Consider the following 227,583-nt stretch of genomic DNA (forward strand, 5'->3'; position numbering starts at 1 on the left):
GCAACCAAACAGTTGCATGTCAAGGATGACAACTCTACTGACAATACGGTGTCAGCAGGCCGCGATCACACTGCAATCCCGGCGCAATGCAACGCTGGTTTCCACACAGAACCCGAATAACAACGCAACAAAGGAGTTCGTCATGACGTCCGCAACTGCCACCGCAACCCTGGAACGCGCGATCGCGTGGTTCGACATTCCGTCCCTCGATTTCGACCGCGCGATCCGCTTTTATGAAACCGTGCTGCAAACCACGCTGCAGCGCGAAGTGATCGGCGGCGTGCCGATGGCGATGTTCGATCACGAGGCGTCGAGCACGGGCGGCAGCATCGTGTTCGATCCGCAGCAGATGAAGCCGAGCGCGAACGGCGTGCTCGTCTACCTGAACGCCGGCGATTCGGTCGTCGCGGCGTTGGAACGCGCGAAGCGCGCGGGCGGCATCGTGCAGGGCTCGGTCGTCGAGCTGCCGAACAACTACGGCTACATCGGCTACCTGATCGATACCGAAGGCAACCGCGTCGGCCTGCACGCGCCGAAATGCCATTGAGCGCATCGGCCATCGGGCCGGCGCGGCGCTATCATCGCGAAGTCCCCATAGCCGTTGGAATCGAGGTGCTGCCATGACGCGCCGTGCCGACCGCCTGTTCCAGATCGCCGAGCTGTTGCGCGGGCGCCGTCTCACGACCGCGCAGCAGCTTGCCGACTGGCTGTCGGTGTCGCCGCGCACGGTCTATCGCGACGTGCGCGACCTGCAACTGTCAGGGGTGCCGATCGAAGGCGAAGCCGGCATCGGCTACCGGCTGAACCGCAATGCGAGCCTGCCGCCGCTCACGTTCACGGCCGAGGAGCTCGCGGCGCTCGCCACCGGCGCGCGCATGCTCGAGACCTGGGGCGGTGCGCGCTTCGCGAGCGGCGCCCGCTCGGCGCTTGCGAAGATCGCGTCCGCGATGCCCGCCGACAAGCGCACGGCGCTCGACCGCCTGCCCGTGTTCGCGCCGTCGTTCCACATCGACGAGACGTTTTGCGCGAAGGTCGACGCGATCCACCAGGCCATCGACACGCGCCATATCGTCAGCTTCGGCTACCGCGACCGGCTCGGCGCGCATTCGCAACGCCGCGTGTGGCCGCTCGGGCTCGTCTACTGGGGCGGGCGCTGGACGATCGGCGCGTGGTGCGAGCTGCGCGACGATTTCCGCACTTTCGATATCGCGCGGATGGGCGACATCACCGTGCACGAGCAGTTTCCGGACATGGAAGGACGGCGGATCGCCGACTACATGCGGATCGCGGAAGCGCCGATGCGCTGACGCGATCCGGCGATCGCCGCGTGCATCGCGAACCTCGTCGCGCGATAAAAAAGGCCCGGCCGGCTTACGCCGGTCGGACCCGTCCGGGCGGGCCGCCCCTGCATCGAAGCAGGCGCCCGCGTTGCCGGTGCGTGCGTTACTCGACGGCCTTCACCATGTCCTCGATGACCTTCTTCGCATCGCCGAAGACCATCATCGTCTTGTCCATGTAGAAGAGATCGTTGTCGAGGCCCGCGTAGCCGGCCGCCATCGATCGCTTGTTGACGATCACCGTGCGCGCCTTGTATGCCTCGATGATCGGCATCCCCGCGATCGGCGATTTCGGATCGTTCTTCGCGGCCGGATTCACCACGTCGTTCGCGCCGAGCACCAGCACCACGTCGGCCTGGCCCATCTCGCCGTTGATGTCCTCCATCTCGAACACGATGTCGTACGGCACTTCCGCTTCCGCGAGCAGCACGTTCATGTGCCCCGGCATCCGCCCGGCAACCGGATGGATCGCATAGCGCACGTCGACGCCGTTCTCGATCAGCTTGTCGGTCAGCTCCTTCAGCGCGTGCTGTGCGCGGGCGACGGCCAGCCCGTAGCCCGGCACGATCACGACCGATTCCGCGTTGCCGAGCATGAACGCCGCGTCGTCGGCCGAACCCGACTTCACCGGGCGCTGCTCCTGCGCGCCCGCCGCGCCGCCGGCCGCCGCCTCGCCGCCGAAGCCGCCGAGGATCACGTTGAAGAACGAGCGGTTCATCGCGTGGCACATGATGTACGACAGGATCGCACCCGACGAGCCGACGAGCGACCCGGCGATGATCAGCATCGCGTTGTTCAGCGAGAAGCCGATGCCGGCCGCCGCCCAGCCCGAATACGAGTTCAGCATCGACACGACCACCGGCATGTCCGCGCCGCCGATCGGGATGATGATCAGCACGCCGAGCACGAACGCGATCGCCGTCATGATGATGAACGGCAGCCACGCCTGCGTGATGACGAACAGGATGCCGAAGCCGAGCATCGCGATCGCGAGCATCAGGTTGATCAGGTGCTGGCCCGCGTACACGACCGGCGCGCCCTGGAACAGCCGGAACTTGTACTTGCCCGACAGCTTGCCGAACGCGATCACCGAACCGGAGAACGTGATCGCGCCGACGAACGTGCCGATGAACAGCTCGACGCGGTTGCCGTACGGGATGAAGTTCGACGCGACGGCGTCCTGCGGCACGAGCCCGAACGCTTCCGGCTCCGACACTACCGCGTACGCGATGCACACGGCCGCGAGACCGATCAGCGAGTGCATCGCCGCGACGAGTTCCGGCATCTTCGTCATCTCGACGCGCGCGGCGACGAACGCACCGACGCCGCCGCCGACGATCAGCGCGCCGAGCACCAGCGCGATGCCGAGCGGCAGGTTCGCGCCGAGCCAGGCCGCCTGCTTGACGATCAGCGCGACCGTCGTGAGGATCGCGATGGCCATCCCGACCATCCCGAACAGGTTGCCGCGCCGCGCGCTCTTCGGGTTCGACAGGCCTTTCAGCGCCTGGATGAAGCACACCGAAGCGACGAGGTACAGCAGCGTAACGACGTTCATGCTCATCGCGCGCCCTCCTTGCCGCCCTCGACACGCTTGGGCTCCTTCTTGCGGAACATCTCGAGCATTCGCCTCGTCACGAGAAACCCGCCGAACACGTTGACGGCCGCGAGCGCGACCGCGAGCGTGCCGAAGAACTTGCCGGTCACGCCGACGGTAAGCGCCGCCGCGAGCATCGCGCCGACGATCACGATCGCCGAGATCGCGTTGGTCACGGCCATCAGCGGCGTATGCAGCGCCGGCGTGACGTTCCAGACGACGTGGTAGCCGACGTACACCGCCAGCACGAAGATGATCACGTTGATCACCGTGTGATTGATGACTTCCATGGTCCCCCCGTTATTTGCGCGTGAGCTCGCCGTCGCGGCACAACAGCGTCGCGGCGACGATATCGTCGGTCAGGTCGATGTTCAGCGTGCCTTCCTTCGTGACGATCAGCTTCATGAAGTCGAGCAGGTTGCGCGCGTACAGCGCCGACGCGTCCGACGCGACCATCGATGCAAGATTCGTGTAGCCGGCGATCGTCACGCCGTTGTGCACGATCACCTGGTCGGCGACCGTCAGCGGGCAGTTGCCGCTCTTCCTGCCGTCGAATTCCGGGCCGCGGCCGGCCGCGAGATCGACGAGCACCGAGCCCGGCTTCATCGACTGCGCGGTTTCGACCGAAATCAGCGTCGGCGCCGGGCGCCCGGGAATCAGTGCCGTGGTGATCACGATGTCGGCCTGCTTCGCGCGCTCGTGCACGAGCGCGGCCTGGCGGCCGAGCCATGACGGCGGCATCGGGCGCGCATAACCGCCGACACCCTGCGCGGCCTCGCGCTCTTCGTCGGTTTCGAACGGGACGTCGAGGAATTTCGCACCGAGCGACTCGATCTGCTCCTTCACGGCCGGCCGCACGTCGGAAGCCTCGATCACGGCGCCCAGCCGCTTCGCGGTCGCGATCGCCTGCAGGCCCGCGACGCCCGCGCCGAGAATCAGCACGCGCGCGGCCTTCACCGTGCCCGCGGCCGTCATCAGCATCGGGAAGAAGCGCGGATACAGCGCCGCGGCGACGAGCACGGCCTTGTAGCCCGCGATGTTCGCCTGCGACGACAGCACGTCGAGACTCTGCGCACGCGTCGTGCGCGGCGCGGCTTCGAGCGCGAAGGCCGTCACGCCGGCCGCGGCCAGTTTCGCCGCCTGCTCGCCGTTGAACGGATCGAGCATGCCGACCAGCACGGAGCCGCGCTTCAGCGAAGGCAGTTCCGCGTCGGTGGGCGCCTGGACCTTCAATACGATGTCGGCATCAAAAGCGGCCGACTGGTCGGTCAATTCGGCACCGGCGGCCGCATAGGCCTGGTCGGGATAACTGGCTGCGACGCCGGCCCCTTTCGCGATACTGACGCGATGGCCGGCAGCCGCGTATTTCTTCACGGTTTCCGGCGTCGCAGCCACACGCGCCTCGTTCGCCCGCGTTTCAGCAGGCACTCCAATATGCATTGTCAGTTCCTCCAGTCATTGTCAGTATTTCTTTTCTTGCGATTTTTACTGCACAACGAGCCGGACAGGCTGACTTACCGGCTCACGGGCAACGGCGTTCACGCTGCACTTTAACCGAAAGCGATGGTTGCGCCAGCACATTCCGCACGATCGTGCGCGAATGCGACATTAACCCGGCTCGTAGCGCCACGCATCGGCGGGACGGACGATTTGCAAGGGTCGGATTGGTCTAATGAGACGCCGGGCAGCGTTCGGGCGCAACCGGTAAAATGCCGAACCATGAAACCCGAAATCTGGACCCCGCATGTGACGGTCGCCGCGCTCGTCGAGCACGCCGGCCGCTTTCTCGTGATCGAGGAAGAAACCTCGACGGGCCTGCGCATCAACCAGCCGGCCGGCCATCTCGAAGCCGGCGAAACGCTGGCCGACGCCGTGATCCGCGAGACGCTCGAGGAAACCGCGCACCCGTTCACGCCCGACGCGCTCGTCGGCGTCTATCTCGCGCACTACGACCGCCCCGGCACCGCCGGCGCGACCTACCTGCGCTTCACGTTCTGCGGCACCGCCGGCGAACCGGTCGCGGGCCACGTGCTCGACGACGGCATCGTCCGCACGCTGTGGATGACGGCCGACGAACTGCGCGCATGCAGCGAGCGCCACCGTTCGCCCGCGGTGATGCGCTGCGTCGACGACTATCTCGCCGGGCGGCGCATTCCGCTCGATTTCGTGCACACGCATTCGGTCGCGCCGCGCCCCGAAGCATTCGAACGTCAGGCGGTCAACAAATGAGCAAGCGCCGTGTAGTGGTGGGCATGTCGGGCGGCGTCGATTCGTCGGTGACCGCGTGGCTGCTGAAGGAACAGGGCTACGACGTGGTCGGCCTGTTCATGAAGAACTGGGAAGACGACGACGACGGCGAATACTGCTCGACGCGCCAGGACTGGATCGACGTCGTGTCGGTGGCCGACCTGATCGGCATCGACGTGGAAGCCGTCAACTTCGCAGCGGAATACAAGGACCGCGTGTTCGCCGAGTTCCTGCGCGAATACTCGGCCGGCCGCACGCCGAACCCCGACGTGCTGTGCAACGCCGAGATCAAGTTCAAGGCGTTCCTCGACCACGCGATGTCGCTCGACGCGGAAATGATCGCGACCGGCCACTATGCGCGCGTGCGCGAGCGCGACGGACGCTTCGAACTGCTGAAGGCGTTCGATCATACGAAAGACCAGTCGTACTTCCTGCACCGGCTGAACCAGGCTCAACTGTCGAAGACGATGTTCCCGCTCGGCGAGATCCCGAAGACGAAGGTGCGCGAGATCGCCGCGCAGATCGGGCTGCCGAACGCGAAGAAGAAGGACTCGACCGGCATCTGCTTCATCGGCGAACGGCCGTTCCGCGATTTCCTGAATCGCTACCTGCCGACGAAACCCGGCCCGATGAAGACGCCCGACGGCAAGGTCGTCGGCGAGCACATCGGGCTCGCGTTCTACACGTTCGGCCAGCGCAAGGGCATCGGCCTCGGCGGCAGCAAGAGCGGCAGCGGCGAGCCGTGGTTCGTCGCCGCGAAGGACATCGCGTCGAACACGCTGTATGTCGTGCAGGGCCACGATCATCCGTGGCTGCTGTCGCGGCAGCTCGTCGCCGGCAACGTGAGCTGGGTCGCCGGCGAGCCGCCGGCGGAAGGCTTCGCGTGCGGCGCGAAGACGCGCTACCGGCAGGCCGATGCCGCGTGCGTGTTTGCACGTGCCGGCGGCGAGCGCTTCTCGCTCGCGTTCGACGACGCGCAGTGGGCCGTCACGCCCGGCCAGTCGGCCGTGCTGTACGACGGCGAGATCTGTCTCGGCGGCGGCATCATCGAAAGCGCCGCGGCCAGCGATCAGCAGGGGCTCGACACACCCGCGCCCGCACTCGCGGACGCGCGCTGACGCGCCGCGGGCGCCGACTGCAAGCGGCTGCGGCCGCCCGCCTTTTCAACGCATGCGCTGCACGGCCGCATCGTAGCGCTCGCGCGCCGCGTCGAACTCCGGGAAATGCCGCTCGGCCCGGCGGTCGGGCGCCATGGGCGTCTCCACCGGCGTCAGCCGGTACTCGGCATGCGCGCGGCGATCGCGACGCGCGCCTCTCGCAGCGCTCACGGACTACCGTGCGCGGCTGGGCGACTGGCACGCGCGGCCGCAGGTGCCGTTCAACCGCGACGCGGACTTCGAAGCCGGCGTCCGGCTGAAGCGCAACGCGCCCGCCTACGGCCCGTTCATCCGCCACACCGGCGCCGGAAGCCGGGCGGCGGCTCGGCAACGCGAGCTTCACGGGACCCGTAGTAGACTCTCGACCATCGTGGGCGCCGGCGGCGGTCAGGCACGGTACGGGCGCCACGCCCGCCGGCCCGGCGCAACGCTGCGGGCGCCGACCTGCCAGCCGCCGGGCGACCGCTCGCGAGCGGCGGCCATCCGAATAATTACGATGGAGTCCCCATGTTTTCCCGACGCTATCTCGCGATGTGGTGCGCGGTCCTGCTGTTCGTGGCCGTCGCGGCGCTCGCCGCGCGGCACGCGATCGCGTGGCTGTGGATCCTGATCCCCGCCGCCCTCGTCGCGCTCGGCCTGTACGACCTGAGGCAGGACCGCCACGCGATCCTGCGCAACTACCCGCTCTGGGGCCACTTCCGCTTCCTGTTCGAGTTCATCCGCCCCGAGATCCGCCAGTACTTCGTCGAGGACGACACCGACGAGAAACCGTTCTCGCGCGCGCAGCGCAGCCTCGTCTACCAGCGCGCGAAGAACGTCGCCGACAATCGCCCGTACGGCACCGAGCTGAACGTGAAGGCCGTCGCGCACGAATGGATCAGCCACTCGCTCGCGCCGACGAAGCTGCCGAATCACGATTTCCGCATCCGCGTCGGCGCGAATCGCGCGCAACCGTATGACATTTCGATCTTCAACATCTCGGCGATGAGCTTCGGCTCGCTGTCCGCGAACGCGATCCGCTCGCTGAACCTCGGCGCGAAGAAAGGCGGTTTCGCGCACGACACCGGCGAAGGCTCGCTGTCGAAGTACCACCGCGAGAACGGCGGCGACATCATCTGGGAAATCGCGTCGGGCTACTTCGGCTGCCGCAACGACGACGGCACGTTCAACCCGGACAAGTTCGCGAAGCAGGCCGCCGATCCGCAAGTCAAGATGATCGAGGTGAAGCTGTCGCAGGGTGCGAAGCCCGGCCATGGCGGCGTGCTGCCGGCCGCGAAGATCACGCCGGAGATCGCCGAGACGCGCGGCGTGCCGATGGGCAAGGACTGCATCTCGCCCGCGACGCACTCCGAATTCTCGACGCCGCGCGGGCTGCTCGAATTCGTCGAACGGCTGCGCACGCTGTCGGGCGGCAAGCCGACCGGCTTCAAGCTGTGCGTCGGCCATCCGTGGGAATTCTTCGGGATCGCGAAGGCGATGGTCGAGACCGGCATCGTGCCGGACTTCATCGTCGTCGACGGTGCGGAAGGCGGCACGGGCGCGGCGCCGCTCGAATTCACCGACCACGTCGGCGTGCCGCTGCAGGAAGGGCTGCTGCTCGTGCACAACACGCTCGTCGGGATCGGCGTGCGCGACCGCGTGAAGATCGGCGCGAGCGGCAAGATCATCACCGCGTTCGACGTCGCGCGCACGCTCGCGATCGGCGCGGACTGGGTGAACTCGGCGCGCGGCTTCATGTTCGCGGTCGGCTGCATCCAGGCGCAGACCTGCCACACGGGCCGCTGCCCGACCGGCGTCGCGACGCAGGACCCGGTGCGCCAGCGCGCGCTCGTCGTGCCCGACAAGGCCGACCGCGTGTACAACTTCCACCGCAATACGCTGCACGCGCTGCAGGAACTCGTGCAGGCGGCCGGCCTCGCGCATCCGTCCGAGCTGCGCGCGCATCATATCGTGCAACGTATCACGCCGCACGAGGTCCGGCTGATGTCGCAGTTGCTGAAGTACCTGAAGCCCGGCGCGCTGCTCGACGGCAACCATTGCGGCTTCTCGCTGTACGACAAGTGGTGGCCGATTGCGCGCAGCGATTCGTTCACGCTTGGCGAGGCCGTATACGCGTCGATCGAGTGACGCTCGCGACCGCCCCGCTGCCGGGCGGCCCGGCAAAAAGAAAAGCGCCCCGCGGGGCGCTTTTCTTTCGTCTGCCGAATGTGTGACTGCGTGGCCGGCAGCGGCTCAGTTCTGCGGCAGCGTGTCGACGAACGACTGCCGCTGCAGCAGCTTCACGAAGTGCTTGTCGAGGTTCGGGTGGCGATCGCGCCAGTTGACCTCGGGCATCCGGAAGTCGAGATAGCCGAGCGCGCAGCCGAGCGCGATGTCGGCGAGCGAGTAATGATTACCGACGCACCACGTCTTGCCGCCGAGACCCTGCGACATCGCGACGAGACCGTCGTCGATCTTGCGCTGCTGGCGCGCGATCCAGCTCGCGCTGCGCTGCACCTCGTCGCGCATCGTGTGTTCGATGCGAATCGCGACCGCCGCGTCGAGCACGCCGTCGCCCAGCGCTTCCCAGCAGCGCACTTCGACGCGCTCACGGCCCGACTGCGGAATCAGCTTGCCGACCGGCGACAGCGTATCGACGTATTCGCAGATCACGCGGGAATCGAACACCGCGGCACCATCCTCCATCACGAGGCACGGGACCTTGCCGAGCGGATTCGATGCATGAATATCCGTCTCCGGCGCCCACACGTTCTCGAGCTCCAGCTTGTAGTCGATCTTCTTTTCAGCGAGCACGATCCGCGCCTTTCGGACGTACGGGCTGCTGAGCGAACCGATTAATTTCATCATCTGCCTTTTTAAGGGAACCGCCGAGAGTATACGTTGTCGCCGATCATAACCGGCCAGCGTCGCGCGGTAGAAAATCGCTCGGCCGGCCTGTGGATGGTTTGCAACAGCCGCCGCCGCGGGCCTTCCGGCGCGGCTTCCCGCCCCTCTCTCACGCGCCGCGTCCCGCGGCGCTACAATCGCGTGATGAATGCGCCCCTCGATACCGCCATCGCCGTCGACGTCTACCGCCAGCGCCGTGAACGCGTGCTTGCCGCACTGCGCGCCGCCGGCGGCGGCGTCGCCATCGTCCCCACCGCGCCGGAACTGCTGCGCAACCGCGATACGGCCTACCCGTACCGGTACGACAGCTACTTCCACTACCTGACGGGCTTCACCGAACCGGATGCCGTGCTCGTGCTGAACGCGGCCGCACCGCACAGCGCGCCGGAGTCGATCCTGTTCTGCCGCGGCAAGAATGTCGACCGCGAGATCTGGGAAGGCTTCCACTACGGGCCCGAAGCCGCGCGCGACGCGTTCGGCTTCGACGCGGCGTTCGCGGTCGACGTGATCGACACCGAGATGCCGCGCCTGCTCGCCGATGCGGGCACCGTGCACTACCGGTTCGGCGCGTCGGCCGATTTCGACCGGCAGCTCGCGGGCTGGCTCGACGCGGTGCGCGCACTCGCGCGCACGGGTGTCGCCGCGCCGGACGCGATGCTCGACCTCACGCCGCTCGTCGACGACATGCGGCTCGTGAAGGACGAGCACGAACTCGCGATCATGATGCGAGCCGCGCACATCTCCGCGCTCGCGCACCGCCGCGCGATGCAGGCGTGCCGCCCCGGCATCCGCGAGTACGAACTCGAGGCCGAGCTGCTGTATACGTTCCGCAAGCACGGCGCGCAGGCGCCAGCGTACGGCTCGATCGTCGCGGCCGGTGCGAACGCGTGCGTGCTGCACTACCCGGCCGGCAACGCGGCCGCACAGGACGGCGACCTGATCCTGATCGATGCCGCGTGCGAACTCGACGGCTACGCGTCGGACATCACGCGCACGTTCCCGGCCAACGGGCGCTTCTCGCCCGCGCAGCGCGCGCTGTACGACATCGTGCTCGCCGCGCAGCAGGCCGCGATCGATGCGACGCGCGCGGGCGTACCGTTCGAGGCGCCGCACGACGCGGCCGTGCGCGTGCTCGCGCAGGGGCTGCTCGACACCGGCATCATTCCGAAAGCGCGCTTCTCGAACGTCGACGACGTGATCGCCGAGCGCGCGTACGCGCGCTTCTACATGCATCGCACGGGCCACTGGATCGGCATGGACGTGCACGACTGCGGCGACTACCGCGAGCGGCTCGCCGAGCGCGACGGCAACGGCGCGCTGCCGTGGCGCACGCTGAAGCCCGGCATGACGCTGACGGTCGAGCCCGGCCTGTATGTGCGCGCAGCCGACGACGTGCCGCCCGAGTACTGGAACATCGGCATTCGCATCGAGGACGACGCAATCGTGCGCGAGCACGGCTGCGAGCTGATCACGCGCGGCGTGCCTGTCGAGGCCGCCGAGATCGAAGCGCTGATGCGCGCGGGCGCATGACCGGCCGCTGCCGACCGTTACCTCCGTTTCACGAATCAAGATGACGACCGCTTCCTCCCCGGCCACGCCGGACTACGACCTCGCCATCGTCGGCGCGGGCCCCGTCGGGCTTGCGCTCGCCGGCTGGCTCGCGCGCCGCAGCGCAACGCAGCACGCGTCGATCGCGCTGATCGATGCGCGCGAACCGGCCGCGAGCGTGAACGACCCGCGCGCGATCGCCGTCTCGCACGGCAGCCGCGTGCTGCTCGACACGCTCGCGTGGCCTGCCGACGCGACGCCGATCGAACATATCCACGTATCGCAGCGCGGCCATTTCGGCCGCACGCTGATCGACCGCGACGAGCACGACCTCGCCGCGCTCGGCTATGTCGTGCGCTACGGCTCGCTCGTGCAGGCGCTCGCGGGCGCCGTGCACGGCACGCGCGTCGACTGGCTCACGTCGACCACCGCGCGCGCGCCGCAGCAGGACGCCGACGGCGTCACGCTGACGCTCGACGGCCCGCAGGGCGAACGCACGCTGCGCGCGCGCATCGTCATCAACGCCGAAGGCGGGCTGTTCCACGAACAGCAGGCCGACGCCGGCAAGCACCGCCGCGACTACGGGCAGACCGCGCTCGTCGGCACGGTCACGGTATCGGCGCCGCGTCCGAACGTCGCATGGGAACGCTTCACGCACGAAGGCCCGCTCGCGCTGCTGCCGCTCGGCGGGCCGCGCCAGGCCGACTACGCGCTCGTCTGGTGCTGCACACCCGACGACGCGGCGCGCCGCGCGGCGCTGCCCGACGACGCGTTCCTGCGCGAGCTCGGCAGCGCGTTCGGCGAACGCATGGGCCGGTTCGTCGCAATCGCGGGCCGCGCGTCGTTCCCGCTCGGGCTGAACGCCGCGCAGACGCTCGTCAGCGGCCGCGTCGCGATCGTCGGCAATGCCGCGCAAACCCTGCACCCCGTCGCGGGCCAGGGGCTCAACCTCGGGCTGCGCGACGCGCATACGCTCGTCGACGCGCTGTCCGCGCAAGGCTTCGAAGCGACCGCACTTGCGACCTTCAACGCGCGCCGCGCGCTCGACCGGCGCTTCACGATCGGCGCGACCGACACGCTGGCGCGCCTGTTCACGATCGACACGGGCCCGCTCCCGCTGCTGCGCGGCGCCGCGCTCACCGCGCTCGAATTCGTGCCGCCGCTCAAGAAGGCGATCGCGCGCCAGATGATGTTCGGCCAGCGCAACTGACGCGCGGGCGCACCGTACGATGCGCCCGGCCGGACCACACAAACCGGGTCAAATCGGCGGGGCATGGGAATACGGTAAAATGCGCGTTTTCCCTCCGCCCTTTTCATGCCCGCGCCGGTCGCGGGCGGTGCCATTGCGATGCCCGTTATCGGCTCTCACGTATTGCGTAACAACCTGTTCGTCGCCCCGATGGCCGGGGTGACGGATCGTCCGTTCCGCCAGCTGTGCAAGCGGCTGGGGGCCGGTTACGCCGTGTCCGAGATGGTCGCGTCCAACGCGCAGCTGTGGAAAAGCGCGAAGACGATGCGGCGCGCGAACCACGCAGGCGAAGTGGAGCCGATCGCGGTGCAGATCGCCGGCGCCGACCCGGCGATGATGGCCGAAGCGGCCCGCTACAACGTCGACAACGGCGCGCAGATCATCGACATCAACATGGGCTGCCCGGCGAAGAAGGTCTGCAACGTCGCGGCCGGCTCCGCGCTGCTGCAGAACGAGCCGCTCGTGCAGCGGATCGTCGAGGCCATCGTCGCGGCGGTCGGCACCGGGCCCGATGCGGTGCCCGTCACGCTGAAGATCCGCACCGGCTGGGATCGCGAGCACAAGAACGCGATCACGATCGCGCGCCTGGCCGAAGCCGCCGGCATCTCGATGCTCACCGTGCACGGCCGCACGCGCGCCGACCTGTACCGCGGCGACGCCGAATACGACACCATCGCGGCCGTGAAGGCGGCCGTGCGGATTCCGGTCGTCGCGAACGGCGACATCACGTCGCCCGCAAAAGCGAAGGCCGTGCTCGATGCAACCGGTGCCGACGCGCTGATGATCGGTCGTGCCGCGCAAGGCCGGCCCTGGCTGTTCCGCGAAATCGATCATTTCCTGCAAACCGGCGAGCTGCTGCCCCCGCCGCTGATCGACGAGATCCAGCACGTGATGAACGAACACCTGGAAGACCACTACGCTTTCTATGGTGAATTCACGGGGGTCCGTACTGCGCGCAAGCACATCGGCTGGTACACTCGCGGCCTTTCCGGTGCCAACGGGTTCCGGCACAGGATGAACACGCTCGATTCCACCCGCGAGCAACTCGCCGCCGTCAATGCATTCTTCGACGCGCAAAAGGCGCTGTCGGACCATCTCGTCTACGTCGATGACGAAGAGGAAAACGGCCAGGGCGAGTCGGACGACCATAACCAGTTAGCAGCATGAGCAAGCACAACATCGAACAATGTGTCCGCGAGAGCCTGGACGTGTATTTCCGGGATCTAGACGGCTCCAATCCGCACGACGTCTATGAAATGGTGATGTCCTGCGTCGAAAAGCCGATGCTCGAGGTCGTGCTCGTACAGGCGGGCGGCAACCAGTCGCTCGCCGCGGAGTACCTCGGCATCAATCGCAATACGCTGCGCAAGAAGCTGCAGCAGCACGGCCTGCTGTAGTCGGCCGTCCCGTCCCCGTTTCCCTGGCTATTGGTGGTTCCATCATGATCAAGCAAGCGCTCATTTCCGTTTCCGACAAGACCGGCATCGTCGACTTCGCGAAGTCGCTGTCCGACCTCGGCGTCAAGCTGCTGTCGACGGGCGGCACCGCGAAACTGCTCGCCGACGCGGGCCTGCCCGTTACCGAAGTGGCCGACTACACCGGCTTTCCGGAAATGCTCGATGGGCGCGTGAAGACGCTGCACCCGAAGGTGCACGGCGGCATCCTCGCACGCCGCGACCTGCCCGAGCACATGCAGGCACTGGAACAGCACGGCATCCCGACGATCGACCTGCTCGTCGTGAACCTGTACCCGTTCGTCGCGACGATCGCGAAGGACGACTGCACGCTCGCCGATGCGATCGAGAACATCGACATCGGCGGCCCGACGATGCTGCGCTCCGCTGCGAAGAACCACCGCGACGTGACGGTCGTCGTCGATCCGGCCGACTACGCGGTCGTGCTCGATGAAATGAAGGCGAACGGCAACACGGTCGGCTACCCGACCAACTTCCGCCTCGCGACGAAGGTGTTCGCGCACACCGCGCAATACGACGGCGCGATCACGAACTACCTGACGAGCCTGACCGACGAGCTGAAGCACGCATCGCGCAATGCGTACCCGGCGACGCTGAACATGGCGTTCGACAAGGTGCAGGACCTGCGCTACGGCGAGAACCCGCACCAGAGCGCAGCGTTCTACCGCGATATCTCGACGCCGGCCGGCGCGCTCGCGAACTACCGCCAGCTGCAGGGCAAGGAACTGTCGTACAACAACATCGCGGATTCCGACGCGGCGTGGGAATGCGTGAAGACGTTCGACGCACCGGCCTGCGTGATCATCAAGCATGCGAACCCGTGCGGCGTCGCGGTCGGCAACGACTCGGCCGACGCGTACGCGAAGGCGTTCCAGACCGACCCGACCTCCGCGTTCGGCGGCATCATCGCGTTCAACCGCGAAGTCGACGAGGCGGCCGCGCAGGCCGTCGCGAAGCAGTTTGTCGAAGTGCTGATCGCGCCGTCGTTCTCCGACGCCGCGAAGCAGGTGTTCGCCGCGAAGCAGAACGTGCGCCTGCTCGAAATCGCACTCGGCGACGGCCATAACGCATTCGACCTGAAGCGCGTGGGCGGCGGCCTGCTCGTGCAGTCGCTCGATTCGAAGAACGTGCAGCCGCACGAGCTGCGCGTCGTCACGAAGCGCCACCCGACGCCGAAGGAAATGGACGACCTGCTGTTCGCGTGGCGCGTTGCGAAGTACGTGAAGTCGAACGCGATCGTGTTCTGCGGCAACGGCATGACGCTCGGCGTCGGCGCAGGCCAGATGAGCCGCGTCGATTCCGCGCGCATCGCGAGCATCAAGGCGCAGAATGCCGGCCTGACGCTGGCCGGCTCGGCCGTCGCGTCGGATGCGTTCTTCCCGTTCCGCGACGGCCTCGACGTCGTCGTGGCAGCCGGCGCGACCTGCGTGATCCAGCCGGGCGGCTCGGTGCGCGACGACGAAGTGATCGCGGCAGCCGACGAACACAACATCGCGATGATCCTGACGGGCGTGCGCCACTTCCGTCACTGATCGCATGCGGCCCGCGCGGCTGCAACACGAAAACCCGGCGACGCAGCACCCGCCGGGTTTTTTATTGCGCGGCGCCGGCGTGCGCGACCTTGCGGCCGGCTCGCCGCACCATTCGTTGTAGTATCGCTGCATCACGCATCTCTCCTCACTCATGCGAATTCTCGGCATCGACCCCGGCCTGCGCGTCACCGGCTTCGGCGTCATCGACGTCAGCGGCCACCGGCTCGCCTATGTCACGAGCGGCGTGATCCGCACGCCGACGGCCGACCTGGCCACCCGGCTCGGCACGATCTTCCAGGGCGTGTCGACGATCGTGCGCGAACATGCGCCCGACCAGGCCGCGATCGAAAAGGTGTTCGTCAACGTGAACCCGCAGTCGACGCTGCTGCTCGGCCAGGCGCGCGGCGCCGCGATCTGCGGCCTCGTCGCGGGCGGGCTGCCGGTCGCCGAATACACGGCGCTGCAGCTCAAGCAGGCCGTAGTGGGCTACGGCCGCGCGACCAAGACGCAGATGCAGGAGATGGTCACGCGGCTGCTCAACCTCTCCGGCCAACCGGGCTCCGATGCGGCCGACGCGCTCGGCATGGCGATCTGCCATGCGCACGGCGGCAACACGCTCAGCACGCTCGGCGGCCTCGCACCGGTGCTCGCGAAGAAAGGGCTGCGCGTGCGGCGCGGGCGGCTGGTCGGCTGATGCCGGCGCGCGCCGGCGCCCTGCCCACCGGACCAACCGTCTTGCCCGTGCGCAACGCACACATGACACGCACCGCTTCGGCCTGACGGCCAAGCCCATCGGCATTGCGCCGCGCGTGCGCTACACTCGCGCTTTCTTCCTTGCATCCCGCCATCCATGATCGGTCGCATCGCCGGCATCCTGCTCGAAAAGAACCCGCCCCACCTGCTCGTCGACTGCAACGGCGTCGGCTACGAAATCGACGTGCCGATGAGCACCTTCTACAACCTGCCGCAGACGGGCGAGCGCGTCGTGCTGCTCACGCAGCAGATCGTCCGCGAGGACGCGCACCTGCTGTACGGCTTCCTGACGCCGCAGGAGCGCACGACCTTCCGCGAGCTGCTGAAGATCACCGGCATCGGCGCGCGCATGGCGCTCGCCGTGCTGTCCGGCATGAGCGTGCAGGAGCTCGCGCAGGCCGTGACGATGCAGGACGCCGCGCGCCTCACGCGCCTGCCCGGCATCGGCAAGAAGACGGCCGAGCGCCTGCTGCTCGAGCTGAAGGGCAAGCTCGGCGCCGACCTCGGCGCGCTCGCCGGCGCCGCGTCGGCGTCCGACCACGCGACCGACATCCTCAACGCGCTGCTCGCGCTCGGCTACTCCGAGAAGGAAGGCCTCGCCGCGATCAAGAATGTGCCGGCCGGCACCGGCGTGTCCGAAGGCATCAAGCTCGCGCTGAAGGCGCTGTCGAAGGCGTAACGCCCGCCAGAACCGACTGTCGGACGCAGTGTCGCGCCGCCGCGCGGCGCGCGCCAGTCGGCCGTCCGGCCAGTTCGGACCGCGAGCGGCGCGCGGTACAATGGCCGCATGATTGAAACCGACAAACTCGCCACCGAGCAGCGGATCATCGCCGCCACGCCCACCTCGTCGCACGAGGAGGTGTTCGAACGCGCGCTGCGGCCGCGCCAGCTCGACGACTACGTCGGCCAGGAAAAGGTGCGCGGCCAGCTCGAGATCTTCATCGAAGCCGCCAAGCGCCGCTCCGAGCCGCTCGACCACGTGCTGCTGTTCGGGCCGCCGGGTCTCGGCAAGACGACGCTCGCGCACATCATCGCGCGCGAGATGGGCGTGAACCTGCGCCAGACGTCGGGTCCCGTGCTCGAACGCGCGGGCGATCTCGCCGCGCTGCTGACGAACCTCGAAGCGAACGACGTGCTGTTCATCGACGAGATCCACCGGCTGTCGCCGGTCGTCGAGGAAATCCTGTATCCGGCACTCGAGGATTACCAGATCGACATCATGATCGGCGAAGGTCCGGCCGCGCGCAGCGTGAAGCTCGACCTGCAGCCGTTCACGCTCGTCGGCGCGACCACCCGCGCGGGGATGCTGACCAACCCGCTGCGCGACCGTTTCGGGATCGTCTCGCGCCTCGAGTTCTACGACGCCGATCAGCTGTCGCGCATCGTGCGGCGCTCGGCGTCGCTGCTGAACGCGCAGATCGATCCGAACGGCGCGCTGGAAATCGCGAAGCGCTCGCGCGGCACGCCGCGGATCGCGAACCGGCTGCTGCGCCGCGTGCGCGACTTCGCGGAAGTGAAGGCCGACGGCCAGATCACCGCAGCCGTTGCCGATGCCGCGCTCGCGATGCTCGACGTCGATCCGGTCGGCTTCGACCTGATGGATCGCAAGCTGCTCGAGGCGATCCTGTACAAGTTCGACGGCGGCCCGGTCGGCATCGACAACCTGGCAGCGGCGATCGGCGAGGAGCGCGACACGATCGAGGACGTGCTCGAGCCGTACCTGATCCAGCAGGGCTTCCTGCAGCGCACGCCGCGCGGGCGCGTCGCGACGCTGCTTACGTACCGCCACTTCGGGCTCTCCGCGCCCGACGCCGGCAGCGCCGAACGCGGCATGTGGGATACGCCCGCCGGGAAGTAACCGGCCGCCCGAGCCACGCCAGCCATGACGACGCCGCCTAGCCGCCACCCCGCCGCACCCGCACCGGGCCCGCGCTGGGCCGAGCCGATCCGCAAGCGCCTCGTGGCCGGCATCACGCACCTGACCGCGGGCGGCGGCGGCCCGTCGCTCGATCTCTCTTCGCCGCCCGGCGATCCCGGGCTGTTCGGCCCCGATGCCGTCTGCTGGCGCGTGCATGCCGACTTCACGTCGATGATGACAGGCGGCATCGCCGCGCTGCTGCTGCAGGCGCTCCATCCGCTCGCGCTCGCAGGCGTCTGGGATCACTCGTCGTTTCGCACCGACATTCTCGGCCGCTTGCGGCGCACCGCCACGTTCATCACGGGCACGACGTTCGGCAGTCGCGCGGACGCACTCGCGCTGATCGAGCGCGTGAAAACGATCCACTCGCGCGTATCGGGTATCGCGCCCGACGGTCGGCCGTACCGCGCCGACGATCCGGCGTTGCTGACCTGGGTGCATATCGCGGAAGTCTCGAGCTTCCTCGCCGCGCATCTGTGCTACGTGAATCCGGCGCTGTCGGGCGAATTGCAGGACCGCTATTACGCCGAAACGGCGTTGATCGCCGAACTGCTCGGCGCACACGAGGTGCCGCGTTCGCGCGCCGAGGTCGCCGCGTATCTCGCGCGCATGCAGCCCGAACTCGAGGCCGGGCCGCATACCTTCGACGTGATGGCCATCCTGCTGAATGTGCCGGTCGCGAAGCCCGCGCTGCGGCCGGCCGCGTCGCTGATGATGCATGCCGGGATCGACCTGCTGCCGCCGTGGGCGCAGCGCATGCTCCGCGTGTCGACGTTCGCGCCGTTGCGACGCGCGGTGGTCCGGCCCGGCGTACGGGCCGTCGCACCCGTGCTGCGCTGGGCGCTCGTCAACGGCGCGTCGAAGCGTGCGCGCCGTCGCGCGACCGCCTCCCCTTCCGATGGCGCCCCGCCCGCCTGACGATTCGCTTCTTCCGATTATTTCAATTTCGCTTCAAATACCTATGACAAGCTGACGGGCCCGCACCCGCGCACGGTCGCACACGCCGCACGCCCCGCCCTTGAGTGACTCGCGCGGTGTCCCGCCCCCGGCCGACATCCGATGCCCGCGATGCCACGCCTGCCGATCCGCTTCGTCCTTGCCGCCGGCCTGTCCGCCGTCTTCGCCCACTCTGCATGCGGACGCGACGATGTTGCCGCCGTTGCTCGCACGGACACCCAAACGCCGTCCGGCGGCACCACGACGACGCCCGCGCCGCCCGCCGCCGTCACGCCGCAACCGGGCAAATGGAAAAGCGCGTGCGCGGCCACGGACCCCGTGATCGACGGCAAGACGGGCGCCGACCTCGGGCGCGCCGGTGCGATCGACGGCGGGAAGAAATACAACAAGGGGGAATTCGACAAGCTGCGCCAGCCGATCACGGCCGACAAGCCCGGCAAGATCGCATACGCGCTCGACTACAAGACGCGCCACGGGCTGCCGCAGTAAGCGTCGCGCAGAAAGAAGGGGGATCCCGGCCGGCCATGCCGGACGGGCCCCACGTGCTCAGAGCACCTTGCGATAGCCGTCGTCGTCGCTCTCGGCGTCCAGGTGCGACACGTCGGCCCACTGCACGACCTGCGCGCGGCCATCCACGTAATCGACGACGTTGATGCTCGTATTGAGCAGTGGGTAGTTGCGCGGCGCCGACAGGTCGAGACCGTTCGCAAAACGGTACGCGCAGTCGAGCACGCCGCCATGCGCGACGCACGCGATCCGGCCGCCCGGATGCGCAGCGACGATCGGTTCGAGCGCATGCAGCACGCGGTGATAGAACGCACGCTGCGACTCGCCGCCTTCCGGTGCGAAGCCCGGATCGCGCGTCTGCCAGGCCGCATACGCGTCCGGAAACAACGCCTCGATCTCGGTGCTGTCGTGCCCCTGGAACGCGCCGTACGAGCGTTCGCGCAACCCGTCCCGCAGCAGCAGCGGCAGCCCGAGCGCATCGGCAAAGGGTTGCGCGGTCTGCTGCGCGCGCATCAGGTCGCTCGAATAGACCGCGTCGATCCGTGCGCCCTCGCGCGCCTCTCGCTCGAGCCGCGCGGCCAGCCGCTGCGCCTGCGCGAGCCCCGAATCGGCCAGCGGGATGTCGATATGCCCCTGGATGCGCTTGATGCGGTTCCAGGCCGTCTCGCCATGACGGATGAAAAGAATCTGCGTGGTGGCCATCGCGGCGCGTCTCCGGGGAAGAATCAGGGCCGAACTTGCAGCCAGAACGTCACGGGGCCGTCGTTGACGAGCGACACCTGCATGTCGGCGCCGAACTCGCCCGTCTCGACGACCGGATGGCGCGCCCGCGCGGCCGCGACGAAATAGTCGAACAGCCGCGCGCCTTCGTCGGGCGGCGCAGCCGGCGTGAAGCTCGGGCGCAGCCCGCTGTTGGTATCGGCCGCGAGCGTGAACTGCGACACGAGCAGCAGGCCGCCTGCGCGCCCCGCGCCGTCGATATTCGACACCGGGAGATTCATCTTGCCGGCCGCGTCGCTGAACACGCGGTAGCCGAGCATTTTCGCCAGCAGCTTGTCGGCCGCCGCGTCGGTATCGCCGCGCTCCGCGCAGACCAGCGCGAGCAGGCCCGCGCCTATCTCGCCCGTCGTGCGGTCGCCGACGCGCACGTCGGCGCGCTTCACGCGCTGGATCAGCGCGATCATGCGGTCAGCGTGACACGCGCGAAGCGGCGCTTGCCGACCTGCACGACGAACTCGCCGGCCTCGACCTTCAGGCCCTTGTCCGACACGGTCGCGCCGTCGATCTTCACGCCGCCCTGCTCGATGTTGCGCAGTGCTTCGCTCGTCGACGGCACGAGGCCGGCCTGCTTCAGCAACTGGCCGATCGCCAGCGGCGCGCCGGCGAGCGTGACTGACGGAATGTCGTCCGGCACGCCGCCCTTCGCGCGGTGATTGAAGTCCTCGAGCGCACGCTCGGCGTCGGCCTGCGAATGGAAGCGCGCGACGATTTCCTGCGCGAGCAGCACCTTGAAGTCGCGCGGGTTGCGGCCGCCTTCGGCTTCGCGCTTGAAGCCGGCGATCTCGTCGAGGCTGCGGAACGACAGCAGTTCGAAGTAACGCCACATCAGCGTGTCCGAAATGCTCATCAGCTTGCCGAACATGTCGGTCGGCTTCTCGCTGATGCCGACGTAGTTGCCCTTCGACTTCGACATCTTCTCGACGCCGTCGAGGCCTTCGAGCAGCGGCATCGTCAGGATGCACTGCTGTTCCTGGCCGTACTGCTTCTGCAGTTCGCGGCCGACCAGCAGGTTGAACTTCTGGTCGGTGCCACCCAGCTCGAGGTCGGCGTTCAGCGCGACCGAATCGTAGCCCTGCATCAGCGGGTACAGGAATTCGTGGATCGAGATCGGCACGCCGCTCTGGAAGCGCTTCGTGAAGTCCTCGCGCTCGAGGATCCGCGCGACCGTGTAGCGCGACGCGAGCTTGATCATCCCGTCCGCGCCGAGCGGCATCGACCATTCGCTGTTGTAGCGGATCTCGGTCTTGTCGCGGTCGAGCACGAGTGCGGCCTGCTCGAAGTAGGTTTTCGCGTTCGACTCGATCTGCTCGCGCGTGAGCGGCGGGCGCGTCGCGTTGCGGCCCGACGGATCGCCGATCAGCGACGTGAAATCGCCGATCAGGAAGATCACCGTGTGGCCGAGGTCCTGCAGCTGACGCATCTTGTTCAGCACGACCGTATGGCCAATGTGGATGTCGGGCGCGGTCGGATCGAGGCCGAGCTTGATGCGCAGCGGCGTGCCGGTGGCCGCGCTGCGCGCGAGCTTCTGCGCGAACTCTTCCTCGATCAGCAGCTCGTCGACGCCGCGCTTCGTGACGGCGAGCGCATGCCGGACTTCATCGGTGATCGGGAAAACGGGCTTGGAACTGGGTTCGGTGCTCATCGGGGCCAGGAAGAATGTCGCAAAAACAGGGATTTTCCCATAACTTGCGCGCGCATCGCTTAACGACGCGTCACGTTGCGCGGATAATCGGGCGCAAGGCGCGCGGCACCGGCCCGCGCCGCACGATCCAGGAGAACCCAACGTGCCGCAACGACAGCCGCAAAACGCCCATCCGGCCGACGGCATCTACTTCGGGCTGATGTCGGGAACCAGCATGGACGGCGTCGACGGTGTCGCCGTGCGCTTCGAGGCCGGCAAGGCGCCGGCCGTGCTCGCGGAAGCATTCGTCGGTTTCGCGCAATCGCTGCGCGACGCGCTGTTCGCGCTGCAGCAGCCCGGCGACAGCGAGATCGACCGCGAATCGCTCGCGGCGAACGCGCTCGTCACGCGCTACGCGGTGTGCTGCCACGAATTGCAGCGCACCGCAGGGCTGTCGCGCGACGAGATCCGCGCGATCGGCGTGCACGGCCAGACGGTGCGCCATCGCCCCGAGCGCGGCTATACGCGGCAACTCAACAACCCGGCGCTGCTCGCCGAGCTGACCCATGTCGACGTGATCGCCGATTTCCGCAGCCGCGACGTGGCCGCCGGCGGCCACGGCGCGCCGCTCGCACCGGCGTTCCATGCGACGGTGTTCGGTGCGCCCGGCGAGACGCGCGTCGTCTGCAATCTCGGCGGGATCAGCAACATCACGATCCTGCCCGGCGAAGACGGCGACGTCCGCGGCTTCGACTGCGGCCCCGCGAATGCGCTGATCGACGCGTGGGCGACCCGCCATCTCGGCAAGCCGTACGACGAAAGCGGCAAGTTCGCCGCGCGCGGCACCGTGCACGCGCCGCTGCTCGACGCGCTGCTAGACGAACCGTATTTCGCCGCGCCGCCGCCGAAAAGCACCGGACGCGACCTGTTCAATCCCGCGTGGCTCGACGCGAAGCTCGCCGCGTTCGCGCAGGTCGCGCCGGAGGACGTGCAGGCGACCCTCACGGCGCTCACCGCCGTCTCGGTCGCACGCGAGATCGCGCAGCACGCACCCGGCTGCAAGGCCGTCTTCGTATGCGGCGGCGGTGCGCGCAATCCGGTGCTGCTCGACGCGCTCCGGCACGCGCTGCGCGAGGCCGGCGTGCCGGCGACGGTCGATACGACGGCCGCGCTCGGCGTGCCGCCGCAACAGGTCGAGGCGCTCGCGTTCGCGTGGCTCGCGTACCGCTTCACCGCGCGCCAGCCCGGCAATCTCGCGACGGTCACCGGTGCGGCCGGCAACCGCGTACTCGGCGCGCTCTATCCGGGTTGACGCCAAGCCTGCCGCACGGCCGGTGCCGCACACTGGCATAAAAAAACGGGGCATGAAGCCCCGTTTTTCATTCCGGCGAACCGGAGCGGATCTGTCGTGCGCTCAGACCGAGAACGACGAACCGCACCCGCAGGTGGTGGTCGCATTCGGGTTCTTGATCACGAACTGGGCGCCGTTGAGGTCGTCCTTGTAGTCGATCTCGGCGCCGACCAGGTACTGGTAGCTCATCGAGTCGATCAGGAGCTGGACACCGTTCTTGTTCATCACGGTGTCGTCTTCGTTGACTTCCTCGTCGAACGTGAAGCCATACTGGAAGCCGGAGCAGCCGCCACCCTGCACGAACACGCGCAGCTTCAGGTCGGGATTGCCCTCTTCGTCGATCAGTTGCTTGACCTTGTCGGCCGCTGCGTCGGTGAAGACGAAAGGAAGCGGCATTTCGGTCGTCGTTGCTGCGGATTCGGTAACAGCGTTCATTGCGAACTCTCCAAAAAGCTTTAGCCGCTATTGTAGGGCCGATCAGAAGATCGTGCTGAAGTCCATGAAATCAATAGGTTCTTGTCGATTTCATCAAACCTGCCCGAGCGAGCCGCCGCAGCAGGGGCCTGGCAGCGGGCATAAAAAAACCGCCAGCGCGAAAGCTGGCGGTTTTTCCGGCAGACGCCGCCCGAAAGCGGCGCGGCCATGAAGCGGAATTAACGCTTCGAGAACTGCTTGGCGCGGCGTGCCTTGCGCAGACCGACCTTCTTACGCTCGACTTCACGCGCATCGCGCGTCACGAAGCCTGCGCTCGACAGCGACGGCTTCAGCGTCGCATCGTAGTCGATCAGTGCACGGGTGATGCCGTGGCGCACTGCGCCTGCCTGACCCGTTTCACCGCCGCCGTTCACGTTCACCTTGATGTCGAACGTCTGGCCGTGGTTCGTGAGTTCCAGCGGTTGACGCACGATCATCAGCGACGTTTCGCGCGAGAAGTAGTCAGCGATGGGCTTGCCGTTGACGATGATGTCGCCCTTGCCAGCCTTGATGAAGACACGTGCGACTGCGCTCTTGCGGCGGCCCGTACCGTAGTTCCAGTTACCGATCATGTGGGTCCCCTTAGATCTCGAGCGCCTTCGGCTGTTGAGCCGAGTGCGGATGCGTCGCTTCTGCGTAGACCTTCAGCTTCTTGATCATCGCGTAGCCGAGCGGGCCCTTCGGCAGCATGCCCTTGACCGCCTTCTCGAGCGCGCGGCCCGGGAAGCGTTCCTGCATCTTGCCGAACGTCGTTTCATAGATACCGCCCGGGTAGCCCGAGTGACGGTAGTACTTCTTGTCCAGCGTCTTGTTGCCCGTGACCTTCAACTTGCTCGCGTTGATGATGATGATGAAATCACCAGTGTCGACGTGCGGAGTGAACTCAGGCTTGTGCTTGCCGCGCAGACGGCGTGCCACTTCGCTGGCAACACGGCCGAGAACCTTATCCGTCGCGTCAATCACGTACCATTCGCGCGTCACCTCATGGGCTTTTGCGGAAAACGTCTTCATGATCGATCCAAAAAAAATGCTTTGCCCGATGTGTTCTTCCTGCTTGTCTGTGTGCGCTTCGAGGCGCGGTGCAGGCTCTCCCTGTTCTTTTTCCGTGGGCATGAATGCGGAAAAGCCCTGAATTATAAAGGAAATCCAACAACGCGGTCAAAGGGAATCCACGTCCCGTGTCCGCGGCGCCCAAAATGGGCCAAAATTCGGTCGTGCCCCGACAAGCCAGGCGATCCGAGCGCCCGGGGAGGCACCCATCGACGCGCGGCACATGACCTTGCCGCGCCAGACCGGCCGAATACGGAAAACAACAAACAAGCATGATGAAACAACGACTTACGCCCTTCTTCGCGGCCGCGCTGCTGGCCGCCGCAGCGCCTGCCGTCGCCGCCCAGGCCGGCTGCGAAGCCAAGCTCGACGCGCTCGATGCGCGCATTGCCGAAGCCCGGACCGCCCATGCCGAGGATCGCGTCGCCCGCCTGCGTGCGGTGCGCGAACGCGTCCGCCACTTCTGCGCACGCGGCCACGGCCATGCGTCGGCCGTGCACGCGCCGGCACCCGACGCACGCTTGCGCGGCACGCTGCCCGACGCGACATCGCAACCGGCCGCACGGCAGCCTGCCTAACGAATGTAACGGATGCCGGGGCGCGCAAGCCGCGCGCCGATGTTTGCATGGGACGAAAAAAAGCCCGAACGGCTGGTTCGGGCTTAATCCACCATAGGAGGAGGGTGGAGGAGACATTCGGAGGTTGCCGCAGCGCGACAACCAATGATGCTCATTATACGAACGTGCCGCCGGCTTCACAAGAAAATTTGCATTGCGAAATCAAACACCACAATGCGAAATTTCCGGAGATCGATCGAAAAAAATCAATTTCCCCTTTAAAATCAAATGCCTGACCTCGACCAGGGCGAGCAAGAATGGCCCCCGACTAGAGTAAAACCCCTAAAGCCAGCAGGGAAATTGCCGTTCGGCACGCTGTTGCGCGCTGTACGCGCGGCTTCGGTGCCGCACGTCGTGCACCGCATCAGCCGACCGCAGCGCCGCGGGCTACAATGCCGGATCGAATCCGAATCAGGCAACGCTGGAGTGCAGGCATGGAATGCAAAGTAAGCTGGATGGGTCAGGACGGCATGGCGTTTTCCGCCCAGACCGGAAGCGGGCATCTCGTCACGATGGACGGCGCGCCCGAAGGCGGCGGTCACAACCTCGCGCCGCGCCCGATGGAAATGGTGCTGCTCGGCACCGGCGGCTGCACGGCCTATGACGTCGTGCTGATCCTGAAGAAGAGCCGCCAGGAAGTTACCGGCTGCTCGGTCACGCTGAAGGCCGAACGCGCGAGCGAAGACCCGAAGGTGTTCACGAAGGTGCACTTCCACTTCACCGTCACCGGCCGCAACCTGAACCCGGCCACGGTCGAACGCGCGATCAACCTGTCGCACGACAAGTACTGCTCCGCGTCGATCATGATCGCGAAGACGGCCGAACTCACGCATTCGTTCGACATCGTCGCCGCCTGAACGCACGGCGCGCGTGCATGAAAAAAGGGCCGGCGCTCCGCAAGGAGACGCCGGCCCTTTCGCATTCGAACGGCAAAGCAGGCCGATAAGCCGGATTCTGTGCACGCTGCGCGCCGAAGCGCACAGCGCGTGGCAGCCATTCCTCTAGGCGCGCCATTGCTGACGCGCTCAAGCTTCCTACCCGCAGACGAGACGGGGGCCCCGTCCTGCATCCGAAGATGCGCGCCTGCCTACTTGGAATTGCTCCGGGTGGAGGTTACCGTGCCGGCGAACGTCGCCGTCGCCGCGGTGCGCTCTTACCGCACCGTTTCACCCTTACCTGATCCCGGCTTGCGCCGGGCCATCGGCGGTTTGCTTTCTGTTGCCCTGTTCCGCGTGTCGCCACGGATGGCCGTTAGCCATCACCCTGCCCTGTGGAGTCCGGACTTTCCTCGCCCCCGCGCGCCCGAAGGCGGCGAGGCCGCGACTGCCTGGCCTGCTTTGCGACGCGCATTCTAGCACTGCGCGCCACCGCCGGCTGCGCGCGTACGGCGGCCGCTGCGAAATACGGCCGGATCGTCGTAGAACGCGGCGTCGGCATTCGCGTCGCACCAGCCCGGTACGCCGAGCACCGGAAGCGGCGAGAAATCGCGACTCGTCAACTCGCCCGTCGCGAGTTCGGCGGCGACGCGCGCATCGACATGCGCATTGCGCTGCGCGTCGGACCACGAAAAATAGTCCGCGCTCACTTCGACGATCCACGTGTGCGCGGTGCAGGACTTGTAAGGCGCGACGAGCTTCTCGAGCAGCGCATGGCCGACGAGCCGCGCTTCGCAGCCCGTGCCCCACGCATCGCGCGCGGCGACCAGCAGCCGCGGCCAGTCGAAGCCGCGCAGCGCATCGGCGAGCGCGCGGTCGGCCGTCACGAACAGCGCGGCATTCTCGTCGAACAGCGTGAGCGCATCGCGCAGCGTGCCGCGCACGGGCCCGACGCCGCCCGCCGCGTCGATCGCGGCGGCCTGGCGCGCGTTCAACGCGGCCTTGATACGCGGATACGCGAACCAGACGAGCGCATTGAAGAAATCGTGAAGATTGTGGCGGGTCGGCACGCCGCCGGTGTCGGCGATATGGGTCTCGTACGCGACACCGGGCGGCAGTTCGGCCTGCGGCACGAACCGCAGCGGCCTGCCGCGACCGCTGATGCGCCCGCCATCGCGGTTCGTGCCGTTGAGCGCACCGTTGAGCGCACCGTTCAGCGCGTCGAGCAGCGCGGCGTCGCCCGCCCGTGCGGCCGCCTGCGCGGCGCGGCCGGGCTCCACGTACTGCGCAAGCCACGGCGCGGACCAGTCGATCCGCGCGAAATCCGCCGCCCCGCTGCCGGCCGCGTGGCCGGCTTCGCGCGGCGGCGCGCCGGTCACGCGAGTTTCCAGCCGATCGTCTCGCCGCCGCGCAGCGGCACGACCGGCGTGTCGCCCGCGAAGATCTCGCGCGGCAGTTCCCATGCCTCGCGGCGCAGCGTGACCGTCTCGGCGCTGCGCGGCAGCCCGTAGAAATCGGCGCCGAAGAAGCTCGCAAAGCCTTCCAGCTTGTCGAGCGCGCCGGCGTGGTCGAACGCTTCCGCATACAGTTCGAGCGCGTGCAGCGCCGTATAGCAGCCTGCGCAGCCGCACGCGGTTTCCTTCGCGCCGCGCGCATGCGGCGCGCTGTCGGTACCGAGGAAGAAACGCGGGTTGCCCGACGTCGCGGCCTCGACCAGCGCGACGCGATGCGTCTCGCGCTTCAGCACGGGCAGGCAGTAGTAATGCGGGCGAATCCCGCCGACGAACAGCGCGTTGCGGTTGTACAGCAGGTGATGCGCGGTGATCGTCGCGCCGAGCAGGCCGGGCGCCGCATCGGCGTCGCGCACGTAGTCGGCCGCGTCCTTCGTCGTGATGTGCTCGAACACGACCTTCAGGCCCGGGAAATCGCGGCGCAGCGGCGTCATCACACGGTCGATGAAAACCTTCTCGCGGTCGAACAGGTCGATCGACGCATCGGTCACCTCGCCGTGCACGAGCAGCGGCATGCCCGTTTCCTGCATCGCCTCGAGCGTCTTCGCGCATTTCGCGAGATCGGTGACGCCGTGGTCGGAGTTCGTCGTAGCTCCTGCCGGATACAGCTTCACGCCGTGCACGAAGCCGCTTTCGCGCGCGCGGCGAATTTCGTCGGGCGGCGTGTTGTCGGTCAGGTACAGCGTCATCAGCGGCTCGAACGTCATCCCGGCCGGCAGCGCGGCGAGGATGCGCTCGCGATAGGCCTGCGCCTGTGCGGTGGTCGTCACCGGCGGCTTCAGGTTCGGCATGACGATTGCGCGGCCGAACTGGCGTGCGGTGTGCGGCAGCACGGCGGCCAGCATGTCGCCGTCTCGCAGGTGCAGGTGCCAGTCGTCGGGACGGGCGAGCGAAAGCGTCGCCGGGGAAGAAGCGTTCGAGGCAGTCATAGGAGGCGTCGTGAGGAACGGACTGGCCATCAGCGGGGCCGGAACACGCGTGCGCGGGCCGACTGACGGCAAACCGCAACACGAGGCCTTTGGCCAGCGGAATCCGCTTTTTACCGCTCAGGGCTCGGTGATATGCTAGAAGCCGCATTGTACCGGGGTTCGCCCGGTTCGTTACCCCCCGCTTCAGCCTGCCGCCCCACGTAAAATGTGCCAACTCCTAGGAATGAACTGCGCCGCGCCGACGGACGTCACATTCTCCTTCACAGGTTTCGCGGCCCGGGGCGGGCTCACCGATCACCATGCCGACGGCTGGGGCATCGCGTTCTTCGAAGACAAGGCCTGCCGCCTGTTCATCGATCACCAGGCATCGGCCACCTCGCCGATCGCCGAGATGGTGAAGCGCTACCCGATCAAGTCCAAGAACACGATCGCGCACATCCGCAAGGCAACGCAAGGGCACATCCTGCTCGAGAACAGCCATCCGTTCATGCGCGAGCTGTGGGGCCGGCACTGGATCTTCGCGCATAACGGCGATCTGCAGGACTACGCGCCGAACATGGACGGCAGCGTCTACCACCCGGTCGGCACGACCGATAGCGAACAGGCGTTCTGCGTGCTGATGCAGGGGCTGCGCGAGGCATTTCCCGGCGCGCAGCCGCCGCTGCCCGAACTGTTCGAGCGCGTCGGCGAGCTCACGCGCGGCATCACCGATCACGGCGTGTTCAACTTCCTGATGTCGAACGGCCAGGCGCTCTTCGCGCACTGCTCGACGCGGCTGCACTACCTGGTGCGGCGCTGGCCGTTCTCGACCGCGCATCTCGTCGACGAAGACCTGTCGATCGACTTTGCGAAATACACGACGCCCGAGGATCGCGTCGCGGTGATCGCGACGCAGCCGCTCACCGACAACGAGGTCTGGACCGCGTTCGAGCCGGGCGAGCTGATCATGTTCCAGTGCGGCGACGTCGCCGCGCGGATGCAGATCCCGGTGCCCGAACGCGTGCTCGAGAAGCTGCGCAATCCGGCGCTCGACGCGTCGGCCTCGGCACCGCGCGAAGCACGCGAAGCGCTCGCAACCGCCGCCGACGGCGATTCCGACGACGCGATCGACTTCTGAGCGCCGCGCACCGGCGCCCTTCCCGCTTTCCAATTCCCGCTCGGCAAGACCGTCGTCCGCAACGTTCGGGCGTGGCGGGCGATTTCGTGCGCACGGCTTTCACCGCCGGGGAAAATCGCCTGCGCGTGCCGGTTTCGTTTCATCCGGACTACATTACGGCATATCGAATCAACGCCACACAACATTCGCTTGATTTTATTAATTTCCAAGCGAAAATAACTCAAATCCGAAATAAACAAACCCGGCAATCTGCAACAGATATAATCCGGAACCCGCATTTTAACGCAACACCCCGATGCGAACCGTGCGCCACCCCACCGATCCGGCAATCACGCACCCACACTGACAAAATCACCCGAACCCTTATCCACAAAGGCTTTCAGTTCGATTCATCACACAATCAAAAAATATCGAATGAAATCGGCATTGTTGCCACATTCGTTATTTTTTTGATAATCGACCACCCTTCCGGTCATTAGACTCCTCCCATCCTCGGTGTAACGAATCACGATTGGCGCAGAAACGGCCACGGCCGCTGCACGTCCATTCAGGCCATTACTCCACCGCGGATTGCGATTTCACTGCACCGCGGTGAATACCACTTCAAAAAAAGAGAGAGGGGCTTGTCGTGAATCACTCATTTCGATCGATATGGAGCGAAACCGCCGGCTGCTGGGTCGCGGTTGCGGAAACGGCACGGGCGCGCGGCAAGCGTTCGGGCGGCGAATCCGGTGCAAGCCGCGGCGCTGCACCCACGGCAACACGCCGGTCGCCGCTTCGCGTCGCCGCGCTCGGCGCCGCGCTGGCCGCGCTGTCGGCCGGCTCCGCGTACGCATCGACCTGCGGCAGCGGCACGGCCGTCGCGAGCGGCGGCACCTGCGCGCTCGGCAGTTTCAGCCCGACCGTCAACGACAACCTGGCCGGCGCAACCACCGTGTCGGGCGGCGACACGGTCGGCGTGACGGGTGCATGGACCAGCGTCGGCGGCGACCCCGGCTACACCCTCACGCCGATCGGCAACGCGACCCTCGTCTCGGGCAACCCGAACCAGCCGCTGCTGTCGCTCGGCGGCAAGACGCAGAGCATCAGCACGCCCGATTTGATCACGGACACCCGGACGTCGGTCGCCACCTACGACTCGTCCGCGTTTTCCGCGTCGACGGCCGGCTCGACCAACGTGCCCGTCTACCATGACGTGAACGGCAACCAGTACGTCAACACGCGGATCGGCACCGTCGACACCTCCGGCGGCACGCTGAACGTGTCGATCGGCAATCCGGCGAACGCACCCGACGCGGCCGGCAACGCGATCTCGATCGCGCCGAAGCAGACCGACCTGACGTTCGCGGACGGCACGGGCTCGGCGAAAAGCGTCGTCAACTGGAATTCGCGCAACCAGATCTGGCTCGGCACCGGCGACTATCTCGCGAGCGGCGGCCCGGTCGGCAGCATCCAGCTCGACGTGCCGGCCTACGCGGGCAAGTTCACCGCGTTCGACGGCAGCGCCTGGAGCGTCACTGATGCCGCTTCGCTTGCCGCCTACAACAACTTTCTCGTGCGCTCGGTGCAAAGCGGCGCGCTCGGCTCGCAAGCGGCCTACGACAGCGCGTTCGGCCAGGCCGTCACGTTCTCGCAGCAGACCTTCCAGTACGCGAACAACGTATCCGCGGGCGACAAGAACACGCTGCCGATCGATCACCTGTCGGTGATGCACGGCACCGGCGCGAATGCGACGCTGCACATCGGCAAGGACGGCCAGATCGACTTCCGCGGCACCGATACGATCGACTCCAGCTCGGCGGTCCTCGCTGAAAACGGTGCGCACTTCGTCAACGACGGCCGCCTGTCGGGCGACTTCACGCTCGTGCGCCTGCTGACCGGCGCGAGCGGCGTCAACAACGGCGCGATCTCGTCCGGGTACGCGTCCGGCGACAACTTCGGCACGGGCGGCAGCACGCAGCCGGGTAATTTCGGCTTCAACGCGTACACGGAAGGAAACGGCGTATACGCGAATGGCGCGGGCACGACGTTCGTCAACAACGGCGTGATGAACGTCGGCGCGTGGAACCTCGTCGGCAACCGCCCCGACCTGCAGAACTACGCGGTGGCCGCGACGGACGGCGCGAGCGGGTCGAACGCCGGTACGATCAACGTCGGCGTGAACGCGACGACGCTCGACAGCCAGGTGATCGGCGGCCTCGTCGCCGGCGGCAGCTTCACGAACGAAGCCGGCGGCACGATCTACCTCGGCCGCGCGGCCAAGTACGACGCCGCGTCGCCGGAGGCCGCGAACGACGTCGCGCTGTCCGCGCACGCGTACGGCATCCTGCTCGGCGCATCGGGCACCGCGAGCAACCTCGGCACGATCGTGATCGGCTCGCAGACGCAGAACGGCGCCGCGCTGGCGAGCGTCGGCTCGTCGTCCGGCACGCTGACCAACTCGGGCTCGATCGTCGTCAACGGCGCGGCGCCCGGCACGCCGCTCGCGAACGTCGGCATGCTTGCGGCCGATAGCGCCGCGACCGTGACCAACACGGGCACGATCACGCTGAACGGCGTGAACGGCATCGGCATCATGGTCGTCGGGACCGGCACGAAAGCGACGGTCGTGACGTCGACCGGCACGATCAACGTGGCCGGCGGCCTCGATCAGGCATCGGGTGCGCGCAACTACGGCGTCTGGGCCGAGGGGCCGCTCGCGAAGGCCACGCTCGACGGCGCGCTCAACCTGACGGGCACCGGCGCGATCGGCGTGCATGCGCGCTCGGGCGCGACGATCGACGTCGGCGCCAACGCGGTGCCGGCCTTCATGTCGGGCACGAACCAGATCGGCTTCTACGCGTATGGCGCGGGCTCGAAGATCAACGTCGCCGCGCGGCACCTCAGCGTCGACACCGACGACTCGACGCTGTTCCGCGTCGCGGGCGGCGCGGCCTACACGGGCACGTCGGCGGCCGGCACCGTCACGACCGACGTCAACGGCCAGCGTGCGCACGGCGTGCTCGCGACCGACGCCGGCACCACGCTGTCGACGGGCAACGCGATCTACAACGTCAACGGCGCGAACGGCATCGCGATCACGGTCGAAGGCGGCGCGCAAGGCACGATCGATGCGGGCGCGACGCTCAACCTGAACGCGACCGGTGCGATCGCGGGCGTCGTCGACGGCCAGGCGCACGACCTCGCCGGCGCGAATGCCGGCGCGCCGGTCGCGACGACGCTGATCAACGATGCCGCCGTCGCGTCGTCGACCGCCGGCGTGACGGGCTTCGTCGCGCAAAACCTCGGCACGCTCGAGAACCGCGACACGGTGCTGCTGACGGGCGCCGGTTCGACGGGCGTCGTGGCCGGCACGCTCGGCACGGTGCACAACGCGTCGACGATCCGCGTCGCCGACGGCACCGGCGCGCTCGTGAAGGGTGCGTCGGCAACGCTCGCCAATACGGGTTCGATCGAAGCCGACGACGGCATTGCAGGCGTGCGCCTGACGGGTGCCGGCGCATCGGTCGCGCTGTCGGGCGCGGGCACCGTCGTCGCGTACGGCAGCGCCGACGGCGTGCTGATCGACTCGACCGTATCGAGCGGCGGACTCGCGGCCGGTGCGACGTCGATCGCGGCCGGCGGCTCGGGAAGCGGGATCCACAACCTCGGCACGAACACGGCGATCGCGTTGTCCGGTACGCAGGTCGCGACTACCGGCAACGGCGCCGACGGCGTCGCATCGACGGGCGCGGGTGCGCGCATCGCGACCGATGCGGCAACGGTCGTCCGCACCGCCGGCACCCACGCGCGCGGCCTGTTCGTATCGGGCGCGGATTCGACGCTCGCGGTCAACGGCACGACCGTTGCGACGACGGGCGCCGGCGCGCATGCGATCGTCATGGACGGCGGTGCGACGGCGCTGTTGTCGGGCGCGAAAATCACCGCATCGGGTGTCGCGGCCGACGGCGTCGTCGCGCGCATCGGCGGCCGCATCGGCGATACGGGTTCGGCGATCGCCAGCGCGGCCGGCAACGGCGCGACCGCGGACAGCGGCGGCATGCTCGCGTTGACCGGCACGACGCTCAAGGGCGCGACGGCCGGCGTGCTGACATCCGACACGCTCGCGAACGGCTCGACGAGCTCGGTGCTCGTCGACGGCGGCAGCGTGACGTCCGCCGCCGGGCCGGCATTCGCCGCGCGCGGCGGCACGGCCGACATCGCAGTGCGCAACGGCACGGTCGTGACGGCCGGCAACGGCACGCTGCTGAACCTCACGAACGGCAGCAACGTGACGTTCAACGCATCGGCGGTGAACCTCGCCGGCGACATCGTCTCCGACGCGTCGAGCACCGGCAACGTGTTCCTCGCGAACGGCACGACGCTAAGCGGCATGATCGACCCGGTCGCGCTGACGATCGACGGCACGAGCACGTGGCGCATGACGGGCAGCTCGGTGCTGAGCAGCCTGAACAACGCGGGCCTCGTCGCGTTCGCCGCGCCGGCCGGCTCGCCGACGCTCACGGGCAGCTACAAGACGCTGACGACCGGCAGCTACGTCGGCAACGGCGGCACGATCGCGCTCAACACGTATCTCGGCGCCGATGCATCGCCGACCGACCGGCTGATCGTGAACGGCGGCACCGCGAGCGGCACGACCGGCCTGAAGATCGCCAACACGGCCGGCACCGGCGCGCAGACGACCGGCGACGGGATCCCCGTGGTCGTCACGGCCAACGGCGGCACGACCACCGCGTCGGCGTTCCATCTCGCGGGCCCGGTACAGGCCGGCGCATACGAATACAGGCTCTATCGCAGCGGCCAGGGCGACGCGAACGGCTGGTACCTGCGCTCGCAGCTCGATCCGACGGACCCCGGCGACCCGACGATCCACCCGTCCGGCGGCGGCAACGGAAATGGCAGCGGCGGCACGCTCGCGTATCGTCCGGGCGTCGCCGGCTACGCGCTGACGCCGCTGCTGAACGCCGACTACGGCTTCTCGACGCTCGGCAAGCTGCACGAGCGCGTCGGCGACATCTACAACCTCGGCAAGCAGCAGCCCGGCAACCGCGATGGCGTGTGGGGGCGCATCGGCGGCCAGAGCCTCGATGCGGACGCGGGCCGCTTCACGGCGGACGAGCGCACGTTCTTCGCGCAGTTCGGCAAGGACTGGACGCTCAACGAGGCGCCCGGCGGCAGCAGCACGCATGCGGGCGTGACGGCCGGCATCGGCGTGTCGAACGCGGGCTTCAGCGACATGGCGCGCGCCGACTCGCCGAACCTGTCGACGTCGACGGGCTCGGTCGAGATGCATGCGCAGAGCGTCGGCGGCTACTGGACGCGCTACCTGTCCGACGGCACGTACTTCGACAGCGTCGGGCAGGTCACGCACTACGGCAACCGCTATCGCGACAGCTACGGCAACGAGGCGTCGCAGAACGGCTTCGGCATCGCGCTGTCGCAGGAGGTCGGCAAGCCGTTCGGCATCGGCGGCACGCCGGTCGCGATCGAGCCGCAGGCGCAACTGATGTACCAGTACCTGAAGCTCAACGGGTTCAACGACAACGTGTCGGCCGTGTCGGGCACGACGACGCATGCGCTGCGCGGCCGCGTCGGCGTGCGCATCTTCCGGCCGAACCTCGAGGCGGGCTCGGGCGGCGGCGCCGCGACGCCGTACTTCACGGCCGACGTGCTGCACGACTTCCTGTCGCCGGGCCAGACCGTCGTCGGCGGCACGCCGTTCGCGACGCATCTCGGCCGCACGTGGTACGAGCTCGGCGTCGGCGTGACCGCAGGCTTCGGCAAGTCGGGCGAGCTGTACGCGAACGCGAAGATCGCGCGCAACATCGGCGGCGCGTACCGGCGCGGGATCGTCGGGCAGGTCGGCTACCGGTATAGCTGGTAGCGGCGGACGAAAAAAAACGCCCGGCGCTCGGCCGGGCGGTTTCGCATTGGCGCGCACGAAGCGCACGCAGTGCGCGAGCGCTCAGTGCAGGATTTTCGCGAGGAAGTCCTTCGCGCGTTCCGATTTCGGATTCGAGAAGAAATCGTCCTTGCGGTCGTCCTCGACGATCGCGCCCTTGTCCATGAAGATCACGCGATGCGCGACCTTCTTCGCGAAGCCCATCTCGTGCGTGACGACCATCATCGTCATCCCTTCCTGCGCGAGTTCGACCATCACGTCGAGCACTTCGTTGATCATCTCGGGATCGAGCGCGGACGTCGGTTCGTCGAACAGCATCGCGATCGGGTCCATCGACAGCGCGCGCGCGATCGCGACACGCTGCTGCTGGCCGCCCGACAGCTGGCCCGGATACTTGTGCGCGTGCGCCTTCAGGCCGACGCGATCGAGCAGCTTCATGCCCTTGTCAGTCGCTTCGTCCTTGCCGCGGCCGAGCACCTTGATCTGCGCGAGCGTCAGGTTCTCGGTGATCGACAGGTGCGGGAACAGCTCGAAATGCTGGAACACCATCCCGACCTTCGAGCGCAGCTTCGACAGGTTCGTCTTCTTGTCGCCGACCGACTGGCCGTTCACGAGGATCTCGCCCTGCTGGAACGGCTCGAGGCCGTTGACGGTCTTGATCAGCGTCGACTTGCCGGAACCCGACGGGCCGCACACGACGACCACTTCGCCTTTCTTGACCTCGGTCGTGCAGTCGGTGAGAACCTGAAACTGGCCGTACCACTTGGAAACGTTCTTGATGGAAATCATCGTGTGACCTTTTTCTGGAGACTCTTGACGAGAACAGACGCCAACGAGCAAATCACGAAATAGCATGCGCCGGCGAACAGGACCATCTCGACGGTCGTGCCGTCGCGATCGCCGACGTTGGCGGCCGTGCGGAAGAAGTCCGCGAGACTGATCACGTATACGAGCGACGTATCCTGGAACAGGACGATCGCCTGCGTGAGCAGCAGCGGCACCATCGCGCGGAACGCCTGCGGCAGGATCACGAGGCGCATTGCGTGCGAGTAGTTCATGCCGAGCGCGAACGCGGCGTTCACCTGCCCGCGCGGCACCGACTGGATGCCGGCGCGGATGATCTCGGAATAATACGCGGCTTCGAACAGCGAGAACGCGACCATCGCCGACGCGAGGCGGATGTCGATCGTCGGCGACAACCCGAGCACGCCCTGCAGCAGCTGCGGCACGATCAGGAAGAACCACAGCAGCACCATCACGAGCGGGATCGAGCGGAACACCGTCACGTAGCCCTGCGCGAACCACGCGAGCGGCTTGACGCCCGACAGCCGCATCAGCGCCAGCAGCGTGCCCCACACGATCCCGATGACGATCGCGATCAGCGTGATCTGCAGCGTGACGATCGCACCCGTCCACAGCGTCGGCAGCGCGCCGGGAATACTACTCCAGTCGAACTGATGCATCACTTGCCTCCGATATAGCCGGGCAGCCGCGTACGGCCTTCGATCCAGCGCATGAGCGCCATCACGACGAGGTTGATCAGCACGTACGCGAGCGTGACCGCGATGAACGACTCATAGGTCTGCGCGGTGTAGTCGACGAGCTGGCGCGCCTGCGCGGACAGGTCGAGCAGGCCGATCGTCGACGCGACGGCGGAGTTCTTGAAGATGTTCAGGAATTCCGACGTGAGCGGCGGCACGATGATCCGGTACGCAACGGGCAGCAGCACGTAGCGATACGTCTGCCATTGCGTGAAGCCCATCGCGAGGCCGGCGGCGCGCTGGCCCTTCGGCAGCGCGTTGATCCCCGAGCGCACCTGTTCGCACACGCGCGCGCCCGTGAACAGGCCGAGACAGACGATCGACGCGGTAAAGAACTGCGTGCCGGGCGGCAACTGCTTGATCCAGGTGCCGATCGATGCGGGCAGCAGTTCCGGTATCACGAGATACCAGACGAAGAACTGCACGATCAGCGGAATGTTCCGGAAGATCGACACGTACGCGGTACCGATCGCGGACAGCCATTTGTTCGGCACCGTGCGCAGCACGCCGAACAGCGAACCGACGATCAGCGCGATGACCCAGGCGGCGAGCGACACTTCGATCGTCACCCGGAAGCCGGACATCAGCCATCCGAAATAAGTCGTCGGCTCGCCGGTCGACACGGGGCTCAGGAAGATGCCCCAGTTCCAGTGGTAAGACATGGGCAAGACTCCAGCAAAAAGAAACGGAAGAAGCGTGGCCTCTTCCGTCTCATTAGCGTCATTTCTGCATCAACGGCCGCGCGGTCAGTCGAGTGCCTTGTCGTTCGGGTTCGCGTACAGCTTCTTCATCGAATCGGACAGCGGGAAGTTCAGGTTCAGCCCCTTCGGCGGGATCGGGTTCTCGAACCACTTCGCGTAGATCTTCGCAGCTTCGCCCGACTTCTCGACTTGCGAGATCGCGTCGTCGACGACCTTCTTGAAGTCCGCGTCGCCCTTGCGCATCATGCAGCCGTACGCTTCTTCCGATTGCGGCGTGCCGACGATCACCCACTCGCCCGGCTGCTTCGCCTTCGCGCGCTCGCCCGCGAGCAATGCGTCATCCATCATGAACGCAACCGCGCGGCCCGATTCCAGCGTGTTGAACGAGTCGCCGTGATCCTTCGCGCTGATGATGTTCATGCCGAGCTGCTTGTCGTTGTTCATCTTGCGCAGCAGGCGCTCCGACGTCGTGCCGGCGGTGGTCACGACCGTCTTGCCCTTCAGGTCCGCGAAATCCTTGACGCCCGAATCCTTCTTCGTCATCAGGCGCGTGCCGATCACGAAGATCGTGTCGGAGAACGCAGCTTGCTGCTGACGCTCGGTATTGTTGGTCGTCGAGCCGCACTCGATGTCGACCGTGCCGTTCTGCACCAGCGGAATGCGGTTCTGCGACGTGACCGGGATGTTCTTCACCTGCAGGTTCGGCAGGTTCAGCTTCTTCTTCACCGCGTCGACCACCTTCAGCTGGAATTCGCGCGAATAGCCGACTACCTGCTGGCTCTGGTCGTAGTAGGAGAAAGGGATCGACGATTCGCGGTGGCCCAGCGCGATCACGCCCGTGTCCTTGATCTTCTTCAGCGTGCCCGTCTCCTGAGCATGCGCGCCGCTTGCGAACGCGCAGAGCGCCGCGACCATCAGGACTGCCTTGTGGTATTTCATTTTGGTCATCTCCTTGGCTAAAACCCGCGCCAGTGTATCAAAGTAATATTTTTGAAAGTACTGGTTGTTTACCGCACTACGAATCGCGCTGTCCGGCGCCTTCCTCCCGGCTCCGGGCCCCCTTTGCGCGCCCCAATGCGCGCGCGGGCGGCACCGGATTCGGCACCGCCCGCGAGGGGTCATGCACGCAACCGGGTGGATTGCGTCATGGCTGGATCATAGTCAATGATCAGGGGTAGAGGCCGCGCATTTCGCGCGCCATCAGGATGCGCGTGCACGCGACGATGAACGCCGCCGTACGCACCGTCACCTTGTGCTCTTCCGCGACCGCCCACACGCCGGCGAACGCTTCGCGCATCACGCGCTCGAGGCGGTGGTTGATCTCGTCTTCCGTCCAGAAGAAGCTCGAGAAATCCTGCACCCACTCGAAGTACGACACGGTCACGCCGCCCGCATTCGCGATCACGTCGGGGATCACGAGCACGCCGTTCGCGCTCAGGATGTCGTCCGCCGCCGTCGTCGTCGGGCCGTTCGCGCCTTCGACGACGATCTTCGTGCGGATCTTCGCTGCGTTCTTCTCGGTGATCTGGTTTTCCAGTGCCGCCGGGATCAGGATGTCGGTTTCGACCGTCCAGAACTCGTCGTTCGGCATCGGCTCCGCGCCTTCGAAGCCCGCGACGCCGCCCGTGCGTGCGACGTGGTCGAGCAGCTTGTTCGAATCGAGGCCGGCCGGCCGGTAGATCGTGCCCGTGTGATCCTGCACCGCGATCACCTTCGCGCCCGCCTCCTGGAACAGCTTCGCCGCGATGCCGCCGACGTTGCCGAAACCCTGCACCGCGATGCGCGCGCCTTCGATCTCGAGGCCCTTCTTCTTCGCCGCTTCGCAGCCGACGACGAACACGCCGCGGCCCGTCGCTTCCTTGCGGCCGAGCGAACCGCCGAGCGCGATCGGCTTGCCGGTCACGACGCCGGTCGACGTCTGGCCCTGGTTCATCGAGAAGGTGTCCATCATCCACGCCATCACCTGTTCGTTGGTGTTGACGTCCGGCGCCGGAATGTCGGTGTTCGGGCCGATGATGATGCCGATTTCGCTGGTGTAGCGGCGCGTTACGCGCTCGAGCTCACCGCGCGACAGCTTGCGCGGGTCGACGCGGATGCCGCCCTTCGCACCGCCGTACGGCACGTTCACGGCTGCGTTCTTCACCGACATCCATGCGGACAGCGCCATCACTTCCGACAGCGTCACGTCCTGGTGGTAGCGCACGCCGCCCTTGCCCGGGCCGCGCGACACGTTGTGCTGCACGCGATAGCCCTCGAAGTGCGCGACGGTACCGTTGTCGAGCTCGATGGGCACATCGACGATCAGGATGCGCTTCGGGCGCTTCAGCGTTTCGAGCCAGCGCGACAGCGAGCCGAGGTACGGCGCGACGCGATCGACTTGCTGAAGATAGTTGCCCCACGGGCCGAGATCGTCGGCGTGCAGGTAGGACGGGATGGACTGCAATTGCGAAGACATGGATGCTCCAACGGTCAACAGGTGCGCACATTGTCGAAAAACCCGTTTTTTTTATCCAATGCCGTTTGCTTATTCGATTATGCGTTTCTTGCATGATCGCGATTTTTCGCAAATCCGCGGTCGATTTGCGCAAGAACGCACGCGATCGGCCGTGCATCGCGTCTGTGAACAATCGCGTTGCCCGTGCGCGGGCCGGCCGCCGGACAGCCGTCCGACAGGCGCGGCAAGCTCGCCGTCAGCCGGTCGCGGTCGATCGTGCGCAATCGCCGATTGCTAGCCAGTTGCTAACCGGCGGTCTCGCGCAGTTCGTCGCGCACGACCTCCCACAGCGCGCGCACGAGCTTCTGCCGCGGATCGTCGCCCTGCAGCGCGAGCTTGTCGCAATACAGCCGGATCTCCATCGTCAGCGTGAACGGATGCGCACCGCCGCGCGCCGCACGGTCGAGCCGGATCAGCCGGCCGCTCGCGACCGCGTCCTCGACCGCGCTGTGCGGCAGGAACGCGACGCCGTGCCCCGCGAGCGCCATCGCCTTCAGCCCTTCGGCCATGTCGGTTTCGTAGACGCGATCGAGGAACAGCCGCGTCGGCGCGTTCGCGACGATGACTTCCGTCATCCGGCCGAGATACGCGTTCGGCGTATACGACAGGTACGGCACGCGCGCGTCGGCCGTGCCGGGCAGCGTATAGCGCGGCCGGCCCGCGCGGCCTGGCGCCGAGAACGGGCTGATCGGCTCGCTGCCGAGGATCAGCATGTCGTAGCGCGCCGGGTCGAGCGCGACCGGATGGCTCGGGTGGTGGTAGCCCATCACGAGATCGCAGCCGCCCTCGACCAGCGACAGCACCGCATCGTGCACGTTCAGCGCGCGCAGCCGCGTGTGGACCTGGCCCATCTTCGCCTCGATCCGCTGCAGCCAGCGCGGGAAATACGTGAGCGACAGCGTGTGCGGCACCGCGAACTCGATCGTCGGCACCGGCGCGCCGACGTGGCCGCGCAACAGCGTCCTCGCCTCGTGCGCCTGCGACAGCATCGTCAGCGCCTGCTCGTAGAAGATCTGCCCGGCCTGCGTGAGCCGCGTCGGATAGACCGAACGGTCGATCAGTTCGGTCGCGAGCCACGCTTCGAGCGCCTGGATGCGCCGCGAAAACGCCGGCTGCGATACGTGCCGCAGTTCGGCGGACCGGCTAAAGCTGCGCGTTTCCGCGAGCGAAACGAAGTCTTCGAGCCATTTCAGTTCCATGCAGGCGGGCGCGGCGGGCGGCGGTCGGGAAGAAGCCTGCATTCTACCGGCGGGCGGGCCCGGCCGGCGGCGGCGCGCGCGGCCCGGCGGCCCGCTGCGCACCCGCTCCGGCACGGCATTGGCACGCGGCAGCGCCTGCCGGCCGCGCGCGACCGGGATCGTCCCGCGCCGATGGTAAAATACCGGATTCTCCCTCCCCTCGCTCGACCCGGCCCCAAGGCCCGCCCGATCATGTCCGACACTCGTCCCGATACGCTTTTCGCCCTCACCGCGCTCTCGCCCATCGACGGCCGCTACGCCAGCAAGACCGAAGCGCTGCGCGACTGGCTCTCCGAAGCCGCCTTCATGCGCCACCGCGTCACCGTCGAGGTGCACTGGCTGATCGCGCTGTCGCGCGCCGGCTTCGCGGAAGTCCCGCGCTTCTCCGACGCATCCGAGCAGTTCCTGCTGCAGCTCGCCGAGCGCTTCACCGCGCACGACGCCGCGCGCATCAAGGAAATCGAGCGCGTGACGAACCACGACGTGAAGGCCGTCGAATACTGGCTGAAGGAATCGGTGAAGGGCCAGGCCGAACTCGAGAAGGCCAGCGAATTCATCCACTTCGCGTGCACGTCCGAGGACATCAACAACACGTCGCACGGGATGATGCTCGCCGGCGCGCGCGAACACGTGATCGTGCCGGCGCTGCGCACGGTCTACCAGCGCCTCGTCGCGCTCGCGCACGCGCATGCCGAACAGCCGATGCTGTCGCGCACGCACGGCCAGCCGGCCAGCCCGACGACGCTCGGCAAGGAACTCGCGAACGTCGCCGCGCGTCTCGCGCGTGCGATCGCACGCATCGAGAAGGTCGAGATCCTCGGCAAGATGAACGGCGCGGTCGGCAACTTCAACGCACACCTGTCCGCGTATCCGGAATTCGACTGGGAAGCGTTCTCGCGCGACGTGATCGAAAACCGCCTGAAGCTCACGTTCAACCCGTACACGATCCAGATCGAGCCGCACGACTACATGGCCGAGCTGTTCGACGCGGTCGCACGTGCGAACACGATCCTGCTCGACCTCGACCGCGACGTGTGGGGCTACATCTCGGTCGGCTACTTCAAGCAGAAGACGAAGGCCGGCGAAATCGGCTCGTCGACGATGCCGCACAAGGTCAACCCGATCGACTTCGAAAACTCGGAAGGCAACCTCGGCCTCGCGAACGCGACGCTGCGCCACCTCGCCGACAAGCTGCCGGTGTCGCGCTGGCAGCGCGACCTGACCGACTCGACGGTGCTGCGCAACATGGGCGTCGCGCTCGGCTACTCGCTGCTCGCGTACGACTCGCTGATCCGCGGCCTCGACAAGCTCGAGGTGAACCCGCAGCGCCTGAACGAAGATCTCGACAACTGCTGGGAAGTGCTCGCCGAGCCGGTGCAGACGGTGATGCGCCGCTACGGCATCGAGAATCCGTACGAGCAGCTGAAGGAACTGACGCGCGGCAAGGGCATCACGCGCGAAGCGCTGCAGCAGTTCGTCGGCACGCTCGCGATCCCGCAGGACGCGAAGGACCGCCTGCTCGCGATGACGCCCGCGTCGTACATCGGCAAGGCCGTCGAACTCGCGAAGCGGATCGCGTAAGCGCCCGCCGTCGCCGGACGAACAAAAGCCCGATGCGAGCAATCGCATCGGGCTTTTTCCTTTCCAGACGCTCAGAACGAAATCATCCGGCCCGGGTTGAGCGCGCTCATCACGCTCATCGCCGCCTTCGCAGCCGGAATCGCGATCGGCGACAACTGCCGGCCGAGCGGAATCTCGCGATGGTCGATGCCGGTCAGCATCGAGAAATCGTCGTTGCGGCCGACGAAATCGTCGCAGATCGCCTTGCCGATCCGCACCGTCTGCGCGACGCCGTGGCCGCTCCAGCCCTGCACCATGTACATCGGCACGCGGCCGTCGGTCTTGCGGCTGTCGGTGGCGCCGTTCAGCGTGAAGTCGCTGACGCCGCTCCAGCAGTAGTCGAGCGCGAAGCTGCCGTCAGCCTGCGGAAACACCGTGTTCAGCCGCGTCAGCAGATACGCGTTGACGTCGGGCTGCGCCCAGCAGCTGCCGGTGCCCTGCCCGCCGAACAGCAGCCGGTTGCCGCGCACCGGCCGGTAGTAGTCGATCTGGAACTGCGTGTCGTACACGGGCATGCCGGCCGGCATCAGCGTCGCGACATCGACGTCGAGCGGCGCCGTCACGCTCACGTACGTGAAGAACGGCACGGTCGTCGCCGCACCGTCGTCGAGCAGCCGGAACGTCGTGTTGTGCAGCGCGAGCACGACGCCGCGGCGCGCGGTGATCGTGCCGCCCGGCGTCGTCGCGACGACGCCCGCAGGCGTCTCGTCGAGCTCGAGCACCTCGGTGCCCTCGAACAACGCACCGCCGTTCAGCCGGAAGCCGTGCACGAGGCCGCGCACGAGCGCGAGCGGATGGATCTGCCCGCCGATCGCGTCGATCGCCGCGCCGTGGTACAGCCCCGAGCGCACGTATTCGTCGTGCAGTTGATGGCGGCCGACGAGCGTCACGCCCGCGTCGCCGAGATGACGGCGCGCATCCGCACCGTCGAGCAGCGCGCTCATGTGGCCGGGGTGGACGGCCGCCGTGACGTGGCCGCGCTTGCGGTCGAGATCGAGCGCGTAACGCGCGCCGATCGCATCGATCAGGTCCATCGATTCGGTCGACGCGAAGCGCCACAGCCGCTTCGCATCGTCGTGCGACAGGTGGTCGATCATGTCGGCCGCTTCCCAGCGCGCGAGGCCGGGCGTCAGCTGCCCGCCATTGCGGCCCGATGCGGCCGAGCCGACGTGATGCTTGTCGACGAGGATCGTGTCGACGCCCGCTTCCGCGAGATGCAGCGCGGCCGACGCGCCGAGCAGGCCCGCACCGATCACGAGCACGTCGCACACGACGTCGTGCGCGAGCGGCGCGCCGTTCGCGTGGCGCGACAGCGACGCCTCGTACCAGTTGGCCGGGCGCTCGCCGGCGTAGCGGGCCGGGTTGCACCAGTTCCAGTTGTCTTTTTCGATGTTCAGTTGCGTTTGCTCGAAACGCGATTCGCCCTGGATCAGGGGTTGGTGATTGGAAGTCATGATTGCACTTGCATGGTCTTGGGCCGCCTGTCGAAGAGCCTTCTGGCTTCGCGGGTGGGGCAGCCGGTTCCACTTGGGTGTCAACGAGATAAAGGGCGCGATGGCCCGTGTTGACGGCGGACACGTTCGTGCCGCCTGGGTCCCGGATCGTGCGAAAGCACGCATTGAAAAGTGCCGGGACACCCAATTTCTACACCGCAGAAATAATTCTACAGTGTAGAATAAACTTTCGTCAAGTTTACAGCCGGATCCGCTCCGGCCGCCAGCCCGCATCGATGAAAGACAAACCCGCCCAGGGCCCGCGCGGCCTCGACAAGGACGCGATCGTCGCGGCCGCGCTCGCGCTGCTCGAAGACGTCGGCGAAGCCGCGTTCAGCGTCCGCAAGCTCGCGCAGTCGGTCGGCTGCGACCCGATGAGCGTGCTGTATCACTTCAAGTCGAAGGACGGCCTGAGCCGCGCGATCGCGAACGCGCTGTCGCGCTCGCTCGTGCCGGTCGACGATGCGCAGCCGTGGCGCGAGCGGCTGCGCGATCTCGCGCGCCAGTACCGCGCGCTCGCGCTGCGCCACCCTGCCGCGTTCGCGCTGCTGCAGCGCCACATGAGCACGGGGCCGGCCGACCTCGCGCACATCGAGGCCGTGCACCGCGCGCTGGTCGACGCCGGCATCCCGCGCGCGGCGCTGCCGTCGGTGTGCGTCGGCTGGTATGCGAGCGTGATCGGGCTCGCCGCCGCCGAGGCCGGCGGTCTCACGCGGCCCGCGAACGACGTCGAGCTGGAGGAAATGAACGCGCTGTCGGACACCGAGCATCCGCTCGTCAGGTCGGCCGCCCCGCTCTATGCGCAGCTCGATCCGGAGATCGTGCACGACACGATGCTCGACGTGCTGCTCGACGGCATCGCGAAGCGCGCGCACGCAACCTGACCGGCTGGCGCGCCGCCAATGAAAAAGGCGCCCCGAAGGGCGCCTTTTTCATCACGATTGCGGCGAACCGCGCTCAGTGCTGCTGCGCGAGGCCGATCTTCACCATCACCTGATCGACGATCTGTTCGGGCGTCAGCTCGATGCTGACCACGATCGCTTCGTCCGGGCCCGGCTCCTCGAGCGTGTCGAGCTGGCTCTTCAGCAGCGACGGATCGAAGAAATGGCCGGTGCGGGTCTTCAGGCGCTCGCGCAATACGTCGAACGAACCCTGCAGATACACGAACCGCACGTCGGTGTCGGTGCCGCGCAGCACGTCGCGGTACGAACGCTTCAGCGACGAGCACGTGAACACGGCCGTCTCGCCCGCGCGCTGCTTTTCCTCGATGGACTCGCGGATCGAGCGCAGCCACGGCCAGCGGTCGTCGTCGGTCAGCGGAATGCCGTTGTGCATCTTTTCCTTGTTCGCCGCGCTGTGAAACGCGTCGCCGTCGGTATAGCTGCACGACAGGCGTTCCGCCAGCATTTCGCCGATTCGCGACTTGCCCGCGCCCGACACGCCCATTGCGATCAGAATCATTGCCTACCCCTTGTTACAAAACCATGCTCAGCAGCAGCGTGAAGCTCAGGCCGAGCACCGAGATGATCGTTTCGAGCAGCGTCCAGGTCTTGAACGTCTGGCCGACCGTCATCCCGAAATATTCCTTGATCAGCCAGAAGCCGCCGTCGTTCACGTGCGAGAAGATCAGCGAGCCCGAGCCCGTTGCGAGCACTAGCAGTTCCGGACGGACCGCCGCGCCCGATGCCGCCGCGATCGGCGCGACGATGCCGCAGGCCGTCGTCATCGCGACCGTTGCCGAGCCCGTGGCCAGACGAATCAGCGCGGCGACGAACCAGCCGAGCAGCAGCGGCGACAGGTGCGCCTGCGTGGCGGTTGCGACGATCTGTTGCGAGATCCCGCTATCACGCAGGATACCGCCAAAGCCGCCGCCCGCGCCGACGATCAGCGTGATCCCGGCGATCGGTGCCAGGCACTCGCCGCAGAACTTCTGGATCTGATCGCGGTTGAAGCCCTGCAGCTTGCCGAACGTGAAGAAGCTCACGAGCACGGCGATCAGCAGCGCGACGTCCGAGTTGCCGGCAAAGCGCAGCAGGCTGTTCGGCAGCGTCTTCGGCGCGAAGACCAGGTCGGCCCAGCTGCCGACCAGCATCAGGATCACCGGCAGCAGGATCGTGAACAGCGTGATGCCGAAGCCCGGCAGCTCGCGCTTCTTGCCTTCGGTGTGCGTGTCGACGAATTGCGCGGCGAGCGGGTTGTTCTCCGGCAGCTTCACGAACTTCGAGATCGTCAGCGCGAACAGCGGACCCGCGACGATCGCGGTCGGCACGCCGACGATCAGGCCGAATGCGATCGTCTTGCCGATATCGGCGCCGTACTGCTGGACCGCGAGCAGAGCTGCCGGGTGCGGCGGGATCAGCCCGTGCACGACCGACAGGCCGGCCACCATCGGCAGGCCGACGACGAGCAGCGACTTGCCGGTGCGCTTCGCGACGTTGAACGCGATCGGGATCAGCAGCACGAAGCCGACTTCGAAGAACACCGGCAGGCCGACGATGATCGCGACGAACATCATCGCCCAGTGGATGTTCTTTTCACCGAACCAGTCGATCAGCGTGGTCGCGATCCGCTCGGCGCCGCCCGATTCGGCCATCATCTTGCCGAGCATCGTGCCGAGGCCGACGACGATCGCGATGTGGCCGAGCGTATTGCCGTTGCCCGTCTCGAACGACTTGACGATCTTGTCCATCGGCATCCCGACCACCAGGCCGAGGCCGAGCGACACGATGATGAGCACCAGGAACGGATAGATCTTGAACCGCGCGATCATCACGATCAACGCCACGATCGCGATCACGGTATAGATGAGCAGCATGCTGCCTTGGACAGCCCCCATGTGGACTCCTCCTTGGGATTATTCGAACCGGGCGGATCGTTGCGAGTATGCCCGGCTGTACAGGTCTCCGAAACAGCGGGGAGACCCCCACCGTCAGGACGCTGAATTTTACTTATCTTTACGGTCCGCGGATAGAACCGGTTCCATCAGCAAAAACCCTCGGTAAAACAAGCACTAAGCGCTTGCTTTCCGAGGGTCAAACCGTCATTCCGTACAAGTCTTAACGGGGCAGCTGGCTCGCGGCTTGCGCGAGGCGCGTGACTTCGGCCCAGTCCTGCGCGGCGAGCGCCGCCTTCGGCGTGAGCCACGAGCCGCCGACGCACACGACGTTCGGCAGCTTCAGGAAATTCGGCGCGGTGTCGACCGTGATGCCGCCCGTCGGGCAGAACTTCAGCGCAGGGAACGGGCCGTGGAACGCCTGCAGCATCGGCACGCCGCCCGCCTGCTGCGCGGGGAAGAACTTCACGATCTCGTAGCCGAATTCGAGCGCCTGGATGATGTCGCTCGGCGTCATCACGCCCGGCAGCAGCGGCAGGCCCGCGTCGAGCGACGCGAGGTGCAGGTCCTTCGTCAGGCCCGGCGACACGCCGAACTTCGCGCCGGCCTTCTTCGCCTGCGCGCAGTGCTCGGGCTTCGTGATCGTGCCGACGCCGACGACGATGTCGTCCGCGAGCTGGCTCGCGCGCTGGATCGCCTCCAGGCCGGCCGGCGTGCGCAGCGTGATCTCGAGTACCTTCACGCCGCCCGCGTGCAGCGCGCGCGACACGTGCTCGCCCTGCTCGACCGAGTCGAATGCGAGCACCGGAATGACCGGGCCCAGCTTCACGATTTCAGCAATCGTCTTCATCAAATTCGCTCCTTGAAATTCATGCGTCGACGCGGACGGCCGTTTCGCCGACCAGCGTCCCGAAAACCGATGCGCCCTGCTCGGCCGGCGCCGCGGCCGCGCGGAACACGCCGAACAGTTCGCGCCCGAAACCGACCTCGTTCTCGGCCTGGTGCAGCGGCTGCGCGACCGGACGCGCCTGCCACTCGGCGTCGTCGACCTCGATGTCGAGCACGCCGGCTTCCGCGTCGATCACGAGCGTATCGCCCGTCTTCACCTTGCCGAGCGGGCCGGCCAGCAGCGCTTCCGGCGACACGTGGATCACCGCCGGCACCTTGCCCGACGCGCCCGACATGCGGCCGTCGGTGACGAGCGCGACGTGGAAGCCCTGATCCTGCAGCACGCCGAGCAGCGGCGTCAAACGGTGCAGCTCGGGCATCCCGTTCGCGCGCGCGCCCTGGAAGCGCACGACCGCGACGAAGTCGCGCTTCAGCTCGCCGCGATCGAACGCTTCCTGCACGGCTTCCTGCGAATCGAACACGATCGCGGGCGCCGTCACCTTGCGGTGCTCGGGCGCGACCGCCGAAATCTTGATCACGCCGCGGCCGAGCCGGCCCTGCATCAGGCGCAGGCCGCCGTCCGGCTGGAACGGGTCGCCGATGCCGCGCAGCACCTTCGTGTCATGGCTCTCGGCCGCGCCATCGACCCACGTGAGCTTGCCGTCGATCAGCTTCGGCTCCTTCGTATAGTGCGACAGCCCGCGGCCGGCAACCGTCGTCACGTCCTCGTGCAGCAGGCCGCCTTCGAGCAGGTTGCGCACCAGGAACGCGACGCCGCCCGCCGCGTGGAAATGGTTCACGTCGGCCTTGCCGTTCGGGTAGATCTTCGCGAGCAGCGGCACGACGGCCGACAGTTCGTCGAAATCGTTCCAGTCGATCAGGATGCCGGCCGCGCGCGCGATCGCGACGAGGTGCAGCGTGTGGTTGGTCGAGCCGCCCGTCGCGAGCAGCGCGACGATCCCGTTGACGATCGCCTTCTCGTCGATCACATGGCCGATCGGCGTGTAGCGGCCGCGCTCGACGGTCAGGTCGAGCACGCGGCGCGCTGCCTCGGCCGTCAGCGCGGTGCGCAGCGGCGTGTGCGGATGGACGAACGCCGAACCCGGCAGGTGCAGGCCCATCAGCTCCATCAGCATCTGGTTGCTGTTCGCGGTGCCGTAGAACGTGCAGGTGCCGTGGCCGTGATACGCGGCCGATTCGGCTTCGAGCAGCGCGTCGCGGCCGACCTGGCCGGTCGCGAACTGCTGGCGGATCTTCGCCTTGTCGTCGTTCGACAGGCCGCTCGTCATCGGGCCGGCCGGCACGAAGATGGTCGGCAGGTGGCCGAACTGCAGCGCGCCGATCAGGAGGCCCGGCACGATCTTGTCGCAGATGCCGAGGCAGAGCGCCGCGTCGAACATGTTGTGCGTGAGCGCGATCGCCGTGCCCATCGCGATCGCCTCGCGCGAGAACAGCGACAGCTCCATCCCCGGGTTGCCCTGCGTGACGCCGTCGCACATCGCCGGCACGCCGCCCGCGAACTGCGCGACCCCGCCGTTCTCGCGCGCGGCGGCCTTGATGATGTCGGGGAAATCCTTGTACGGCGCATGCGCGGACAGCATCTCGTTGTACGAGGACACGATGCCGATGTTCGGCTCGCGGATCGTCTTGATCGCGAACTTGTCGCTGCCCTCGAGGCCCGCGAAGCCGTGCGCGAGGTTCGCGCAGGACAGCGCGCCGCGCGCCGGGAACTTGCCCTGCGCGCCGTCGATGCGGTGCAGATAGGCGGAACGGGTCGATTGGCTGCGGGCGATCACGCGTTCGGTGACCTTCGCCAGAGTGGGGTGCAGCGACGTCATGCTGGGCGCTCCTGTATGCCGGCCGACACCGGCGGTTGGAATCGTGGGGACGGTCGAGTGCATCGACTGAACGAAGCAAGTCTAGTAGAAAAACTACAAGCACGCAATGCGGATCGATTCACTCGCAACCCTCGTTCCCGCCACCAGCAAGACGATGCCTAGTGAAAACCCTAATTACACTCACCGCCACCGCGCCAGAGGCACTGCAATAACGCTAGTATTTCCATGTAGATTTTCTACAATTCGATTGCGATACACTCGCTCATCCGAACCCGATTTCCAGCCACTGCCCCATGCTGCCTCGCATTGAAGCGATCCGCGCCGAGCTGCGCCCGTCCGAGCGCAAGCTCGCCGACTACATTCTCGCCGCGCCGCGCGAGGTGCTCGATCTCGCGATGACCGAGCTGTCGACGCGCGCGGGCGTCAGCCAGCCGACGATCGCGCGCTTCTGCCAGGCGCTCGGCTGCAGCGGCTTTCGCGAATTCAAGATCCGGCTCGCGCAGAGCGTCGCGCCGGGCGTGTCGTCGGTGTATCGCGACGTCGAGCCCGACGAACCGGCGCCCGGCATCATCGGCAAGGTGTTCGACCGCACGATCGGCGCGCTGATCGAGGTGCGCAACAGCCTGTCCGCGGGCAGCGTCGCCGATGCGATCGCGCTGCTGTCGAACGCGTCGCGGATCGAGTTCTACGGCGCCGGCGGCTCGGGCATCGCCGCGCAGGACATCCAGCACAAGTTCTTCCGGCTCGGCGTGCCGAGCGTCGCGTATTCGGATCCGCACACGTTCTCGATGTCGTCGGCGCTGCTCGGGCCGCACGACGTGGTCGTCGCGATCTCGAACACCGGGCGCACGCGCGACATCGTCGACGCCGCGCGCTCCGCGCTCGCGTGCGGCGCGAAAGTCGTTGCGATCACGCAGAGCCATTCGCCGCTCGCGAAGCTCGCGACGGTGAGCCTCGCGTCGAACGTCGCCGAGGAAACGGACGTGTTCTCGCCGATGACATCGCGGATGTCGCATCTCGCGATCGGCGACATCCTCGCGGTCGGCGTCGCGCTGTCGCGCGGCCCCGCGCTGATGGAACGGGTCGGCCGCGCGAAGGAAGCGATCACGCGCCGGCGAATCGACGACGGCACGAAGGATTGAAAAAACCGCGCAGAACCGCGCGTAAACGAACAACGGCGCCCCGAAGGGCGCCGTTGCGCATGGATCGGTGCCGGCAGCCTCGCCGGCCGCACCGCTCAGAACGGCTTGATCACGACCAGCGCGACCGCCGCGAGCATGCCGAGTACCGGCAGTTCGTTGAACACGCGATACCACTTGTCGGTGCGGCGGTTCTCGCCACGCTCGAACACCCGCAGCAGGTGCCCGCAGTACGCGTGGTAGATGACGAGCAGCAGCACGACCGTCACCTTCGCATGGATCCAGCCCTGCCCCTGCCCGATGCCGATCGCGAGCCAGAGCCACAGCCCGCAGGCCAGCGCCGGCACCGCGATCATCGTCATGAAGCGAAACAGCTTGCGCGCCATCAGCAGCAGGCGTCGCACCGCGGCCGGATCGGTTTCCATGGCCAGGTTCACGTAGATGCGCGGCAGGTAGAACAGCCCCGCGAACCACGCAGCGATCAGAACGATATGGAACGTCTTGACCCAGAGCATTGCCATCGGTTTGTGCGCCTCGCTTTACTGGCGGCCTTCGCCGTGCCCGAGCACGACGTACTTCAGCGACGTCAGCCCTTCCAGGCCGACGGGGCCGCGCGCGTGCAGCTTGTCGTTCGAGATGCCGATTTCCGCGCCGAGGCCGAATTCGAAGCCGTCCGCGAAGCGCGTCGACGCGTTGACCATCACGCTCGCCGAATCGACCTCGCGCAGGAAACGCATCGCGCGGTCGTGATCCTCGGTGACGATCGCATCCGTGTGATGCGAGCCGTATTGGTTGATGTGCTCGATCGCGGCGTCGAGGCCGTCGACGACCTTGATCGCGAGCACCGGCGCGAGATATTCGGTGTGCCAGTCTTCCTCGGTCGCATCGACGAGCGGGCCGACGCCCGCGTCGGCGAGCACCGCGCGCGCGGCCGCGTCGACGCGCAGCTCGACCTGTTTGTCGCGGTACAGCTTGCCGAGCGGCGGCAGCAGCTTCGCCGCGATGCCGCTCGCGACGAGCAAGGTTTCCATCGTGTTGCAGGTGCCGTAGCGGTGCGTCTTCGCGTTGTCGCAGACGGTCAGCGCTTTGTCGAGATCGGCGCGATCGTCGACGTACACGTGGCAGATGCCGTCGAGGTGCTTGATCATCGGCACGCGCGCCTCGTTGATCAGGCGCTCGATCAGGCTCTTGCCGCCGCGCGGCACGATCACGTCGACGTATTCGGTCATCGTGATCAGCTTGCCGACCGCCGCGCGATCGGCGGTTTCGACGACCTGCACCGCGTCCTGCGGCAGACCGGCCGCCGCGAGCCCTTCGCCGATCAGCTTCGCGAGCGCCGTGTTCGATTCGAGCGCTTCGGAGCCGCCGCGCAGGATCGTCGCGTTGCCCGACTTCAGGCACAGCGCGGCCGCGTCGATCGTCACGTTCGGGCGCGACTCGTAGATGATGCCGATCACGCCGAGCGGCACGCGCATCTGGCCAACCTGGATCCCGCTCGGGCGGTACTTGAGGTTGCCGATCTCGCCGATCGGATCGGCCAGCGATGCGACCTGGCGCAGGCCTTCGACCATCGTCTTCAGCGCCTTGTCCGACAGTGTCAGGCGGTCGACGAACGCCGCATCGAGCCCTTTTTCGCGGGCGCGGCCGACGTCGCGCGCATTCGCGTCCTTCAGCACCTGTGCATCGCGTTCGATCGCGCGGGCCACGGCGTCGAGCGCCGCGTTCTTCGCGGCCGTGCTGGCGCGCGCCATCGCGCGGGAAGCGTGCCGGGCGCGACGGCCCAGGTCGGTCATGTACTGATCGATATCCATCGTGTGACTCGAGAAGCAAGCCGCGCTGGGCGGCATGAATTCGTGGGGAAGCGAGGGGCGGCCATCCGCGGGTGGCCATCCGTGGGGCGCGGCGGCCGGAAGGCCGCGCCGCGGACGGTCGCCCCGGCTTTCGAAGCATTGTAAGCGGGTTGCGCAGCGCGCGCTGAAGGCCCGAACGGGACTTAGCGTCGCACGCGACCCGCGGTCGGCGGTCGCTCGCCGCGCGCGCCCGCGACCGTCATCGCGAGCTGGAACAGCCCGTCCCACGGATCGGGCGGCGGTTGGTCCTGCGTGCGGCGGCCCGGCACGACGGCCGTGAGCCCCTTGACCTGCCGGTCGAGCTGCGCGGCGAACGCGAGCGCCTTCTCGAGCACGGGTTCCGACACGCGGTTCAGCGCGGGGCCGATCAGCCGCTCGCGCGGGCCCCACACGCGGTTCTCGCGCAGCAGCGTCGCCAGCGGCTTGCCGGCCGTCGCGCCGCGCTTGATCCGCAGCAGCGTGCGCAACTCCTCGACGACGGCCCACATCACGAGCACGATCGCCTCGCCCTCGCCCTTCAGCCCGTCGATCATCCGCGCGAGCCGCGCGGCGTCACCGGCGAGCATCGCTTCGTTCAGCTTGAACACGTCGTAGCGCGCGACGTTCAGCACCGCATCGTGCACCTGCTCGAACGACAGCGCGCCCTGCGGATACAGCAGCCCGAGCTTCTGGATTTCCTGGTGCGCGGCGAGCAGGTTGCCTTCGACGCGCTCCGCGATGAACTGCAGTGCGCGCCGCCCGTCGTCGCCGGCCGCGACGCGCTGACCCTGCATCGACAGGCGCTGACCGATCCAGTTCGGCAGTTGCGCGCGGTCGACCGGATCGATCTTCAGCGCGACGCCGCCGTTCTGCAGCGCGGTAAACCACGCGGATTTCTGCGTGGCCGCGTCAAGGCGCGGCAGCGTGACGAGCATCAGCGCATCGGGATTGGCGGTGGCCGCGAGCGTCTTCAGCGCGTCGGCGCCTTCCTTGCCGGGCTTGCCCGACGGAATGCGCAGCTCGATCAGCTGGCGCTCGCCGAACAGCGACATCGCCTGGGTCGCGCCGAGCAGCACGCTCCAGTCGAAGCCGCGCTCGACCGTATGCACCGAACGCTCGGTGAAGCCGGCCGCGCGCGCGGCCGCACGAATGCGGTCGCATGCTTCCTGCGCGAGCAGCGGCTCGTCGCCGTAGACGGTATAGAGCCCGGCCAACCCCTTCGCGAGGTGCGGCTCCAGCGCATCAAGTCGCAATTGCATCGGTGCGTGCGCCGTCGATCAGAGCGGTGGCGGCGGCAGCGGCGCGCGCGGCGCGACGCCCGGCACCACGTCCTCCGGCGCCGGCGTCAGCGAGTGGACGATCGCGAGACGCCGCATCAACTGGTCGACCGCATCGTTCTGCATGTCGCCGAACAGGATGTCGGCTTCCTGCGCCTTCGCGTTCGTGTACTGGTCGCTGTACGTCATCGCACGGTTCAGCGCGATCACGCTCGGCGGGATCAGCACGGTGCCGTCCTTGCTCGTCAGCGTGTAGTTCAGCGTATAGAACAGCGCGTATTCCTGCGCCGAACCGTACTTGTTGAGCGTCAGCGTGTTCTGGCCACGCGACTCCCACATGCGCAGCACGGCGTCGGCGTCATCCGCCGACTTGACGATCTTCGTGTCGCTGCCGGCCTCGACGAGGCGCGTGAGCCGCGCCTCGACAGGCGCCGGCGCGCCGGCCACCAGCAGGTGCTTGAACGCATAGTCCTGCTGGCCCCGCAACTGGAAGCCGCATGCCGACAGCGCAACCGCGCTGCCGACGAGCATCAAAAACGATCTGCGGATCACCTTCGCTCCTTCTGGGTACGTCCGACGGCCGGCGGCCGTCAGACGACGATGTTCACGAGGCGGCCCGGCACGACGACGATCTTCTTCGCCGGCTTGCCGTCGCTGAACTTCGCGAACGCGTCGTCGGCCACCGCCGCGGCTTCGATCGCCTCGCGGCTTGCGTCCTTCGCGACCTTCAGCGCGCCGCGCACCTTGCCGTTCACCTGCAGCACGAGCTCGATCTCGGCCTGCTCGAGCGCGGCCTCGTCGACCTTCGGCCACGGTGCGTCGAGCAGCGGGCCGAATTCGCCCGCGTAGCCGAGCGCCTTCCACAGCTCGAACGTGACGTGCGGCACGACCGGGTACAGCACGCGCAGCAGCACGCCGTACGTTTCGCGCAGCACGCCGGGCGTCGCGCCCTTCGCGCCGTCGACCGCGTTCAGCATCTTCATCGCGGCCGACACGACCGTGTTGTACTGCAGGCGCTGGTAGTCGAAATCGGCCTGCTTCAGCACGCTGTAGATCTCGCGGCGCAGCGCCTTGTCGGCTTCGCCGAGCGCGGCCGCATCGAAGCCCCCGCGCGCGGCGAGCGCTTCGCGGTTTGCGTAACCGAAGCTCCATACGCGGCGCAGGAAGCGGCTCGCGCCCTCGACGCCGGCACCCGACCACTCGAGCTGCTGCTCGGGCGGTGCGGCGAACATCGTGAACAGGCGCGCGGTATCGGCGCCGTACAGGTCGATCAGCACCTGCGGATCGACGCCGTTGTTCTTCGACTTCGACATCTTCTCGATGCCGCCGAGCACGACCGGCTGGCCGTCCGCGTCCAGCGTCGCGCCGACCGGGCGGCCCTTGTCGTCGTGCGTGACCGTCACGTCGGCCGGGTTGTACCAGGTCTTCTTGCCCGATGCGTCTTCGCGGTAGAACGTCTCGTTCAGCACCATCCCCTGCGTGAGCAGGTTCTTCGCCGGCTCGCCGAACTTCACGAGGCCGAGGTCGCGCATCACCTTGGTCCAGAAGCGCGAATACAGCAGGTGCAGGATCGCGTGCTCGATGCCGCCGATGTATTGATCCATCGGCATCCAGTAGTCGGTGCGCGCGTCGACCATCGTCTCGGCGTCCGGCGCCGTGTAGCGCGAGAAGTACCACGACGAATCGACGAAGGTATCCATCGTGTCGGTTTCGCGCTTCGCGGCCGCGCCGCACTTCGGGCACGTGCAGTTCAGGAACGCTTCCGACTTCGCGAGCGGGTTGCCCGAGCCGTCCGGCACGAGGTCTTCCGGCAGCACGACGGGCAGATCTTTCTCCGGCACCGGCACGTCGCCGCACGACGGGCAGTGGATGATCGGGATCGGCGTGCCCCAGTAGCGCTGGCGCGATACGCCCCAGTCGCGCAGGCGCCACGTGACCTGCTTGTCGCCGAAGCCGCCGGCCTTCAGGTCGGCCGCGATCGCGTCGACCGCCGCGCCGTATGCGAGGCCGTCGTACTTGCCGCTGTTCACGCAGACCGCGACTTCCTTGTCGCCGTACCACTCCTGCCACGCGTCGAGCGAGTACGTCTGGCCTTCGGCCGCGATCACCTGCTTGATCGGCAGATCGTATTTCTTCGCGAACGCGAAGTCGCGCTCGTCGTGCGCGGGCACGCCCATCACCGCGCCTTCGCCATAGCTCATCAGCACGTAGTTGCCGATCCACACCTCGACGGGCTCGCCCGTCAGCGGATGCGTGACCGAGAAGCCCGTCGCGACGCCCTTCTTCTCCATCGTCGCGACGTCGGCCTCGGCGACGCCGCCGCGCTTGCATTCGTCGATGAACGCCAGCAGTTCGGGCTTGTCCTGTGCGAGGCGCGTGGCGAGCGGGTGCTCGGCCGCGACCGCGCAGAACGTGACGCCCATGATCGTGTCGGCGCGCGTCGTGAACACGCGCAGCAGCTTCTTCTCGCCGTCGAGTTCGTACGGGAAGCCGAAGTTCACGCCGAAGCTCTTGCCGATCCAGTTCTGCTGCATGATCTTCACGCGCTCGGGCCAGCCGAGGCCGTCGAGATCGTTCAGCAGCTCATCCGCGTACTGCGTGATCCGCAGGTAGTACATCGGGATCTCGCGCTTCTCGACGAGCGCGCCCGAACGCCAGCCGCGGCCGTCGATCACCTGCTCGTTCGCGAGCACGGTCTGGTCGACCGGGTCCCAGTTCACGGTGCCCGTCTTCTTGTACGCGATGCCCTTCTCGAGCATCTTCAGGAACAGCCACTGGTTCCACTTGTAGTAGTCGGGCTTGCACGTTGCGATCTCGCGCGACCAGTCGATCGCGAGGCCCATCGACTGCATCTGGCCCTTCATGTAGTCGATGTTGTCGTAGGTCCACTTCGCGGGCGGCACGCCGTTCGCCATCGCGGCGTTTTCGGCCGGCATCCCGAATGCATCCCAGCCCATCGGCATCAGCGTGTTGTAGCCGTTCATCCGCAGATAGCGGTACATCACGTCGTTGATCGTGTAGTTGCGCACGTGACCCATGTGCAGCTTGCCGGACGGGTACGGCAGCATCGACACGCAGTAGAACTTCGGCTTCTGCGAATCTTCCTTCGTCTTGTAGGCATCGGCTGCGCGCCAGTCGCCCTGGGCGGCGGCTTCGACGTCGGCGGGTACGTATCTCTCGTGCATGGTGTGGTTCGGACTAGGCTTTAAGCGGCGCGACGGCTCGCGCGCAGGAGTGGATCGAAAATCGTGCTTGCCCGGCGGACCTGCAGGTTCGCTGTTGCCGGACCTGTTCGCGGTTTCCGGGCATTTTCCGGGTAACCCGCAGCATGCCCGGGTAGCCTGGAAAATTCCGGGTTACCTGAAAAAGCCTGCCAACCGGGAAAAACGATGATTATACCGCCCGCGCCGGCCCGTTCGGCCGGTCTCGCGGCGGTCGGCCGATCCCGCGGCGGGCGCGGACCGGCCGGAAGAACCGCTCAGCGGTTCGCCGGCACGGCAGACGGCACGGCGGAACCGCCCGCCTGCGGCGGCACGTCGGTCACGAAGCCGATCCGCGTGAGGCCCGCGGCCTGCGCGGCACCCATCACCTGCGCGATCACGTCGTAGCGCGTCGCGCGCGACGCACGCAGCCGCAGCTCGGGCGGCGCGCCGCCCGCGGCGGCGGCCCGGAAGCGCGCGGGCAGCGCGTCGAGCGCAACCGGCGCGTCGTCCCAGTACAGCTTGCCCGCGTCGTCGATCGACAGCGTGACGGATTGCGGCGTGTCGCGCGCGACGCTGGCCGCGACCTTCGGCAGGTCGAGCCGGATCGCGTGCGTCATCAGCGGCGCGGTAATGATGAAGATGACGAGCAGCACGAGCATCACGTCGATCAGCGGCGTCATGTTGATCTCCGCCATCGGCGCGGAGGTCTTGTGGTGCTCGAGTCCGCCGAATGCCATGGTTGTTCCTCCCGGGCCGGCGCGTCAGGCGCCCTGCGCGCACACGAATACGTGCAGGTCGCGCGCGAAGCCGTCGAGTTCCTCGGCGAGCTGCCGCACGAGCCGCCCGAGGATGTTGTAGGCCAGCACGGCCGGAATCGCGACGACGAGCCCGAATGCGGTCATGATCAGCGCCTCGCCGACCGGCCCCGCGACGTTCTCGATCTGCGCCTGCCCGCTCGCGGCGATGCTGCCGAGCGCGTGGTAGATGCCCCACACGGTGCCGAGCAGCCCGACGAACGGCGCGGTGCTGCCGATCGACGCGAGCAGCACCTGGCCGAATTCGAGACGCCGCTGCGAGCGCAGCATCGCGTGGCGCAACGCGCGCAGCACGCGTTCGCTGCGCTCGACGCGCGCGGCCAGCGTGGCCGGATCGTGGTCGTCGACCGCATCGCGCGCGGCTTCGGCGAGCGGCGCGAACACGCGCTCGCGATCGGCGCCGGCAAGCGCGGCGATGCCCGCGTCGAGCGACGGCGCGCGCCAGAACGCGGCGAGCGCGCGCGGCCCCTGCCGCTTCGCGCGGACCAGCAGCCAGGTTTTCATGAAGAGAAAGCACCAGCTGGCGACGGACATCGCCAGCAGCACATAGGCAACGGCGTGCGTGATCGCATCGCCGCTTTCGAGGTAGTGGACAACGCCGGTGGGAATCGCCATCGGAGTTTCCCCGTTGGGTGTCAGCGCAGGCCGAGCACGTCCTGCATGTCGAACAGGCCGGCGCCGCGCGCCGACAGGAAGCGGACCGCGCGCAGCGCGCCCTGCGCGTACGACACGCGGCTCGACGACTTGTGCGTGATCTCGATGCGCTCGCCGATCCCGGCGAACAGCACGGTGTGATCGCCGACGATGTCGCCGCCGCGCACCGCGGCAAAGCCGATCGACGACGGATCGCGTTCGCCCGTCACGCCGTGGCGGCCGTACACCGCGCAATCGTCGAGCGAGCGCCCGAGCGCGCCGGCGACGGCTTCGCCCATCATCAGCGCGGTGCCCGACGGCGCGTCGACCTTGTGGCGGTGGTGCGCCTCGATGATCTCGATGTCGTAGCCGTGCGAGAAATGCTTGGCCGCGAATTCGAGCAGCTTCAGCGTGACGTTCACGCCGACGCTCATGTTCGCCGCGAACACGATGCCGATCTTGGCCGCGGCGGCCTGCAGTTCGGCCTTTTGTTCGGCGGTGAAGCCGGTCGTGCCGATCACGAGCTTCACGTCGTGGCGCAGCGCGGCCTCGACGTGCGCGATCGTGCCTTCCGGGCGCGTGAAATCGATCAGGTAGTCGGCCTGCGCGAACACGGCGTCGAGGTCGTCGGTCAGCTTGATCCCGGTTTCCTTGCCGAGGAACGCGCCGGCGTCCTGGCCGAGGAACGGCGAATCGGCGCGGTCGAGCGCGCCGACGAGCTGTGCGTCGGGATCGTTGAGAACGGCTTCGATCAGCATCCGGCCCATTCGGCCCGATGCGCCGGCAATCGCAATCTTCATGGCTTTCTACACGACAGGTCTAAAGGCGGGCGGCGCAAGCCGCCCCGTTTCCGCACGCCGGCCGCTTACTGCGACTGGGCCGGCGCGGTGAGCGGCTGGTTCTGCAGCGTGTCCGAGCCTTGCGGGCCGACCGGCGGCGACGCCTCGCTCGACGCGTTCGGCTGCGGCGGACGATGGAACTGGAACTGCGGCTGGATCGCCGGCACCGCGCCCGGCGGCTGGCCGCCCGGCACCGGCGCACCGCCGGAAGCCTGCGTGGACGGCGTGAAGCGGCGCGCGTTCGAGCCCTGACCCGACACCTGGTTGGTCGCGCGGTTCGCCGCGCGTGCGGCCTGCGCGTTCGCATCCTGGTCGACCACCGCGCCGGACGCCGGCACGGCGGACGGGCTGGCGACAGCCTCCGCCGCAGGCGCGCTCGCCGCTTGCGCAGCGCGCGCGGCAGCCGCCTCGGAAGCGGCCTTCGCCGCCGCGGCCGCCTTCGCCTTCTTGCCGCCGCGATCGCCGTCGATATCGGCCAGCAGGTCGAGCTCGGACGGCAGGTTCTCGGCGCCGGTCCAGCCCGCGAGGCGATCGCCCGAGAAGGTCACGACGAGATCGCGCTGCTGGACGATCGCCGTCGAGCCGCGCTTGAAGTAGAAGAGGTAATCCCAGCGGTCGGCGTGGAACATGTCCGCCAGCAGCGGCGTGCCGAGCAACGCGCGCACCTGCTCGCGCGTCATGCCGACCTGCAGTTGTGCGGCCTTCTCCTGCGACACGAAGTTGCCCTGCACGACGGTGATCCGATAGGGCGTGATGCTCTGCGCGATGCGCTGCGTCACGCTGTCGTACGACGAACAACCAGCCAGCGCCGCAACGGCGGCGGCAGCGATGATGGCACTCCGCATGCGACTCCTCTGAAAGTGCGAAAGCGTTTCTGGGATCATTTCCTTCACCGTGCTGGCCCGCGTCGCAGGCCGCGCGTATATCTGGAACGGCGAAAAGCCGGTAACATTGAAGCCCTGCATTGTACTCTAGGGATGCCTAGCCATGACCAATCCGACGGATCTCAAGAATATCGGGCTAAAGGCCACCCTACCGCGCCTCAAGATTCTCGAGATCTTCCAGCAGAGCCCCGTGCGCCACCTGACGGCCGAAGACGTCTACCGGAACCTGCTCAACGAGCAGCTCGACATCGGGCTCGCCACCGTCTACCGCGTGCTGACGCAGTTCGAGCAGGCCGGCCTGCTTACGCGCAGCAACTTCGAATCCGGCAAGGCCGTGTTCGAACTGAACGAAGGCTCGCACCACGACCACCTCGTGTGCCTCGATTGCGGCCGCGTCGAGGAATTTTTCGATGCCGAGATCGAAGGCCGCCAGCAGGCGATCGCGAAGGAGCGCGGCTTCCGGCTCCAGGAGCACTCGCTCGCGATGTACGGTTCCTGCACGACCGAGAACTGCCCGCACCGCAAGCACTGAATCGCGCCACCCGCGCACGAAGCACGGCCCGGCCGGCATCTCGCCGCCCGGGCCGTGTTCTTTTTCGGGATCGTGACGCGCGCCGCGCGCAGGCCGGCTCGAGAACCTTACGAAAGCCCTTCGCCGCTCGCGCGAAACCGGCGCCGGGAACCGGGCACCTGCTGCGCGCCGCGTCAGGCCGTGCTCGCGCAGGCCGGCTCGAACTCGAGCGCCCACGCACGATCGAGCGGAATCTCGTCGCAGTTCGGCTGCGGGCCGCCGCGATCGACGATCACGAAATCGCTGACCGCGTCGAGCGCGAGCAGCGGATGGTGCCAGACGCCCTTCGCATAGTTCACGCCCTGCCAGCCGACGGCCAGGAACGCGCGCATCGCTTCGGGCCTGAATTCGCCGGCCGGCGCGACGACGACCGCGTAGCGCGACACGGCCGCGAGCGGGATGAACGCCTGGCTGCCGTGCGGATGGCGCTCCATCAGCGTGACCGCGACCGGCAGCGCGCGCGGCTGCGCGCGAAACACGCTGACGAGCGGCCGGCCGCCGTCCGCACAGACGTCGATCGTCGCGAGATCGTGGAAACGCTCGGTCGTACCCCCGTTGATCGGGAAATGCCGCGCGCCTTCGAGCGCGATCACGTCGCCGAACGGCGCGAACGCTTCGCGGGTCAGGCGCTCGACGCGCAGGATATGGGGTCCGCTCATGCCGTCGCCCTCCTTCAAGCCGGCTCGCCCCACAGACGCAGGCGCGACACGCCGCCGTCCGGGAAGATGTTGAAACGCACGTGCGTGACGGGACCGAGCGCCGCGAGCTGGTCGAACGTATGCACGTGGTCCATCGACAGCTTCTGCTCGCCGAGCAGTTCGGCCCAGAACATCGCCTGCGTGACCAGCGAATCGTCGGTGCCGCCCGCGACCCGCGCGGCCTGCAGCGAACAGCGGTCGGGGAAGTTGCCCTTGAAGAACGCCGTGTCGACTTCGATGCGCCGGATGATGCCCGGCCGTGCGAGCGCGACGATCGCCCAGTCGTTGCCGGGCTCGCGGCGACGCCGAGTTTCCCAACCGTCGCCCATGTTCGCACCGCGCCCCGGCATCAGCATCTGCGAAGCCGGGCCGAAGTGCTGGTTGTTCGCGGCCACCAGATAACCGCCGTTCTCGATCGCCGCGAGATCGACGAGTTCGCCGGCCGGCACATGGCGCCAGTCGCGCTGCGGCTGGCCGTACACGCGCAGCCGCGCGAGCCCGCCGTCCGGATACAGGTTCACGCGCAGGTGCGTGACCGGCTGCGCGTCGTCGACGCTCACGTAGTGATGCGAATTGCCCTGCAGCGTCGTCGCGGGGACGATCGTGCGCCATTCGGCATCGTCGGGCGGCGTGTCGCCGTCGGCGACGCATGCCTCGATCGACGCGGCCGGCGGGAAGTTGCCGGTGAAGTGGCTCGTATCGAGATCGACGCCGAAAATCACGCCCGGCCGCGCGAGCCGCACCACGCAGAAGTCGTGGCCGGTCGTGCGCTTGCGGCGCGTTTCCCAGCCGTCCATCCACTTGCCGTGGTCGTCGTACTTGCCGGGGATGAACACGGCCGGCTCGGGGTTCAGCATGCGCTCTTTCGGCGCGAAGAATTCGTCGCTCGCAAACAATGCCTGCGCGCCGAGGCGCGGGTCGGCGAGGTTCATGTAGCGCCGCGTGAAGGCCGGCGCGTTCGGATCGAGGATGGGGGCTGCCATGTCGTCTCCTGTCGATGAGAGTTGGCGCTTTAGCGCTTACTCTCATCCCATGCTTCGCGGTCGATGAGAGTTGGCGCTTCAGCACCTGCTCCCGTCCCGTGCAAAGCAATTTCTGATTGAGTTCCGGCGCATCGAGGCGCCGGCCGCATGTAATTCGATCGCGCGGGACGACCGGGGGCAAAGCCGCCCCGCGCGACAAGCCGCGCTCAGAGCGCGTGGGCCTGGTCGCCGGCGACCGGCGCCGCGCGGCCTTCCTCTTCGGCCGGCACGTAGCGCAGCTCGCGGTTCAGCACGCGCTTCGCGCGGACCTTGTCGATATCGTTCTCCCACACCGCGACGACGACCGTCGCGACGCAGTTGCCGATCAGGTTGGTCAGCGCGCGGGCGATGCCGACGAACCAGTCGACCGGCAGGATCAGCACGAGGCCGAGCACCGGAATCGCCGGGATCGCCGACAGCGTCGCCGCGAGGATCACGATCGCCGAACCGGGAATCCCGTGCGCGCCCTTCGACGTGACGAGCGACACGAGCAGCACGACGATCAGGTCATGCGTCGACAGCGGCGTGTTGGTGGCCTGCGCGATGAACAGCACGGCGAGCGTCAGGTAGATCGAGAAGCCGTCGAGGTTGAACGAATAGCCGGTCGGGATCACGAGGCCGACCGTCGAATCCTTGACGCCCATGTATTCGAGCTTGCGCATCACCTGCGGCAGCACCGCATCCGACGACGCCGTGCCGAGCACGATCGACAGTTCCTCGCGCAGGTAGCGGATCAGCTTGAACACCGAGAAGCCCGCGAGCCGCATCACGATGCCGAGCACGACCGTGACGAACACGAAGCAGCTCAGGTAGAACACCGCGACCAGGTAGCCGAGCTGCTTGAGCGACGCGACGCCGTACTTGCCGGTCGTGAACGCGATCGCGCCGAGCACGCCGAGCGGCGCGAGCTTGATGATGAAGCCGATGATCCGGAAGAACACGTGCGACAGTTCCTCGATCAGCGAGTTGACGCGCTGCGCGTTGTCGCCGAGCAGCGACAGCGCGGAGCCGAACAGCACCGCGAACACGAGGATCTGCAGGATGTCGCCCTTCGCGAACGCGTCGATCGCGGTGTCGGGGATGATCTTCATCAGGTAGCCGGCGGTGTCCTTCAGGCTTTCGGCGTTCTTCGCGTACGACGCGAGCGACGACGCGTCGAGCGAATGCAGGTCGATGTTCATCCCGACGCCCGGGCGCGTGACCCACGCGAGCACGAGCCCGATGCCGAGCGCGAGCGTCGTCATGATCTCGAAGTAGATGACGGCCTTCAGGCCGACCCGGCCGACCTTCTTCAGGTCGCCCGCGTTGGCCATCCCGCTGACCACGACGCAGAACACGATCGGGCCGATGACCATCTTGATGAGCTTCAGGAAGCCGTCGCCGAGCGGTCGCAGCGACTCGGCGAAATGCGGGAAGAACGCGCCGAGCGCGACCCCCAGGATCAATGCGACGACTACCCGGCCAAACAGCGAATTGAGGAATTTCGACACGGCGCTCTCCCGATCCAACGGTTGCAGTTTCGTCTGTTCATACTGGTAAGACCAGTGATGTTATGGTGGATAGTAGGAAGCCGATATAGTGACGTCAAGGACGGACAAAATAGGGATTTCCCTTCCCCTTCGCATGCGTCCGGCGGGGCCCGAAAGCGGGCCTGATCGTGGCTTTCCCGTAGTGCGGTCGTGCACTGCGCCCGTGCGGATTACAATGCCGGTCAGACCGGCCATCGCTCACATCATGAAAAATGTTCCGCATACCGTGACCGACGCCGCCATCGCGACGATCCGCGACCGGATCGAGGCAGGCGTTTATCCGGTCGGCAGCCTGCTGCCGGCCCAGCGTCAGCTCTCCGAGGAGCTGGAGATCAGCCGTGCGTCGCTGCGCGAGGCGCTGTCGACGCTCGAGGCGCTCGGGATGCTGCGCATCCGCGCGGGCAAGGGCGTATACGTCGAAAGCGCGCAGGCAACGGCCGCGCAAGCCTGGCAGTTTGCCGAGCAGTCGTCGCCGCCCGATACCTACCAGATGCGCTACGCGCTCGAAGGGTTCGCCGCGCGGATGGCCGCGCGCGTGGTCAGCGACGATGACATCGCGTGGTTCGAGGATAATCTCGCCGACCTGCGCGTCGCGCTGACCGAAAGCGCGCTCGACGAGGCGTCGCAGCTCGACTTCGACTTCCATATGCGGATCATCCATCTCGCCGGCAACGCGGCGATCGAATCGATCCTGCGCAGCAGCGCGGACATCATGAAGGAAAGCCAGCGCATGCCGTTCTACCGGCGCGAGCTGCTGCTGTCGACGTGGCACGAGCATCGCGCGATCGTCGATGCGCTGATCGCGCGCGATGCGGCCGCCGCGGGCAGCGCGATCGAAACGCACATCGCGAACGCCGCGCAGCGCGCGGGCATCTTCTTCCCGACGCCGGGCGCCTGACGGCCGTGCGGCGCGCGCCGCACGAGCATCACACCGCTGCGACCGGATTCGCGTCGATCACGAAAAAAGCACGCGCTGCCGCCGGACGATCACGCGGCCTCGCCCGCGAAATCGATCAGCACCTTCATCGCGCGCTGCCGGTCGCCGGCCAGTTCGAACGCGAGGTTCGCGTCGCGCATCGGGAACACGCGCGTGATGGCCGGCCGCAGGTCGACGCGCGCCGCGTTGATCAGTTGCACCGCGAGCGCGAACTCCGCATGGAAGCGGAACGATCCGCAAATCGACAACTCCTTCGCGACCACGACGTTCTGCGGCAGGCTGACATCGCCGCCGAGCCCGAGCTGCACGACGACCCCGCGCGGACGCATCACGTCCAGCCCGTCGCGCAACGCGCGCGCATTGCCCGAACACTCGATCATCACGTCGAACGTGCCCTTGTCGGCGCCGTAGCGCGCGACCCATCCGGCATCGGCCGCCGCATTGATCGTACGGTCGGCGCCGAGCGCGCGGGCCACTTCCAGCGGCGCCTCGACGACATCGGTCGCGACGATCTCCGCCGCACCGTGCACGCGCGCCGCCGCGACCGCCAGCACGCCGATCGGCCCGCAGCCCGACACGAGCACGCGCTTGCCGATCAGCGGGCCCGCGCGCGACACCGCATGCAGCCCGACCGCGAACGGCTCGGCGAGCGCCGCGAGCGACAGCGGCACGTGATCGGCGACCTTCACGCACTGCGCCGCGTCGCACACGAGCGCGTTGCGAAACGCACCCTGCACGTGCGGCATCCGCATCGCACTGCCGTAGAAGCGCATATCCAGACACTGGTTCGGCAAGCCTTCGAGGCAGTAGCGGCACGCCCCGCACGGCCGGCTCGGATTGACCGCGACGCGATCGCCGACCTTCACCGACGTCACGTCCGGCGCGACCGCCGCGACCGTGCCGGCAACCTCGTGGCCGAGCACCATCGGCTGCTGCAGCCGGATCGCACCGAACCCGCCGTGCCGGAAATAATGCAGGTCGGACCCGCAGATGCCGCCCATCGCGACATCAACGCGCACCTGGCCCGGGCCGATCTCGCCCGCATCCTGTTCCTCGACCCGCAGGTCGTTCGGCCCGTGGATCACGACACACATGCAACGCATCCGCATGACCTTCCTCCCTATACGGCGCTGGTCAAGCCGCCGTCGACGAACAGCGTCTGGCCGTTGACGAAATCGGATGCGGCCGACGCAAGGAAAATCGCCGCGCCGCACAGCTCATCGACACGCCCCCAGCGGCCGGCCGGCGTGCGCTTGCACAGCCAGTCCGAGAACGCCGCGTCGTCGACCAGCGCGCGATTCAGCTCCGTTTCGAAATAGCCGGGCGCGAGGCCGTTCGCCTGGATGCCGTGGCGCGCCCAGTCGGCGCACATCCCTTTCGTCAGCATCCGCACCGCGCCCTTCGACGCCGCGTACGGCGCGATCGTCGGCCGCGCGAGTTCGCTCTGCACCGAGCAGATGTTGATGATCTTGCCGCGGCCGCGCGCGATCATGTGACGCGCAACGGCTTGCGCGACGTTGAACACGCCGTCGAGATTCACGCGCATCAGCGCATGCCAGTCGTCGGGCTCGAATGCGTCGAGCGGCGCGCGGCGCTGGATGCCCGCGTTGTTCACGAGGATGTCGATCGCGCCGACGCGCGCCTCGAAGTCGTCGATCGCCGCGCGCACCTGCGCATGCTCGGCGACGTCGAACACCGCGTGGTCGGCCGCAAAGCCTTCGTCGCGCAAATGGCGCGCGAGCGTCGCGGCCTTCTCTTCATTACGATCGTTGATGACGATCGCCGCGCCGGCTTCCGCTAGCCCGCGGGCGAGCGTCAGCCCGATCCCGCGTCCGGAACCCGTGATCAGTGCGCGGCGGCCGTCGAGACGGAACCGTTCAAGTGCGTTGGTCATGCATGTCTCCTCGTGCCGGTGGAGCCGGCTGCCCGTCGCGGCCGGTCTCGCGTTGACGGTATCTTCGGCTGCCGGCCCGATGCCGCGCCAATGGTCTTTTTTGATCCGGTTATCATGAAATCTGATTACCGCGCTCTCCCGCCCATGGAACTCAAGCAATTGCGCGCCTTCGTCACGCTCGCGGAAGAGCTGCATTTCGGGCGCGCCGCGCAGCGCCTGTTCATCGTACAGCCCGCGCTGAGCATGCAGATCAAGGCGCTCGAGGAAGAACTCGGCGCGCGGCTGTTCGAGCGCGACCGCCACAAGGTCGAACTGAGCGACACGGGGCGCGTGTTCCTGCCGGAAGCGCGCGCGACGCTGCAGCAGGCCGCGCGCGCGGAACAGATGGCGCGGCTGTCGAGCCGCGGCGAGATCGGCACGCTGCGGATCGCGTTCGTGTCGTCGGTGCTGCCCGCTCTGCTGCCGGCCGTGCTGCGCACGATGCGCGAGCGTTATCCGCTGATCGCGCTCGAACTGAAGGACATGCCGACGCCCGACCAGATCGCCGCGCTGCGCGACCGGCGGATCGATTTCGGGATGATCCGGCTGCCGGCCGCATATGCGGGCATCGACACGCGCGTGGTGCTGGAAGAAGGCTTCGTCGTCGCGCTGCCGCTCGACCATCCGCTCGCCGCGCACGACACGATCCCACCGACCGCGCTGCGCGGCCAGCCCGCGTTCGTGCTCGCGCGCCGCTACGCGCCCGGCTTTCACGACGACATGCTGCTCGCGCTGAGCCGCGCGGGCACGACGCTCGAATTCGCGCAGGAGTTCGGGGAATTCACGACGATGCTTGCGCTCGTCGCGGCGGGGATGGGCATCGGGCTGATCCCGGCGGAGGCCGCCAGCGCGCTGCCGCCGAACGTGCTCGCGCGGCCGCTCGACCTGGCCGGCTACCGCACCGGAATCGGCCTCGCGTGGACCGACCTCGACAGCCCGCTGAAGCGTGCGTTCGTCGACGCGCTCGAGCAGGTGACGGCGGACAGGCGATGACGCAGTCGGGGCAACAAAAAAGCCCGGCCGGAAAACCGGGCCGGGCTCGTTCGCCGCGCGTGCCGCGTTGCCGCGGCCGCGCAACGTGCGGGATTACTTCGCGTTCGCGAACGCGACAGCCGTATCCAGCATGCGGTTCGAGAAACCCCACTCGTTGTCGTACCAGCTCGACACCTTGACGAGACGGCCCGACACCTTGGTCAGCGTCGCGTCGAACGTCGACGAAGCCGGGTTGTGGTTGAAGTCGATCGACACCAGCGGTGCGTCGTTGTAGCCGAGGATGCCCTTCAGCGCGCCTTCCGATGCTTCCTTCATGATCGCGTTGACTTCCTCGACCGTCGTGTCGCGCTTCGCGATGAACGACAGGTCGACGATCGACACGTTGATCGTCGGGACGCGGATCGCGTAACCGTCGAGCTTGCCGTTCAGTTCCGGCAGCACGAGGCCGACGGCCGAAGCAGCGCCCGTCTTCGTCGGGATCTGGCTGTGCGTGGCCGAACGCGCGCGACGCAGGTCTTCGTGATAGACGTCCGTCAGCACCTGGTCGTTCGTGTACGCGTGGATCGTCGTCATCAGGCCGGTTTCGAGGCCGATCTTGTCGTTCAGCGGCTTGACGAGCGGCGCGAGGCAGTTCGTCGTGCACGATGCGTTCGAGATGACCGTGTGCTCGGCCTTCAGCACGTTGTGATTCACGCCGTAGACGATCGTCGCATCCACGTCCTTGCCGCCCGGCGCCGAGATGATCACCTTCTTCGCGCCACCCTTCAGGTGCGCGCTCGCCTTTTCCTTGGTCGTGAAGAAGCCCGTGCATTCCATCACGACGTCGACGCCGAGCTCGCCCCACGGCAGTTCGGCCGGGTTGCGGTTCGCCAGCACGCGGATCTTGTCGCCGTTCACGACGAGGTAGTCGCCGTCGACCGACACTTCGCCCGGGAACTTGCCGTGCGCGGTGTCGTACTGGGTCAGGTGCGCGTTGGTCTTCGCATCGCCCAGGTCGTTGATTGCGACGATCTCGAGATCGTGCTTCTTGCCGTTTTCATAAAACGCGCGCAGCGTGTTGCGGCCGATACGGCCGTAGCCGTTGATTGCGACGCGAATCGTCATGGTCTATCTCCTGATGGCTGAAAAAATTCGTTTCGTGCAGCTTCACGGTGCGACGCGCGCAACGGGTGGCGCGCGTCGCGAATGCTTTTAGGCCAGCACGGCCTTGGCCGTCTCGACGACCTTGTCGACGGTGAAGCCGAAGTACTTGAACAGCACGCCGGCCGGCGCCGATTCGCCGAACGTGTCGATCCCGACGACGCCGCCTTCGAGGCCGACGTACTTGTGCCAGAAGGCCGTCACGCCGGCTTCGATCGCGACGCGGCGCACGCCGTGCGGCAGCACGCGTTCGCGGTATTCGGCGTCCTGGCGGTCGAACACGTTGGTCGACGGCATCGACACGACGCGCGCCGCGATGCCCTGCTGCGCGAGCGGCTCGACGGCCTTCATCGCGAGCTCGACTTCCGAACCCGTCGCGATCAGGATGATCTTGCGCGCGACGATTTCTTCGTCCCAGTCCTTCAGCACGTAACCGCCCTTCTCGATGTTGGCGATCTGCGCGTCGGTACGCGGGTTGAACGCGAGGTTCTGGCGGCTGAAGATCAGGCTCGACGGACGATCCGCGGCAACCGCGTGCGTCCAGGCAACGGCCGTCTCGACCGTGTCGGCCGGACGCCACACGTCGTGGTTCGGGATCAGGCGCAGGCTCGACACATGCTCGATCGACTGGTGCGTCGGGCCGTCTTCGCCGAGGCCGATCGAATCGTGCGTGAACACGAAGATCGACGGCACCTTCATCAGCGCGGCCACGCGCAGCGCGTTGCGGCTGTAGTCGGAGAACGTCAGGAACGTGCCGCCGAACGGCTTGTGGCCGCCGTGCAGCGCGAGGCCGTTGATCGCGGCGCTCATGCCGAATTCGCGCACGCCGTAGTTGATGTGGTTGCCCAGCACGACGCCCGCGCCTTCCGGATTCGCGCGAACCGCCTTCGATGCCTTCCAGTTGGTCAGGTTCGAGCCGGTCAGGTCGGCCGAGCCGCCGAGCAGTTCGGGCAGCGCGGCGGCCAGACCTTCGATCGCCTGCTGCGACGCCTTGCGGGTCGCGACCGTCTCGGCGCGCTCGTTCGCGCCGGCGATGATCGCCGCGGCCTTCTGGGCCCAGTCGGCCGGCAGCTGGTTAGCCATCCGGCGCTCGAATTCGGCGGCTTCTGCCGGGAACTTCGCGCGATATTGCGCGAACGTCGCGCCCCAGTCGGCCTCGGCGCGCTTGCCGGCTTCCTTCGCATCCCATGCCGCATAGACTTCCTGCGGAATCACGAACGGCTCCCACTTCCAGCCGAGCGCTTCGCGCGTCTTCGCGATTTCTTCCGCGCCGAGCGCGGCGCCGTGCACGTCGTGGCCGCCGGCCTTGGTCGCCGCACCCTTGCCGATCACCGTCTTGCAGCAGATCAGCGTCGGCTTGTCCGACAGCTTCGCCTTCGCGATTGCCGCGTCGACCGCGTCGACGTCATGGCCGTTCACGTTCGGGATCACGTTCCAGCCGTACGCTTCGAAGCGCTTCGGCGTGTCGTCGTGGAACCAGTTCACGACATCGCCGTCGATCGAGATGCCGTTGTCGTCGTACAGCGCGATCAGCTTGTTCAGCTTCAGCGTGCCCGCGAGCGAGCAGGCTTCGTGCGAGATGCCTTCCATCAGGCAGCCGTCGCCGAGGAACACGTACGTGTGGTGATCGACGATCTTCGCGCCGTCGCGGTTGAACTCGTCGGCCATCAGCGCTTCGCCGAGCGCCATGCCGACCGCGTTCGCGAGACCCTGGCCGAGCGGGCCGGTGGTCGTCTCGACACCCGGCGTGATCCCGTATTCCGGGTGGCCCGGCGTCTTCGAGTGAAGCTGGCGGAAGTTCTTCAGCTCTTCGATCGGCAGGTCGTAGCCGGTCAGGTGCAGCAGCGAGTACAGCAGCATCGAGCCATGGCCGTTCGACAGCACGAAGCGGTCGCGGTCTGCCCAGTGCGGGTTCGTCGGGTTGTGCTTCAGATGGCGCGACCAGAGCGCGACGCCGATTTCGGCCATGCCCATCGGCATGCCGGGGTGGCCGGAGTTCGCTTGCTGGACGGCGTCCATCGCGAGCGCACGGATCGCGTTGGCCATCAGGGTGGTAGAGGCGGGAGACGAAGTCGTCATGTCGAGTCCGGAGAACGAGTCGAGGAAACGGGGGCACGGCGGCATCCGGAAGCTCGAGCGTCAATCGTTCCCGGCGCGCGGTGCGGCGCCTGACGGACGCGAAGCGGACGGAGCCTACGGACGGGGCTGCAAAGCTCGTCATTTTAACAGATGGGCCGACATTTCCCTTGTCGACGCGCGGTGTTCCGGCACGGTTTTCCGCCAAACCGCGCGCCTCCTATAATTCAGACGTCAGAACCGACTGCCCCTAGCGGCCCGCCCGTGAGCACCACGCTACTCTTCCACCCCACGCCCGATGCCACCTACGGCTTCCCGAATGCTCGGCGGCTCGCGCGCGTCGCGTCCCTGCACCAGCAGATCGAAGTCTGGGAAACCCCGCAGCTCGGCCGTCTGTTCACGCTGGACGGCCGGCCGATGACGTCGGTCGGCGACGAATACGTCTATCACGAGTGCATGACGCACCCGGCCGCGCTCGCGCATCCGTCGCCGAGAAAGGCGCTCGTGCTCGGCGGCGGCGACGGCGGCGCGGCGCGCCAGTTGCTCAAGCACGCATGCATCGAGCGGATCGTGATCGCCGAGCTCGACGACGAGGTGGTCGGGATGGCGCGCCGTTATCTCGACGACGTGCACCAGGGCGCGCTCGACGACCCGCGCGTCGAGGTCGTGATCGGCGACGCCGCGCATTTCGTCGAGTCGACCATCGAGCATTTCGATCTCGTCGTGTTCGACCTCACGCCGCCCGATTCGCCGGCGGCCGGCCTCTATACGCGCGCGTTCTACGCGCGGCTCAAGCGGATCCTCACGCCGTGCGGCGCGATCTCGATGCATCTCGGCTCGCCGGTGTTCCACGCCGCGCGCATCGCCGCGCTGCTCGACGACCTGCGCGCGAGCTTCGCGGTCGTCGATCCGCTGTCCGCGCACGTGCCGCTGTACGGTTCGCAGTGGCTGATGGCGATCGCGAGCGACACGCTCGATGCGGCCGCGCTGTTCGCGCACGACGTCGACGAACGGCTCGCCGCGCGCCACGTCCAGGGCTTGCGCTACTACGACGCGCGGCTGCATGCGTCCCTCTTTGCCCTGCCGCACGCGCTGCGCGATACACTGGGCGCTCGCCGCTGAGCGTCCGGGCAACCGAGCCGTTCCGCTTTCCCCCACGCAGGAGAACTACCGATGACCGATCCACGTCCGGCCAACGTGCCTTGGTTGACGCCATACCTGGCCGTACGCAACGCGCGCGCGGCCATCGATTTCTTCAAGGCCGCATTCGGCTTCGAGCTGCGCGACGTGCACGACGAGGACGGCGCGATCATGCACGTCGAGATGGCCTATCACGGCCGGCTGATCGTGATGTTCGCACCCGAAGGCGCATTCGGCTCGATCGCGCTCACGCCGAAAAGCGCGCACGCCACCGCGCCGCAGTCGTTCTATCTGTATGTCGACGATGTCGACGCAACCTGGCAGCGCGCGCTGGACGCGGGCGCGAAATCGCTGAGCGCGCCGCAGGACCAGTTCTGGGGCGATCGGTTCGCGCAGATCGAGGATCTCGACGGCTACCGCTGGGCGCTCGCGCGCCATCTCGACGCATGAGCGAAACCGTCACACGCATGAACGAAGCCACCACCACCGCGGCCGTGCCGCGCTTTTTCGTCGACGCGGCACTGCATACCGACGCCACGCTCGCGCTGCCGGCCGACGTCGCGCGCCACGCTCAGGTGCTGCGCCTGCAGCCCGGCGACGTGCTCGCGCTGTTCGACGGCACGGGCGGCCAATACCGCGCGCGGCTCGTCGAGATCGACAAGCGCAGCGCGCTCGCGCAGATCGATGCGTTCGAACCGGCCGAGGCCGAGCCGCCCTATCGCGTGACGCTCGCGCAAGGGATCGCCGGCGGCGACAAGATGGACTGGGTGATCGAGAAGGCCGTCGAGCTCGGCGTCGCGGCGATCGTGCCGCTGTCGACCGCACGCGGCGTCGTGAAGCTTTCCGGCGAACGCGCGGACAAGCGCGTCGCGCACTGGCGCGGCGTCGTGCGCGCGTCGTGCGAACAGTGCGGGCGCAACCGCTTGCCCGAGGTCGCACCGGTACTCGGCTTCAACGCGTGGCTCGATGCGCTGCCGGCCGAACCGGCCGGCGGCGAACTGCGGCTGCTGCTGTCGCCGCGCGCGAGCATCCCGTTCGCGTCGCTGCCCGACACGCCACCCGGAGCGCCCGTCACGCTGCTGATCGGCCCCGAAGGCGGACTGTCGCCCGACGAGGAAAACGCGGCCCGCGCGCGCGGCTTCACCGCGCTGTCGCTTGGGCCCCGCGTGCTGCGCACCGAGACGGCCGGCGCGGCCGTGCTCGCGGCATTGGCAGCGCGCTGGGGCGGATGGTGACGAAATGGGCATGCCGCCGCGAGGTGGCACGACACTTCCCGGCCCGCACGCCACCCTGCCGCGGCGCGCTATGCGGCCGGCGTCGCGGCAGGAATGCGGCGCGTTTCCACGCTGCGGCTTATCGCGGCCTGTCGCTCGACGATCCGTGCGGCATCGAATCGGACAACGCATCGAGAACCGGGCTCAGCACGTCTTGCGGGCTTCCGGTTGCCCAGCCTCCGTCCAGGCTGTAGAGGTCGATCTTGCCCGTCACGGGGCGCGTCACCGGCGCCGCGTCCAAGACCTGCGCCATGCCGGAGAAGATCGCCTTGAACGCGGCAATCCGTGCCGCGTCATTCTTCAGGCGACCGTTGCCAAGCTTCGCCTCCAGCGCCTTCCCGCCAGGCCCGGCATCCGGGACGCGGCACGCGAATTCGACCGTCGCGACCGTCTGGCCCTCGACGGCCGAGTTCGGTTGCTGCGACGACCCGGTCGCCTTGCATTCCGAGCGATTGACCGCGCGCTGATACGCCGCGGCCATGCTCTCGACCGACGGACGCAATGCGGCACTCACCTTCGGCGGCATCGGCGCCAGCATCCCTTCGGCCATGTCCTTGCGCATCGACTCGCCGAGCGTCGACAGGACGCCGACGTTGAGCGCGTCTTCCCCGTCATAACTCGGGCGTACCGCGTCGTTGAACTCGCGGGCCTTCGACGCGTCGCCGTTGACGAACGCGCCGATATAAAGGTCGACGGTCCGTTCGGGCGTAAGCGGCGCGGCATGCGCGGCGCCCGCCGCAACCAGCAGGGACAGCACGGCGGCACGCGCAAACGGGATACGCGCGCCGGCGCGTGCGGAACGGCAAATATTCATGGGAAGACAGCCCTCTCTCGACGATTTGTTATTCGCACCCTTCGCGACGGCTGCCGCAACCAGGCCGACCGAGATTGTCTCGAAAAAAGGTGCCCGATGAAAGGTGGAGGCAGAGCACGACGTGCCGCGCCGGCCTGTACGCGCCGCGCACACGCAAAAAAGCCCGCTCGAAGCGGGCTTTTCGCCGTGCCGGCCGCGGAGAACCGCGGGCCGATTCGTCCTTACGCGAACGAGTAGAACACGCGGAACGCGACCTTGCGCTCGGCCCAGAACTCGGCCGCCTCGCGGAACACGTCGAGCAGCGTCTCGCGCCCTTCCTTGTCGAATTTCTGCGCGATCGGCAGCCCTTCGAGGACGATCACGAAACCGGGCTGCGCGCCGGCCTTCGCGACGAGGTCGGTCAGGCAGTCGTACAGCGCGTCGTAGTTCTTCCCGAAATGCTTCGGGAACAGGAACGACGTCGCGATCGTTTCCATCACTTCCTGCTTCGACTGCGCGGCGCCGCAATACGCGTACAGGAAGTGCTGGCCGAGCCGACCGGCTTCGTCGGCGAGATCCTGCACGCGGAACGCGCGGATCGACTGCACGAGATTGGGTCGCACGGTCGTGAAAAGGCTCATAGGCTCCTCGTTCGATGAAAGCCCGGGCTCGGCTTCCTGTTGCTCCGGCGCGCCGGCGGCCTGCGCCGCCGCGTTCAGTTGAATCACGCGCTGAAACAGATTGCCGTCGCCGGCCGCGAACAGTTCCGCCGCCGCCGAGTCGTGCGCGTAGATGGAGTCGCTCATGCCATTCGTCCCGAAGTCATTCAACAATACGTTTAAAACTGTTGTAGTGGTCGCCCGTGTAATAACAGTTGTCGATCCGGCGCAATGGCCCGCCACAGACGATCCGGCGCGCACCGCGATTGCGGGCACGCGGCGTCGGCACCGTGTACTCATGGTAGTAGCCGCGCTTCGCCTTCGGCAAAATCCGCTCGCGGTTGCCGAACACGACGCCGTCTTTCTCGTACGGATAGGGGCCGCCGGCGCCGATCAGGCCCAGCGTGGTCACGGCCTCGCGCGGAAGACGGGCGGTCGGGATCGTATCGAGCCCGCTGGCGGCCACGTCGGCCGAAACGGCCTCCCGTGCGTAAGCGGCGGAAACCAGACTGCCCGTCGGCGTGCCGACGATACCCATCGCGAACATCGCGAAGACGGACGCGAGCGCGCCGTTGCGGAGCCACTTGCGTGCCATGAACCAGGGTTCCCGCTGTTAAATCAAGTAGTTGACGACCAACAAAGGCGTTAGCGTAGCGTTATTGGCCGCGCGAATCAATGTCCGTTTGGGAATCGAAAGCTCGACGACGCGTGGATGTACGTATTTCTTACCGAATTTACACTACATTTATCTTTCATAAGATAAAATGTGGGCGGCATCTTTCGTATGGCAAGACCCTGCCTCCTTGCCACGCTCGCTGCTGGAGTGGAGAGATGCTGCTGTTGCTTGAGGGAAGCGCGTTTGCGCCCTGCCCGGCGGCGTGCCCATTGCGGGCACGCCTCTTTTTGCGTTTGTTTACAATTTCGCCCGACGCGCCATGCCGATTCGACCGGCCTGGCGCGTTCGTTTTGCTCAGCGCGCGGCGTTCACGTCGGCGACCAGCAGCGCCGCCATGTTGACGATGCGGCGAACGGTCGCCGATTCGGTCAGCACGTGCACCGGCTGGGCAGCACCCAGCAGGATCGGCCCGATCGCGATGTTGTTGCCGGCAGCCGTCTTCAGCAGGTTGTACGCGATGTTCGCGGCGTCGATGTTCGGCAGGATCAGCAGGTTCGCGTCGCCTTCCAGCGTCGATTCCGGCAGGATTTCCTTGCGCAGCGCCGCGTCGAGCGCGACGTCGCCGTGCATCTCGCCGTCGACCTTCAGGTCAGGCGCGGTTTCCTGCAGGATCGCGAGCGTATCGCGCATCTTCTGCGCCGAAGGCGCGTTGCTCGTGCCGAAATTCGAGTGCGACAGCAGCGCGACTTTCGGCTCGATGCCGAAGCGGCGCACTTCTTCAGCCGCCATGATCGTGATCTCGGCAAGCTGTGCCGGGGTCGGATCGACGTTGACGTGCGTATCGACGAGGAAGATCTGGCGGCCCGGCAGCACGAGGCCGTTCATCGCCGCGTAGACGCTGCAGCCGGGGCGCTTGCCGATCACCTGGTCGATGAAGTGCAGGTGGCGGTGCGTCGTGCTGATCGTGCCGCAGATCATCCCGTCCGCCTCGCCCTTCTTGACCAGCATCGCGCCGATCAGCGTCGTGCGGCGGCGCATCTCGACGCGCGCGAGCTGCTCGCTGATGCCCTTGCGCGCCATCAGCTTGTGGTACGTCTGCCAGAAGTCGCGGTAGCGCTCGTCGTGCTCGGTGTTGACGACAGTGAAGTCGACGCCCGGGTTCAGACGCAGGCCGTAGCGCTGGATACGGTGCTCGATCACGGCCGGCCGGCCGATCAGGATCGGCGTCGCGAGCTTTTCGTCGACGATGATCTGAACGGCGCGCAACACGCGCTCTTCTTCGCCTTCCGCGAACACGACGCGCTTCTTCTCCGCCGGCGCGCTGCGCGCGATCTGGAAGATCGGCTTCATCGTCGTGCCGCTGTGATACACGAACTGCTGCAGATGGACGCGGTACGCCTCCATGTCCTCGATCGGACGCGTCGCGACGCCGCCGTCCATCGCGGCCTGCGCGACGGCCGGTGCGATCTTCACGATCAGGCGCGGGTCGAACGGCTTCGGAATCAGGTATGCGGGGCCGAACGACAGGTCCTGGATCCCGTACGCGGTCGCGACGATGTCGCTCTGTTCCTGCTGCGCGAGCTCGGCGATCGCATTGACGGCTGCGATCTCCATTTCACGCGTGATCGTCGTCGCGCCGACGTCGAGCGCGCCGCGGAAGATGAACGGGAAGCACAGGACGTTGTTGACCTGGTTCGGGTAGTCGGTGCGGCCCGTGGCCAGCACCGCGTCCGGGCGCACTTCGAGCGCGAGTTCCGGCAGGATTTCCGGCGTCGGGTTCGCGAGCGCGAGGATCAGCGGGCGCTCGGCCATGCCCTTCACCATCTCCTGCTTCAGCACGCCCGCGGCCGACAGGCCGAGGAAGATGTCCGCGCCTTCGATCACTTCGGCCAGCGTGCGTGCTTCGGTTTCGCGTGCGAAGCGCTCCTTGTCCGGGTCCATCAGCTCGGTGCGGCCCTTGTAGACCACGCCGGCCAGGTCGGTCACCAGGATGTTCTCGATCGGCAGGCCGATGTCGACCAGCAGGTCGAGGCACGCAAGCGCGGCCGCGCCCGCGCCGGACGCGACGAGCTTCACTTTCTTGATGTCCTTGCCGACGACCTTCAGGCCGTTCGTGACGGCCGCGGCCACGACGATCGCGGTGCCGTGCTGGTCGTCGTGGAACACCGGGATCTTCATCCGCTTGCGCGCTTCGCGCTCGACGATGAAGCAGTCCGGCGCCTTGATGTCTTCCAGGTTGATCCCGCCGAAGGTCGGCTCCAGCGCGGCGATCACGTCGACGAGCTTGTGCGGGTCCGACTCGTTCAGCTCGATGTCGAACACGTCGATGCCGGCGAACTTCTTGAACAGCACGGCCTTGCCTTCCATCACCGGCTTCGACGCGAGCGGGCCGATGTTGCCGAGACCGAGCACCGCCGTGCCGTTCGTGACGACGCCGACCAGGTTGCTGCGCGCGGTGAAACGCGCCGCGTTGAGCGGGTTCTCGACGATCTCCTCGCACGCATACGCCACGCCCGGCGAATACGCGAGCGCAAGGTCGCGCTGGTTGATCATCTGCTTGGTCGGGGCGATCGCGATCTTTCCGGGGGTCGGGAATTCGTGATAGTCGAGCGCGGCTTCGCGGAGCTTGGCTTTGGAGGAGGCTTGGGTGGACATGTGTCTCGTGACGGGCGGATTAGAATAACTGTTCGACGGCATTGTAGCGCCAATCGAAGGCCGCCAGACCGGCGATTCGGGTGCAACAGCCGCGACAAAAATGAACCGAACGGTGCAGGAACGCCGCCGTTCGCCTCGTACAATGCCGTTCCCTGAACCGTATCGGATCCACCCGCCGTGCCAGCCGCCCTCTCCGAGTTTTCGCTGATCGATCGCTTCTTCGCGCGCCGCGCGGCACAGGGCGCACGCGCGTCGACGCTCGGCATCGGTGACGATTGTGCGCTGATCGCGCCTCGATCCGGGAAATTGCTGGCCATTTCGACGGACATGCTGGTCGAAGGCCGCCACTTCTTCCCCGACGTCGCACCCGACGCGCTCGGCCACAAGACGCTCGCGGTCAACCTGTCCGACCTCGCGGCAATGGGCGCCGAGCCGCGCGCATTCACGCTCGCGTGCGCGCTGCCGCGCGCCGACGCGGCGTGGCTCGAGGCGTTCAGCAACGGGCTGTTCGCGCTCGCCGAGCGATTCGGCTGCGAGCTGATCGGCGGCGACACGACGAGCGGGCCGCTGAACCTGTGCGTGACCGTATTCGGCGAAGTCGCGCCCGACGCGGCGCTGCGGCGCGATGCCGCGCGCGACGGCGACGACGTCTGGGTGTCCGGCACGCTCGGCGACGCGCGCGCCGGCCTCGGCGTCGCACGCGGCGAATGGGCGGCCGGCGCGAACGAAGCGGCCGCGTTCCGGCGCGCGCTCGAGCGCCCCGAACCGCGCATCGCGCTCGGCCTCGCGCTCGCGGGGGTCGCGCACGCGGCGCTCGACATCTCCGACGGCCTCGCGGGCGACCTGCAGCACATCCTGACGCGCTCGAACGTGCGCGCCGAGATCGACGCCGACGCGGTGCCGCGCTCGGCCGCGCTCGCGACGCTGCCGCCCGACGTGCAGCGCCGCTGCACGCTGGCGGGCGGCGACGACTACGAGCTGTGCTTCACGGCCCCGGCCGCGGCCCGCGCGGCGGTCGAAGCGGCCGGCGCGACGGCCGGCGTGCCGGTCACGCGAATCGGTACAATACGCGCGTTGTCCGCGCCGTCGGAACGGCCCGCGATCGCGTGGCGCGACGCCGCCGGCGCGCCCCTGGCTCTCACGTTGCACGGCTTCGACCACTTCCATGCAGACTGACCCGACGCCCGCGCACGCCGCGGCCGAACCCGGCGCCGCACCGAACGGGAATGCGCCGAAGCGCGCGAGCGCGCGCTTCATGCTGTCGCACCCGGCGCATCTCGTGTCGCTCGGCTTCGGCAGCGGGCTCGCGCCGATCATGCCCGGCACGTTCGGTTCGCTGTTCGGCTGGCTCACGTTCGTCGTGCTGAGCCGCTATCTGACGGTACCCGAATGGTGGGTGCTGATCGCGGCCGGCTTCGCTGCGGGCACGTGGATCACCGGTTTCACCGCGAGGAAGATGGGCACGTCCGATCCGGGCGCCGTCGTCTGGGACGAGATCGTCGCGATCTGGCTCGTGATGCTGTTCGTCACGCCCGCGACCTTCGTCGGCCAGTTGTGGGCGTTCGTCGCGTTCCGCTTCTTCGACATGCTCAAGCCGCCGCCGATCCGCTATTTCGACCGTCGCCTGAAAGGCGGGCTCGGCATCATGATCGACGACCTGGTCGCCGCGTTCATGACGCTGCTCGTGATCGCCCTGTGGCGCTCCGTCGTCGGCTGACCGATTTCCCGACTCCCGTTTCCCGACGCGCATGCCAACCGATTCCGTCGTCCACCAGCTTGCGATCCGCGCAGGCAACAAGCTGCGTGACGAGCACCTGACGCTCGCCACCGCCGAATCCTGCACCGGCGGCATGATCGCCGCCGCGATCACCGACATCTCCGGCAGCAGCCAGTGGTTCGAGCGCGGCTTCGTCACGTATTCGAACCAGGCCAAGATCGAAATGATCGGCGTGCCGCCCGACCTGATCGACAAGCACGGCGCCGTCAGCGAGCCCGTCGCGCGCGCGATGGCCGAAGGCGCGCTGCGCAACAGCCGCGCGCAGGTCGCGCTGTCCGTCACGGGCATCGCGGGCCCGGCGGGCGGCAGCGAGAAAAAGCCGGTCGGCACCGTGTCGTTCGGCTGGAGCAACCGGCTCCATACCGACGTCGAAACGCTCGTGTTCAAGGGCGACCGCGAACAGATCCGCACGCAGGCGGCCGTGCATGCGCTGCGCGGGCTGCTGAAACTGCTCGACGAGCGCGAGCGCTGAGCGGGCAGGCGGAGGAAGCGGGAAAGTTGCGCGGGAACGCGGCACCGGCCCGCCGGCGCGGGCCTGCCGGAGTCGGCCGCCCGGACGGGCAGCCGGAGCGATTAGCGATGCGCGTTGATCGTATCGCGGGTCTTTTGCGCGGCGAGCGCCGCGGCTTCGGCGAAATCCTCGCCGTTGCTCGCATACAGGATCGCGCGCGACGAGTTGATCATCATGCCCGTGCCGTCGGCCGTGCGGCCGGCGTTGACGGTCGCCTGCACGTCGCCGCCCTGCGCGCCGATGCCGGGGATCAGCAGCGGCATGTCGCCGACGATCCCGCGCACGATCTCGATTTCCTTCGGGAACGTCGCGCCGACCACGAGGCCGAGCTGGCCGTTCTTCGCGTTCCACTTGTTCGCCGCGAGATCCGCGACGACCTGGTACAGCGGCCGCCCCCCCGTTTCCAGAAACTGCAGGTCGGAGCCGCCCGGGTTCGACGTGCGGCACAGCACGATCACGCCCTTGCCTTCGTGCTCGAAGTACGGCTCGACCGAGTCGTAACCCATGTACGGGTTCACCGTGACCGCGTCCGCGCGATAGCGCTCGAACGCTTCGCGCGCGTACTGCTCGGCCGTGCTGCCGATGTCGCCGCGTTTCGCGTCAAGGATCACGGGCAGGCCCGGATGCTGGAGGTGGATATGCGCGATCAGCCGTTCGAGCTGGTCTTCCGCGCGATGGGCGGCGAAATAGGCGATCTGCGGCTTGAACGCGCTAGCGTACGGCGCGGTCGCGTCGACGATCTGCCGGCAGAATTCGAAGATCGCGTCGGGCTGGCCGTCGAATTGCACGGGAAAGCGCGACGGCTCGGGATCGAGGCCGACGCACAGCAGCGAATTCGTGCGCTGCCACGCGGCGCGCAGCGATTCGATGAAAGTAAGCGGGGAAGACATGGCGGGTACTCGCGGCAAACCGTTGGTAGACCGCGTATTTTACCCGCGTCGCCGGCGTCCCTCGCGTGTCGCGGCATTGCCGCGCGCATCGGCGCGCTCGACGGTGAACGCGAAACGCCTCGTGAGCCGCTCGCCCGGCGCGAGCAGCGTCATCCCGTGCGCGGCCGCGCCGCCCGGCAGGTTCACCGCATTGATCGGATGATCGACCGGCTCGAAGCAGAAGAAATCCTCGCCGGGCGGCGTATAGAGCACGTACGCGTCGGCGTCGGCCGCGACGGTCAGCGACAGCCCGCGGCGCGGCCAGCTCACCGTCGCGTGGCCGCCCCAGCCGGTGAACGCGTGATTGACGAGCGCGCCCGGCAGCGGATACGCGACGCCGAACTGCCAGGCTGGCGGCACGCTCACGTGCCGCACCGGCAGGAAATCGGCACCCGACAACCACAGCCCGCCGGCCGCCGCGGCCAGCTCGGTCACCGCGTCGCGCACGAGGAACGGATGCACGCCGAGCCCGAACGGCAGCCGGGCGCGCCCCGCGTTCTCGATCGTCAATGCGATCGACAGCGTCGTGTCGTCGAGTTCGAGCGACTGGATCGCGCGGAACGCATAAGGCGCGCCGCTCGCACGATCGAGCGACAACTGCAGCATCGTGTCGGTCGCATCGTCCACCTGCCACGGCGCGAGCCAGCCGTCGCCGTGGATCGGCAGCGGCTCGTCGCGGCGGTTGCGCGGCACCGCGACCTTGCGCCCGTCGCATTCGAAGCGCGCGCCGCCGATCCGGTTCGAGTAAGGCAGCAGCGGATAGCACGCGAGCTCGTTCGGGTCCGTCGCCGTCTCCGGATGCTCGCAGCGGCGAAACACCGGCACCAGCGCACCGTTGTCGCCGCGCCAGTCGAAGCGCGCGATGCCGCCGCCCAGATGCGGCAGCACGTCGAGCCGCAGCGACGCATTCGACAGCGAGACGGCCGCTGCATGCGCGGCGCCGACGCCCTGCGCGAATGCGGCCGTCTGCGGGCCGGGGCTGACCGGCTGCGCGGCGGCGGCCAGGCGGGCACGGCGCGACTGGCTCGTGGACGACGATGCGCGCGAGGACGTGGCGGTCATGATGAGCTCCTTTCCTTCGTCGAAGAAACGATGCGGGTCGGTGCGAACGGTCAGGCCCAGCCGCCGTCGACGATCACGTCCTGCGCGGTGATCATCCGGCTGTCGTCGGCCGCGAGGAACAGCGCCATCCGCGCGAGATCGGCGGGCAGCAGTTCGGCATCGAGGCACTGGCCGGCCTTGATCGCCGCACGGCCCGCGTCGTCGAGCCACAGCCGGCGCTGCTTGTCGGTCAGCACCCAGCCGGGCACCAGCGAATTCACGCGGATGCCGAACGGGCCGAGGTCGCGCGCGAGGCCGCGCGTCAGGCCCTGCACGGCCGCCTTCGCCATCACGTAGACGGGATAGCCGCCGTTTTTCAGCATCCAGCTGATCGAGCCGAGATTGATGATCGCGCCGCCGCCCTGCTGCTTCATGTCGTCGATCACCGCCTGCGCGGCAAAGAACTGGTGGCGCAGGTTCACCGCGATGCCCGCGTCGAACGATTCGGGCGTCACGTCGCCGATCGCGTGGCGCGTGTCGTTCGCCGCGTTGTTCACGAGCACTGCGATCGCGCCGATGCGCGCGCGGATCGCGTCGATCGCATGGCGCAGCGCGTCGATGTCGGTCAGGTCGCACTGGATGAACAGCGGCGCGTGGCGTACGTGCGGCGCATGCGCGAGGGTTTCCGCCAGCGCGGTGCCGGCGGCCGCATCGAGGTCGACGAACGCGACGCGCGCGCCCTGCTGCACGAAGTGCTCGACGAACGACGCGCCGATGCCGGTCGCGCCGCCCGTGATCAGCACTGCGCGATCCTCGAGGCTCGGGTATCGCGCAAAGCGCGCATGGCGCGCGGCGTGCGGGTCGAGCGCGGAAGTGTCGATGGTCATGCGGTTCGTCTCCGTGAAATCAGGTCAGTCGCGTACGCCGCGGTTCTTCAGCTGGTCGAGCAGCACGGCCGCGAGCAGGATCGCGCCGCGCACCAGGTACTGGTAGAACGCGTCGATGTTCAGCAGGTTCATCACGTTCTCGACGGTGCCCATGATCAGCACGCCGATCACGACGCCCGAGATCGTCGCGCGGCCGCCCATCAGCGACACGCCGCCGAGCACGCACGCGGAGATCACGTTCAGCTCGAAGCCCTGCGCGGCGTTCGGCTGGCCCGACGTGATGCGCGACGCGAGGATCACGCCCGCGAGCGCGGTCACCGCGCCCTGGATCAGGAAGATGTACACGCGCGTGCGTTCGACGTTGATCCCCGCGAGCCGCGACGCCTCGGGGTTGCCGCCGATCGCGAGCGTGTTGCGGCCGTACACGGTCTGGTTCAGCAGCACGCCGAACGCGATGAAGCACAGCAGCGTGACCCAGATCGGCAGCGATACGCCGAACAGCGACAGCCCGCCGAGCGCGATGAACGTGTCCGACGACACGCCGACCGCCTGCCCCTTCGATACGATGAAGCCGAGCCCGCGCACGATCTCCATCGTCGCGAGCGTCGTGATCAACGCGTTGATGCGCAGGTACGCGATCACCGCGCCGTTCACGAAGCCGATCGCGGCGCCGGCCGCGACCGCCGCAATGATCGCGACGAACGTGTTGTCGGTCGCGTTCAGCACCATCGCGCACAGCACGCCCGAGAACGCGACGGTCGAGCCGATCGACAGGTCGAAATCGCGCGACGCGAGACAGAACATCATCGTGCACGCGACCATGCCGATCTGCGAGATCGACAGCGCGAGGCCGAGCATGTTGTCGATCGAGAAGAAGTGATCGACCGTCAGCGACATCGTGATGAACATCACCGCGAAGATCGCGATGAGGCTGTACTCGGTGAGGTGCTGCCACCACTTCTGCCGGTCGCTTTGCTGCGGAACCAGCGCGTCGGCCGACTGCTTCACGGCTGCGCCGGCGAGGTTTTCCCTGACTTGCATGATTGTGTCTCCTGCTCCTGCATCGCGCGGCCCGCGCCGCGCCTGGTCGATTCGAATGTCGTGCGCCGCGTCAGGCCGCCTGGGCGGCACTTGTCTGCGGCAGCGCGAGGTTCAGCACCGCGTGCTCGTTCGCCTGTTCGCGCGGCAGCTCGCCCGCGATCCGGCCTTCGCGCATCACGACGATGCGATCGGACACGCCGAGCACTTCCGGCAGTTCCGACGACACCATCACGATCGCGCAGCCGCGCTCCGCGAGCCTGTAGATCACGTCGTAGATCTCGTGCTTCGCGCCGACGTCGATCCCGCGCGTCGGCTCGTCGAGGATCACGACCTTCAGGTCGGGCTCCGCGAGCCAGCGCGACAGGATCGCCTTCTGCTGGTTGCCGCCGGACAGGAAGCGGATCTTCTGCCGCCGGTTCGGCGTCTTGATCTTCAGCCGCTGGATGAAGCGGTCGGCCGTTTCGCTTTCGGTCTTGCGGTCGATGAACAGCCCCGCGCGCAGCGAATGGCGGCGGCAGCTGATGTTGATGTTCTCCGCGACCGACGCGATCGCGATGATCCCTTCTTCCTTGCGGTCCTCGGGGCACAGCACGATGCCGTGGCGGATCGCGTCGCCGGTGCGCTTCACGTCGATGCGCGCGCCGTCGAGCGTCAGCACGCCCGCGCGCCGGCGGTCCGCGCCGTACACGAGCCGCATCAGTTCGCTGCGGCCCGCGCCGACCAGCCCGAAGAAACCGACGATCTCGCCCGCGCGCACCGAGAAACTCGCGGGTTCGCGCAGCGCCGGGCCGTCGACGCCTTCGGCGGAGAACCGCACGTCGCCGAGCGCGCGCGGCGCGTAATGGTAGATGTCCGAAATCTCGCGCCCGACCATCTCGGCGACGAGCCGCTCGCGCGGCACGTCGGCAAGCGCATCGTGCGACGCGATCTTGCGCCCGTCGCGGAAGATCGTGCATGCATCGCACAGCCGGTAGATCTCGTCCATCCGGTGCGAGATGTAGATCAGCGCGCGGCCCTGCGCGCGCAGGTCGTCGACGAGCTTGAACAGCACCTCGGTCTCGCGATGCGACAGCGAGCTCGTCGGTTCGTCGAGCGCGATCACGCGCGCATTGCGCATCAGCGCCTTGCAGATCTCGACCATCTGCCGCTGCGCGATCGACAGCCGCCCGAGCTTCGCGTCGGGATCGAGGTCGACGCCCATCGCGGCGAGCCGCTCGCGCACGTAGCGCTTCGCCTCGCGCTTCCTCACCCAGCCGAACGCGTTCGGCAGGCGGCCGAGCAGCAGGTTTTCCGCGACCGTCAGGTCGGGTACGTACTGCAGCTCCTGGTGAATCACCGCGATGCCGGCCGCGATCGACGCCGCCGCAGTCGCGAACTGCACGGGCCGGCCGTCGACCAGCACGCTGCCCGCATCGGGCTGGTATTCGCCGCCGAGAATCTTCAGCAGCGTCGACTTGCCCGCGCCGTTCTCGCCCATCAGGCCATGCACCTCGCCCGCATGCACGTCGAACGAAATGCCGTCGAGTGCGCGCACGCCGGGAAATACCTTGCCGATATTGTCAAAACGCAGTGCCGCTGACACGTCGTCTCCTCACTTCCCAATCGATCGACCGCCGGCCGCCGCGTCGCCGCGGCAGCAGGCGGGCCGCTTACTTCGACGCGAGCCCCATCTCCTCGCGCACCTTCGACACGTTGTCGCGCGTCGCGAGCATGCCCGTCGTCAGCGTCAGCGCCGGCGGTGCCTTGCCCTGCGTGATCCACGAGTACATCAGGTCCGAGGTTTCCTCGCCGTGGCGCTTCGGGCTGATGATCACGGTGCCGTAGAAGCCCGTCGGCTGCGGCTTCTTGAACTCGTTCAGCGCCGAATCGGAACCGCCGATGCCGATGCCGATCATGTTGTCCGCCTTGAAGCCGCGCCCTTCGGCCGCGCGCACCGCGCCGAGCACGGCCTCGTCGTTCAGGCCGTACGCGACCCAGTGCTTGAACTGCGGGTTCTTCGTGAGCGCGATGTTCGCCGCGTTGAACGCGTTCTCGGTGTCGGTCTTCGCCTGCGGCGCCGCGATCACGTTCGCCTTCGGAAAGCCGGCGGCCACCAGCGCGTCGGTCGCGCCGCTCGTGCGGTCGTGCGCGGTCGGCAGCTGCTCGTAGGTGATGTCGATCGCGCCGACGTCCTTCACGTTCCAGCCGCGCTTCTTGATCTCGGCCGCGATGCCGTCGCCGACCTGCTTGCCGATGTTGTACGCGGAGATCCCCATGTGCGGCACCGCCTCGATCGGCTTGCCCGCGCCGTCGACGAGGCGGTCGTCGACCGTCATCATCTTCAGGTTGTGCGACTTCGCCTTCGCGACGATGCCCGGCCCGAGCTTCACGTCGGGCGTGCAGATGATGAAGCCCTGCGCCTTCTGCGCGGACAGGTTGTCGATCGCGCTCATCACCTTTTCGCCCGACGGCGCGCCGATCTTCACGAGCGTGAAGCCCTTTTCCTTCGCGGCCATCTCGGCGAACTTCCACTCGTCCTGGAACCACGGTTCTTCAGGCTGCTTCACCAGAAAGCCGATCTTGACCGGGTCGGCCGCGTGCGCAACCGGGCTACCCATCACCACCGCGGCTGCCGCGGCCAGCGTTACGAACGTTCTGCGTTTCATCTCCAGTGTCTCCTTGTTTTCATCGAACAGGATGCAGCCGCTTGTTGGTTTCGACGCAGCGTGCGCGCGGCCGTCGCACGTGCGGTCTTTCGAATCGATGCGTCAGTCGTGATACAGCGCCGCGCGCCCGCCGTCGACGGTGATGCACGCGGCATTGATGAACGGCGCCTCGTCTGACGCCAGGAACACGGCCGTCATCGCGACCTCGTCGGGCCGGCCGATCCGCTTCATCGGCTGCAGCGCGAGCGTCTGCGCGCGCGCGGCGGCCGGGTCGGGCTGCGCGTCCCACCAGTCGCGCGTGAGCTGCGTCTCGATGTAGCCCGGCGCGATCGCGTTCACGCGCACGTTGCGCGCCGCGTATTCGATGCCGAGCGCGCGCGTGAGACCCAGCACGCCATGCTTCGCGACCGGGTACGGAAAGCAGCCCGGGATGATCCGGAACGCGTGCGTCGATGCGATGTTCACGATGCTGCCGCGGCCGCGCTCGACCATGCCTTCCAGCGCCGCACGGCAGCCGTGCCACACGCCGTCGAGGTCGACCGCGAAGCAGCGGCGCCAGTCGTCGTCGGTCATCGTCAGCGGGTCGGCGAACACGTTGATGCCCGCGTTGTTCACCAGCACGTCGAGCGGGCCGAATGCCGCTTCGGCCTGCGCGAGCGCATCGCGCACCGCATCCTGACGCGCGACGTCGGCCTGCAGCGGCAGCACGCGCGCGCCGTCGACGTCGTGCGCGATCGCGGCGGCCGTGTGCTGCGCCTGCGGGAAGTCGAGATCGACGAGCGCGACGGCCGCGCCTTCGCGCGCGAACGCACGGGCGATCGCGGCGCCGATTCCGCGGCCCGCGCCCGTCACCATCGCGACCTTGCCCACGAGGCGGCCCATCATGCGGCTCCGCCGCGCGCGACGCGCAGTCCGGCCTGGAACGCGCGCGCGTTCGCCGCGGTCGCGTCGGCCGGCTGGCCGGGCCGGTACAGCGCCGAGCCGAGCCCGAAGCCGTTCGCGCCGGCCGCGAGGAACGGCTGCATGTTGTCGGGCGAAATTCCGCCGACCGGAATCAGCGGCACCGCGCGGTCGATCACCGCGCGCCATGCCTTCACGACCGTCACGCCGAGCTGCTCGGCCGGGAACATCTTCAACACGTCGGCACCGTTCGCGAGCGCCGCGAACGCTTCGGTCGGCGTCGCGACGCCCGGTGCGCTCGCGAGGCCGCGCTCGCATGCGCGGCGGATCACGGCCGCGTCGCTGTGCGGCATCACGATCAGCGCACCGCCCGCGTCCTGCACGCGATCGACATACTCGGCACGCAGCACGGTGCCCGCGCCGACGATCGCATCGTCGGGCAGCGCGCGCCGCAGCGCCGCGATGCTGTCGAACGGATCCGGCGAGTTGAGCGGCACCTCGACGATCCGGAAGCCGGCTTCGTACAGCGCATGTCCGTGGTCGGCCGCGTCGGCGGGCGTGATCCCGCGCAGGATCGCGATCAGCGGGCACGCATCGAACGCGCGCATCAATGCAGCGTGGGGCGTGTACGGCGCGGGCAACGTAAGGTCGGACGGCATGACTGGGTTCCTCTGCAATCGTTTCATTGATCGGCCAGGACAGGCTCGCCGTCCGTGCGCACGAGCCCGGCGCGCGACGCGATCCGCCACAGGCCGCGCTCGGTCGCATGCGCGACGACCCGCGCGTGCGTATGGCCGAATACCTGGAGCGCATCGACATAGCGCGCACACAAGCCGTCGTCGCCGATCAGCAGCAGCGGCTGGTCCGCGAGCGCGATGCCGCGCTCCGCGAGCATCGCGTCGAGCGCATCGAGCTCATGGCCGATCAGCAGGCCGGACAGGTAGTCGCCCTGCGCATCGGGCGCGAGCCGGTCGGTCAGGCCGAGCGTGCGCGTGCTGAAAATCGTCGCCAGCAGCCCCGTGCGCTGCGCGCCGCGCGCGACCGACACGCCGCGCACGAACGCCGCGCGATCGGGCGACGCGCCCGCGCGCATCGTGCGGCCGAGGATCGTGTGGTCGCGCAGCACCGCGAACAGCTCGCCCGTCATGAAGGTCTGGAAACGCTCGATCAGCCCGTCCTTCACCCATGCCCATTTCGCATGAGTGCCCGGCAAGCCGATCAGTAGCCCTGAACGATCGGCATCAAGCATGGGATCGCTCGCGAGCGCGCCGAATATCTGCGTTTCTTCGCCGCGCATCACGTCGGGCAATTCGCCCGTCGCGATCACGCCCGGCACGATCGATACCGTCGCGCCGCGCGACGTCGTCACTGTAATCAGACCCGCGGCAAGCGCGTCGGCGCCGGCCGGCACCGCAACGTACGGTGCCTCGCGCCAGCCCTGCGCGCTGCCGACCATCCCGGCGGCGAGCACCGGCAGCCCCGGCGTGCGGTCGAGCCAGTCGCCGCAGGCGTCCTCGAACACCGCGTCGAACGCGCGCGCGCCGCCGCCCGGCACATGCATGACGCCCGCCGCGCGGCTGCGCGTGTCGATGAGCGCGCCGTGCACGTCGTACAGATACGCGCGCAGCGACGTCGTGCCCCAGTCGAGCGCAATCAGCGACGGGGTAGCGGAGCTGGCAACCGGAACGGCCCGGGTCGAAGTCGTCATCGTTTGATCCTGCGGGTACCCTGCGGCGGGCTCCAGCCCAGTTCCGCGGAAATGGCTCGCGCTTCGCGCTGCACGAGCGGAATCAGTTCGTCCATCCGATCGTGCGGCATGTACGGGATCGTGCTCGCGACCGACACGGCCGCGACGATCGCGCCCGATGCGTCGCGGATCGGCGCGGCCACGCAGCGGATCGACGCCTCGTTCTCCTCGAGGTCGAACGTATAGCCGCCGGCCGCGTAATGGGCCATGCGCTGCAGGAACGCGCTCGTCTCCGGCCGGTTGTCGGGCTTGAAATTGACGCCGGCCAGCGCGCGTCGCGCGGCCTCGAACAGCGAACGCCACAGGTCGGGATCGAGGTCGAGCATCATCGCCTTGCCGATGCCCGTCGATGCGAGCGGCATCCGGTGGCCGACGCGCGAGCGCATCTCGAGGCCGCGCGTGCCGGGAATCTTGTCGATGTACAGCACGTCGTCGCCGTCGCGCACGCCGAGATGGATCGTGTCGAGCGTCGCTTCCGCGAGCGCTTCGAGATGCGGCCGCGCCACCGCGGTAAGCGGCATCTGCTCGAGCGCGATCGTGCCGAGCTCGATCAGCTTCGGGCCGAGCAGGTAGCCGCCCTGTACCTGGCGCAGGTAGCGCGCCTGCACGAGGCTGCTGACGAGGCGGTGCGTCGTGCTGCGTGTCGTGCCGAGCGCGGCGCCGATCGCGCGCATGTCGCGCGCGCCGTTCGCGATCGCCTCGAGGATCGCGAGACCGCGCAGCAGCGTCTGCGTGCCGGCCTGCTGTGCGGCGAGATCGAGCGGCGTGCTGGTCGCGCCGATGCTATCGGTCAGCGACCCATCGTCCGGCGTCGCGCGCCGGGCATCGAGGGCAAGGGATACGGGCATCTTGGTCATGGGGGCGGGCTTCTTCAACGGAATCGGAGAAGCCGCTCGCGCGGCGCCGGAACTGCGTCCGGTGCTGCGGCGTGGCGGCGGTCGATGCACCGAATAAGGCGCCCGGCGAACTTCATGGAATGTGTCTCCGTGTGCGTCGGGCGCCGCGCGATGCGTGGGTCCGAAGCTGTCGATGTGCTTCGGATTGTAGGAGCGCACGCACTCGTCTCCAATATTTGAATGCGTTGTCCAGATAATGAGAATTCAGGCGAGTTACGCTGTGCGCGCGACGCGACGGCCGCGCCATGTGCACGGGGGCGGAACCCGCCGCGCAGCAGGTTCCGCCCCCGTTTGTTCACCACGCGCCGCGCTTACTGCTGGCTCGTGCTGCGTGCCTGCATGTAGCGCTGCACGTCGGCGAACGACACGCGGCCGCTGCCGCCCGAATCGATCTGCCGGAAGTGGTTCGCGACATAACCGAGCCCGGCCGCGCGCGCCTGCGCCTCGGTGATCGAACCCGTGCTCTGCGTATCGGCCGAGTCGAACTGCCGCGCGAGCTTGCGCACCACCTGCGCATGCAGCGCGGCGCCCGTCGTCTGCGTGCCGGCGGTCGGCTTGCGCGCGGCCGGCGGCACATACGGATCGCCGAGCTGCGCCTGGCGCGCACGCGCCGGTGCGGCGGCGTCGCTCGCCTGCGCGAACGCGGATACGGATGCTGCGGCGCCGACGCATGCGAGCGCCGCGGCAACGACGATGAAACGATTCTTCATATCAGGCTCCAGTCAGGAATAAGGTCGTCGACGGCAGGCGAGGCGCCGTGAGGGGCGCCTGTTGCCGGCCTGGCGCAGCATCAGTGCGCGGCCGCGTTGTAGAAGGTCACGAGGTCGGCTTTCTCCTGCGGACGCGACGTATCGTCGAGATAGACCATGTGTCCGCCCTGATAGTCCTTGATCGTCAGGTTCGGTTGCGTCCCGAGCCGCGCGAGGTCGAGCTCGGTCTGGTAGAACGGCGTCGCGATGTCGTGATATCCGTTCAGCGACAGCACCTTCAGCGACGGATTCAACGTCAGCGCAGCGGCCAGATCGGGGATCGTGTCGGGCATCGCGAGGCCGTCGTGCGTCCAGTCCCACGTATTGATCGCATTGCTGCTCAACGAGTAGGCCGACTGCGCGGTGTACTTCAGCTCGTTCGGCAGGTAGCTGCCGATCGTGTCGGTGAACGGCTTCGTGATGAACGAGCTCGACGGATCGCCGTCCGCCGCCAGCGGGCTCGACACGGGAACGTTCACGCGCGCGTCGTAGCGGCCGATCAGCGTGCCCGGAATCAGCGACAGCTGGAAGCTGTTGTCGAAGAAGGTCGGAATCACGTTGAAGTCCGCGTTCCACAGGGCCTGCTTCACGCCGGTCGAGTTCGCCATCGTCGTGACGAGATTCGGCGGAGGCGGCGTATGGCTCGCCAGGTACGCGTTCACGGCGGGCGCGTAGCTGCCGGCCGTCAGCAGGCGCATCTGGTCCGCATACTGCGGCAGGTTCGACGGGTTCGGATTGTCGAGCTGGTAGTACGCGCCGACGGTGCCGTAGGACGGCGCGAAGCCCGCGCAGCTCACCGGGCTCGATCCGTTGTTCGAGTTGCCGACATAGTCGCTCGCCATGTCGCAGTTCGTGTTGTAGTTCAGGATCGACGACTGCAGCACGATGCCGGCAAGCTTCACGCCGGCCGTCTCGAGCAGGTTCGCGAGCACGTCGGTGCGCGGCGTGCCGTACGACTCGCCGAACAGGTATTTCGGCGAATCGTTGCGCTGGTTCACGCTCAGGTAGCGCGTCACGAAATCGCGGAACGCGCCGGCGTCCTGATCGACGCCCCAGAACGTCTGGTTCGTGTTCGGCGCGATCGCTTCGGAGAAGCCGGTGCCGATCGCATCGACGAACACGAGGTCGGTCGTGTCGAGCATGCTTTCCTGGTTGTCGACGAACGGGAACGTCGACGCGTTCGCGTTCGGGTCGCCCGTCTGGACCCGCCGCGGGCCGAACGAGCCGAGGTGCAGCCACACCGATGCCGAGCCGGGGCCGCCGTTGTACAGGAACGTGACGGGCCGCTTCGCCGCGGGCTGGTTGTCGGCCGTGTAGGCGACATAGAAGAACGACGCTTCGGGCGCGCCAGTCTGCGGATTGCGCGCGACGAGGTGGCCGGCCGTGGCCGTGTAGCGGATCGTCTTGCCGTTCAGCGTGATCTGATGATGCGTGACGGCGGCCTTTTCGACCGCGGCGGATGCGTCGAGCGACGCGTTCGCGCTCGACGAATAACTGTTCGGATCGTTGTACGCCCTGTCCACCTGACTGGCGGGATCGGCTGAGTTGTCGGCGCTCGCAGCAGCGGACGATGTCACGTCGTCGTTGCAGGCCGTCAGAATCAGCGAAGAAAAAACCACCCCCAACAACAGCTTCGCTTTGCTCGCTGGCATCGTTGCTTTCCTTCTCTCGAATGTTTTTTGTGTCGAGCAGCCGGATAAGCCGCCCCCCGCCTCGATTGCGGCCGATAAGCCGAGGCGCTGGCCAATATACGCGAGCACATCGGCTTTGAAAAATTTTGAAATATTTGGCCGGCGGCCGGTGCGGCGCACACCTTTCAGGAATGCTTCGGTTCGCGAAACATTGCATTTCGCGCCGCTTTCAACGCCTTTCGCGTTTACCCGGGAACACTGGAAAGGCACGGATTTCGCGCGATATCGGCAAACAAAATCGCGCAGTCGCCGGCATTGCTCAGCAAAGCGAAATAGATGAATTCGTCTAAAGGATGCGGCCCGAAATGCGCGCGACACGAATGCGCTGCGGCGCACCAATGGTGCATTGGCGGCAGAACGGACAATGCGGCGGCGCGGGCGCGCCGCTCACTCCGATTGCGGAAGCGCAGCCGCACCCATCCGGCGGGCGATGATTGCCGCACGCTGTGCCTGGTAGGCCGAACCGCGATGCGCGTCGAACCAGCGCGGCTTCGGCAGCATCACCGCGAGCCGCGCCGACTGCCACGCGCCGAGCCGGCTCGCGGGAATCCTGTAGTAATAGCGCGCGGCCGCTTCGGCACCGTACACGCCGCGGCCCCACTCCACGGAATTCAGGTAGATCTCGAAGATCCGCTCCTTGTCGAGCACCGTTTCGAGCATCCACGTGATGATGAGCTCCTGCCCCTTGCGGATGTAGCTCTTCTCGCGCGACAGGAACAGGTTGCGCGCGAGCTGCTGCGTGATCGTCGAACCGCCCGCGACGATCCGGCCGCGCGCCTTGTTCTTCTCCCACGCCTGCAGGATCGCGTCGACGTCGTAGCCGTTGTTGGTCGCGAAGGTCGAGTCTTCGGATGCGATCAGCGCGCGCTTCAGGTTGCGCGAGATCTGGTCGTACGGCACCCACTGGTGCTGGATCTGCGCGGGCGGCTTGTCGCGCGACAGCCACCACGCGTCGGTGCGCATGAATGCGGTCGAACCCGGGTTCACGAACGACCACAGCGCGATCTGCGCGAGATAGAACAGCTGCGTCGCGAGCCACGCGCCCGCGAACACCGCACCCGCGTAGACGATCCAGCGGGCCGGGCTCACCGTCCGCGTGCGCTGCGTGCCGCTTACCGCCACCACGTGCCGCGCTCCGTTCAGCTCGCCGCGAGCGCCTGGCGCAGCGCGGCAAGCACCGGTGCGCCGTCCGGCCGCACGCCGCGCCAGATATAGAACGATTCGGCGGCCTGCTCGACGAGCATCCCGAGCCCGTCGGCCGTGCGTGCGCCGAGCGACGCCGCATGCTGCATGAACACGGTCGGCTGCGCGCCGTACATCATGTCGTACGCCAGCGTGCCCGCGCCGAATGCGGCCGCGTCGCACTCCGGCAGCGCGGCGTCGAGGCTGCCGGCCGTCGCATTGATGACCACGTCGTACGGCTCCGCGCGTACCACGTCGGGGCCGCCGCCCGCGAGCGTGCAGCCCGCATCGTGCGCGGCCTGCATGAACTGGCCGACGAGCGCCTCTGCCTTGCTTGCGGTGCGGTTCACGATCGTGATCGACAGCGGCGCGCGCTCGAGCAGCGGCAGCACGACACCACGCGCGGCGCCGCCCGCGCCGAGCAGCAGGATGCGTGCGCCCGCGAGCGACACGCCGAGGTTCGCTTCGATGTCGCGCACGAGACCGACGCCATCGGTGTTGTCGCCGTAGATGCTTCCGTCGGCGTCGATGCGCAGCGTGTTCACCGCGCCCGCCGCCGCCGCGCGCGGCGACAGCGTGTCGGCGAGCGCATGCGCTTCGAGCTTGAACGGCACCGTCACGTTCGCACCGCGACCGCCTTCGGCGACGAACGCCCGCACGGCCGCTTCGAAACCGTCGACCGGCGCGAGCCGGTGCGCGTAGTCGATCGCCTCGCCGGTCTGCGCGGCGAACTGCGCGTGGATGAACGGCGACTTGCTGTGCGCCACCGGGTTGCCGAACACTACGTAGCGGTCGGCGCCGCTCGTCGACGCAACCGCGTTCATGATGCGCGCCCCTGTTCGCCGTCGTTGCCGCTCGCGCCTTCGCCACCCGCACCTGCCGCCGCGCCGTCCGCTTCGGCCAGCGCTTCCGCCTCGGTTTCCGCCGTGGCGTCTTCCGCGTCGATCAGCGTGTCGTCGCCGCTTTCGGCGTCATCCTCTTCCTCGGCCGCGTCGCCGCTGGTCACGGTCGGCGCGTCGAGCACGTTCAGCAGCCGCACCGATGCCTCGATCGTCAGCTCGTCGAGCGACATCACGTCGAGCAGCACGCGCGTGCCGCGCGCATGCACGCCGAGCCCCGGCACGTGCAGCAGCAGCGGAATTTCCTCGAGGCGCACGAGATCGCCCTTCACGACGCTCGCGACGACCTGCTTCTTCTGCTCCTGCGCGAGCCAGCGCAGGCACCAGAAATATTCCATCCGGCGCTGGTAGTCGGCGTACGCGGTGTAGGTGTCGTCGAAGCCCTGCACGACCGCGTACAGGTCGGCGTCCTTCGGCTTGAACGGCGCGGCGAGCTTGGCGGTGACGCCATGCTGCACGCATGCGAGCAATTGCCACTGGTTCACGAGGTCGACGTAGCGGCGCAGCGGCGACGTGCTCCATGCGTACTGCGGCACGCCGAGACCTTCGTGCGGCGCGGCCGTCGTCTGCATCCGCGTGCGCTTCGGGCCCGGTGCGCCGAAGCCGCGCTGCGAGCGGTAGATGCCGGGCACCGTGTGGTCGTGCAGGAACGCGCCCCAGGTCGAGTTCGCGAGGATCGCGAGCTCGGACACGATCAGGTCGAGCGGCGAACCGCGGCGGCGCGGCGTGATCGACACGTGCTCGCCTTCGACATAGAAGTTGTAGTCGGTGTTGCGCTGCACTTCGCGCTTCAGGCCATAGCCCGCGCGCGCGAGCTGACGCTTCTCGAACAGCGCCTGCGCGAGCGGCCACAGCACGGCGATGTCGTCCTTGTGCGGATAGTCGCCGGTGCCGGCCGCGAGCGTCTCTTCGTTGACGAGCTCGTCGAGCGTGTTGTGACGCAGGTTGCTCTTCACGAACACGAGTTCGGCGCGCGTCTCGTTCGCGACGATGTCCTGCGTTTCGCGGTTGACGATGATGTACAGCGACAGCGCCGGACGGTAATCGCCCTCCTTCAGCGTAAACACGTCGACGACGTCGTCCGGCAGCATCGTGATCTTGTCGCCCGGCATATAGACGGTCGACAGGCGCGTGCGCGCGATCGCGTCGACCGCGTCGCCGCGCACGATGCCGAGCGCCGGCGCCGCGATGTGCACGCCGATCCGCACGCGGCCGTCGGACAGGTGTTCGACCGAGAACGCATCGTCGATTTCGGTCGTCGTGATGTCGTCGATCGAGAACGCCTCGACGTTCGCGCGCGGCAGGTCGTCCGGCAGCGCGCCGACGGTGACGGGCGGAAAGCCCGTGCCGTGCGGGAAGAATTCCGCGAGGAAGCGCGCCTCGTGCAGCGCACGCGGCGACGCGATGCCGCCGCAGTCGAGCATCAGCCGCGCCGGCGACACGCCGCGCGCGCCGGCCGCCGCTTCCAGCGCCTTGTATTCGATCGCGTTCTTGTCCGGCCGCGTCAGCAGCCCGAGCACCTTGCCCGCGAACGCTTCCGGCAGCTTGCCGGCCTTCAGTTCCTCTTCATACTGCGCCTGGACGAGCGCCTGCTGGCGCTTGCGCTCGAGCGACGCGAGCGCCATCTTGAGCTGCTCTTCCGGCGCGCGCTGGTACTGGCCGCGCCCCTTGCGGCGGAAGTAGACGGGCGAGCCGTGCAGCCGCAGCACCAGCGCCGCGCGCTCGACCGGGCCGTACGCCGCGCCGAAGTACTCCTCGGCCAGCGCCGTATAGGCGAACTCGTCGGCCGGCGCGCATTCCCACAGGAAATCCAGATCGATCTGCTGCGCGGCCGTGTCGGCCTCCTGCATCAGTTCGCTCGCGGCCGGCTTGTCGAATTCGATCAGCACGTCTTTCGCGCGCACCTTCGCGCGCCGCCCGCCGGGCAACTCGACCTGAAATGCGTCGCCCTGGCGCGACAGCACGCTGCCCGCCTTGAAACTGCCCGATTCCTCGAAGAAAACGTTCACTCAGTACTCTCGTTCAGACTGCCGGACGCCGCATCGGCGGCGCCGCATGATGATGGGGATTCGATCGGCACGCGGCCGGTTTATCGCGCTTTTCCGTCGCAAAACGCGAGAACGTCGTCGACATAGTCGGCAAATTCGCTGATTCCGTGATCGCTGCCTTCGATCACGCGCGTTTTCGCGCCCGGGTAATGGGCCAGCATCTCGCGGTAGTCGAGCACTTCGTCGCCGGTCGCCGCGAACAGATAGTAGCGCTCGGCACGCGTGATCGCCGGCACGCGCAGCGCGTCGAGCTCGTGCAGGTGACGGCGCTCGACGACGATCGTGCCGCCGCCGTGCCACAGCGGCTGTTCGCCCAGATGCTGCTCGAGATCGCGCTGCGGCACGATGGCCGGATTCAGCAGCACGGCCTTCCAGCCGTGCTTTTCCGCCAGCCACGTGGCGTAATAGCCGCCGAGCGAGCTGCCGATGACGGTCACGTCGCGCGCACCGGCAACCTCGGCTTCCGCGACGGCGATCGCGTCGAGCGGCGACACGGACAGCGACGGGCACCGCCACTCGGCCGTGCGGCCGAGTTCGGCCATGCGCGCGGCGAGCAGCCGCGACTTCTGCGATTCCGGCGACGACCGGAAGCCGTGCAGATACAGGATCACGTGCGGCTCCCGAGCGCGTCGAGCAGCTTCTGGTGCACGCCGCCGAAGCCGCCGTTGCTCATCACGAGCACGTGGTCGCCCGGGCGCGCGGCCTCGGTGACGGCCTTCACCAGCAGGTGCAGATCGTCGAACGCGCGCGCTTTGTCGCCGAGCGGCGCGAGCGCCTCGCCGAGATTCCAGCCGAGCGCATCGCGCCCCGCCGGTGCGCCGTAGCCGAACACGAGATCGGCATCGGCCAGGCTCGCGGGCAATTGCGCCTTCATCACGCCCAGCTTCATCGTGTTCGAGCGCGGCTCGAGTACCGCGAGGATGCGGGCATTCCGGCTACCGATGCGCGCACGAAGGCCGGCGATCGTGGTTTCGATCGCGGTCGGATGGTGCGCGAAGTCGTCGTAGACGGTCACACCGTCCACGCTGCCGCGCACTTCCATGCGGCGCTTCACGTTGCGGAACGCTGCGAGGGAGGCGGCGGCCTGCGCGGGCGGCACGCCGACGTGGCGCGCGGCGGCGATCGCCGCGAGCGCGTTCATCCGGTTGTGATCGCCCTGCACCTGCCACGCGACTTCGCCGACGCGCTCCGCGTGCGAATACACGGCAAAGCGCTCGTCGACCGGCACGCCGTCCTCGGCCGGCAGTGCCTGCCAGCCGCCATCGACGCCGAACCGCTCGACCTCGCTCCAGCAGCCGCGCGCGAGCACCCGCTCGAGCGCGTCCGAGCGGCCGTTCGTAACGATCCGGCCGACACCGGGCACGGTGCGCACGAGGTGATGGAATTGCGTTTCGATCGCGGCGAGATCCGGGAAGATGTCGGCGTGATCGAATTCAAGGTTGTTCAGCACCGCGGTGCGCGGCCGGTAATGGACGAACTTCGAGCGCTTGTCGAAGAACGCCGTATCGTATTCGTCGGCCTCGATCACGAAGAAGCTCGAATCGGTGAGCCGCGCCGATACGCCGAAGTTCAGCGGCACGCCGCCGATCAGGAAGCCCGGGTTCAGGCCCGCGTCTTCCAGCAGCCACGCGAGCATCGACGACGTGGTCGTCTTGCCGTGCGTGCCCGCGACCGCGAGCACCCATTTGCCGGCGAGCACGTGCTCGCCGAGCCACTGCGGGCCCGACACGTACGGCAGGCCGCGATCGAGGATCGCCTCCATCAGCGGATTGCCGCGCGTGACGACGTTGCCGATCACGAACAGGTCCGGTTTCAGGTCGATCTGTTCGGCGCCGTAGCCCTCGATCAGCGTGATGCCCTGCGCCTCGAGCTGCGTGCTCATCGGCGGATAGACGCCCGCGTCGCAACCCGTCACCGTGTGGCCCGCCTCGCGCGCGAGTACGGCGAGACCGCCCATGAAGGTGCCGCAGATGCCAAGAATGTGGATGTGCATAGATGAATGCTTTCGCGCCGCCGGGCGCCGTCGATTCGGAAAAGATGCGTCTGCGGCGCGCCGGACAGGCCGTGCGACCGGCGCTCGTCGCCGCGACACAAAGAGCAGTATTGTAACTGACGGCCTGCCGTGGCCGGCGGCCCGAACGATGCGCGCGAACGCCGCCGGCGCACCGGGCGGCAGGCCGCCGCACCCGTGTTCGGGCGCCGCGGCGATCTAGTATGATTGCCGGATCATGTCTCGCAAACCTCTTGTCGACCCGCGGCGCGTCCGCGAGGAAATCGCCCAGTCCGCCGCCCGCCTGATCGCGGAGGACGGGCTGGACTATGCCGGCGCGAAACGCAAGGCCGCGCGCCAGTTGCTGGGCGATTCGCGCGTTGCCGGCGAATGGCTGCCGGATAACGATCAGATCGAGGAAGAACTGCGCGAGTACCTCGCCCTGTTCCAGAGCGACACGCAGCCGGACGAACTGCGCCTGCTGCGCGAGATCGCGCTCGACTGGATGCGTCGGCTCGCCGAGTTCCGTCCGTATGTGACGGGCGCCGTGCTGAACGGCACCGCAAACGCGCATTCGGATATCCATCTGCAGGCATTCCCCGACAACCCGAAGGACGTCGCGATCTACCTGCTGAACCAGAACATCCAGTACGACGTGTCCGAGACGCGGCACTTCGCGGGCCGCGGCGACGTCGAGACGCTGAGCTTCCTGTGGCGCCCGCGGCGCGACGTGGACGCGATCGGCATCCACCTTGCGCTCTATGCGAGCGACGACCTGCGCGGCGCGGTCAAGGCCGACTCGCGCGGCCGGGTCGCCCGCGCGGATGCCGCCGTGCTCCGCGCGCTCGTCGAAGCAGGCAAAGCCCCTTCCGAACCTGAATGATTCAACGATGATGATGAAACGCATGTTGGCGCTCGCGGTGGTCGCTGCCGCCGCCGTCGCCGGCGGGATCGCCGCCGGCCATTGGTTCCGCGGCAGTGCCGACGACGGTGTCGCCGTCGCCGCGCCCGCCGCAGCGGGCAGCCCGGTCGACCAGTTGTGGGCAGCGGCGCTGACGGGTGTCGACGGCAAGCCGGCCACGCTGACCGCCTTCAAGGGCCAGAAGGTCGTCATCAATTTCTGGGCGTCATGGTGCGGCCCGTGCGTCGAAGAGATGCCCGAGCTCGTCGCGCTGTCGCACCAGTACAAACAGAAAGGCATCCGTTTCATCGGGATCGGCGTCGATTCCGAGCAGAACGTGAAGAACTTTCTGCAGAAAGTGAAGGTCGACTATCCCGTTTTCGTCAGCGGTTATGCGGGCGCAGATCTGGCCCGTAATTTTGGAAATACCGCTGGCGCGTTGCCGTTTACGGTCGTCATCGACGAAACCGGCAAGATTCGCGAGACAAAATTGGGACAAATCCAGCCGGCCGAGCTGAAAAAGACGCTCGACGCGCTGTAACCTGCCCGAACGCCGGCCAGCACGTTGGCAGCGATTTGTCCGTCGATCGCCGCAATTTCGCGTGAATTCGCGAATACTTTGCATCCACACCGGTAATTCTTGCAGGTCCGGCGAACTCGGCCGTTCGGCAAAACTAGACAAATTTCTCTAAATAGCGCTAAAGTTCGCGCAATTCCGCAGAAATAGAAGCGACCATGACACGATTGCTGGTGCTGCACGGCCCGAACCTGAACCTTCTCGGCACCCGGGAACCGGAGGTGTACGGCCACGTCACGCTGGCGCAGATCGATCAGGCGCTTGCCGCACGCGCCCGGGAAGCCGGCGCCGAACTGTCGTCGTTCCAGAGCAACCATGAAGGTGCGCTGGTCGACCGCATCCAGGCCGCGCGGGAGGAACAGACCGATTTCATCCTGATCAATCCGGCCGCGTATACGCATACGAGCGTCGCGATCCGGGACGCGATCGCCGGCGTTGGCATCCCGTTCGTCGAGGTTCACTTGTCGAACGTGCATCGCCGCGAAGCGTTCAGGCACCACTCCTACTTTTCCGACCAGGCCGAAGGCGTGATCTGCGGACTCGGGTGGAAAGGTTATCTGTACGCGCTCGAGTACGCGCTGGACAAGCTGCAAGGCACGTCGCGCGGCTGAATTCGCGATCTAGATTCAGCGCCGGCCCCTAACCGGCGCTTTCACGTATTGAAAGGGGAATTCCCGATGGATCTTCGTAAGCTGAAAACTCTGATCGACCTCGTCTCCGAATCCGGCATCTCCGAGCTGGAAGTGACGGAAGGCGAAGGCAAGGTGCGCATCGTCAAGAACGCACCGCCGGTCTACGTGCAGCCGACGGCTGGGTATGCCCCGCAGGTCAGCGCGCCCGCGCCGTCGGTCGCGCTGCCGACGGACGGTGCCGCTGCGCCGGCAGCCGGCGCAGCAGCCGCGCCGGCCGTTCCGCAGGGCCACGTCGTGACGTCGCCGATGGTCGGCACGTTCTATCGCGCGCCGTCGCCGGGCGCGGACCCGTTCGTCCAGGTCGGCGACACGGTCAAGGAAGGCCAGACGATCTGCATCATCGAAGCGATGAAGCTGCTCAACGAGATCGAGTCCGACAAAGCCGGTGTGATCAAGGAAATCCTCGTCGAGAACGGCCAGGCAGTCGAATACGGCCAGCCGCTTTTCGTGATCGGCTAAGTCCGCCGCGCGGCTAAGCCAGCCGCGCGCCGCCGATGCTCGCCAGGCGCCGTTCGCGCGCCCCTCGAAGAGACGAATACTCGCTATGTTTGAAAAAATCCTCATTGCCAATCGCGGTGAAATCGCGCTGCGCATCCAGCGCGCGTGCCGCGAGCTCGGCGTCAAGACGGTGGTCGTCTACTCGGAAGCCGACAAGGAAGCCAAGTACGTGCGCCTCGCGGACGAAGCCGTCTGTATCGGCCCGGCCCCGTCGAACCTGAGCTACCTGAACATGCCGGCGCTGATCAGCGCCGCGGAAGTCACCGACGCCGAGGCGATCCACCCCGGCTACGGCTTCCTGTCGGAAAACGCCGATTTCGCGGAACGCGTCGAGCAGTCGGGCTTCACGTTCATCGGCCCGCGCCCGGAAACAATCCGCATGATGGGCGACAAGGTCACCGCCAAGCAGACGATGATCAAGACCGGCGTGCCGTGCGTGCCGGGCTCGGAAGGCGCGTTGCCGGACGATCCGAAGGAGATCGTCAAGATTGCGCGCACGATCGGCTATCCGGTCATCATCAAGGCGGCGGGCGGCGGCGGCGGGCGCGGGATGCGCGTCGTGCACACCGAGGCCGCGCTCGTCAACGCGGTCAACATGACCCGCGAGGAAGCCGGCCGTGCGTTCGGCAACCCGCAGGTGTACATGGAGAAGTTCCTCGAGAACCCGCGCCACATCGAGATCCAGGTGCTGTCCGATGCGTTCAAGAACGCGATCTGGCTCGGCGAGCGCGACTGCTCGATGCAGCGCCGCCACCAGAAGGTAATCGAGGAAGCGCCGGCACCGGGCATTCCGCGCCGCCTGATCGACCGCATCGGCGACCGCTGCGCGGACGCGTGCAAGAAGATGGGCTACCTCGGCGCGGGCACGTTCGAATTCCTGTACGAAAACGGCGAGTTCTACTTCATCGAGATGAACACGCGCGTGCAGGTCGAGCACCCGGTGTCGGAACTGATCACGGGCGTCGACATCGTGCAGGAACAGATCCGCATCGCGGCCGGCGAGAAGCTCGCACTGCGCCAGCGCGACATCCAGTTCCGCGGACATGCGATCGAATGCCGGATCAACGCAGAAGATCCGTTCAAGTTCACGCCGTCGCCGGGCCGGATCACGTCGTGGCATACGCCGGGCGGCCCCGGCGTGCGCGTCGACTCGCACGCCTACAATGGTTATTTTGTGCCGCCGAACTATGATTCGATGATCGGCAAGCTGATCACCTACGGCGCGACCCGCGAGCAGGCGATCAGCCGGATGCGCATCGCGCTGTCGGAAATGGTCGTCGAAGGCATCCAGACCAACATCCCGCTGCACCGCGAGCTGATGATCGACTCGAAGTTCGTCGAAGGCGGCACCAGCATCCACTACCTCGAAAACCGGCTCGCGCAGAAGCAGCAGGTCGCACCGGAAGAAGCGTAAGCATGAGCTATCGCGAACTCGTCGTCGAACTGGCCCGTGAGCACGCGGAGGCATTGTCCGACGCGCTGCTCGACCTCGGCGCGCTGTCGGTGTCCGTCGAGGACGCCGACGCCGACACGCCCGACGAGCAGCCGCTCTTCGGCGAGCCCGGCCTCGTGCCCGATCGCACCGCGTGGCAGCACTCGCGCGTGGTCGCGCTGCTGTCGCCCGACCACGATCCGGCCGTGCTGCTCACGGCGGCCGCGAACGAGATCGGCCTCGCCGGGACGCCGAAATTCGACGTCCGCGAAGTCGAGGAACAGGACTGGGTACGGCTCACGCAATCGCAGTTCGAGCCGATCCCGATCGGCGAACGGATCTGGGTCGTGCCGTCGTGGCACGACGCGCCCGATCCCGACGCGCTCGTACTCGAACTCGACCCCGGCCTCGCGTTCGGCACCGGCAGCCACCCGACCACGCGCCTTTGCATGGAATGGCTCGAACAGTCGGTCAAGCCCGGCCAGTCGGTGCTCGACTACGGCTGCGGCTCCGGCATTCTCGCGATCCTCGCGAAGAAATGCGGGGCGAACCCCGTCATCGGCATCGACATCGATCCGCAGGCGGTCGAATCGGCACGGCAGAACAGCGAGCGCAACCGCGCGGAAGTCACGTACGGGCTGCCCGATGCATGCCCGGACGGCGAATTCGACATCGTCGTCGCGAACATCCTGTCGAACCCGCTGAAGCTGATGGCATCGATGCTCGCGTCGAAGGTCAAACCGGGCGGGCGCATCGCGCTGTCGGGCGTGCTCGCGCGCCAGGCGGACGAAGTCGCGGCCGTCTATGCGCGCTACATCGACATCTCGGTCTGGCGCGAACACGAAGGTTGGGTATGCCTTGCCGGAACCCGGCGGGAAAGCCATTAGAATAGCGCTGTCCTTTACTCTGGCCAGCAGGCCGCCCGGCTCGACATGCTTCTTGCGACGCGCTGCCCCCATTGCGAAACCGTCTTCCGGCTGCAGCAGGAACAGCTCTCGCTGCATGAAGGGCTCGTGCGCTGCGGGCATTGTCATGAGGTCTTCAACGCGTCGGAATCGCTCGTTCCCGAGCACGCGCAGCAGCCCGAACCGGCATTGACCGAAACGGCTGCCGCGCCGGAGAACGGCGACGCACACCACCAGGCCGCGCCCGCACGGCTGTTCGCCGCCGACGCGCCGGCCGGGTTGCCGTCCGATACCGATTACAAGCCCGAAGGCTGGGACATGTGGGCGCCGTGGCTCGACGCCGGCGTCGATCCGTCGCTGCAGCACAACGTGCAGACCGTGCGCACCGCGCCGCTGGTACCGCTCGCGCTCCCGTCCACCGAAGCCGGCATCGTTCACCTGTCTGGTACGCCCGCGCCGTTCCCGTCCCCGACCGAGCTCGATGCATCCGCCGACGCCGTGCAACCGGCCGAACCGCATTCGACCCAGACGGAACGGGAAATCGAAGCATCGCCCGCGCCCGTCGTCGCCCCCGTCGAGCACGATCCGCGTGAGCCCCGCTTCGTCGCCCACATTCCGTCGGAAGCAGAAACCGCTACCGGCGACACCGAACCCGTGGGCCACGCACACTTCGCCGTACCGGACGACGAGCGCGCTCCGCGCGAACCGCGTTTTGCGTTCGCTCCGGCGCCGGCCATAACCGCACCCGAAACCGGATCCGAACCCGACGCCGCTGCCCGGTACGACAAAACACCGGCCGCGGTCACCGCCGCGCCCGCCGCACCGTTCCCCGCCGCACCGACCGACGACGATCGCCCGCACTTCGCCGTCACGCGCGAGACGCGCGCGCCGCAGCGGCGCGGGTTGCTCGGCGGCTTTTTCGGCGGCCTCGTCGCCGCGGTACTGGCCTTCCTGCTCGTCGCGCAACTCGCATGGTGGCAGCGCGAGACGCTGATGATCTACTGGCCCGTCACGCAGGGTTGGTTCCGTCAGGCCTGCGCGCCGCTCGGCTGCGCGGTCGCGCCGCCGCGCGCGATTGACGGCCTGCGGCTCGACGCGACCGACCTGCGCCAGCTCGACGGCCCGCGCGTGCTCGAGCTGAAGGTGCCGCTGACGAACCGCTACCGCGTCGCGCTCGCGTACCCGTCACTCGAACTGACGCTGCTCGACGACACCAATCACGTGACCGTTCGCCGCGTGCTCGCGCCGCGCGACTACGTGCACCCGGGTACGCCGATCGACGCCGGGCTGCCGCCCGGCAAGACGCAGACAATGATCGTCCGCGTCGAAACGACCGGCACGCCCGCCTCGAATTTCCGCGTCCAGATCTTCTATCCGTGACGCGCCGCGGCGCGCGCCTGCGCGCCCGTCTCAACCCGCGCGCCCGAGCGGCGCGCTATTTCGGAGCACGAACATGAGCAAAGTTACGCTGGGTGGCAACCCGATCGATCTCGCCGGCACGTTCCCGGCCGTCGGCGCCCAAGCCGCCGATTTCAAGCTGGTCGGCAAGGACCTCGCCGACCTGTCGCTCGCCAGCTTCGCCGGCAAGCGCAAGGTGCTGAACATCGTGCCGAGCCTCGACACGCCGACCTGCGCGACGTCGACCCGCAAGTTCAACGAAGCCGCGTCGTCGCTCGACAACACGGTCGTGGTCGTCGTGTCCGCCGACCTGCCGTTCGCCGCCACGCGCTTCTGCACGACCGAAGGCCTCGCGAACGTCGTGACGGCTTCGACGTTCCGCACCGGCCGCGCGTTCGCGAACGCATACGGCGTCGACGTGACGAGCGGCCCGCTGAACGGCCTGACCGCACGTGCCGTCGTCGTGCTCGACGCGCAGGACAAGGTGATCCACGCGGAACTCGTCGGCGAGATCAAGGACGAGCCGAACTACGACGCCGCGCTCGCCGCACTGAAGTAACCCGCTGCCGCCCGGCCCTGCCGCGCGAGGCCCGACGGGGCCGTTCACGCGCCGGCCGGGCGGCCGCATCCCTTTGCTCTCTACAGGAACGCACGCCTTGACTACGCTGATTTGCGGCTCGCTCGCCTACGACAACATCATGACCTTCGAAGGTCGGTTCCGCGAGCACATCCTGCCCGACCAGGTTCACCTTCTCAACGTGAGCTTCCTCGTGCCGACGATGCGACGCGAATTCGGCGGCTGCGCAGGGAACATCGCTTACGCGCTGCACATGCTCGGCGGCGACGCGCGCATCATGGCGACGGTCGGCGCGAACGACGCGGACCGCTATCTCGAGCGCCTCGACAGCCTCGGCCTGTCGAAGGCTGGCGTGCGCGTGGTGCCCAATACGCACACCGCGCAGGCCATGATCACGACCGATCTCGACAACAACCAGATCACCGCATTCCACCCGGGCGCGATGATGCAGTCGCACCTGAACCGCGCGGACGAAGTGGCGGGCGTGAAGCTCGGCATCGTCGCGCCGGACGGCTTCGACGGGATGGTCCAGCACGCCGAGCAATTCGCGAAGGCCGGCATCCCGTTCGTCTTCGATCCGGGCCAGGGCCTGCCGCTGTTCGACGGCGCGACGCTGCGCCGCATCATTGAACTCGCGACCTTCGTCGCGGTCAACGACTACGAAGGCAAGCTCGTCAGCGACAAGACGGGCTGGTCCGAACAGGAAATCGCCAGCCGGGTTCAGGCGTTGATCATCACGCGCGGCGAGCACGGCTCCACCATTCTTCACAAAAACGGCGAAGAGCAGATTCCCGTCGTGGGTGCCGAGCGTGTCGTCGATCCGACCGGCTGCGGCGATGCCTTCCGGGGCGGCCTGCTGTACGGTATCGAGAACGGCCTCGACTGGGCAACCACGGGCCGCCTCGCGAGCCTGATGGGTTCGATCAAGATCGCTCACCAGGGGCCCCAGACTTACGTACTGACGCGCGCCGAAATCGACGCGCGCTTCGAGGCTGCATTCGGTTACAGTCTCAAATGAATATTGTGGGAGAGCCAAAATGTTGACGAAAAAAAACCTCACGCTCGCGGCCATGCTGACGGCCACACTGACCCTTGCCGGCTGCTTCACGGCACCCGGTTCGGCAGATGTCTATAGCGTCGGCCAGGCGCAGCGCGAACAGACGGTCCGCATGGGCACGGTCGAAAGCGTCCGCGCAGTGCGCATCCAGTCCGACGGCGGCGGCAGCGCGATCGGCACGCTGGGCGGCGGCGCACTCGGCGCGGTCGCAGGCAGCGCGATCGGCGGCGGCAAGGGATCGATCCTGACGGCAATCGCCGGCGGTCTCGTCGGTGCGGTCGCGGGCAACGCGGTCGGCGAAAACCTCAGCACGGCGAACGGTGTCGAAATCACCGTGCGCCTCGACAACGGCGACCTGCGCTCGATCACGCAGGCAGCAAGCGGCGAAGCGTTCCGCGCCGGCGAGCGTGTGCGGCTGCTGTCGAGCGGCGGCGTCACGCGCGTCACGCACTAACCGGGTACCTCAGCATGCGGCGCAAGCCGCAGTCGAACGCATGTGCGAAGCTGCACATGCGTTTTTTTTCGTCCGTACTCGCCGCGGCCGGCACATGGGCGAATACGGACGAAAAAAATCCCGCCACCTGAGCCAGGTGGCGGGACTGATTGAGTAGCGCTACTCAACCCACGGACACCACGTGAGTGCCCGGGTGATGCTGGTCAGCCGCGATTACGGACGGCTGCCGGTCGGGAACGGCCATGCCGCTGCCGGGTTGAGCGCGGTCTTCACGCCCGATGCCGGCGCAACCGACGCGGTCGACGCGGTCGTTGCCGGTGCAGCCTTCTTCACGACGGCCTTCTTCGGAGCAGCAGCCTTCTTCGCCGGAGCAGCAGCCTTCTTCGCAGGGGCAGCCTTCTTGGCGGGCGCAGCCTTCTTCGCAGCGGCCTTCTTCGCAGGCGCAGCCTTCTTGGCAGCAGCCTTCTTCGCAGGCGCGGCCTTCTTGGCAGCAGCCTTCTTGGCCGGTGCGGCCTTCTTCGCAGCAACCTTCTTCACTGCGACTTTCTTGGCTGCAACCTTCTTCGCAGCGACCTTCTTGGCCGGCGCTGCCTTCTTCGCAGCAACCTTCTTCACTGCGACTTTCTTCGCTGCGACCTTCTTGGCTGCAACCTTCTTCGTTGCGACCTTCTTTGCCGCGACCTTCTTCGCAGCGGCCTTCTTCGCCGGTGCTGCCTTCTTCGCGGCAACCTTCTTCACCGCGACCTTCTTCGCAGCAACCTTCTTCACTGCAGCGGCCTTCTTCGCCGGAGCAGCGGCCTTCTTCGCGACGGTCTTCTTGGCAGCAACTTTCTTAGCAGCCGGTTTCTTCTTGGCGGTAGCCATGTTGTTCTCCTTCAGGTTCAGATGAGAGTCAGTTCAAACTACACCCTTCGTCAAAACCCGCTTCCCGCGGACGCTGTTCAGGACGTGCGCTTCGAAGCGGGCTATTCATCGGCGTACGCGGATACCGCGCGCTTACGCTAATGAATACGGTATGGCGCGCGTGACCGCCCGGCCTCGCGCGCCAAATCAAGTCGGTAGCCGGCGCACCTCGCGCCGCTACCCCTAATCGCTTGATCAAGCGGACCGCCACACGGCCGTCCGCTTTATCCGGAGGGAAGTTTGCCCATCCCACTGAAGGGTTCGCAAAGTGCCTGTCGTGTCGTTGGGCCGTTAAGGCACCGGGCATGCTTTGCATCAGGCGTTCTTGCTCCTAAACCTTGGGCCGCGGCCGAGAGGCCGCCGGCTGCTCCATCATGTAACGGGTTCGCTGCTGCGGGTTATTCCCAGGACAGCGCGCCCCCCGTCTGATACTCGATCACACGCGTCTCGAAGAAGTTGCGCTCCTTCTTCAGGTCGATCATCTCGCTCATCCACGGGAACGGGTTTTCCTCGTTCGGGTACAGCGGATCAAGGCCGATCTGCTGGCAACGCCGGTTGCTGATGAAGCGCAGATAGCTCTTGAACATCGACGCGTTCAAACCCAGCACGCCGCGCGGCATCGTGTCCTCGGCGTAGCGGTATTCGAGTTCGACAGCCTGCTTGAACAGCTCGCGAATCTCGGCGCGGAATTCCGCGGTCCAGAGATGCGGGTTCTCGAGCTTGATCTGGTTGATCAGGTCGATGCCGAAATTGCAGTGCATCGACTCGTCGCGCAGGATGTACTGATATTGCTCTGCAGCACCCGTCATCTTGTTCTGGCGGCCGAGTGCGAGGATCTGCGTGAACCCGACATAGAAGAACAGGCCTTCCATGATGCAGGCGAACACGATCAGCGACTTCAGCAGCTTCTGATCCGCTTCGAGCGTGCCGGTCTTGAAGGCCGGGTCCGTCAGCGTGTGGATGAACGGGATCAGGAATTCGTCCTTCGCGCGGATCGACGCGACCTCGTGGTACGCGTTGAAGATCTCGCCTTCGTCGAGACCGAGCGATTCGACAATATATTGATATGCGTGCGTGTGGATTGCCTCTTCGAACGCCTGGCGCAGCAGGAACTGCCGGCACTCGGGCGCCGTGATGTGGCGGTACGTGCCGAGCACGATGTTGTTCGCCGCGAGCGAATCGGCCGTCACGAAGAAGCCGAGGTTGCGCTTCACGATGCGGCGCTCGTCCTCGGTCAGACCGTTCGGGTCCTTCCACAGAGCGATGTCGCGGGACATGTTGATTTCCTGCGGCATCCAGTGGTTCGCGCAACCGGCCAGATACTTTTCCCACGCCCACTTGTACTTGAACGGCACCAGCTGATTGACGTCAGTCTGGCCGTTGATGATGCGCTTGTCGGCGACATTGACCCGCGCTTCCGAACCGCCGGCGGGAACAGCCGATGCTTGCGGCGGCACCGCAAGATCGCCTTCGAAAATGTCGCGGACCTGATGGGTGGCAGGCGACGCAGCCTGCATTCCGACAGCCACTCCTGCGGGGGCGCGCATCGCATTGTGCTGCGCTCCGCTCGCGGGAGTTACGGCAGTCTTCTCGTCATCCCAGTTGAGCATAAATTCTCACCATCAATTTAGAACGGTTTGTACCATCTTTTCCTGAGCGATAAAAGGGTTCGCTCACGAAAAATCCTTTTTTCGATTCGCGTTGCGACCTCGATACAACACTTTGAGCAACGCATCGTCGTTCATGCAGAGCGCGACGTGTGCCGCGCGTGTATCGCGAGGTGCGCTCGACGCATCGAACGCTGATCGAAACGCGACGTCGTCGGGGATGTTTCGATCGCTTGTCACTGCCTGCAACGCAGGTGCCGCGTTACAGATTCCTTATCATTTTTTTAGTTGAGAGCGGCGCACACTTCAACCTCGATCGGTCGTCGTGCGCGCCGCCCGGCACGTCTTCAGGTCACGCGCGCTGCGTTACTGGCACGCTTCGCATTCGTCGAAGCCCGGATCGCCCGGACGCATCGTGCACACCGGACCATCGGCCTCGACCGGCGCGAGCGCCGCCGCTGCGCCGAGCGCGCCCGACGACGCATCGCCGCCTGCCGCACCGAAGCCGCCTGCCGCGCCTTGCGCGCCGCCGCTGCTCGAACCACCCGTCGGCACCGCGTTCAGCGCGCCGTGTGCGACCGTCGACTTCTCGACGTGCGTCGCCGCCATCGTGCGGAGGTAGTAGGTCGTCTTCAGGCCGCGCAGCCAGGCGAGCTTGTAGACCTCGTCGAGCTTCTTGCCCGACGCGCCGCCCATGTAGATGTTCAGCGACTGCGCCTGGTCGATCCACTTCTGGCGACGCGATGCCGCTTCGACCAGCCACGTCGGATCGACTTCGAACGCGGTCGCATAGATCGCGCGCAGGTCGGCCGGGATGCGGTCGATGCGCGACAGCATGCCGTCGAAGTACTTCAGGTCGGCGACCATCACTTCGTCCCACAGGCCGCGTTCCTTCAGGTCGCGAACGAGGAACTCGTTCACCACCGTGAATTCGCCCGACAGGTTCGACTTCACGTACAGGTTCTGGAAGGTCGGCTCGATGCACGCCGACACGCCGATGATGTTCGAGATCGTCGCCGTCGGCGCGATCGCGACGCAGTTCGAGTTGCGCATGCCGTGCGCGGCGATCCGCGAACGCAGCGTCGTCCAGTCGAGCGACTCGGACGTGTCGACCTCGACGTAGCCGCCGCGCGCTTCCGTCAGCAGCTTCAGCGTGTCCTGCGGGAGGATGCCGCGATCCCACAGCGAGCCGCGGTAGCTCGAGTAGCGGCCGCGCTCTTCGGCCAGCTCGGTCGACGCGTAGTACGCGTAGTAGCAGACCGCTTCCATCGAACGGTCGGCGAACTCGACCGCCGCTTCCGACGCGTACGGCGTGCGCAGCAGGTGCAGGCAGTCCTGGAAGCCCATGATGCCCATGCCGACCGGACGGTGCTTCAGGTTCGAGTTACGCGCCTTCGGCACCGCGTAGTAGTTGATGTCGATCACGTTGTCGAGCATGCGCATCGCGACGCTGATCGTGCGCTTCAGCTTGTCGTGGTCGAGCGCGTAGCTGCCGTCGGCCTGCTTCACCAGGTGCGCGAGCAGGTTCACGGAGCCGAGGTTGCACACCGCGATTTCGGTGTCGCTCGTGTTCAGCGTGATTTCCGTGCACAGGTTCGACGAGTGGACGACGCCGACGTGCTGCTGCGGCGAGCGGATGTTGCACGGATCCTTGAACGTGATCCACGGGTGGCCCGTCTCGAACAGCATGCCGAGCATCTTGCGCCAGAGCTGCTGCGCCGGGATCTTCTTGAACAGCTTGATCTCGCCGCGCGCGACCTTCTCTTCGTAAGCCGTGTAAGCCTTCTCGAAATCGGCGCCGAACTTGTCGTGCAGGTCCGGGCAGGTCGACGGCGAGAACAGCGTCCAGTCGGCGCCTTCCATCACGCGCTTCATGAACAGGTCGGGAATCCAGTTCGCCGTGTTCATGTCGTGCGTACGGCGGCGATCGTCGCCCGTGTTCTTGCGCAGCTCGAGGAATTCCTCGATGTCGAGGTGCCAGGATTCGAGGTACGCGCAGACCGCGCCCTTGCGCTTGCCGCCCTGGTTGACCGCGACGGCCGTGTCGTTCACGACCTTCAGGAACGGGACCACGCCTTGCGACTTGCCGTTCGTGCCCTTGATATGCGAGCCGAGTGCGCGCACGCGCGTCCAGTCGTTGCCGAGACCGCCGGCGAACTTCGACAGCAGCGCGTTTTCCTTCAATGCTTCATAGATGCCGTCGAGATCGTCCGCGACCGTCGTCAGGTAGCACGACGACAGTTGCGAGCGGTGGGTGCCCGAGTTGAACAGCGTCGGCGTCGAGCTCATGAAGTCGAAGCTCGACAGCACGTTGTAGAACTCGATCGCGCGCGTTTCGCGGTCGATCTCGTTCAGCGACAGGCCCATCGCGACGCGCATGAAGAATGCCTGCGGCATTTCGATGCGGGTGCCGTCGACGTGCAGGAAGTAGCGGTCGTACAGCGTCTGCAGGCCGAGGTAGCCGAACTGCAGGTCGCGGTTCGCGTCGAGCGCTTCACCGAGGCGCTTCAGGTCGAACTGCAGCAGCTTGTCGTCGAGCAGGCCGGCGTCGACGCCGCGCTTCAGGAACTGCGGGAAATATTCCGCGTAGCGGGCCGACATCTCGGCCTGCACCACTTCCTCGCCGAGGATCTCGCGACGGATCGTGTGCAGCAGGATGCGGGCCGTGACCTGGCTGTATGCCGGGTCCTTCTCGATCATCGTGCGCGCAGCGAGGATCGCCGAGTCGTAGACCTGGCTCATCGGCACGCCGTCGTACAGGTTCTTCACCGTCTCCGCGACGATCGGCTCAGGGTTAACCGCAGCGCCGAGGCCATCGCACGCCGACACGATCAGCGCGCGCAGCGCGTTCATGTCGAGCGGACGCGAAACGCCGTTGTCGACGACATTGATGCCGGTGCTCGACTCGCCGCCTGCCGCCGCTGCTTCCTCGCCCGCATGCTGGCGCTCGAGGTGACGCTTCTCGCGATACAGCACGTACGCACGCGCGACGTTGTGCTCGCCGCCGCGCATCAGCGCGAGTTCGACCTGGTCCTGGATGTCTTCGATATGGAACGTACCGCCGTTCGGGCGGCTGCGCACGAGCGCGCGCACGACGTTGTGCGTCAGCTGTTCGACCTGCTCGCGCACGCGCGCCGATGCCGCGCCCTGTCCGCCGTTGACGGCCAGGAAAGCCTTGGTCACCGCGATCGCGATTTTCGAAGGCTCGAACGACACCACGCTGCCGTTGCGGCGGATCACCTTGTAGTCGGCGAACGTGGCTTGCGGCGCGAGCGCCTGCGCGCCCTGTTCGGTCCCGCCGAGCGGACGGCTCGAGGCGCTCTCGTACTGGGACGTCGCGTTGTCGGTGGTTTGCATGTGCAAAGCTCCTGGTGTTGGATGGTGCGGAGAGAACCGCGGATTAAAACGAACGCTGCGCAATGCGGTGCGCGAGCGGTAAGAGGCGAGCGATGCGTCGGGGAAGCCGGGTCGGTCGATGCGCGACAACCGAGCCGGTCGTGTGCTTCGTCATGTGTACCCTGCCCCGTCGAAATTCGCTGCGCTGATCGCGACGCCCTGACCGCCCGGCCTGACGCGCCGCCCTGAGAACCCTGTCCGCCGGCGTTGCCCGCCGGCCGGTGCCGCTCGGGTTTTCCCTGCGACACACACTATATCTAGTACAGAACTGCTCAACTGGCACCAAGTATAGTGGACATTCGGACGACGTCCAAACGGATAATTTGCGATAGAGGTCTTGACATCGCCCACGCGCCGACACGACAAGGCATTGGTCGGAGAAAAAACTTTCTCCGGTCAAAAAACCCCGCGATCAGTGCTGACGGAAAGGAAAGTATTCGGCGGAAAAACCGGCATCGCTCGCGAAGCGTTGCCAATCGAAATGCGGGCCCGGGTCGGTCTTGCGGCCCGGCGCGACGTCCGAGTGCCCCGCGAATGCGTCGACCGGATAACGTGCGGCGAGCGCGCGCGAGAGCGTGGCGAGCATCGCGTACTGCGCGTCGTCGAACGGCACGTCGTCCGCGCCTTCGAGCTCGATGCCGATCGAGAAATCGTTGCAGCGCGCCCGGCCGAAGAACTCGGACGAGCCCGCGTGCCACGCGCGCTCGTCGCACGACACGAACTGCACGAGCTCGCCGTCGCGGCGGATCAGGAAGTGCGCGGACACGCGCACGCCGCGCAGGTGGCTCTGGTAATAGGGGTGCGCATCGCAGTCGAGGCGATTCAGGAACAGCGCCTCGATCGCGTCGCCGCCGAATTCGCCGGGCGGCAGGCTGATGTTGTGGACGACCACGAGCGTCGGCACCGCACCCGCGGGCCGCGCCTCGAAGTTCGGCGACGGCGCATGGCGCGCTTCGCGCACCCAGCCGTTCGCGTCGACCGACAACGGCGGCGCGTCGCTCATCGCGCGTCGTGACCGCTCGCGCGCGCGGCGTGGCGCTGTGCGTGCTCGGCGCTGCAGAAGTATTCGCCGCCCGCGGCGACGGCGTCCCCCTTCGGCGCATGCACGCCGCATTCGGCACAGCGCACCATCGGCTCGGGCAGCGACCGCGTGTCGCCGTTCGGACGCGCAGCGCCGGCACCCGGCGCGCCGCCGTCACCCGCGCCGCGGCCGGTGCGCGCCTGCGCGTGCTCCTGGGCCTGGCGCAGCTTGCGCGCGAGCCACGAGCCAGCGAAGAAGAGAAGAATCAGGAGAAGAATCTGTCGCATCGGAAACCTGCGGTCAAACCACGGAACGGTGCAGCAGCACCTCGAAAACGAACCGGCTGCCGACATACGCGAGCAGCAGCGCGGCGAACGACACGAGCACCCAGCGCGCGGCGCCGCGCCCGCGCCAGCCCGACGTCTTGCGGGCGACCAGCAGGCCGCCGAACATCAGCCACGACAGGATCGCGAACACGGTCTTGTGATCAAGCCGCAGCGCGCGCGCGTCGACCTGCTCGCTGAACAGGATGCCCGACGCGAGCGTCAGCGTGAGCAGCACGAAGCCGGCGCCGATCAGGCGGAACAGCAGCTTCTCGAGCGTGAGCAGCGGCGGCAGCGTTTCGAGCCAGCTCGCGATCCAGCCCGTCGAGCCGTCGCGCCCGCCATTGCGCAGCGACTGCAGGCGCCGCTCGACCATCAGCATCAGGATCGCGTGCAGCGCCGCGATCGCGAACAGGCCGTACGCGATGTTCGCGATCAGGAAGTGCAGCTTGAACAGCGGCGCTGCGGCATAAGGAAGCACCCGCACGCCGCCGAACACCAGCGGCAGCAGCGACGCGCCGCACGCGAGCGGCAGCACCAGCAGGCGCAGGCTGTCGAGCGGGAAGAAAAAGCTCTCGATCCAGTAGATGCCGGCGCCGAGCCAGAACATCGCGGACAGCGCGAACGCGAAGCCGAACACCATCGCGTCGTTCGGAAAAATCGTCATGTGGAGCAGCACGCCGTGCGCGACGAGCGCGGCGAACAGCAGCGCGCGGCCGGCCCCGCTCATCCCGGACGCGGCAGACGCGGGAACCGGCACGGCCGGCACGCTCGCGACGAGCGGCGTCGCACCCTGGCGGTGCGTGCGCCAGCCTGCGACGGCGAGGCCGCCGTACAGGAATGCGGTGAGGGCATACAGTACAATATCCATGTTCGAAGTTTACACTAGGCCCCCTTCCCGCGACGGCTCCCTTTGTTCGGTTCCGCCGCGCCTTCGGGCCCCACTGTCCATCGCTCCCCATGCTCGACAATCTCACTCAACGGATGGCGCGCGTCGTCAAGACGCTGCGCGGCGAGGCCCGGCTCACCGAGGCAAACACGCAGGAGATGCTCCGCGAGGTGCGTCTCGCGCTGCTGGAAGCCGACGTGTCGCTGCCGGTCGTCCGCGAATTCATCGCCAAGGTCAAGGAAAAGGCGCTCGGCGAAGAAGTGATCAGCAGCCTGTCGCCGGGTCAGGCGCTCGTCGGCGTGGTCCAGAAGGAACTGACCGCCGTGATCGGCGGCGACTATGAAGGCAAGGCCGCCGAGCTGAATCTCGCGGTCACGCCGCCCGCCGTGATCCTGATGGCCGGCCTGCAGGGTGCGGGCAAGACCACGACCGTCGGCAAGCTCGCCAAGCTGCTGCGCGAGAAGTACAAGAAGAAGGTGCTGACCGTGTCGTGCGACGTGTATCGCCCGGCCGCCATCATGCAGTTGAAAACGGTGAGCGAGCAGGTCGGCGCCGACTTCTTCCCGTCGACGCCGGACCAGAAGCCCGTCGACATCGCGCTCGCGGCCGTCGACTGGGCGAAGCGCCACTACCACGACGTGCTGATCGTCGACACGGCCGGCCGCCTCGGCATCGACGAGGCGATGATGCAGGAAATCGCCGCGCTGCACGGCACGCTGAAGCCGGCCGAAACGCTGTTCGTCGTCGACGCGATGCTCGGCCAGGACGCGGTCAACACCGCGAAGGCGTTCAACGACACGCTGCCGCTCACCGGCGTCGTGCTGACCAAGCTCGACGGCGATTCGCGCGGCGGCGCCGCGCTGTCGGTGCGCCACATCACGGGCAAGCCGATCAAGTTCGTCGGCGTTGCCGAGAAGCTCGACGGCCTCGAGGTGTTCCACCCCGACCGGATGGCGAACCGGATCCTCGGCATGGGCGACATCCTCGCGCTCGTCGAGGAAGCGCAGCGCGGCGTCGACGTGCAGGCCGCGCAGAAGCTCGCCGACAAGGTCAAGAAAGGCGGCGACTTCGACCTGAACGACTTCCGCGCGCAGATCTCGCAGATGAAGAACATGGGCGGCCTGTCGTCGCTGATGGACAAGCTGCCCGCGCAGTTCCAGCAGGCGGCGGCCGGCGCCGACATGGGCCAGGCCGAAAAGCAGATCCGCCGGATGGAAGGGATCATCAGCTCGATGACGCCCGCCGAGCGTGCGAAACCCGAAATCATCAAGGCGACGCGCAAGCGCCGCATTGCGGCCGGCGCGGGCGTGCCGGTGCAGGAAGTCAACCGGATGCTGAACCAGTACGACCAGATGCGTACCATGATGAAGAAGCTGAAGGGCGGCAACATGCAGAAGATGATGCGCGGCCTGAAGGGCATGATGCCCGGCATGCGCTGATTCCGCCCGTCGGCCGGCGCGCGGGTTTCTGCTGTAGCGCGCGTCGCCCGTTCTGCTTCATCCTTATTTGTATACCGACTGCCCGCCAGAACACATGAACCGCGAAGAAGCCCTCCATATTTTCGACCACTCCGAAGAGATCGTCTCGGCCGACGCCGTCAACGCGTCGATCGTCCGGATGGCCGACGCGATCCGCGCCGAGATCGGCGATGCGTTCCCGCTCGTTCTCTCGGTGATGGGCGGCGCCGCGGTGTTTACCGGGATGCTGCTGCCGCATCTCGATTTCCCGCTCGAATTCGACTACATCCACCTGACCCGCTACCGCAACACGACACAGGGCAGCCCGGAGATGCACTGGCGCGTCGCGCCGCGCGAGTCGGTGAAGGACCGGATCGTGCTCGTGCTCGACGACATCCTCGACGAAGGCGAAACGATGGCCGCGATCCGCGACCGCATCCTCGACATGGGCGCGCAGCGTTTCATGTCGGCCGTGCTGTGCGAGAAGACGCTCGCGAAGGCGAAACCGCTGCACCCCGACTTCTGCGGCTTCTCGGTGCCGGACCGCTACGTGTTCGGCTGCGGGATGGACGCGAAGGGCTACTGGCGCAACCTGCCGACGATCCGCGCGCTGACCGCGAACGTCTGATCGCCGCCCTGCCCGCCATATAAATAGAAAGCGGCGCTCCGGTTTCCCGGAGCGCCGCTTTTTTCGTGTGCGCGCCGCCCTACAGCTGATGCACGAACGCGCGGATGCCGGCCAGCAGCATCTCGACCGAAATCGCGACGAGCACGAGGCCCATCAGCCGCTCGAACGCCGCGACCGTCCGCTCGCCGAGCCACTGCTGGATCCGTTCGGCCAATACCAGCGTGACCGCGCAGACGAGCATCGTGACCGTCAGCGCACCGACCCATTCGAACATCTTGCCCGGCGCCTGCGACGTCAGCAGCATCACCGTCGCAAGCGCCGACGGCCCGGCGAGTGCCGGAATCGCGAGCGGCACGATGAACGGTTCGCCGCCCGCGCGCGGATCGCTGCCGAGCGCGCCGTCCGGATGCGGGAAGATCATCCGCAGTGCGATCAGGAACAGCACGATCCCGCCGCCGAGCCGCAACGACAGGTCGGTAAGGCTCATCATCCGCAGGAAGCGGTCGCCGACCACCATGAAGAACAGCAGGATCACGAACGCGATCCCCACTTCACGGAGGATCAGCTTCACGCGCCGCTCGCGCGGCACGTCCCGCATCGCCGAAATGAACAGCGGGATGTTGCCGAGCGGATCGGTGATCAGCACGAGGAGCACGGTGGCCGACAGGAACGTGTATTCCATCGTGTCCCCCGGTCGCCGCGCTTAGTGCGCGAGCGCGGCGCGGATCTTCTCCGCGACCGTCGCCGCGGCCGCGTCGGCCGGCAGCAACGTCGCTTCGGCGTCGCGGCGGCCCTGGTACTCGATCTTGCCTTCCTTCAGGCCGCGCTCGCCGATCACGAGGCGATGCGGCACGCCGATCAGCTCCCAGTCGGCGAACATCACGCCCGGGCGCTCGCCGCGATCGTCGAGGATCACGTCGATGCCGGCCGCGGCGAGTTCCGTGTACAGCTTGTCGGCGGTCTCGCGCACCATTTCGCTGCGGTCATAACCCATCGGACACAGCACGACCTCGAACGGCGCGATCGACTCCGGCCAGATGATGCCGCGATCGTCGAAGTTCTGTTCGATCGCCGCGCCGAGAATACGCGTGACACCGACGCCGTAGCAGCCCATCAGCATCGGTTGCGGCTTGCCCGACTCGTCGAGGAACGTCGCGCCCATCGCTTCCGAGTACTTGGTGCCGAGCTGGAACACGTGGCCGACCTCGATGCCGCGGCAGATGTCGATCACGCCATTGCCGTCCGGCGACGGGTCGCCCTTCTGCACGTTGCGCACGTCGGCGACGTCCGGCTCCGGCAAGTCGCGGCCCCAGTTCACGCCCGCGATGTGATAGTCGATCTCGTTCGCGCCGACGACGAAGTCGCTCATGTTCGCGACCGTGCGGTCCGCGATCACCTTCACGGGCTTCTTCGTGCCGACCGGGCCGAGGTAGCCCGGCGGCGTGCCGAACCACTCGACGATTTCCTGCTCGGTCGCGAAGCGGTGGTTCTTCAGGCCCGGCAGCTTCGATACCTTGATCTCGTTCAGGTCGTGGTCGCCGCGCAGCATCACGAGCCAGATGGTCGGCTCGGCGCCTTCGTTGTCGGTCGCGAGCACGATCGACTTGATCGTGCGCTCGAGCGGGATGGCCAGCAGTTCGGCGACGGCTTCGCACTTCGCCTTGCCCGGCGTCGCGACCTTTTCCATCGCTTCTGCCGGCGCCGCGCGCTCGGCAATCAGCGGCAGCGCTTCGGCCGCCTCGATGTTCGCCGCGAACTCGGACGTCGGGCAGTAGGCGATCGCGTCCTCGCCGGTGTCGGCGATCACGTGGAACTCGTGCGAGAAGTTGCCGCCGATCGAGCCGCTGTCGGCCGCGACCGCACGGAACTCGAGGCCGAGGCGCGTGAAGATGCGCACGTACGCGTCGTACATCTTGCGATACGACTCGTTCAGGCCGGCCGCATCCTTGTCGAACGAATACGCGTCCTTCATGATGAATTCGCGGCCGCGCATCACTCCGAAGCGCGGACGGATCTCGTCGCGGAACTTCGTCTGGATCTGGTAGAAGTTCACCGGCATCTGCCGGTAGCTCTTGATCTGGTTGCGCGCGATGTCGGTGACGACTTCCTCGTGCGTCGGCCCGATCACGAAATCGTTGTCCTTGCGGTCCTTGAAGCGCAGCAGCTCGGGGCCGTACTGTTCCCAGCGGCCCGATTCCTGCCACAGCTCGGCAGGCTGCACGGCCGGCATCAGCAGCTCGATGGCGCCCGCCCTGTTCATTTCCTCGCGCACGATCGCCTCGACCTTGCGAATCGAACGCAGGCCGACCGGCAGGTAGTTATAGATGCCGCCGGCGACGCGACGGATCATGCCGGCGCGTACCATCAGCTTGTGGCTGACGATCTCTGCGTCGGCGGGTGCTTCTTTCAGGGTGCCGATAAAGAAACGGGAAGCTTTCATGCGGACGGTTCCAAAAACGGCGCCCCCAGGCGGGGCGCCCGAAAAAGTTTCAAGGTGAAAAAGCTGCGCGCGACGAACGACGATGGCGCAGATGACGTAGCAGACTAATCAGGGACAATTCAGCCGGCGCGCCCCGTGCGGATTCGCTCCGTCACGGTGCGCAGCGCCCGTTATCTGTTTATAATCAAAGCAATTTTAAAGGATTCGAAGGTGGTTGTATGCTGGATCGTGAAGGCTTTCGCCCGAACGTCGGCATCATCCTCTTGAACGCGCGCAACGAGGTGTTTTGGGGCAAGCGGCTCCGCGAGCACTCCTGGCAGTTTCCTCAAGGTGGGATCAAGTACGGCGAGACCCCCATGCAGGCGATGTACCGGGAACTGCACGAGGAAACGGGCCTGCATCCGGAACACGTCAAGATAATCGGCCGCACTCGCGACTGGTTGCGTTACGAGGTGCCTGACAAGTTCATCAAACGCGAAGTACGCGGTCATTACCGCGGCCAGAAGCAGATCTGGTTCCTGCTGCGGATGGTTGGACGCGATTGCGACATTTGCTTGCGCGCGACCGATCACCCGGAGTTCGATGCGTGGCGCTGGAACGAGTACTGGGTGCCGCTCGATGCGGTAATCGAGTTCAAGCGGGATGTCTATCAGTTGGCGCTGACGGAACTGTCGCGCTTCCTGCGCCGCCCGGCGCAGCGAGCCGAGAAGCCGCGCGGGCCGCGTCTGTCGCGCTATCCGCGCGTCATCGGCGCACAGGCCCAGCAGACGTTGACGATTGTCGACACATCGGTAGTCTGTTCGGAGATCGAAGTGGAAGCGGGCACGCTCGACGAGATGCCGCCCCACGTGATCGTCGGCAAATGACGAGTCGGACTGCATGACCGGGCGCGACCTTGGTGTCGCGCCCTTTTTTTACGAGGAATGCATATTGAAAGCGATTGCTCTCGCGCTCGCATCGATTGCCACAGCGGCCATGCTGGCCGGCTGCGCGAATTCGAAGACGCCGACCAACAAGGATGACAGCGAGTTCGTGTATCTGCTGGACCGCCAGGGCACCTGGAAAGAAAACGCGGTCGACACGCTGCCGCCGCTGCCGCAGACGAGCGACCTGCTGCCGTTCAACGTATCGCAGAACACGCCGCTCAAGTTCTTCGTCGATGCGAAGTCGCTCGCGGTCGGCACCGATGGCGTCGTGCGCTACGCCGTCGTCATCACGAGCCCGGCCGGCGCGCGCAATGTGAACTACGAAGGCATCCGCTGCGACACCTACGAATGGCGGCAGTACGCCGGCCTGAATGCGGAACACGACGGCTGGGACCGCACGGTCGAGAACGACTGGCGGCGCATCGAGAACGGCGAACTGAATGCGTACCACTCGTCGCTCTATCAGGACTACTTCTGCTCGAACAAGATGCCGCAGGGCTCGACCAAGCAAATCCTGGAGAACATCCGGTTTCACCGCACCGCGATGAGCCAGCTGCGCTGACGGCACGCGGCACAGGCCGCCTGCCCCGTCCCGCACCATGCAAAAAGCCCGCATCATGCGGGCTTTTTATTGGTTCATCGAGGATTACCGGGGAACGCGGCGCGGATCTTGAGGAAGAAGTATTCCTCGTCGCGGTACCCGTAAGCCCTGCGTTTGATGACCTTGATGGTGTTGTTGATGCCTTCGACGACGCTGGTATTGAGCGGATGGCGGCAGCGGGCGAGGATGCCGTGCCAATAACCCTGCAGACGCTGAGCAAACAGTTGCAGCGCGGCAATCCCGCTTTGCCGGGCTTGCTCGATCCATTGCTCCCAGGCTTTCTGCGCCCAAGCTGGCTTCTGGTAGAACCAGAGCCGTTTGAGTTCGTCGCGTAGCAGGTAGACGCACAACAACGGCTGATTGGCGGCCAGCAGTTCCTTCAGATGCACGGCCTGTTCCTGCTTCAGGTTGCGGCGGTTGCGCAGCAGCAGCCATCGACTGGACTTCAGAACCTTCCGGGCCGGCCGGTCATGGCGTAGCTGATTGGCCTGATCCACCCGTACCCGATCGATCACCTCGCGCCCGTACTTGGCGACGACGTGGAACAGGTCGTAGACCACCTCGGCTTGCGGACACTGCGCCTTGATCTCCAGCTCGTAGGCCGTGGTCATGTCAATCGCGACCGCTTCGATGCGCTCGGCGACGCCTGCGGGAAGTTGTTCGAAGAAGGCCCTGGCCGTCTCGCGAGAGCGCCCCTGTCCGATCCAGAGCACTTGCCGGCCGATCGGATCGACCACCACCGTGGCGTAGCGATGGCCTTTATGGAGCGCGAACTCGTCCATCGCCAGATAGCGGATCGTTGACCAGTCCGGCTCGGCCACGCGTGCGCGTAAGCGCATCTTGTCGATCGATTTGACCGTATGCCAGCCCAGGTCGTAGAAGGCCGCTACCGCCTGCACGCTGGCCGCTTGCAGCAGCTTCTCGCAGGCCTTGGCGAATCGCTCGGTCACCCGCTGGTAGCGGCCCAGCCAGTCCAGCTTCTCCAGCCTCGGCCCGCCGCAGCGTTCGCACCAGACCCGGCGACGAGGCACATGCAACACCACCCGGTACTCGAACAGCGGCAGATCGCGCACGCGCCGCACCGTCGTTTCATGAGTCTGCTGGCAACGCGCTCCGCATTGTTCGCAGTACATGACCTTGCTGACCGGCTTCAAGTACAGCGACAGCGTGCGGCTATCGCCCTCCGGCCACTCCACCCGCTCCAGCCGATAGCCTGTCCAGCAACCCAGTGCCTGAAGTGCCTTGCGATCGAGCAATTCTTCCTCCTGACCTCCATAAAGTCAGGCGTCAGGTTACGCAATCGCTCTCCAAGGCTCCACGGTTTCCTGCGATGAACCTTTTTATTTGGCTACCGGATTCGGAGCGGACAGTCACACCAGCACGAGGTTATCGCGATGGATCAGTTCAGGCTCCAGCATGTAGCCGAGCACGGTCTCGATCTCGCCGCTCGGCTTGCGCTGGATCAGTTTCGTCTCGGCGCTGCTGTAGTTCGTGAGCCCACGCGCCACTTCACGCCCGTCGGGGCCGACGCACGCGATCACCTCGCCGCGCGCGAACGCGCCCTGCACGCCGGTCACGCCGATCGGCAGCAGGCTCTTGCCGCCGGCCGTCAGTTTCTCGACCGCGCCCGCATCGATCACGACATGGCCGCGCACCTGCAGGTGGTCGGCCATCCATTGCTTGCGCGCCGCCATCCGCGCGGTACGTGCGATCAGTTGCGTGCCGATCGCCTCGCCGGCCGCCAGACGCACGAGCACGTCGGACTCCCGGCCGCTCGCGATCACGGTGTTCGCGCCGCTGTGCGCCGCACGCTTCGCCGCGAGAATCTTCGTCAGCATCCCGCCGCGGCCGAGGCTCGAGCCCGCACCGCCCGCCATCGCCTCGAGTTCCGGCGCGCCCGCATTGGCCTCGGCGACGAGCGTCGCGTTCGGATCCTTGCGCGGATCGGCCGTGAACAGCCCCGACTGGTCGGTCAGGATGATCAGCGCATCGCCTTCGATCAGGTTCGCGACGAGCGCACCGAGCGTGTCGTTGTCGCCGAACTTGATTTCGTCGGTAACGACCGTGTCGTTCTCGTTGATGATCGGCACGACGCCGAGCCGCAGCAGCGTGAGCAGCGTCGAACGCGCATTCAGGTAACGCTCGCGGTCTGCCAGGTCGGCGTGCGTGAGCAGGATCTGCGCGGTGCGGATGTCGTGTTCGGTGAAACGGCTCTCATAGACCTGCGCGAGCCCCATCTGGCCGACTGCGGCGGCGGCCTGCAGCTCGTCGATTTCGCGCGGCCGCTTGCTCCAGCCGAGCCGCTGCATCCCTTCGGCAATCGCGCCCGAACTGACGAGCACGACTTCCTTGCCCTGAGCACGCAGCGCGGCGATCTGGGCAGCCCAGCGGCCGATTGCAGCATGATCTAGCCCTTTGCCGTCGTTGGTCACGAGGCTGGAGCCCACCTTCACCACCAATCGCTTCGAATCCGCGATGATCGAACGCATCCTGCACTGCCTCCTGTATCTGATGCGCGATTGAGCGCCGACGCCGGGCGGCACGCCCGGCGCGTTCCGGAACCGCTCAGGCGTCGTCGCCCGGCACTGCACCGCCGTTCGCGGGCGGCGCATCGCGGAAACGCACGTCCGCCGCGAGATCTTCCGCCTCTGCCGCGCGATGCGCGTCCGAATGCTCGGACAGGTAATCGTAGATCGCGTAGCACAGCGCTTCGCAGCCCTGCCCCGTCAGCGCGGAAATCTCGAACACGGGGCCGTCCCAGCCGAAGCGGTCGAGGAAATCCGCGACGCGCGCCTCGCGCTCGTCTTCCGGCACCATGTCGAGCTTGTTGAGCACGAGCCAGCGCGGCTTCTCGTAGAGCGCCTCGTCGTACTTGCGCAGCTCGCCGACGATCGCGGTCGCTTCCGCGACCGGATCGACGCTTTCGTCGAACGGGGCGAGATCGACAAGATGCAGCAGCACGCCGGTGCGCTGCAGGTGACGCAGGAACTGATGCCCAAGGCCCGCGCCTTCGGCCGCACCCTCGATCAGCCCCGGGATGTCGGCGATCACGAAGCTCTTGCTCGGGCCGACTCGCACCACGCCGAGATTCGGCGCGAGCGTCGTGAACGGGTAGTCGGCAATCTTCGGCCTCGCGTTCGACACCGACGAGATGAACGTCGACTTGCCCGCGTTCGGCATGCCGAGCAGGCCGACATCGGCGAGCACCTTCAGCTCGAGCTTCAGCATGCGCCGCTCGCCGGGCTTGCCGTCCGTCTTCTGACGCGGCGCGCGGTTCGTGCTCGACTTGAAATGCAGGTTGCCGAGGCCGCCGGCGCCGCCCTGCGCGAGCATCACCTGCTGGTCGTGCTCGGTCAGGTCGGCAATCAGCTCGCCGGTATCCATGTCGCTGATGATCGTACCGACCGGCATGCGCAGCGTGACGTCATCGCCGCCCTTGCCGTAGCAATCCGAGCCGCGACCGTTTTCGCCGTTGCGCGCCAGGTGCTTCTTCGCGTAACGATAGTCGATCAGCGTGTTGATGTTGCGGTCGGCGATCGCGTAGACGCTACCGCCCCGGCCGCCGTCGCCGCCGTCCGGCCCGCCGAACGGGACGAATTTCTCGCGGCGCATCGACGCACTGCCATCGCCTCCGTCGCCGGCGATGACTTCGATTCGTGCTTCGTCAATGAACTTCATTCGTCACTCCGCCCAGTATTTCCGCTATTGTGCCGCGCGCCGGTGCGCTTGAACAATCTGCCGTTCGGCCGATCGTACGCCGGTTGCACGACGGTCGCCGGAACGCACATGCGCCCGGCGGCCAAATAAAAAAGGCCCCGCGAAGACTGCGGGGCCTTTCGGCTCGAAGCCCGTGGGTGCCTGAACTTAGGCAGCCGCCGGGACGACGATGACCAGATGCTTCTTGTCCGCGCCCTTCGTCGCGAACTTCACGTGACCGTCGACCAGCGCGAACAGGGTGTGATCCTTGCCCATGCCGACGTTCTCGCCTGCGTGCATGCGCGTGCCGCGCTGACGCACAATGATGCCGCCGGCATTGATTGCCTGGCCGCCGTACACTTTCACGCCGAGACGTTTCGACTCGGAGTCGCGGCCGTTCCGGGAAGAGCCGCCTGCCTTTTTGTGTGCCATCTGATTGCTCCTTAACCGAGGCGCTTACGCGTTGATCGCGTCGATGCGCAGCTCAGTGTAGTTCTGGCGGTGGCCGCCGTGCTTTTGGTAGTGCTTCCGGCGACGCATCTTGAAGATGGTGACCTTGGCGTGACGACCGTGCGACACAACGGTGGCCTTGACGGAAGCCCCACTGACCAGCGGCGTACCGAACTTAATCGATTCGCCTTCGCCCACTGCGAGAACCTGGTCGAGCGTGATTTCAGCGTCAATGTCAGCCGGTATCTGTTCTACTTTGAGTTTTTCGCCAACGGCAACCTTGTACTGCTTGCCGCCGGTTTTTATGACCGCGTACATTGAGAACCTCACTCTGGATCCAATTTTTCCGCACACCACGCGCGGAAAACACGTGATTATACATGGGGTTAGCACCGAAGTCAAAACCGATCGACGATTGCCGTACGCCGGCCTCGGCCGGACGGTCAAAATCGCGGCTGCAGCGCGTCCGACAGACCGGGATATCTCGGATTCGACTTATAATCCGCGGCATCACCCAATTCCATCATCATGTCGTCGTCCACCGCCTCCCCCACCCTCAGCGCCGCCCACCTGCTCGCTCCGATCACCAGCGACATGGAGCAGGTGAATCGCGTTATCCGGCAAAGCCTCGCGTCCGACGTGCTGCTGATCAACCAGATCGCCGAGTACATCATCGGCGCGGGCGGCAAGCGGCTGCGTCCGGCATTGCTGCTGCTCGTCGCCGGTGCGCTAGGCGAGACGTCGCACCAGCGGCACGTGCTGGCCGCCGTCGTCGAGTTCATCCATACGGCCACGCTGCTGCATGACGACGTCGTCGACGAATCCGAGCTGCGCCGCGGCCGCCAGACCGCCAACGCGCTGTTCGGCAACGCGGCGAGCGTGCTGGTAGGCGATTACCTCTATTCGCGCTCGTTCGAAATGATGGTCGGCGTCGGCAAGATGCGCGTGATGGAGATCCTGTCCGAAGCGACGACGATCATTTCCGAAGGCGAGGTGCTGCAGCTCCTCAACATGCACGACGCGGACGTCGACGAAACGCGCTACATGCAGGTGATCCGCTACAAGACGGCCAAGCTGTTCGAGGCGTCGGCGCGCCTGGGCGCGGTGCTCGCCGGCGCCGATGCGCCGACCGAAGCCGCCGCCGCCGAATACGGCCGCCGGATCGGCACCGCGTTCCAGATCATGGACGACTGGCTCGACTACGCAGGCACCGTCGAGGCGATGGGCAAGAATGCCGGCGACGACCTGCGCGAAGGCAAACCGACGCTGCCGCTCATCTATCTGATCGAACGCGGCACGCCGGAACAGTCGGCGCTCGCACGTGAGGCGATCGAACAGGGCGGCACCGATCGCTTCGACACGATTTTCGAAGCGATCACGCGTTCGGGCGCGCTGGATCACACGCTCGAATGCGCACGTCAGGAAGCGCAGGCGGCAGCGGCAGCGATCGCCGCGTTCCCCGATTCAATCTATAAGGAGAGCCTGCTCGCGCTGTGCTCGTACTCGACGTCGCGGCAGTCGTAACCGCATTGCGTGCATCGTCACCACTGCGGCGACGATGCACGTTCGACACGGTGCGATTCCCCCGTCTCGAAAAATTTCTTCACCAAGGTATTCCATTTTCGAAGAAACGTCGTTATAGTTATGTTCTTGCTCGACGACGCAGCGGTCTTGAAGAAGACTGCGAAATCGGAAGAGTCCAAATCGGGGTGTAGCTTAGCCTGGTAGAGCGCTACGTTCGGGACGTAGAGGCCGGAGGTTCGAATCCTCTCACCCCGACCAGATTTTTAAAAAACCGTGCACTGCGTGCACGGTTTTTTTTTCGTCCGGCCGCTGCGGGCCCATCGTGTCGCGCACGACACATCGCGGTCGCCGGCCTCTGCTATATTCCCTCCATTCCTGTCCTTCACTGCCCTTTCCGACGCGTGGACCAAATTCCCTTATGGGCGCAAATCGGCGCCGTCTTCCTGCTTCTCCTCTGTTCCAGTTTCTTCTCCATTTCCGAGACCGCGATGATGGCGCTCAATCGCCATCGGCTGAAGCATCTCGCCGGCCAGGGCGCACTCGGCGCGAAGACCACCCAGGGGCTTCTCACACGTACTGACCTGCTGCTCAGCGTGATCCTGATCGGCAACAACCTGTTCAACACGATCATCCCGGTCCTGACGACGTCGCTCGCGCTGCATACGTTCGGCCGCAACAATCTCGCGCTGTCGATCGCGACCGGCATCGTCGCGTTCCTGATCATCGTGTTCGCGGAAATCGCGCCGAAGATCGTCGGCGCGACCTTCCCCGAACGCATCGCCCTGCCCGCGAGCCTCGTGATCGCGCCGCTGATGCGCGTGTTCAAGCCGGTCGTCTGGTTCGTCAACGCGCTCGCGAACGGCGTGCTGTGGGTGCTGCGCATCAACACGAAGAAGGGTCGCGACCAGCGGATGTCGGCCGACGAGCTGCGGGCCATCGTGCTCGAGTCGAGCAGCTTCATGCCGACCAAGCACCGCAGCATCCTGCTCAACCTGTTCGACCTCGAGAACATCACGGTCGACGACGTGATGGTGCCGCGCCGCCAGATCGAGTCGCTCAACTTCTATGCGCCGCTCGACGACGTCCTGCACCAGCTCGAAACCTGCTATCACAACCGGCTCGTCGTCTACGAGGGCGACATCGACAAGGTGCTCGGCGTGCTGCACGTGCGCAAGACGCTGACCGCGCTGCACAACCAGGAGTTCGACCGCGAAACGCTGCGCTCGCTGCTCGCCGAGCCGTACTACGTGCCGTCGGGCACGCCGGTGGTTCAGCAGCTCCAGTATTTCCAGGAGACCCGGCAGCGTACCGCGCTCGTCGTCAACGAATACGGCGAGCTCGAAGGGCTCGTCACGCCCGAAGACATCATCGAGGAGCTGATCGGCGAATTCACGACGTCGATGCCGCGCAGCGAACGCGCGGGCGGCTGGGACGAGAACGGCGAATGCATCGTCACGGCCGGCATGCCGCTGCGCGAACTGAACCGCTGGTTGCACCTGAAGCTGCCGACCGACGGGCCGAAGACGCTGAACGGGCTGATTCTCGAAACCCTCGAGGAAATTCCGGAAGACGACGTGTGCCTGAAAATCGGCGACGTGATGCTCGAGGTGATGCGCAGCGACGACCAGGCCGTGCGCACCGTCAAGCTCTTCAAGCCGCGCGGCACGCGCACTGCGCGCACCACCGCATTACGCTAGCCGAACGGCCGACTGCCGGCGCCGCCCGCAACGCGCGACCATCTGCAGGTCACGTTCAACAGGCGGCCGACGCGCCGGCTCACATGCATTTCCCCCCTCCCGGGGCGCCGCTGCGCACGCAGCCGCCGCCCGCCCACTCCGATGCGTCGCCCGCCGCCGCACCACACGCGCTCGACGCGGCCCAGCTCGACGACGCACCGGCCGTGCGGCTGCTGGCCGACACGCTTCACGCGGCACGCGTGCGCGACGCATCCGACATCCACGTCGAACCGTTCGAAGCCGGCTGGCGCATCCGCCTGCGCATCGACGGCGTGCTGCACGAACATGCGCGGCCGCCGTTACACCTGCGCGACGCGCTCGTTACGCGGATCAAGGTCCTCGCGCGCATGGATATCGCCGAGCGGCGGCTGCCGCAGGACGGCAGGCTGCGCATCGCGATCGACGGCGGCACGCGCGGCGACTACCGCGTCAGTTCGCTGCCCACGCTGTTCGGCGAAAAGCTCGTGCTGCGTCGCCTCGAAACGCTGCCGCCCGATCTCACGCTCGCCCGCCTCGGCTTCGACGCGCAGCAGGCAGCGGCGATGGAAGCCGCGATACGCGCACCGCACGGCCTCGTGCTCGTCACGGGCCCGACCGGCAGCGGCAAAACGCTGTCGCTCTACTGCGCGCTGCAGATGCTCGATCGCGACGCGCACAACGTCTGCACGGTCGAGGATCCCGCCGAGATCCAGCTCGACGGGATCAGCCAGGTCGGTGTCGCCGAAAAGGCAGGGCTCACGTTCGCGACAGCGCTGCGCGCGCTGCTGCGACAGGATCCGGACATCATCATGGTCGGCGAGATTCGCGATGCGGAGACGGCCGACGTCGCGATCAAGGCGGCACAGACCGGCCATCTCGTGCTGTCGACTCTGCACACGAACGACGCGCCGGCCGCCGTCGCGCGGCTGCTCGACATCGGCGTCGCGCCGTACAACCTCGCGGCCACGCTGCACCTCGTCACCGCGCAGCGCCTCGTCCGGCGCTTGTGCGTCGCCTGCCGCGTGCACTCGGACGCATCGGCACGCGTGCTGCGGGAAGCCGGCTGCGACCCGGCGGCCCTGGCAGCCGGATGGCGGCCGTTCGTCGCGCGCGGCTGTTCCGCATGTCACGGTATCGGCTATCGCGGCCGCATCGGCCTGCATCAGACGATGCCGGTATCGCCCGCGCTGGCGGAACGCATCGTCGCGCGGGCGAGCGTCGGCGAACTTGCGCAATGCGCGGCGGCTGAAGGCGTGCGCAATCTGCGCGACGCGGCCTTCGCGCGTGTACTCGACGGCACGACGAGCATCGCTGAAGCCGTCGCCGCGACACCGGCGGCCTGAGCATGCGCACACCGCCGCGCGAAACCCGCTTCGCGTGGCGCGGCCGCCGCCGTGACGGCACGCCGCGCCGCGGGACCGTCATCGCCTTCGACGCCGCGGCTGCGCGCACCGCGCTCGCGCGCGACGGCATCGCGGTGCTGTCGCTCGACGTCCGCGGGCCGGCCCGGCCGCCGACGGCCGGCGCACGCGACATCACGCGCTTCACGCGCCAGCTCGCGAGCCTGCTGCAGGCAGGGCTGCCGCTCGCGCCGTCGCTCGAAATGCTCGCGCGCACGCGCACGCGCGACGGCGTGCCGCGCATCGCCGCGGGCCTCGCCCGCGAGATCGTCGGCGGGCAGCGCTTCGCCGATGCGCTCGCGCGCTATCCCGCGCAATTCGGCACGCTGTATCGCCAGCTGATCGAGGTCGGCGAAGCGTCCGGCTCGCTCGGCATCGTGCTGACACGGGTCGCGGAACACCGCGAGCGCGCGGACGCGCAGTGGCGCAAGCTGCGTGCCGCGCTCGCGTATCCGGCAGCCGTCATCCTGTTCGCGCTAGCGATCTCGGCTGCGTTGACGGTGTGGGTCGTGCCGACGTTCCGGCAGATCTTCGACGGTTTCGGCACTGCGCTGCCGGCGCCGACCCGTGCACTGCTTGCGTTGTCCTCCGCGCTGTCGGCGTGGGGCGGCGTGCTCGTGGCCGGTGCCGCGGCAACGGGGCTTGCCGTCCATCACGCACTTCGGCGGTCGGCGCCGCTGCGCCATGCGCTCGCGCGGCGCCTGTTGCACGCCCCGCTCGCAGGCAGCGCGCTCACGCGGTTCGCGGCCGCACGCTGGTGCCGCTCGCTTGCGACGCTGCTCGGCGCCGGCGTGCCGCTTACCGATGCCTTCGCCACGCTCGAGCGCACGGCCGGCCATCCGGTGTTCCAGCAGGCCACCGCGCATATCGCGGCACGCGTGCTGCGCGGCGTGCGTCTCGCCGATGCGATGCAGTCGGCCGGCTGCTTTCCGGACGACGTCGTGCAGCCGATCGCCGTCGCCGAGGAGACCGGCACGCTCGACACGATGCTCGCCGACCTCGCCGCGCTGTGCGAACAACAGCTCGACGCGCGTCTCGATACGCTCGCGGCGCTCGGCGAACCGCTGATCGTCATCGTACTGGGTGCACTCGTCGGCGGCCTCGTGATCGCGATGTACCTGCCCATCCTTCAGCTCGGCAACGTGGTGTAGCATCGCAACCGATTCTGTCGCCTTTTAGTCCGAACCTTGAGCCTCATGACGCCCGCGCCCCTGTCCGCCGTTCCCGATTCGCCCGAGAGCACGCTGCTCGCGCTGGCGATGCTGCCGCCCGCGTTGCAGTATGCGTTCGCGGTCGTCATCGGCCTTTGTGTCGGCAGCTTCCTGAACGTGGTCGTGCACCGGCTGCCCGTGATGATGCAGCGCGCGTGGCAGGCCGAGATCGCCGAAGCGACCGGCAACGCCAGCACCGCCCCCGACGACGGTTATCCGCCGCGCTACGATCTGTGGCGCCCGCGCAGCGCATGCCCGCATTGCGGCCACGTGCTGCGCGCATGGGAAAACATCCCGTTCGTCAGCTACCTGATATTGCGCGGGCGCTGCCGCCGCTGCGGCCACGCGATCGGCATCCGTTATCCGCTCGTCGAACTCGCGTGCGCACTGCTCGCCGCCGGCTCGCTCGCGGCGTTCGGCCCGACCGTCGCCGCGCTTGCCGCCTTCGCGCTGTGCGCTGCGCTGCTGGCAATGAGCGCGATCGATATCCGCACCGGTTACCTGCCCGATTCGATGACGCTACCGCTCCTCTGGGCCGGGCTCGCGCTGAACCTCGGCGGCACGTTCACGTCGCTGCGCTCGGCCGTGATCGGCGCAATGGCCGGCTACCTGTTCCTGTGGTCGATCTACTGGCTGTTCAAATGGTTGCGCGGCATCGAGGGCATCGGCTTCGGCGACCTGAAGCTGCTCGCCGCGCTCGGTGCGTGGATGGGCTGGGCCGCACTGCCGCAGGTCGTGCTGTTCGCCGCGGTGACAGGCGCGATCGTCGGGCTCGTCGCGACCTGGCGCGGCCGCATGCGCTTCGAGGAGCCGATCCCGTTCGGCCCGTTCCTCGCGGCGGGCGGCGTCGCGACGCTGTTTTTCGGCACCCCTTTCTACGCGGCGCTCGGAGGCTGACATGTTCGCAGTAGGACTCACCGGCGGCATCGGCAGCGGCAAGACGACCGTCGCGGACCTGTTCGGTGCCCGCGGCGCATCGCTCGTCGATACCGACCTGATCGCCCATCGCATCACCGCGCCGGGCGGCCTCGCGATGCCTGCGATCGAACAGGCATTCGGCCGCAGCTTCGTTGCCGCGGACGGTTCGCTCGATCGCGCGAAGATGCGCGCACTGATTTTCAGCGACGACGACGCGCGCCGGCGCCTCGAAGCGATCACGCACCCGCTGATCCGCGCGGAAACCGATCGCGACGCGCGCGAAGCGCAGGGCCCGTACGTGATGTTCGTCGTGCCGCTGCTCGTCGAGTCGGGCAACTGGAAGGCGCGCAGCGATCGCGTGCTCGTCGTCGACTGCCCGGTCGAAACGCAGATCGCACGCGTGATGCAGCGCAACGGGTTCACGCGCGAGCAGGTCGAGGCGATCATCGCAAGACAGGCGACGCGCGAAGCCCGTCTCGCGGCGGCCGACGACGTGATCGTCAACGACGCGGCGACGCCCGATGCGCTCGCCGCGCAGGTCGATGCGCTGCACCAACGCTATCTCGGGTTCGCGGCCGCCGCACACTGACCCTCGTGCGCGAGCGTGATGGTGTACGAAATTGGTGCGTTGCTAGGGTAGAGAGTGAGCATTAGAATGTGCTGCATTGTTTCAACTCCTACCCTAGAGGCGAGCGCGCTTGATTCTTTACGAGTATCCGTTCAACGAGCGAATTCGCACGCTGCTGCGCCTCGAAGACTTGTTCGAGCGCTTCGCGTTCTTTTTGGCTCAGGAGGACCCGCGTGAACACCACGTCGCGCTGACGACGCTGTTCGAAATCGCCGAGGTAACCGGCCGCGCGGACCTGAAATCGGATCTGATGAAGGAGCTCGAACGTCAGCGCCAGACGCTCGCCCCCTTTCGCGGCAATCCGGGCATCGAGCAGAACGCGCTCGAAGCCGTGCTCGGCGAAATCGAGCAGACGCTCGCGAATCTCGCGCAGATGCAGGGCAAGACCGGGCAGCACCTCATCGACAACGAGTGGCTCGCCAGCATCCGCAGCCGCGCGGTGATTCCCGGCGGCACCTGCAAGTTCGACCTGCCGTCGTACTACGCGTGGCAGCAATGGCCCGCCGAGCAGCGGCGCCAGGACATTGCGAAGTGGATCATGCCGATGCTGCCGCTGCGCGACGCCGCGTCTATCGTACTGCGCCTCGCGCGCGAATCGGGCCAGGCGTCGAAGGTCATGGCGATGCAGGGCAGCTACCAGCAGATGCTGTCCGGCCGCACGTACCAGTTGATGCAGGTGCGCGTGCCGCCGGAGTTGCGCGTCATTCCCGAAGCGAGCGCGAACAAATACATGCTGTGGGTACGGTTCACCATGCAGGACGGCGATGTGCGGCCGCGCGCGGTGGACATCGACGTACCGTTCCATCTGACACTGTGCAATCTGTAACGGCCGCGTGCCGGATCGACGCTTTCGTATGACTACCGTTGTGAAATGCCCGTCCTGCGGCGCCGAAGTGCGCTGGGCCCCTGAAAATCAGTTCCGCCCGTTCTGTTCGGCTCGCTGCAAGCAGCTCGACCTCGGCGCCTGGGCTGCGGAAAAGTACCGGATCGGCGGTACGTCCGACGAAGGCCCTTCGTCGGAAGAAGACGGCACGGACGACCGCCGCGACAGCTGAGCGGCGCGCGGCACCGCCCGCCGGCGATATGGCCCGCCTTTCAGGCAGGCCGCCGCGGCATCATTGCGACGCCGCTTCCTTCTCGAGCAGCTCGAGCACCGGCAGCGCCGCCGGCAGCAGCGGCGCGACGTCGACCGGCAGTTGCTGCCACACGAACGCCTGCCCTTCCTTGCTGTGCGGCTCGCCGGTCCAGCCCGTCACCTTGCAGAAATAGAGCCGCACGTACGCGTGCGGATAATCGTGCTCGAGCGTGTGCCAGCGGTGGCTGGCCGTGACGACGACGCCGAGTTCCTCGTGCAGTTCGCGCGCCAGCGCGTCCTCGACGCTCTCGCCGGCCTCCAGCTTGCCGCCCGGAAACTCCCAGTAGCCTTCATACGGCTTGCCCTGCAGCCGCTGCGCGAGCAGGTAACTACCATCCGGCTGCACCATCACCCCGACCGCGACTTCCGTCACCTTGCGGCCATCCGGCGCGCGCACGGCGCCTTGTGCGAGATCCGTGCTCATGCCTGCTCCTTGCGACCCGACCAGTCACGCGCGAATTGCCACGCAACGCGTCCCGACCGCGAACCGCGCTCGAGCGCCCACACGAGCGCGTCACCGCGTGCGGACTCGATCTCCGCATCCGCGCAGCCGAAATGACGCAGCCAGTGCGCAACGATGCCGAGGTAGTCGTCCTGCTTGAACGGATAGAAGCTGACCCACAGGCCGAAGCGCTCCGACAGAGAGATCTTCTCCTCGACGACTTCGCCGGGGTGAATCTCGCCATCCGGGAGATGCTTGTACGACTCGTTGTCGCTCATGTACTCGGGCAGCAAATGGCGGCGGTTCGACGTCGCGTAGATCAGCACGTTGTCCGACTGCGCGGCGATCGAGCCGTCGAGCGCGACTTTCAGCGCCTTGTAGCCCGATTCGCCTTCCTCGAACGACAGGTCGTCGCAAAACACGATGAACCGCTCGGGACGCTGCGAGATCAGCTCGACGATGTCGCCGAGGTCGTGCAGGTCGTCCTTGTCGACTTCGATCAGACGCAGCCCGTCCTTCGCATACGCGTTCAGGCACGCCTTGATCAGCGACGACTTGCCGGTGCCGCGCGCGCCCGTCAGCAGCACGTTGTTGGCCGGCTTCTGCTGCACGAACTGCCGCGTATTCTGTTCGATCAGCCCTTTCTGGCGATCGATGTTGTGCAGGTCGCCGAGCGTGATCGACGATACGGCCGGCACCGGCTGCAGGTAGCCGCGCCCCTGGCGCTTGCGCCAGCGGAACGCGTGGGCGGCGGTCCAGTCGACGGCCGCCGGCGCGGGCGGCAGCATCCCCTCGAGACGGCCGAGCAGCGCTTCCGCGCGCGTCAGAAAGTGTTCAAGCTTGTCCATGTCGTTCGAACGCTCCCGATCAGGAACGGTAATCCGCGTTGATGCTCACGTAATCGTGCGACAGGTCGCACGTCCACACGGTGGCCTGCGCATCGCCGCGGCCGAGCAGCACGCGAATCGTGATTTCGCTCTGCTTCATCACGCGCTGGCCATCCTCTTCCTGGTAGGCCGGATTGCGGCCGCCCGCCTTCGCGACGAGCACGTCGTCGAGATAGAGGTCGATCTTGCCGACGTCGAGATCCGCGACGCCCGCATAGCCGATCGCCGCGAGAATCCGGCCGAGGTTGGGGTCGGATGCGTAGAAGGCCGTCTTCACGAGCGGCGAATGGCCGATCGCGTATGCGATCTGGCGGCATTCGGCAACGCTCTTGCCGCCCTCGACCTGCACCGTCATGAATTTCGTCGCGCCTTCGCCGTCGCGCACGATCAGTTGCGACAGCACCTGCGCGACTTCCGTCACCGCATCGCGCAGCGCCGCATAGGCCGGCGAATCGGTCGACGTGATCGCGGGCAGCGTGCTCTTGCCCGACGCGATCAGGATGAACGAGTCGTTGGTCGACGTGTCGCCGTCGATCGTGATGCAGTTGAACGAGCGATCGGCGACTTCCTTCACGAGCGTGTCGAGCACCGGCTGCGCGACGTTCGCATCGAACGCGAGGAAGCCGAGCATCGTCGCCATGTTCGGCTTGATCATGCCGGCGCCCTTGCTGATGCCCGTCAGCGTGACCGTGTGGCCGTCGATCGCGACCTGGCGCGACGCAGCCTTCGGCAGCGTGTCGGTCGTCATGATCGCCTGCGCGGCGTCAAACCAGTTCGCGGCCTTGCGGTTCGCGAGCGCGGCCGGCAGGCCGGCCTTCAGGCGATCGATCGGCAGCGGCTCGAGGATCACGCCGGTCGAGAACGGCAGCACCTGCGCCGGCTCGATGCCCGCGAGGCGCGCGAGTTCCGTGCAGGTCTCGCGTGCGTTCACGAGGCCCGGCTCGCCGGTGCCGGCGTTCGCATTGCCCGTATTCACCACGAGCGCGCGAATGCCCGCGCCGCCCGCGCGCACCTTCGCCAGATGCTCGCGGCAGACGGTGACCGGCGCGGCGCAGAAACGGTTTTCGGTGAACACGCCCGCGACCGTCGCCCCTTCGTCGACGGAGATGACCAGCACGTCCTTGCGATTCGGCTTGCGGATGTTCGCTTCCGCCCAGCCGAGCGTGACGCCGGCGACGGGATGCAGTTGGGCGGGATCGATCGACGGAAAATTGACAGCCATGGGGCACACCTGCCGGATGGAAAATGCCGGCACACGCCGGCATCGATTGGAAGAACCGGCGGCCGCACGCGCGGGCCGCCGCAACTCACATCAGCACTCGAAGCTGCGAACGAAGCGGCGCGCGTGACGCGCGCCGCCGTCGATCATGACAGCTTCCCGTGACAGTGCTTGTACTTCTTGCCGCTGCCGCACGGGCACGGATCGTTGCGGCCGACCTTCGGCAGCTCGCCGCCAGGGCCGCCGTGGGCCATTGCGCTGCCGACCATGTCGGCCGTCGCAGCAGCAGCCGCAACGGCCGCCCCGCCGGCCACCGGTGCGGCGGCTTCGGCAAACTCGGCGTGCTGGTACTCGACGTTCTCGAGATGGCCGCTGCGCTCCTCGATCTGCTCGGCCGCTTCCTCGAGCTGCTCCGGCGACTGGATCTGCACGTTCATCACGATCCGCGTGACTTCCTGCTTGATCGCGTCGAGCATCGCGGCGAACAGCTCGAACGCTTCACGCTTGTATTCCTGCTTCGGGTTCTTCTGCGCATAGCCGCGCAGGTGGATACCCTGGCGCAGGTGGTCGAGCGCCGCGAGGTGTTCGCGCCACAGGCGGTCGACCGTCTGCAGCATCACCGAACGCTCGAACGCGCTGAACGATTCGCGGCCGACCATCGCGACCTTTGCGTCGTACTGCTCGTCGGCGGCCGTCATCACGGCGTCGAGAATCTCCTCGGCCGTGATCGACGTCGACTCGTTCACCATTTCCTGGATCGCGAGGTCGAGCTGCCAGTCGTTGCGCAGCGCTTCCTCGAGCTCGGGCACGTCCCACTGCTCCTCGATGCTGCCTTCCGGCACGAACTGGCGGACGACTTCGGCAGTCACGCCGTGGCGCATCGCGGTGATCGTCTCGGTGATGTCGTGTGCTTCGAGCAGTTCGTTGCGCTGCTGGTAGATGACCTTGCGCTGGTCGTTCGACACGTCGTCGTATTCGAGCAGCTGCTTGCGGATGTCGAAGTTGCGCGCTTCGACCTTGCGCTGCGCGGATTCGATCGAACGCGTGACGATGCCGGCCTCGATCGCCTCGCCTTCCGGCATCTTCAGGCGATCCATGATCGAGCGCACGCGATCGCCCGCGAAGATGCGCAGCAGCGGATCGTCGAGCGACAGGTAGAAGCGCGACGAGCCCGGATCGCCCTGGCGGCCCGCACGGCCGCGCAGCTGGTTGTCGATCCGGCGCGATTCGTGGCGCTCGGTGCCGATGATGTGCAGGCCGCCCGCGGCCTTCACCTGCTCGTGCAGCGTTTCCCACTCGTCGTGCAGCTGCTGGATGCGGCGCGCCTTTTCGTCGGCCGGGATCGCTTCGTCGGCCTCGATGAAAGCGGCCTGCTTCTCTGCGTTGCCGCCGAGCACGATGTCGGTGCCGCGGCCGGCCATGTTGGTCGCGATGGTGACGCGCTTCGGACGCCCGGCCTCCGCGACGATCGCGGCTTCACGCTCGTGCTGCTTCGCGTTCAGCACTTCGTGCGGCAGCCCGGCCTGCTTCAGCAGGTGCGACAGCAGCTCGGAGTTCTCGATCGACGTCGTGCCGACCAGCACCGGCTGGCCGCGCTCGTAGCAGTCGCGAATGTCGCGGATCACCGCGTCGTAGCGCTCCTTGGCCGTCTTGTAGATCTGGTCCTGCTTGTCGATCCGCTTCGGCGGACGGTTGGTCGGGATCACGACGGTCTCGAGACCGTAGATCTCGTTGAATTCGTACGCTTCGGTGTCCGCGGTACCCGTCATGCCCGCGAGCTTCGCGTACATCCGGAAGTAGTTCTGGAACGTGATCGATGCGAGCGTCTGGTTCTCGCTCTGGATCTTCACGTGTTCCTTCGCCTCGACGGCCTGGTGCAGGCCGTCGGACCAGCGGCGGCCGGCCATCAGGCGGCCCGTGAATTCGTCGACGATGACCACCTCGCCGTTCTGCACGACGTAGTGCTGGTCCTTGTGGAACAGCGTGTGGGCGCGCAGCGCCGCGTACACGTGGTGCATCAGCGTGATGTTCTGCGGCGCATACAGGCTCTCGCCATCGCCGATCAAGCCCCATTCGGCGAGCAGCCGCTCGGCCTTCTCGTGGCCCGATTCCGTCAGGAACACCTGGCGCGACTTCTCGTCGAGCGTGTAGTCGCCCGGCTTCTCGACGCCCGTGCCGTCGGCCTTCTCCTCGCCGATCTGGCGCTCGAGCAGCGGCGGCAGCGCGTTCATCCGCACGTACAGTTCGGTGTGGTCCTCGGCCTGGCCCGAGATGATCAGCGGCGTGCGCGCCTCGTCGATCAGGATCGAGTCCACTTCGTCGACGACCGCGAAGTTCAGTGCCCGCTGCACGCGCGCGTCGGTCTCGTAGACCATGTTGTCGCGCAGGTAGTCGAAGCCGAACTCGTTGTTCGTACCGTACGTGATGTCCGCCGCGTAGGCTTGCTGCTTCTGGTCGTGCTCCATGCCGGACAGGTTGATGCCGACCGACAGACCGAGGAAGTTGTAGAGGCGCGCCATCCATTCGGCGTCGCGCTGCGCGAGATAGTCGTTGACGGTCACGACGTGCACGCCGCGGCCGGCCAGCGCATTCAGGTACACGGGCAGCGTCGCGACGAGCGTCTTGCCTTCGCCGGTGCGCATTTCCGCGATCTTGCCGTAGTGGAGCACCATGCCGCCGATCAACTGCACGTCGAAGTGCCGCATCTTCAGCACGCGACGGCTCGCCTCGCGGCAGACCGCGAACGCTTCGGGCAGCAGTTTGTCGAGCGACTCGCCGGCCGCGACCCGCTGGCGGAATTCATCCGTCTTGCCGCGCAACTGGTCGTCCGTCAGCTTCTCGATCTGCGTTTCGAGCGCATTGATCGTCGTGACGGTCTTTTGGTATTGCTTGACGAGCCGCTGGTTGCGGCTGCCAAAAATTTTCTGGAGAAAACCGGTTGTCATCGGATCGGATCCTGCGTCGCAGCACCGGCGCCCGGCGCGTGTTGCGCGCCCCGACACCCGAGCCTCGGCGGCTTAGCGAATTAGTGGACTCAAACGACGAATTTTAGCACGCGGGGACGCGTGCGCCCGCGTCTCGGCCGGACGGGCATTGCGTGCCGAGGCCGCGCGGGCGGGGTGAAAGCCGCCCGTGCACGGGCCGGCGCGGGTACAATCGGCATCAACGTCCGCGCGCGTGCGCGCCCGAAGAATGCCTCGATGAACCGATTTTCCAAGCGTTTCGGCCCACTCGCCCCGCATCGCCCGCAACCCGTGTCCGAAGTGCTCGGCCGCACCGACGCGTTCACTGCGCTGCGCGCCGGCGTCGAGCAAATCGCGTCGCTGCAGCGCGATCTGTCCGCGCTCCTGCCCGACTATCTTGCGAATCATGTCGAACCGGGCTTCGTCAAGGACGGCACCCTGACCCTCTTTGCCGCGCACAATGCGCTGGCCGCGCGGCTGCGGCAGGTCGAACCGCGGCTGCTCGGCGATCTCCAGAAGCGCGGCTGGCCCGTCGCGACGCTGCGCGTGCGCGTGCGTCCGAAGGACGCGCCCGAGCCGCCGCACGTGAAGCAGGCGCGGATGACCTCGGTCGGTGCCGCCGCATTGCGCGACCTCGCCGACCACCTCGAACCGTCGCCGCTGCAGGCCGCGCTCGCGAGGATGGCGGCACGGCACGGCGCGAAATCGCCGCGCTGAGCGCGCCGCCAGCGGCGGCCGGCCAATAAAAAAACGGCCCGCAGGCCGTTTTTTTATTGCCGATGCCGAACGCCGGTCAGGCGAACGCAGTCTGCGCGTCGAATGCGAAGCCGCTCGGCGCGGCTTGCGGATCGTCGAACGTGACGATCTCGTATGCATCTTCGTGCGCGAGCAGCTCGCGCAGCAGCGCGTTGTTCAGCCCGTGCCCCGACTTGTACGCGGTGTACGACGCCAGCAGCGGATGGCCGACCACGTACAGGTCGCCGATCGCGTCGAGCATCTTGTGCTTCACGAACTCGTCGTCGTAGCGCAACCCGTCGTTGTTCAGGATCCGGTACTCGTCGAGCACGATCGCGTTGTCCATGCTGCCGCCGCGCGCCAGGCCGAGCTCGCGCATCATTTCGACTTCATGGGCGAACCCGAACGTGCGTGCACGAGCGATCTCGCGCACGTACGACGTGTTCGCGAAATCGACCTCGAGCTCCTGGCCGGTCTTGTCGACGGCCGGGTGACGGAAGTCGATCGTGAATTTCAGCTTGAAGCCGAAAAACGGATCGAGACGCGCGAACTTGTCGCCATCGCGGATTTCAACCGGCTTCGTCACCTTGATGAAGCGCTTCGGCGCGTTCTGCTCCTCGATGCCGGCGGACTGGATCAGGAACACGAAGGACGCAGCGCTGCCGTCCATGATCGGGATTTCCTCGGCCGTTACGTCGACATACAGGTTGTCGATGCCGAGCCCCGCGCACGCCGACATCAGGTGCTCGACGGTCGACACGCGCGCGCCATCCTTCTGCAGCACCGACGCGAGCCGCGTGTCGCCGATCGACATGGCCGATGCGGGAATATCGACGGGCGTGGGCAGGTCGACGCGCGAGAAGACGATGCCCGTGCCGGGCGCCGCCGGACGGAGCGTCAGTTCGACCTTGCGGCCCGAGTGCAGACCGATACCCACGGTCTTCACGATCGATTTGATGGTGCGCTGCTTCAGCATGGTGTTCTTCGTCTTGATTGAAGATATCAATCAGGAGTTATATTCGATAGATGGGATTATAGCGTAATTCCCTATTCAACGCTGTTTGAAACTGCGTATCAATCTGTTTCGGCAGTTTACCCGCGCCGATACGGGACGGGCCGATGCCCGGAACGGAGGCGTTTCCGGTCATCGGCCCGTGTTACAACTGTCCTGGGGCCGGTGAGCAGCGTTGCCGGCAGGCAACGGCGCACCGCACGATCAGGACGTCAAGGTCGCGAGAACACTCGCCGCATCGCTCACTTCGAATTTGCCCGGCGCCTCGACGGCCAGCGTCTTGACCACACCGCCGTCAATCACCATCGCGTAGCGCAGGGAACGAATTCCCATGCCACGCGCGGACAAATCCTGCGTCAGCCCCAGCGCATGAGTGAAAGCCGCGCTGCCGTCCGCCATCATGCGCACCTTGCCCGCGGTGTGCAGATCACGTCCCCATGCGCCCATCACGAATGCGTCGTTGACGGACACGCACCAGATCTCGTCGATACCCGCCGAGCGCAGTTGCCCGGCGTGTTCGACGTAGCCCGGTACATGCTGCGCCGAGCAGGTCGGCGTGAAAGCGCCCGGCAATCCGAAGATCACCACCCGCTTTCCCGCAACCTGGTCGCGCACACTGAAGGCATTCGGCCCCAGCGTGCACCCTTCGCGCGCGTCGTCGATGAACTCGAACAACTGCGCGTCGGGCAGCGCGTCGCCCACTTGAATCATGGCTGGTCCCTCATAGCGATACGGTTTTTCAGCGTGTTGCGGACAGCACGGCCCATCCCGCCCCGCCGAAGCGAAGAGGGCACGTTTCCCGGCCCGGCGTCGCATCCGACGCGGCCTGTCGTGGTCCGCAGCATCCGTCACGCCGGCGATACCGCGGCGATACCGCCGCGGCTTCGCCTGTGTTTGCGTCAGTCAGCCTGCTTGCGCAGGAAAGCCGGGATGTCGTACGTGTCGACACCCTTCTCCTGCAGCGCCTGCACGTGCGATGCCGCGGTTTCGCGCGAATTGCGCCACACCGCCGGCGTATCGAGCGCGCCGTAGTCGGCCGTGCTGACGTGATGCGGCTGCGCATAGCCGTGCGACACCGCGCTGACCGGCTGGTTGTCCGTACCCGTGCGCAGCAGCGTCATCGGAGCCGACTGCTGCTTCTTCGCCGCACGGCCCAGACCCGTTGCCACGACCGTCACGCGCAACGCATCGCCCATCGCGTCGTCGTACACCGCACCGAAGATCACCGTGGCATCTTCCGCCGCGTAGCTCTTGATCGTGTTCATCACTTCACGCGTTTCCGACAGGCGCAGCGAACGGCTCGACGTGATGTTGACCAGCACGCCGCGCGCGCCCGACAGATCGACGCCTTCGAGCAGCGGGCTCGCCACGGCCTGTTCCGCCGCGAGGCGTGCGCGATCGACGCCGGCGACCGTCGCCGTGCCCATCATCGCCTTGCCCTGCTCGCCCATCACCGTCTTCACGTCTTCGAAGTCGACGTTCACGAGGCCGTCGACGTTGATGATTTCGGCGATGCCTGCGACCGCGTTGTTCAACACGTCGTCCGCGCACTGGAAGCACTTGTCCATCTCGGCGTCGTCGCCCATCACGTCGAACAGCTTGTCGTTCAGCACGACGATCAGCGAGTCGACGTGATCCTCCAGTTGCTGCGAACCTGCTTCGGCGACGCGCATGCGCTTGCCGCCTTCGAACTCGAACGGCTTGCTGACGACACCGACCGTCAGGATGCCCATCTCTTTCGCGATCTGCGCGACCACCGGCGCCGCGCCCGTGCCCGTACCGCCGCCCATGCCGGCCGTGATGAACACCATGTGTGCGCCGCGCAGTGCATCGGCGATGCGCTCGCGCGCTTCTTCCGCTGCCGCACGGCCCATTTCCGGCTTCGCACCGGCGCCGAGGCCCGTGTTGCCAAGCTGGATCACCGACGATGCGCGCGAACGCGACAGCGCCTGGGCGTCCGTGTTCATCACGATGAAGTCGACGCCCTGCACGCCGCGGTTGATCATGTGCTGGACGGCATTGCCGCCAGCGCCGCCAACGCCGACCACCTTGATGATGGTGCCGTTGGTCTCGGTTTCCAGCATTTCGAATTCCATGTTGCCTCCGTCAAGAGAATGACTGCTAATCGGCCGTTATTCGGCAGGAGATCGGGCAACCCCCTGTCGCGCGCCAGCCGCCGGCACCGGCGCGAATTTCGATTCGGTTCGTCAGAAGTTGCTCAGGAACCATTCCTTCATCCGCGAGAACACCTGCCCCGCGTTGCCGGACTGCACGGCGACCTTGCGGCCGCGCATGCGCTGAGCACTGCCTTCGACGAGCAGCCCCATCGCCGTCGAGTAGCGCGGATTGCGCACGACGTCGGAGAGGCCGCCTGCATACTCCGGCGCGCCGATGCGCACCGGTTTCAGGAAAATATCTTCGCCGAGCTCGACCATGCCCGGCATCATCGCGGCACCGCCGGTAATGACCACGCCGGAGCTCAGCAGTTCTTCGTAACCCGACTCGCGCACGACCTGCTGCACGAGCGAGAACAGCTCCTCGACGCGCGGCTCGATCACGGCCGCGAGCGCCTGGCGCGACAGCGTGCGCGGGCCGCGTTCGCCGAGACCCGGCACTTCGACCATCTCGTCCGGATCGGCGAGTGCCTGCTTCGCGATCCCGTAGCCGACCTTGATGTCTTCCGCATCCGGCGTCGGCGTGCGCAGCGCCATCGCGATGTCGCTCGTGATCTGGTCGCCGGCGATCGGAATCACCGCGGTATGGCGGATCGCGCCTTCGGCGAAGATCGCGATGTCCGTCGTGCCGCCGCCGACGTCGACCAGCACCACGCCGAGATCCTTCTCGTCTTCCGTCAGCACGGCCAGCGACGACGCGAGCGGCTGCAGGATCAGGTCGTTCACTTCGAGCCCGCAGCGGCGCACGCACTTGACGATGTTCTGCGCGGCGCTCACCGCGCCCGTCACGATGTGCACCTTCACCTCGAGCCGGATGCCGCTCATCCCGATCGGCTCGCGCACGTCTTCCTGGCCGTCGATGATGAATTCCTGCGTAAGGATGTGCAGCACCTGCTGGTCGGTCGGGATGTTGATCGCCTTCGCGGTCTCGATCACGCGCGCGACGTCGGTCTGCGTGACTTCCTTGTCCTTGATCGCGACCATCCCGCTCGAGTTGAAGCTGCGGATGTGGCTGCCCGCGATCCCCGTGAACACGTTGGTGATCTTGCAGTCGGCCATCAGCTCGGCTTCCTCGAGCGCGCGCTGGATCGACTGCACGGTGGCCTCGATGTTGACCACCACACCTTTCTTCAGACCCTTCGACTCGCTCTGGCCGAGGCCGATCACCTCGTAGTGACCCTCGCCTTTCAGCTCGGCGACGATGGCCACCACCTTCGACGTGCCGATGTCGAGGGAAACCAGCAGATCCTTGTAGTCTTTGCTCATAAAGTGCTCTTGCGTGTGATCTCTCGTTACTTCTTGCGCTTGTCGGTATCGGTCAGGAACCGCATGCCTGCCGCGCGAATCGCGAATCCGTTCGGATAGCGCAGGTCCGCGTACTCGATGTCGTTGCCCCAACGCTCCGTGACGGCCGGCCAGGCCGCGACAAGGCGCTGGCTCCGGTCATGCAGCGTGTCGCTGTTGCGCTCCTTGCCCAGTTCGACCTGCATGCCGTTCGACAGCTTCACCGTCCACGCGTACCGCGCCGACAGCGTCACTTCTTCCGGCGCCGCCTTCAGCGGCGCAAACCATTTCCCGAAGTCGCGATACCGCGTGACGACTTCCTTCGCACTGCCCTCCGGGCCGTCGAACGCCGGCAGTTCCTTGTCCAGTTCGCCCTGGTTCGCGGTGAACAGCTCGCCGTCGACGCTCACGAGCTGGTCGCTGCCCCAGGTCCCGAGCGGTTTGTACTCCTCGAGCGTGACAGCCAGCGCATTCGGCCACACCCGGCGCACGCTCGCGTGCCGCACCCACGGCATCTGCTCGAACGCGGCGCGCGCGGTATCGAGATCGACCGTGAAGAAATTGCCCTTCAGCCGGCCGACCACGCCCGCGCGCACCGTCGGCGAGTTGATGTGCTCGGTGTCGCCGTCGATCCGGATTTCCCGCAGCGCGAACGTCGGGCGCTGGATCAGCCAGTAGCAGCCGGCCGCCGCCAACACGAGCAGCAGCAGCGCGTACAGCGCGCTGGCGGCAAGGTTGAGTTGGCGAACGTTGTTCCACATACGTCGTTTCGTTCCTGCGTCAGTCGTTGAGCGTGAGCGACAGCACCTTCACGACCAGCTCCGAATAGCTGATGCCGACCGCGCGCGCGGCCTTCGGCGGCAGCGAGTGGTCGGTCATCCCGGGGGCCGTGTTCACTTCCAGGAAATACGCATTGCCGGCCGCGTCGAGCATGAAATCCGCGCGGCCCCAGTCGGTGCAGCCGAGCACGTCGAACGCGCGGCGCGCGATGCGCTTCAGCTCCGCTTCCTGTGCGGCCGGCAGGCCGCACGGGATCAGGTACTGCGTATCGTCGGCGACGTACTTCGCGTGGTAGTCGTAGAACTCGCCCGCCGGCACGATCTTGATCAGCGGCAGGTCGAGATCGCCGGCGATGCATGCGGTGTATTCGCCGCCGCCCTCGATGCTCTTCTCGACGATCACGATCTTGTCGTGCGTCGCGGCTTCCTCCAGCGCGGCCGGCAGCGCGTCGGCCGTCTTCACCTTCAGCACCGCGACGCTCGAGCCCTCGCTCGCCGGCTTCACGAACAGCGGCAGGCCGAGCTTCGCGACGATGTCGGTGGCACGCGCCGCGAGATCGTCGCCGCGCATCACCGTCTCGAACGGCGGCGTCGGTACGCCCGTCTGCTGCCACACGAGCTTCGTGCGGAACTTGTCGAGACCAAGCGCCGACCCGAGCACGCCGCTGCCCGTGTAGCGGATCCCGTAGAAATCGAGCGCGCCCTGGATCTGGCCGTTCTCGCCGTAGCCGCCGTGCAGCGCGTTGAACGCGCGCACGAAGCCTTCGTCCTTCAGCGCCGACAGCGGCCGCTCGGCCGGGTCGAACGGATGCGCATCGACGCCCGCGTCACGCAGCCCCTGCAGCACGAGGCGGCCCGAGGTGAGCGACACCTCGCGCTCGGCGGATTCGCCGCCGAACAACACCGCCACCTTGCCGAAACGTTTCGGATCGATCCCGCTCATGTCATGCCTTCTGTTGTGTGTGTTGCACGAGCTTCGCCGGCACGCCGCCGATCGAACCCGCACCCATCGTGATCACCACGTCGCCGTTCTGCGCGACCTTCGCCAATGCGTCCGGCACGTCGTCGACCGTCGCGACGAACACCGGGTCAACCTTCCCCACCGCGCGCAGCTCGCGCGACAGCGCGTCGCCGTTGGCCGTCGCGATCATGGCCTCGCCGGCCGCGTAGACTTCCGTCAGCACCAGCGCATCGACCGTCGACAGCACGTTGACGAAATCGTCGAAGCAGTCGCGCGTGCGCGTGTAGCGGTGCGGCTGGAACGCCAGCACGAGGCGGCGGCCCGGGAACGCGCCGCGCGCGGCCGCGATCGTCGCCGCCATCTCGACCGGGTGATGGCCGTAATCGTCGATCAGCGTGTACTGGCCGCCGTCCGCGGTCGGCACTTCGCCGTAACGCTGGAAGCGCCGGCCGACGCCGTTGAATTCCGCCAGCGCCTGCTGGATCGCGTCGTCCGCCACGCCGAGGTCGGTCGCGATCGCGATCGCCGCGAGCGCGTTCTGCACGTTGTGCAGGCCCGGCATGTTCAGCACGACCGCGAGCGGCGCCCGCCCTTCGCGGATCACCGTGAAATACATCCGGCCATCGCGCGCATCGATGTCTTCCGCGCGCACCTGCGCGTCCGGCGACAGGCCGTAGCGCACGACCGGCTTCGAGATGAACGGGATGATCTGCCGCACGTTCGGATCGTCGACGCACACGACCGCGCTGCCGTAGAACGGCAGGCGCTGCGTGAATTCGATGAACGCCTGCTTGAGCCGCGCGAAATCGTGGCCGTAGGTATCCATGTGATCGGCGTCGATGTTCGTGATGACTTCGATCACCGGATACAGGTTCAGGAACGACGCGTCCGATTCGTCGGCCTCGGCGACGATGAAATCGCCCGTGCCGAGCCGCGCGTTCGCGCCGGCGCTGATCAGCCGCCCGCCGATCACGAAGGTCGGATCGAGGCCGCCTGCCGCGAGCACGCTCGCGACGAGGCTCGTCGTCGTGGTCTTGCCGTGCGTGCCGGCGATCGCGATCCCCTGCTTCAGGCGCATCAGCTCCGCGAGCATCACCGCGCGCTGCACGATCGGCACGCGCTGATGGCGCGCGGCCAGCACTTCGGGGTTGTCCGAGCGCACGGCCGTCGACACGACGACCGCGTTCGCACCCTCGATGTTCGCCGCGTCGTGGCCGATCGCGATCCGCGCGCCAAGCGCCTGGAGACGATCGGTCACCGCGTTGCGCGACAGGTCCGAGCCGCTGACCTCGTAGCCGAGATTGACGAGCACTTCGGCGATGCCGCTCATGCCCGCACCGCCGATCCCGACGAAATGAATATGTTTGACGATGTGTTTCATTGCAATATTTCCAGGTTCGCGCCGGCCACCTTCGCGCAAACGCGCGCGACTTCATCGGTGGCCTCGGGCTTCGCCAATGAGCGCGAACGCTCCGCCATGTCCGCGAGCGACGCCCGCGTCTGGCCGCGCAGCCAGTCGGCGAGCAAATCCGCCGACAGGTCTCGTTGTTGCACCAGCACCGCCCCGCCCGCATCGGCGAGGAATGCGGCGTTGGTCGTCTGGTGATCGTCGACCGCGTAAGGGAACGGCACGAACAGCGCCGCCACGCCCACCGCCGCGATCTCCGACACCGTCATCGCGCCCGAGCGGCAGATCACGAGATCCGCCGCCGCATACGCAGCCGCCATGTCGTCGATGAACGGCACGAGCCGCACGTCTTCGCCGGCCGTGAAACCAGCCGCTTCGTAATTCGCCTTCAGCGCATCGATATGCTTCGCGCCGGCCTGGTGCACGATGCGCGGGCGTTCTCCCGGCGCCAGCAGCGCCAGCGCGCGCGGCACGACTTCGTTCAGCGCGGCCGCGCCGAGGCTGCCGCCGACGACCAGCACGTTCAGCGGGCCGCTGCGCGATGCATAGCGTGCTTTGGGCGCTTCCGTGCGCGCAAGTTCCGTGCGAATCGGGTTGCCGGTCCATTCCGCGTGCGGCAGTGCGCCGGGGAACGCGACGAGCACGCGTTTCGCGAATTTCGCGAGCACCTTGTTCGTCAGGCCCGCGATCGAATTCTGTTCGTGCAGCACGAGCGGACGGCCCGACAGCGCGGTCATCACGCCCGCGGGGAACGTGATGTAGCCGCCCATCCCGAGCACGACGTCGGGCCGCACGCGGCGCAGCGCGCCAAGGCTCTGCCAGCATGCGCGCAGCAGGTTGAACGGCAGCGTCAGCTTGGTCGTCAGGCCCTTGCCGCGCAGCCCGCCGAACCGCACGTATTCCATCGGAATGCCGTGCTTCGGCACGAGCGTCGCCTCCATCCCGGCCGGATTGCCGAGCCACACGACGCGCCAGCCCGCCGCTTCCATCCGGTGCGCGACCGCGAGCCCCGGGAACACGTGGCCCCCGGTGCCGCCTGCCATCACCATCAGCGTGCGTCGCGACGCGGTCATACCTTCCCTCCGCGCATCAGTACGCGATTTTCGTAGTCGACCCGCAGCAGCACCGCGAGCGCGACGCAGTTCAGCAGAATGCCGGACCCGCCGTAGCTCACCAGCGGCAGCGTCAGGCCCTTGGTCGGCAGCAGCCCGAGGTTCACGCCCATGTTGATGAACGTCTGCGCGCCGAACCAGATGCCGATGCCCTTCGCCGTCAGCCCCGCGAACGTGCGGTCGAGCGCGAGCGCCTGGCGGCCGATCTCGAACGCGCGGCGCACGATCCAGTAGAACAGCAGGATCACGACCATCACGCCGACGAAACCGAGCTCCTCGCCGATCACCGCGAGGATGAAGTCGGTATGCGCTTCGGGCAGGTAGTTCAGCTTCTCGACGCTGCCGCCAAGGCCGACGCCGAACCACTCGCCGCGGCCGAACGCGATCAGCGAGTGCGTGAGCTGGTAGGCCTTGCCCTGCGCGTAGCGCTCGTCCCACGGATCGAGATACGCGAAGATCCGCTCGCGACGCCACGGCGAAAGCCACACGAGCATCGTGAAGGTGCCGACCGCCGTCGCGACGAGGCCGCCGAACAGCTTGCCGTTCACGCCGCCGAGGAACAGCACGCCCATCGCGATCGCGGCGATCACCATGAACGCGCCCATGTCCGGCTCGAGCAGCAGCAGCGCGCCGACGAGGCCGACCGCGCACGCCATCGGCAGGAAGCCTTTCGCGAAGCTCTGCATGTATTCCTGCTTGCGCACCGTGTAGTTCGCCGCATAGATCGTCACCGCGAGCTTCATGACTTCCGACGGCTGCATGTTCGTGATGCCGAGCGGAATCCAGCGGCGCGCGCCGTTCACGCCCTTGCCGACGTGCGGGATCAGCACGATCACGAGGCTGACGAGCGCGATCAGGAAGAGATGCGGCGCGTACTTGTCCCACGTCGACACCGGCACGCGGAACGCGATCACCGCCGCGACGAACGCGACGACGAGCGACACGCAGTGGCGCATCAGGAACGCGTAATCGTGATACGACGCATATTTCGGCGAATCGGGCATCGCGATCGACGCCGAGTACACCATCACGACGCCGAGCCCGAGCAGCGCGATCGCCACCCACAGCAGCGAGTAGTCGAAGTCGAGCATCCGCGACCGGCTCGGCCGCACACCGTTGACGACGCTCGCTAGGCCGCCCGTCGCGGCGCGCGTGGCCGACGCGACGCGACCGCCCGCGGCGTTGCCGCCGGCATCGCGCCGGTCGTTGAAACGGGAGACGAGGCGATCGGACCAGCTCATGGCGTCGCTCCTTTGTCGATGGCGATTTCGTCGACCGCCGCGCGGAACACGTCCGCGCGATGGGCGTAGTTCCTGAACATGTCGAGGCTCGCGCACGCGGGCGACAGCAGCACCGCATCGCCCGGCTCCGCCAGGTCGGCTGCTGCATGCACCGCGCCTTCGAGCGTCGCATGATCGGCGAGCGGCACGCCCGTTTCGGCGAGCGTGTCGCGGATCGCCGGCGCGTCGCGGCCGATCAGCATCACCGCGCGGCACCAGCGTGCGACCGGCGCGACCAGCGGCGCGAAATCCTGCCCCTTGCCGTCGCCGCCGGCGATCAGCACGATCTTCTGCGCGAGCCCGTCGAGCGCGGCAACCGTCGCGCCGACGTTCGTGCCCTTGCTGTCGTCGACGTAGTCCACGTCGTCGATCGTCGCGATCACTTCGACGCGATGCGCTTCGCCGCGGTATTCGCGCAGCGCGTGCAGCAGCGGCGCAGCCGGCAGGTCGATCGCACGCGCGAGCGCGAACGCGGCCAGCGCGTTCGCCGCGTTGTGCAGCCCGCGAATGCGCAGCGCGTCGGCCGGCATCAGGCGCTTCTGCGCGATGTCGGGCGTATGCGCGGCATCGCGCTTGCGCCGGCGGGTCGGCGCCGCCTGATCCGGCGCGTCGCGATCGACGGCTTCCACCAGCCATGCGATGCCGTTGTCGCGCGACAGCCCGTAGTCGCCGTCCTGGGTCGGCTCGTTCAGGCCGAACGTCACCGTGCGCGGCGCGTCTGCCACGCCCGCTGCCGGCGCGAACTTCATCACGGCCGCATCGTCGCGATTCAGCACGCGCGTCGTCGTCGCGCCGAAGATCCGGCCCTTTGCGTGCGCGTACGCGTCGAAGCTGCCGTGCCAGTCGAGGTGGTCCTGCGTGATGTTGAGGATCGCGGCCGCATCGGGCGCGAACGTGCGCGCGGTCTCGAGCTGGAAGCTCGACAGTTCGAGCACCCACACGTCGGGCAGCGCCGTTTCGTCGATCGCGCCCGCGAGCCGGTCGAGCATCGCCGGGCTGATGTTGCCTGCGACGGCGACCTTCTTGCCCGCGCGCTGGCACAGCAGGCCCGTGAGGCTCGTCGTCGTGGTCTTGCCGTTGGTGCCGGTGATCGCGAGCACCTTCGGCTGGTAGCCGCTCGTACCGAGCGCACGCAGTGCCTGCGCGAAGAATTCCAGCTCGCCCCACACCGCGATCCCGCGCTCGTTCGCGGCCGCGACCAGCGTTGCGAGTGCCGGTTCGAGCGGCGACAGGCCGGGGCTCAACCCGACGATCTCGACGCCGCCGTCGAGCAGCGTGGGCGCGAACGGCCCGCCGACGAATTCCGCATCGATGCCTTCGGCCTGCAGCGCGGCAAGGTTGGGCGGTGCCTCGCGGGTATCGGCAATCCGCAGCCGGCACCCGTGCCTCGCGCACCATCGCGCGATCGCGAGACCCGATTCCCCGAGCCCCAGTACGAGCACCATCGGCCGTTGCCGATCTCCAAACATCTCGCCAGACATCCTTGTTACCTTTCCTTTACCGCAGCTTGAGGGTGGTCAGACCGAACAGGCACAGCATCAACGTGATGATCCAGAAACGCACCACCACCTGCGTTTCCTTCCAGCCGGACAATTCGAAATGGTGATGCAGCGGCGCCATCTTCAGCAGGCGCCGCCCTTCTCCGTAGCGCTTCTTCGTGTACTTGAACCACGAAACCTGCAGCATCACCGACAGCGTTTCCGCGACGAAGATGCCGCCCATGATGAACAGCACGATTTCCTGGCGCACGATCACCGCAACCGTGCCCAGCGCGCCGCCGAGCGCCAGCGCGCCCACGTCGCCCATGAACACCTGCGCGGGGTGCGTGTTGTACCAGAGGAACGCGAGCCCTGCCCCGCCCATCGCGGAACAAAAGATCAGCAGTTCGCCCGCGCCCGGGATGTGCGGGAACAGCAGGTATTTTGAATACACCGCGCTGCCCATCACGTACGCGAACACACCGAGCGACGCGCCGACCAGTACGACCGGCATGATCACGAGGCCGTCGAGGCCGTCGGTCAGGTTCACCGCGTTGCTCGCGCCGACGATCACGAAGTAGGTCAGCACGATGAAGCCCCACACGCCGAGCGGGTAGCTGATCGACTTCAGGAACGGCAGCATCAGGTCGGCGCGTGCCGGCAGCCCCATCGACAGCCCGCTGCGCACCCACGCCATGAACAGGTCGAACACGCGCACGTTGTTCGCCTCGGACACGCTGAAGGCGAGATAGACGGCCGCGAACAGACCGATCACCGACTGCCAGAAATACTTCTCGCGCGACGACATCCCGCGCGGGTCCTTGTGGACGACCTTGCGGTAATCGTCGACCCAGCCGATCACGCCGAAACCGAACGTGACGAGCATCACGATCCAGATGAAACGGTTCGTCAGGTCGCCCCACAGCAGCGTCGCGACCGCGATGCCGATCAGGATCAGCACGCCGCCCATCGTCGGCGTGCCGGACTTGACGAGGTGCGTCTGCGGGCCGTCCTTGCGCACTGCCTGCCCGACCTTCATTTGCGTCAGCTTGCGGATCACCCACGGTCCGCACACGAGCCCGATCCCCAGCGCGGTGATGGTGGCCATCACCGCCCGGAACGTGAGGTACGTGAACAAGCGCAAAAAGCTTGCGTCTCCTTGCAGCCATTGCGCCAGCGCCAGCAGCATGCTTCCTTCCTTCTACTCAGTGGGCAGCGGGCGTCGCGCCCGCTGCGGGTTGGTTCGTCAGCGCGTCGACCACGCGCTCCATCTTCATGTACCGCGAGCCCTTCACGAGCACCGTCGCCTGCGCGCCGTAGCCCGCCGCGAGCAGCGCCGATACGAGCGCGCCGACGTCGTCGAAATGGCGGGCCGTGTCGCCGTATGCCGTACAGGCATCGCGCGATGCATCGCCGAGCGCGAACAGCGCGTCGATCCCGCGCTCGCGCGCATAGGCGCCGATCTCGCGATGGAACGCCGGCCCTTCGTCGCCGACTTCGCCCATGTCGCCGATCACCAGCACGCGCGGCGCCGGATGCGCGGCGAGCACGTCGATCGCGGCACGCATCGAATCGGGGTTCGCGTTGTACGTATCGTCGACGACCGTCGCGCCCGCGAGGCTGCCGGCGATCGCCTGCTTCACCTGCAACCGGCCCTTGACCGGTTCGAACGATTCGAGGCCCTGCCTGATCGCCGACAGCGCGACGCCGGCGCCCAGCGCCGCGGCCGTCGCGGCCAGCGCGTTGCGCGCGTTGTGCTCGCCGAGCGCACGCAGCCGCACCGTGACGGCGCCGGCCGGCGTGTCGATCGCGAGTTCGCCGCCGTGCAGACGGCCCGTGACCTGCGCTTCGGTCTGCCGGTCGGCATCGTTCAGCGCAAAATCCAGGATCCGGTTGCCCGTCGCCGCGACGCGCCAGATGCCCGCGTACGCATCGTCGGCCGGGAACACCGCGACGCCGTCCGGCGGCAGCGCGTGAATCACGGCCGCGTGTTCGAGCGCGACGGCTTCGACCGTCGCCATGAATTCCTGATGCTCGCGCTGCGCGTTGTTGACGAGCGCGACCGTCGGCGCCGTGAGGCGCGCGAGGATTTCGGTCTCGCCCGGGTGGTTCATCCCGAGTTCGATCACCGCGAGGCGATGCGCGGCCGACAGGCGCAGCAGCGTCAGCGGCAGGCCGACGTCGTTGTTCAGGTTGCCGGCGGTTGCGAGCCGCGCGTCGGCGCCGACCGCCGCCGCGAAGATCGACGCGATCATTTCCTTGACGGTCGTCTTGCCGTTGCTGCCCGTCACCGCGACGAGCGGCAGCGCGAATCGTTTGCGCCAGCCGTGCGCGAGCGCGCCGAGCGCGGCACGCGTTTCGCCGCCCTCGATCGCCGGCATCGAGAGGCCCGCCGGCACGTGCGCGACAAGCGCCGCGGCAGCACCGCGCGCGGCGACATCGCCGAGGAAGTCGTGCGCATCGAAGCGCTCGCCCTTCAGCGCGACGAACAGGTCGCCCGGGCCGACCGTGCGGCTGTCCGTCGACACGCGTTCGAACGTGACGCCCGCGTCGCCGTGAACGGTTGCGCCGGGAATCAGGCGAGCGGCTTCGTCGAGACTGAGCATCGTCATTCGCCGCCTCCCTTGCCGTGCGTCGCTCGCGCTGCCAGCGCGAGCCGCGCGTGATCCTGATCGGAGAACGTACGTTTCTTGCCCATGATTTCCTGCGTCGCTTCGTGCCCCTTGCCGGCCAGCACGACGACGTCCTCGCGTGCAGAGCCGCGCACCGCCTGCAGGATCGCGCTCGCGCGATCCTCGATACGGCGTGCGCGAGCGGGCACGGTCATGCCCGCGACGATCTGGTCGATGATGCGCTGCGGATCTTCGCTGCGCGGGTTGTCGCTCGTGACGACGATTTCGTCGGCGAGCCGCTCCGCGATCGCGCCCATCAGCGGCCGCTTCGTCGCATCGCGATCGCCGCCGCAGCCGAACATGCACACGAGCCGGCCGCCGCGCGCCGCGGCGATCGGGCGCAGCGCGTCGAGCGTCTTCTCGAGCGCGTCGGGCGTGTGCGCGTAGTCGATCACGACGAGCGGTTCGTCGTTCTGCAGCCGGCCACCGAGCCGCTGCATCCGGCCGTTGACGGACTCGAGCCGTTCGATCTCGGCGAGTGCCGCGTCGAACGGCGCGTCGGCCGCGAGCAGCGAGCCGAGCACAGCGAGCAGGTTGCTGACGTTGAACGTGCCCAGCGTGCCGACTTCGACGTCCGCGTCGCCCCACGACGAACGCAGGCGGAATGCCGTGCCGGTCGCGGTGGCGCGCACGTCGAGCGCGACCAGCTCGCGATCGGCGTCGGGCGCCTGCGCGTCGCCGATCCCGTACGCGATCGTGCGCACACGGCCGGCCAGCTTCTCGAGCAGGTTTTGGCCGGCTGCGTCGTCGCGGTTGACGACCGCCGCGCGCAGGCCGCGCCATGCGAACAGCTTCGCCTTCGCGGCCTCGTACGCGTCGAACGTGCCGTGATAGTCGAGGTGATCCTGCGTGAGGTTCGTAAATACCGCGACGTCGAACGCCGTACCGTTCACGCGCCCCTGATGCAGCGCGTGCGACGACACTTCCATCGCCACCGCCTTTGCACCCGAGTCGCGCAATTGCGCCAGGCTGCGCTGCAATTGCGGCGCGTCGGGTGTCGTAAAACCCGTCGGCACGAGTTGACCGGGCATCCCACTGCCGAGCGTGCCGATCACCGCGCACGGCTGGTGCAGCGCCGTCAACGCGGCGGCGATCCACTGCGTGCACGAGGTCTTGCCGTTCGTACCGGTCACGCCCACCGCAAGCAGGCTGTCGCTCGGGTCGCCATACCAGCCGCTGGCGATCTCGCCGGCAAGCTGGTCGAGCGCCGGCACCGCGAGCGCGACGGGCACGGCCGGCGCAGCGGCCAGCCCTTCCGGCTGATACAGCACGGCGGCCGCACCGCGTGCGACGGCATTGGCAATGAAGGCACGGTTGTCTGCCCCGTCGACCGCATACGCGACAAACACGTCGCCAGCCTTGAGGCTGCGCGTGTCGGCATGCAGTTGTGCCGCGGGGGCCACATGCTGACGCAGCCACGCAAGCGCGGCTGCGATCTGCTGATGCGCCGGATGGGAACTGCGGGCGGCGCTCATCGAACAACTCCTGGTGAATTACGCGTCGTGCTGGACACGATCATATGCTTCGCACCGCCACCCGCGGCCAGCTTTTGCGGCCCCGTTGCGGAAGGTGCTGCCGGCGAATCATCAGACACGACCAGTTGCTTGATCGGCATGTTCGGCGGCACGTTCAGCGCACGCATCGTGTCGCCGGCGATCGCCGAGAATACGGGGCCGGACACCTGGCCGCCGAAGTGGCTGCCGGCGGTCGGCTCGTCGACCGACACCGCGACGACGATGCGCGGATTCGGCATCGGCGCCATGCCGACGAACGATGCGCGGTACTTGCGCGTATAGCCATGGCCTTCATGCTTGTACGCGGTACCGCTCTTGCCGCCGACGCGATAACCCGGCACGGCCGCATCCGGCGACGTGCCGCCCGGCGCGACCACCGTCTCGAGCATCGCGCGCACTTCGCGCGCGGTGGTCGGGTTGAACACCTGCGTGCCCGCGACCTGCTGGTTGGGGTCGGTCTTGAAAATGGTCACGGGCATCAGTTCGCCGTCATGCGCGATCGCCGTGTACGCCCGCGCGAGCTGGAACAGCGACACCGACAGGCCATAGCCGTACGACATCGTCGCCTGCTCGATGCGGCGCCAGCTCTTCCACGGCCGCAGGCGGCCGGCCACCGCGCCCGGGAAGCCGACCTTCGGCGCCTGGCCGAGACCGATGCTGGTATACATATTCCACATTTCCTCGGGCCGCATCGTCATCGCGATCTTCGTCGCGCCGATGTTGCTCGACTTCTGGATCACGCCGCCGACCGTCAGCGTGCCGAAACCCGCGTCGTCGGTGATCGGCGCGCCGTCGAGCACGAAATGCCCGTTGCCCGTCTCGACGAGCGTGTTCGGCGTCACGCGATGCAGGTCGAGCGCGAGCGACACCGTGAACGGCTTCATGATCGAACCCGGCTCGAACACGTCGGTCATGATCCGGTTGCGCAACTGCTCGCCCGTCATGCGCGAGCGGTCGTTCGGGTTGTACGTCGGGTAGTTGACGAGCGCGAGCACCTCGCCGGTGCGCACGTCGACGACCATCGCTGCGCCGGCCTTCGCCTTGAACTTCTCGACGGCGGCCTTCAGGTTCGCATACGCGATGTACTGGATCTTGCTGTCGATCGACAGGTCGACGTCGGTTCCGTTGTGCGGCGGGATCTGCTCGGCGACGTCCTCGACGATGTGCCCCATCCGGTCCTTGATCACGCGGCGCACGCCCGACGTGCCGGACAGCATCTTCTGGTCGCCGAGCTCGACGCCCTCCTGCCCTTCGTCCTCGACGTTCGTGAAGCCGATCAGGTGCGCAGTGATCTCGCCTTCCGGATAGAAACGCTTGTATTCGTTGCGCTGATAGATGCCCGGAATGTCGAGCGCGGCGACTTTGTCCGCGATATCGATCGGCACCTGACGCTTTACATAGACGAAACCCTTGTCTTGCGACAGCTTTACGCGCAGTTCCTTCGACGTCATGCCGAGGAGCTTGCCAAGCTGGTTGACCTTGTCGGCGTCGAGATCGTCCGGCACCGCGTCGGGAATCGCCCAGATCGCGCGCACGGGCAGGCTCGTCGCGAGCACGAGCCCGTTACGGTCGAGGATCTTGCCGCGCGTCGCGGGCAGCTCGAGCGTGCGCTGGTAGCGGCTTTCGCCCTGCTTCTGGTAGAACGCGTTGCCGGGCCCCTGGATCCAGAACGCCCGCGCGGCCAACGCGACGAACGCCATGAACAGCATGAACACGACGAGCTTCGAGCGCCACATCGGCAGATGCACGCCCAGCACGGGGCTCGACGTGAATTTCACGTTCTGGCGCTTTTGCGACGGCTTCATCGCGCGCCCCCCTTGCCCTTGCCGGCCGTGTCGGCCGAAGCAGGGATCGGCGCGTCGATTGCCTTGGCGGCGCCCGGCGGCAGCGTCAGGTATTGCGTGCGGCCGGTCGTGATCGGCTGCATCTTCAGCGAATCGTTCGCGAGCTGCTCGATGCGCGACGTCTTCGACAGCGCGCTCTGCTGATATTGAAGCTGCGCGTAATCCTGCTGGAGCTGGCGCTCCTGCGACTGCGCGCGCTGCAGCTGGATGAAGATCTGGCGCTGCTGGTTCGTCGAGTTGACGACCGACAGCGCGCAGCCCATCACGATGATCAGCAGGAAGATATTGAAGCGGCTCATGGCGTGACGCGCTCCGCAATGCGCATCACGGCGGACCGGGCGCGCGGATTCGCGGCGACTTCCGCTTCACTCGGAAACTGGCGGCTGATGATCTTGAGCGGCGGGCTCGGGAGATCGACGGCACGGATCGGCAGGCGACGATCGACTGCAGGCGCACTGGCGTGCGCCTGCATGAATCGCTTGACGATCCGGTCCTCGAGTGAATGAAAGCTGATGACCACCAGCCGCCCCCCTTGCTCCAGCAACGACAGTGCAGCGTCTAGTGCGACTTGCAGGTCCGCAAGCTCTTGATTGACGTGAATCCGTATAGCCTGAAAGGTGCGGGTTGCCGGATCCTTGCCCTTCTCACGGGTCTTGACGACGTGACCCACGATTTGGGCAAGCTCGCCCGTGGTGTCGAGAGGCCCAAGACGGTCGGACTCTGCCCGGCGAGCAACAAGCGCCTTTGCAATCTGAAAAGCAAACCGTTCTTCCCCATAATCTCGTATCACCTCCGTCAATTCCTGCACCGAAGCCCGCGCGAGCCATTCGGCCGCCGACTCGCCACGCGTCGGATCCATTCGCATGTCCAGCGGACCATCGGCGCGGAAGCTGAAGCCGCGCGCCGGATCGTCCACCTGCGGCGAGGACACGCCCAGGTCCAGCAACACACCGGACACCTTCTCGACGCCGCGCGCCGCAAGCGCGTCGCGCATCGAAGCAAAGCTGTCGTGCACGATCGAGAAGCGCGCATCCTCGATGCCCTGCGCCGTCTCGATCGCCCTCGGATCCTTGTCGAACGCGATCAGCCGCCCGGCCGCCGCCAGCCTCGCGAGCACCGCGCGGCTGTGGCCGCCGCGCCCGAACGTGCCGTCGACATAAACGCCGTCCGGCCGCGTCACGAGCGACTCGACCGCTTCATCCAACAGCACTGTCCGATGCTGCAATTCGTTTCCCATCGCGGGCGTCTCCGTCACCGCAATCAGAACGTGAAATTCTTCAGCGCATCGGGCATGCCCTGCGCCATCGCTGCCTGCTCCTTCGCGTTGTAGGTCTGCGAATCCCACAGCTCGAAGTGACTACCCATTCCCAACAACATGACTTCCTTTTCCAGTCCGGCTGCCATGCGCAGCTCGGGCGATACAAGAATCCGGCCCGCGCTGTCGAGATCGACATCCATCGCATTGCCGAGAAAAATTCGCCGCCACCAGTGCGCGTCCATCGGCAGCGCGGCGATCTTGGCGCGGAACACTTCCCATTCGGGGCGCGGAAACAGCAACAGGCAGCCGTCCGGGTGCTTGGTCACAGTCACCCGTCCTTCTGCCTGTCCTTGCAGCGCTTCGCGATAGCGAGCCGGCACCGACATCCGCCCTTTCGCATCGAGCGTCAGCGCCGACGCCCCTTGGAACACTTTCCGCTCTCCCGTTCAGGGCACCGAAGTACCCGACCAATGCTGAGAATTTAGCCGGAATAGCCTGCCAAATCACACAAAAATACACTTTCTCACACTGTCTCCCACTTTAGAGGAAGGGTGTGGCACGGTCAAGGGAGCGGCCCGCTTTTTTGACGAATTTTGTTAGTTAGAACAAGGACTTACGCGCACATGCTCATGCGACCCCTCATCCCAAAAACCGTTATAAATGAATGAGCTAGTGCAACATGTGAAGGTGATACATGAGAAAGACGGGCCAGACGGGCGTGCGGACGGTGCTTTCGGGGGCGGGAAAACGTGGAATAAACGGGCGGGATCGGGGGCGGTGAGCCGGTGCGACGTCATGCGTCGCCCGGCGCAAATCTCAGAGATAGTATGCAGTGCTCGTCATGACTTTCGACGCGGCACGCATCAGCATCCGCGCAGGCAGCGGCAGTTCGATTCCGCCGGCGTCGGTCGCGGCCTTGCCGTGCTTCACCTCGTCGATGCGCATCTGGTCGACGATCGCGCGCGACGCCGTATCGGTCGCCGGCAGTTCCGACATATGGCCTTCCAGGTGACTCTCGACCTGCCGCTCCGTCTCGGCCATGAAACCGAGGCTGACCTTGTCGCCAAGCGTGCCGGCCGCCACGCCGATCGCGAGCGCGCCGGCATACCACAGCGGGTTCAGCAGGCTCGGACGCGAATCGAGCTCTTTCAGGCGGTGCGCGGTCCACGCGAGGTGGTCCTCTTCCTCGCGCGCGGCCTCCTCGAACATCGCCTTCGCCGACGCCGTACGCGCGGTGAGCTTCTGCGCCTGGTAGAGCGCCTGCGCGCAGACTTCGCCGACGTGGTTCACGCGCATCAGCCCGGCCGCATGCGTACGCTCCGCGGGCGTCAGCTCGACGTCCGGCGCGGCCGCCGGCGCGGGCACCGGCCGGCTCATCCGGCTAATGCCGGTCAGCGATCGCAGGCCGCGATCGAATTCGCTGATCAGTTCATCCAACACCATCCTGTTCTCCTGGCTGCGTGTGCCGCCGCGAGCGGCGAAGGCACGAGTCCGCTGCGTAACCGACTTGATTATTCAGCGGAAATTGCGGTTAACCCGTGATTTTAACCATTGTTGCATAAAGGAAACATGGCGACCTTGAGCTGCGGCATTTCGCTTTGTGGCAAAAAACGGTTTTGCTACATTACGTGCGACTTCTTGTGAAGTTGATGGGGCTTGTCAACAGAACATAACTATCCGCCCCGCCAAAAAAATTCAGTGATTCTTGGAGATCCGTTAATGAAAAAGTCGCTTCTCGCGCTCGTCGCGCTGGGCGCGTTCGCTGGCGCTGCTCATGCGCAAAGCAGCGTGACGCTGTACGGCATCATCGATGAAGGCCTGCTCTTCAACAACAACGCGGGTGGCAAGCACCTGTACAGCATGGCCAGCGGCGTGATGCAAGGCAGCCGCTTCGGCCTGCGCGGCACCGAAGACCTCGGTGGCGGCCTGAAGGCGATCTTCACCCTCGAAAACGGTTTCGACGTGAACAGCGGCAAGCTCGGCCAGGGCGGCCTGATGTTCGGCCGCCAGGCTTACGTCGGCCTGTCGAGCCAGTACGGTACGGTCACGCTGGGTCGTCAGTACGACTCCGTCGTCGACTTCGTCGGCCCGCTCGAGGCAGGTGACCAGTGGGGCGGCTACATCGCCGCTCACCCGGGCGACCTCGACAACTTCAACAACGCCTATCGCGTGAACAACGCGGTCAAGTTTACGAGCCAGTCGTTCGGCGGCTTCACGTTCGGCGGCTTGTACAGCTTCGGCGGTCAGGCAGGCCAGTTCTCGAAGAACCAGGTCTGGTCGCTCGGCGCAGGCTACAACAACGGCCCGCTGGTCCTGGGTGTCGGCTACTTGAACGCACGCACGCCGGGCAACTTCGGCGGCATGTTCAACAACGGCTCGACGGCCGCGACGACGGCAGTATCGTCGCCGGTCTACGGCGCATACGCGAACAACGCGAACACGTACCAGGTCATCGGTGCAGGCGGCGCTTACACGTTCGGCGCAGCGACGATCGGCGCGACGTACTCGAACACGAAGTTCAAGGGCTTCTCGGTCGGTCCGTTCGTGAACCAGACCGCGACGTTCAACAACGGCGAAATCAACTTCAAGTATCAGCTGACCCCGGCACTGATTCTCGGCGCAGCGTACGACTACACGCAGGGCAGCAAGATCGACGGCAACTCGGCAGCCAAGTACCACCAGGGCTCGCTGGGTGTCGACTACTTCCTGTCGAAGCGCACCGACGTCTACGTGATCGGCGTGTACCAGCACGCATCGGGCAACGTGCTCGACGCCAAAGGCGATGTCGTTCAGGCAACGGCAGCGATCAACGGTCTCGCAGGTTCGAGCACCAGCAACCAGGTCGCGGCACGCGTCGGCATCCGTCACAAGTTCTAATCAGCTTGCCTGACAAGCCGCAGCATGTTGAAGGCGCCTTCGGGCGCCTTTTTCTTTTCCGGCGCGGCGGCAAGACCGGAGCGCGGCGGATCGCCGGTCGCGTTGCACGCGTCGCCGGAGCCCCGTGTCCGTTCGCTGCGCGGAAACCCACGGCGCCGCTGCGGGAAACCGCCTCTCCGATCCGTGCCGCAAACAAAAAAAGCCCGGCACTGGCCGGGCTCTTCCGTTCAACCGCGCTGCTACGCGCGTCCGTCGCGCAGTTCGCGCCGCAGGATCTTGCCGACGTTCGTTTTCGGCAGCTCCGTGCGGAACTCGACCAGTTTCGGCCGCTTGTAACCGGTGAGCCGCTCCTTGCAGTAGGCAAGGATGTCCTTGTCGGTGAGCGCCGGGTCCTTCTTCACGATGAACAGCTTCACCGCTTCGCCGGAATGCTCGTCCGGCACGCCGACCGCCGCCACCTCGAACACGCCCGGATGCGACGCCACCACGTCCTCGACTTCGTTGGGATACACGTTGAAGCCGGACACGAGAATCATGTCCTTCTTCCGGTCGACGATCTTCACGTAACCGCGCGCATCCATCACGCCGACGTCGCCCGTCTTGAAGAAGCCGTCCGGGAACATGACCTTCGCGGTCTCGTCCGGCCGGTTCCAGTAGCCGGCCATCACCTGCGGCCCGCGGATGCAGATCTCGCCGGGCTCGCCGAGCGCGACGTCGTTGCCGGCGTCGTCGCGAATCGCCACTTCGGTCGACGGCAGCGGCAAGCCGATCGTCCCGCTGTATTCGGTCGCCGTCACCGGGTTGCAGGTCGCCACCGGCGATGTCTCGGACAGCCCGTATCCTTCGATGATCGCGGTATGGGTCTTTTCATACCAGCGTTTCGCGACGCCCTCCTGGATCGCCATGCCGCCGCCGTTGGCGATCACGAGCTTCGACAGGTCGAGCTGACTGAATTCGGGATGGTTCAGCAGTGCGTTGTACAGCGTATTGACGGCCGGAATCGTCGAGATCTGGTAGCCCTTCAGCTCCTTGATCATCCCGGCGATGTCGCGCGGGTTCGGGATCAGGATGCCCATCCCGCCCGTGCGCATCGTCAGGAAACCGCAGACGGTCAGCGCGAACACGTGATACAGCGGCAACGCGACAACCGTCACGAACTGTTTCACCTCCGGGTACTTCTCATGAGCCGGGTGGTGCCAGGCACCGGCCTGCAGCACGTTCGACACGATATTCCGGTGCAGCAGCGTCGCGCCCTTCGCGACGCCGGTCGTGCCGCCCGTGTATTGCAGGAACGCGGCGTCATCGGGGCCGATCTTCTGCGGCTTGAACGCCTGCCGCGCACCTTCCGACAGCGCGGCCTTGAAGCGCGTGAACGACGGCAACTGCCATGCAGGCACCATCTTCTTCACGTTGCGCACGACGTAATTGACGAGCCATCCCTTGATGCCCAGCAAGTCGCCCATCGACGCGACGACGACATGCTTGACGGCCGTATTGGCAATGACGGCCTGCAGCGTCGACGCGAAATTCTCGAGGATGACGATCGCCTCGGCGCCGCTGTCTTTCAACTGATGTTCGAGCTCGCGCGGCGTGTAGAGCGGATTGACGTTGACGACGGTGTAGCCGGCGCGCAGTACCGCGACAATCGTCACCGGGTACTGCAGCACGTTCGGCATCATGATCGCGACGCGCGCACCGCGCGCGAGACCACGGGATTGCAGCCACGCGCCGAACTGGCGCGACAGCGTGTCGAGTTCGCCGTACGTGATGCCCTTGCCCATGCAGACGAACGCCGTGCGGTCGCGATACTGCCGGAAGCTTTCGTCGAGGAGGTCCGGGACAGAGGGATAAGGAGACGCGTCAATTTCGGCTGGAACGCCGGGCGGGTACGATTTCAGCCAAATTTTTTCCATACTGCGCGTCTCCTCACAGATTTTCGAATGGTCGTGCTAAAACGCATCGTAACGGCTCGCCCGTCCCGAGACAACAGGGTTAGATGTCCACTTCGAACTTCCGCGGAAAATCGTCTGATCATACGGGAATATTCGATCAAATTCGCTCAACCTCCACGAGACAGTCGTAAAACGTCGCCGAATTGCCGAGATCGGTCAACGCCTGGCTCGTCACTTCGTTTGCGTTCCTGCCGTCCGGTGACAGCTTCTTCCACCAGATCGACAGCCCGACAACGAGCCCTGCACGTGCGCGATCGGTAATTCTCGCGAGCGCCTGCATGGATCCGCGGTCGTTGAAGATGCGTACGACGTCACCTTCCGCGATGCCGCGCGCATCGGCGTCGGACGGGTGCATGTCGAGGTGCGGCTCGCCCTCCGTGGTACGCAGGCTATCGACGTTCACGAACGTGCTGTTCAGGAAGTGGCGCGCCGGCGGTGAAATCATTGCGAGCGGATAGCGTGCGGCGAGTTCGGGCGCGGACTCTGCCGATTCGAATGGCGGCAGGTAATCGGGAACGGGGTCCATGCCCATCTGCTTGAGCCGCGGGCTGTAGAACTCGCACTTGCCGGACGGCGTGCGGAAACCGCCATTCGCGAACGGCGCGTCCGGCAGCTTCAGCTTCAGCCAGCCTTCCCGTTTCAGCGTGTCCCAGTCGCTGTCGAGCGCCGGATCGTCCCACCGGAGCGCCGCGCGCGCGACCTCTTCGTCGCTATGATAAAGCGCGGGCTCGTCGAGCCCCATGCTGCGCGCGATGCCGCGAAAGATCTCCGTGTTCGGCCGCGCGTCTCCGACCGGCGGAATCGACGGCAGATTTGCCATCACATAGGTGTGGCCGTACGATTTGTGGACATCCAGGTGCTCCAGCTGCGTGGTCGCCGGCAGCACTATGTCGGCGAAATCGACGGTATCCGTCTTGAAATGCTCGAGAACAACCGTGAACAGATCGTCGCGCGCAAACCCTGCGGCAACCTTCGAAGAATCTGGCGCGACTGCCACCGGATTCGAGTTGTACACGATTACCGCCTCGACCTTCGGCCCGAACGTTGCATCACCCGCGTGCAACAGCGCATCGCCGATCGCATTCATGTTGATGATGCGCGGCAGCTTGTGCGGCCAACCCGGCATCAAATCCGGGCGCAGCAGCGCCGTCTGGTTGACCGGTGCGGATTCCGACGATGAGAGCAACAGCCCGCCAGCCCGATCCCGCCAGGCCCCCGTCAGCGCCGGCAGGCTCGCGATCGCGCGCACGGCGTTGCCGCCGCCGCGTACGCGCTGCATGCCGTAGTTGAGGCGAATCGACGCCCTGCGGGTCGCGCCGTAGCGACGCGCAAGGTCGATCAGTTCCGACGCGTCGATGCCGCAGATCTGCGCGACGCGTTCCGGCGGATAGGACATCGCCCGCGCCTTGAGCGCGTCGAAGCCGAGCGTATGGCTGGCGATGTAGTCGTGATCGAGCAGGTCTTCGGTAATCAGCACGTGCATCATGCCGAGCGCAAATGCGCCGTCGGTACCCGGCTTCAATGCGATGTGCTGATGGCATTTCTCCGCTGTCAGAGAACGATACGGGTCGATCGCGACAAGACGGGCGCCACGGCGCTTCGCTTCCTGCGCGCGCGTCCAGAAGTGCAGGCTCGACGCGATCGGGTTCGCGCCCCAGATCAGAATGAGTTCGCTTTCCTCGAAATGCTCGAGGTGCATGCCGAGGCTTCCGCCATACGTGTAACGCAGCCCCGCTGCACCGGCCGCCGCGCAAATCGTGCGCTCGAGCCGCGACGCGCCGAGCTTGTGGAAGAACCGCTGGGCGATGCCCTCGCCCTGCACGAGCCCCATCGTCCCCGCGTAGCTGTACGGCACGATCGCTTCCGGCTCGCGCGCGGCGATTTCACCGAGGCGGCGACCGATCTCATCGAACGCGTCGCTCCAGCTAATCGGCACGAAGTGCCCTTCCCCCTTCGCGCCGACACGCTTGAGCGGGACCGTGAGGCGATCGGGATGATGAACCCGATCGGCGTACCGGCTGACCTTCGTGCACAACACGCCCTGCGTCGGCGGATGGTCGGGATCGCCCGTGACCTTGATCGCCTTGCCGTTTTCGACGGTCACACGCATCGCGCACGTGTCCGGACAATCGTGCGGGCAAACGGCCCGGGCTACCTGTGTGGCGGCGTTCATCGTTTTGAATGCAGAGATGGGGGTTCGCAAATTTTACGTGGGCACGCCGGATAAAGCGCTTATTTCGTACGGATCTTGGGTTATTTAACCGAAGAGCGATTGACTCTAGCCCACAAAACTGTCCCATTTGGAAGTGGAAATTGGGCCGGCCTCACTGGTGTTCACCGTTCCAACCGGACAGGTCATCTCGAAGGAGGACGATCTGTCCACGCATCGCGCGAAGCTGCTGCGTCTCGACGGACTCGATTTCCATGAAACGCATGCACGCGCGATCGGCGAGATGATCCTGACCACGACAAAGGCGGCGCTCGCCGGCCGTTTTAACGGCGCTGCGTTCGACGGCACATTTGCCTATACGCGCCTGTGGCGTCGATCGGGCGCCGGCTGGCGCATCGTCGCCGGGCATGCATCGCAGATCATGTAACCCTCGCCAGATAGGTGAGGGAGAGGGAAGCGATATGGCTCACCGTGTCGCGCTCGAGAGAACCGAGGCGACCGACGGCCGTGGGTGAGTTGCTGTTGATGCGACGAAAGGGGCGCGCTACCCCCTGCGGGACGCGGCACGCATTTGCGCCGCGCCAATGCAAAAACCCCCGCCTTTTGGGCGGGGGTTTCTGGCTTAGGGAGCCTGACGATTACCTACTTTCACACGGGAATCCGCACTATCATCGGCGTAGAGTCGTTTCACGGTCCTGTTCGGGATGGGAAGGGGTGGGACCGACTCGCTATGGTCATCAGGCAAAGAGGGTTGTCGCGTTGCTTCGCAGCGCGACCAATCGGGAAGAAGCAGTAATTAGGTTGTGTGTATCACACACGAGAATCCAACTTGTCGCTCTGGATCTTGCAGCCAGTGCTTTCGCACGGCGCCGATCTACAAGGCAGACTTGTTATAGGATCAAGCCTTACGGGCAATTAGTATCAGTTAGCTGAACGCATTACTGCGCTTACACACCTGACCTATCAACGTCCTGGTCTCGAACGACCCTTCAAGGGGATCTAGTCCCCAGGGATATCTCATCTTAAGGCGAGTTTCCCGCTTAGATGCTTTCAGCGGTTATCTCTTCCGAACATAGCTACCCGGCGATGCCACTGGCGTGACAACCGGTACACCAGAGGTTCGTCCACTCCGGTCCTCTCGTACTAGGAGCAGCCCCCTTCAAATATCCAACGCCCACGGCAGATAGGGACCAAACTGTCTCACGACGTTTTAAACCCAGCTCACGTACCTCTTTAAATGGCGAACAGCCATACCCTTGGGACCGGCTACAGCCCCAGGATGAGATGAGCCGACATCGAGGTGCCAAACACCGCCGTCGATATGAACTCTTGGGCGGTATCAGCCTGTTATCCCCAGAGTACCTTTTATCCGTTGAGCGATGGCCCTTCCATACAGAACCACCGGATCACTATGACCTGCTTTCGCACCTGCTCGACTTGTCGGTCTCGCAGTTAAGCACGCTTATGCCATTGCACTATCAGCACGATTTCCGACCGTACCTAGCGTACCTTCGTACTCCTCCGTTACGCTTTGGGAGGAGACCGCCCCAGTCAAACTGCCTACCATGCACTGTCCCCGACCCGGATCACGGGCCAAGGTTAGAACCTCAAACAAACCAGGGTGGTATTTCAAGGACGGCTCCACCGAAACTAGCGTTCCGGTTTCATAGCCTCCCACCTATCCTACACAGATCGGTTCAAAGTCCAATGCAAAGCTACAGTAAAGGTTCATGGGGTCTTTCCGTCTAGCCGCGGGTAGATTGCATCATCACAAACACTTCAACTTCGCTGAGTCTCGGGAGGAGACAGTGTGGCCATCGTTACGCCATTCGTGCAGGTCGGAACTTACCCGACAAGGAATTTCGCTACCTTAGGACCGTTATAGTTACGGCCGCCGTTTACCGGGACTTCAATCAAGAGCTTGCACCCCATCATTTAATCTTCCGGCACCGGGCAGGCGTCACACCCTATACGTCCACTTTCGTGTTTGCAGAGTGCTGTGTTTTTATTAAACAGTCGCAGCCACCAGTTTATTGCAACCCCTTCACCCTCCTGGCGCAGGCCAGTCAAGCTACAAGGGCGTACCTTATCCCGAAGTTACGGTACCAATTTGCCGAGTTCCTTCTCCCGAGTTCTCTCAAGCGCCTTAGAATACTCATCTCGCCCACCTGTGTCGGTTTGCGGTACGGTCATCGTTAGACTGAAGCTTAGAGGCTTTTCTTGGAACCACTTCCAATTGCTTCGCTCCCTAAGGAGCTCGCGCCACACCCTTGAATTACGCGCCCGGATTTGCCTAAGCGCCTTCTCCAATGCAGCGACCGGGACTTCCAACACCCGGACAACCTTCCGCGATCCGTCCCCCCATCGCATCTAACAATGGTGCAGGAATATTGACCTGCTTCCCATCAGCTACGCATTTCTGCCTCGCCTTAGGGGCCGACTCACCCTACGCCGATGAACGTTGCGTAGGAAACCTTGGGCTTACGGCGAGGGGGCCTTTCACCCCCTTTATCGCTACTCATGTCAGCATTCGCACTTCCGATACCTCCAGCACGCTTTTCAACGCACCTTCGCAGGCTTACGGAACGCTCTCCTACCATGCGTGCAAAGCACGCATCCGCAGCTTCGGTATATAGCTTAGCCCCGTTACATCTTCCGCGCAGGACGACTCGATCAGTGAGCTATTACGCTTTCTTTAAAGGGTGGCTGCTTCTAAGCCAACCTCCTGACTGTTTTAGCCTTCCCACTTCGTTTCCCACTTAGCTATATTTGGGGACCTTAGCTGGCGGTCTGGGTTGTTTCCCTCTTGACACCGGACGTTAGCACCCGATGTCTGTCTCCCGTGATTGCACTCTTCGGTATTCGGAGTTTGCTATGGCGGGGTAATCTGCAATAGACCCCCCAACCATGACAGTGCTCTACCCCCGAAGGTGAGACACGAGGCACTACCTAAATAGTTTTCGGAGAGAACCAGCTATTTCCAAGTTTGTTTAGCCTTTCACCCCTATCCACAGCTCATCCCCTAACTTTTCAACGTTAGTGGGTTCGGACCTCCAGTACGTGTTACCGCACCTTCATCCTGGCCATGGATAGATCACTTGGTTTCGGGTCTACGCCCAGCAACTGAACGCCCTATTCGGACTCGCTTTCGCTACGCCTGCCCTATACGGTTAAGCTTGCTACTGAACGTAAGTCGCTGACCCATTATACAAAAGGTACGCCGTCACCCCTTACGAGGCTCCGACTGTTTGTATGCATGCGGTTTCAGGATCTATTTCACTCCCCTCCCGGGGTTCTTTTCGCCTTTCCCTCACGGTACTGGTTCACTATCGGTCGATCACGAGTATTTAGCCTTGGAGGATGGTCCCCCCATCTTCAGACAGGATTTCACGTGTCCCGCCCTACTTGTCGCACACCTAGTTCTTTCATACTGTTTTCGCCTACAGGGCTATCACCTGCTATGGCCGCACTTTCCAGAGCGTTCGGCTAACAATACAAATAAAGAGTGCAAGGCTCATCCCATTTCGCTCGCCACTACTTTGGGAATCTCGGTTGATTTCTTTTCCTGCGGTTACTTAGATGTTTCAGTTCACCGCGTTCGCTTCACTGGACCTATGTATTCAGTCCAGGATGACCCAAAAGGGCCGGGTTTCCCCATTCGGACATCTACGGATCAAAGCTCGTTTGCCAGCTCCCCGTAGCTTTTCGCAGGCTACCGCGTCCTTCATCGCCTGTGATCGCCAAGGCATCCACCACATGCACTTGTTCGCTTGACCCTATAACGAGTCTGTCTCGTCGACAGTCGCTACAGGTTGAGTTCTCGCGTTGTGCCGTATTCCAAATTGAGTCAAACATAGAGTTCGAATCATCTTGAGATACATCGATACAATCACAACCCGGATAACTTCCACGTCCATCTCAAGACGCTTCCGCTATCCAAATTACTTACTTCTTCCAGATTGTTAAAGAACGACAGCCGATACCTACTACGTATCACTCTGACTGGCTCAATCGCCAATGCAAAATTCTCGGTTCAGTCTCTGAACCAAGCCCTTAGCGTTGGTGATTGGTGGAGGCAGACGGGATCGAACCGACGACCCCCTGCTTGCAAAGCAGGTGCTCTCCCAGCTGAGCTATGCCCCCATATACAGAGAACTTCAGGGTACTACCGCCAGACAATGGTGGGTCTGGTTGGATTCGAACCAACGACCCCCGCCTTATCAAGACGGTGCTCTAACCGACTGAGCTACAGACCCCTGAGTCTGTCTTTAATTTACAGCCGATAAGCGTGAGCGCTCAATTTTGCGAGAAGCTCTGGAAAGGAGGTGATCCAGCCGCACCTTCCGATACGGCTACCTTGTTACGACTTCACCCCAGTCATGAATCCTACCGTGGTGACCGTCCTCCTTGCGGTTAGACTAGCCACTTCTGGTAAAACCCACTCCCATGGTGTGACGGGCGGTGTGTACAAGACCCGGGAACGTATTCACCGCGGCATGCTGATCCGCGATTACTAGCGATTCCAGCTTCATGCACTCGAGTTGCAGAGTGCAATCCGGACTACGATCGGTTTTCTGGGATTAGCTCCCCCTCGCGGGTTGGCAACCCTCTGTTCCGACCATTGTATGACGTGTGAAGCCCTACCCATAAGGGCCATGAGGACTTGACGTCATCCCCACCTTCCTCCGGTTTGTCACCGGCAGTCTCCTTAGAGTGCTCTTGCGTAGCAACTAAGGACAAGGGTTGCGCTCGTTGCGGGACTTAACCCAACATCTCACGACACGAGCTGACGACAGCCATGCAGCACCTGTGCGCCGGTTCTCTTTCGAGCACTCCCGCCTCTCAGCAGGATTCCGACCATGTCAAGGGTAGGTAAGGTTTTTCGCGTTGCATCGAATTAATCCACATCATCCACCGCTTGTGCGGGTCCCCGTCAATTCCTTTGAGTTTTAATCTTGCGACCGTACTCCCCAGGCGGTCAACTTCACGCGTTAGCTACGTTACTAAGGAAATGAATCCCCAACAACTAGTTGACATCGTTTAGGGCGTGGACTACCAGGGTATCTAATCCTGTTTGCTCCCCACGCTTTCGTGCATGAGCGTCAGTATTGGCCCAGGGGGCTGCCTTCGCCATCGGTATTCCTCCACATCTCTACGCATTTCACTGCTACACGTGGAATTCTACCCCCCTCTGCCATACTCTAGCCTGCCAGTCACCAATGCAGTTCCCAGGTTGAGCCCGGGGATTTCACATCGGTCTTAGCAAACCGCCTGCGCACGCTTTACGCCCAGTAATTCCGATTAACGCTCGCACCCTACGTATTACCGCGGCTGCTGGCACGTAGTTAGCCGGTGCTTATTCTTCCGGTACCGTCATCCCCCGACTGTATTAGAGCCAAGGATTTCTTTCCGGACAAAAGTGCTTTACAACCCGAAGGCCTTCTTCACACACGCGGCATTGCTGGATCAGGCTTTCGCCCATTGTCCAAAATTCCCCACTGCTGCCTCCCGTAGGAGTCTGGGCCGTGTCTCAGTCCCAGTGTGGCTGGTCGTCCTCTCAGACCAGCTACTGATCGTCGCCTTGGTAGGCCTTTACCCCACCAACTAGCTAATCAGCCATCGGCCAACCCTATAGCGCGAGGCCCGAAGGTCCCCCGCTTTCATCCGTAGATCGTATGCGGTATTAATCCGGCTTTCGCCGGGCTATCCCCCACTACAGGACATGTTCCGATGTATTACTCACCCGTTCGCCACTCGCCACCAGGTGCAAGCACCCGTGCTGCCGTTCGACTTGCATGTGTAAGGCATGCCGCCAGCGTTCAATCTGAGCCAGGATCAAACTCTTCAGTTTAAACCTGTTACTGTTTTCGGTTCTTTCGAACCGGTCGCTCACTCAAAGCTGACAGGAATATGAATTGCTTCATAAACCTGACTTACTTTAGTGTGAGACTCTTGATACTTTCGCTATCTGATCCGAGGATCAGCTCGCTTCCATCAAGCGCCCACACTTATCGGCTGTTAATTTTTAAAGAGCATTTCTGCGAGAAACTTCGTGTTTCTCAGCAGCGCTGCGTTTTCAGCAGCAGAGAAGCGAGATTATGAACCGTGTTTCGCAGCTCGTCAACAACTTTTTCAACCACTTCGTTGCGACTGCGGGGCCCATCTTCCTGCGCCAGCCGTGCACCCAACTTGCTGCACACCACCGGCTTCGCTTCCCCTCTTCCGCGCCGCGTTTCCGTTAGCGCGAAAGAGGCGTGATTCTATGCACCCCGCACCCTTCGCGCAAGCCCCTTTGTGAAATTATTTTGAAAAAGCCACCGTGCGCTGACGCGCACGGTGGCTTCGGGCTCGACGGGCCGGGCGATCGCGCCTGCAACCGGCGTCAACCTGTTGCCAGACACCTGCCGCGGTGCAATCCGATCAGCGGTTCTTGAACTCGGGCTTCCGCTTCTCGACGAATGCCGCCATCCCTTCCTTCTGGTCCTCAGTCGCAAACAGCGAATGGAACAGCCGGCGCTCGAAGTGGACACCCTCTGCCAGCGTCGTCTCGTATGCGCGGTTCACCGACTCCTTGACCATCATGACCGCCGGCAGCGAGAACTCGGCGATCGTCGCCGCGGCCGCAATCGCCTCGTCGAGCAGCTTGTCGGCCGGCAGCACGCGCGACACGAGCCCGGCTCGCTCCGCTTCGACGGCGTCCATGAAGCGCGCGGTCAGGCACATGTCCATCGCCTTCGCCTTCGACACCGCGCGCGGCAGACGCTGCGTGCCGCCCGCGCCCGGCATGATGCCCAGCTTGATCTCCGGCTGGCCGAACTTGGCCGTGTCTGCCGCGAAGACGATGTCGCACATCATCGCGAGCTCGCAGCCGCCGCCCAGCGCAAAACCCGACACCGCGGCAATGACTGGCTTGCGGATCTGGCGGACCGTCTCCCAGTTGCGCGTGATGTAGTCGCCCCGGTAAACATCCATATAGGAATAGGTCGCCATCATGCCGATGTCCGCGCCGGCCGCGAACGCCTTCTCGCTTCCCGTCACGACGATCGCACCGATGCCGTCGTCCGCATCGAACGCCTTCAGGGCGTCGCCAAGTTCATCCATCAGTGCATCGTTCAGCGCGTTCAGCGCCTTCGGACGGTTCAGCGTAACCAGCCCGACACGCCCCCGGGTCTCCGCCAGGATGTTCTCGTAAGCCATCTATTTCTCCTCGATCAATGAAATGAGAAACGCCTCGCACATGCGAATAGTTTGATGCTAACATTCTCCGACCAACCGGTCGGTTAATTAATCGATCCAACCCCTCTCACCGTCCATCAGGCAGCCGCCATGACCCATGCACTGTTCACGAAGCACGAAGACACGCTGAAGCACGCACTCGCCGCCATCGAGAGCCGCGGGTACTGGAGCCCGTTCGCCGAAATGCCGAGTCCCAAAGTGTACGGGGAAAGCGCGAACGCAGACGGCGAAGCAGCGTTCAAGTCGCACCTCGACAAGACGTTCGCGCTCGACCAGCCGGCGTCCGGCGACACGGTCGGCGCAGAGCGGTCGCCGTACGGCATTGCGCTGGACATCCGGTATCCGAAGTCGACGCCCGACGCACTGATCGCCGCCGCAGCCGCCGCGCAACGCACGTGGCGCGAAGCCGGCCCCAGCGCCTGGATCGGCGTCAGCCTCGAAATCCTCGCGCGCCTGAACCGCGCGAGCTTCGAGATCGCCTACGGCGTGATGCACACCACCGGGCAGGCATTCATGATGGCGTTCCAGGCCGGCGGCCCGCACGCACAGGATCGCGCGCTCGAGGCTGTCGCCTATGCATGGGACGAACTGCGCCGCATCCCGGCCGAAGCTCACTGGGAAAAGCCGCAAGGCAAGAACCCGCCGCTCGCGATGCACAAGCGCTACACGATCGTCCCGCGCGGCACGGGGCTCGTGCTCGGCTGCTGCACGTTCCCGACCTGGAACGGCTACCCGGGCCTGTTCGCCGATCTGGCAACCGGTAACACCGTGATCGTCAAACCGCATCCGGGCGCTATCCTGCCGCTCGCGATCACGGTCCGGATCGCCCGCGACGTGCTGCGCGAAGCCGGGTTCGATCCGAACGTCGTCACGCTCCTTGCGACCGAGCCCAACGATGGCGCCCTCGTTCAGGACCTCGCGCTGCGCCCCGAGATCAAGCTGATCGACTTCACGGGCAGCACGCAGAACGGCACGTGGCTCGAACGCCATGCCCACCAGGCACAGGTCTACACCGAAAAGGCCGGCGTCAACCAGATCGTGATCGACTCGACCGACGACCTGAAGGCCGCAGCCAAGAACATCGCGTTCTCGCTGGCGCTGTACTCCGGCCAGATGTGCACGGCGCCGCAGAACATCTACGTGCCGCGCGACGGCATCCGGACGGCGGACGGCCATGCGAGCTTCGATGAAGTCGCGCAAGCCATCGCGGTTGCCGTGCAAAAACTGACCGGCGACCCGGCACGCTCGGTCGAACTGATCGGCGCAATCCAGAACGATGGCGTGAGCGCACGTATCGACGACGCCCGCCACCTCGGCCGCGTGCTCGCCGACAGCCTGTCCCTCCAGCACCCCGCGTTCCCCGATGCCCGCGTGCGCACACCGCTCGTGCTGCAACTCGACGTGACCGATCGCGAGAAATTCACGCAGGAGTGGTTCGGCCCGATCTCGTTCGTGATCGCGACCGACTCGACCGCGCAATCGCTCGATCTCGCCGGTGAAATCGCGGCGGAACATGGCGCGCTGACCCTCTCCGTCTACAGCACCGACAACGCAATCGTCGACGCCGCCCACGACGCAGCAGTGCGCGGCGGTGTCGCGCTGTCGATCAACCTGACGGGCGGCGTATTCGTCAACCAGTCGGCCGCGTTCTCCGATTTTCACGGCACGGGGGCAAACCCGGCAGCCAACGCGGCGCTGGCCGACCCGGCGTTCGTCGCCAACCGGTTCCGCGTGGTGCAAAGCCGTGTCCATGTTGCCCCGAAGTCGGTACCCGCGGAAGCTGGCCAAACGGCATAACCCGAATGGCCGACGTGCAAACGCCGCCACGTTCTCTACCATGAACGAATCCGCCACCCGGCGGGTTCGTTGCTCATCGATACGCCCATGACAGACGCCTACATCTGCGACGCGATTCGCACCCCCATCGGCCGCTACGGCGGCGCCCTGAAAGATGTCCGTGCCGACGATCTCGGCGCGGTGCCGCTCAAGGCGCTGATCGAGCGCAATCGCAACGTCGACTGGACGGCGATCGACGACGTGATCTACGGCTGCGCGAACCAGGCCGGCGAGGACAACCGCAACGTCGCGCGCATGTCGTCGCTGCTGGCGGGCCTGCCGACCGCCGTGCCGGGTACGACGCTGAACCGACTGTGCGGCTCCGGGATGGACGCGGTCGGCACGGCCGCGCGCGCGATCAAGTCGGGCGAGGCCGCGCTGATGGTCGCGGGCGGCGTCGAGAGCATGACGCGCGCGCCGTTCGTGATGGGCAAGGCCGCGAGCGCGTTCGCACGCCAGGCCGACATCTACGATACGACGATCGGCTGGCGCTTCGTCAATCCGCTGATGAAACAGCTTCACGGCGTCGATTCGATGCCGGAGACGGCCGAGAACGTCGCGGTCGACTACAACATCAGCCGCGCCGACCAGGACCTGTTCGCGCTGCGCAGCCAGCAGAAGGCCGCACGCGCGCAGCAGGACGGCACGCTCGCCGAGGAAATCGTGTCGGTCACGATTGCGCAGAAGAAGGGCGATCCGGTCGTGGTGTCGCGCGACGAGCATCCGCGCGAGACGTCGCTCGAAACCCTCGCGAAGCTGAAGGGCGTCGTGCGCCCGGACGGCTCGGTGACGGCCGGCAATGCATCGGGCGTCAACGACGGCGCGTGCGCGCTGCTGCTCGCCAATGCGCAGGCAGCCGATCAGTACGGCCTGCGCCGCCGCGCGCGCGTCGTCGGCATGGCGACGGCGGGCGTCGAGCCGCGCGTGATGGGCATCGGCCCCGCGCCGGCCACGCAGAAACTGTTGCGCCAGCTCGGCATGACCATCGACCAGTTCGACGTGATCGAGTTGAACGAGGCGTTTGCGTCGCAGGGTCTCGCGGTACTGCGCATACTCGGCGTCGCCGACGACGATCCGCGCGTGAACCCGAACGGCGGTGCGATCGCACTCGGTCATCCGCTCGGCGCATCGGGGGCCCGGCTCGTGACCACGGCGCTCCATCAACTCGAGCGTACTGGCGGCCGCTTTGCGCTCTGTACGATGTGCATCGGCGTCGGCCAGGGCATCGCACTCGCGATCGAACGCGTGTAACCGATGCGCCGCGCGCCTATAACGAAGTCATGAAGGAGACACTGCATGTCCTATCAGGCGATTCAGCTGGATATCGATCAGGCCGCGCGCGTGGCCACGATCACCCTCAACCGCCCCGACAAGCTGAACAGCTTCACACGGGCGATGCATCGCGAACTGCAGTCGGCTCTCGATGAAGTCGAAGCGGCCGGCGCACGCGCGCTCATTCTGACGGGTGCGGGGCGCGGCTTCTGCGCGGGCCAGGACCTGGCCGACCTCGACTTCACGCCGGGCGCGTCCACCGACCTCGGCACGCTGATCGACGAGCACTTCAATCCGCTGATCCGCCGCCTGCAGCGTCTGCCGCTGCCGGTGATCGCCGCCGTCAACGGCACGGCGGCCGGCGCCGGCGCGAATCTCGCACTCGCATGCGATCTCGTGTTCGCCGCCCGCTCGAGCAGTTTCATCCAGGCCTTCGTCAAGATCGGGCTCGTGCCCGATTCGGGCGGCACGTGGTTCTTGCCGCAACGCGTCGGCATGGCACGCGCGCTCGGGCTCGCGCTGACCGGCGACAAGCTCGGTGCCGAACAGGCCGAGCAATGGGGCCTGATCTGGCGCGCGGTCGACGACGACGCACTCGCCGCATCAGTCCGCCAGCTCGCGACCCAGCTCGCGCAGTTGCCGACGCTCGCGATCGCATCGATCAAGCAATCGATGCGCGACGGCGTCACGAACACGCTCGACCAGCAGCTCGACCTGGAACGCGACCTGCAGCGCAAGCTGGGCCAGTCGCACGACTACGCGGAAGGCGTGAAGGCATTCATCGAGAAGCGTGCTCCGCGCTTCGAGGGGCGTTGACATGACGGCCGCCACCGCCACACTCGATCCCGATTCTCTCGCCCGCGCCACCGCGCAGGCCATGTACGAAGCCGATGCATGCAGTCGCGCGTTCGGCATGGAAATCGCGGAAGTACGCGCCGGCTACGCACGCCTGCAGATGCGCGTGCGGCCCGAATTCCTGAACGGGCATCGGACCTGCCACGGTGGGATCATCTTCACGCTCGCCGATTCGACGTTCGCGTTCGCGTGCAACTCGTACAACCTGAATACGGTCGCGGCCGGCTGCTCGATCGAATTCCTGCGCCCCGTGCACGGCGACGACGTGCTGACGGCCGAAGCGATCGAACAGGCGCGCGCCGGCCGCCAAGGCATCTACGACATCCGCGTCACGAACCAGACAGGCGACACGGTCGCGATGTTTCGCGGCAAATCCGCCCAGATCAAGGGCACGGTCATCCCGGAAGACCGCTGACGTCAACGGCTCGCACATAACAAACACTGGAGACATGCATGACTACCCCGCTACCGCTCGAGCCGATCGAGACCGCCTCACGCGACGAGCTGACCGCGCTGCAGCTCGAACGCCTCAAGTGGTCTCTCCGGCATGCGTATGACAACTCCCCCGTCTATCGTCGCAAGTTCGACGACGCGGGCGTGCATCCCGACGACCTGAAGACGCTCGCCGACCTGTCGCGCTTCCCGTTCACGACGAAAGGCGACCTGCGCGACAGTTACCCGTTCGGGATGTTCGCCGTGCCGCAGGACCAGATCTCGCGCATCCACGCGTCATCGGGCACGACCGGCAAGCCGACGGTCGTCGGCTATACGGCCGGCGACATCGACACGTGGGCGAATCTCGTCGCGCGCTCGATTCGCGCCGCGGGTGCACGCCGCGGCGACAAGGTACACGTCAGCTACGGGTACGGCTTGTTTACCGGCGGGCTCGGCGCGCACTACGGCGCCGAACGTGCAGGACTGACCGTGATCCCCTTCGGCGGCGGCCAGACCGAGAAGCAGGTACAACTGATCCAGGATTTCCGGCCCGACATCATCATGGTGACGCCGAGCTACATGTTGTCGATCGCCGACGAAATCGAGCGCCAGGGCCTCGATCCCGCGCAGAGCTCGCTGCGCATCGGCATCTTCGGTGCGGAGCCATGGACCAACGACATGCGCGTCGCGATCGAGCAGCGGATGGGCATCGACGCGGTCGACATCTACGGACTGTCCGAAGTGATGGGCCCCGGTGTCGCGTCCGAATGCGTCGAGACCAAGGACGGCCCGACCATCTGGGAAGATCACTTCTATCCGGAAATCATCGATCCGGACACCGGCGAAGTGCTGCCGGACGGCGAACTCGGCGAGCTCGTGTTTACGTCGCTGACGAAGGAGGCGCTGCCGATCATCCGCTACCGGACACGCGACCTCACGCGCCTGCTGCCCGGCACCGCTCGCACGATGCGCCGGATGGAAAAGATCACCGGCCGCTCGGACGACATGATGATCGTACGCGGCGTCAACGTGTTCCCGACGCAAATCGAGGAACAGTTGCTCAAGCAGCGCGCGCTCGCACCGCACTATCAGATCGTGCTGACGAAGGAAGGCCCGCTCGACGTGCTGACGCTCAACGTCGAGCCCTGTCCCGACACCGCTCCGGATACGGCGGCGATCCACGCGGCGAAACAGGCGCTCGCGCATGACATCAAGTCGCTGATCGGCGTGACGGCCGTGATCAACGTGCTGCCCGTGAACGGGATCGAGCGCTCGGTCGGCAAGGCGCGCCGCGTCGTCGACAAGCGCAAGGGCTGACGGCAGACGCTGCGCGTGCGTCGCGCGGAGAGGCAATCCCGTTGCGCAACAAAAGAAATAGCCCGATCGGCCAACGCCAATCGGGCTATTGATTGTGTTCCGCGACATCGTTCAACGCGACAGGCGCATCACACGAACTGAAACCACGCGGGTACACCGCTCTCAAACCGACGTACTCCACGCGCACCGTCGCGCCCACGAATGCCGCACCTCATGCGCGGGCGGCCCCCGAGCAGCCGGCGCCGCCTCACGTCACGAATTCGGGAACAGCAGCCACATCCGGCCGACCTGCTTCATCCGGCCGGCCTGGTCGCCTGCGTCGTCGCCGAGCCCCCAGAAATAGTCGGCCCGCACGCCGCCCTTGATCGCGGAGCCCGTATCCTGCGCGAACACGAGCCGGTTCATCGGCGTATTCGTCAGCGGACGCGTGGTCTGCAGGAACACGGGCGTGCCGAGCGGGATCGACGACGGATCGACCGCGATCGAACGCTCCGCCGTCAGCGGCACGCCGAGTGCGCCGATCGGGCCGTCCGCGCCGCCGTGCGGCGCATCCTCCTTGATCGGCATGTCACGGAAGAACACGAACCGCGGATTCGTGTCGAGCAACGCGTCGACGCGGTTCGGATTCGCCTTCGCCCACGCCTTGATGCCCTGCATCGTCGCCTGTGCGGGCGTCAGCTCGCCGCGATCGAGCAACCACTTGCCGATCGAGCGGTACGGCTGGTTGTTGGTGCCGCCGAAGCCGACCCGCATCACCGAACCATCGTCGAGCAGCACGCGCCCCGAACCCTGCACCTGCAGGAAGAATGCCTCGATCGGATCGTCGACCCATACGAGTTCGTTGCCGTTCAGGATGCCTGCGCGCTCGAGCTGCGCGCGCGCCGGCAGTGCGGCGCCCGCGCGATAACCGGCCGGCCAGCGATAGAGCGCGTACTGATACGGGCCGCGGCGTACGCGCGAGCCATGCAGCAGCGGCTCGTAATAGCCGGTCACGAGCCCGTCGAGCGTACCGTCGGTGTTCGCGAGCTGGAACGGCGTGAAATACGTTTCGAAGAAGGTGCGGGCGCTGCCGACGTCCAGCTCGTCGAGCCGGTCGGCGGCCGCACAAGCGCGCTGCCAGGCCGGCTGGCGCGCGAGCCGCGCGCAGTTCTGCCGCAGCGCGGCCGTCGCGCCGAGCAGCGAATCGTCCTGCCAGCCCGGCACCTGCTGCCACGCAACCGGCGTGAGCCGCTTCGCGGCAACCTGCCCCGGCACGATCGCCGCGCCGGCCGGCGGCTTGAGCGCCGACGTTCGCGTCGGCGCGCCGCCGCACGCGGCAAGCAGCGCCGCCGCCGCGGCCGCCGCAACCCAGCCGGCCAGCCGGGGCCCAAACCACATACAATGTCCGTTCTTGATGGAAACCGCCATGTCAGATTTTCTCGACCAATATCCGATGCTCATCTTCGCGCTCGAAGCTTTCGTAGCGCTTGCCCTGCTGATCTTCATCGTCATGTGGACGTCGTCGGGCAGAAAGAAGCACGCCCGCAACAACGATCGCCAGCCGCGCTGACGCGCTCTGCGCGCTCAATGCAGCGTGCGCGGCATGTGCAGTGCAAACTCGTCGACCGGCGCCTCGAAACGCTCGCCGTCCTCCGCCACGCAAAAATACGCGCCACGCATCGTGCCGACCGGCGTCGCGATCACGGCCCAGCTCGTATATTCGAACTGCTCGCCCGGCTGCAGCAGCGGCTGGTGCCCGACGACGCCGAGCCCCTTCACTTCCTGCACGTGGCTCTCGCTGTCCGTGATGATCCAGTGACGCGCGATCAGTTGCGCCGCGACCTGCCCCGTGTTGCGGATCGTCAGCGTGTACGCGAATGCGTATTGACGGCGATCGGGGTCGGATTGTTCCGGCAAGTAGCTGGTTTTCACCGAAACGGTGAACTGATACTGACTCATGGTGTTTCCACTGGAGGGTGACTGTCCGTGCCGGCATGGGCGACGGGGCCGCGGACGCGCCGCTTTGGTTCGGCATTCTGCTTGATGCGGAATCGAGCCGCAACCGAACGGGCCGCCGCCGCGAGCCGGCCGCCGGACGGTAGAATGTCGCTTTTGCGCCGCAACGTCCCCGCTCCCCCTGCCATGACCCAATTCCGCATCGCTCCCAGCATCCTGTCGGCCGATTTCGCACGGCTCGGCGAAGAAGTCCGCAACGTGGTCGCCGCCGGCGCCGACTGGATCCACTTCGACGTGATGGACAACCATTATGTGCCGAACCTGACGATCGGCCCGCTCGTGTGCGAAGCGATCCGCCCGCACGTGCAGGTGCCGATCGACGTGCACCTGATGGTACGCCCGGTCGACCGGATCGTGCCCGATTTTGCGAAGGCCGGTGCGAACCTGATCAGCTTCCACCCGGAGGGCTCCGATCACATCGACCGCACGCTGTCGCTGATCCGCGACCACGGCTGCAAGGCCGGCCTCGTATTCAACCCGGCCACGCCGCTGAACTACCTCGACCACGTGATGGATCGCCTCGACTTCGTGTTGCTGATGTCGGTCAACCCCGGCTTCGGCGGCCAGTCGTTCATTCCGGAAACGCTGAACAAGCTGCGCGAAGCACGCGCACGTATCGACGCGTACACCGAGCGCACGGGCCGCGAAATCCTGCTCGAGGTCGACGGCGGCGTGAAGACCGACAACATCGCGGAAATCGCGGCGGCCGGCGCCGACACCTTCGTCGCCGGTTCGGCGATCTTCGGCAAGCCCGACTACCGCAAGGTGATCGACGAGATGCGCGCCGCGCTCGCCACCGTCGAGCGGAGCTGACGCCGTGGCCGAATCGTCGCTCGCCGGCCGTGCGCCGGCCGGGGCCGCAACGAACGCCGCCCCGATCCGCTTCGCCGCGCCGCGCATCGACGCGGCGCTGATCGATCTCGACGGCACGATGGTCGACACGGCCGACGATTTCACGGCCGGCCTGAACGGGATGCTTGCGCGGCTCGACGCACCGGCCACGTCGCGCGACGAAGTGATCGGCTACGTCGGCAAGGGCTCCGAACACCTGATCCGGAGCGTGCTGAAGCCGCGCTTCCCGGCCGACGAGGCGCACGCGCGCTTCGACGACGCACTGGCGATCTACCAGACCGAATACGCGAAGATCAACGGCCGCCATACGCGCCTTTATCCGGACGTGGCCGCCGGTCTTGACGCGCTGCGCGCGGCCGGCATCCGGCTCGCGTGCGTGACAAACAAGCCGCACCGCTTCGCGGTCGAGCTGCTCGAACAATACCGGCTGGCCGATTGCTTCGGCATCGTGCTCGGCGGCGACAGCGTCGCACGCAAGAAGCCCGACCCGCTGCCGATGCTGACGGCCTGCGGCGCACTCGGCGTCGCGCCGGACGCGGCGGTCGCGATCGGCGACTCGGAAAACGATGCGCTGGCGGGCCGTGCGGCCGGGATGGCGACACTGACGGTGCCGTACGGCTATAACCACGGCAAAGCTATACAAACGATAAATTCGGATGGTATAGTCGATTCGTTGCTGGTCGCAGCCCGCGCGATCACCGCGCACAACGCCGGCCGGCCAACCATCTGATTATTTCTTCCATCCGCATGTTTCTGAATAAAAAACGGAGTCTGAGCAGCATCGACCGGGGAGCCTGGCCCTGGCGTCGCTGGTCGCGCTAACCTCTTCGATGAGGTACGCTGAAGCACGTCTTCAGCGCCGTTTTTTATCTCGCTGCGCATCCGCGCGCCGATCGTCGCACCACCTCGAGTTCCACCGCGTCCGAACGCTTGCGTTCAGGATCGGCCGCAGGCTCGCGACGTTCACGCCCGGAGTGCCGGCCGGCAACAGGCACTTCTCGATCGACCGCCCTTTCGCCGACGGCAACCCGCGCAGCGTCAAGTGATCCCTGGCGCACGCGCCGCTCGTCCCGAACAGGACCGGAACATGACCGAACTCGAATTCCAATCGCTCGCGAACGAAGGCTACAACCGCATCCCGCTGATCGCGGAAGCCCTCGCCGATCTCGAAACGCCGCTGTCCCTCTACCTGAAGCTGGCCCAGCCCGAACGCGCGGGCGCCAACTCGTTCCTGCTCGAATCGGTGGTCGGCGGCGAACGCTTCGGCCGCTACTCGTTCATCGGCCTGCCCGCCCGCACCCTCGTGCGCACCCGCAACGGCGTATCGGAAGTCGTACACGACGGCCAGGTCGTCGAGACGCATGACGGCGACCCGTTCCAATTCATCGAATCGTTCCAGGCGCGCTTCAAGGTGGCGCAGCGTCCGGGCCTGCCGCGCTTCTGCGGCGGTCTCGCCGGCTACTTCGGCTACGACGCAGTGCGCTATATCGAGAAGAAGCTCGCGAACACCGCGCCGCGCGACGATCTCGGCCTGCCCGACATCCAGTTGCTGCTGACCGAGGAAGTCGCGGTGATCGACAACCTCGCCGGCAAGCTGTACCTGATCATCTATGCGGACCCGGGCCAGCCGGAAGCCTACGCAAAGGCGAAACAGCGCCTGCGCGAACTGAAGCAGCGCCTGCGCACGACCGTGCAGCCGCCCGTCACGTCGGCGAGCGTGCGCACCGAGACATTCCGCGAGTTCAAGAAGGAAGACTATCTGGCCGCCGTGCGCCAGGCGAAGGAATACATCGCGGCCGGCGAACTGATGCAGATCCAGGTCGGCCAGCGGCTGACCAAGCCGTACCGCGACAATCCGCTGTCGCTGTATCGCGCGCTGCGTTCGCTGAATCCGTCGCCGTACATGTACTACTACAACTTCGGCGATTTCCACGTGGTCGGCGCATCGCCGGAAATCCTCGTGCGCCAGGAAAAGCGCGGCGAAGACCAGATCGTCACGATTCGCCCGCTCGCCGGCACGCGCCCGCGCGGCAACACGCCCGAGCGCGATGCGGAACTCGCGACCGAGCTGCTCAACGATCCGAAGGAGATCGCCGAGCACGTGATGCTGATCGACCTCGCGCGCAACGATGTCGGCCGCATCGCGGAAATCGGCTCGGTGCAGGTAACCGACAAGATGGTCATCGAAAAGTACTCGCACGTGCAGCACATCGTCAGCTCGGTCGAAGGCAAGCTGAAACCCGGCATGACGAACTACGACGTGCTGCGCGCGACATTCCCGGCCGGCACGCTGTCCGGCGCGCCGAAGGTGCGCGCGATGGAGCTGATCGACGAGCTCGAGCCGGTCAAGCGCGGGCTGTACGGCGGTGCGGTGGGCTACCTGTCATTCTCGGGCGAGATGGATCTCGCGATCGCGATCCGCACCGGTCTGATCCACAACGGCAACCTGTATGTGCAAGCGGCGGCAGGCGTCGTCGCGGATTCGGTGCCCGAATCCGAATGGCAAGAGACCGAGAACAAGGCGCGCGCGGTGCTGCGTGCGGCCGAACAGGTCCAGGACGGCCTCGATAGCGACTTCTGACCGGAGACTGACCATGCTGCTCATGATCGACAACTACGACTCGTTCACCTACAACCTGGTCCAGTACTTCGGCGAACTGGGCGAGGACGTGCACACGTACCGCAACGACGAAATCACGCTCGACGAGATCGCGCGCCTGAATCCCGACGCGATCTGCCTGTCGCCGGGCCCGAGCAACCCGCAGCACGCGGGCATCACGCTCGACGTGCTGCGCGAATTTTCGGGCAAGAAGCCGATTCTCGGCGTCTGCCTCGGCCACCAGGCGATCGGCGAGGTATTCGGCGGCCGCGTCGTGCGCGCGAAGACCATCATGCACGGCAAGGTGAGCCGGATCGAAACGGACTGCCGCGGCGTATTCGCCGACCTGCCGAAACATTTCGACGTCACGCGCTACCACTCGCTCGCGATCGAGCGCGAATCGCTGCCCGACTGCCTCGAGGTGTCCGCATGGACCGACGACGGCGAAATCATGGGTGTGCGCCACAAGACGCTGCCGGTCGAAGGCGTGCAGTTCCACCCGGAATCGATCCTGTCCGAGCATGGCCACGCGCTGCTCGAGAATTTCCTGAAGCAGGCCCGCGCCGCGGCCGCGCAAGCCGCCTGACGGGAGCCTCATGATGACGATTACCCCGCAGGAAGCGCTGCAGCGCACGATCGAACACCGCGAGATCTTCCACGACGAGATGCTGCACCTGATGCGGCTCATCATGCGCGGCGACATGTCGCCCGTGATGGCCGCCGCGATCATCACCGGGCTGCGCGTGAAGAAGGAGACGATCGGCGAGATCGCCGCCGCCGCGACCGTGATGCGCGAATTCGCGAACCACGTCGACGTGCAGGACAATTCCAACTTCGTCGACATCGTCGGCACCGGCGGCGACGGCTCGCACACGTTCAACATCTCGACCGCGTCGATGTTCGTCACGGCGGCGGCCGGCGCGAAAGTCGCGAAGCACGGCAACCGCGGCGTGTCGAGCAAGTCCGGCAGCGCCGACGTGCTCGAGGCACTCGGCGTGAACATCGACCTGCAGTCCGACCAGGTCGCCGCGTCGATCGCCGAAACGGGCATGGGCTTCATGTTCGCGCCGAACCATCACCCGGCGATGAAGAACATCGCGGCCGTGCGCCGTGAGCTCGGCGTGCGCACGATCTTCAACATCCTCGGCCCGCTGACCAATCCGGCCGGCGCGCCGAACCAGTTGATGGGCGTGTTCCACCCCGACCTCGTCGGCATCCAGGTGCGCGTGATGCAGCGTCTCGGCGCGCAGCACGTGCTCGTCGTGTACGGCAAGGACGGGATGGACGAGGTGTCGCTCGGCGCCGCGACGCTCGTCGGCGAATTGCGCGACGGCAAGGTGCACGAATACGAGATCCATCCGGAAGACTTCGGCCTGCAGATGGTGTCGAACCGCACGCTGAAGGTGGAAAATGCCGACGAATCGCGTGCGATGCTGCTCGGCGCACTGGACAACCAGCCGGGCGTCGCGCGCGAAATCGTCACGCTGAACTCGGGCACCGCGCTCTATGCGGCGAACGTCGCCGAATCGATCGCGGACGGCATCCAGCTCGCCCGCGAAGCGATCGCGAGCGGCAAGGCGCGCGCGAAAGTCGACGAACTCGTGCGCTTCACGCAGCAGTTCAAGCGCTGACTCCCCTTACGACTCAAGCAGGAACCCACATGAGCGACATTCTCGACCGAATCATCGCCGTCAAGCGCGAAGAAGTCGCGGCGGCCATGCGCAGCACGCCGCTCGAGGCACTGAAGCTGGATGCATCCGCGCGCGACCTGCGCGACTTCGTCGGCGCGCTGCGTGCGAAGCACGCGGCCGGCGACGCCGCCGTGATCGCCGAAATCAAGAAGGCAAGCCCGTCGAAGGGCGTGCTGCGCGAGCATTTCGTGCCGGCCGACATCGCGCGCTCGTATGCGGCGCACGGCGCCGCATGCCTGTCGGTGCTGACCGACGAGCAGTTCTTCCAGGGCAGCGTCCGCTACCTCGAAGAGGCGCGCGCAGCCTGCACGCTGCCGGTGCTGCGCAAGGACTTCATCGTCGACGCTTACCAGATCCTCGAAGCACGCGCGATGGGCGCCGACGCGATCCTGCTGATCGCCGCCGCGCTCGACACGCCGCTGATGCAGGACCTCGAAGCGTATGCGCACTCGCTCGGCCTCGCGGTGCTGGTCGAAGTGCACGACCGCAACGAGATGGAGCAGGCGCTGACGCTCAAGACGCCGCTGCTCGGCATCAACAACCGCAACCTGCGCACGTTCGAGACGTCGATCCAGACCACGCTCGACATGCTCGACATGATTCCGCCGGACCGCATCGTCGTGACCGAATCGGGCATCCTGTCGCGCATCGACGTCGACACGATGCGCGCGGCGAATGTGAACACGTTCCTCGTCGGCGAAGCGTTCATGCGCGCCGAGCAGCCGGGCGAGGAACTCGCGCGGATGTTCTTCTGATGGCGATCGAAAAGGAAATCAAGCTCGCGCTGCCGGCCGGCCAGGCCGAGGCCGCGCGGCGCTTCTTCGAGACGCTGACCGGCGAACCCGGTCACGACATCACGCTCGCGAACGTCTATTACGACACGCCCGATCTCGCGCTGGCCCGCTCGAAGAGCGCCGTGCGCGTGCGCCGCGCGCCGCAAGGCTGGCTGCAGACGTTCAAGACCGTCGGCAGCGCGGAAGGCGGCCTGCATCGCCGCCACGAATGGGAACTGCCGGTGGCCGGCGACGCGCTCGAGATCGATGCGCTCGTCGCGGCCTGCGACGTGCCGGAAGCCGCCGCTGCGCTGCATGACGCGGCGAGCGCGCTGCGCGCACTGTTCCGCACGGATTTTTCGCGTACGCTGTGGCGCATCGCAATCGGCGGCGCAACCGTCGAAGCGGCGGTGGACCTCGGCGAGATCGTCGTCCAGGCGGACCACGAAACGCGCCGCGAACCGATCAGCGAAATCGAACTCGAACTGATCGACGGCCCGGAAGCGGCGCTCGCGACGCTCGCCGCCGAACTGCAGCAGGCGCTGCCGGGCCTCGCTCCCGAAAACATCAGCAAGGCGCAGCGCGGCTACCGGCTGCGCACGCAATAAACACGCATCACGCATGGCAACCCGCAAGACTTCCCGCGCGCCGCAACAGGCGTCGCTGTTCGACGATCCCGTGCCGGAAACGGCACCGGCCGATATTCCGTCCCCGACTTCCGCGTCGCCCTCCGCGGGCCGCAAGCCCGCGAAGCAAGCCGCGGCGGCCCCGGCCTCCGCAGCGCCGCAGCCCGTTGCCGCCGACGTCCCGCATCTCGCCGCGCAATTCGACGCGCTGCCGGCCGTCTGGCGCGACGTGCTGAAACCCTTTATCGACAGCGATGCGTACGCGCCGCTGTGCCGCTTCGTCGACGACGAGCGTGCGGCCGGCAAGGCGGTCTACCCGACCGACGTGTTCCGCGCGCTGCGCCTGACGAGCCCGGACGACGTGAAGGTCGTGATCCTCGGCCAGGACCCGTACCACGGTGACGATCGCGGCACGCCGCAGGCGCACGGCCTCGCGTTCTCGGTGCCGCCTGCCGTCCGCACGCCGCCGTCGCTGCGCAACATCTTCAAGGAAATCGCCGCGAACTTCGGTCACGACACGCCGCGCCACGGCTGCCTGGACACGTGGGCGCGACAGGGCGTGCTGCTGCTCAACACCGTGCTGACGGTCGAGCGCGGCGCGGCCGCGAGCCACGCGAAGCGCGGCTGGGAGCAATGCACGGACACGCTGATCCGTGAACTCGCAGGCCGCCACCGCGGGCTCGTCTTCATGCTGTGGGGCGCGCACGCGCAGGCGAAGCGCGCGCTGTTCGACACGAGCGCGCATTGCGTGCTCGAGGCGCCGCATCCGTCGCCGCTGTCCGCGCACCGCGGCTTCCTCGGCTGCCGCCATTTCACGCTCGCGAACGACTATCTGGTCGAAGCGGGCCGCGAACCGATCGACTGGCGCCTGCCGGAAGTGGCCGAAACGCTCGCGTAACGGCCGCGCCGGCCTTGTCGCAGGCCGGGATGCAAAAACGCCGCGCCCCTTCGGGGACGCGGCGTTTTTTTCGGACGATGCAGCGGGTGCGTCGCACCCGCATCAACCTTACGCGGCAGCGATCGCTTCGCGTGCGCTGGCGAGCGCGGCGCTTTGCGCATCCGGGCCGAGGTTCAGGCCTTCCGCGAAGATGAAGCTCACGTCGGTCATGCCGACGAAGCCGAGGAACGTGCGCAGGTACGGCGTCTGGCTGTCGTTCGGCGTACCGGCGTACTTGCCGCCGCGGGCCGTCACCACGTGGACCTTCTTGCCCTTGATCAGGCCTTCCGGACCGTTCTCGGTATAGCGGAACGTGACGCCTGCGCGTGCGATCCAGTCGAAGTACGTCTTCAGTTGCGACGAGATGCCGAAGTTGTACATCGGCGCGCCGATCACGATGATGTCGGCGGCTTGCAGTTCCGCGATCAGTGCATCGCTCTTCGCGACGATCGCATTCTGCTCCGCATTGCGCTGATCGGCCGGCGTGAAGAACGCGCCGAGCACCGATTCGTCGAGGTGCGGCAGCGCATCGGCCAGCAGGTCGCGAACCACGACCTTCGCGCCGGGGTTCGATTGTTGCAGCTTTGCCGTCAGTTCGTTGGCCAGCAGCGTGGATTGCGCGCCTTGCGAACGCGCCGCGGAATTGATTTGCAGAATGGTCGTCATGTCAGGCTCCGGTTGGGTTGCGCTTCGGTAGCGCGAGTGACGCCATTGTGCGTGGCCGCATGAGCGCGAAAAAGCGGGTTCAGGGCGACGGATTGTTGCAGCAGCAGAACAATCCTCGATCGCGCCCCGATTGCCGTTACCGTGCGCTCAGCCGTTCAGCCAGGCTTCCCGGGCCTTCGATGCCGCGGCCGGCTTCGCTGCCGCCGTCAGCCGGTAGCGCGTGACCTCCGGGCCGTCGAGCTTCAGTTTCGCGGTGCGGAGCTCGTCGCGGCGGAACGCGTGAACCTCGACCTTGTCGCCCGGCCGGTAGCGCGCGAGCAGCGCGTCGAGGTTCGTGCCCGTGACGCGCAGCCCGTCGACCGCGATCAGCGTGTCGCCGGCCGACAGCCCCGCGCGATGCGCGGCGCCGCCTTCATAGACAGCCGCGAACGTGCAGTCCGCGCCGCCACGCAGGCGCGCGCCGATCGTCGGCTTCGCGGCCGTGCCGCTCGCGACATCGGGCGCGAGCGTCACGCCGAACGGCGCGAGCAGTTCGCCGAGCGGCAGGTCGCGCGTGCCGTGCACGGCGTCGGCGAACAGGCGGCCGAGCGCGACGCCCGTCGCTTCTTCGATCAGCGCCTCGACTTCGTCTTCCTCGACGCCCGCCTGCTTGCCGCGATAGAAATCGCGACCGTAGCGTTGCCACAGCAGCCGCATCACGTCGTCGAGCGACTTCCGGTTGCGCGTCTGCGCGCGGATCGCGAGATCGAACGCGAGTGCCACGAGCGAACCCTTCGTGTAGTAGCTGACGATCGCGTTGGTCGCGTTCTCGTCCTGGCGGTAGTACTTGATCCACGCGTCGAAGGAGCTTTCCGCGACGCTCTGCTTGAGCCGGCCCGTGCCGCGCAGCACGCCGCCGATCGTACGGCCGAGCGCCGCGAAATATTCGTCCTGCGACATCAACCCACTGCGCACCAGCATCAGGTCGTCGTAATACGACGTGAAGCCTTCGAACAGCCACAGCAGCGACGTGTAGTTCTCGCGCGTCAGATCGTACGGCACGAACGCCGCCGGCTTGATGCGCTTCACGTTCCAGGTGTGGAAGTACTCGTGGCTGCAAAGGCCGAGATACGTGCGATAGCCTTCCGTCGTCTCGGGCCGCCCCTTCACCGGCAGGTCGGTGCGGTTGCAGATCAGCGCGGTCGATGCGCGATGCTCGAGGCCGCCGTAGCCGTCGCTGACCGCGAGCGTCATGAACACGTAGCGGTCCATCGGCGCCTTCTTCGATTTCGGCTCGAACAGCGCGATCTGCGCTTCGCATACGCGCTTCAGGTCGGTACGCAGCCGCTCCAGGTCGAGCTGCGTCACACGCCCCGCGACCACGACGTCGTGCGGCACGCCGTGCGCGTCGAATGTTGCAAGCGCGAATTCGCCGATCGTCACCGGATGGTCGGAAAGCTCGTCGTAGTTCGCTGCGCGATATGCACCGAAGCCGTAGCGCTTCGTGCCGCGCGCCTCGGGCAGCGCGGTGCCGACGCGCCACGCGCGGAATGCCGCGCCGGCCGGCTTCGCGATGTCGACTTCGCACGGCGCGTCCTCGCGGCCCGCGACGCTCAGGAACACGGCCGTCGCGTTGAAGAAGCCGCCCGATTCGTCGAGATACGCGGAGCGCACCGACAAGTCCCACGCATACACGTCGTAGCGCAGCGTCAGCGCGCCGCTCACGGGTGCGGCCTGCCACGCGTGCTTGTCGGTCTTCGCGATCCGCACCTTGCGGCCCGCGGCGTTGAACGCACCGAGCGTCACGATGTTGCGCGCGAACTCGCGCACGAGGTAGCTGCCCGGAATCCACACCGGCAGCGAGAAGCGCTGGCCTTCGGGATCGGGATCGGCGACCGTCACCGACACTTCGAACAGGTGCGCGGCAAGATCTTTCGGGACTATCGAATAGCGGATCGGCTGGGTCATCGTGGCAATCGGTCGGGGCGGCGAAAACGAAGAGAGGCGCCGGCTGATAACGCGGGCGCCCCTCGCTGGCCGGGCCATGCGGCCCGGCGTGTCGGTCGGTTACTTGCTCGAGGCGAGCGCCTGGTTGAGCTGGTCGGCCGATACCGCGCCCGGCAGGCGGCGGCCGTCCGGCAGGAAGATCGTCGGCGTGCCCGTGACGTTCATCCCGCGGCCGAGCGCGAGGTTCTTGTCGAGCGCGCTGGTATCGCAGGTACCGGCGCCGGACGGCGCACGGTGATCGAGCATCCAGCCCTGCCAGGTTTTCGCGCGGTCGGTCGCGCACCAGATCGCCTTCGACTTCGCGGTCGAATCCGGCGACAGCACCGGGTACAGGAACGTGTAGACGGTGACGTTGTCGATCGACTGCAGCGTCGTCTCGAGCTTCTTGCAGTACGGGCAGTTCGGATCGGAGAACACCGCGATCTTGCGTGCGCCGTTGCCCTTGACGACCTTGATCGCATTCGCGAACGGCAGGCTCGCGAAGTCGATCTTGTTGATTTCGGACAGGCGTGCGTCGGTCAGGTTCTTGTGCGTCTTGGTGTCGACGAGATCGCCGAGCAGCACGTAGTCGCCGGCCGCGTCGCTATAGATGATCTGCGAGCCGAGGTTCACTTCGTAAAGGCCCGCGACCGGCGATTTCGACACGCTCTTGATCGGCGCGTCGTTGCCGAGACGGGCCTGCAGCGTGGCTTTCAGCTTGTCGGTGGTCTGGTCGGCCTGCGCGGTGCAGCCCAGCGTCGCCATCGTGACGGCCAGCGCCAGCGACGCGATGCGGATCGTTTTTTTCATCGAAATCTTCCTTCAGCTCAATCGGTATGCACGGCACAGTGTACGCCGTAACGGAACCGAGTCCGACCGGTGAAGCGGCCGAAGGTTCGATCAGCCGAGCGCGGCCGACACGAGCCAGCGCTTCACGAGCGGCTGCGCCCCGACGAACGCCATGCCCGCGTTGCGTACCGCCTTCGCGAGCGAACCCGGCACCGCGAACAGCCGTTGCAGGCCGTCGGTCGCGACCATCAGCGCGCGGATGTCCTCGCGGCGCGAACGCTCGTAGCGGCGCAGCAGCACCGTATCGCCGAGATTGCGGAAGCTTTCCTTGCCGGCAATCGCGTCGGCGAGCGCCGCGACGTCGCGCAGCCCGAGGTTCATCCCCTGCCCCGCGAGCGGGTGGATCAGGTGCGCGGCATCGCCGACGAGCGCGACGCGCGGCGCGATCAGCTTGTCGACCGTCTGCAGCGCCAGCGGGAAGCCGGCGGCCGGCGTCACGCATTCGAGCGTGCCGACCTGGCCGTGCGACACGCGCTCGACCTCGGCCGCGAGCTGCGCCGGATCGAGGGCGAGCAGTTCGTCCGCATGCGCGGTGTGCGCGGACCATACGAGCGACACGTGGCCGTCCGGCAGCGGCAGCAGCGCGACGATCTCGCCTTCGTGGAACCACTGGTAAGCCGTCTCGCGGTGCGGCAGCGACGCCTTGAAGTTCGCGACGACGCCCGTCTGCCGGTAATCGCGCCGTTCGACTTTGGCCCCTATTTGGGACCGTACCCACGAATGCGCGCCGTCCGCGCCGACGACGAGGTCCGCTTCGAGCACCTGCCCCGACGACAGCGTGAGCACGGCCGCATCGTCGCGCACGTCGAAGCCCTGCGCACGCGCATCGAACCACGTGAGGTTCGGCTGGAACCGCAGCGCGGCGTCGAGCGACGCCTCGACCAGCGACGATTCGGCGATCCACGCAAGTTGCGGCACGGAGGCCTGGTACGCGGAGAAATGCAGTTCGGCGTGTGCATCGCCGTACACACGCATGTCGTAGACGGGCGCGAGCCGGCCGTGGTCGAGCGCCTGCCAGACCCGCAGCCGCTCGAGCAAGGCCTGCGAGCTGGAAGACAGCGCGTACACGCGCGTGTCGAACGCGAGATCGGCGGGGCGCGGCGTGGCCGGCTGGGCGAGCAAGGCTGTCTTGTAGCCGGACTGGGTCAGCGCGAGCGCGGCCGTCTTGCCGACGAGCCCGCCGCCGACCACGGCGACGTCGAAGGTATGGTGGGCAGTCATGGCGGGCATTATAGCCGCGGGGCCAAACCCTTACGCGGCCGGACTTTGCGGGAAATCAGCAGAATCGCAGGCAGCCGATGCGGCGCGGCGGCTCGCCGCATCGGCCGTTCGGCGCAAGCCCGGAATCCGGGGCGTCGGCACGGTACAATAGCGCCTTTGACCGTCGGCCCGCCGCGCCCCAAGCGTAGGCCGCCCTTTTTTCCCGCGCCGCCGTGCCCTGTCCGGCCGCGCCGCTTTACCCGTTCGAAGGATTCCATGAGCCTCAAATGCGGCATCGTCGGCTTGCCCAACGTCGGCAAGTCCACCCTGTTCAATGCGCTGACCAAGGCCGGCATCGCCGCCGAGAACTACCCGTTCTGCACGATCGAGCCGAACGTCGGCATCGTCGAAGTGCCCGATACGCGCCTGAAGGCGCTCTCCGAGATCGTCAAGCCGGAGCGTGTCGTACCGGCCGTCGTCGAATTCGTCGACATCGCCGGCCTCGTCGCGGGTGCGAGCAAGGGTGAAGGCCTCGGCAACCAGTTCCTCGCGAACATCCGCGAAACCGATGCGATCACGCACGTCGTGCGCTGCTTCGAGGACGAGAACGTCATTCACGTCGCCGGCAAGGTCAGCCCGATCGACGACATCGAGGTGATCAACACCGAACTCGCGCTCGCCGACCTCGGCACCGTCGAGAAGGCGCTCACACGCTATTCGAAGGCTGCGAAGTCGGGCAACGACAAGGAAGCGGCCAAGCTCGTCGCGGTGCTCGACAAGGTGCGCGCGCAACTCGACCAGGGCAAGGCCGTGCGCGGCCTCGCGCTGTCGGACGACGAAGAGGCACTGCTCAAGCCGTTCTGCCTGATCACCGCGAAGCCGGCGATGTATGTGGCCAACGTGAAGGACGACGGCTTCGAGAACAATCCGCACCTCGATGCGGTGCGCAAGTACGCGGAAAGCGAGAACGCGCCGGTGGTCGCCGTGTGCGCGGCGATCGAGGCGGAAATCGCCGATCTCGACGACGCGGACAAGGAAGCATTCCTCGCCGACATGGGCATGGAAGAGCCGGGCCTCGACCGCGTGATCCGCGCGGGCTTCAAGCTGCTCGGCCTGCAGACCTACTTCACCGCGGGCGTGAAGGAAGTGCGCGCGTGGACGATCCATACCGGCGACACGGCGCCGCAGGCGGCCGGCGTGATCCACACCGACTTCGAGCGCGGCTTCATCCGCGCGCAGACGATCGCGTTCGACGATTTCATCACGTACAAGGGTGAACAGGGCGCGAAGGAAGCCGGCAAGATGCGCGCGGAAGGGAAGGAATATGTCGTGCACGACGGGGATGTGATGAACTTCCTGTTCAACGTCTGACACCCGCATCAGCCGATGCCGTGCGATGCACGGCATCGCGCAACGCGTGCTCAGGCACGAAAGACAAATGGCCCGACCGGCAAACGCCGATCGGGCCATTTTTTATGACGGGCCTTCCCCGTCGTACCGTCACTTCACTGGCTCACATCGCCGACACCCGCCGCCCCGCGCTCGCCTGCGCATCGCGGCCGCGCTTGTTCAGCCACGACGCAAACAGCACGATCAACGCCAGCACGGCCGTCGCACCGACTTCCATCCGGTGATCCTCGCTGACGAACATCACGGTCAGCGTGCCGCAGATGAACAGGATCACGGCCCACGTGAGCCACGGGAACATCCACATCCGCAGCGTCAGGTCGGCGCCGCCCGATTCGAGCGTCTTGCGCATCCGCAGCTGCGAGATCGCGATCACGAGATACACGAGCAGCGCGATCGCGCCCGACGTCGCGAGCAGGAAGCCGAACACCTGCTCCGGCATCAGATAGTTCGCGATCACGGTCACGAAGCCGAACGCGGTCGACGCGAGCACGGCCGCACGCGGCGTGCCGGTCGAATCGGTGCGGTGCAGAAACGCAGGCGCGTCCTTGCGCTTCGACAGCGAGAACAGCATCCGCGACGCCGTGTACAGCGCCGAATTCAGGCAGCTCGCGACCGATACGAGCACGATCACGTCGATGATCGCCTTCGCGTTCGGGATGCCGATCAATTCCATCGCGCGCTGATACGAGCCGTGTTTCGGCAGCAGCGGGTCGTTCCACGGCACGATGGCCGCGACGACGAGAATCGAGCCGAGATAGAACAGCGTGATGCGCCAGATCACCGAGTTCGTCGCACGCACGATCTGGCGCTGCGGGTTGTCCGATTCGGCGGCCGCGATCGTCACGATCTCGGTGCCGAGGAACGAGAACATCGTCGTCAGCATCGCCGCCAGCACCGCACCGGCGCCGTTCGGCATGAAGCCTTGATGCGCGAACAGGTTCGACACGCCCGACACGGCCGGCGCCGGAATGATCCCGACGATCGCCGCGCCGCCGATGCACAGGAACACGACGATCGCGACGACCTTGATCAGCGCGAACCAGAATTCGAATTCGCCGTAGTTCTTGACGGAAAAGAGGTTGGTGACGGTGAGCAGCAGCGTGATGCCGAGCGCGAAAATCCAGGTCGCAATGCCCGGGAACCATGCATTGAGGATGGTTGCCGCAGCCGTCGCCTCGATCGGGATCACGAGCACCCAGAACCACCAGTACAGCCAGCCGATCGTGAAGCCGGCCCAGTGGCCGATCGCGCGATCGGCATAGGTCGAGAACGACCCGCTGTCCGGATGCGCGACGGCCATCTCGCCGAGCATGCGCATCACCAGGACGACCAGCACGCCCGCAATCGCATACGCGAGTATCGATGCCGGACCGGCTTCCGCGATCGCGTGGCCGGAGCCGACGAACAAGCCCGCGCCGATGACACCGGCAATCGACATCATCGTCACGTGACGCTGCTTCAGGCCCGTGCCGAGGCCTGTGTTGCTTCCACTCATCTGTCTCTCTCCAAAAATCGGTTCCGGTATGACCGGGTGTCGCGTGAAGGCGGCGCGGGGAGTTGTCGTTCTTGAGCCGGGCCGGGCACGGCGCCTGCGTCGCATGCAGGCCCGAGGCCGGATCGGGGCCGTTCCGGTGGGACGCGCCGCGCAGTCTGCGAAGCTGCGTGGGCGATGCGGCGCACGAGGCGCCGGCGCATCGCGTGCGCCCGTTCCGTCGGCTTTCGTCAGCCGCCTTCGAAGCGAAGGAGTGTAAGCATCAAACGGTTCTTCACTAAGAACCAATTGAAGAATTTCGATGGGACCACTTGTTGCATCGATGCGAACCGATGCAACGCCTGGTCAGGTCGGCACCGGCTCGTGCGCCGTCAGGGCGCATCCGTCAAAGGCAATCCGGCAGCGTCGCGCGCGGACGCTCAGTTCCCGCCGCGCGGGGCTTCGTCCCGCCATTTGGCAGGCACGATGGCGTGCCATTCTCGCAGAAGCAGGTTTTTCACGGCGTCGGGATGCGCGGCCGACAGGCGCACCAGCACGATCGGCCAGCCCGCATAGTGATCGGTCACGTAATACACGTCGGGTTCCGATTCGATCAGCCACGCGCGTTCGTCGGGCCGACGCCCTTCACGACCAGCGTGTCGTCGTCCTCGCGCAGCCGCGCGAGCAGCTTGCCCTTCACCCTGAGTGCGGGCGTGCCGTACGACGTGCCTTCCTCGACGCCGCGCCACGACAGCGCGATCTGCCGGACTTCGTCGAATGTCACGATGCCTCCCCGACCGTTGGTCGACGGTTGACGGTCCGGCAACCCTATCGGAAATCGCGCGGCACGCCCAGCAGCGTGCGCTATCCGCCGGCCGCGCGCGCGGACACCGGCGCACGTCCGGTGGTCGCGACGATGGCGAACGCGATCGCATTCGCGACGGCGCTCGCGAGGATCGGCACAAGATAGCCGCCCCCCGCGTCGTAGATGAAACCGGCGGCGGCTGGCCCGATCAGCGTGCCGAACGCGACGCTCGTGTACAGGATGCCGATGATCGCGCTCACGTTGCGGCCGCCGAAGTAGTCCATCACGACCGCCGGCAGCACGGCGACCCAGCCGCCGTAGAACACGCCGAACACGAGTGCGAACGCAGCAAGCGTCGCGGCGGCACCGGCGCCCGCCCACGCAGCGAGCGCAGCGGCCATGCCCGCGAACATCGCGAGCAGCGATGCGCGGCGGCCGAAGCGGTCGGCGAGGCCGCCGAGGAAAAAGCGGCCGGCCGTACTGCCGACGCCGATCGCACCGAGCAGCAGCACGGCCGTCGACGGCGCGACGCCATGATCGAGCGCGTACGGCACGAGGTGGACGAACGGCACGAATACGCCGAACGAGCATACGAGACACGCGGCGTAGAGGCTCGCGAACGGCCGCGACGTGACGGCCTCGCGCACCGTCGCGCCAGCGTGCGCGGTCGTGGCAGCCGCGCCGGCTACGGATGCACCGGTATTCCGGCCGCCGTCGCCGGCCGCATCGCCATCCGGCAGCAACCCGCGGCCGCGCGGATCGTTCTCGATCAGCAGCGACATGCCTGCCCCCAGGACCACCGCGATCGCTGCCAGCGTGAAATAAGCACCGCGCCAGCCGACATGCGCGATCAACTCGGCCGCAAGCGGCGGCATCGCGAGCGTGCCGACACCGATCCCCGCGACCGCGAGCCCCGACGCGAAGCCGCGCCGCCGCACGAACCAGCGCTGCACGGCCCCGACAGCCGGCACGTACGCGCAGCCGACGCCGAGACCGACACCGAGCCCGTACGCGACATAGACCTGCAGCAGCGTGTGCGCGGCACCGGCGGCGGCAAGCCCGGCACCCGTCAGCAGCATGCCGGCGACGGCGAGCCGCCGCGAGCCGAAGCGATCCGCAAGCGGCCCGCTGACGATACCGAAGCCGAAATACAGGAAGCCGGCAAGCGAGAACACGAGCGAGATCTGCCCGCGCGACGCGGCGAAATCGTGCTGCAGCGACTCGACGAACGCGCTGAACGTATACGCGCTGCCGAACCCGACGAACGTGACGGCGAACGCGGCTGCGACCACGTACCAGCCGTAGAAGAGGCGCGATGCGCGCGGGCGGTTCATGACGATGCTCCTCTCAGGTCCCTCCGGACGCCGCGCGGCACCCGGATTGCCTCATGGATATAGTTGATCTATGTTGATCGCATCGGCCGCCGCAGCGCAGCCCTGAAGAATGCGATCCGATGCGACAACGGTACTCGCGCGTACGCATCGCCTCAAACGATATTTCGTCGGCCTTTCGCTTTAGAAAATCTGAATGAATCGTTCCCGCCTGCCGCCGCTCAACGCGCTGCGAGCATTCGAAGCGGCCGCCCGTCACCTGTCGGTGAAGTCGGCGGCCGAGGAGCTGTCGGTCACGCCCGGCGCGGTGAGCCAGATGATCCGCACGCTCGAGACGCATCTCGGTGTGCAGTTGTTCGAGCGCGTCAACCGCGGCATCCTGCTGACGGCCGCCGGCCGCGACTACCTGCCGCCGGTGCGCAACGCATTCCGGCAGATCGCCGATGCGTCGCAGCGCGTGTCGGGCGCCGCCGACAGCGGCGTGCTGACGGTGAGCGTCACGCCGTTCTTCGCGTCCGCGTGGCTCGTGCCGCGCCTCGCGCAGTTCCGGCACGCCTGCCCGGACGTCGACCTGCAGATCGTCACGAGCCATGCACTCGCGGATTTCGCGCGCGACGGTGTCGACGTCGCGATCCGTCACGGCCTCGGGCGCTACATCGGGCTGTGCAGCGAGCGCCTGCTGACGGTGGAAATCGTTGCGCTCGCGTCGCCCGAACTCGTCGCGCGGCTCGGCATGCCGGCGACACCGGCCGATCTCGTCGGCTGGCCGCACCTGCACGACGCCGAGCGCAAGGGCTGGCACATCTGGTTCGGCGCACAGCGTATCGACGATTTCGGCCCGCCGCGCGGCCCCGCGTTCGACGATTCGGGCCTGTTGCTGCAGGCGATCGTCGCCGGCCAGGGCGCCGGGCTGCTGCCTGCCGCGATGGTGCGCGGCGAGCTCGAAAGCGGCCGGCTCGTGCAGCTCGCCGACGTCGCGTGGCTCGACGATTTCGCGTACTACCTCGTCTATCCGCCGCATCACGCGGAACGGCCGAAGGTCGCCGCGTTCCGCCGTTGGATTCTCGACGCCGCGCGGGCCGACGGCGCGGCATCGATGTCCGGCCCGGCGTAACGTCGCTCCATCGCGAGGCGCCGGCGCCGATCCATCGCCGATCGGCTAACATGCGGCGCAGGCCATCGGCCCGACATCGATAACAACAGACCGAGAGAGACCATGCCTGCCCTGCTCCGCCGCGCGACGCACGTTGCGACGCTGTCGATCGCGCTGTTCGTCGCATGCGCCGCCCAGCCTCCTTCCGCACATGCGTACCGCGCACCGCCCGGCTACGGCAACGAAGCCGATCTCGACCGTCACGACACGTATCGCAACCGCGACGGCGAAACCGTGCATGCGCCCGCACATTCGAAATCGGGCCGCGTGCCCGATGGCGCGAGCGCGCGCTGCCGCGACGGCACGTACAGCTTCAGCCGCCACCGGCGCGGCACGTGCTCGGGGCACGGCGGCGTCGCCGCGTGGCTGTGAACGCCGCGCGCCCGAATGCCTGCGTCGTGCCAGCGACACGCGGCGGCGAAGTACAATAGCCGCTCGCGCCGCCACCACGCGGCGACGCCGCCGCGCCTTGCGCGGCACGCTCCGTACCGAATCACCCGACGCCGCCATGCCAGCGCGCTGCGCGGCCGTCTCAACTTCTGACTTTCACACCCAAATGGCCCAATACGTTTTCACGATGAACCGGGTCGGCAAGATCGTGCCGCCCAAGCGCCAGATCCTGAAGGACATCTCGCTGTCGTTCTTTCCGGGCGCGAAGATCGGCGTGCTCGGCCTGAACGGCTCGGGCAAGTCGACGCTAATCCGCATCATGGCGGGCGTCGACAAGGACATCGAAGGCGAAGCAACGCCGATGCCGAACCTGAACATCGGCTACCTGCCGCAGGAACCGCAGCTCGACCCGACGAAGACCGTGCGCGAAGCCGTCGAGGAAGGCCTCGGCGACCTGTTCCAGGCCAACAAGAAGCTCGAAGAGATCTACGCGGCGTATGCCGAGCCGGACGCCGACTTCGACGCGCTCGCGGCCGAACAGGCGAAGTACGAGGCGATCCTCGCGTCGAGCGACGGCGGCAGCCCCGAGCAGCAGCTCGAAGTGGCCGCCGACGCGCTGCGCCTGCCGGCGTGGGACGCGAAGATCGAGCACCTGTCGGGCGGTGAAAAGCGCCGCGTCGCGCTGTGCAAGCTGCTGCTCGAAAAGCCCGACATGCTGCTGCTCGACGAACCGACCAACCACCTCGACGCCGAATCGGTCGACTGGCTCGAACAGTTCCTGGTGCGCTTCCCCGGCACCGTCGTCGCCGTCACGCACGATCGCTACTTCCTCGACAACGCGGCCGAGTGGATTCTCGAACTCGACCGCGGCCACGGCATTCCGTGGAAGGGCAACTACAGCAGCTGGCTCGACCAGAAGGAAGAGCGCCTGAAGCAGGAAGAAGCGTCGGAATCGGCGCGCCAGAAGGCGATCAAGAAGGAACTGGAGTGGGTGCGCCAGAACCCGAAGGGCCGCCAGGCGAAGTCGAAGGCGCGTATCGCGCGCTTCGAGGAGCTGAACAGCCAGGAATACCAGAAGCGCAACGAAACGCAGGAAATCTTCATCCCGGTCGGCGACCGCCTCGGCAATGAAGTGATCGAGTTCAAGAACGTCAGCAAGGCGTTCGGCGACCGCCTGCTGATCGACAACCTGAACCTGAAGATCCCGGCCGGTGCGATCGTCGGCATCATCGGCCCGAACGGCGCCGGCAAGTCGACGCTGTTCCGGATGCTGACGGGCAAGGAGCAGCCGGATTCGGGCGAGGTCGTGATGGGCCCGACGGTGAAGCTCGCGTATGTCGACCAGAGCCGCGATGCGCTCGACGGCTCGAAGACGGTGTTCGAGGAAATCTCGGGCGGCGCCGACGTGCTGACGGTCGGCAAGTACGAAACGCCGTCGCGCGCGTACATCGGCCGCTTCAACTTCAAGGGCGGCGACCAGCAGAAGATCGTCGGCAACCTGTCCGGCGGCGAACGCGGTCGCCTGCACCTCGCGAAGACGCTGATCTCGGGCGGCAACGTGCTGCTGCTCGACGAACCGTCGAACGACCTCGACGTCGAAACGCTGCGCGCGCTGGAAGACGCGCTGCTCGAATTCGCGGGCTCGGTGATGGTGATCTCGCACGATCGCTGGTTCCTCGACCGGATCGCGACGCACATCCTCGCGTTCGAAGGCGACTCGCAGGTCACCTTCTTCGACGGCAACTACCAGGAGTACGAAGCCGACAAGCGTGCGCGCCTCGGCGAGGAAGCCGCGAAGCCGCACCGACTGCGCTACAAGCCGATCAGCCGCTGAGCGGCGCGGCCCGGGTGTCCGGCACTGCGGCAACGCGGGGCCGGATGCCGAAGGTGGTCGCTTCCTTCCGGATCGGCAAGACGAAAAAGCGGGCCCGTGGCCCGCTTTTTTCATCTGACGACCGGCTCGCCCGCCGCCTACGCGAGTGCGCCCAGTTCGCGCAGCCGCGCCTCGGTCGCAGCCGCACTCGTGTGATGAATGCCGTGCCAGCCGAGCGCCGTCGCGGCCGCGGCGTTGTTCGCGTTGTCGTCGATGAACACGAGCTCGTGCGGCGCGATGCCCGGCAGGTGCGGGGCGATCCGCGCATGCATCTCGCGGTAGATCGCCGGATCGGGTTTCACGAGCTTCACGCGCCCCGACACGACGATGTCCCTGAACCGCCGCAGGACCGGGAAGTGGTCCCACGCATACGGAAACGTCTGCGCGGACCAGTTCGTCAGCCCGAACAGCGGCATCCCCTGCGCGTCGAGCCGGTCGACGAGCGCGGCGCCTTCGTCGAGCACGCCGCCGATCATCTCGTGCCAGCGTGCGTAGAACGCGCGGATCAGCATCTCGTGCTCCGGAAACTTCGCGACGAGTTCGGCCGTGCCTTCCTCGATCGTCTGCCCGCCGTCCTGGCGAATCACCCAGTCCATCGCGCAGACGTGCGTGAGGAACCAGCGACGCTCGGCCTCGTCGGGAATCAGTTGCCGGTAAAGGTAGTCGGGGCTCCAGTCGATCAGCACGCCGCCGAAATCGAACACCACGGCCTTGATCGTCATGCGAACTCCGCGGCGAGCACGTCGGCGAGCGGACGCGGCGTGACCGCGTTGCCCGACAGCGAATTGTTTGCCCAGACGAAGTGATGATGCGCGACGATCTGCGCGGCCGACAGGTGCGCGCGCTCGTTCGTCGTATGCAGGTCGGACACGACGGTCGTCCGGTAGCCGAGCAGCGCAGCACGGCGCGCGGCCGAATCGACGCAGAACTCGGTCGCATAGCCGCAGATCAGCACCGAGCGGATGCCGTGGCGGTCGAGCTGCGCCGCGAGCGGCGTGTCGTGGAACGAGTCGCTCACCTGCTTGCGCACGCGCCAGTCGTCGCTCCCGACGACCAGCCCCGCATGCAGTTCCCAGCCCGGCGTGCCGGGCACGATGTCGTCGTCCGCATCGCCGTCGTGCTGCACGAAGCACACGGGCGCGTTCGCCGCGCGTGCCGCCGCCGTCAACCGGTTGATGCCCGACACCACATCGTCGAGCCGGTACGCGGGCTGCGCCCGCTCCACCAGCCCTCGCTGCATGTCGACCACGATCACTGCGGTGTCCGCCATATTTTGCCCTCGCTGTTGTGGTTCGGCCGCGGCCCGGCCGGAATCGGCCGTCGCGTCAGAGCGGCTGCGTGCGTGCGTCGAGCCACGCCTTCGCGTCGCCGCTCAGGTGCCGGCCGACCCGCTCGCGCACCGTCGCGTGATACGTGTTCAGCCACGCGCGCTCTTCGTCGTGCAGCATCTCGATCAGCACGCAGCGCGTGTCGATCGGGCACAGCGTCAGCGTCTCGAACGCGAGGAAATCGCCGAACTCGGTCTTCCCGGCTGCGCGGTTCACGACCAGGTTCTCGATCCGGATGCCCCACTGGCCGGGGCGGTACACGCCCGGCTCGATCGACGTAATCATCCCCTCTTCCATCGCCGTGTACGGCTCGGCCGGCGCGTAGTGCGAGATGACCTGCGGGCCCTCGTGCACGTTCAGGAAATAGCCGACGCCATGCCCCGTGCCGTGGCCGTAGTCGAGCCCGGCCGCCCACATCGGCGCGCGCGCGATCGCGTCGAGCATCGGCGAGCGGATGCCGCGCGGGAAGCGTGCGCGAGACAGCGCCATCATCGATTTCAGTACGATCGTGAAATCGCGCCGCTGCAGGTCGCTGACGGTGCCGACCGGCACCACGCGCGTAATGTCGGTCGTGCCCGTCACGTACTGGCCGCCCGAATCGATCAGCAGCAGCCCGTCGCCGGCGATCGTCGCGTGCGACTCGGGCGTTGCGTGGTAATGCGGCATCGCGCCGTTCGCGTTGAAGCCGGCGATCGTCGCGAAGCTCGGCGACACATAGCCGGGACGCCGTGCGCGCGCGGCCGTGAGCTTCTCCTCGATCGTCAGTTCGGTGATCGTCTCGCAGTTCACTGCCTGCTCGAACCAGGCGAAGAATTCAGCGAGCGCGGCGCCGTCGTGCTCCATCGTCACGCGCACGTGCTCGATCTCGGCGGACGTCTTGCGCGACTTCGCGAACGTCGACGGATTCACGGCCTCGACGAGCTTCACGCCGGCCGGCACAGCGCCGAGCGTGCCGAACGTCACGCGACGCGGGTCGACCAGCAGCGTCGCGCCGTCGGGCAGCGCCGCGAGCGATGCGCGTGCGGCATCGTATGCACGGACGTCGACGCCGTCCTGCGCGAGCGACGCGGCCAGCGCCGGCGACACCTTGCCGTCGGCGACGAACAGCGTCGCGCGATCGGCGCCGATCATTGCGTGCGCAACGAACACGGGATTGAAGTTGACGTCGGCGCCCCGCAGATTGAACAGCCAGGCCAGATCGTCGAGCGTCGACACGAAATGCCACTGCGCGCCCTGCGCGTGCATCGCGCGGCGCACTTCGGCCAGCTTGCTCGCGCGCGTCGTGTCGGCCTGCGGCGCCGCGTGCTCGAACACCGCGTCGCCGGGCAGCCCCGGCCGCTCGGGCCAGATCGCGTCGAGCAGATCGAGATCGGTGCGCAGCGCGATGCCGCGCGCGCTCAGCGCGGCCGTCAGCCCGCGCGCGGCCGCGACGCCGAGCACAGCGCCGTCGACGCCGACCGTCGCGCCCGCTGCCACGTTCTGCGCGAGCCAGTCGACATGCGGCGCGCTCTGCTGCCCGCCCGTCATCTTCATCAACTGCACGCCCGTGCCGGCCAGTTCGGCATCGGCCTGCACCCAGTAGCGGCTGTCGACCCACAGCCCCGCGAAATCCGCGGTCACGACCAGCGTGCCGACCGAGCCCGTGAAACCGGACAGCCAGCGGCGGGCCTGCCAGCGCTCGGGCAGGTATTCGGACAGATGGGGATCGGCGGACGGCACGAGATAGGCGGCCAGGTCCTCGCGGGCCATGGCGCCGCGCAGCAGCGCGAGGCGAGCCGGCACCGACGAGACTTCGGGAAGACGGGCATTCATGATTTCACCTGAGAGCATTCAGCGACGGGCCGACAGCGCGACCGTCACGGCTACGGCAAGGAACGCGACGCCGGTGCAGACCGGCCATTCGAGCGTCTCGCCATCGTAAAACAGTCCCGAGAGATTGCCGGCCATGCGGGCGGCAGCCGCACCCACGATGCCGACGAGCACCGCGATCCACCACGCCGGCCGGCCCGTGCGCCGCATCGGGTGCAGCCATCGGCCGAACAGCCCGACGGCCGCTCCCAGGACAAGGATTCCAAACCAGTTCATTCAACGCCTTCTATAAATTCGGATTCGTCCAATAGGCGTGAACGTTGCCAGCGGCTAGCATCGATTCATCCATCGAACCCGAGACCAGCCGGGCGCCGCGAACGTTCGAGTGTAGGGGCCGACTCGACGTTATGGCAAGCGCGCACCGGCTGCCGTATTGAAGAAATTCTCATGCGAATCGCTCTGATCGATCCGGAGGCGCGCCATGCCGCACTCCTGAACCGCCTGCTCTTTGCAGGCGGTCACGTGTGCCACGCGTTTTCGTCCAGCACGGCGTTCTTCGAATGGCTCGCCACCGACACCTGCGACATGCTGATCACCGGCAACTGGGCCGGCGACCAGCCTGCCGAGGAAGTCATACCGCGCGCGCAGACGATCCTGCCCGGGCTGCCGGCCATCGCCGTGATGCAGTTGCCGCGCGAAAGCGAAATCGTATCGTGCCTGCACGCGGGCGCCGACGATTGCCTCGTGCGCCCCGTGAGCGGTCCCGAACTGCTCGCGCGCGTCAACGCGCTGAGCCGGCGCGCCGGCGTACGCCGGCCGCCGACCCGCTCGCGCGAAATGTATGGCGAATACGCATTCGACGCGACGCATTACCTTGTGCGCTTCGGCAACGCAATCGTTTCACTCACGCCCAAGGAGTTCCGCTTCGCGCAATTGCTGTTCGCGAACCTGTCGCGGCCCGTGTCGCGCGCCCATATCCTCGAAACGGTGTGGGCCCGCCGCCGCGACATGAAGTCGCGCACGCTCGATACGCATGCGTCCCGGCTGCGCAGCAAGTTGCAGTTGCTTCCGGAGCATGGCTACCGCCTGTTGCCGCTCTACGGCTATGGCTACCAGCTCGACCGCGTACCGATCGAGCCCCAAATTCCCGGTTGCACCACGCCGATGCCCGGTATGCGGTGAGTGAGGAAATCGCTGAAACGCTATAATATGTGGCTAAACGATAGCCCTCGATATGCAACTCCTCACGATCGGAATCAATCACCACACTGCGCCTGTCGCCCTGCGCGAACGCGTGGCGTTTCCGCTCGAGCAGATCAAGCCAGCTCTCGTCACGTTCAAGAACGTGTTTCTCGGGCCCCAGGCGCCCAATACGCCCGAAGCGGCGATCCTCTCCACCTGCAACCGCACCGAACTGTATTGCGCGACCGACGATCGCGCGGCTCGTGAAGGCGCGCTCCGCTGGCTGTCGGAGTATCACCGGATTCCGGTCGACGAACTCGCCCCGCACGTATATGCGCTGCCGCAGTCGGAAGCGGTCCGCCATGCATTCCGCGTCGCATCCGGCCTCGACTCGATGGTGCTTGGCGAAACGCAGATTCTGGGCCAGATGAAGGACGCCGTGCGCACCGCGACGGAAGCCGGCGCGCTCGGCACCTATCTGAACCAGCTGTTCCAGCGCACGTTCGCGGTGGCGAAGGAAGTACGCGGCACGACCGAGATCGGCACGCAATCGGTGTCGATGGCCGCCGCCGCGGTTCGCCTCGCACAGCGGATCTTCGAAAAGGTGTCGGATCAGCGCGTGCTGTTCATCGGCGCCGGCGAGATGATCGAGCTGTGCGCGACGCACTTCGCCGCGCAAGGCCCGCGCGAACTCGTCGTCGCGAACCGTACGGCCGAACGCGGCCAGCGGCTCGCCGAACGCTTCAATGGCCGCGCGATGCCGCTCGCGGATCTGCCGGCCCGCATGCAGGAATTCGACATCATCGTGTCGTGTACGGCGTCAACGCTGCCGATCATCGGCCTCGGCGCGGTCGAGCGTGCGGTAAAGGCGCGCCGCCACCGGCCGATCTTCATGGTCGACCTCGCGGTGCCGCGCGACATCGAGCCCGAAGTCGGCAAGCTGAAGGACGTGTTCCTCTATACCGTCGACGATCTCGGCGCGATCGTGCGCGAAGGCAACGCATCGCGCCAGGCGGCGGTCGCGCAGGCTGAAGCGATCATCGAGACACGCGTGCAGAACTTCATGCAATGGCTCGACACGCGCAGCGTCGTGCCGGTGATTCGTCACATGCATACGCAGGCCGACGCGCTTCGCCGTGCCGAAGTCGACAAGGCGCAGAAGCTGCTCGCGCGCGGCGACGATCCGGCCGCCGTGCTCGAAGCGCTGTCGCAGGCGCTGACCAACAAGCTGATCCACGGCCCGACCAGCGCGCTCAACCGCGTGAACGGCGCCGATCGCGATTCGCTGATCGACCTGATGCGCGGCTTCTACCAGCACGCGCCGCGGTCGAACGACCAGTCCGGCCACTAGCGCCGGCCGGTCGCCCTGCCGCCGGCCGCGAGCCGGCCTATCCTTTTCGAATACCCTTGCCCGGGAGCGCCGCTCCACACCATGAAGACGAGCATGCAACGCAAGCTCGACCAGCTGTCCACACGGCTGGCCGAACTGAACGACCTGCTGAGCCGCGAAAACGTCACGGCCGATCTCGATCAGTACCGCAAGCTGACGCGCGAACATGCGGAACTCGGCCCGGTCGTCGAGCAGTACGCGCTGTGGCGCCAGTCGCGCAGTGACGAAACGGCCGCGCAGGAGCTGCTCGCCGATCCGTCGATGCGCGATTTCGCCGAGGACGAGATCCGCAGCGCGCGAGAGAGCATGGGCCGCCTCGAGGTCGAGTTGCAGAAAATGCTGCTGCCGAAGGATCCGAACGACGATCGCAACATCTTCCTCGAAATCCGCGCGGGCACGGGCGGCGACGAATCGGCGCTGTTCGCGGGCGACCTGCTGCGCATGTACCTGCGCTTCGCGGAACGCCATCGCTGGCAGGTCGAGATGATGTCGGAGAGCGCGTCGGATCTCGGCGGCTACAAGGAAGTGATCGTGCGGATCGCGGGCCAGGGCGCGTATTCGCGCCTGAAGTTCGAATCGGGCGGCCATCGCGTGCAGCGCGTGCCGGCGACCGAGACGCAGGGGCGCATCCATACGTCCGCGTGCACGGTTGCGGTGATGCCGGAAGCCGACGAGATCGGCGAGGTCGAGATCAATCCGGCCGACCTGCGGATCGATACGTTCCGTGCGTCCGGCGCGGGCGGCCAGCACATCAACAAGACCGATTCGGCGGTGCGCGTCACGCACATCCCGACCGGGATCGTCGTCGAGTGCCAGGACGACCGTTCGCAGCACAAGAACAAGGATCGCGCGCTGAAGGTGCTCGCCGCGCGCATCAAGGACAAGCAGTATCACGAGCAGCACGCGAAGGAAGCGGCGACGCGCAAGAGCCTGATCGGCTCCGGCGACCGCTCGGAGCGGATCCGCACCTACAACTTCCCGCAAGGCCGGATGACCGACCACCGGATCAACCTGACGCTGTACCGGCTCGAGGCGATCATGGACGGCGATCTCGATGAACTGATCGGCGTGCTCGTCAGCGAGCACCAGGCCGAACTGCTCGCGTCGCTCGGCGACGCCGACTGAGGCCGCGATGCCCGACACCACCGCCGACGAACTGCTGCGCGCGTCGCCGCTCGACGCGGTCGATGCGCGCGTGCTGCTCGCGCACGCGCTCGGCTGGACCCGCACGCAACTGATCACGCGTGGCGACGCGCCGCTCGACGCTGCCGCGGTCGAACGCTATCGCGCGCTCGAAGCGCGCCGCGTGGCCGGCGAGCCGGTCGCGCAGCTCGTCGGGATGCGCGAATTCTTCGGCCGGCCGTTCGACGTGACGCCGGACGTGCTGATCCCGCGCCCCGAAACCGAACTGCTCGTCGAAGCCGCGCTCGACGCGATCGACGGGCTGCCGCATCCAGCCGTGCTCGATCTCGGCACCGGCAGCGGCGCGATCGCCGTGTCGATTGCCGCCGAGCGTCCCGATGCACGCGTGTGGGCGCTCGACCGTTCGCCGGCCGCGCTCGCAGTCGCGCAACGCAATGCCGACAAGCTGCTCGACGCGCACCGCCCCGGTGGCCTGCTGCACTGGCTGCAGAGCGACTGGTACGCAGCGCTCGATCCGGCGCTCGCATTCGACACGATCGTCAGCAACCCGCCGTACATCGCGCAGCACGATCCGCACCTCGCGCAGGGCGACCTGCGTTTCGAGCCGCGCGGCGCGCTTACCGACGACGCCGACGGCCTCAGCGCGATCCGAATGATCGTCGCGGGCGCTGGCGCCTACCTGAAGCCGGGCGGCACGCTGTGGATCGAGCACGGCTACGACCAGGCCGAAGCCGTCCGCGCGGCGCTGTCGTCGCACGGTTTCGTCGCGGTCGAATCGCTCGCCGATCTGGCTGCGATCGAACGCACGACCGGCGGCCGCCTGACGGGCTGATGCCCGGCCCGCCCGGTTGAAATCCGCTATCATTTCGATCTAACGCCCCGCAAACGCAAGGTCAGTCATGGACACCCAACAACGTATCAAGCAAATCGTCGACGAAAACCAGGTCGTGCTCTTCATGAAGGGCAACGCGCAATTCCCGATGTGCGGCTTCTCGGGCCGCGCAGTGCAGGTGCTGAAGGCCTGCGGCGTCGACCAGTTCAAGACGGTCAACGTGCTCGAGGACGACGAGATCCGCCAGGGCATCAAGGAATTCTCGAACTGGCCGACCATCCCGCAGCTCTACGTGAAGGGCGAATTCATCGGCGGCTCGGACATCATGATGGAGATGTACCAGTCGGGCGAGTTGCAGCAACTGTTCGCCGCCGCTTAACGCGCCCGACCCACGCCCCACCCGCCCCCTTTCGATGGCATCTCCCAGCGCGCCGCCACGCCGGCTGATCGTTGCGATCACCGGCGCCACCGGCGCGATCTACGGCGTGCGGCTGCTCGACCTGCTGCGTGCCGCCGGCGGCGTCGAAACGCATCTGCTGATTTCGAACGCCGGCTGGCTCAACATCCAGCATGAACTGAAGCTGCCGAAGGCCGATGTCGAAAGCCGTGCGGACGTCGTGCATTCGGTGCGCGACGTCGGCGCGACGATCGCGTCGGGCTCGTTCGCGACCGACGGGATGGTGATCGCACCTTGCTCGATGAAGACGCTCGCGAGCGTCGCGCACGGGCTGTCCGACAACCTGATCACGCGCGCGGCCGACGTCACGCTTAAGGAACGCCGCCGTCTCGTGCTGATGGTGCGCGAAACGCCGTTCAACCTCGCGCATCTGCGCAATATGACCGCCGTCACCGAAATGGGCGGCATCGTCTTTCCGCCGTTGCCCGCGTTCTACGCGATGCCGAAGACGATCGAGGAACTCGTCGACCAGACCGTCGCCCGCGTGCTCGACCTGTTCGCGCTCAGCGCACCGCTGACGACGCCGTGGGCCGGCATCCGGCACGCGCAGTAAGCCGATCGCCGCACCTACTTCTTCGTGCATCTGCGCCGATTCAATCGACAACTCATTCGATTTCACGCGTACTGACGTCTACCCAAACCAGAACGCATTGCATCGCGACGATTATCAACAAACAAGCATCAATCAAATTCCGCGACGCGGATTTATCAATGCACGGTGCGCGCCTATAGTCACAGGCAAATCCTTTTGCAGGCCACCGCCATGAACCGCTTGCCTTCGCTGTACCTGTCCCACGGCGCGCCGACGCTGCCGATCGACCCGACGCTGCCGTCCGGTGCGTTCACGCATCTCGGCGCCCAATTGCCGCGCCCGCGCGCGGTGCTGATGCTGTCCGCGCACTGGGGCACGCAACAGCCGGTTGCGAGCGTCGCCGCGCACCCGGAAACGATCCACGACTTCTACGGTTTTCCGCGCGCGCTGTACGAGATCCGCTATCCGGCGCCGGGCGCCCCCGAGGTCGCCGAGCGCGCGGCCGCGCTGCTGAACGCGGCCGGCATCGCGACCGCGACGACCGAGCACGGGCTCGACCACGGCGCGTGGGTGCCGATGCTGCTGATGTTCCCTGAGGCCGACGTGCCAGTCGCGCAGTTGTCGATCCAGCCGCGCGCGGACGCGGCCCATCACTTCGCGCTCGGCCGCGCGCTGCGGCCGCTGCGCGACGAAGGCGTGATGGTGATCGGCTCGGGCCAGATCACGCACAACCTGCGTGCCGCCGATTTCGGCGCGGCGCCCGAGGATGCGGACCCGCGCGTGGCGGAATTCACCGACTGGTTCGAGGCGAAGCTCGCCGCGCGCGACGTCGACGCGCTGCTCGACTACCGCCGGCAGGCACCGCATGCGGCGCTGATGCATCCGACCGACGAACATCTGCTGCCGGTGTTCACGGCGCTCGGCGCGGCGGACGACGACTACCAGCTCGGCATCCAGTCGCTCGGCACCTACCAGCGCGTGCTCGCGATGACGAACTACGTGTTCGCGAGCGCGGCCGCCTGAATTCCGCGAGACAACCGGCGACGACAAACAAAAAACCCGCCCGGGCACTGCCCGGGCGGGTTTTTTTCGCTGCTTCCTGCCGCCGCCGAATCCGGCGGCAGGTCACGCGTCAGACACCGACCCCTTCGAGGATCTCGTCGTGCGACTCGCGCTCGTCGAGATACTGGGTCCGGTAGCCGGTATTCACGCCCCAGAAGTAGAACACGAGCGAAATCGCGGCAACGATCAGCATGTCCCAGCCGTACGGCAGATAGCCGTGACCGCCGAATTCCTTGCTGCCGGTCAGCGACAGCACGGCCATCGTCGGCAGGTACGCGACCAGCCACCATGCGGCCTTCAGGTCGGCACCCCAGCCGGTCCAGCCCGACTTCGCCTGGAAGTAGAAATAAACCGGCAGCGCGACGATCATCAGCAGGATGATTTCGCCCGTCAGCGGCCACTTTGCCCAGTACAGGATCAGCGACGCGCAGACGAACGCGAACGGTGCGATCAGCTTCATCAGCGGAATCGACAGCGGGCGCTCGATGTCGGTCGCCGCGCGGCGCAGCGCCATCAGGCTGATCGGGCCGGTCAGGTACGAGATCACCGTCGCAACCGAGATCACCGCCGCGAGCGAGCTCCAGCCGCGGAAGAAGAACAGGAAGATGAACGAGACCAGCAGGTTGAACCACATCGCCTGGCGCGGCACGCCGTAGAGCGGGTGCACGTTGCCGAACATCTTCGGCATCGTGTTGTTGCGCTCCATCGCGTAGATCATCCGGGTGGTCGTCGCCATGTAGGTCGTGCCGGTGCCGCTCGGGCTGATGAACGCGTCGACGTACAGCAGGATCGCGAGCCAGTTCAGGTTCAGCGCGATCGCGAGTTCCGCGAACGGCGACGAGAAGTTGAAGTGCGACCAGCCCTGCGCGACGTCGGCCGGATTCACCGAGCCGATGTAGGCCACCTGCAGCAGCACGTAGATCACGAGCGCGATCAGGATCGACGAGATCACCGCGAACGGCACGCTGCGCGACGGATTGCGCGCTTCGCCCGCGAGGTTCACGGGACTCTGGAAGCCGTTGAACGCGAACACGATGCCGCTCGTCGCGACTGCGGTCAGCACCGCCGACCAGCCGTACGGCGCAAAGCTTGCATTGGATGCAGTGCCGAGGTTCTCCGAATGGAAGCTCGTCAGCATCAGGCCGAGGATCGTGAGACCGGGGATCAGGAACTTGAAGATCGTGATTGCGGTGTTCGCACGCGCAAAGGCCTTCACACCCCAGTAGTTCAGCATGAAGTAGATGACGACCAGCACGGCCGACAGCAGCAGCCCTGGTGTCGTCAACTCGCCGTTCACGAACAGGCTGTGCGCCCACGGATACGGCCACGTGCTCATATACTGGATCGACGCTTCGGCCTCGATCGGAATCACGGAGACGATCGCGATCCAGTTGGCCCATGCGCTGATGAAGCCCACCAGCGAACCGTGCGAGTAGCGCGCGTAGCGCACCATGCCGCCCGACTCGGGGAACATCGCGCCCAGTTCGGCGTAAGTCAGTGCAATCGCAAGAATCACGACCGCGCCGATGATCCATGCACAGATCGCCGCCGGGCCGGCAATCTTCGCGGCCTTCCAGGCGCCGAACAGCCAGCCCGAGCCGATAATCGAACCCAGCCCCGTCAGCATCAATGCAAACGGGCCGATGTTCCGTTGAATAGAACTCTTCACATCCTCTCCTGTGTCTCAAAAAGCATGGTCGGCCCGCGGTCCGGGATCGGCTCGGACAGCACCGCGCACGCATTCTTGGGGGGACGAGTCATCCGATCGGGGCAACCCGTCCGCGCGGCGCGTAGTTTAACGGTTGCACCTCGAACGTGGCGCCAAAATCGTTCGGCCCCTACAAAAAATTCGCATTGCCTGCAAGCTTTGTAAACCTGATATACGCAATAACCCTGAGAGCATGGAAATACGGTTGACCACACGATCGATTAGCCGTATAAAGGACTTCGCAGGATTTCAAGCGGCGAGTGAATTGGTTCTTTCGTAGTTCGCCCATCAACGGTACTCCGGTTGGTCCTATTACCCCTTCCTTGATTTTCCGCACCCCATGGGCTTCGGCCCCGTTTTATCTTTTTAGGAACAAGTAACATGGCAACCGGTACCGTCAAGTGGTTCAATGACGCAAAGGGCTTCGGCTTCATCACCCCGGAAGGCGGCGGCGACGATCTGTTCGCGCACTTCTCGGAAATTCGCACCGAAGGCTTCAAGACGCTGCAAGAAAACCAGAAGGTCGAATTCGAAGTGAAGACGGGCCCGAAGGGTCTGCAAGCAGCGAACATCAAGCCGCTGTAAGTTCTGCGCGAGATTTGATGTAAAAAAGCCCCGCTTCGGCGGGCTTTTTGTTTTTCTACGCCAATCCGGCACGGCTGAATGCAGCTGCCTGCATTCAGCCGAACAGCCGCTGCGCGTGAATGCCGAGCCCCGTCGCGACACTCGCGAGGCGGTCGCCGAATACCGGCTGCGCATCCGGGAATGCGCCCGCGAGCGCACCCGACAGGAACGCGAGCCCCGTCGAGCCGCCGGTGAAATACAGTGCGCCGACGTCGCGCGGCGCAACGCCCGCGAGCCGCACCGTCTCGCGCGCGGCGTCGACGATGCGGGCGGTGTCGTCGCGGCTCGCATCGACGAGACGATCGGCGTCGAACGCGATCAGCAGGTCTTCTTCCACGTCGTTCAGGTCGATCATCGTCTCCCCGCCCGCCGCGACACCGATCTTCGCCTCTTCCGCGCGCGCCATCAGCGCATGCCCGAGCCGCTGCTCGACCACGCTCGTGAGCCGATCGTACTGCTGCGCATCCTGGTACAGGTGCCTCATCAGCTTCAGCTCGCCGAGCCGCTTCGGCGTGTAGACCGTGTTGATCAGGTGCCAGGTCGCGAGATCGAAGTAGATCTTGTTCGGCAGTTCGCGCCCTTCCGGGTCGAGCGAACGGTAGCCGAACGCGGGCAGGATCGCCGCCAGCTCGACACGCCGGTCGTAGTCGGTGCCCGCGACGTGCACGCCGTGGTGAGCCAGCACGTCGTCCTTGCGCTCGAGCCGCGCCATCCGCTCGGGCCCGACGCGCACCAGCGAGAAGTCGGACGTGCCGCCGCCGATATCGGCGACGAGCACGAGGCGTTCGGCCTGCTGGCGCGATTCGTAATCGAACGCGGCGGCAATCGGTTCGTACTGGAAGTGAACGTCCGCGAAGCCGACCGACCGCGCGGCCGCCTCGAGCTGATCCTGCGCGAGACGGTCGGCGCGCGGATCGTCATCGACGAAGAACACGGGCCGGCCGAGCACCGCGCGGCCGATCGGCGCGCCCGCGCGCGCTTCGGCCTTGCGCTTCAGGTGCGTCAGGAAGCGCGCGATGATTTCGGTGTACGCGATCGCGCTGCCGTCGCCGAGATCGGTCGTCGTTTCCGCAAGCGGGGAGCCGAGGATGCTCTTCATCGAACGCATCAGCCGGCCGTCGAAACCGTCGATATAGGACGCCAGCGCCGCGCGGCCGTACTCGACCGTCTCCTCGTCGTTGTTGAAGAAGATCGCGGTGGGCAGCGTCAGGTGGTCGCCCTCGACGGGCGCGAGGTGCATGCCGTCGCCGTCGGGCAGCGCCACGGCGGAATTGGACGTGCCGAAATCGATCGCGCAGTAAGTCATGGGAAGTTGCCGCAGCAGGGCCGGCGCGAAAACGGAAAGGACGGGCTTTTTAACATGAAGCCCGCGGGATCACAACCGGGGCCCGCCACCGGTGCCGCGGAACGGGCTTCGGTGACGACGGCGCGCGGCCTGGCGCGCCGGGGATACGCGCGGACGGGGTGCACGATGCAGCCGCCCGCCCGGCAGGTCAGGCTGCCGCGTCGAAGCTCTTCTTCCACGCGCCCGCATACACGACCTCGCCGATCGCATGGCGCGTACGCGGTGCCTTCTCGCGATCGCGCAGCACGGGATCGAGCTTGTCGACGTTGCCGTAGTGGCCGAGCGAGATGATCGACAGGATCGCGACGTCGGACGGAATCGCGAACGCGTCGCGGAACGCCTTCACGTCGAAACCGCTCATCTGGTGCGCGGCGAGGCCGAGCGCGTGCGCCTGCAGCACCAGCGACATCGCGGCGGCGCCTGCGTCGTACAGCGCGGTCGGCGCCGGTTCACCCTTCGGCGTGAGCGTATGCGCGGTCACCGCGATCAGCACGGGCGCCGGCGCATTCCAGCCCTGATTGAACGGCACCAGCGTCGCGAATGCGCGCTTGAATGCGTCTTCGTCCTGCGTGCGCTCGAATACGATGAAGCGCCACGGCTGCGCGTTGTATGCGGACGGCGCCCAGCGCGCGGCTTCCAGCACCGCGTGCAGATCGCCGGCGCTGACGGGCTCATCCGAATAGGCACGCGGGCTCCAGCGGCCCGCGATCAGATCGTGAATCGAAACAGTGGTGGGAGCAGGTTTGACGGACATGCGGTTCCTCGCTGACATCGATGAAGGGGCGCGAACGCCTGGCGAACCGCAAGCATACCCGCTTGAGCATTTGCGCGCCCGATCCCCCCGCGCTATGCAAATCACCGTACCTGCAATGGCCGGCCCCATGCGGTGCGGCCGGGCCGGGCCAGCGTGCTCAGGCTGCCTGCGCTGCCGCGCGCGACGGGCCGCGGTTGATTCGCAGCACGATCAGCGCACCGACGATGCACAGCCCGCCCGAGATCATCGACGCGATCGTGTAGGTGCCGAGGCTCGCGCGCAGCAGCCCCGCGCCGAGCGCCGCGAATGCCGCGCCGAGCTGGTGGCCGGCGACGATCCAGCCGAACACGACCGGCGCCGCGGCCTTGCCGAACACGTCGGTCGCGAGGCGCACGGTCGGCGGCACGGTCGCGATCCAGTCGAGCCCGTAGAACATCGCGAACAGCGGCAGCCCGAAGAAATCGATGCCGAACGCATGCGGCAGGTAGATCAGCGACAGCCCGCGCAGCCCGTAATACCAGAACAGCAGCACGCGGTTGTCGTAACGGTCGGACAGCCAGCCCGACAGCGTCGTGCCGAACAGGTCGAACACTCCCATCGCCGCGAGCAGCGACGCGCCCTGCACTTCGGTCATCCCGTAGTCGCTGCACATCGCGATCAGGTGCGTGCCGACATAGCCGTTGGTGCTCGCGCCGCAGATGAAGAAGCTGAAGAACAGCAGCCAGAAGTCGCGCGAACGGCTCGCCATCAGCAGCGTGCGGAACGCGACCGCGAGCGGGTTCTCCTTCGTCGCTTCGGGCGCGGGCGGCGCATCGGCCGGCTCGCCGTACGGGCGCAACTGCACGTCGGTCGGCCGTTCGGGCAGCAGGAACGCGACGAGCGGAATCACGATCGCGGCCGCCACCGCGACGACGAGCACGACCGGCCGCCAGCCATGACGCTGCGCGATCGCCGCGAGCATCGGCAGGAACACGAGCTGGCCGGTGGCCGTGCTCGCGGTCAGGATGCCCATCACGAGGCCGCGCCGCGCATGGAACCAGCGCGTGACGAAGGTTGCGGACAGCGTCAGCGCGACGACGCCCGTCGAGCAGCCGACCATCAGGCCCCAGATCACCACCATCTGCCAGCTCTGCGTCATCATCGACGACAGCGCGACGCCCGCGCTCATCGTCACGAGCGCGGTGAGGATCGTCGGGCGCAGCCCGAAGCGCTGCATCGCGGCGGCCGCGAACGGCCCCGTCAGCCCGTACAGCGCGATGTTCACCGAGATCGCCAGCGAAATCGCCGCGCGGCTCCAGCCGAGTTCGCGCTCGAGCGGCACCATCAGCACGCTCGGCGTCGCGCGCGTGCCGGCTGCCGCCAGCAGGATCAGGAATACCACCGCCGCCGCGAGCCATCCGTAGTGAAAGCGTCCGCCGATTCGTGTCACCGCCCAGTTCATCTTCATGTTCTCCAGTTGGCGGCTCCAGCGCCATCGCACCTGCTCCGCCCCACCCAGCCAGGCCACCTCCGCCGCACACTGCATCGGCTGACCCGGGCCGATGCTTGGCATTTGTCTGTCGATCCGACCAGCATTGTTACCGACCGGTCACAACTGTGTTGCGATCGTAGTTACCAGTCGGTAACATGTCAAGCAATTCATCACGTAGTCGAGGGTCATCATGTCCGGCATCGAAGCCGCCAAACCGCTAGCGCGCCGCACGCGCCGGCCGATCGACGGGGCCACCGCGCACGAGCACCTGCTGCGCGCCGCCGAGGAGCTGTTTTACAGGGAAGGCGTTCGCACGGTCGGCGTCGAGGCGGTCGTCGAGCGCGCGGGCGTCAACAAGATGAGCCTGTACCGCCAGTTCTCGTCGAAGGACGAACTGATCCTCGCGTACCTGGAGCGGATGGACGCGTGCTTCTTCGAGCGTCTCGAGACGAGCGTCGCCAAGCATCCGGGCCAGCCGAAGGCGCAATTGATCCAGTATTTCGCCGATCTTGCCGAGCGCGCGACGCAGAAGGACTATCGCGGCTGTCCGTTCGTCAACGTCGCCGCGGAATTCCCGGATGCGTCGCACCCGGCGCGCGAGCGCGTCGCGCAGAACAAGGAACAGTTGATGAAGCGGCTCGTCGCGCTGTGCGAAGGCGCCGGCGCACGGCAGCCGCAGGCGCTCGCCGATGCGCTCGCGCTGGTGGTCGAAGGCATCTATGCGGCGAGCCAGACCTACCGGCACGGCGAAACGCCGATCGGCATCGCGCCGGCGCTCGTCACGCAGTTGATCGAGGCCGCATGCGCGTGACGGGCGGTGCATGCCCGAACCCGGCGTGCCCGCTACAATGCGGCCCTCTCCGCTTTACCGCCCGACTGGTTTCACGATGACCGACACCCGCCCCGAATCGCACGACGACATCCTCGCTGCCACGCGGCACTGGCTCGCGCGCGCGGTGATCGGGCTCAATCTGTGCCCGTTCGCGAAAAGCGTCTATGTGAAGGAACAGGTGCGCTATGCGATCAGCGAAGCGACGACGCTGGAAGACGCGCTCGCCGAGCTCGAAACCGAGCTGCGCGCGCTCGACGCGGCGGACCCGCAGCAGGTCGACACGACGCTCGTGATCTTCCCGCATGCGTTCGCCGACTTCGTCGACTACAACGATGCGCTGTTCTTCGCCGACCGGCTCGTACGGCAGTTGCGGCTCGACGGCGTGCTGCAGATCGCGAGCTTCCATCCGCAATACCGGTTCGAAGGCAGCGCCCCCGACGACATCGAGAACTACACGAACCGCGCACCGTATCCGATCCTGCACCTGCTGCGCGAAGACAGCATCGCGCGCGCGGTCGACGCGTTCCCGGACGCGTCCGCGATCTACGAAAAGAATCAGGAAACGCTGCGCCGCCTGGGCCACGACGGCTGGCGCGAATGGATGCGCCGGCCGGGCGACGACGTCTGATGCGCCGCGCGCTCGCGCCGGCCGCTACGCGGTTCGGCCCGCTCGCGCGTCAGCCTTCGGCCTGCTCGACGGCCTCGCCGCCCGCTGCCGCGGCCTCCGGCACGAAGAAGCGCTCGTTCAGTTCGGCGAGCCCGAACATTCCGAGGATCTCGTTCAGCCGCTCGCCGGGCCGCCGGCGCGGCAGGTTCTTGTACTGCGCGATGATCAGCTCGTTCTTCATCGAATGCTCCCAGCCGACCAGCTCGGTCACGCTGACCTGGTAACCGTGCGCTTCGAGCTGCAGGCAGCGCAGCACGTTGGTGATCTGGCTGCCGAATTCGCGCGTATGCAGCGGATGACGCCACACCTCGGTCAGCGCGTTCGCGAGCGACTTGCCCTTGTTCCTGCGCAGCACGCCCGCGACTTCCGCCTGGCAGCACGGCACCAGCACGATGTGCTGCGCGCGCTTCGCGAGCGCGAAGCGGATTGCGTCGTCGGTCGCCGTATCGCACGCGTGCAGCGCGGTGACGACGTCGACCGTTTCGGGCAGCTGCGGCGACGTGATCGAATCGGCGACCGACAGGTTCAGGAACGACATGCCGCCGAACCCGAGCCGCGTGGCGAGCTCGGCCGAGCGCGTGACGAGCTCCTCGCGCGTCTCGATCCCGTACACGTGCGATGCGAACGCCGGCGTGCCGTGCCCCGGCTGCTGCTTGAAGAACAGGTCGTACAGGATGAAGCCGAGATACGACTTGCCGGCGCCGTGATCGACGAGCGTCACGCTGCCCTTGTCGGCCTGCACGCCGGCCAGCAGCGGCTCGATGAACTGGAACAGGTGATAGACCTGCTTCAGCTTGCGGCGGCTGTCCTGGTTCAGCTTCCCGTCGCGGGTGAGGATGTGCAGTTCCTTCAGCAGCTCGACGGACTGCTCCGGGCGGATTTCGTGGGTCTTGTTCGACATCGTGATGCGGCGCCGGGCCACGGTCGGTCGACCACGGCCCGGCGGCGGGAATTCGTGAGGGAGAGCGACAGTTTACCGAAAATGCGCGGTCAGGCTCGGGCGCCGAGCCGCCACAACGACGTGACCTCGGCGCGGCGTGCCGCATGCAGCGGATCGTCGGCGTCGGTCGACTTCGGGTGCGCGGGGCGGATGTCGTCGCGGCCGAGCACGACGAGGCCCGCCTCGTCGATCCATTGCAGCAGCGTGTCGCGCGGCCGCAGGCCGAGGTGCTCTGCGAAATCGGACAGGATCAGCCAGCCCTCGCCGCCCGGCTCGAGATGCGCGGCGAGCCCCGCGAGGAAACCGCGCAGCATGCGGCTGTCGGGATCGTAGACCGCGTATTCGATCGGCGCGCTCGGCCGGGCCGGCACCCAGGGCGGGTTGCAGACCACGAGCGGCGCACGGCCGGCCGGAAACAGGTCGGCCTCGACGACGTCGACGCGATCCGCGTGACCGAGCCGCGCCACGTTCTCGCGCGCGCAGGCGAGCGCACGCGGATCCTGGTCGGTCGCGACGACGCGCTCGACGCCTCGCGACGCGAGCACGGCCGCGAGCACGCCGGTGCCCGTGCCGACGTCGAACGCGAGCGACGTCGCCGGCAGCGGCGCGCGCGCGACGAGTTCGACATATTCGCCGCGCACCGGCGAGAACACGCCGTAGTGCGGATGGATCGGCGCGCCGCCGAGCGCCGGGATCGGCACGCCCTTCTTGCGCCATTCATGCGCGCCGACGAGGCCGAGCAGTTCGCGAAGCGACACGACCGACGGCGCGCCGCCGGGGCCGTACGCCTCCTCGCACGCGGCGCGCACGTCGGGCGCGCGGCGCAGCGGGATCGTGTAATCGGCGTCGAGCGGGATCAGCAGCATCCCGAGCGTGCGGGCGCGCTGCGACTGCGCGAGACGATGCAGGTTGAATGCGTCGACGCCGGCCGCGGCCTTCGCCTTCTTCGGCTTGCGCTCGACGCGGCGTGCCATCGCCTGCACGAGCTGGCGCGCATTCTGGAAGTCGCCCTGCCAGACGAGTGCGGTGCCCTCGCACGCAAGGCGGTAGGCCGCGTCGGCAGTGAGGCTGTCGTCGGCGGGCACCGCGCGCTTCGGCGGCTGCACACCGGCTTCGGAGCGCCAGCGCACGGCATGATCGGCGCCGTCGGCGCCGGTCCAGTGGAAAACGGGGAAATCGGTCACGCGAACTCGGTTACGGTTGGCTTCAACGGGCGGCGGCATCGCGCCGCGCGGCTCACACCATACCGCGCTTTGCCCGCGCGGCAAAGCGCGGGCGGCGGCACGCACCGCCGCCCGGGACGCGCGCGTCAGGTCTCGTCGTCGAGCGCCGCGTCGGGCGCGTTCTGCTTCACCGACGCGATGCCGTTCTCGCGGCCCGCTTCGGCCTTGTACAGCTCGCTCGTGCCGATGATCTCGTGATTGCCGGCCTTCAGGTTGAACATGAACTGGCCGTTGCTCGCACTCTTGCGCTCGTAGCGCGCGTCGTCCGGCGCGTTCTTGCGCACCGACGCGACGCCGTTCTCCGCCGACGCCTTGGTCTTGTAGAGCTCGCTGCGCAGGATGATCTCGCCGTTGCCGGCCTTCAGGTGGAACAGGAACTGACCGTCGCTCGCTTTCTTGATGACGAATTTCGCTGCCATTGGGATCCCCTCGGGTGAAAGTTCGTCCGGCCCTCCGGACCCGGCCAGTTTAAGCGCGATCCCGACGGGAAAATGCAAGGTCGACACAATTCAATCGTCAGAAATGGTCAGGGCCGGCGCGCGCGCCGCTTCGTCCGGCATGATGCCGGCATCCGCGCGGCGCGCGGGCTATCCGCCCCATCCCGGCATCGCGGGCAGGCGCAGCGTGCCCGCGTCGTTGAAGTGCACGGTGCCGAGCGCGCCGCCGGCGAGCCGGCCGCGCAGCGCATACGGCAGCTCGCCGTTCGCGGCCGCGCCGGGCAGGTTCCACGCCTGCCGCGCGGCGGCGAATGCCGACACGGAAACCGGCACGTCGAGCACGGCCTCGCCGAAACGCGGCACGGTGCCCGAGCGATCGCTGACGCCGCTCGCGAACGGCGTGCCGTTCAGGTCGAGCGCGACCGAGATGCCGTGATACTCGATCGGTGCATCGCTCGGGTTCTGCACGCGCAGCTTCAGGCTGAAACGCATCTCGAGCCCCTGCCCGACGAGCGGATCGAGCCCCGCGACCGACACGCGCACGGGGTCGCGCGTCAGCCCCGCGCAGCCGCAGAGCAGGAACACGGCGGCGAACAGCAGCAGCACGGCGCGCAGTGGCGCGATACGGAACAGGGCTCGTGGCATCGGAAAGTCTCCTCGCGGCAATCGGTGAACGGGTCGTCGATGCATTGTACCGAGCATGCCGCCGCACGCCGGGTTTCGTAGTTTTCGCAGCCGCGCCAGATCGTTAATAGATTAAAACTACGAAGACATCAGCTAAACGGAAAGCGCATTAATGACTTCCAGCATTCAATGAAGCGGGAAAAATTCAATAGATGCATCTTCTAAATTTTTCGTTTCCTTTACCTAAAACCATCAAGTATATTTACGCATCCTTCGAGCTGGCCGACAAACCTTGAAGCCGCATGACGGCGAATTTACGGAACGGCGACCCGCCTTCCTTCCGTCCTGTGGACTGGCCCGGCCAGCCCCGTAGGTCGTCGGTTCAAAGGGATTGCGCGCCCGTGCCGGGCGTGCCGCCCCGTGTCGTGCGCGCGAAATCAATTCAGTACAACACGCGCCCGTCCATTTTGAACCGGCAAGTTAACCGACATCCGGAAATCCAGAGGGGGCAGTAAACCATGATTACCTTCACGTAGTCGGCCGCCGTCTTTTTCGAATAATCCGTCATTGGCATTTTCATCGCTGTTGATTAACGGCGACGGGATTGCTTTTGCCGGCGTTTTCACAGCACTGAACGATTCTTTCATCAATCGAGGTTTCAGTCATGTCGATCAACATTCGCAAGATGCGTTATCTGCCGCTCGTCGCCGCACTCGCGCTCGCCGGGTGCGGCGGCGACGACGGCGGCGCGGGCTCGGCTTCCGCGCTCAGCTCCGCCGGCGCGCCGCACTCGGGCTCGTCGCCCGCCGTCACTGCGCCGCCAAGCGCATCCAACGTCGACAAGAGCGTATCGCCTGTCGAGCTGCCGGACACCGTCGTACCCGTGAACTACCGCCTGTGGTTCCGCCCGAACGAAGCGCTGAACGCGTTCGACGGCCGCGCCGACGTCGAGATCAAGGTGCTGAAGCCGGTCAACAACATCGTGATCGCCGGCCACCGGATCAAGTTCACGAACGGCCGCATCACGCTGCAGCCAGGCAACATCCAGCTGATCGCGACGCCGCAGGACAAGGGCGACTTCTACCAGCTGCGCCCCGTGAGCGGCACGATCTCGCCGGGCAACTATTCGCTGCACATGGAGTGGTCGGGCATCATCAACTTCAAGTCGTACGACGATCCGGTCGCGAAGACGGGCGGCAGCTGCGGCGACGATCCGTATCCGGGCTGCTCGGCCGCGGAAGGCATCTTCCGCGTCGACCTGAAGAGCACTGACGGCACGACGAGCGGCGCCATCCTCACGCAGGGCGAAACCAACCTGTCGCGCCAATGGTTCCCCGGCTGGGACGAGCCGGCGTTCCGCCCGACCTATGAAGTGACGGCCGAAGTGCCGCAGAACTGGCGTGTCGTGTCGAACGCGGCCGAGAAGCCGTCGACCGGCATCGGCGGCGGCTACAAGCTCGTGCAGTTCGAGAAGACCCCGCCGATGCCGTCGTACCTGCTGTTCTTCGGCGGCGGCCTGTTCGACACCTACGAGGACGACTTCACGAGCCCGCTGCCGGGCGGCAAGGGCGGCCTGCACCTGCGCGTGTTCACGCCGCCGGGCATGAGAGACTGGGCGAAGCCGGCGATGGACCGCACCAAGCAGGCGCTCGACTACTACTACCGCTACACGGGCATCGCGCTGCCGCTGACGAAGTTCGACACGGTCGCCGCGAACGACGCGTTCAAGGAGCAGAAGGACCTGAACTTCGGCGGGATGGAGAACTGGGGGTCGATCCTCGAGTTCGCCGACGACATCCTGCCGCAGCCGGGCCAGCCGATGTCGCGCTACGGCAACGAGGTGCTGACGCACGAAGTCGCGCACCAGTGGTTCGGCGACCTCGTCACGACCGACTGGTGGGACAACGTGTGGCTCAACGAATCGTTCGCGACGTTCTTCGAGACGAAGACGACGATCCAGTTCTTCCCCGACGAGTTCAGCTGGCTCGACCAGGTGAAGAACAAGTACCGCGTGATCAATCGTGACATCGGCCCGAACGCGTTCCCGGTCGCGCCGAACTTCAACGGCTGGGCGTCGAACGACTTCGTGCTGAGCGCCAGCGCGTTCACGTACGACAAGGGCGGCCACGTGCTGAAGACGCTCGAGAACTATCTCGGCGAACAGACGCTGCGCCAGGGTCTGCAGCAGTACCTGGTCGACTACTCGTTCGGCAACGGCACGCCGAGGCGCCTGTGGGATGCGCTGTCGAAGGCGAGCGGCCAGCCGGTCGGCGCGATCGGCGACAGCTACGTGCGCCAGACCGGCGTGCCGCTGATCTCGCTCGACACGCAGTGCGACATGACGAAGAACCAGACGATCGTCACGCTGAAACAGCAGCCGTTCCCGAACAAGAACGCGTATCCGGGCCTGCAGTGGACGGTACCGATCACGCTCGCGTACGGCCAGGGTCTCGCGAAACGCACGACGCTCGCGCTGAAGGACACGCAGACGCAAACGCGGATCGACGGTTGCACGGGCGTGGTCGCGGACCCGAGCGGGCTCGACTACTACGTCGTGAACTACAGCGACGCGGCCTGGAGCGGGTTGCTCACGCAGGTCAACGGCTCGTCCGATCCGGTACTGCTGTCGAACCTGAAGAGCGAGGCCGCGCTGCTGGTCGCGAACAACCTCGCGCCGGCTTCGCGCTCGACGTCGATCGGTTCGGTCGCTTCGCCGGCCGCGATGAAGCTGCGCCAGACGCCGACCTTCGGCGGCATCGCGCCGGCGACGAAGGAACGCCCGGCCCTGCAGTACCAGGGCATCTTCAAGCCGCGCAAGGTAGTGACGCAGTAACGGTGCGCGTCCGGCCGGTGCCGCGCAGCCTGCGGCGCCGGCCGGCGCACCTCCTCCCGACCTTTGACGGGCCTCGCGAGCGAGGCCCTTTTTTCTTTCGGCGCGGCGCTATCGCCCGACGCCCCTTCTTGCGATCACGCCCACGCGGCATCCCACGCCGGCTGCGCGAACCACGTTGCCAGGAACGCGACGAGCCGCGATGCACGCGCGCTGCCGCGCGCCTGCTGGCGCAACACGTGGATCGTCGCGTGCTCGGGCGCCGCCGCATACTGCGGCAGCACCGCGCGCAATCGTCCGTCGCGCAATGCATCCCCGGCGAGCCAGGTCGGCAGGTGCGCGAGACCGAGCCCGTCGATCGCGGCTTCGAGCAACGCTTCCGAATGATTGCTGCGAAACCGCGGCTGCGCCGGCACATGGCGGCGGTCGCCGAAGCGCCAGGCGCCCGGCGGCGGCGCGCCATGCCACGCGAGACAGTCGTGTCCGGCGAGCGCGTCGGGCGATTCGGGCTCGCCGCGCCGCGCGAGGTAGGCCGCGCTCGCGCACAGCACGCGCCGCTGCGGCGCCAGTACGGTCGCGACGAAGCGCGTGTCCTCGAGCGGGCCGATGCGCACCGCGAGATCGACGTCGGAGCCGAGCCGCGCCCCCTGCAGGTCGACCATGCTGTCGGTCAGCACCAGGTCGACCTGCAGCGCCGGATGACGCTGCATGAACGCGGCCAGCGCGGCCATCAGGTGCAGCCTGCCGAACGGCGCAGGGCAGTCGACGCGCAGCAGCCCGCTCGGCTCGTCGTGCTGGCTGTGCAGGTCTTCCTGCAGGCCGCGCAGCTCGGCCAGCATCCGCAGCGCGCGCCCGTACAGCAACTGCCCGGCCTCGGTCGGCCGCAGCGCGTGCGTGGTGCGATGCAGGAGGCGAATGCCGAGCTGCGCCTCGAGCCGGTCGATGCGCCGCGTGACCGACGACGCGGCGACGCCGAGGCGGCGCGCGGCCGCCGAGAAGCTCTGCTGGTCGACCACGTCGACGAACAGCGCCAGATGCGGGGAAAGGAAGTCGTCCATTCAGGGGGCCTCGGGTTTTGCTATGCGTGAATCGCAAAACAATCATCCACCTTTGCATATTTCCGCGTCAAACCGCCCCGACTAGACTGCATTCATCCTTTCCACCCGTTGCACGCGCCGGCCCGCCGGGCAGCGCGGCAGCCATCCGCCACGGAGATCATCATGCGCAGCATCCGTTTCGACGCCCCCGCCGCCGACATCGAGTCGCTCGACGCACGCGTCAGGGAAATCGACCAACCCGTGCCGGCCGACGGCCAGATGCTGATCGAGGTGCGCGCGGCCGGCGTCAACCCGAGCGACGTGAAGGCCGCGCTCGGCCGCATGCCGCACGCGGTGTGGCCGCGCACGCCGGGGCGCGACTGGGCCGGCATCGTGCGCGGCGGCCCTGCCGAGTGGATCGGCGCGCCCGTGTGGGGATCGGGCGGCGATCTCGGCGTGGGGCGCGACGGCTCGCATGCGGAATGGCTCGTGCTCGACGCGGCACTGGTGCGCCGCAAGCCGGCCGTGCTGACGCTCGACGAAGCGGCCGGCGTCGGCGTGCCGTTCGTCACCGCATACGAGGGTTTGCGCCGGGCCGGCATGCCGACGGCCGACGACGTCGTGCTGGTGTTCGGTGCGAACGGCAAGGTCGGCCAGGCCGCGATCCAGCTCGCGACCGCGCGCGGCGCGACCGTGATCGGCGTCGAGCGCGGCCCTGGCGGCTATCGCGGCCATGCATCGGGCGACGTGCACATGATCGATGCGTCGCGCTGGCCCGTCGCCGATGCCGTGCACGCGGCGACCGGCGGCCGCGGCGC

General features: G+C 66.6%; 206 protein-coding genes, 3 tRNA genes, 3 rRNA genes, 1 other RNA gene and 4 pseudogenes (1 of these 217 running past the window's edge). 89 read left to right on the forward strand and 128 right to left on the reverse strand.

Annotated features, from left to right (window positions below; all coding sequences use genetic code 11):
* Positions 1-142: 142 nt before the first annotated feature.
* Positions 143-547, forward strand: a complete 405-nt coding sequence (locus DM992_RS00475) for a VOC family protein (RefSeq protein ID WP_111015283.1) — start codon at positions 143-145, stop codon at positions 545-547.
* 73 nt (positions 548-620) lie between these two features.
* Complete coding sequence (locus DM992_RS00480; RefSeq protein WP_034182756.1) at positions 621-1,307, forward strand: YafY family protein; 687 nt, start codon at positions 621-623, stop codon at positions 1,305-1,307.
* Positions 1,308-1,443: 136 nt separating this feature from the next.
* On the opposite strand, the gene DM992_RS00485 is transcribed toward DM992_RS00480, so the two are convergent.
* Genes DM992_RS00485 through DM992_RS00495 form a run of 3 tightly spaced genes read right to left on the reverse strand, consistent with a single transcriptional unit; the run spans position 1,444 to position 4,371 of the window.
* Positions 1,444-2,898, reverse strand: a complete 1,455-nt coding sequence (locus DM992_RS00485; protein WP_111015284.1) for an NAD(P)(+) transhydrogenase (Re/Si-specific) subunit beta — start codon at positions 2,896-2,898, stop codon at positions 1,444-1,446.
* Complete coding sequence (locus tag DM992_RS00490) at positions 2,895-3,221, reverse strand: NAD(P) transhydrogenase subunit alpha (protein WP_034182754.1); 327 nt, start codon at positions 3,219-3,221, stop codon at positions 2,895-2,897. Before DM992_RS00490 ends, DM992_RS00485 begins: the two co-directional genes overlap by 4 nt.
* Positions 3,222-3,231: 10 nt before the next feature.
* Entirely contained in the window at positions 3,232-4,371 is a 1,140-nt protein-coding gene (locus tag DM992_RS00495; protein WP_111015285.1) for a Re/Si-specific NAD(P)(+) transhydrogenase subunit alpha, read from the reverse strand.
* A gap of 279 nt (positions 4,372-4,650) precedes the next feature.
* On the opposite strand from DM992_RS00495, the gene DM992_RS00500 reads away from it, so the two are divergent.
* The 3 genes from DM992_RS00500 (at position 4,651) to DM992_RS00515 (ending at position 8,462) form a co-directional block, all read left to right on the forward strand.
* Entirely contained in the window at positions 4,651-5,160 is a 510-nt protein-coding gene (locus tag DM992_RS00500; RefSeq protein WP_049030822.1) for an NUDIX hydrolase, read from the forward strand.
* Positions 5,157-6,296: a tRNA 2-thiouridine(34) synthase MnmA gene (gene mnmA / locus DM992_RS00505; protein ID WP_111015286.1), complete on the forward strand. Its 1,140-nt coding sequence runs from the start codon at positions 5,157-5,159 to the stop codon at positions 6,294-6,296. The genes DM992_RS00500 and mnmA overlap by 4 nt, the downstream gene beginning before the upstream one ends.
* A gap of 546 nt (positions 6,297-6,842) precedes the next feature.
* A complete protein-coding gene (locus DM992_RS00515; protein ID WP_111015287.1) occupies positions 6,843-8,462 on the forward strand; it encodes an FMN-binding glutamate synthase family protein in 1,620 nt (539 codons plus the stop codon).
* Positions 8,463-8,567: 105 nt separating this feature from the next.
* Here the strand turns inward: DM992_RS00515 and DM992_RS00520 are convergent, their stop codons facing one another.
* On the reverse strand, positions 8,568-9,182 hold the full coding sequence (locus DM992_RS00520; protein ID WP_111015288.1) for a glutathione S-transferase N-terminal domain-containing protein: 615 nt from the start codon (positions 9,180-9,182) through the stop codon (positions 8,568-8,570).
* A 183-nt stretch (positions 9,183-9,365) separates the two neighbouring features.
* Here DM992_RS00520 and DM992_RS00525 point away from each other — a divergent pair, with 183 nt between their 5' ends.
* From DM992_RS00525 to DM992_RS42585, 10 genes and pseudogenes are all read left to right on the forward strand, one after another.
* Positions 9,366-10,751: an aminopeptidase P N-terminal domain-containing protein gene (locus DM992_RS00525; protein ID WP_111015289.1), complete on the forward strand. Its 1,386-nt coding sequence runs from the start codon at positions 9,366-9,368 to the stop codon at positions 10,749-10,751.
* A gap of 40 nt (positions 10,752-10,791) precedes the next feature.
* Positions 10,792-11,979, forward strand: coding sequence for a UbiH/UbiF/VisC/COQ6 family ubiquinone biosynthesis hydroxylase (locus DM992_RS00530; RefSeq protein ID WP_111015290.1), 1,188 nt, complete (start codon positions 10,792-10,794; stop codon positions 11,977-11,979).
* 138 nt (positions 11,980-12,117) lie between these two features.
* Positions 12,118-13,185: a tRNA dihydrouridine synthase DusB gene (gene dusB, locus DM992_RS00535; protein ID WP_111017753.1), complete on the forward strand. Its 1,068-nt coding sequence runs from the start codon at positions 12,118-12,120 to the stop codon at positions 13,183-13,185.
* The gene (locus DM992_RS00540) at positions 13,182-13,415 is read left to right on the forward strand and encodes a Fis family transcriptional regulator (RefSeq protein WP_006476892.1); all 234 of its coding nucleotides are present in this window, start codon (positions 13,182-13,184) and stop codon (positions 13,413-13,415) included. Before dusB ends, DM992_RS00540 begins: the two co-directional genes overlap by 4 nt.
* A gap of 44 nt (positions 13,416-13,459) precedes the next feature.
* On the forward strand, positions 13,460-15,025 hold the full coding sequence (gene purH, locus DM992_RS00545; protein ID WP_034182747.1) for a bifunctional phosphoribosylaminoimidazolecarboxamide formyltransferase/IMP cyclohydrolase: 1,566 nt from the start codon (positions 13,460-13,462) through the stop codon (positions 15,023-15,025).
* Between the two features lie 151 nt (positions 15,026-15,176).
* On the forward strand, positions 15,177-15,719 hold the full coding sequence (ruvC, locus tag DM992_RS00550) for a crossover junction endodeoxyribonuclease RuvC (RefSeq protein WP_111015291.1): 543 nt from the start codon (positions 15,177-15,179) through the stop codon (positions 15,717-15,719).
* A 156-nt stretch (positions 15,720-15,875) separates the two neighbouring features.
* Positions 15,876-16,457, forward strand: coding sequence for a Holliday junction branch migration protein RuvA (gene ruvA, locus DM992_RS00555; RefSeq protein ID WP_006401679.1), 582 nt, complete (start codon positions 15,876-15,878; stop codon positions 16,455-16,457).
* A gap of 108 nt (positions 16,458-16,565) precedes the next feature.
* Entirely contained in the window at positions 16,566-17,636 is a 1,071-nt protein-coding gene (gene ruvB / locus DM992_RS00560) for a Holliday junction branch migration DNA helicase RuvB (RefSeq protein WP_111015292.1), read from the forward strand.
* 24 nt (positions 17,637-17,660) lie between these two features.
* Complete coding sequence (locus DM992_RS00565) at positions 17,661-18,614, forward strand: oxygenase MpaB family protein (RefSeq protein ID WP_111015293.1); 954 nt, start codon at positions 17,661-17,663, stop codon at positions 18,612-18,614.
* 342 nt (positions 18,615-18,956) lie between these two features.
* Positions 18,957-19,142, forward strand: a pseudogene (locus DM992_RS42585) (chromosome partitioning protein ParB); the annotation flags it as partial.
* 57 nt (positions 19,143-19,199) lie between these two features.
* Here DM992_RS42585 and DM992_RS00575 read toward each other — a convergent pair.
* From DM992_RS00575 to tyrS, 3 genes are read right to left on the reverse strand one after another with little or no spacing between them, the layout of a single operon-like run.
* Positions 19,200-19,862: a histidine phosphatase family protein gene (locus DM992_RS00575; RefSeq protein WP_111015295.1), complete on the reverse strand. Its 663-nt coding sequence runs from the start codon at positions 19,860-19,862 to the stop codon at positions 19,200-19,202.
* A 23-nt stretch (positions 19,863-19,885) separates the two neighbouring features.
* Entirely contained in the window at positions 19,886-20,344 is a 459-nt protein-coding gene (dtd, locus tag DM992_RS00580; protein ID WP_034182741.1) for a D-aminoacyl-tRNA deacylase, read from the reverse strand.
* Entirely contained in the window at positions 20,341-21,582 is a 1,242-nt protein-coding gene (gene tyrS, locus DM992_RS00585) for a tyrosine--tRNA ligase (protein ID WP_111015296.1), read from the reverse strand. The genes dtd and tyrS overlap by 4 nt, the downstream gene beginning before the upstream one ends.
* 142 nt (positions 21,583-21,724) lie before the next feature.
* On the opposite strand from tyrS, the gene DM992_RS00590 reads away from it, so the two are divergent.
* Positions 21,725-22,873: an anhydro-N-acetylmuramic acid kinase gene (locus DM992_RS00590; RefSeq protein ID WP_111015297.1), complete on the forward strand. Its 1,149-nt coding sequence runs from the start codon at positions 21,725-21,727 to the stop codon at positions 22,871-22,873.
* A gap of 102 nt (positions 22,874-22,975) precedes the next feature.
* On the opposite strand, the gene erpA is transcribed toward DM992_RS00590, so the two are convergent.
* The 3 genes from erpA to rplM form a co-directional block, all read right to left on the reverse strand.
* The gene (gene erpA, locus DM992_RS00595) at positions 22,976-23,347 is read right to left on the reverse strand and encodes an iron-sulfur cluster insertion protein ErpA (protein WP_072436314.1); all 372 of its coding nucleotides are present in this window, start codon (positions 23,345-23,347) and stop codon (positions 22,976-22,978) included.
* A gap of 218 nt (positions 23,348-23,565) precedes the next feature.
* Positions 23,566-23,958, reverse strand: coding sequence for a 30S ribosomal protein S9 (gene rpsI, locus DM992_RS00600; RefSeq protein WP_006476904.1), 393 nt, complete (start codon positions 23,956-23,958; stop codon positions 23,566-23,568).
* Between the two features lie 10 nt (positions 23,959-23,968).
* Complete coding sequence (gene rplM / locus DM992_RS00605) at positions 23,969-24,397, reverse strand: 50S ribosomal protein L13 (RefSeq protein WP_009687896.1); 429 nt, start codon at positions 24,395-24,397, stop codon at positions 23,969-23,971.
* 311 nt (positions 24,398-24,708) lie between these two features.
* Between rplM and DM992_RS00610 the strand changes: the two genes are divergently transcribed.
* Together DM992_RS00610 and DM992_RS00615 are read left to right on the forward strand one after the other, a co-directional pair.
* The gene (locus DM992_RS00610) at positions 24,709-25,014 is read left to right on the forward strand and encodes a DUF1090 family protein (RefSeq protein WP_111015298.1); all 306 of its coding nucleotides are present in this window, start codon (positions 24,709-24,711) and stop codon (positions 25,012-25,014) included.
* A gap of 473 nt (positions 25,015-25,487) precedes the next feature.
* On the forward strand, positions 25,488-25,910 hold the full coding sequence (locus DM992_RS00615; RefSeq protein ID WP_034182736.1) for an OsmC family protein: 423 nt from the start codon (positions 25,488-25,490) through the stop codon (positions 25,908-25,910).
* Positions 25,911-25,980: 70 nt separating this feature from the next.
* On the opposite strand, the gene rnpB is transcribed toward DM992_RS00615, so the two are convergent.
* From rnpB to pyrC, 3 genes are all read right to left on the reverse strand, one after another.
* Positions 25,981-26,392: RNase P RNA component class A (gene rnpB, locus DM992_RS00620), an RNA gene on the reverse strand.
* A gap of 12 nt (positions 26,393-26,404) precedes the next feature.
* Positions 26,405-27,307 carry a DUF3025 domain-containing protein gene (locus tag DM992_RS00625; protein ID WP_111015299.1) on the reverse strand — a complete coding sequence of 301 codons (903 nt, stop codon included), beginning with the start codon at positions 27,305-27,307 and terminating at the stop codon, positions 26,405-26,407.
* Entirely contained in the window at positions 27,304-28,368 is a 1,065-nt protein-coding gene (pyrC, locus tag DM992_RS00630) for a dihydroorotase (protein WP_111015300.1), read from the reverse strand. Before pyrC ends, DM992_RS00625 begins: the two co-directional genes overlap by 4 nt.
* Before the next feature lie 205 nt (positions 28,369-28,573).
* On the opposite strand from pyrC, the gene DM992_RS00635 reads away from it, so the two are divergent.
* The 3 genes from DM992_RS00635 (at position 28,574) to DM992_RS00640 (ending at position 35,369) form a co-directional block, all read left to right on the forward strand.
* Positions 28,574-29,485, forward strand: coding sequence for a class II glutamine amidotransferase (locus DM992_RS00635; RefSeq protein ID WP_111015301.1), 912 nt, complete (start codon positions 28,574-28,576; stop codon positions 29,483-29,485).
* 71 nt (positions 29,486-29,556) lie between these two features.
* Positions 29,557-29,964 carry a hypothetical protein gene (locus DM992_RS41435; protein WP_162631565.1) on the forward strand — a complete coding sequence of 136 codons (408 nt, stop codon included), beginning with the start codon at positions 29,557-29,559 and terminating at the stop codon, positions 29,962-29,964.
* A gap of 149 nt (positions 29,965-30,113) precedes the next feature.
* Positions 30,114-35,369, forward strand: a complete 5,256-nt coding sequence (locus DM992_RS00640) for an autotransporter outer membrane beta-barrel domain-containing protein (protein ID WP_111015302.1) — start codon at positions 30,114-30,116, stop codon at positions 35,367-35,369.
* Between the two features lie 81 nt (positions 35,370-35,450).
* On the opposite strand, the gene DM992_RS00645 is transcribed toward DM992_RS00640, so the two are convergent.
* The 6 genes from DM992_RS00645 to DM992_RS00670 form a co-directional block, all read right to left on the reverse strand.
* Entirely contained in the window at positions 35,451-36,176 is a 726-nt protein-coding gene (locus tag DM992_RS00645; protein WP_111015303.1) for an amino acid ABC transporter ATP-binding protein, read from the reverse strand.
* Positions 36,173-36,850, reverse strand: a complete 678-nt coding sequence (gene gltK, locus DM992_RS00650; protein ID WP_111015304.1) for a glutamate/aspartate ABC transporter permease GltK — start codon at positions 36,848-36,850, stop codon at positions 36,173-36,175. The genes DM992_RS00645 and gltK overlap by 4 nt, the downstream gene beginning before the upstream one ends.
* Positions 36,850-37,590, reverse strand: a complete 741-nt coding sequence (locus tag DM992_RS00655) for an amino acid ABC transporter permease (protein ID WP_111015305.1) — start codon at positions 37,588-37,590, stop codon at positions 36,850-36,852. The genes gltK and DM992_RS00655 overlap by 1 nt, the downstream gene beginning before the upstream one ends.
* A gap of 84 nt (positions 37,591-37,674) precedes the next feature.
* Entirely contained in the window at positions 37,675-38,568 is an 894-nt protein-coding gene (locus tag DM992_RS00660) for a glutamate/aspartate ABC transporter substrate-binding protein (RefSeq protein ID WP_047901132.1), read from the reverse strand.
* Between the two features lie 229 nt (positions 38,569-38,797).
* Positions 38,798-40,084 (reverse strand): Glu/Leu/Phe/Val dehydrogenase, encoded by a 1,287-nt coding sequence (locus DM992_RS00665; protein ID WP_034182728.1) that lies wholly within the window; start codon positions 40,082-40,084, stop codon positions 38,798-38,800.
* A gap of 284 nt (positions 40,085-40,368) precedes the next feature.
* Complete coding sequence (locus tag DM992_RS00670; RefSeq protein WP_111017754.1) at positions 40,369-41,322, reverse strand: LysR substrate-binding domain-containing protein; 954 nt, start codon at positions 41,320-41,322, stop codon at positions 40,369-40,371.
* 231 nt (positions 41,323-41,553) lie between these two features.
* Here DM992_RS00670 and purB point away from each other — a divergent pair, with 231 nt between their 5' ends.
* Positions 41,554-42,942, forward strand: a complete 1,389-nt coding sequence (gene purB, locus DM992_RS00675; RefSeq protein WP_047899802.1) for an adenylosuccinate lyase — start codon at positions 41,554-41,556, stop codon at positions 42,940-42,942.
* 71 nt (positions 42,943-43,013) lie between these two features.
* Here purB and DM992_RS00680 read toward each other — a convergent pair whose 3' ends face one another.
* Positions 43,014-44,435: an FAD-dependent oxidoreductase gene (locus DM992_RS00680; RefSeq protein WP_111015307.1), complete on the reverse strand. Its 1,422-nt coding sequence runs from the start codon at positions 44,433-44,435 to the stop codon at positions 43,014-43,016.
* Between the two features lie 275 nt (positions 44,436-44,710).
* Here DM992_RS00680 and DM992_RS00685 point away from each other — a divergent pair, with 275 nt between their 5' ends.
* Complete coding sequence (locus DM992_RS00685) at positions 44,711-45,358, forward strand: TetR/AcrR family transcriptional regulator C-terminal domain-containing protein (RefSeq protein ID WP_111015308.1); 648 nt, start codon at positions 44,711-44,713, stop codon at positions 45,356-45,358.
* Positions 45,359-45,431: 73 nt separating this feature from the next.
* On the opposite strand, the gene DM992_RS00690 is transcribed toward DM992_RS00685, so the two are convergent.
* From DM992_RS00690 to edd, 4 genes are all read right to left on the reverse strand, one after another.
* Positions 45,432-45,935, reverse strand: a complete 504-nt coding sequence (locus tag DM992_RS00690; protein ID WP_111015309.1) for a gluconokinase — start codon at positions 45,933-45,935, stop codon at positions 45,432-45,434.
* Between the two features lie 13 nt (positions 45,936-45,948).
* Positions 45,949-47,310, reverse strand: a complete 1,362-nt coding sequence (locus tag DM992_RS00695; RefSeq protein WP_111015310.1) for a GntP family permease — start codon at positions 47,308-47,310, stop codon at positions 45,949-45,951.
* A gap of 220 nt (positions 47,311-47,530) precedes the next feature.
* On the reverse strand, positions 47,531-48,157 hold the full coding sequence (eda, locus tag DM992_RS00705) for a bifunctional 4-hydroxy-2-oxoglutarate aldolase/2-dehydro-3-deoxy-phosphogluconate aldolase (protein WP_034182721.1): 627 nt from the start codon (positions 48,155-48,157) through the stop codon (positions 47,531-47,533).
* 19 nt (positions 48,158-48,176) lie between these two features.
* Positions 48,177-50,033: a phosphogluconate dehydratase gene (gene edd / locus DM992_RS00710; RefSeq protein WP_111015311.1), complete on the reverse strand. Its 1,857-nt coding sequence runs from the start codon at positions 50,031-50,033 to the stop codon at positions 48,177-48,179.
* Between the two features lie 293 nt (positions 50,034-50,326).
* Between edd and DM992_RS00720 the strand changes: the two genes are divergently transcribed.
* The gene (locus tag DM992_RS00720; RefSeq protein WP_027783542.1) at positions 50,327-51,175 is read left to right on the forward strand and encodes a MurR/RpiR family transcriptional regulator; all 849 of its coding nucleotides are present in this window, start codon (positions 50,327-50,329) and stop codon (positions 51,173-51,175) included.
* A gap of 95 nt (positions 51,176-51,270) precedes the next feature.
* Here DM992_RS00720 and DM992_RS00725 read toward each other — a convergent pair whose 3' ends face one another.
* The 9 genes from DM992_RS00725 to DM992_RS00765 form a co-directional block, all read right to left on the reverse strand.
* Positions 51,271-51,693, reverse strand: coding sequence for a CopD family protein (locus DM992_RS00725; RefSeq protein WP_095211718.1), 423 nt, complete (start codon positions 51,691-51,693; stop codon positions 51,271-51,273).
* A gap of 18 nt (positions 51,694-51,711) precedes the next feature.
* On the reverse strand, positions 51,712-52,983 hold the full coding sequence (locus DM992_RS00730) for a glutamate-5-semialdehyde dehydrogenase (protein ID WP_111015312.1): 1,272 nt from the start codon (positions 52,981-52,983) through the stop codon (positions 51,712-51,714).
* Positions 52,984-53,165: 182 nt separating this feature from the next.
* Positions 53,166-54,260, reverse strand: coding sequence for a DNA polymerase III subunit delta (holA, locus tag DM992_RS00735; protein WP_111015313.1), 1,095 nt, complete (start codon positions 54,258-54,260; stop codon positions 53,166-53,168).
* A gap of 18 nt (positions 54,261-54,278) precedes the next feature.
* Complete coding sequence (gene lptE / locus DM992_RS00740) at positions 54,279-54,830, reverse strand: LPS assembly lipoprotein LptE (protein ID WP_111015314.1); 552 nt, start codon at positions 54,828-54,830, stop codon at positions 54,279-54,281.
* Positions 54,831-54,868: 38 nt separating this feature from the next.
* Positions 54,869-57,463, reverse strand: coding sequence for a leucine--tRNA ligase (leuS, locus tag DM992_RS00745; protein WP_111015315.1), 2,595 nt, complete (start codon positions 57,461-57,463; stop codon positions 54,869-54,871).
* Between the two features lie 293 nt (positions 57,464-57,756).
* On the reverse strand, positions 57,757-58,218 hold the full coding sequence (locus tag DM992_RS00750; RefSeq protein WP_111015316.1) for a biopolymer transporter ExbD: 462 nt from the start codon (positions 58,216-58,218) through the stop codon (positions 57,757-57,759).
* 24 nt (positions 58,219-58,242) lie between these two features.
* Positions 58,243-58,911, reverse strand: a complete 669-nt coding sequence (locus DM992_RS00755; RefSeq protein ID WP_111015317.1) for a MotA/TolQ/ExbB proton channel family protein — start codon at positions 58,909-58,911, stop codon at positions 58,243-58,245.
* Positions 58,912-58,931: 20 nt separating this feature from the next.
* On the reverse strand, positions 58,932-59,729 hold the full coding sequence (gene dapB / locus DM992_RS00760; protein ID WP_111015318.1) for a 4-hydroxy-tetrahydrodipicolinate reductase: 798 nt from the start codon (positions 59,727-59,729) through the stop codon (positions 58,932-58,934).
* A gap of 65 nt (positions 59,730-59,794) precedes the next feature.
* A complete protein-coding gene (locus tag DM992_RS00765) occupies positions 59,795-60,613 on the reverse strand; it encodes an outer membrane protein assembly factor BamE (protein WP_111015319.1) in 819 nt (272 codons plus the stop codon).
* Positions 60,614-60,755: 142 nt separating this feature from the next.
* Between DM992_RS00765 and fur the strand changes: the two genes are divergently transcribed.
* On the forward strand, positions 60,756-61,184 hold the full coding sequence (gene fur / locus DM992_RS00770; protein ID WP_011350926.1) for a ferric iron uptake transcriptional regulator: 429 nt from the start codon (positions 60,756-60,758) through the stop codon (positions 61,182-61,184).
* 173 nt (positions 61,185-61,357) lie between these two features.
* Here fur and DM992_RS00775 read toward each other — a convergent pair whose 3' ends face one another.
* From DM992_RS00775 to DM992_RS00785, 3 genes are all read right to left on the reverse strand, one after another.
* A complete protein-coding gene (locus tag DM992_RS00775) occupies positions 61,358-61,882 on the reverse strand; it encodes an ureidoglycolate lyase (RefSeq protein WP_111017755.1) in 525 nt (174 codons plus the stop codon).
* Positions 61,883-61,896: 14 nt separating this feature from the next.
* Positions 61,897-62,904, reverse strand: coding sequence for an allantoicase (alc, locus tag DM992_RS00780; protein WP_111015320.1), 1,008 nt, complete (start codon positions 62,902-62,904; stop codon positions 61,897-61,899).
* A gap of 206 nt (positions 62,905-63,110) precedes the next feature.
* The gene (locus DM992_RS00785) at positions 63,111-64,433 is read right to left on the reverse strand and encodes a C4-dicarboxylate transporter DctA (protein ID WP_111015321.1); all 1,323 of its coding nucleotides are present in this window, start codon (positions 64,431-64,433) and stop codon (positions 63,111-63,113) included.
* A 214-nt stretch (positions 64,434-64,647) separates the two neighbouring features.
* Between DM992_RS00785 and DM992_RS00790 the strand changes: the two genes are divergently transcribed.
* Positions 64,648-65,370 carry an FCD domain-containing protein gene (locus DM992_RS00790; protein ID WP_111015322.1) on the forward strand — a complete coding sequence of 241 codons (723 nt, stop codon included), beginning with the start codon at positions 64,648-64,650 and terminating at the stop codon, positions 65,368-65,370.
* 89 nt (positions 65,371-65,459) lie between these two features.
* Here DM992_RS00790 and DM992_RS00795 read toward each other — a convergent pair whose 3' ends face one another.
* Both DM992_RS00795 and DM992_RS00800 read right to left on the reverse strand, forming a co-directional pair.
* Positions 65,460-66,518: an L-idonate 5-dehydrogenase gene (locus DM992_RS00795; protein ID WP_111015323.1), complete on the reverse strand. Its 1,059-nt coding sequence runs from the start codon at positions 66,516-66,518 to the stop codon at positions 65,460-65,462.
* Between the two features lie 11 nt (positions 66,519-66,529).
* Positions 66,530-67,303, reverse strand: a complete 774-nt coding sequence (locus DM992_RS00800; RefSeq protein WP_111015324.1) for an SDR family NAD(P)-dependent oxidoreductase — start codon at positions 67,301-67,303, stop codon at positions 66,530-66,532.
* Between the two features lie 144 nt (positions 67,304-67,447).
* Here DM992_RS00800 and DM992_RS00805 point away from each other — a divergent pair, with 144 nt between their 5' ends.
* Positions 67,448-68,335 (forward strand): LysR family transcriptional regulator, encoded by an 888-nt coding sequence (locus tag DM992_RS00805; RefSeq protein ID WP_111015325.1) that lies wholly within the window; start codon positions 67,448-67,450, stop codon positions 68,333-68,335.
* A gap of 93 nt (positions 68,336-68,428) precedes the next feature.
* On the opposite strand, the gene gap is transcribed toward DM992_RS00805, so the two are convergent.
* Both gap and tkt read right to left on the reverse strand, forming a co-directional pair.
* Positions 68,429-69,439, reverse strand: a complete 1,011-nt coding sequence (gap, locus tag DM992_RS00810; protein WP_010091320.1) for a type I glyceraldehyde-3-phosphate dehydrogenase — start codon at positions 69,437-69,439, stop codon at positions 68,429-68,431.
* An 87-nt stretch (positions 69,440-69,526) separates the two neighbouring features.
* Complete coding sequence (gene tkt / locus DM992_RS00815; protein ID WP_111015326.1) at positions 69,527-71,599, reverse strand: transketolase; 2,073 nt, start codon at positions 71,597-71,599, stop codon at positions 69,527-69,529.
* A gap of 216 nt (positions 71,600-71,815) precedes the next feature.
* Here tkt and speE point away from each other — a divergent pair, with 216 nt between their 5' ends.
* Genes speE through DM992_RS00830 form a run of 3 tightly spaced genes read left to right on the forward strand, consistent with a single transcriptional unit; the run spans position 71,816 to position 73,926 of the window.
* Positions 71,816-72,673, forward strand: coding sequence for a polyamine aminopropyltransferase (speE, locus tag DM992_RS00820; RefSeq protein WP_111015327.1), 858 nt, complete (start codon positions 71,816-71,818; stop codon positions 72,671-72,673).
* Positions 72,674-72,724: 51 nt separating this feature from the next.
* A complete protein-coding gene (locus tag DM992_RS00825; protein ID WP_111015328.1) occupies positions 72,725-73,141 on the forward strand; it encodes a VOC family protein in 417 nt (138 codons plus the stop codon).
* Positions 73,142-73,158: 17 nt separating this feature from the next.
* A complete protein-coding gene (locus DM992_RS00830) occupies positions 73,159-73,926 on the forward strand; it encodes a 16S rRNA (uracil(1498)-N(3))-methyltransferase (RefSeq protein ID WP_111017756.1) in 768 nt (255 codons plus the stop codon).
* A gap of 118 nt (positions 73,927-74,044) precedes the next feature.
* On the opposite strand, the gene DM992_RS00835 is transcribed toward DM992_RS00830, so the two are convergent.
* From DM992_RS00835 to DM992_RS00850, 4 genes are all read right to left on the reverse strand, one after another.
* Positions 74,045-74,722 (reverse strand): hypothetical protein, encoded by a 678-nt coding sequence (locus DM992_RS00835; protein WP_239511300.1) that lies wholly within the window; start codon positions 74,720-74,722, stop codon positions 74,045-74,047.
* A gap of 278 nt (positions 74,723-75,000) precedes the next feature.
* A complete protein-coding gene (locus DM992_RS00840) occupies positions 75,001-75,564 on the reverse strand; it encodes a barstar family protein (RefSeq protein ID WP_111015329.1) in 564 nt (187 codons plus the stop codon).
* 16 nt (positions 75,565-75,580) lie between these two features.
* Positions 75,581-76,012 (reverse strand): ribonuclease, encoded by a 432-nt coding sequence (locus tag DM992_RS00845; protein WP_034182701.1) that lies wholly within the window; start codon positions 76,010-76,012, stop codon positions 75,581-75,583.
* Between the two features lie 375 nt (positions 76,013-76,387).
* On the reverse strand, positions 76,388-78,688 hold the full coding sequence (locus tag DM992_RS00850; protein WP_111015330.1) for an NADP-dependent malic enzyme: 2,301 nt from the start codon (positions 78,686-78,688) through the stop codon (positions 76,388-76,390).
* A 177-nt stretch (positions 78,689-78,865) separates the two neighbouring features.
* On the opposite strand from DM992_RS00850, the gene thiL reads away from it, so the two are divergent.
* The 3 genes from thiL to DM992_RS00865 are packed head-to-tail and all read left to right on the forward strand — an operon-like array spanning position 78,866 to position 80,937.
* A complete protein-coding gene (gene thiL / locus DM992_RS00855; RefSeq protein WP_111015331.1) occupies positions 78,866-79,864 on the forward strand; it encodes a thiamine-phosphate kinase in 999 nt (332 codons plus the stop codon).
* Positions 79,854-80,405, forward strand: a complete 552-nt coding sequence (locus DM992_RS00860; RefSeq protein ID WP_111015332.1) for a phosphatidylglycerophosphatase A — start codon at positions 79,854-79,856, stop codon at positions 80,403-80,405. Before thiL ends, DM992_RS00860 begins: the two co-directional genes overlap by 11 nt.
* A 31-nt stretch (positions 80,406-80,436) precedes the next feature.
* The gene (locus DM992_RS00865) at positions 80,437-80,937 is read left to right on the forward strand and encodes a CinA family protein (protein ID WP_111015333.1); all 501 of its coding nucleotides are present in this window, start codon (positions 80,437-80,439) and stop codon (positions 80,935-80,937) included.
* Between the two features lie 101 nt (positions 80,938-81,038).
* On the opposite strand, the gene pyrF is transcribed toward DM992_RS00865, so the two are convergent.
* The 17 genes from pyrF to mpl all read right to left on the reverse strand — a co-directional run bounded on the left by pyrF (position 81,039) and on the right by mpl (position 99,624).
* Entirely contained in the window at positions 81,039-81,866 is an 828-nt protein-coding gene (gene pyrF, locus DM992_RS00870) for an orotidine-5'-phosphate decarboxylase (RefSeq protein WP_111015334.1), read from the reverse strand.
* Positions 81,867-81,905: 39 nt separating this feature from the next.
* Complete coding sequence (locus DM992_RS00875; RefSeq protein ID WP_111015335.1) at positions 81,906-82,967, reverse strand: aldose 1-epimerase; 1,062 nt, start codon at positions 82,965-82,967, stop codon at positions 81,906-81,908.
* Positions 82,968-83,017: 50 nt separating this feature from the next.
* Positions 83,018-83,833 (reverse strand): SDR family oxidoreductase, encoded by an 816-nt coding sequence (locus tag DM992_RS00880; protein WP_111015336.1) that lies wholly within the window; start codon positions 83,831-83,833, stop codon positions 83,018-83,020.
* A gap of 24 nt (positions 83,834-83,857) precedes the next feature.
* The gene (gene araH, locus DM992_RS00885; protein ID WP_034182693.1) at positions 83,858-84,874 is read right to left on the reverse strand and encodes an L-arabinose ABC transporter permease AraH; all 1,017 of its coding nucleotides are present in this window, start codon (positions 84,872-84,874) and stop codon (positions 83,858-83,860) included.
* Between the two features lie 70 nt (positions 84,875-84,944).
* Positions 84,945-86,456: an L-arabinose ABC transporter ATP-binding protein AraG gene (gene araG / locus DM992_RS00890; RefSeq protein WP_111015337.1), complete on the reverse strand. Its 1,512-nt coding sequence runs from the start codon at positions 86,454-86,456 to the stop codon at positions 84,945-84,947.
* Positions 86,457-86,523: 67 nt separating this feature from the next.
* The gene (locus DM992_RS00895) at positions 86,524-87,519 is read right to left on the reverse strand and encodes an arabinose ABC transporter substrate-binding protein (protein WP_111015338.1); all 996 of its coding nucleotides are present in this window, start codon (positions 87,517-87,519) and stop codon (positions 86,524-86,526) included.
* 102 nt (positions 87,520-87,621) lie between these two features.
* The gene (locus tag DM992_RS00900) at positions 87,622-88,401 is read right to left on the reverse strand and encodes an SDR family oxidoreductase (protein ID WP_111017758.1); all 780 of its coding nucleotides are present in this window, start codon (positions 88,399-88,401) and stop codon (positions 87,622-87,624) included.
* Positions 88,401-89,078: a 2-dehydro-3-deoxy-6-phosphogalactonate aldolase gene (locus DM992_RS00905; RefSeq protein ID WP_111015339.1), complete on the reverse strand. Its 678-nt coding sequence runs from the start codon at positions 89,076-89,078 to the stop codon at positions 88,401-88,403. The genes DM992_RS00900 and DM992_RS00905 overlap by 1 nt, the downstream gene beginning before the upstream one ends.
* A 23-nt stretch (positions 89,079-89,101) precedes the next feature.
* A complete protein-coding gene (locus DM992_RS00910; RefSeq protein WP_111015340.1) occupies positions 89,102-90,127 on the reverse strand; it encodes a 2-dehydro-3-deoxygalactonokinase in 1,026 nt (341 codons plus the stop codon).
* Positions 90,124-91,023 carry an IclR family transcriptional regulator gene (locus tag DM992_RS00915; RefSeq protein ID WP_111017759.1) on the reverse strand — a complete coding sequence of 300 codons (900 nt, stop codon included), beginning with the start codon at positions 91,021-91,023 and terminating at the stop codon, positions 90,124-90,126. Before DM992_RS00915 ends, DM992_RS00910 begins: the two co-directional genes overlap by 4 nt.
* Positions 91,024-91,373: 350 nt before the next feature.
* Positions 91,374-91,772, reverse strand: coding sequence for an EF-hand domain-containing protein (locus DM992_RS00925; protein ID WP_111015341.1), 399 nt, complete (start codon positions 91,770-91,772; stop codon positions 91,374-91,376).
* An 80-nt stretch (positions 91,773-91,852) separates the two neighbouring features.
* On the reverse strand, positions 91,853-93,463 hold the full coding sequence (locus DM992_RS00930) for a peptidase S10 (protein ID WP_162631567.1): 1,611 nt from the start codon (positions 93,461-93,463) through the stop codon (positions 91,853-91,855).
* 426 nt (positions 93,464-93,889) lie between these two features.
* The gene (mtgA, locus tag DM992_RS00935) at positions 93,890-94,627 is read right to left on the reverse strand and encodes a monofunctional biosynthetic peptidoglycan transglycosylase (protein WP_111015342.1); all 738 of its coding nucleotides are present in this window, start codon (positions 94,625-94,627) and stop codon (positions 93,890-93,892) included.
* A gap of 14 nt (positions 94,628-94,641) precedes the next feature.
* Positions 94,642-95,508, reverse strand: a complete 867-nt coding sequence (gene aroE / locus DM992_RS00940; RefSeq protein WP_111015343.1) for a shikimate dehydrogenase — start codon at positions 95,506-95,508, stop codon at positions 94,642-94,644.
* Entirely contained in the window at positions 95,505-97,592 is a 2,088-nt protein-coding gene (locus tag DM992_RS00945) for an RNB domain-containing ribonuclease (protein ID WP_111015344.1), read from the reverse strand. Before DM992_RS00945 ends, aroE begins: the two co-directional genes overlap by 4 nt.
* Positions 97,593-97,672: 80 nt before the next feature.
* Positions 97,673-98,242 (reverse strand): YqiA/YcfP family alpha/beta fold hydrolase, encoded by a 570-nt coding sequence (locus tag DM992_RS00950; RefSeq protein WP_105389870.1) that lies wholly within the window; start codon positions 98,240-98,242, stop codon positions 97,673-97,675.
* Positions 98,239-99,624 carry a UDP-N-acetylmuramate:L-alanyl-gamma-D-glutamyl-meso-diaminopimelate ligase gene (gene mpl, locus DM992_RS00955; protein ID WP_111015345.1) on the reverse strand — a complete coding sequence of 462 codons (1,386 nt, stop codon included), beginning with the start codon at positions 99,622-99,624 and terminating at the stop codon, positions 98,239-98,241. Before mpl ends, DM992_RS00950 begins: the two co-directional genes overlap by 4 nt.
* A gap of 235 nt (positions 99,625-99,859) precedes the next feature.
* On the opposite strand from mpl, the gene DM992_RS00960 reads away from it, so the two are divergent.
* The 10 genes from DM992_RS00960 (at position 99,860) to DM992_RS01005 (ending at position 108,112) form a co-directional block, all read left to right on the forward strand.
* The gene (locus DM992_RS00960) at positions 99,860-100,504 is read left to right on the forward strand and encodes a UDP-N-acetylmuramate--alanine ligase (RefSeq protein ID WP_111015346.1); all 645 of its coding nucleotides are present in this window, start codon (positions 99,860-99,862) and stop codon (positions 100,502-100,504) included.
* Positions 100,505-100,511: 7 nt separating this feature from the next.
* The gene (locus DM992_RS00965) at positions 100,512-101,063 is read left to right on the forward strand and encodes a TlpA disulfide reductase family protein (protein WP_111015347.1); all 552 of its coding nucleotides are present in this window, start codon (positions 100,512-100,514) and stop codon (positions 101,061-101,063) included.
* A 194-nt stretch (positions 101,064-101,257) separates the two neighbouring features.
* On the forward strand, positions 101,258-101,710 hold the full coding sequence (aroQ, locus tag DM992_RS00970; protein ID WP_111015348.1) for a type II 3-dehydroquinate dehydratase: 453 nt from the start codon (positions 101,258-101,260) through the stop codon (positions 101,708-101,710).
* 66 nt (positions 101,711-101,776) lie between these two features.
* The gene (accB, locus tag DM992_RS00975) at positions 101,777-102,250 is read left to right on the forward strand and encodes an acetyl-CoA carboxylase biotin carboxyl carrier protein (RefSeq protein WP_111015349.1); all 474 of its coding nucleotides are present in this window, start codon (positions 101,777-101,779) and stop codon (positions 102,248-102,250) included.
* A gap of 85 nt (positions 102,251-102,335) precedes the next feature.
* Positions 102,336-103,703, forward strand: coding sequence for an acetyl-CoA carboxylase biotin carboxylase subunit (accC, locus tag DM992_RS00980; protein ID WP_111015350.1), 1,368 nt, complete (start codon positions 102,336-102,338; stop codon positions 103,701-103,703).
* A gap of 2 nt (positions 103,704-103,705) precedes the next feature.
* On the forward strand, positions 103,706-104,608 hold the full coding sequence (prmA, locus tag DM992_RS00985) for a 50S ribosomal protein L11 methyltransferase (protein WP_111015351.1): 903 nt from the start codon (positions 103,706-103,708) through the stop codon (positions 104,606-104,608).
* Positions 104,609-104,653: 45 nt separating this feature from the next.
* The gene (locus DM992_RS00990; protein ID WP_111015352.1) at positions 104,654-106,006 is read left to right on the forward strand and encodes a DUF3426 domain-containing protein; all 1,353 of its coding nucleotides are present in this window, start codon (positions 104,654-104,656) and stop codon (positions 106,004-106,006) included.
* A 73-nt stretch (positions 106,007-106,079) separates the two neighbouring features.
* Positions 106,080-106,583 (forward strand): thiol peroxidase, encoded by a 504-nt coding sequence (gene tpx / locus DM992_RS00995; protein ID WP_034182673.1) that lies wholly within the window; start codon positions 106,080-106,082, stop codon positions 106,581-106,583.
* A gap of 97 nt (positions 106,584-106,680) precedes the next feature.
* The gene (locus DM992_RS01000; protein WP_111015353.1) at positions 106,681-107,619 is read left to right on the forward strand and encodes a carbohydrate kinase family protein; all 939 of its coding nucleotides are present in this window, start codon (positions 106,681-106,683) and stop codon (positions 107,617-107,619) included.
* A gap of 19 nt (positions 107,620-107,638) precedes the next feature.
* Entirely contained in the window at positions 107,639-108,112 is a 474-nt protein-coding gene (locus DM992_RS01005; protein ID WP_034182671.1) for a glycine zipper 2TM domain-containing protein, read from the forward strand.
* Positions 108,113-108,325: 213 nt separating this feature from the next.
* Here the strand turns inward: DM992_RS01005 and DM992_RS01010 are convergent, their stop codons facing one another.
* The 7 genes from DM992_RS01010 to ccsA all read right to left on the reverse strand — a co-directional run bounded on the left by DM992_RS01010 (position 108,326) and on the right by ccsA (position 116,233).
* Complete coding sequence (locus tag DM992_RS01010; protein WP_111015354.1) at positions 108,326-108,976, reverse strand: histone H1-like DNA-binding protein; 651 nt, start codon at positions 108,974-108,976, stop codon at positions 108,326-108,328.
* A 28-nt stretch (positions 108,977-109,004) separates the two neighbouring features.
* Positions 109,005-109,331: a hypothetical protein gene (locus DM992_RS01015; RefSeq protein ID WP_111015355.1), complete on the reverse strand. Its 327-nt coding sequence runs from the start codon at positions 109,329-109,331 to the stop codon at positions 109,005-109,007.
* An 82-nt stretch (positions 109,332-109,413) separates the two neighbouring features.
* Positions 109,414-110,625, reverse strand: coding sequence for a ribonucleotide-diphosphate reductase subunit beta (locus DM992_RS01020; protein WP_111015356.1), 1,212 nt, complete (start codon positions 110,623-110,625; stop codon positions 109,414-109,416).
* Between the two features lie 363 nt (positions 110,626-110,988).
* Complete coding sequence (locus tag DM992_RS01030) at positions 110,989-113,979, reverse strand: ribonucleoside-diphosphate reductase subunit alpha (RefSeq protein WP_111015358.1); 2,991 nt, start codon at positions 113,977-113,979, stop codon at positions 110,989-110,991.
* Positions 113,980-114,430: 451 nt separating this feature from the next.
* Positions 114,431-115,021 carry a 1,6-anhydro-N-acetylmuramyl-L-alanine amidase AmpD gene (gene ampD / locus DM992_RS01040; protein WP_111015359.1) on the reverse strand — a complete coding sequence of 197 codons (591 nt, stop codon included), beginning with the start codon at positions 115,019-115,021 and terminating at the stop codon, positions 114,431-114,433.
* Entirely contained in the window at positions 115,018-115,326 is a 309-nt protein-coding gene (locus DM992_RS01045; RefSeq protein WP_034182666.1) for a PP0621 family protein, read from the reverse strand. Before DM992_RS01045 ends, ampD begins: the two co-directional genes overlap by 4 nt.
* A gap of 13 nt (positions 115,327-115,339) precedes the next feature.
* The gene (gene ccsA / locus DM992_RS01050; RefSeq protein ID WP_034182665.1) at positions 115,340-116,233 is read right to left on the reverse strand and encodes a cytochrome c biogenesis protein CcsA; all 894 of its coding nucleotides are present in this window, start codon (positions 116,231-116,233) and stop codon (positions 115,340-115,342) included.
* An 89-nt stretch (positions 116,234-116,322) separates the two neighbouring features.
* On the opposite strand from ccsA, the gene ffh reads away from it, so the two are divergent.
* A complete protein-coding gene (gene ffh, locus DM992_RS01055) occupies positions 116,323-117,690 on the forward strand; it encodes a signal recognition particle protein (protein WP_111015360.1) in 1,368 nt (455 codons plus the stop codon).
* Between the two features lie 94 nt (positions 117,691-117,784).
* Positions 117,785-118,336 (forward strand): hypoxanthine-guanine phosphoribosyltransferase, encoded by a 552-nt coding sequence (locus DM992_RS01060; protein WP_111015361.1) that lies wholly within the window; start codon positions 117,785-117,787, stop codon positions 118,334-118,336.
* Positions 118,337-118,415: 79 nt separating this feature from the next.
* Here the strand turns inward: DM992_RS01060 and DM992_RS01065 are convergent, their stop codons facing one another.
* Both DM992_RS01065 and DM992_RS01070 read right to left on the reverse strand, forming a co-directional pair.
* A complete protein-coding gene (locus DM992_RS01065; RefSeq protein WP_111015362.1) occupies positions 118,416-119,018 on the reverse strand; it encodes a MarC family protein in 603 nt (200 codons plus the stop codon).
* Between the two features lie 21 nt (positions 119,019-119,039).
* Positions 119,040-120,776 (reverse strand): proline--tRNA ligase, encoded by a 1,737-nt coding sequence (locus DM992_RS01070; protein WP_111015363.1) that lies wholly within the window; start codon positions 120,774-120,776, stop codon positions 119,040-119,042.
* A 218-nt stretch (positions 120,777-120,994) separates the two neighbouring features.
* Between DM992_RS01070 and DM992_RS01080 the strand changes: the two genes are divergently transcribed.
* Both DM992_RS01080 and DM992_RS01085 read left to right on the forward strand, forming a co-directional pair.
* Positions 120,995-121,642 carry an RNA pyrophosphohydrolase gene (locus tag DM992_RS01080; protein WP_034182660.1) on the forward strand — a complete coding sequence of 216 codons (648 nt, stop codon included), beginning with the start codon at positions 120,995-120,997 and terminating at the stop codon, positions 121,640-121,642.
* 13 nt (positions 121,643-121,655) lie between these two features.
* Complete coding sequence (locus tag DM992_RS01085) at positions 121,656-122,264, forward strand: CNP1-like family protein (protein WP_111015364.1); 609 nt, start codon at positions 121,656-121,658, stop codon at positions 122,262-122,264.
* Positions 122,265-122,338: 74 nt separating this feature from the next.
* Here the strand turns inward: DM992_RS01085 and DM992_RS01090 are convergent, their stop codons facing one another.
* From DM992_RS01090 to rplU, 5 genes are all read right to left on the reverse strand, one after another.
* Positions 122,339-123,559 carry an ISL3 family transposase gene (locus tag DM992_RS01090; RefSeq protein ID WP_111015365.1) on the reverse strand — a complete coding sequence of 407 codons (1,221 nt, stop codon included), beginning with the start codon at positions 123,557-123,559 and terminating at the stop codon, positions 122,339-122,341.
* Positions 123,560-123,673: 114 nt separating this feature from the next.
* Positions 123,674-124,792, reverse strand: a complete 1,119-nt coding sequence (gene proB / locus DM992_RS01100) for a glutamate 5-kinase (RefSeq protein ID WP_034182658.1) — start codon at positions 124,790-124,792, stop codon at positions 123,674-123,676.
* A 76-nt stretch (positions 124,793-124,868) separates the two neighbouring features.
* The gene (obgE, locus tag DM992_RS01105; RefSeq protein ID WP_111015366.1) at positions 124,869-125,981 is read right to left on the reverse strand and encodes a GTPase ObgE; all 1,113 of its coding nucleotides are present in this window, start codon (positions 125,979-125,981) and stop codon (positions 124,869-124,871) included.
* A 186-nt stretch (positions 125,982-126,167) separates the two neighbouring features.
* Positions 126,168-126,431 (reverse strand): 50S ribosomal protein L27, encoded by a 264-nt coding sequence (gene rpmA / locus DM992_RS01110; protein WP_006476999.1) that lies wholly within the window; start codon positions 126,429-126,431, stop codon positions 126,168-126,170.
* Between the two features lie 24 nt (positions 126,432-126,455).
* Positions 126,456-126,767, reverse strand: a complete 312-nt coding sequence (gene rplU / locus DM992_RS01115) for a 50S ribosomal protein L21 (protein WP_006025184.1) — start codon at positions 126,765-126,767, stop codon at positions 126,456-126,458.
* 210 nt (positions 126,768-126,977) lie between these two features.
* Here rplU and DM992_RS01120 point away from each other — a divergent pair, with 210 nt between their 5' ends.
* From DM992_RS01120 to DM992_RS01160, 9 genes are all read left to right on the forward strand, one after another.
* Entirely contained in the window at positions 126,978-127,973 is a 996-nt protein-coding gene (locus DM992_RS01120; protein ID WP_034182656.1) for a polyprenyl synthetase family protein, read from the forward strand.
* A 181-nt stretch (positions 127,974-128,154) separates the two neighbouring features.
* Positions 128,155-128,231, forward strand: a tRNA-Pro gene (locus tag DM992_RS01125).
* A 143-nt stretch (positions 128,232-128,374) separates the two neighbouring features.
* On the forward strand, positions 128,375-129,670 hold the full coding sequence (locus DM992_RS01130; protein WP_111015367.1) for an HlyC/CorC family transporter: 1,296 nt from the start codon (positions 128,375-128,377) through the stop codon (positions 129,668-129,670).
* An 83-nt stretch (positions 129,671-129,753) separates the two neighbouring features.
* Positions 129,754-131,031: an ATPase, T2SS/T4P/T4SS family gene (locus DM992_RS01135; protein ID WP_111015368.1), complete on the forward strand. Its 1,278-nt coding sequence runs from the start codon at positions 129,754-129,756 to the stop codon at positions 131,029-131,031.
* A gap of 2 nt (positions 131,032-131,033) precedes the next feature.
* Positions 131,034-132,239 carry a type II secretion system F family protein gene (locus DM992_RS01140; RefSeq protein ID WP_111015369.1) on the forward strand — a complete coding sequence of 402 codons (1,206 nt, stop codon included), beginning with the start codon at positions 131,034-131,036 and terminating at the stop codon, positions 132,237-132,239.
* A gap of 45 nt (positions 132,240-132,284) precedes the next feature.
* Complete coding sequence (locus tag DM992_RS01145) at positions 132,285-133,196, forward strand: A24 family peptidase (RefSeq protein ID WP_111015370.1); 912 nt, start codon at positions 132,285-132,287, stop codon at positions 133,194-133,196.
* A gap of 1 nt (position 133,197) precedes the next feature.
* The gene (coaE, locus tag DM992_RS01150; RefSeq protein ID WP_111015371.1) at positions 133,198-133,806 is read left to right on the forward strand and encodes a dephospho-CoA kinase; all 609 of its coding nucleotides are present in this window, start codon (positions 133,198-133,200) and stop codon (positions 133,804-133,806) included.
* Positions 133,807-133,915: 109 nt separating this feature from the next.
* On the forward strand, positions 133,916-134,671 hold the full coding sequence (zapD, locus tag DM992_RS01155) for a cell division protein ZapD (RefSeq protein WP_034182650.1): 756 nt from the start codon (positions 133,916-133,918) through the stop codon (positions 134,669-134,671).
* Positions 134,672-134,699: 28 nt separating this feature from the next.
* On the forward strand, positions 134,700-134,900 hold the full coding sequence (locus tag DM992_RS01160) for a DNA gyrase inhibitor YacG (protein ID WP_111015372.1): 201 nt from the start codon (positions 134,700-134,702) through the stop codon (positions 134,898-134,900).
* Between the two features lie 60 nt (positions 134,901-134,960).
* On the opposite strand, the gene DM992_RS01165 is transcribed toward DM992_RS01160, so the two are convergent.
* The 4 genes from DM992_RS01165 to secA all read right to left on the reverse strand — a co-directional run bounded on the left by DM992_RS01165 (position 134,961) and on the right by secA (position 140,473).
* Entirely contained in the window at positions 134,961-135,404 is a 444-nt protein-coding gene (locus DM992_RS01165) for an NUDIX domain-containing protein (protein ID WP_111015373.1), read from the reverse strand.
* Positions 135,401-136,270 (reverse strand): ATP-binding protein, encoded by an 870-nt coding sequence (locus tag DM992_RS01170; protein ID WP_111015374.1) that lies wholly within the window; start codon positions 136,268-136,270, stop codon positions 135,401-135,403. Before DM992_RS01170 ends, DM992_RS01165 begins: the two co-directional genes overlap by 4 nt.
* A 19-nt stretch (positions 136,271-136,289) precedes the next feature.
* Positions 136,290-137,531 carry a bifunctional glutamate N-acetyltransferase/amino-acid acetyltransferase ArgJ gene (gene argJ / locus DM992_RS01175; RefSeq protein WP_111015375.1) on the reverse strand — a complete coding sequence of 414 codons (1,242 nt, stop codon included), beginning with the start codon at positions 137,529-137,531 and terminating at the stop codon, positions 136,290-136,292.
* 143 nt (positions 137,532-137,674) lie between these two features.
* Positions 137,675-140,473: a preprotein translocase subunit SecA gene (gene secA / locus DM992_RS01180; protein ID WP_111015376.1), complete on the reverse strand. Its 2,799-nt coding sequence runs from the start codon at positions 140,471-140,473 to the stop codon at positions 137,675-137,677.
* A 255-nt stretch (positions 140,474-140,728) separates the two neighbouring features.
* Between secA and DM992_RS01185 the strand changes: the two genes are divergently transcribed.
* Positions 140,729-141,208 carry a DUF721 domain-containing protein gene (locus DM992_RS01185; protein WP_111017761.1) on the forward strand — a complete coding sequence of 160 codons (480 nt, stop codon included), beginning with the start codon at positions 140,729-140,731 and terminating at the stop codon, positions 141,206-141,208.
* Between the two features lie 76 nt (positions 141,209-141,284).
* Here the strand turns inward: DM992_RS01185 and lpxC are convergent, their stop codons facing one another.
* From lpxC to coq7, 18 genes are all read right to left on the reverse strand, one after another.
* Positions 141,285-142,202: a UDP-3-O-acyl-N-acetylglucosamine deacetylase gene (gene lpxC, locus DM992_RS01190; protein ID WP_105389884.1), complete on the reverse strand. Its 918-nt coding sequence runs from the start codon at positions 142,200-142,202 to the stop codon at positions 141,285-141,287.
* Between the two features lie 240 nt (positions 142,203-142,442).
* Positions 142,443-142,949, reverse strand: coding sequence for a peroxiredoxin (locus DM992_RS01195; RefSeq protein WP_072436389.1), 507 nt, complete (start codon positions 142,947-142,949; stop codon positions 142,443-142,445).
* Between the two features lie 188 nt (positions 142,950-143,137).
* A complete protein-coding gene (gene ftsZ, locus DM992_RS01200; RefSeq protein WP_006477012.1) occupies positions 143,138-144,334 on the reverse strand; it encodes a cell division protein FtsZ in 1,197 nt (398 codons plus the stop codon).
* A 111-nt stretch (positions 144,335-144,445) separates the two neighbouring features.
* Positions 144,446-145,678 (reverse strand): cell division protein FtsA, encoded by a 1,233-nt coding sequence (ftsA, locus tag DM992_RS01210; protein WP_034182640.1) that lies wholly within the window; start codon positions 145,676-145,678, stop codon positions 144,446-144,448.
* A gap of 26 nt (positions 145,679-145,704) precedes the next feature.
* On the reverse strand, positions 145,705-146,457 hold the full coding sequence (locus tag DM992_RS01215) for a cell division protein FtsQ/DivIB (protein WP_034182639.1): 753 nt from the start codon (positions 146,455-146,457) through the stop codon (positions 145,705-145,707).
* A gap of 19 nt (positions 146,458-146,476) precedes the next feature.
* The gene (locus DM992_RS01220) at positions 146,477-147,418 is read right to left on the reverse strand and encodes a D-alanine--D-alanine ligase (RefSeq protein ID WP_111015377.1); all 942 of its coding nucleotides are present in this window, start codon (positions 147,416-147,418) and stop codon (positions 146,477-146,479) included.
* 1 nt (position 147,419) lies between these two features.
* Entirely contained in the window at positions 147,420-148,817 is a 1,398-nt protein-coding gene (gene murC / locus DM992_RS01225) for a UDP-N-acetylmuramate--L-alanine ligase (RefSeq protein ID WP_111015378.1), read from the reverse strand.
* A complete protein-coding gene (gene murG, locus DM992_RS01230) occupies positions 148,814-149,917 on the reverse strand; it encodes an undecaprenyldiphospho-muramoylpentapeptide beta-N-acetylglucosaminyltransferase (protein ID WP_111015379.1) in 1,104 nt (367 codons plus the stop codon). The genes murC and murG overlap by 4 nt, the downstream gene beginning before the upstream one ends.
* Positions 149,914-151,197 (reverse strand): putative lipid II flippase FtsW, encoded by a 1,284-nt coding sequence (gene ftsW, locus DM992_RS01235; protein WP_072436393.1) that lies wholly within the window; start codon positions 151,195-151,197, stop codon positions 149,914-149,916. The genes murG and ftsW overlap by 4 nt, the downstream gene beginning before the upstream one ends.
* On the reverse strand, positions 151,194-152,705 hold the full coding sequence (gene murD / locus DM992_RS01240) for a UDP-N-acetylmuramoyl-L-alanine--D-glutamate ligase (protein WP_111015380.1): 1,512 nt from the start codon (positions 152,703-152,705) through the stop codon (positions 151,194-151,196). The genes ftsW and murD overlap by 4 nt, the downstream gene beginning before the upstream one ends.
* Positions 152,706-152,733: 28 nt before the next feature.
* Positions 152,734-153,903, reverse strand: a complete 1,170-nt coding sequence (gene mraY / locus DM992_RS01245; protein ID WP_006477019.1) for a phospho-N-acetylmuramoyl-pentapeptide-transferase — start codon at positions 153,901-153,903, stop codon at positions 152,734-152,736.
* A gap of 16 nt (positions 153,904-153,919) precedes the next feature.
* The gene (gene murF / locus DM992_RS01250; RefSeq protein ID WP_111015381.1) at positions 153,920-155,326 is read right to left on the reverse strand and encodes a UDP-N-acetylmuramoyl-tripeptide--D-alanyl-D-alanine ligase; all 1,407 of its coding nucleotides are present in this window, start codon (positions 155,324-155,326) and stop codon (positions 153,920-153,922) included.
* Positions 155,323-156,861, reverse strand: a complete 1,539-nt coding sequence (locus DM992_RS01255; RefSeq protein ID WP_111015382.1) for a UDP-N-acetylmuramoyl-L-alanyl-D-glutamate--2,6-diaminopimelate ligase — start codon at positions 156,859-156,861, stop codon at positions 155,323-155,325. The genes murF and DM992_RS01255 overlap by 4 nt, the downstream gene beginning before the upstream one ends.
* Entirely contained in the window at positions 156,858-158,705 is a 1,848-nt protein-coding gene (locus DM992_RS01260) for a penicillin-binding protein 2 (protein WP_111015383.1), read from the reverse strand. The genes DM992_RS01255 and DM992_RS01260 overlap by 4 nt, the downstream gene beginning before the upstream one ends.
* The gene (ftsL, locus tag DM992_RS01265) at positions 158,702-159,043 is read right to left on the reverse strand and encodes a cell division protein FtsL (protein ID WP_009694564.1); all 342 of its coding nucleotides are present in this window, start codon (positions 159,041-159,043) and stop codon (positions 158,702-158,704) included. Before ftsL ends, DM992_RS01260 begins: the two co-directional genes overlap by 4 nt.
* Positions 159,040-159,981, reverse strand: a complete 942-nt coding sequence (gene rsmH / locus DM992_RS01270) for a 16S rRNA (cytosine(1402)-N(4))-methyltransferase RsmH (protein WP_111015384.1) — start codon at positions 159,979-159,981, stop codon at positions 159,040-159,042. The genes ftsL and rsmH overlap by 4 nt, the downstream gene beginning before the upstream one ends.
* A gap of 23 nt (positions 159,982-160,004) precedes the next feature.
* A complete protein-coding gene (mraZ, locus tag DM992_RS01275; protein WP_006487094.1) occupies positions 160,005-160,433 on the reverse strand; it encodes a division/cell wall cluster transcriptional repressor MraZ in 429 nt (142 codons plus the stop codon).
* A gap of 385 nt (positions 160,434-160,818) precedes the next feature.
* Positions 160,819-161,445 (reverse strand): 2-polyprenyl-3-methyl-6-methoxy-1,4-benzoquinone monooxygenase, encoded by a 627-nt coding sequence (gene coq7 / locus DM992_RS01280; protein ID WP_034182629.1) that lies wholly within the window; start codon positions 161,443-161,445, stop codon positions 160,819-160,821.
* 276 nt (positions 161,446-161,721) lie between these two features.
* On the opposite strand from coq7, the gene DM992_RS01285 reads away from it, so the two are divergent.
* A complete protein-coding gene (locus DM992_RS01285; RefSeq protein WP_111015385.1) occupies positions 161,722-162,879 on the forward strand; it encodes a porin in 1,158 nt (385 codons plus the stop codon).
* Between the two features lie 239 nt (positions 162,880-163,118).
* Here DM992_RS01285 and DM992_RS01290 read toward each other — a convergent pair whose 3' ends face one another.
* Together DM992_RS01290 and DM992_RS01295 are read right to left on the reverse strand one after the other, a co-directional pair.
* Complete coding sequence (locus DM992_RS01290) at positions 163,119-164,792, reverse strand: long-chain fatty acid--CoA ligase (protein ID WP_111015386.1); 1,674 nt, start codon at positions 164,790-164,792, stop codon at positions 163,119-163,121.
* Positions 164,793-164,928: 136 nt separating this feature from the next.
* The gene (locus tag DM992_RS01295; protein WP_111015387.1) at positions 164,929-167,004 is read right to left on the reverse strand and encodes a molybdopterin oxidoreductase family protein; all 2,076 of its coding nucleotides are present in this window, start codon (positions 167,002-167,004) and stop codon (positions 164,929-164,931) included.
* Between the two features lie 154 nt (positions 167,005-167,158).
* Between DM992_RS01295 and DM992_RS01300 the strand changes: the two are divergent.
* Positions 167,159-167,428, forward strand: a pseudogene (locus DM992_RS01300) (nuclear transport factor 2 family protein); the annotation flags it as partial.
* A 202-nt stretch (positions 167,429-167,630) separates the two neighbouring features.
* Here the strand turns inward: DM992_RS01300 and rrf are convergent.
* The 6 genes from rrf to DM992_RS01340 all read right to left on the reverse strand — a co-directional run bounded on the left by rrf (position 167,631) and on the right by DM992_RS01340 (position 174,198).
* Positions 167,631-167,743, reverse strand: a 5S ribosomal RNA gene (gene rrf / locus DM992_RS01305).
* Positions 167,744-167,895: 152 nt separating this feature from the next.
* Positions 167,896-170,777: ribosomal RNA gene (locus DM992_RS01310) — 23S ribosomal RNA — on the reverse strand.
* Between the two features lie 291 nt (positions 170,778-171,068).
* Positions 171,069-171,144 (reverse strand) — tRNA-Ala (locus DM992_RS01320).
* 36 nt (positions 171,145-171,180) lie between these two features.
* Positions 171,181-171,257: transfer RNA gene (locus DM992_RS01325), tRNA-Ile, on the reverse strand.
* Between the two features lie 62 nt (positions 171,258-171,319).
* A 16S ribosomal RNA gene (locus tag DM992_RS01330) occupies positions 171,320-172,852 on the reverse strand.
* The 16S, 23S and 5S rRNA genes sit together here with 2 tRNA genes alongside, the layout of an rRNA operon.
* A gap of 569 nt (positions 172,853-173,421) precedes the next feature.
* Positions 173,422-174,198: an enoyl-CoA hydratase gene (locus DM992_RS01340; protein WP_111015389.1), complete on the reverse strand. Its 777-nt coding sequence runs from the start codon at positions 174,196-174,198 to the stop codon at positions 173,422-173,424.
* A 129-nt stretch (positions 174,199-174,327) separates the two neighbouring features.
* Between DM992_RS01340 and paaN the strand changes: the two genes are divergently transcribed.
* From paaN to paaK, 5 genes are all read left to right on the forward strand, one after another.
* Positions 174,328-176,034 (forward strand): phenylacetic acid degradation protein PaaN, encoded by a 1,707-nt coding sequence (paaN, locus tag DM992_RS01345; RefSeq protein ID WP_111015390.1) that lies wholly within the window; start codon positions 174,328-174,330, stop codon positions 176,032-176,034.
* A gap of 87 nt (positions 176,035-176,121) precedes the next feature.
* On the forward strand, positions 176,122-177,324 hold the full coding sequence (pcaF, locus tag DM992_RS01350; RefSeq protein ID WP_111017762.1) for a 3-oxoadipyl-CoA thiolase: 1,203 nt from the start codon (positions 176,122-176,124) through the stop codon (positions 177,322-177,324).
* 45 nt (positions 177,325-177,369) lie between these two features.
* On the forward strand, positions 177,370-178,161 hold the full coding sequence (gene paaG / locus DM992_RS01355; protein WP_111015391.1) for a 2-(1,2-epoxy-1,2-dihydrophenyl)acetyl-CoA isomerase PaaG: 792 nt from the start codon (positions 177,370-177,372) through the stop codon (positions 178,159-178,161).
* A gap of 1 nt (position 178,162) precedes the next feature.
* Complete coding sequence (gene paaI / locus DM992_RS01360) at positions 178,163-178,615, forward strand: hydroxyphenylacetyl-CoA thioesterase PaaI (RefSeq protein WP_111015392.1); 453 nt, start codon at positions 178,163-178,165, stop codon at positions 178,613-178,615.
* Between the two features lie 38 nt (positions 178,616-178,653).
* Positions 178,654-179,952, forward strand: coding sequence for a phenylacetate--CoA ligase PaaK (paaK, locus tag DM992_RS01365; RefSeq protein ID WP_111015393.1), 1,299 nt, complete (start codon positions 178,654-178,656; stop codon positions 179,950-179,952).
* 252 nt (positions 179,953-180,204) lie between these two features.
* On the opposite strand, the gene DM992_RS01370 is transcribed toward paaK, so the two are convergent.
* A complete protein-coding gene (locus DM992_RS01370) occupies positions 180,205-181,329 on the reverse strand; it encodes an MltA domain-containing protein (RefSeq protein WP_239511301.1) in 1,125 nt (374 codons plus the stop codon).
* 28 nt (positions 181,330-181,357) lie between these two features.
* Here DM992_RS01370 and DM992_RS42595 point away from each other — a divergent pair, with 28 nt between their 5' ends.
* A complete protein-coding gene (locus DM992_RS42595; protein ID WP_239511302.1) occupies positions 181,358-181,501 on the forward strand; it encodes a hypothetical protein in 144 nt (47 codons plus the stop codon).
* Between the two features lie 14 nt (positions 181,502-181,515).
* On the opposite strand, the gene apaG is transcribed toward DM992_RS42595, so the two are convergent.
* Positions 181,516-181,890: a Co2+/Mg2+ efflux protein ApaG gene (gene apaG / locus DM992_RS01375; RefSeq protein ID WP_083534227.1), complete on the reverse strand. Its 375-nt coding sequence runs from the start codon at positions 181,888-181,890 to the stop codon at positions 181,516-181,518.
* 183 nt (positions 181,891-182,073) lie between these two features.
* Between apaG and rpe the strand changes: the two genes are divergently transcribed.
* The 8 genes from rpe (at position 182,074) to DM992_RS01420 (ending at position 189,386) form a co-directional block, all read left to right on the forward strand.
* Entirely contained in the window at positions 182,074-182,760 is a 687-nt protein-coding gene (gene rpe, locus DM992_RS01385) for a ribulose-phosphate 3-epimerase (RefSeq protein ID WP_011883156.1), read from the forward strand.
* 4 nt (positions 182,761-182,764) lie between these two features.
* Positions 182,765-183,529, forward strand: a complete 765-nt coding sequence (locus tag DM992_RS01390) for a phosphoglycolate phosphatase (protein WP_111015394.1) — start codon at positions 182,765-182,767, stop codon at positions 183,527-183,529.
* A 357-nt stretch (positions 183,530-183,886) separates the two neighbouring features.
* A complete protein-coding gene (trpE, locus tag DM992_RS01395) occupies positions 183,887-185,380 on the forward strand; it encodes an anthranilate synthase component I (protein ID WP_111015395.1) in 1,494 nt (497 codons plus the stop codon).
* 13 nt (positions 185,381-185,393) lie between these two features.
* Positions 185,394-185,984: an aminodeoxychorismate/anthranilate synthase component II gene (locus DM992_RS01400; RefSeq protein WP_111015396.1), complete on the forward strand. Its 591-nt coding sequence runs from the start codon at positions 185,394-185,396 to the stop codon at positions 185,982-185,984.
* Positions 185,985-185,997: 13 nt separating this feature from the next.
* A complete protein-coding gene (trpD, locus tag DM992_RS01405; RefSeq protein ID WP_111017764.1) occupies positions 185,998-187,029 on the forward strand; it encodes an anthranilate phosphoribosyltransferase in 1,032 nt (343 codons plus the stop codon).
* A gap of 29 nt (positions 187,030-187,058) precedes the next feature.
* Complete coding sequence (gene trpC, locus DM992_RS01410; protein WP_111015397.1) at positions 187,059-187,844, forward strand: indole-3-glycerol phosphate synthase TrpC; 786 nt, start codon at positions 187,059-187,061, stop codon at positions 187,842-187,844.
* Complete coding sequence (locus DM992_RS01415) at positions 187,844-188,470, forward strand: CYTH domain-containing protein (protein WP_111015398.1); 627 nt, start codon at positions 187,844-187,846, stop codon at positions 188,468-188,470. The genes trpC and DM992_RS01415 overlap by 1 nt, the downstream gene beginning before the upstream one ends.
* A gap of 13 nt (positions 188,471-188,483) precedes the next feature.
* On the forward strand, positions 188,484-189,386 hold the full coding sequence (locus DM992_RS01420; protein WP_111015399.1) for a uracil-DNA glycosylase: 903 nt from the start codon (positions 188,484-188,486) through the stop codon (positions 189,384-189,386).
* Between the two features lie 108 nt (positions 189,387-189,494).
* Here DM992_RS01420 and DM992_RS01425 read toward each other — a convergent pair whose 3' ends face one another.
* The 4 genes from DM992_RS01425 to DM992_RS01440 all read right to left on the reverse strand — a co-directional run bounded on the left by DM992_RS01425 (position 189,495) and on the right by DM992_RS01440 (position 194,135).
* Positions 189,495-190,091 carry an NAD(P)H-dependent oxidoreductase gene (locus tag DM992_RS01425; protein WP_111015400.1) on the reverse strand — a complete coding sequence of 199 codons (597 nt, stop codon included), beginning with the start codon at positions 190,089-190,091 and terminating at the stop codon, positions 189,495-189,497.
* A 147-nt stretch (positions 190,092-190,238) separates the two neighbouring features.
* Entirely contained in the window at positions 190,239-192,038 is a 1,800-nt protein-coding gene (locus DM992_RS01430; protein ID WP_111015401.1) for a PDZ domain-containing protein, read from the reverse strand.
* Between the two features lie 99 nt (positions 192,039-192,137).
* Positions 192,138-192,866 (reverse strand): DsbC family protein, encoded by a 729-nt coding sequence (locus tag DM992_RS01435; protein ID WP_111015402.1) that lies wholly within the window; start codon positions 192,864-192,866, stop codon positions 192,138-192,140.
* A gap of 90 nt (positions 192,867-192,956) precedes the next feature.
* Entirely contained in the window at positions 192,957-194,135 is a 1,179-nt protein-coding gene (locus DM992_RS01440; protein ID WP_111015403.1) for a UbiH/UbiF family hydroxylase, read from the reverse strand.
* A gap of 246 nt (positions 194,136-194,381) precedes the next feature.
* On the opposite strand from DM992_RS01440, the gene ychF reads away from it, so the two are divergent.
* Complete coding sequence (gene ychF / locus DM992_RS01445; protein WP_072443034.1) at positions 194,382-195,476, forward strand: redox-regulated ATPase YchF; 1,095 nt, start codon at positions 194,382-194,384, stop codon at positions 195,474-195,476.
* A 142-nt stretch (positions 195,477-195,618) separates the two neighbouring features.
* Here the strand turns inward: ychF and gabP are convergent, their stop codons facing one another.
* The 3 genes and pseudogenes from gabP to DM992_RS01460 all read right to left on the reverse strand — a co-directional run bounded on the left by gabP (position 195,619) and on the right by DM992_RS01460 (position 199,125).
* Positions 195,619-197,010, reverse strand: a complete 1,392-nt coding sequence (gabP, locus tag DM992_RS01450) for a GABA permease (protein ID WP_111015404.1) — start codon at positions 197,008-197,010, stop codon at positions 195,619-195,621.
* A gap of 416 nt (positions 197,011-197,426) precedes the next feature.
* Positions 197,427-197,770 (reverse strand): annotated as a pseudogene (locus DM992_RS01455) (MmcQ/YjbR family DNA-binding protein).
* 80 nt (positions 197,771-197,850) lie between these two features.
* Positions 197,851-199,125, reverse strand: a complete 1,275-nt coding sequence (locus tag DM992_RS01460; protein WP_111015405.1) for an MFS transporter — start codon at positions 199,123-199,125, stop codon at positions 197,851-197,853.
* Positions 199,126-199,318: 193 nt separating this feature from the next.
* Between DM992_RS01460 and gcvA the strand changes: the two genes are divergently transcribed.
* From gcvA to ettA, 3 genes are all read left to right on the forward strand, one after another.
* A complete protein-coding gene (gcvA, locus tag DM992_RS01465; protein ID WP_111015406.1) occupies positions 199,319-200,236 on the forward strand; it encodes a transcriptional regulator GcvA in 918 nt (305 codons plus the stop codon).
* Positions 200,237-200,338: 102 nt separating this feature from the next.
* On the forward strand, positions 200,339-200,647 hold the full coding sequence (locus DM992_RS01470; RefSeq protein WP_034183714.1) for a DUF3761 domain-containing protein: 309 nt from the start codon (positions 200,339-200,341) through the stop codon (positions 200,645-200,647).
* Positions 200,648-200,831: 184 nt separating this feature from the next.
* Positions 200,832-202,499, forward strand: coding sequence for an energy-dependent translational throttle protein EttA (gene ettA / locus DM992_RS01475; protein WP_072443022.1), 1,668 nt, complete (start codon positions 200,832-200,834; stop codon positions 202,497-202,499).
* Positions 202,500-202,636: 137 nt separating this feature from the next.
* Here the strand turns inward: ettA and DM992_RS01480 are convergent, their stop codons facing one another.
* From DM992_RS01480 to DM992_RS01495, 4 genes are read right to left on the reverse strand one after another with little or no spacing between them, the layout of a single operon-like run.
* Positions 202,637-203,260 carry an HAD-IA family hydrolase gene (locus tag DM992_RS01480; RefSeq protein WP_111015407.1) on the reverse strand — a complete coding sequence of 208 codons (624 nt, stop codon included), beginning with the start codon at positions 203,258-203,260 and terminating at the stop codon, positions 202,637-202,639.
* Positions 203,257-203,808 (reverse strand): cysteine hydrolase family protein, encoded by a 552-nt coding sequence (locus DM992_RS01485; protein WP_072443018.1) that lies wholly within the window; start codon positions 203,806-203,808, stop codon positions 203,257-203,259. Before DM992_RS01485 ends, DM992_RS01480 begins: the two co-directional genes overlap by 4 nt.
* A 55-nt stretch (positions 203,809-203,863) precedes the next feature.
* Entirely contained in the window at positions 203,864-205,678 is a 1,815-nt protein-coding gene (locus DM992_RS01490; protein ID WP_111015408.1) for an aminopeptidase P family protein, read from the reverse strand.
* An 18-nt stretch (positions 205,679-205,696) separates the two neighbouring features.
* Positions 205,697-205,951: a hypothetical protein gene (locus DM992_RS01495; RefSeq protein WP_034183709.1), complete on the reverse strand. Its 255-nt coding sequence runs from the start codon at positions 205,949-205,951 to the stop codon at positions 205,697-205,699.
* 171 nt (positions 205,952-206,122) lie between these two features.
* Here DM992_RS01495 and DM992_RS01500 point away from each other — a divergent pair.
* From DM992_RS01500 to DM992_RS01530, 7 genes and pseudogenes are all read left to right on the forward strand, one after another.
* Positions 206,123-206,883: pseudogene (locus tag DM992_RS01500) on the forward strand (response regulator transcription factor).
* Positions 206,884-206,909: 26 nt separating this feature from the next.
* A complete protein-coding gene (gene hemA, locus DM992_RS01505; protein WP_072443011.1) occupies positions 206,910-208,208 on the forward strand; it encodes a glutamyl-tRNA reductase in 1,299 nt (432 codons plus the stop codon).
* A gap of 81 nt (positions 208,209-208,289) precedes the next feature.
* Positions 208,290-209,372, forward strand: coding sequence for a peptide chain release factor 1 (gene prfA, locus DM992_RS01510; protein ID WP_111015410.1), 1,083 nt, complete (start codon positions 208,290-208,292; stop codon positions 209,370-209,372).
* 7 nt (positions 209,373-209,379) lie between these two features.
* The gene (prmC, locus tag DM992_RS01515; RefSeq protein ID WP_111015411.1) at positions 209,380-210,222 is read left to right on the forward strand and encodes a peptide chain release factor N(5)-glutamine methyltransferase; all 843 of its coding nucleotides are present in this window, start codon (positions 209,380-209,382) and stop codon (positions 210,220-210,222) included.
* A gap of 67 nt (positions 210,223-210,289) precedes the next feature.
* On the forward strand, positions 210,290-210,601 hold the full coding sequence (grxD, locus tag DM992_RS01520; RefSeq protein WP_011883132.1) for a Grx4 family monothiol glutaredoxin: 312 nt from the start codon (positions 210,290-210,292) through the stop codon (positions 210,599-210,601).
* Between the two features lie 34 nt (positions 210,602-210,635).
* The gene (locus DM992_RS01525) at positions 210,636-211,232 is read left to right on the forward strand and encodes a UbiX family flavin prenyltransferase (RefSeq protein WP_111015412.1); all 597 of its coding nucleotides are present in this window, start codon (positions 210,636-210,638) and stop codon (positions 211,230-211,232) included.
* A gap of 210 nt (positions 211,233-211,442) precedes the next feature.
* The gene (locus DM992_RS01530) at positions 211,443-212,234 is read left to right on the forward strand and encodes a class III extradiol ring-cleavage dioxygenase (RefSeq protein WP_111015413.1); all 792 of its coding nucleotides are present in this window, start codon (positions 211,443-211,445) and stop codon (positions 212,232-212,234) included.
* 109 nt (positions 212,235-212,343) lie between these two features.
* On the opposite strand, the gene DM992_RS01535 is transcribed toward DM992_RS01530, so the two are convergent.
* Positions 212,344-213,942, reverse strand: a complete 1,599-nt coding sequence (locus tag DM992_RS01535) for an APC family permease (protein WP_111015414.1) — start codon at positions 213,940-213,942, stop codon at positions 212,344-212,346.
* A gap of 420 nt (positions 213,943-214,362) precedes the next feature.
* Here DM992_RS01535 and DM992_RS01545 point away from each other — a divergent pair, with 420 nt between their 5' ends.
* A complete protein-coding gene (locus tag DM992_RS01545; RefSeq protein WP_034183701.1) occupies positions 214,363-214,566 on the forward strand; it encodes a cold-shock protein in 204 nt (67 codons plus the stop codon).
* A gap of 94 nt (positions 214,567-214,660) precedes the next feature.
* Here DM992_RS01545 and DM992_RS01550 read toward each other — a convergent pair whose 3' ends face one another.
* The 3 genes from DM992_RS01550 to DM992_RS01560 all read right to left on the reverse strand — a co-directional run bounded on the left by DM992_RS01550 (position 214,661) and on the right by DM992_RS01560 (position 218,145).
* A complete protein-coding gene (locus DM992_RS01550) occupies positions 214,661-215,911 on the reverse strand; it encodes an Hsp70 family protein (protein ID WP_111015416.1) in 1,251 nt (416 codons plus the stop codon).
* A gap of 187 nt (positions 215,912-216,098) precedes the next feature.
* The gene (locus DM992_RS01555) at positions 216,099-216,704 is read right to left on the reverse strand and encodes a nitroreductase family protein (RefSeq protein WP_111015417.1); all 606 of its coding nucleotides are present in this window, start codon (positions 216,702-216,704) and stop codon (positions 216,099-216,101) included.
* 157 nt (positions 216,705-216,861) lie between these two features.
* Positions 216,862-218,145: an MFS transporter gene (locus DM992_RS01560; protein ID WP_111015418.1), complete on the reverse strand. Its 1,284-nt coding sequence runs from the start codon at positions 218,143-218,145 to the stop codon at positions 216,862-216,864.
* Positions 218,146-218,365: 220 nt separating this feature from the next.
* On the opposite strand from DM992_RS01560, the gene DM992_RS01570 reads away from it, so the two are divergent.
* Together DM992_RS01570 and DM992_RS01575 are read left to right on the forward strand one after the other, a co-directional pair.
* Positions 218,366-218,986 carry a TetR/AcrR family transcriptional regulator gene (locus DM992_RS01570; protein WP_111015419.1) on the forward strand — a complete coding sequence of 207 codons (621 nt, stop codon included), beginning with the start codon at positions 218,366-218,368 and terminating at the stop codon, positions 218,984-218,986.
* Positions 218,987-219,062: 76 nt separating this feature from the next.
* Entirely contained in the window at positions 219,063-219,635 is a 573-nt protein-coding gene (locus DM992_RS01575; RefSeq protein ID WP_111015420.1) for a DUF1415 domain-containing protein, read from the forward strand.
* A 49-nt stretch (positions 219,636-219,684) separates the two neighbouring features.
* Here DM992_RS01575 and DM992_RS01580 read toward each other — a convergent pair whose 3' ends face one another.
* The 5 genes from DM992_RS01580 to DM992_RS41440 form a co-directional block, all read right to left on the reverse strand.
* Positions 219,685-220,575: an SAM-dependent methyltransferase gene (locus DM992_RS01580; protein WP_111017765.1), complete on the reverse strand. Its 891-nt coding sequence runs from the start codon at positions 220,573-220,575 to the stop codon at positions 219,685-219,687.
* Between the two features lie 89 nt (positions 220,576-220,664).
* Positions 220,665-221,798 (reverse strand): class I SAM-dependent methyltransferase, encoded by a 1,134-nt coding sequence (locus DM992_RS01585; protein WP_111015421.1) that lies wholly within the window; start codon positions 221,796-221,798, stop codon positions 220,665-220,667.
* Between the two features lie 125 nt (positions 221,799-221,923).
* Complete coding sequence (locus DM992_RS01590) at positions 221,924-222,256, reverse strand: YegP family protein (RefSeq protein ID WP_111015422.1); 333 nt, start codon at positions 222,254-222,256, stop codon at positions 221,924-221,926.
* A gap of 168 nt (positions 222,257-222,424) precedes the next feature.
* On the reverse strand, positions 222,425-222,919 hold the full coding sequence (locus DM992_RS01595; protein WP_111015423.1) for an LEA type 2 family protein: 495 nt from the start codon (positions 222,917-222,919) through the stop codon (positions 222,425-222,427).
* A gap of 416 nt (positions 222,920-223,335) precedes the next feature.
* Positions 223,336-223,545 (reverse strand): hypothetical protein, encoded by a 210-nt coding sequence (locus tag DM992_RS41440; RefSeq protein WP_162631568.1) that lies wholly within the window; start codon positions 223,543-223,545, stop codon positions 223,336-223,338.
* A 17-nt stretch (positions 223,546-223,562) separates the two neighbouring features.
* Between DM992_RS41440 and DM992_RS01605 the strand changes: the two genes are divergently transcribed.
* Positions 223,563-225,731, forward strand: a complete 2,169-nt coding sequence (locus DM992_RS01605; protein ID WP_111015424.1) for a M1 family metallopeptidase — start codon at positions 223,563-223,565, stop codon at positions 225,729-225,731.
* 134 nt (positions 225,732-225,865) lie between these two features.
* On the opposite strand, the gene DM992_RS01610 is transcribed toward DM992_RS01605, so the two are convergent.
* Positions 225,866-226,786 (reverse strand): LysR family transcriptional regulator, encoded by a 921-nt coding sequence (locus DM992_RS01610; RefSeq protein WP_034183692.1) that lies wholly within the window; start codon positions 226,784-226,786, stop codon positions 225,866-225,868.
* A gap of 162 nt (positions 226,787-226,948) precedes the next feature.
* Between DM992_RS01610 and DM992_RS01615 the strand changes: the two genes are divergently transcribed.
* Positions 226,949-227,583 carry the 5' portion of a zinc-binding alcohol dehydrogenase family protein gene (locus tag DM992_RS01615; protein WP_111015425.1) on the forward strand. 343 nt of this gene lie beyond the right edge of the window, so 635 of the gene's 978 nt are visible here — the first part of the coding sequence; its start codon is at positions 226,949-226,951; its stop codon lies off the right edge, out of view.

The organism is Burkholderia sp. JP2-270, from assembly GCF_003233675.1.
Lineage (GTDB): Bacteria > Pseudomonadota > Gammaproteobacteria > Burkholderiales > Burkholderiaceae > Burkholderia > Burkholderia pyrrocinia_C.

What these genes read in the sequence shown, in the direction of transcription:
- rpsI (WP_006476904.1), bottom strand. Translation starts at nt 23,958, where the DNA reads ATGATCGGTAACTGGAACTACGGTACGGGCCGCCGCAAGAGCGCAGTC.
- mpl (WP_111015345.1), bottom strand. Translation starts at nt 99,624, where the DNA reads ATGCACATCCACATTCTTGGCATCTGCGGCACCTTCATGGGCGGTCTC.
- DM992_RS01525 (WP_111015412.1), top strand. Translation starts at nt 210,636, where the DNA reads ATGGCATCTCCCAGCGCGCCGCCACGCCGGCTGATCGTTGCGATCACC.
- DM992_RS01070 (WP_111015363.1), bottom strand. Translation starts at nt 120,776, where the DNA reads ATGAAAGCTTCCCGTTTCTTTATCGGCACCCTGAAAGAAGCACCCGCC.
- DM992_RS00930 (WP_162631567.1), bottom strand. Translation starts at nt 93,463, where the DNA reads ATGCCAGCGAGCAAAGCGAAGCTGTTGTTGGGGGTGGTTTTTTCTTCG.
- DM992_RS01195 (WP_072436389.1), bottom strand. Translation starts at nt 142,949, where the DNA reads ATGATTCAAGTGGGCGACGCGCTGCCCGACGCGCAGTTGTTCGAGTTC.
- DM992_RS01085 (WP_111015364.1), top strand. Translation starts at nt 121,656, where the DNA reads ATGACCGGGCGCGACCTTGGTGTCGCGCCCTTTTTTTACGAGGAATGC.
- DM992_RS01370 (WP_239511301.1), bottom strand. Translation starts at nt 181,329, where the DNA reads ATGTGGTTTGGGCCCCGGCTGGCCGGCTGGGTTGCGGCGGCCGCGGCG.
- DM992_RS00895 (WP_111015338.1), bottom strand. Translation starts at nt 87,519, where the DNA reads ATGAAACGCAGAACGTTCGTAACGCTGGCCGCGGCAGCCGCGGTGGTG.
- DM992_RS00790 (WP_111015322.1), top strand. Translation starts at nt 64,648, where the DNA reads ATGCCGGTCAGACCGGCCATCGCTCACATCATGAAAAATGTTCCGCAT.
- DM992_RS00565 (WP_111015293.1), top strand. Translation starts at nt 17,661, where the DNA reads ATGACGACGCCGCCTAGCCGCCACCCCGCCGCACCCGCACCGGGCCCG.
- accC (WP_111015350.1), top strand. Translation starts at nt 102,336, where the DNA reads ATGTTTGAAAAAATCCTCATTGCCAATCGCGGTGAAATCGCGCTGCGC.
- DM992_RS00725 (WP_095211718.1), bottom strand. Translation starts at nt 51,693, where the DNA reads ATGGCAATGCTCTGGGTCAAGACGTTCCATATCGTTCTGATCGCTGCG.
- DM992_RS41440 (WP_162631568.1), bottom strand. Translation starts at nt 223,545, where the DNA reads ATGAAAGAATCGTTCAGTGCTGTGAAAACGCCGGCAAAAGCAATCCCG.
- DM992_RS00960 (WP_111015346.1), top strand. Translation starts at nt 99,860, where the DNA reads ATGTCTCGCAAACCTCTTGTCGACCCGCGGCGCGTCCGCGAGGAAATC.
- DM992_RS00765 (WP_111015319.1), bottom strand. Translation starts at nt 60,613, where the DNA reads ATGCGGAGTGCCATCATCGCTGCCGCCGCCGTTGCGGCGCTGGCTGGT.
- DM992_RS01145 (WP_111015370.1), top strand. Translation starts at nt 132,285, where the DNA reads ATGACGCCCGCGCCCCTGTCCGCCGTTCCCGATTCGCCCGAGAGCACG.
- DM992_RS01570 (WP_111015419.1), top strand. Translation starts at nt 218,366, where the DNA reads ATGTCCGGCATCGAAGCCGCCAAACCGCTAGCGCGCCGCACGCGCCGG.
- ffh (WP_111015360.1), top strand. Translation starts at nt 116,323, where the DNA reads ATGCTCGACAATCTCACTCAACGGATGGCGCGCGTCGTCAAGACGCTG.
- DM992_RS00615 (WP_034182736.1), top strand. Translation starts at nt 25,488, where the DNA reads ATGGAATGCAAAGTAAGCTGGATGGGTCAGGACGGCATGGCGTTTTCC.
- DM992_RS00495 (WP_111015285.1), bottom strand. Translation starts at nt 4,371, where the DNA reads ATGCATATTGGAGTGCCTGCTGAAACGCGGGCGAACGAGGCGCGTGTG.
- DM992_RS01160 (WP_111015372.1), top strand. Translation starts at nt 134,700, where the DNA reads ATGACTACCGTTGTGAAATGCCCGTCCTGCGGCGCCGAAGTGCGCTGG.
- DM992_RS01490 (WP_111015408.1), bottom strand. Translation starts at nt 205,678, where the DNA reads ATGAATGCCCGTCTTCCCGAAGTCTCGTCGGTGCCGGCTCGCCTCGCG.
- dtd (WP_034182741.1), bottom strand. Translation starts at nt 20,344, where the DNA reads ATGATCGCGCTGATCCAGCGCGTGAAGCGCGCCGACGTGCGCGTCGGC.
- DM992_RS01485 (WP_072443018.1), bottom strand. Translation starts at nt 203,808, where the DNA reads ATGGCGGACACCGCAGTGATCGTGGTCGACATGCAGCGAGGGCTGGTG.
- ruvB (WP_111015292.1), top strand. Translation starts at nt 16,566, where the DNA reads ATGATTGAAACCGACAAACTCGCCACCGAGCAGCGGATCATCGCCGCC.
- DM992_RS01550 (WP_111015416.1), bottom strand. Translation starts at nt 215,911, where the DNA reads ATGACTTACTGCGCGATCGATTTCGGCACGTCCAATTCCGCCGTGGCG.
- rpe (WP_011883156.1), top strand. Translation starts at nt 182,074, where the DNA reads ATGACCCAATTCCGCATCGCTCCCAGCATCCTGTCGGCCGATTTCGCA.
- paaG (WP_111015391.1), top strand. Translation starts at nt 177,370, where the DNA reads ATGTCCTATCAGGCGATTCAGCTGGATATCGATCAGGCCGCGCGCGTG.
- DM992_RS01440 (WP_111015403.1), bottom strand. Translation starts at nt 194,135, where the DNA reads ATGCCCGCCATGACTGCCCACCATACCTTCGACGTCGCCGTGGTCGGC.
- DM992_RS42595 (WP_239511302.1), top strand. Translation starts at nt 181,358, where the DNA reads ATGTCAGATTTTCTCGACCAATATCCGATGCTCATCTTCGCGCTCGAA.
- ftsL (WP_009694564.1), bottom strand. Translation starts at nt 159,043, where the DNA reads ATGAGCCGCTTCAATATCTTCCTGCTGATCATCGTGATGGGCTGCGCG.
- rpmA (WP_006476999.1), bottom strand. Translation starts at nt 126,431, where the DNA reads ATGGCACACAAAAAGGCAGGCGGCTCTTCCCGGAACGGCCGCGACTCC.
- alc (WP_111015320.1), bottom strand. Translation starts at nt 62,904, where the DNA reads ATGGCAGCCCCCATCCTCGATCCGAACGCGCCGGCCTTCACGCGGCGC.
- DM992_RS01065 (WP_111015362.1), bottom strand. Translation starts at nt 119,018, where the DNA reads ATGGAATACACGTTCCTGTCGGCCACCGTGCTCCTCGTGCTGATCACC.
- DM992_RS00850 (WP_111015330.1), bottom strand. Translation starts at nt 78,688, where the DNA reads ATGTCCACCCAAGCCTCCTCCAAAGCCAAGCTCCGCGAAGCCGCGCTC.
- DM992_RS00750 (WP_111015316.1), bottom strand. Translation starts at nt 58,218, where the DNA reads ATGGCATTCGGCGGACTCGAGCACCACAAGACCTCCGCGCCGATGGCG.
- aroE (WP_111015343.1), bottom strand. Translation starts at nt 95,508, where the DNA reads ATGAACGCGGTTGCGTCGACGAGCGGCGCCGACCGCTACGTAGTGTTC.
- DM992_RS00965 (WP_111015347.1), top strand. Translation starts at nt 100,512, where the DNA reads ATGATGATGAAACGCATGTTGGCGCTCGCGGTGGTCGCTGCCGCCGCC.
- DM992_RS00690 (WP_111015309.1), bottom strand. Translation starts at nt 45,935, where the DNA reads ATGATTCTGATCGCAATGGGCGTGTCGGGCGCGGGCAAGTCGCGAATC.
- DM992_RS00865 (WP_111015333.1), top strand. Translation starts at nt 80,437, where the DNA reads ATGCCAACCGATTCCGTCGTCCACCAGCTTGCGATCCGCGCAGGCAAC.
- DM992_RS01015 (WP_111015355.1), bottom strand. Translation starts at nt 109,331, where the DNA reads ATGCAAAGCATGCCCGGTGCCTTAACGGCCCAACGACACGACAGGCAC.
- prmA (WP_111015351.1), top strand. Translation starts at nt 103,706, where the DNA reads ATGAGCTATCGCGAACTCGTCGTCGAACTGGCCCGTGAGCACGCGGAG.
- DM992_RS01555 (WP_111015417.1), bottom strand. Translation starts at nt 216,704, where the DNA reads ATGTCCGTCAAACCTGCTCCCACCACTGTTTCGATTCACGATCTGATC.
- mnmA (WP_111015286.1), top strand. Translation starts at nt 5,157, where the DNA reads ATGAGCAAGCGCCGTGTAGTGGTGGGCATGTCGGGCGGCGTCGATTCG.
- DM992_RS01460 (WP_111015405.1), bottom strand. Translation starts at nt 199,125, where the DNA reads ATGAACCGCCCGCGCGCATCGCGCCTCTTCTACGGCTGGTACGTGGTC.
- DM992_RS01545 (WP_034183701.1), top strand. Translation starts at nt 214,363, where the DNA reads ATGGCAACCGGTACCGTCAAGTGGTTCAATGACGCAAAGGGCTTCGGC.
- pyrC (WP_111015300.1), bottom strand. Translation starts at nt 28,368, where the DNA reads ATGACTGCCTCGAACGCTTCTTCCCCGGCGACGCTTTCGCTCGCCCGT.
- tyrS (WP_111015296.1), bottom strand. Translation starts at nt 21,582, where the DNA reads ATGAGCACCGAACCCAGTTCCAAGCCCGTTTTCCCGATCACCGATGAA.
- DM992_RS01140 (WP_111015369.1), top strand. Translation starts at nt 131,034, where the DNA reads ATGCGCACACCGCCGCGCGAAACCCGCTTCGCGTGGCGCGGCCGCCGC.
- grxD (WP_011883132.1), top strand. Translation starts at nt 210,290, where the DNA reads ATGGACACCCAACAACGTATCAAGCAAATCGTCGACGAAAACCAGGTC.
- accB (WP_111015349.1), top strand. Translation starts at nt 101,777, where the DNA reads ATGGATCTTCGTAAGCTGAAAACTCTGATCGACCTCGTCTCCGAATCC.
- DM992_RS00730 (WP_111015312.1), bottom strand. Translation starts at nt 52,983, where the DNA reads ATGGATATCGATCAGTACATGACCGACCTGGGCCGTCGCGCCCGGCAC.
- DM992_RS00635 (WP_111015301.1), top strand. Translation starts at nt 28,574, where the DNA reads ATGTGCCAACTCCTAGGAATGAACTGCGCCGCGCCGACGGACGTCACA.
- murD (WP_111015380.1), bottom strand. Translation starts at nt 152,705, where the DNA reads ATGTTTGGAGATCGGCAACGGCCGATGGTGCTCGTACTGGGGCTCGGG.
- DM992_RS01220 (WP_111015377.1), bottom strand. Translation starts at nt 147,418, where the DNA reads ATGAGCGGGATCGATCCGAAACGTTTCGGCAAGGTGGCGGTGTTGTTC.
- DM992_RS01575 (WP_111015420.1), top strand. Translation starts at nt 219,063, where the DNA reads ATGACCGACACCCGCCCCGAATCGCACGACGACATCCTCGCTGCCACG.
- DM992_RS00530 (WP_111015290.1), top strand. Translation starts at nt 10,792, where the DNA reads ATGACGACCGCTTCCTCCCCGGCCACGCCGGACTACGACCTCGCCATC.
- murF (WP_111015381.1), bottom strand. Translation starts at nt 155,326, where the DNA reads ATGACGATGCTCAGTCTCGACGAAGCCGCTCGCCTGATTCCCGGCGCA.
- gcvA (WP_111015406.1), top strand. Translation starts at nt 199,319, where the DNA reads ATGAATCGTTCCCGCCTGCCGCCGCTCAACGCGCTGCGAGCATTCGAA.
- mraY (WP_006477019.1), bottom strand. Translation starts at nt 153,903, where the DNA reads ATGCTGCTGGCGCTGGCGCAATGGCTGCAAGGAGACGCAAGCTTTTTG.
- rplM (WP_009687896.1), bottom strand. Translation starts at nt 24,397, where the DNA reads ATGAAGACGTTTTCCGCAAAAGCCCATGAGGTGACGCGCGAATGGTAC.
- leuS (WP_111015315.1), bottom strand. Translation starts at nt 57,463, where the DNA reads ATGCACGAGAGATACGTACCCGCCGACGTCGAAGCCGCCGCCCAGGGC.
- ettA (WP_072443022.1), top strand. Translation starts at nt 200,832, where the DNA reads ATGGCCCAATACGTTTTCACGATGAACCGGGTCGGCAAGATCGTGCCG.
- DM992_RS01590 (WP_111015422.1), bottom strand. Translation starts at nt 222,256, where the DNA reads ATGGCAGCGAAATTCGTCATCAAGAAAGCGAGCGACGGTCAGTTCCTG.
- DM992_RS00685 (WP_111015308.1), top strand. Translation starts at nt 44,711, where the DNA reads ATGAAAGACAAACCCGCCCAGGGCCCGCGCGGCCTCGACAAGGACGCG.
- DM992_RS01470 (WP_034183714.1), top strand. Translation starts at nt 200,339, where the DNA reads ATGCCTGCCCTGCTCCGCCGCGCGACGCACGTTGCGACGCTGTCGATC.
- DM992_RS00540 (WP_006476892.1), top strand. Translation starts at nt 13,182, where the DNA reads ATGAGCAAGCACAACATCGAACAATGTGTCCGCGAGAGCCTGGACGTG.
- DM992_RS01080 (WP_034182660.1), top strand. Translation starts at nt 120,995, where the DNA reads ATGCTGGATCGTGAAGGCTTTCGCCCGAACGTCGGCATCATCCTCTTG.
- ychF (WP_072443034.1), top strand. Translation starts at nt 194,382, where the DNA reads ATGAGCCTCAAATGCGGCATCGTCGGCTTGCCCAACGTCGGCAAGTCC.
- DM992_RS01605 (WP_111015424.1), top strand. Translation starts at nt 223,563, where the DNA reads ATGTCGATCAACATTCGCAAGATGCGTTATCTGCCGCTCGTCGCCGCA.
- DM992_RS00825 (WP_111015328.1), top strand. Translation starts at nt 72,725, where the DNA reads ATGACCGATCCACGTCCGGCCAACGTGCCTTGGTTGACGCCATACCTG.
- DM992_RS01290 (WP_111015386.1), bottom strand. Translation starts at nt 164,792, where the DNA reads ATGGAAAAAATTTGGCTGAAATCGTACCCGCCCGGCGTTCCAGCCGAA.
- DM992_RS00845 (WP_034182701.1), bottom strand. Translation starts at nt 76,012, where the DNA reads ATGGCACGCAAGTGGCTCCGCAACGGCGCGCTCGCGTCCGTCTTCGCG.
- aroQ (WP_111015348.1), top strand. Translation starts at nt 101,258, where the DNA reads ATGACACGATTGCTGGTGCTGCACGGCCCGAACCTGAACCTTCTCGGC.
- DM992_RS00515 (WP_111015287.1), top strand. Translation starts at nt 6,843, where the DNA reads ATGTTTTCCCGACGCTATCTCGCGATGTGGTGCGCGGTCCTGCTGTTC.
- DM992_RS00680 (WP_111015307.1), bottom strand. Translation starts at nt 44,435, where the DNA reads ATGACTTCCAATCACCAACCCCTGATCCAGGGCGAATCGCGTTTCGAG.
- DM992_RS00520 (WP_111015288.1), bottom strand. Translation starts at nt 9,182, where the DNA reads ATGATGAAATTAATCGGTTCGCTCAGCAGCCCGTACGTCCGAAAGGCG.
- ruvA (WP_006401679.1), top strand. Translation starts at nt 15,876, where the DNA reads ATGATCGGTCGCATCGCCGGCATCCTGCTCGAAAAGAACCCGCCCCAC.
- DM992_RS00900 (WP_111017758.1), bottom strand. Translation starts at nt 88,401, where the DNA reads ATGGGCCGCCTCGTGGGCAAGGTCGCGATGGTGACGGGCGCGGGCCGC.
- DM992_RS01430 (WP_111015401.1), bottom strand. Translation starts at nt 192,038, where the DNA reads ATGACCCAGCCGATCCGCTATTCGATAGTCCCGAAAGATCTTGCCGCG.
- DM992_RS00485 (WP_111015284.1), bottom strand. Translation starts at nt 2,898, where the DNA reads ATGAGCATGAACGTCGTTACGCTGCTGTACCTCGTCGCTTCGGTGTGC.
- gltK (WP_111015304.1), bottom strand. Translation starts at nt 36,850, where the DNA reads ATGCATCAGTTCGACTGGAGTAGTATTCCCGGCGCGCTGCCGACGCTG.
- DM992_RS01005 (WP_034182671.1), top strand. Translation starts at nt 107,639, where the DNA reads ATGTTGACGAAAAAAAACCTCACGCTCGCGGCCATGCTGACGGCCACA.
- DM992_RS00795 (WP_111015323.1), bottom strand. Translation starts at nt 66,518, where the DNA reads ATGCGGATGCGTTGCATGTGTGTCGTGATCCACGGGCCGAACGACCTG.
- DM992_RS00800 (WP_111015324.1), bottom strand. Translation starts at nt 67,303, where the DNA reads ATGACCAACGCACTTGAACGGTTCCGTCTCGACGGCCGCCGCGCACTG.
- DM992_RS01165 (WP_111015373.1), bottom strand. Translation starts at nt 135,404, where the DNA reads ATGAGCACGGATCTCGCACAAGGCGCCGTGCGCGCGCCGGATGGCCGC.
- DM992_RS01425 (WP_111015400.1), bottom strand. Translation starts at nt 190,091, where the DNA reads ATGACGACCATTCTGCAAATCAATTCCGCGGCGCGTTCGCAAGGCGCG.
- ampD (WP_111015359.1), bottom strand. Translation starts at nt 115,021, where the DNA reads ATGAGCGACGCGCCGCCGTTGTCGGTCGACGCGAACGGCTGGGTGCGC.
- erpA (WP_072436314.1), bottom strand. Translation starts at nt 23,347, where the DNA reads ATGAACGCTGTTACCGAATCCGCAGCAACGACGACCGAAATGCCGCTT.
- DM992_RS01595 (WP_111015423.1), bottom strand. Translation starts at nt 222,919, where the DNA reads ATGCCACGAGCCCTGTTCCGTATCGCGCCACTGCGCGCCGTGCTGCTG.
- DM992_RS01400 (WP_111015396.1), top strand. Translation starts at nt 185,394, where the DNA reads ATGCTGCTCATGATCGACAACTACGACTCGTTCACCTACAACCTGGTC.
- murG (WP_111015379.1), bottom strand. Translation starts at nt 149,917, where the DNA reads ATGACCGCGTCGCGACGCACGCTGATGGTGATGGCAGGCGGCACCGGG.
- DM992_RS01170 (WP_111015374.1), bottom strand. Translation starts at nt 136,270, where the DNA reads ATGGACAAGCTTGAACACTTTCTGACGCGCGCGGAAGCGCTGCTCGGC.
- DM992_RS00860 (WP_111015332.1), top strand. Translation starts at nt 79,854, where the DNA reads ATGCAGACTGACCCGACGCCCGCGCACGCCGCGGCCGAACCCGGCGCC.
- pyrF (WP_111015334.1), bottom strand. Translation starts at nt 81,866, where the DNA reads ATGTCTTCCCCGCTTACTTTCATCGAATCGCTGCGCGCCGCGTGGCAG.
- DM992_RS00670 (WP_111017754.1), bottom strand. Translation starts at nt 41,322, where the DNA reads ATGGAACTGAAATGGCTCGAAGACTTCGTTTCGCTCGCGGAAACGCGC.
- DM992_RS01215 (WP_034182639.1), bottom strand. Translation starts at nt 146,457, where the DNA reads ATGTGGAACAACGTTCGCCAACTCAACCTTGCCGCCAGCGCGCTGTAC.
- apaG (WP_083534227.1), bottom strand. Translation starts at nt 181,890, where the DNA reads ATGAGTCAGTATCAGTTCACCGTTTCGGTGAAAACCAGCTACTTGCCG.
- holA (WP_111015313.1), bottom strand. Translation starts at nt 54,260, where the DNA reads ATGCAATTGCGACTTGATGCGCTGGAGCCGCACCTCGCGAAGGGGTTG.
- rplU (WP_006025184.1), bottom strand. Translation starts at nt 126,767, where the DNA reads ATGTACGCGGTCATAAAAACCGGCGGCAAGCAGTACAAGGTTGCCGTT.
- DM992_RS00910 (WP_111015340.1), bottom strand. Translation starts at nt 90,127, where the DNA reads ATGACGACTTCGACCCGGGCCGTTCCGGTTGCCAGCTCCGCTACCCCG.
- DM992_RS00655 (WP_111015305.1), bottom strand. Translation starts at nt 37,590, where the DNA reads ATGTCTTACCACTGGAACTGGGGCATCTTCCTGAGCCCCGTGTCGACC.
- DM992_RS00905 (WP_111015339.1), bottom strand. Translation starts at nt 89,078, where the DNA reads ATGCCGTCCGACCTTACGTTGCCCGCGCCGTACACGCCCCACGCTGCA.
- ftsA (WP_034182640.1), bottom strand. Translation starts at nt 145,678, where the DNA reads ATGAGCAAAGACTACAAGGATCTGCTGGTTTCCCTCGACATCGGCACG.
- DM992_RS00925 (WP_111015341.1), bottom strand. Translation starts at nt 91,772, where the DNA reads ATGAAGAATCGTTTCATCGTCGTTGCCGCGGCGCTCGCATGCGTCGGC.
- tkt (WP_111015326.1), bottom strand. Translation starts at nt 71,599, where the DNA reads ATGCCGCCGTGCCCCCGTTTCCTCGACTCGTTCTCCGGACTCGACATG.
- DM992_RS01020 (WP_111015356.1), bottom strand. Translation starts at nt 110,625, where the DNA reads ATGCTCAACTGGGATGACGAGAAGACTGCCGTAACTCCCGCGAGCGGA.
- ccsA (WP_034182665.1), bottom strand. Translation starts at nt 116,233, where the DNA reads ATGGATATTGTACTGTATGCCCTCACCGCATTCCTGTACGGCGGCCTC.
- lpxC (WP_105389884.1), bottom strand. Translation starts at nt 142,202, where the DNA reads ATGCTGAAGCAGCGCACCATCAAATCGATCGTGAAGACCGTGGGTATC.
- ruvC (WP_111015291.1), top strand. Translation starts at nt 15,177, where the DNA reads ATGCGAATTCTCGGCATCGACCCCGGCCTGCGCGTCACCGGCTTCGGC.
- DM992_RS01560 (WP_111015418.1), bottom strand. Translation starts at nt 218,145, where the DNA reads ATGAACTGGGCGGTGACACGAATCGGCGGACGCTTTCACTACGGATGG.
- gabP (WP_111015404.1), bottom strand. Translation starts at nt 197,010, where the DNA reads ATGAGTGGAAGCAACACAGGCCTCGGCACGGGCCTGAAGCAGCGTCAC.
- DM992_RS00610 (WP_111015298.1), top strand. Translation starts at nt 24,709, where the DNA reads ATGATGAAACAACGACTTACGCCCTTCTTCGCGGCCGCGCTGCTGGCC.
- DM992_RS00490 (WP_034182754.1), bottom strand. Translation starts at nt 3,221, where the DNA reads ATGGAAGTCATCAATCACACGGTGATCAACGTGATCATCTTCGTGCTG.
- DM992_RS01045 (WP_034182666.1), bottom strand. Translation starts at nt 115,326, where the DNA reads ATGCGACAGATTCTTCTCCTGATTCTTCTCTTCTTCGCTGGCTCGTGG.
- purB (WP_047899802.1), top strand. Translation starts at nt 41,554, where the DNA reads ATGTCCGACACTCGTCCCGATACGCTTTTCGCCCTCACCGCGCTCTCG.
- DM992_RS01060 (WP_111015361.1), top strand. Translation starts at nt 117,785, where the DNA reads ATGAACCGCGAAGAAGCCCTCCATATTTTCGACCACTCCGAAGAGATC.
- DM992_RS01285 (WP_111015385.1), top strand. Translation starts at nt 161,722, where the DNA reads ATGAAAAAGTCGCTTCTCGCGCTCGTCGCGCTGGGCGCGTTCGCTGGC.
- pcaF (WP_111017762.1), top strand. Translation starts at nt 176,122, where the DNA reads ATGACAGACGCCTACATCTGCGACGCGATTCGCACCCCCATCGGCCGC.
- edd (WP_111015311.1), bottom strand. Translation starts at nt 50,033, where the DNA reads ATGACGTCGCTGCACCCCACTCTGGCGAAGGTCACCGAACGCGTGATC.
- rsmH (WP_111015384.1), bottom strand. Translation starts at nt 159,981, where the DNA reads ATGGGAAACGAATTGCAGCATCGGACAGTGCTGTTGGATGAAGCGGTC.
- trpE (WP_111015395.1), top strand. Translation starts at nt 183,887, where the DNA reads ATGACCGAACTCGAATTCCAATCGCTCGCGAACGAAGGCTACAACCGC.
- DM992_RS00775 (WP_111017755.1), bottom strand. Translation starts at nt 61,882, where the DNA reads ATGAGCGGACCCCATATCCTGCGCGTCGAGCGCCTGACCCGCGAAGCG.
- DM992_RS01495 (WP_034183709.1), bottom strand. Translation starts at nt 205,951, where the DNA reads ATGAACTGGTTTGGAATCCTTGTCCTGGGAGCGGCCGTCGGGCTGTTC.
- trpC (WP_111015397.1), top strand. Translation starts at nt 187,059, where the DNA reads ATGAGCGACATTCTCGACCGAATCATCGCCGTCAAGCGCGAAGAAGTC.
- eda (WP_034182721.1), bottom strand. Translation starts at nt 48,157, where the DNA reads ATGAAGACGATTGCTGAAATCGTGAAGCTGGGCCCGGTCATTCCGGTG.
- DM992_RS00480 (WP_034182756.1), top strand. Translation starts at nt 621, where the DNA reads ATGACGCGCCGTGCCGACCGCCTGTTCCAGATCGCCGAGCTGTTGCGC.
- DM992_RS00665 (WP_034182728.1), bottom strand. Translation starts at nt 40,084, where the DNA reads ATGTCTTCGCAATTGCAGTCCATCCCGTCCTACCTGCACGCCGACGAT.
- DM992_RS00575 (WP_111015295.1), bottom strand. Translation starts at nt 19,862, where the DNA reads ATGGCCACCACGCAGATTCTTTTCATCCGTCATGGCGAGACGGCCTGG.
- purH (WP_034182747.1), top strand. Translation starts at nt 13,460, where the DNA reads ATGATCAAGCAAGCGCTCATTTCCGTTTCCGACAAGACCGGCATCGTC.
- secA (WP_111015376.1), bottom strand. Translation starts at nt 140,473, where the DNA reads ATGACAACCGGTTTTCTCCAGAAAATTTTTGGCAGCCGCAACCAGCGG.
- paaI (WP_111015392.1), top strand. Translation starts at nt 178,163, where the DNA reads ATGACGGCCGCCACCGCCACACTCGATCCCGATTCTCTCGCCCGCGCC.
- proB (WP_034182658.1), bottom strand. Translation starts at nt 124,792, where the DNA reads ATGCGTTCGATCATCGCGGATTCGAAGCGATTGGTGGTGAAGGTGGGC.
- DM992_RS01435 (WP_111015402.1), bottom strand. Translation starts at nt 192,866, where the DNA reads ATGAAAAAAACGATCCGCATCGCGTCGCTGGCGCTGGCCGTCACGATG.
- DM992_RS01610 (WP_034183692.1), bottom strand. Translation starts at nt 226,786, where the DNA reads ATGGACGACTTCCTTTCCCCGCATCTGGCGCTGTTCGTCGACGTGGTC.
- DM992_RS01185 (WP_111017761.1), top strand. Translation starts at nt 140,729, where the DNA reads ATGAACCGATTTTCCAAGCGTTTCGGCCCACTCGCCCCGCATCGCCCG.
- DM992_RS00755 (WP_111015317.1), bottom strand. Translation starts at nt 58,911, where the DNA reads ATGGCGATTCCCACCGGCGTTGTCCACTACCTCGAAAGCGGCGATGCG.
- DM992_RS00880 (WP_111015336.1), bottom strand. Translation starts at nt 83,833, where the DNA reads ATGACCATCGACACTTCCGCGCTCGACCCGCACGCCGCGCGCCATGCG.
- DM992_RS01415 (WP_111015398.1), top strand. Translation starts at nt 187,844, where the DNA reads ATGGCGATCGAAAAGGAAATCAAGCTCGCGCTGCCGGCCGGCCAGGCC.
- prfA (WP_111015410.1), top strand. Translation starts at nt 208,290, where the DNA reads ATGAAGACGAGCATGCAACGCAAGCTCGACCAGCTGTCCACACGGCTG.
- DM992_RS00720 (WP_027783542.1), top strand. Translation starts at nt 50,327, where the DNA reads ATGCTGCCTCGCATTGAAGCGATCCGCGCCGAGCTGCGCCCGTCCGAG.
- araH (WP_034182693.1), bottom strand. Translation starts at nt 84,874, where the DNA reads ATGCAAGTCAGGGAAAACCTCGCCGGCGCAGCCGTGAAGCAGTCGGCC.
- DM992_RS01480 (WP_111015407.1), bottom strand. Translation starts at nt 203,260, where the DNA reads ATGACGATCAAGGCCGTGGTGTTCGATTTCGGCGGCGTGCTGATCGAC.
- DM992_RS00990 (WP_111015352.1), top strand. Translation starts at nt 104,654, where the DNA reads ATGCTTCTTGCGACGCGCTGCCCCCATTGCGAAACCGTCTTCCGGCTG.
- ftsZ (WP_006477012.1), bottom strand. Translation starts at nt 144,334, where the DNA reads ATGGAATTCGAAATGCTGGAAACCGAGACCAACGGCACCATCATCAAG.
- DM992_RS00660 (WP_047901132.1), bottom strand. Translation starts at nt 38,568, where the DNA reads ATGAAATACCACAAGGCAGTCCTGATGGTCGCGGCGCTCTGCGCGTTC.
- paaN (WP_111015390.1), top strand. Translation starts at nt 174,328, where the DNA reads ATGACCCATGCACTGTTCACGAAGCACGAAGACACGCTGAAGCACGCA.
- DM992_RS00875 (WP_111015335.1), bottom strand. Translation starts at nt 82,967, where the DNA reads ATGACCGCCACGTCCTCGCGCGCATCGTCGTCCACGAGCCAGTCGCGC.
- DM992_RS00475 (WP_111015283.1), top strand. Translation starts at nt 143, where the DNA reads ATGACGTCCGCAACTGCCACCGCAACCCTGGAACGCGCGATCGCGTGG.
- DM992_RS01295 (WP_111015387.1), bottom strand. Translation starts at nt 167,004, where the DNA reads ATGAACGCCGCCACACAGGTAGCCCGGGCCGTTTGCCCGCACGATTGT.
- DM992_RS01030 (WP_111015358.1), bottom strand. Translation starts at nt 113,979, where the DNA reads ATGCAAACCACCGACAACGCGACGTCCCAGTACGAGAGCGCCTCGAGC.
- murC (WP_111015378.1), bottom strand. Translation starts at nt 148,817, where the DNA reads ATGAAACACATCGTCAAACATATTCATTTCGTCGGGATCGGCGGTGCG.
- paaK (WP_111015393.1), top strand. Translation starts at nt 178,654, where the DNA reads ATGACTACCCCGCTACCGCTCGAGCCGATCGAGACCGCCTCACGCGAC.
- dapB (WP_111015318.1), bottom strand. Translation starts at nt 59,729, where the DNA reads ATGAAGATTGCGATTGCCGGCGCATCGGGCCGAATGGGCCGGATGCTG.
- tpx (WP_034182673.1), top strand. Translation starts at nt 106,080, where the DNA reads ATGAGCAAAGTTACGCTGGGTGGCAACCCGATCGATCTCGCCGGCACG.
- DM992_RS01010 (WP_111015354.1), bottom strand. Translation starts at nt 108,976, where the DNA reads ATGGCTACCGCCAAGAAGAAACCGGCTGCTAAGAAAGTTGCTGCCAAG.
- DM992_RS00915 (WP_111017759.1), bottom strand. Translation starts at nt 91,023, where the DNA reads ATGACCAAGATGCCCGTATCCCTTGCCCTCGATGCCCGGCGCGCGACG.
- argJ (WP_111015375.1), bottom strand. Translation starts at nt 137,531, where the DNA reads ATGGCTGTCAATTTTCCGTCGATCGATCCCGCCCAACTGCATCCCGTC.
- trpD (WP_111017764.1), top strand. Translation starts at nt 185,998, where the DNA reads ATGACGATTACCCCGCAGGAAGCGCTGCAGCGCACGATCGAACACCGC.
- ftsW (WP_072436393.1), bottom strand. Translation starts at nt 151,197, where the DNA reads ATGAGCTGGTCCGATCGCCTCGTCTCCCGTTTCAACGACCGGCGCGAT.
- coaE (WP_111015371.1), top strand. Translation starts at nt 133,198, where the DNA reads ATGTTCGCAGTAGGACTCACCGGCGGCATCGGCAGCGGCAAGACGACC.
- hemA (WP_072443011.1), top strand. Translation starts at nt 206,910, where the DNA reads ATGCAACTCCTCACGATCGGAATCAATCACCACACTGCGCCTGTCGCC.
- DM992_RS00840 (WP_111015329.1), bottom strand. Translation starts at nt 75,564, where the DNA reads ATGAGCGACTCCATCTACGCGCACGACTCGGCGGCGGCGGAACTGTTC.
- DM992_RS00805 (WP_111015325.1), top strand. Translation starts at nt 67,448, where the DNA reads ATGGAACTCAAGCAATTGCGCGCCTTCGTCACGCTCGCGGAAGAGCTG.
- prmC (WP_111015411.1), top strand. Translation starts at nt 209,380, where the DNA reads ATGCCCGACACCACCGCCGACGAACTGCTGCGCGCGTCGCCGCTCGAC.
- DM992_RS01260 (WP_111015383.1), bottom strand. Translation starts at nt 158,705, where the DNA reads ATGAAGCCGTCGCAAAAGCGCCAGAACGTGAAATTCACGTCGAGCCCC.
- DM992_RS01120 (WP_034182656.1), top strand. Translation starts at nt 126,978, where the DNA reads ATGTCGTCGTCCACCGCCTCCCCCACCCTCAGCGCCGCCCACCTGCTC.
- DM992_RS00500 (WP_049030822.1), top strand. Translation starts at nt 4,651, where the DNA reads ATGAAACCCGAAATCTGGACCCCGCATGTGACGGTCGCCGCGCTCGTC.
- DM992_RS01530 (WP_111015413.1), top strand. Translation starts at nt 211,443, where the DNA reads ATGAACCGCTTGCCTTCGCTGTACCTGTCCCACGGCGCGCCGACGCTG.
- DM992_RS00695 (WP_111015310.1), bottom strand. Translation starts at nt 47,310, where the DNA reads ATGGGGGCTGTCCAAGGCAGCATGCTGCTCATCTATACCGTGATCGCG.
- DM992_RS00525 (WP_111015289.1), top strand. Translation starts at nt 9,366, where the DNA reads ATGAATGCGCCCCTCGATACCGCCATCGCCGTCGACGTCTACCGCCAG.
- obgE (WP_111015366.1), bottom strand. Translation starts at nt 125,981, where the DNA reads ATGAAGTTCATTGACGAAGCACGAATCGAAGTCATCGCCGGCGACGGA.
- DM992_RS00645 (WP_111015303.1), bottom strand. Translation starts at nt 36,176, where the DNA reads ATGATTTCCATCAAGAACGTTTCCAAGTGGTACGGCCAGTTTCAGGTT.
- DM992_RS00830 (WP_111017756.1), top strand. Translation starts at nt 73,159, where the DNA reads ATGAACGAAGCCACCACCACCGCGGCCGTGCCGCGCTTTTTCGTCGAC.
- dusB (WP_111017753.1), top strand. Translation starts at nt 12,118, where the DNA reads ATGCCCGTTATCGGCTCTCACGTATTGCGTAACAACCTGTTCGTCGCC.
- DM992_RS01135 (WP_111015368.1), top strand. Translation starts at nt 129,754, where the DNA reads ATGCATTTCCCCCCTCCCGGGGCGCCGCTGCGCACGCAGCCGCCGCCC.
- gap (WP_010091320.1), bottom strand. Translation starts at nt 69,439, where the DNA reads ATGACGATTCGCGTCGCAATCAACGGCTACGGCCGTATCGGCCGCAAC.
- DM992_RS01340 (WP_111015389.1), bottom strand. Translation starts at nt 174,198, where the DNA reads ATGGCTTACGAGAACATCCTGGCGGAGACCCGGGGGCGTGTCGGGCTG.
- coq7 (WP_034182629.1), bottom strand. Translation starts at nt 161,445, where the DNA reads ATGGTGTTGGATGAACTGATCAGCGAATTCGATCGCGGCCTGCGATCG.
- DM992_RS01420 (WP_111015399.1), top strand. Translation starts at nt 188,484, where the DNA reads ATGGCAACCCGCAAGACTTCCCGCGCGCCGCAACAGGCGTCGCTGTTC.
- DM992_RS01580 (WP_111017765.1), bottom strand. Translation starts at nt 220,575, where the DNA reads ATGTCGAACAAGACCCACGAAATCCGCCCGGAGCAGTCCGTCGAGCTG.
- DM992_RS01255 (WP_111015382.1), bottom strand. Translation starts at nt 156,861, where the DNA reads ATGAGCGCCGCCCGCAGTTCCCATCCGGCGCATCAGCAGATCGCAGCC.
- fur (WP_011350926.1), top strand. Translation starts at nt 60,756, where the DNA reads ATGACCAATCCGACGGATCTCAAGAATATCGGGCTAAAGGCCACCCTA.